This window comes from Hungatella hominis (genome assembly GCF_014288005.1).
In the GTDB taxonomy this organism is placed as follows: domain Bacteria; phylum Bacillota; class Clostridia; order Lachnospirales; family Lachnospiraceae; genus Hungatella; species Hungatella effluvii.
Genome location: NZ_JACOPB010000006.1, coordinates 1 through 230,686, shown reverse-complemented (window position 1 = coordinate 230,686; position 230,686 = coordinate 1). Strand labels below are relative to the sequence as shown.

226 protein-coding genes, 2 pseudogenes, 1 CRISPR repeat array and 2 riboswitches (1 of these 231 cut by a window edge) are annotated in these 230,686 nt (G+C 49.8%); of the genes and pseudogenes, 196 read left to right on the top strand and 32 right to left on the bottom strand.

What is annotated here, in order from left to right; all coding sequences use genetic code 11:
* Nucleotides 1–1,692, bottom strand: partial view of a helix-turn-helix transcriptional regulator gene (locus H8S75_RS15465; protein ID WP_187022398.1) — the 5' portion only. 555 nt of this gene lie to the left of the window's left edge; 1,692 of the gene's 2,247 nt are visible here — the first part of the coding sequence; the start codon lies at nucleotides 1,690–1,692; the stop codon falls past the left edge of the window.
* 13 nt (nucleotides 1,693–1,705) lie between these two features.
* Nucleotides 1,706–3,124 (bottom strand): sulfatase family protein, encoded by a 1,419-nt coding sequence (locus H8S75_RS15460; protein ID WP_243270283.1) that lies wholly within the window; start codon nucleotides 3,122–3,124, stop codon nucleotides 1,706–1,708.
* 253 nt (nucleotides 3,125–3,377) lie between these two features.
* Between H8S75_RS15460 and H8S75_RS15455 the strand changes: the two genes are divergently transcribed.
* From H8S75_RS15455 to H8S75_RS15435, 5 genes are read left to right on the top strand one after another with little or no spacing between them, the layout of a single operon-like run.
* Nucleotides 3,378–4,313, top strand: a complete 936-nt coding sequence (locus tag H8S75_RS15455) for an ABC transporter permease (RefSeq protein ID WP_002601170.1) — start codon at nucleotides 3,378–3,380, stop codon at nucleotides 4,311–4,313.
* 11 nt (nucleotides 4,314–4,324) lie between these two features.
* A complete protein-coding gene (locus tag H8S75_RS15450; protein ID WP_110321584.1) occupies nucleotides 4,325–5,224 on the top strand; it encodes a carbohydrate ABC transporter permease in 900 nt (299 codons plus the stop codon).
* A gap of 40 nt (nucleotides 5,225–5,264) precedes the next feature.
* Nucleotides 5,265–6,890, top strand: a complete 1,626-nt coding sequence (locus H8S75_RS15445; RefSeq protein WP_187022396.1) for an extracellular solute-binding protein — start codon at nucleotides 5,265–5,267, stop codon at nucleotides 6,888–6,890.
* On the top strand, nucleotides 6,891–8,264 hold the full coding sequence (locus H8S75_RS15440; protein WP_187022395.1) for a sulfatase family protein: 1,374 nt from the start codon (nucleotides 6,891–6,893) through the stop codon (nucleotides 8,262–8,264).
* A 29-nt stretch (nucleotides 8,265–8,293) separates the two neighbouring features.
* Nucleotides 8,294–9,472: a glycoside hydrolase family 88 protein gene (locus H8S75_RS15435; protein WP_187022394.1), complete on the top strand. Its 1,179-nt coding sequence runs from the start codon at nucleotides 8,294–8,296 to the stop codon at nucleotides 9,470–9,472.
* 235 nt (nucleotides 9,473–9,707) lie between these two features.
* On the opposite strand, the gene H8S75_RS15430 is transcribed toward H8S75_RS15435, so the two are convergent.
* Nucleotides 9,708–10,028 carry a hypothetical protein gene (locus tag H8S75_RS15430; RefSeq protein WP_243270282.1) on the bottom strand — a complete coding sequence of 107 codons (321 nt, stop codon included), beginning with the start codon at nucleotides 10,026–10,028 and terminating at the stop codon, nucleotides 9,708–9,710.
* Between the two features lie 332 nt (nucleotides 10,029–10,360).
* Entirely contained in the window at nucleotides 10,361–11,146 is a 786-nt protein-coding gene (locus H8S75_RS15425; protein WP_187022393.1) for an NYN domain-containing protein, read from the bottom strand.
* Between the two features lie 237 nt (nucleotides 11,147–11,383).
* Here H8S75_RS15425 and H8S75_RS15420 point away from each other — a divergent pair, with 237 nt between their 5' ends.
* The gene (locus H8S75_RS15420) at nucleotides 11,384–12,286 is read left to right on the top strand and encodes a patatin-like phospholipase family protein (protein WP_187022392.1); all 903 of its coding nucleotides are present in this window, start codon (nucleotides 11,384–11,386) and stop codon (nucleotides 12,284–12,286) included.
* On the opposite strand, the gene H8S75_RS15415 is transcribed toward H8S75_RS15420, so the two are convergent.
* Nucleotides 12,281–12,862, bottom strand: coding sequence for a LysE family transporter (locus tag H8S75_RS15415; RefSeq protein WP_187022391.1), 582 nt, complete (start codon nucleotides 12,860–12,862; stop codon nucleotides 12,281–12,283). The genes H8S75_RS15420 and H8S75_RS15415 overlap by 6 nt on opposite strands.
* Before the next feature lie 150 nt (nucleotides 12,863–13,012).
* Here H8S75_RS15415 and H8S75_RS15410 point away from each other — a divergent pair, with 150 nt between their 5' ends.
* A complete protein-coding gene (locus H8S75_RS15410) occupies nucleotides 13,013–13,564 on the top strand; it encodes a helix-turn-helix domain-containing protein (RefSeq protein WP_187022390.1) in 552 nt (183 codons plus the stop codon).
* Between the two features lie 122 nt (nucleotides 13,565–13,686).
* Here the strand turns inward: H8S75_RS15410 and H8S75_RS15405 are convergent, their stop codons facing one another.
* Entirely contained in the window at nucleotides 13,687–14,916 is a 1,230-nt protein-coding gene (locus H8S75_RS15405) for an argininosuccinate synthase (RefSeq protein WP_187022389.1), read from the bottom strand.
* A gap of 360 nt (nucleotides 14,917–15,276) precedes the next feature.
* Between H8S75_RS15405 and argC the strand changes: the two genes are divergently transcribed.
* The 6 genes from argC (at nucleotide 15,277) to H8S75_RS15375 (ending at nucleotide 20,618) form a co-directional block, all read left to right on the top strand.
* Entirely contained in the window at nucleotides 15,277–16,317 is a 1,041-nt protein-coding gene (gene argC, locus H8S75_RS15400) for an N-acetyl-gamma-glutamyl-phosphate reductase (RefSeq protein ID WP_187022388.1), read from the top strand.
* 33 nt (nucleotides 16,318–16,350) lie between these two features.
* A complete protein-coding gene (locus H8S75_RS15395) occupies nucleotides 16,351–16,797 on the top strand; it encodes a GNAT family N-acetyltransferase (protein WP_187022387.1) in 447 nt (148 codons plus the stop codon).
* 31 nt (nucleotides 16,798–16,828) lie between these two features.
* Entirely contained in the window at nucleotides 16,829–18,052 is a 1,224-nt protein-coding gene (gene argJ, locus H8S75_RS15390; protein ID WP_187022386.1) for a bifunctional glutamate N-acetyltransferase/amino-acid acetyltransferase ArgJ, read from the top strand.
* A gap of 97 nt (nucleotides 18,053–18,149) precedes the next feature.
* On the top strand, nucleotides 18,150–18,533 hold the full coding sequence (locus H8S75_RS15385; protein WP_055657519.1) for a DUF6483 family protein: 384 nt from the start codon (nucleotides 18,150–18,152) through the stop codon (nucleotides 18,531–18,533).
* Nucleotides 18,524–19,420: an acetylglutamate kinase gene (gene argB / locus H8S75_RS15380; RefSeq protein WP_187022385.1), complete on the top strand. Its 897-nt coding sequence runs from the start codon at nucleotides 18,524–18,526 to the stop codon at nucleotides 19,418–19,420. The genes H8S75_RS15385 and argB overlap by 10 nt, the downstream gene beginning before the upstream one ends.
* Entirely contained in the window at nucleotides 19,410–20,618 is a 1,209-nt protein-coding gene (locus tag H8S75_RS15375) for an aspartate aminotransferase family protein (RefSeq protein WP_187022384.1), read from the top strand. The genes argB and H8S75_RS15375 overlap by 11 nt, the downstream gene beginning before the upstream one ends.
* A gap of 14 nt (nucleotides 20,619–20,632) precedes the next feature.
* Here the strand turns inward: H8S75_RS15375 and H8S75_RS15370 are convergent, their stop codons facing one another.
* Nucleotides 20,633–22,267, bottom strand: a complete 1,635-nt coding sequence (locus H8S75_RS15370; protein WP_187022383.1) for a SulP family inorganic anion transporter — start codon at nucleotides 22,265–22,267, stop codon at nucleotides 20,633–20,635.
* Nucleotides 22,268–22,471: 204 nt separating this feature from the next.
* Between H8S75_RS15370 and H8S75_RS15365 the strand changes: the two genes are divergently transcribed.
* Nucleotides 22,472–23,392, top strand: a complete 921-nt coding sequence (locus H8S75_RS15365; RefSeq protein WP_187022382.1) for a helix-turn-helix domain-containing protein — start codon at nucleotides 22,472–22,474, stop codon at nucleotides 23,390–23,392.
* 118 nt (nucleotides 23,393–23,510) lie between these two features.
* On the opposite strand, the gene H8S75_RS15360 is transcribed toward H8S75_RS15365, so the two are convergent.
* Complete coding sequence (locus H8S75_RS15360) at nucleotides 23,511–24,863, bottom strand: MATE family efflux transporter (RefSeq protein ID WP_187022381.1); 1,353 nt, start codon at nucleotides 24,861–24,863, stop codon at nucleotides 23,511–23,513.
* 124 nt (nucleotides 24,864–24,987) lie between these two features.
* On the opposite strand from H8S75_RS15360, the gene H8S75_RS15355 reads away from it, so the two are divergent.
* From H8S75_RS15355 to H8S75_RS15340, 4 genes are all read left to right on the top strand, one after another.
* The gene (locus H8S75_RS15355) at nucleotides 24,988–25,518 is read left to right on the top strand and encodes a PadR family transcriptional regulator (RefSeq protein ID WP_187022506.1); all 531 of its coding nucleotides are present in this window, start codon (nucleotides 24,988–24,990) and stop codon (nucleotides 25,516–25,518) included.
* Nucleotides 25,519–25,607: 89 nt separating this feature from the next.
* Nucleotides 25,608–26,234, top strand: coding sequence for a cyclodeaminase/cyclohydrolase family protein (locus H8S75_RS15350; protein ID WP_002601150.1), 627 nt, complete (start codon nucleotides 25,608–25,610; stop codon nucleotides 26,232–26,234).
* A gap of 61 nt (nucleotides 26,235–26,295) precedes the next feature.
* Nucleotides 26,296–27,147, top strand: a complete 852-nt coding sequence (locus tag H8S75_RS15345; RefSeq protein ID WP_187022380.1) for a bifunctional 5,10-methylenetetrahydrofolate dehydrogenase/5,10-methenyltetrahydrofolate cyclohydrolase — start codon at nucleotides 26,296–26,298, stop codon at nucleotides 27,145–27,147.
* A gap of 94 nt (nucleotides 27,148–27,241) precedes the next feature.
* Nucleotides 27,242–27,514 (top strand): hypothetical protein, encoded by a 273-nt coding sequence (locus H8S75_RS15340; protein WP_187022379.1) that lies wholly within the window; start codon nucleotides 27,242–27,244, stop codon nucleotides 27,512–27,514.
* 92 nt (nucleotides 27,515–27,606) lie between these two features.
* On the opposite strand, the gene thiT is transcribed toward H8S75_RS15340, so the two are convergent.
* On the bottom strand, nucleotides 27,607–28,278 hold the full coding sequence (gene thiT, locus H8S75_RS15335; protein WP_002601148.1) for an energy-coupled thiamine transporter ThiT: 672 nt from the start codon (nucleotides 28,276–28,278) through the stop codon (nucleotides 27,607–27,609).
* A gap of 49 nt (nucleotides 28,279–28,327) precedes the next feature.
* A riboswitch (TPP riboswitch) is annotated at nucleotides 28,328–28,430 on the bottom strand.
* Nucleotides 28,431–29,002: 572 nt separating this feature from the next.
* Here thiT and H8S75_RS15330 point away from each other — a divergent pair.
* The 12 genes from H8S75_RS15330 (at nucleotide 29,003) to H8S75_RS15275 (ending at nucleotide 41,757) form a co-directional block, all read left to right on the top strand.
* On the top strand, nucleotides 29,003–29,674 hold the full coding sequence (locus H8S75_RS15330) for a response regulator transcription factor (protein WP_187022378.1): 672 nt from the start codon (nucleotides 29,003–29,005) through the stop codon (nucleotides 29,672–29,674).
* Between the two features lies 1 nt (nucleotide 29,675).
* Entirely contained in the window at nucleotides 29,676–30,683 is a 1,008-nt protein-coding gene (locus H8S75_RS15325) for a sensor histidine kinase (RefSeq protein WP_187022377.1), read from the top strand.
* Between the two features lie 115 nt (nucleotides 30,684–30,798).
* Complete coding sequence (locus tag H8S75_RS15320; protein ID WP_187022376.1) at nucleotides 30,799–31,479, top strand: ABC transporter ATP-binding protein; 681 nt, start codon at nucleotides 30,799–30,801, stop codon at nucleotides 31,477–31,479.
* A gap of 11 nt (nucleotides 31,480–31,490) precedes the next feature.
* A complete protein-coding gene (locus H8S75_RS15315) occupies nucleotides 31,491–33,428 on the top strand; it encodes an ABC transporter permease (RefSeq protein WP_187022375.1) in 1,938 nt (645 codons plus the stop codon).
* Nucleotides 33,429–33,665: 237 nt separating this feature from the next.
* Entirely contained in the window at nucleotides 33,666–34,091 is a 426-nt protein-coding gene (locus tag H8S75_RS15310) for a DMT family transporter (RefSeq protein ID WP_002601147.1), read from the top strand.
* A gap of 388 nt (nucleotides 34,092–34,479) precedes the next feature.
* A complete protein-coding gene (locus tag H8S75_RS15305; protein WP_187022374.1) occupies nucleotides 34,480–35,244 on the top strand; it encodes a helix-hairpin-helix domain-containing protein in 765 nt (254 codons plus the stop codon).
* 20 nt (nucleotides 35,245–35,264) lie between these two features.
* Nucleotides 35,265–35,963 (top strand): response regulator transcription factor, encoded by a 699-nt coding sequence (locus H8S75_RS15300; protein WP_187022373.1) that lies wholly within the window; start codon nucleotides 35,265–35,267, stop codon nucleotides 35,961–35,963.
* Between the two features lie 296 nt (nucleotides 35,964–36,259).
* On the top strand, nucleotides 36,260–36,751 hold the full coding sequence (locus tag H8S75_RS15295; RefSeq protein WP_025531757.1) for a GNAT family N-acetyltransferase: 492 nt from the start codon (nucleotides 36,260–36,262) through the stop codon (nucleotides 36,749–36,751).
* Nucleotides 36,752–37,112: 361 nt separating this feature from the next.
* A complete protein-coding gene (locus H8S75_RS15290) occupies nucleotides 37,113–38,969 on the top strand; it encodes a DUF6320 domain-containing protein (RefSeq protein ID WP_187022372.1) in 1,857 nt (618 codons plus the stop codon).
* Between the two features lie 152 nt (nucleotides 38,970–39,121).
* Nucleotides 39,122–40,168, top strand: a complete 1,047-nt coding sequence (locus tag H8S75_RS15285) for an alpha/beta hydrolase (RefSeq protein ID WP_187022371.1) — start codon at nucleotides 39,122–39,124, stop codon at nucleotides 40,166–40,168.
* 11 nt (nucleotides 40,169–40,179) lie between these two features.
* Nucleotides 40,180–40,659, top strand: a complete 480-nt coding sequence (gene rlmH / locus H8S75_RS15280) for a 23S rRNA (pseudouridine(1915)-N(3))-methyltransferase RlmH (protein ID WP_002601141.1) — start codon at nucleotides 40,180–40,182, stop codon at nucleotides 40,657–40,659.
* A 177-nt stretch (nucleotides 40,660–40,836) separates the two neighbouring features.
* Nucleotides 40,837–41,757, top strand: coding sequence for a hypothetical protein (locus tag H8S75_RS15275; protein WP_187022370.1), 921 nt, complete (start codon nucleotides 40,837–40,839; stop codon nucleotides 41,755–41,757).
* A gap of 56 nt (nucleotides 41,758–41,813) precedes the next feature.
* Here the strand turns inward: H8S75_RS15275 and H8S75_RS15270 are convergent, their stop codons facing one another.
* A complete protein-coding gene (locus H8S75_RS15270; RefSeq protein ID WP_187022369.1) occupies nucleotides 41,814–42,932 on the bottom strand; it encodes a M14 family zinc carboxypeptidase in 1,119 nt (372 codons plus the stop codon).
* Between the two features lie 262 nt (nucleotides 42,933–43,194).
* On the opposite strand from H8S75_RS15270, the gene H8S75_RS15265 reads away from it, so the two are divergent.
* The 4 genes from H8S75_RS15265 to H8S75_RS15250 are packed head-to-tail and all read left to right on the top strand — an operon-like array spanning nucleotide 43,195 to nucleotide 48,892.
* A complete protein-coding gene (locus H8S75_RS15265) occupies nucleotides 43,195–45,423 on the top strand; it encodes an ABC transporter substrate-binding protein (protein WP_187022368.1) in 2,229 nt (742 codons plus the stop codon).
* 22 nt (nucleotides 45,424–45,445) lie between these two features.
* Nucleotides 45,446–46,129: a response regulator transcription factor gene (locus H8S75_RS15260; protein ID WP_038256814.1), complete on the top strand. Its 684-nt coding sequence runs from the start codon at nucleotides 45,446–45,448 to the stop codon at nucleotides 46,127–46,129.
* A 16-nt stretch (nucleotides 46,130–46,145) separates the two neighbouring features.
* Nucleotides 46,146–47,480, top strand: a complete 1,335-nt coding sequence (locus H8S75_RS15255; RefSeq protein ID WP_187022367.1) for a sensor histidine kinase — start codon at nucleotides 46,146–46,148, stop codon at nucleotides 47,478–47,480.
* Nucleotides 47,462–48,892, top strand: a complete 1,431-nt coding sequence (locus H8S75_RS15250) for a hypothetical protein (RefSeq protein ID WP_187022366.1) — start codon at nucleotides 47,462–47,464, stop codon at nucleotides 48,890–48,892. The genes H8S75_RS15255 and H8S75_RS15250 overlap by 19 nt, the downstream gene beginning before the upstream one ends.
* 52 nt (nucleotides 48,893–48,944) lie before the next feature.
* On the opposite strand, the gene H8S75_RS15245 is transcribed toward H8S75_RS15250, so the two are convergent.
* Nucleotides 48,945–51,068: an EAL domain-containing protein gene (locus tag H8S75_RS15245; protein ID WP_187022365.1), complete on the bottom strand. Its 2,124-nt coding sequence runs from the start codon at nucleotides 51,066–51,068 to the stop codon at nucleotides 48,945–48,947.
* Nucleotides 51,069–51,284: 216 nt separating this feature from the next.
* On the opposite strand from H8S75_RS15245, the gene H8S75_RS15240 reads away from it, so the two are divergent.
* Nucleotides 51,285–52,739, top strand: coding sequence for a DUF362 domain-containing protein (locus tag H8S75_RS15240; protein WP_187022364.1), 1,455 nt, complete (start codon nucleotides 51,285–51,287; stop codon nucleotides 52,737–52,739).
* Between the two features lie 21 nt (nucleotides 52,740–52,760).
* Here H8S75_RS15240 and H8S75_RS15235 read toward each other — a convergent pair whose 3' ends face one another.
* A complete protein-coding gene (locus tag H8S75_RS15235; RefSeq protein ID WP_055659707.1) occupies nucleotides 52,761–52,985 on the bottom strand; it encodes a hypothetical protein in 225 nt (74 codons plus the stop codon).
* 207 nt (nucleotides 52,986–53,192) lie between these two features.
* Here H8S75_RS15235 and H8S75_RS15230 point away from each other — a divergent pair, with 207 nt between their 5' ends.
* From H8S75_RS15230 to H8S75_RS15210, 5 genes are all read left to right on the top strand, one after another.
* Nucleotides 53,193–54,215 (top strand): aromatic acid exporter family protein, encoded by a 1,023-nt coding sequence (locus tag H8S75_RS15230; protein ID WP_187022363.1) that lies wholly within the window; start codon nucleotides 53,193–53,195, stop codon nucleotides 54,213–54,215.
* Between the two features lie 183 nt (nucleotides 54,216–54,398).
* Nucleotides 54,399–55,043: a class I SAM-dependent methyltransferase gene (locus H8S75_RS15225; RefSeq protein ID WP_187022362.1), complete on the top strand. Its 645-nt coding sequence runs from the start codon at nucleotides 54,399–54,401 to the stop codon at nucleotides 55,041–55,043.
* 130 nt (nucleotides 55,044–55,173) lie between these two features.
* A complete protein-coding gene (locus H8S75_RS15220; protein ID WP_002601129.1) occupies nucleotides 55,174–55,455 on the top strand; it encodes a CD3324 family protein in 282 nt (93 codons plus the stop codon).
* 161 nt (nucleotides 55,456–55,616) lie between these two features.
* Entirely contained in the window at nucleotides 55,617–56,336 is a 720-nt protein-coding gene (locus tag H8S75_RS15215) for a DUF1062 domain-containing protein (RefSeq protein WP_187022361.1), read from the top strand.
* 110 nt (nucleotides 56,337–56,446) lie between these two features.
* Nucleotides 56,447–57,226 carry a Uma2 family endonuclease gene (locus tag H8S75_RS15210; protein WP_187022360.1) on the top strand — a complete coding sequence of 260 codons (780 nt, stop codon included), beginning with the start codon at nucleotides 56,447–56,449 and terminating at the stop codon, nucleotides 57,224–57,226.
* A gap of 127 nt (nucleotides 57,227–57,353) precedes the next feature.
* Here the strand turns inward: H8S75_RS15210 and H8S75_RS15205 are convergent, their stop codons facing one another.
* Together H8S75_RS15205 and H8S75_RS15200 are read right to left on the bottom strand one after the other, a co-directional pair.
* Nucleotides 57,354–58,961: a response regulator gene (locus H8S75_RS15205; RefSeq protein ID WP_187022359.1), complete on the bottom strand. Its 1,608-nt coding sequence runs from the start codon at nucleotides 58,959–58,961 to the stop codon at nucleotides 57,354–57,356.
* On the bottom strand, nucleotides 58,958–60,832 hold the full coding sequence (locus H8S75_RS15200) for a sensor histidine kinase (RefSeq protein WP_187022358.1): 1,875 nt from the start codon (nucleotides 60,830–60,832) through the stop codon (nucleotides 58,958–58,960). Before H8S75_RS15200 ends, H8S75_RS15205 begins: the two co-directional genes overlap by 4 nt.
* A 223-nt stretch (nucleotides 60,833–61,055) precedes the next feature.
* On the opposite strand from H8S75_RS15200, the gene H8S75_RS15195 reads away from it, so the two are divergent.
* The 6 genes from H8S75_RS15195 (at nucleotide 61,056) to H8S75_RS15170 (ending at nucleotide 70,879) form a co-directional block, all read left to right on the top strand.
* Entirely contained in the window at nucleotides 61,056–61,988 is a 933-nt protein-coding gene (locus H8S75_RS15195; protein WP_243270281.1) for an ABC transporter permease subunit, read from the top strand.
* 13 nt (nucleotides 61,989–62,001) lie between these two features.
* On the top strand, nucleotides 62,002–62,895 hold the full coding sequence (locus tag H8S75_RS15190) for a carbohydrate ABC transporter permease (RefSeq protein WP_187022356.1): 894 nt from the start codon (nucleotides 62,002–62,004) through the stop codon (nucleotides 62,893–62,895).
* Between the two features lie 180 nt (nucleotides 62,896–63,075).
* Complete coding sequence (locus H8S75_RS15185) at nucleotides 63,076–64,800, top strand: extracellular solute-binding protein (protein WP_187022355.1); 1,725 nt, start codon at nucleotides 63,076–63,078, stop codon at nucleotides 64,798–64,800.
* 8 nt (nucleotides 64,801–64,808) lie between these two features.
* Nucleotides 64,809–66,617, top strand: a complete 1,809-nt coding sequence (locus H8S75_RS15180) for a glucosidase family protein (protein ID WP_187022354.1) — start codon at nucleotides 64,809–64,811, stop codon at nucleotides 66,615–66,617.
* The gene (locus H8S75_RS15175; RefSeq protein ID WP_187022353.1) at nucleotides 66,611–69,001 is read left to right on the top strand and encodes a glycoside hydrolase family 31 protein; all 2,391 of its coding nucleotides are present in this window, start codon (nucleotides 66,611–66,613) and stop codon (nucleotides 68,999–69,001) included. Before H8S75_RS15180 ends, H8S75_RS15175 begins: the two co-directional genes overlap by 7 nt.
* 117 nt (nucleotides 69,002–69,118) lie before the next feature.
* The gene (locus H8S75_RS15170; protein ID WP_187022352.1) at nucleotides 69,119–70,879 is read left to right on the top strand and encodes a glycoside hydrolase family 36 protein; all 1,761 of its coding nucleotides are present in this window, start codon (nucleotides 69,119–69,121) and stop codon (nucleotides 70,877–70,879) included.
* Nucleotides 70,880–71,081: 202 nt separating this feature from the next.
* Here H8S75_RS15170 and H8S75_RS15165 read toward each other — a convergent pair whose 3' ends face one another.
* Entirely contained in the window at nucleotides 71,082–71,960 is an 879-nt protein-coding gene (locus H8S75_RS15165; RefSeq protein ID WP_187022351.1) for an AraC family transcriptional regulator, read from the bottom strand.
* Nucleotides 71,961–72,036: 76 nt separating this feature from the next.
* On the bottom strand, nucleotides 72,037–73,161 hold the full coding sequence (locus H8S75_RS15160) for a C45 family autoproteolytic acyltransferase/hydrolase (protein ID WP_187022350.1): 1,125 nt from the start codon (nucleotides 73,159–73,161) through the stop codon (nucleotides 72,037–72,039).
* A 195-nt stretch (nucleotides 73,162–73,356) separates the two neighbouring features.
* Between H8S75_RS15160 and H8S75_RS15155 the strand changes: the two genes are divergently transcribed.
* On the top strand, nucleotides 73,357–74,016 hold the full coding sequence (locus tag H8S75_RS15155) for a pentapeptide repeat-containing protein (RefSeq protein ID WP_187022349.1): 660 nt from the start codon (nucleotides 73,357–73,359) through the stop codon (nucleotides 74,014–74,016).
* 71 nt (nucleotides 74,017–74,087) lie between these two features.
* Entirely contained in the window at nucleotides 74,088–75,014 is a 927-nt protein-coding gene (locus tag H8S75_RS15150) for a helix-turn-helix domain-containing protein (protein WP_243270280.1), read from the top strand.
* Between the two features lie 198 nt (nucleotides 75,015–75,212).
* On the opposite strand, the gene H8S75_RS15145 is transcribed toward H8S75_RS15150, so the two are convergent.
* Nucleotides 75,213–75,908 (bottom strand): GntR family transcriptional regulator, encoded by a 696-nt coding sequence (locus H8S75_RS15145; protein ID WP_002601112.1) that lies wholly within the window; start codon nucleotides 75,906–75,908, stop codon nucleotides 75,213–75,215.
* Between the two features lie 377 nt (nucleotides 75,909–76,285).
* On the opposite strand from H8S75_RS15145, the gene H8S75_RS15140 reads away from it, so the two are divergent.
* From H8S75_RS15140 to H8S75_RS15110, 7 genes are read left to right on the top strand one after another with little or no spacing between them, the layout of a single operon-like run.
* Nucleotides 76,286–76,636, top strand: coding sequence for a cupin domain-containing protein (locus H8S75_RS15140; protein WP_187022347.1), 351 nt, complete (start codon nucleotides 76,286–76,288; stop codon nucleotides 76,634–76,636).
* A 53-nt stretch (nucleotides 76,637–76,689) separates the two neighbouring features.
* Entirely contained in the window at nucleotides 76,690–78,348 is a 1,659-nt protein-coding gene (locus H8S75_RS15135) for an ABC transporter substrate-binding protein (protein WP_187022346.1), read from the top strand.
* A gap of 12 nt (nucleotides 78,349–78,360) precedes the next feature.
* Nucleotides 78,361–79,329: an ABC transporter permease gene (locus H8S75_RS15130; protein WP_110321529.1), complete on the top strand. Its 969-nt coding sequence runs from the start codon at nucleotides 78,361–78,363 to the stop codon at nucleotides 79,327–79,329.
* A gap of 3 nt (nucleotides 79,330–79,332) precedes the next feature.
* Nucleotides 79,333–80,187, top strand: coding sequence for an ABC transporter permease (locus H8S75_RS15125; RefSeq protein WP_207729147.1), 855 nt, complete (start codon nucleotides 79,333–79,335; stop codon nucleotides 80,185–80,187).
* The gene (locus H8S75_RS15120; protein WP_187022345.1) at nucleotides 80,187–81,188 is read left to right on the top strand and encodes an ABC transporter ATP-binding protein; all 1,002 of its coding nucleotides are present in this window, start codon (nucleotides 80,187–80,189) and stop codon (nucleotides 81,186–81,188) included. The genes H8S75_RS15125 and H8S75_RS15120 overlap by 1 nt, the downstream gene beginning before the upstream one ends.
* A complete protein-coding gene (locus H8S75_RS15115) occupies nucleotides 81,185–82,183 on the top strand; it encodes an ABC transporter ATP-binding protein (protein WP_349768931.1) in 999 nt (332 codons plus the stop codon). Before H8S75_RS15120 ends, H8S75_RS15115 begins: the two co-directional genes overlap by 4 nt.
* 42 nt (nucleotides 82,184–82,225) lie before the next feature.
* Entirely contained in the window at nucleotides 82,226–83,179 is a 954-nt protein-coding gene (locus H8S75_RS15110; protein WP_187022344.1) for an isocitrate lyase/PEP mutase family protein, read from the top strand.
* A 30-nt stretch (nucleotides 83,180–83,209) separates the two neighbouring features.
* Here H8S75_RS15110 and H8S75_RS15105 read toward each other — a convergent pair whose 3' ends face one another.
* Nucleotides 83,210–83,605: a type II toxin-antitoxin system HicB family antitoxin gene (locus tag H8S75_RS15105; protein WP_187022343.1), complete on the bottom strand. Its 396-nt coding sequence runs from the start codon at nucleotides 83,603–83,605 to the stop codon at nucleotides 83,210–83,212.
* Complete coding sequence (locus tag H8S75_RS15100) at nucleotides 83,602–83,820, bottom strand: type II toxin-antitoxin system HicA family toxin (RefSeq protein WP_187022342.1); 219 nt, start codon at nucleotides 83,818–83,820, stop codon at nucleotides 83,602–83,604. The genes H8S75_RS15105 and H8S75_RS15100 overlap by 4 nt, the downstream gene beginning before the upstream one ends.
* 305 nt (nucleotides 83,821–84,125) lie before the next feature.
* A riboswitch (TPP riboswitch) is annotated at nucleotides 84,126–84,235 on the top strand.
* 76 nt (nucleotides 84,236–84,311) lie between these two features.
* Here H8S75_RS15100 and thiM point away from each other — a divergent pair.
* The 23 genes from thiM to H8S75_RS14985 all read left to right on the top strand — a co-directional run bounded on the left by thiM (nucleotide 84,312) and on the right by H8S75_RS14985 (nucleotide 106,744).
* Nucleotides 84,312–85,136 (top strand): hydroxyethylthiazole kinase, encoded by an 825-nt coding sequence (gene thiM / locus H8S75_RS15095; protein ID WP_187022341.1) that lies wholly within the window; start codon nucleotides 84,312–84,314, stop codon nucleotides 85,134–85,136.
* Nucleotides 85,120–85,782, top strand: a complete 663-nt coding sequence (thiE, locus tag H8S75_RS15090; RefSeq protein WP_187022340.1) for a thiamine phosphate synthase — start codon at nucleotides 85,120–85,122, stop codon at nucleotides 85,780–85,782. Before thiM ends, thiE begins: the two co-directional genes overlap by 17 nt.
* 36 nt (nucleotides 85,783–85,818) lie before the next feature.
* The gene (locus H8S75_RS15085) at nucleotides 85,819–86,484 is read left to right on the top strand and encodes an HAD family hydrolase (RefSeq protein WP_187022339.1); all 666 of its coding nucleotides are present in this window, start codon (nucleotides 85,819–85,821) and stop codon (nucleotides 86,482–86,484) included.
* A gap of 168 nt (nucleotides 86,485–86,652) precedes the next feature.
* Nucleotides 86,653–87,456, top strand: coding sequence for a bifunctional hydroxymethylpyrimidine kinase/phosphomethylpyrimidine kinase (gene thiD, locus H8S75_RS15080; protein ID WP_187022338.1), 804 nt, complete (start codon nucleotides 86,653–86,655; stop codon nucleotides 87,454–87,456).
* A complete protein-coding gene (cytX, locus tag H8S75_RS15075) occupies nucleotides 87,446–88,750 on the top strand; it encodes a putative hydroxymethylpyrimidine transporter CytX (RefSeq protein WP_187022337.1) in 1,305 nt (434 codons plus the stop codon). The genes thiD and cytX overlap by 11 nt, the downstream gene beginning before the upstream one ends.
* A 225-nt stretch (nucleotides 88,751–88,975) precedes the next feature.
* Nucleotides 88,976–89,770, top strand: coding sequence for a class I SAM-dependent methyltransferase (locus H8S75_RS15070; RefSeq protein WP_187022336.1), 795 nt, complete (start codon nucleotides 88,976–88,978; stop codon nucleotides 89,768–89,770).
* A 185-nt stretch (nucleotides 89,771–89,955) separates the two neighbouring features.
* The gene (locus H8S75_RS15065; protein ID WP_187022335.1) at nucleotides 89,956–90,489 is read left to right on the top strand and encodes an RNA polymerase sigma factor; all 534 of its coding nucleotides are present in this window, start codon (nucleotides 89,956–89,958) and stop codon (nucleotides 90,487–90,489) included.
* 35 nt (nucleotides 90,490–90,524) lie between these two features.
* Nucleotides 90,525–91,265 (top strand): hypothetical protein, encoded by a 741-nt coding sequence (locus H8S75_RS15060; RefSeq protein ID WP_243270279.1) that lies wholly within the window; start codon nucleotides 90,525–90,527, stop codon nucleotides 91,263–91,265.
* On the top strand, nucleotides 91,250–92,119 hold the full coding sequence (locus tag H8S75_RS15055) for an ABC transporter ATP-binding protein (RefSeq protein ID WP_187022333.1): 870 nt from the start codon (nucleotides 91,250–91,252) through the stop codon (nucleotides 92,117–92,119). The genes H8S75_RS15060 and H8S75_RS15055 overlap by 16 nt, the downstream gene beginning before the upstream one ends.
* Entirely contained in the window at nucleotides 92,119–93,198 is a 1,080-nt protein-coding gene (locus H8S75_RS15050) for an ABC-2 transporter permease (protein WP_187022332.1), read from the top strand. The genes H8S75_RS15055 and H8S75_RS15050 overlap by 1 nt, the downstream gene beginning before the upstream one ends.
* Nucleotides 93,199–93,515: 317 nt before the next feature.
* Nucleotides 93,516–94,511, top strand: a complete 996-nt coding sequence (locus H8S75_RS15045) for an ROK family protein (protein ID WP_187022331.1) — start codon at nucleotides 93,516–93,518, stop codon at nucleotides 94,509–94,511.
* A 64-nt stretch (nucleotides 94,512–94,575) separates the two neighbouring features.
* Nucleotides 94,576–95,187 (top strand): sugar O-acetyltransferase, encoded by a 612-nt coding sequence (locus H8S75_RS15040; RefSeq protein ID WP_002601086.1) that lies wholly within the window; start codon nucleotides 94,576–94,578, stop codon nucleotides 95,185–95,187.
* Nucleotides 95,188–95,310: 123 nt separating this feature from the next.
* The gene (locus tag H8S75_RS15035; RefSeq protein WP_002601085.1) at nucleotides 95,311–95,862 is read left to right on the top strand and encodes a hypothetical protein; all 552 of its coding nucleotides are present in this window, start codon (nucleotides 95,311–95,313) and stop codon (nucleotides 95,860–95,862) included.
* Nucleotides 95,863–96,052: 190 nt separating this feature from the next.
* Nucleotides 96,053–97,273 (top strand): phosphoenolpyruvate hydrolase family protein, encoded by a 1,221-nt coding sequence (locus H8S75_RS15030; RefSeq protein WP_187022330.1) that lies wholly within the window; start codon nucleotides 96,053–96,055, stop codon nucleotides 97,271–97,273.
* Nucleotides 97,270–97,599, top strand: a complete 330-nt coding sequence (locus tag H8S75_RS15025) for a YqfO family protein (protein WP_187022329.1) — start codon at nucleotides 97,270–97,272, stop codon at nucleotides 97,597–97,599. The genes H8S75_RS15030 and H8S75_RS15025 overlap by 4 nt, the downstream gene beginning before the upstream one ends.
* Before the next feature lie 218 nt (nucleotides 97,600–97,817).
* The gene (locus H8S75_RS15020) at nucleotides 97,818–98,651 is read left to right on the top strand and encodes a creatininase family protein (RefSeq protein WP_187022328.1); all 834 of its coding nucleotides are present in this window, start codon (nucleotides 97,818–97,820) and stop codon (nucleotides 98,649–98,651) included.
* A 16-nt stretch (nucleotides 98,652–98,667) separates the two neighbouring features.
* Entirely contained in the window at nucleotides 98,668–99,123 is a 456-nt protein-coding gene (locus H8S75_RS15015; protein ID WP_187022327.1) for a GNAT family N-acetyltransferase, read from the top strand.
* Between the two features lie 385 nt (nucleotides 99,124–99,508).
* On the top strand, nucleotides 99,509–100,732 hold the full coding sequence (locus tag H8S75_RS15010) for a Tm-1-like ATP-binding domain-containing protein (RefSeq protein ID WP_187022326.1): 1,224 nt from the start codon (nucleotides 99,509–99,511) through the stop codon (nucleotides 100,730–100,732).
* A gap of 19 nt (nucleotides 100,733–100,751) precedes the next feature.
* On the top strand, nucleotides 100,752–101,582 hold the full coding sequence (locus tag H8S75_RS15005; protein ID WP_110321500.1) for a phosphoenolpyruvate hydrolase family protein: 831 nt from the start codon (nucleotides 100,752–100,754) through the stop codon (nucleotides 101,580–101,582).
* Between the two features lie 68 nt (nucleotides 101,583–101,650).
* Complete coding sequence (locus tag H8S75_RS15000) at nucleotides 101,651–103,063, top strand: SLC13 family permease (protein WP_187022325.1); 1,413 nt, start codon at nucleotides 101,651–101,653, stop codon at nucleotides 103,061–103,063.
* 10 nt (nucleotides 103,064–103,073) lie between these two features.
* Nucleotides 103,074–104,015, top strand: a complete 942-nt coding sequence (locus H8S75_RS14995; protein WP_187022324.1) for an NAD(P)/FAD-dependent oxidoreductase — start codon at nucleotides 103,074–103,076, stop codon at nucleotides 104,013–104,015.
* Nucleotides 104,016–104,036: 21 nt separating this feature from the next.
* A complete protein-coding gene (locus H8S75_RS14990; RefSeq protein WP_187022323.1) occupies nucleotides 104,037–105,911 on the top strand; it encodes an aryl-sulfate sulfotransferase in 1,875 nt (624 codons plus the stop codon).
* A 323-nt stretch (nucleotides 105,912–106,234) separates the two neighbouring features.
* Nucleotides 106,235–106,744: a flavin reductase gene (locus H8S75_RS14985; protein WP_187022322.1), complete on the top strand. Its 510-nt coding sequence runs from the start codon at nucleotides 106,235–106,237 to the stop codon at nucleotides 106,742–106,744.
* A 217-nt stretch (nucleotides 106,745–106,961) separates the two neighbouring features.
* A CRISPR array of direct repeats spans nucleotides 106,962–107,327; the repeat unit is 33 nt; unit sequence GTCACCTTCTGCGAGGAAGGTGTGGATTGAAAT.
* A 121-nt stretch (nucleotides 107,328–107,448) separates the two neighbouring features.
* Here H8S75_RS14985 and H8S75_RS14980 read toward each other — a convergent pair.
* A complete protein-coding gene (locus H8S75_RS14980) occupies nucleotides 107,449–108,960 on the bottom strand; it encodes a DUF4454 domain-containing protein (protein WP_187022321.1) in 1,512 nt (503 codons plus the stop codon).
* A 176-nt stretch (nucleotides 108,961–109,136) separates the two neighbouring features.
* Here H8S75_RS14980 and spoIIIAA point away from each other — a divergent pair, with 176 nt between their 5' ends.
* The 14 genes from spoIIIAA to H8S75_RS14915 all read left to right on the top strand — a co-directional run bounded on the left by spoIIIAA (nucleotide 109,137) and on the right by H8S75_RS14915 (nucleotide 119,493).
* Nucleotides 109,137–110,141: a stage III sporulation protein AA gene (gene spoIIIAA / locus H8S75_RS14975; RefSeq protein WP_187022320.1), complete on the top strand. Its 1,005-nt coding sequence runs from the start codon at nucleotides 109,137–109,139 to the stop codon at nucleotides 110,139–110,141.
* Nucleotides 110,134–110,664, top strand: a complete 531-nt coding sequence (locus tag H8S75_RS14970; RefSeq protein WP_002601072.1) for a stage III sporulation protein AB — start codon at nucleotides 110,134–110,136, stop codon at nucleotides 110,662–110,664. Before spoIIIAA ends, H8S75_RS14970 begins: the two co-directional genes overlap by 8 nt.
* 38 nt (nucleotides 110,665–110,702) lie before the next feature.
* Nucleotides 110,703–110,897, top strand: a complete 195-nt coding sequence (spoIIIAC, locus tag H8S75_RS14965) for a stage III sporulation protein AC (RefSeq protein ID WP_002601071.1) — start codon at nucleotides 110,703–110,705, stop codon at nucleotides 110,895–110,897.
* A 13-nt stretch (nucleotides 110,898–110,910) separates the two neighbouring features.
* Nucleotides 110,911–111,297, top strand: coding sequence for a stage III sporulation AC/AD family protein (locus tag H8S75_RS14960; protein WP_002601070.1), 387 nt, complete (start codon nucleotides 110,911–110,913; stop codon nucleotides 111,295–111,297).
* On the top strand, nucleotides 111,294–112,538 hold the full coding sequence (locus H8S75_RS14955) for a stage III sporulation protein AE (protein WP_187022319.1): 1,245 nt from the start codon (nucleotides 111,294–111,296) through the stop codon (nucleotides 112,536–112,538). Before H8S75_RS14960 ends, H8S75_RS14955 begins: the two co-directional genes overlap by 4 nt.
* A gap of 5 nt (nucleotides 112,539–112,543) precedes the next feature.
* A complete protein-coding gene (locus tag H8S75_RS14950; RefSeq protein WP_187022318.1) occupies nucleotides 112,544–113,233 on the top strand; it encodes a stage III sporulation protein AF in 690 nt (229 codons plus the stop codon).
* Nucleotides 113,187–113,810: a SpoIIIAG-related protein gene (locus tag H8S75_RS14945; RefSeq protein ID WP_187022317.1), complete on the top strand. Its 624-nt coding sequence runs from the start codon at nucleotides 113,187–113,189 to the stop codon at nucleotides 113,808–113,810. Before H8S75_RS14950 ends, H8S75_RS14945 begins: the two co-directional genes overlap by 47 nt.
* A 16-nt stretch (nucleotides 113,811–113,826) precedes the next feature.
* On the top strand, nucleotides 113,827–114,690 hold the full coding sequence (locus H8S75_RS14940; protein WP_002601066.1) for a SpoIIIAH-like family protein: 864 nt from the start codon (nucleotides 113,827–113,829) through the stop codon (nucleotides 114,688–114,690).
* A gap of 206 nt (nucleotides 114,691–114,896) precedes the next feature.
* A complete protein-coding gene (locus tag H8S75_RS33600) occupies nucleotides 114,897–114,965 on the top strand; it encodes a DUF6783 domain-containing protein (RefSeq protein WP_432764188.1) in 69 nt (22 codons plus the stop codon).
* Between the two features lie 150 nt (nucleotides 114,966–115,115).
* Nucleotides 115,116–116,156, top strand: coding sequence for an ABC transporter permease (locus H8S75_RS14935; RefSeq protein WP_187022316.1), 1,041 nt, complete (start codon nucleotides 115,116–115,118; stop codon nucleotides 116,154–116,156).
* Nucleotides 116,153–117,139 (top strand): iron chelate uptake ABC transporter family permease subunit, encoded by a 987-nt coding sequence (locus H8S75_RS14930; RefSeq protein ID WP_187022315.1) that lies wholly within the window; start codon nucleotides 116,153–116,155, stop codon nucleotides 117,137–117,139. Before H8S75_RS14935 ends, H8S75_RS14930 begins: the two co-directional genes overlap by 4 nt.
* Before the next feature lie 33 nt (nucleotides 117,140–117,172).
* Complete coding sequence (locus tag H8S75_RS14925; protein ID WP_002601063.1) at nucleotides 117,173–117,925, top strand: iron ABC transporter ATP-binding protein; 753 nt, start codon at nucleotides 117,173–117,175, stop codon at nucleotides 117,923–117,925.
* Nucleotides 117,926–117,948: 23 nt separating this feature from the next.
* Nucleotides 117,949–119,019: a siderophore ABC transporter substrate-binding protein gene (locus H8S75_RS14920; protein ID WP_187022314.1), complete on the top strand. Its 1,071-nt coding sequence runs from the start codon at nucleotides 117,949–117,951 to the stop codon at nucleotides 119,017–119,019.
* A gap of 87 nt (nucleotides 119,020–119,106) precedes the next feature.
* The gene (locus tag H8S75_RS14915; RefSeq protein ID WP_002601061.1) at nucleotides 119,107–119,493 is read left to right on the top strand and encodes an Asp23/Gls24 family envelope stress response protein; all 387 of its coding nucleotides are present in this window, start codon (nucleotides 119,107–119,109) and stop codon (nucleotides 119,491–119,493) included.
* Between the two features lie 71 nt (nucleotides 119,494–119,564).
* Here H8S75_RS14915 and H8S75_RS14910 read toward each other — a convergent pair whose 3' ends face one another.
* Nucleotides 119,565–120,434, bottom strand: a complete 870-nt coding sequence (locus tag H8S75_RS14910; protein ID WP_187022313.1) for a LysR family transcriptional regulator — start codon at nucleotides 120,432–120,434, stop codon at nucleotides 119,565–119,567.
* 104 nt (nucleotides 120,435–120,538) lie between these two features.
* Between H8S75_RS14910 and H8S75_RS14905 the strand changes: the two genes are divergently transcribed.
* From H8S75_RS14905 to H8S75_RS14890, 4 genes are all read left to right on the top strand, one after another.
* Nucleotides 120,539–121,114 carry a UbiX family flavin prenyltransferase gene (locus H8S75_RS14905; RefSeq protein ID WP_187022312.1) on the top strand — a complete coding sequence of 192 codons (576 nt, stop codon included), beginning with the start codon at nucleotides 120,539–120,541 and terminating at the stop codon, nucleotides 121,112–121,114.
* Entirely contained in the window at nucleotides 121,107–121,502 is a 396-nt protein-coding gene (lpdD, locus tag H8S75_RS14900) for a prenylated flavin chaperone LpdD (RefSeq protein WP_349768929.1), read from the top strand. The genes H8S75_RS14905 and lpdD overlap by 8 nt, the downstream gene beginning before the upstream one ends.
* The gene (locus tag H8S75_RS14895) at nucleotides 121,495–122,964 is read left to right on the top strand and encodes a UbiD family decarboxylase (protein WP_187022311.1); all 1,470 of its coding nucleotides are present in this window, start codon (nucleotides 121,495–121,497) and stop codon (nucleotides 122,962–122,964) included. The genes lpdD and H8S75_RS14895 overlap by 8 nt, the downstream gene beginning before the upstream one ends.
* A 199-nt stretch (nucleotides 122,965–123,163) precedes the next feature.
* On the top strand, nucleotides 123,164–124,003 hold the full coding sequence (locus tag H8S75_RS14890) for a hypothetical protein (protein WP_187022310.1): 840 nt from the start codon (nucleotides 123,164–123,166) through the stop codon (nucleotides 124,001–124,003).
* 72 nt (nucleotides 124,004–124,075) lie between these two features.
* Here H8S75_RS14890 and H8S75_RS33360 read toward each other — a convergent pair whose 3' ends face one another.
* Together H8S75_RS33360 and H8S75_RS14885 are read right to left on the bottom strand one after the other, a co-directional pair.
* Entirely contained in the window at nucleotides 124,076–124,285 is a 210-nt protein-coding gene (locus H8S75_RS33360; RefSeq protein WP_349768936.1) for a GNAT family N-acetyltransferase, read from the bottom strand.
* A gap of 34 nt (nucleotides 124,286–124,319) precedes the next feature.
* Nucleotides 124,320–124,889: a hypothetical protein gene (locus H8S75_RS14885; RefSeq protein ID WP_187022309.1), complete on the bottom strand. Its 570-nt coding sequence runs from the start codon at nucleotides 124,887–124,889 to the stop codon at nucleotides 124,320–124,322.
* A gap of 203 nt (nucleotides 124,890–125,092) precedes the next feature.
* Between H8S75_RS14885 and H8S75_RS14880 the strand changes: the two genes are divergently transcribed.
* The 9 genes and pseudogenes from H8S75_RS14880 (at nucleotide 125,093) to H8S75_RS14845 (ending at nucleotide 136,419) form a co-directional block, all read left to right on the top strand.
* Complete coding sequence (locus tag H8S75_RS14880; RefSeq protein ID WP_187022308.1) at nucleotides 125,093–125,983, top strand: FAD binding domain-containing protein; 891 nt, start codon at nucleotides 125,093–125,095, stop codon at nucleotides 125,981–125,983.
* A complete protein-coding gene (locus H8S75_RS14875) occupies nucleotides 125,980–126,477 on the top strand; it encodes a (2Fe-2S)-binding protein (RefSeq protein ID WP_187022307.1) in 498 nt (165 codons plus the stop codon). The genes H8S75_RS14880 and H8S75_RS14875 overlap by 4 nt, the downstream gene beginning before the upstream one ends.
* The gene (locus H8S75_RS14870) at nucleotides 126,461–128,731 is read left to right on the top strand and encodes a xanthine dehydrogenase family protein molybdopterin-binding subunit (RefSeq protein WP_187022306.1); all 2,271 of its coding nucleotides are present in this window, start codon (nucleotides 126,461–126,463) and stop codon (nucleotides 128,729–128,731) included. The genes H8S75_RS14875 and H8S75_RS14870 overlap by 17 nt, the downstream gene beginning before the upstream one ends.
* A 6-nt stretch (nucleotides 128,732–128,737) precedes the next feature.
* Nucleotides 128,738–130,678, top strand: coding sequence for an FAD-dependent oxidoreductase (locus H8S75_RS14865; RefSeq protein WP_187022305.1), 1,941 nt, complete (start codon nucleotides 128,738–128,740; stop codon nucleotides 130,676–130,678).
* A 237-nt stretch (nucleotides 130,679–130,915) separates the two neighbouring features.
* Entirely contained in the window at nucleotides 130,916–132,064 is a 1,149-nt protein-coding gene (locus H8S75_RS14860) for a PucR family transcriptional regulator (protein WP_187022304.1), read from the top strand.
* A gap of 120 nt (nucleotides 132,065–132,184) precedes the next feature.
* A pseudogene (locus H8S75_RS33735) lies at nucleotides 132,185–132,612 on the top strand (hypothetical protein).
* Nucleotides 132,613–132,655: 43 nt separating this feature from the next.
* Complete coding sequence (locus tag H8S75_RS14855; RefSeq protein ID WP_187022303.1) at nucleotides 132,656–132,844, top strand: hypothetical protein; 189 nt, start codon at nucleotides 132,656–132,658, stop codon at nucleotides 132,842–132,844.
* 49 nt (nucleotides 132,845–132,893) lie between these two features.
* Nucleotides 132,894–134,639, top strand: coding sequence for an ABC transporter ATP-binding protein (locus tag H8S75_RS14850; RefSeq protein WP_187022302.1), 1,746 nt, complete (start codon nucleotides 132,894–132,896; stop codon nucleotides 134,637–134,639).
* Entirely contained in the window at nucleotides 134,629–136,419 is a 1,791-nt protein-coding gene (locus H8S75_RS14845) for an ABC transporter ATP-binding protein (protein WP_187022301.1), read from the top strand. The genes H8S75_RS14850 and H8S75_RS14845 overlap by 11 nt, the downstream gene beginning before the upstream one ends.
* Before the next feature lie 45 nt (nucleotides 136,420–136,464).
* On the opposite strand, the gene H8S75_RS14840 is transcribed toward H8S75_RS14845, so the two are convergent.
* From H8S75_RS14840 to H8S75_RS14830, 3 genes are read right to left on the bottom strand one after another with little or no spacing between them, the layout of a single operon-like run.
* Nucleotides 136,465–138,291 (bottom strand): right-handed parallel beta-helix repeat-containing protein, encoded by a 1,827-nt coding sequence (locus H8S75_RS14840; protein ID WP_187022300.1) that lies wholly within the window; start codon nucleotides 138,289–138,291, stop codon nucleotides 136,465–136,467.
* 32 nt (nucleotides 138,292–138,323) lie between these two features.
* A complete protein-coding gene (locus H8S75_RS14835) occupies nucleotides 138,324–139,691 on the bottom strand; it encodes a carbohydrate ABC transporter permease (protein WP_187022299.1) in 1,368 nt (455 codons plus the stop codon).
* Nucleotides 139,692–139,706: 15 nt separating this feature from the next.
* Nucleotides 139,707–140,606, bottom strand: coding sequence for a carbohydrate ABC transporter permease (locus H8S75_RS14830; RefSeq protein ID WP_117621366.1), 900 nt, complete (start codon nucleotides 140,604–140,606; stop codon nucleotides 139,707–139,709).
* 268 nt (nucleotides 140,607–140,874) lie between these two features.
* On the opposite strand from H8S75_RS14830, the gene H8S75_RS14825 reads away from it, so the two are divergent.
* From H8S75_RS14825 to H8S75_RS14815, 3 genes are all read left to right on the top strand, one after another.
* Nucleotides 140,875–142,266: an extracellular solute-binding protein gene (locus H8S75_RS14825; protein ID WP_187022298.1), complete on the top strand. Its 1,392-nt coding sequence runs from the start codon at nucleotides 140,875–140,877 to the stop codon at nucleotides 142,264–142,266.
* Nucleotides 142,267–142,418: 152 nt separating this feature from the next.
* Nucleotides 142,419–144,380 carry a cache domain-containing sensor histidine kinase gene (locus H8S75_RS14820; RefSeq protein ID WP_187022297.1) on the top strand — a complete coding sequence of 654 codons (1,962 nt, stop codon included), beginning with the start codon at nucleotides 142,419–142,421 and terminating at the stop codon, nucleotides 144,378–144,380.
* Nucleotides 144,352–145,878, top strand: a complete 1,527-nt coding sequence (locus H8S75_RS14815) for a response regulator (protein WP_187022296.1) — start codon at nucleotides 144,352–144,354, stop codon at nucleotides 145,876–145,878. Before H8S75_RS14820 ends, H8S75_RS14815 begins: the two co-directional genes overlap by 29 nt.
* 101 nt (nucleotides 145,879–145,979) lie before the next feature.
* Here H8S75_RS14815 and H8S75_RS14810 read toward each other — a convergent pair whose 3' ends face one another.
* Both H8S75_RS14810 and H8S75_RS14805 read right to left on the bottom strand, forming a co-directional pair.
* A complete protein-coding gene (locus H8S75_RS14810; protein ID WP_187022502.1) occupies nucleotides 145,980–147,365 on the bottom strand; it encodes a sensor histidine kinase in 1,386 nt (461 codons plus the stop codon).
* Nucleotides 147,358–148,047 carry a response regulator transcription factor gene (locus H8S75_RS14805; RefSeq protein ID WP_187022295.1) on the bottom strand — a complete coding sequence of 230 codons (690 nt, stop codon included), beginning with the start codon at nucleotides 148,045–148,047 and terminating at the stop codon, nucleotides 147,358–147,360. Before H8S75_RS14805 ends, H8S75_RS14810 begins: the two co-directional genes overlap by 8 nt.
* 165 nt (nucleotides 148,048–148,212) lie before the next feature.
* Here H8S75_RS14805 and H8S75_RS14800 point away from each other — a divergent pair, with 165 nt between their 5' ends.
* The 7 genes from H8S75_RS14800 (at nucleotide 148,213) to H8S75_RS14770 (ending at nucleotide 158,297) form a co-directional block, all read left to right on the top strand.
* Nucleotides 148,213–150,471: a hypothetical protein gene (locus tag H8S75_RS14800; protein WP_187022294.1), complete on the top strand. Its 2,259-nt coding sequence runs from the start codon at nucleotides 148,213–148,215 to the stop codon at nucleotides 150,469–150,471.
* A gap of 46 nt (nucleotides 150,472–150,517) precedes the next feature.
* Entirely contained in the window at nucleotides 150,518–152,779 is a 2,262-nt protein-coding gene (locus H8S75_RS14795) for an extracellular solute-binding protein (protein WP_243270278.1), read from the top strand.
* The gene (locus H8S75_RS14790) at nucleotides 152,769–153,629 is read left to right on the top strand and encodes a carbohydrate ABC transporter permease (protein WP_187022293.1); all 861 of its coding nucleotides are present in this window, start codon (nucleotides 152,769–152,771) and stop codon (nucleotides 153,627–153,629) included. The genes H8S75_RS14795 and H8S75_RS14790 overlap by 11 nt, the downstream gene beginning before the upstream one ends.
* Nucleotides 153,626–154,501, top strand: a complete 876-nt coding sequence (locus H8S75_RS14785) for a carbohydrate ABC transporter permease (RefSeq protein ID WP_081034263.1) — start codon at nucleotides 153,626–153,628, stop codon at nucleotides 154,499–154,501. Before H8S75_RS14790 ends, H8S75_RS14785 begins: the two co-directional genes overlap by 4 nt.
* A gap of 4 nt (nucleotides 154,502–154,505) precedes the next feature.
* Entirely contained in the window at nucleotides 154,506–156,203 is a 1,698-nt protein-coding gene (locus tag H8S75_RS14780) for an HlyD family efflux transporter periplasmic adaptor subunit (protein WP_187022292.1), read from the top strand.
* A 7-nt stretch (nucleotides 156,204–156,210) separates the two neighbouring features.
* A complete protein-coding gene (locus H8S75_RS14775) occupies nucleotides 156,211–157,338 on the top strand; it encodes an ABC transporter permease (protein WP_187022291.1) in 1,128 nt (375 codons plus the stop codon).
* Between the two features lie 113 nt (nucleotides 157,339–157,451).
* Nucleotides 157,452–158,297 carry a MerR family transcriptional regulator gene (locus tag H8S75_RS14770; RefSeq protein WP_187022290.1) on the top strand — a complete coding sequence of 282 codons (846 nt, stop codon included), beginning with the start codon at nucleotides 157,452–157,454 and terminating at the stop codon, nucleotides 158,295–158,297.
* 112 nt (nucleotides 158,298–158,409) lie between these two features.
* Here the strand turns inward: H8S75_RS14770 and H8S75_RS14765 are convergent, their stop codons facing one another.
* The gene (locus H8S75_RS14765) at nucleotides 158,410–159,738 is read right to left on the bottom strand and encodes an MATE family efflux transporter (protein WP_187022289.1); all 1,329 of its coding nucleotides are present in this window, start codon (nucleotides 159,736–159,738) and stop codon (nucleotides 158,410–158,412) included.
* A 140-nt stretch (nucleotides 159,739–159,878) separates the two neighbouring features.
* On the opposite strand from H8S75_RS14765, the gene H8S75_RS14760 reads away from it, so the two are divergent.
* From H8S75_RS14760 to recN, 19 genes are all read left to right on the top strand, one after another.
* The gene (locus H8S75_RS14760) at nucleotides 159,879–160,697 is read left to right on the top strand and encodes a MerR family transcriptional regulator (RefSeq protein WP_002601027.1); all 819 of its coding nucleotides are present in this window, start codon (nucleotides 159,879–159,881) and stop codon (nucleotides 160,695–160,697) included.
* 59 nt (nucleotides 160,698–160,756) lie between these two features.
* The gene (locus H8S75_RS14755; RefSeq protein ID WP_187022288.1) at nucleotides 160,757–161,494 is read left to right on the top strand and encodes a response regulator transcription factor; all 738 of its coding nucleotides are present in this window, start codon (nucleotides 160,757–160,759) and stop codon (nucleotides 161,492–161,494) included.
* Nucleotides 161,491–163,269: a cache domain-containing sensor histidine kinase gene (locus H8S75_RS33355; protein ID WP_187022287.1), complete on the top strand. Its 1,779-nt coding sequence runs from the start codon at nucleotides 161,491–161,493 to the stop codon at nucleotides 163,267–163,269. Before H8S75_RS14755 ends, H8S75_RS33355 begins: the two co-directional genes overlap by 4 nt.
* A 180-nt stretch (nucleotides 163,270–163,449) precedes the next feature.
* The gene (locus tag H8S75_RS14745) at nucleotides 163,450–164,829 is read left to right on the top strand and encodes an ABC transporter substrate-binding protein (protein ID WP_187022286.1); all 1,380 of its coding nucleotides are present in this window, start codon (nucleotides 163,450–163,452) and stop codon (nucleotides 164,827–164,829) included.
* Nucleotides 164,830–164,850: 21 nt separating this feature from the next.
* Nucleotides 164,851–165,768: a carbohydrate ABC transporter permease gene (locus tag H8S75_RS14740; RefSeq protein ID WP_187022285.1), complete on the top strand. Its 918-nt coding sequence runs from the start codon at nucleotides 164,851–164,853 to the stop codon at nucleotides 165,766–165,768.
* Between the two features lie 16 nt (nucleotides 165,769–165,784).
* Nucleotides 165,785–166,636, top strand: coding sequence for a carbohydrate ABC transporter permease (locus H8S75_RS14735; RefSeq protein WP_187022284.1), 852 nt, complete (start codon nucleotides 165,785–165,787; stop codon nucleotides 166,634–166,636).
* A gap of 32 nt (nucleotides 166,637–166,668) precedes the next feature.
* The gene (locus H8S75_RS14730; protein WP_187022283.1) at nucleotides 166,669–168,099 is read left to right on the top strand and encodes a family 43 glycosylhydrolase; all 1,431 of its coding nucleotides are present in this window, start codon (nucleotides 166,669–166,671) and stop codon (nucleotides 168,097–168,099) included.
* 323 nt (nucleotides 168,100–168,422) lie between these two features.
* The gene (locus H8S75_RS14725; protein ID WP_187022282.1) at nucleotides 168,423–169,985 is read left to right on the top strand and encodes an ATP-binding cassette domain-containing protein; all 1,563 of its coding nucleotides are present in this window, start codon (nucleotides 168,423–168,425) and stop codon (nucleotides 169,983–169,985) included.
* 113 nt (nucleotides 169,986–170,098) lie between these two features.
* Nucleotides 170,099–170,884, top strand: coding sequence for an aspartate dehydrogenase domain-containing protein (locus H8S75_RS14720; RefSeq protein ID WP_187022281.1), 786 nt, complete (start codon nucleotides 170,099–170,101; stop codon nucleotides 170,882–170,884).
* A 21-nt stretch (nucleotides 170,885–170,905) separates the two neighbouring features.
* Nucleotides 170,906–171,838 (top strand): NAD(P)-dependent oxidoreductase, encoded by a 933-nt coding sequence (locus tag H8S75_RS14715; RefSeq protein ID WP_187022280.1) that lies wholly within the window; start codon nucleotides 170,906–170,908, stop codon nucleotides 171,836–171,838.
* Nucleotides 171,839–172,334: 496 nt separating this feature from the next.
* The gene (nusB, locus tag H8S75_RS14710; protein WP_187022279.1) at nucleotides 172,335–172,778 is read left to right on the top strand and encodes a transcription antitermination factor NusB; all 444 of its coding nucleotides are present in this window, start codon (nucleotides 172,335–172,337) and stop codon (nucleotides 172,776–172,778) included.
* A gap of 6 nt (nucleotides 172,779–172,784) precedes the next feature.
* Complete coding sequence (gene xseA / locus H8S75_RS14705; RefSeq protein WP_187022278.1) at nucleotides 172,785–174,065, top strand: exodeoxyribonuclease VII large subunit; 1,281 nt, start codon at nucleotides 172,785–172,787, stop codon at nucleotides 174,063–174,065.
* 34 nt (nucleotides 174,066–174,099) lie between these two features.
* Nucleotides 174,100–174,312 (top strand): exodeoxyribonuclease VII small subunit, encoded by a 213-nt coding sequence (gene xseB, locus H8S75_RS14700; protein ID WP_002601005.1) that lies wholly within the window; start codon nucleotides 174,100–174,102, stop codon nucleotides 174,310–174,312.
* Nucleotides 174,302–175,189, top strand: a complete 888-nt coding sequence (locus H8S75_RS14695) for a polyprenyl synthetase family protein (RefSeq protein ID WP_029465539.1) — start codon at nucleotides 174,302–174,304, stop codon at nucleotides 175,187–175,189. The genes xseB and H8S75_RS14695 overlap by 11 nt, the downstream gene beginning before the upstream one ends.
* Before the next feature lie 17 nt (nucleotides 175,190–175,206).
* Complete coding sequence (dxs, locus tag H8S75_RS14690) at nucleotides 175,207–177,123, top strand: 1-deoxy-D-xylulose-5-phosphate synthase (protein ID WP_187022277.1); 1,917 nt, start codon at nucleotides 175,207–175,209, stop codon at nucleotides 177,121–177,123.
* A complete protein-coding gene (locus H8S75_RS14685; RefSeq protein WP_187022276.1) occupies nucleotides 177,120–177,935 on the top strand; it encodes a TlyA family RNA methyltransferase in 816 nt (271 codons plus the stop codon). The genes dxs and H8S75_RS14685 overlap by 4 nt, the downstream gene beginning before the upstream one ends.
* Nucleotides 177,936–177,944: 9 nt before the next feature.
* The gene (locus H8S75_RS14680; RefSeq protein WP_110321435.1) at nucleotides 177,945–178,799 is read left to right on the top strand and encodes an NAD(+)/NADH kinase; all 855 of its coding nucleotides are present in this window, start codon (nucleotides 177,945–177,947) and stop codon (nucleotides 178,797–178,799) included.
* An 11-nt stretch (nucleotides 178,800–178,810) separates the two neighbouring features.
* On the top strand, nucleotides 178,811–179,260 hold the full coding sequence (gene argR, locus H8S75_RS14675; RefSeq protein WP_055656502.1) for an arginine repressor: 450 nt from the start codon (nucleotides 178,811–178,813) through the stop codon (nucleotides 179,258–179,260).
* 12 nt (nucleotides 179,261–179,272) lie between these two features.
* On the top strand, nucleotides 179,273–180,931 hold the full coding sequence (gene recN / locus H8S75_RS14670; RefSeq protein ID WP_187022275.1) for a DNA repair protein RecN: 1,659 nt from the start codon (nucleotides 179,273–179,275) through the stop codon (nucleotides 180,929–180,931).
* Between the two features lie 70 nt (nucleotides 180,932–181,001).
* Here the strand turns inward: recN and H8S75_RS14665 are convergent, their stop codons facing one another.
* A complete protein-coding gene (locus tag H8S75_RS14665) occupies nucleotides 181,002–181,793 on the bottom strand; it encodes an IclR family transcriptional regulator (RefSeq protein ID WP_187022274.1) in 792 nt (263 codons plus the stop codon).
* Between the two features lie 400 nt (nucleotides 181,794–182,193).
* Here H8S75_RS14665 and H8S75_RS14660 point away from each other — a divergent pair, with 400 nt between their 5' ends.
* The 13 genes from H8S75_RS14660 (at nucleotide 182,194) to H8S75_RS33100 (ending at nucleotide 197,245) form a co-directional block, all read left to right on the top strand.
* Entirely contained in the window at nucleotides 182,194–183,630 is a 1,437-nt protein-coding gene (locus H8S75_RS14660; protein WP_187022273.1) for an ABC transporter substrate-binding protein, read from the top strand.
* Between the two features lie 93 nt (nucleotides 183,631–183,723).
* Nucleotides 183,724–185,073, top strand: coding sequence for an FAD-dependent oxidoreductase (locus tag H8S75_RS14655; protein ID WP_207729145.1), 1,350 nt, complete (start codon nucleotides 183,724–183,726; stop codon nucleotides 185,071–185,073).
* A 15-nt stretch (nucleotides 185,074–185,088) separates the two neighbouring features.
* The gene (locus H8S75_RS14650) at nucleotides 185,089–186,021 is read left to right on the top strand and encodes a carbohydrate ABC transporter permease (protein WP_187022272.1); all 933 of its coding nucleotides are present in this window, start codon (nucleotides 185,089–185,091) and stop codon (nucleotides 186,019–186,021) included.
* Nucleotides 186,022–186,043: 22 nt separating this feature from the next.
* Nucleotides 186,044–186,898, top strand: coding sequence for a carbohydrate ABC transporter permease (locus H8S75_RS14645; RefSeq protein WP_187022271.1), 855 nt, complete (start codon nucleotides 186,044–186,046; stop codon nucleotides 186,896–186,898).
* A gap of 15 nt (nucleotides 186,899–186,913) precedes the next feature.
* Nucleotides 186,914–187,621 carry an RraA family protein gene (locus H8S75_RS14640; RefSeq protein WP_187022270.1) on the top strand — a complete coding sequence of 236 codons (708 nt, stop codon included), beginning with the start codon at nucleotides 186,914–186,916 and terminating at the stop codon, nucleotides 187,619–187,621.
* Nucleotide 187,622: 1 nt separating this feature from the next.
* The gene (locus H8S75_RS14635; RefSeq protein WP_187022269.1) at nucleotides 187,623–189,674 is read left to right on the top strand and encodes a hypothetical protein; all 2,052 of its coding nucleotides are present in this window, start codon (nucleotides 187,623–187,625) and stop codon (nucleotides 189,672–189,674) included.
* A gap of 18 nt (nucleotides 189,675–189,692) precedes the next feature.
* Complete coding sequence (locus H8S75_RS14630; protein ID WP_187022268.1) at nucleotides 189,693–191,705, top strand: alpha-amylase family protein; 2,013 nt, start codon at nucleotides 189,693–189,695, stop codon at nucleotides 191,703–191,705.
* Nucleotides 191,702–192,604, top strand: a complete 903-nt coding sequence (locus tag H8S75_RS14625; RefSeq protein ID WP_187022267.1) for a sugar phosphate isomerase/epimerase family protein — start codon at nucleotides 191,702–191,704, stop codon at nucleotides 192,602–192,604. The genes H8S75_RS14630 and H8S75_RS14625 overlap by 4 nt, the downstream gene beginning before the upstream one ends.
* 3 nt (nucleotides 192,605–192,607) lie before the next feature.
* Nucleotides 192,608–193,585 carry a D-2-hydroxyacid dehydrogenase gene (locus H8S75_RS14620; RefSeq protein WP_187022266.1) on the top strand — a complete coding sequence of 326 codons (978 nt, stop codon included), beginning with the start codon at nucleotides 192,608–192,610 and terminating at the stop codon, nucleotides 193,583–193,585.
* Nucleotides 193,586–193,616: 31 nt separating this feature from the next.
* Nucleotides 193,617–194,573, top strand: a complete 957-nt coding sequence (locus tag H8S75_RS14615) for a 2-hydroxyacid dehydrogenase (protein ID WP_187022265.1) — start codon at nucleotides 193,617–193,619, stop codon at nucleotides 194,571–194,573.
* A gap of 29 nt (nucleotides 194,574–194,602) precedes the next feature.
* Nucleotides 194,603–195,556 (top strand): AEC family transporter, encoded by a 954-nt coding sequence (locus tag H8S75_RS14610; RefSeq protein WP_187022264.1) that lies wholly within the window; start codon nucleotides 194,603–194,605, stop codon nucleotides 195,554–195,556.
* A 131-nt stretch (nucleotides 195,557–195,687) separates the two neighbouring features.
* Nucleotides 195,688–196,953 carry an endo-1,4-beta-xylanase gene (locus H8S75_RS14605; protein WP_187022263.1) on the top strand — a complete coding sequence of 422 codons (1,266 nt, stop codon included), beginning with the start codon at nucleotides 195,688–195,690 and terminating at the stop codon, nucleotides 196,951–196,953.
* 31 nt (nucleotides 196,954–196,984) lie between these two features.
* Nucleotides 196,985–197,245 carry an MATE family efflux transporter gene (locus H8S75_RS33100; protein WP_187022262.1) on the top strand — a complete coding sequence of 87 codons (261 nt, stop codon included), beginning with the start codon at nucleotides 196,985–196,987 and terminating at the stop codon, nucleotides 197,243–197,245.
* A 425-nt stretch (nucleotides 197,246–197,670) separates the two neighbouring features.
* Here the strand turns inward: H8S75_RS33100 and H8S75_RS14595 are convergent, their stop codons facing one another.
* The gene (locus tag H8S75_RS14595; protein ID WP_187022261.1) at nucleotides 197,671–198,087 is read right to left on the bottom strand and encodes a helix-turn-helix domain-containing protein; all 417 of its coding nucleotides are present in this window, start codon (nucleotides 198,085–198,087) and stop codon (nucleotides 197,671–197,673) included.
* A gap of 401 nt (nucleotides 198,088–198,488) precedes the next feature.
* Here H8S75_RS14595 and H8S75_RS14590 point away from each other — a divergent pair, with 401 nt between their 5' ends.
* The 38 genes from H8S75_RS14590 (at nucleotide 198,489) to H8S75_RS14405 (ending at nucleotide 222,199) form a co-directional block, all read left to right on the top strand.
* Entirely contained in the window at nucleotides 198,489–198,737 is a 249-nt protein-coding gene (locus tag H8S75_RS14590; RefSeq protein WP_187022260.1) for a hypothetical protein, read from the top strand.
* 449 nt (nucleotides 198,738–199,186) lie between these two features.
* Nucleotides 199,187–199,366 carry a DUF6906 family protein gene (locus H8S75_RS14585; RefSeq protein WP_187022259.1) on the top strand — a complete coding sequence of 60 codons (180 nt, stop codon included), beginning with the start codon at nucleotides 199,187–199,189 and terminating at the stop codon, nucleotides 199,364–199,366.
* Nucleotides 199,366–199,581: a helix-turn-helix domain-containing protein gene (locus H8S75_RS14580; protein WP_187022258.1), complete on the top strand. Its 216-nt coding sequence runs from the start codon at nucleotides 199,366–199,368 to the stop codon at nucleotides 199,579–199,581. The genes H8S75_RS14585 and H8S75_RS14580 overlap by 1 nt, the downstream gene beginning before the upstream one ends.
* 10 nt (nucleotides 199,582–199,591) lie before the next feature.
* Nucleotides 199,592–201,637, top strand: coding sequence for a Mu transposase C-terminal domain-containing protein (locus tag H8S75_RS14575; RefSeq protein WP_187022257.1), 2,046 nt, complete (start codon nucleotides 199,592–199,594; stop codon nucleotides 201,635–201,637).
* Between the two features lie 46 nt (nucleotides 201,638–201,683).
* Complete coding sequence (locus H8S75_RS14570) at nucleotides 201,684–202,727, top strand: AAA family ATPase (protein WP_187022256.1); 1,044 nt, start codon at nucleotides 201,684–201,686, stop codon at nucleotides 202,725–202,727.
* 10 nt (nucleotides 202,728–202,737) lie between these two features.
* Complete coding sequence (locus H8S75_RS14565) at nucleotides 202,738–203,025, top strand: hypothetical protein (protein ID WP_243270277.1); 288 nt, start codon at nucleotides 202,738–202,740, stop codon at nucleotides 203,023–203,025.
* On the top strand, nucleotides 203,009–203,470 hold the full coding sequence (locus H8S75_RS14560) for a phage protein GemA/Gp16 family protein (protein WP_187022255.1): 462 nt from the start codon (nucleotides 203,009–203,011) through the stop codon (nucleotides 203,468–203,470). The genes H8S75_RS14565 and H8S75_RS14560 overlap by 17 nt, the downstream gene beginning before the upstream one ends.
* Complete coding sequence (locus tag H8S75_RS14555) at nucleotides 203,463–203,687, top strand: hypothetical protein (protein WP_187022254.1); 225 nt, start codon at nucleotides 203,463–203,465, stop codon at nucleotides 203,685–203,687. Before H8S75_RS14560 ends, H8S75_RS14555 begins: the two co-directional genes overlap by 8 nt.
* Nucleotides 203,688–203,726: 39 nt before the next feature.
* Nucleotides 203,727–204,779, top strand: a complete 1,053-nt coding sequence (locus H8S75_RS14550; RefSeq protein ID WP_187022253.1) for a tyrosine-type recombinase/integrase — start codon at nucleotides 203,727–203,729, stop codon at nucleotides 204,777–204,779.
* 25 nt (nucleotides 204,780–204,804) lie between these two features.
* The gene (locus H8S75_RS14545; protein WP_187022252.1) at nucleotides 204,805–205,056 is read left to right on the top strand and encodes a Lar family restriction alleviation protein; all 252 of its coding nucleotides are present in this window, start codon (nucleotides 204,805–204,807) and stop codon (nucleotides 205,054–205,056) included.
* Nucleotides 205,057–205,171: 115 nt separating this feature from the next.
* The gene (locus tag H8S75_RS14540) at nucleotides 205,172–205,558 is read left to right on the top strand and encodes a beta-sandwich lipoprotein (protein ID WP_187022251.1); all 387 of its coding nucleotides are present in this window, start codon (nucleotides 205,172–205,174) and stop codon (nucleotides 205,556–205,558) included.
* A 60-nt stretch (nucleotides 205,559–205,618) separates the two neighbouring features.
* Nucleotides 205,619–205,867 carry a hypothetical protein gene (locus H8S75_RS14535; RefSeq protein WP_207729144.1) on the top strand — a complete coding sequence of 83 codons (249 nt, stop codon included), beginning with the start codon at nucleotides 205,619–205,621 and terminating at the stop codon, nucleotides 205,865–205,867.
* Complete coding sequence (locus H8S75_RS14530; protein ID WP_187022250.1) at nucleotides 205,864–206,409, top strand: HNH endonuclease signature motif containing protein; 546 nt, start codon at nucleotides 205,864–205,866, stop codon at nucleotides 206,407–206,409. The genes H8S75_RS14535 and H8S75_RS14530 overlap by 4 nt, the downstream gene beginning before the upstream one ends.
* A gap of 51 nt (nucleotides 206,410–206,460) precedes the next feature.
* Nucleotides 206,461–206,799, top strand: a complete 339-nt coding sequence (locus H8S75_RS14525) for a VVA0879 family protein (protein ID WP_187022249.1) — start codon at nucleotides 206,461–206,463, stop codon at nucleotides 206,797–206,799.
* Between the two features lie 14 nt (nucleotides 206,800–206,813).
* Nucleotides 206,814–207,401, top strand: coding sequence for a hypothetical protein (locus H8S75_RS14520; RefSeq protein WP_187022248.1), 588 nt, complete (start codon nucleotides 206,814–206,816; stop codon nucleotides 207,399–207,401).
* A gap of 9 nt (nucleotides 207,402–207,410) precedes the next feature.
* Nucleotides 207,411–207,656 (top strand): hypothetical protein, encoded by a 246-nt coding sequence (locus H8S75_RS14515; protein ID WP_187022247.1) that lies wholly within the window; start codon nucleotides 207,411–207,413, stop codon nucleotides 207,654–207,656.
* 11 nt (nucleotides 207,657–207,667) lie between these two features.
* Nucleotides 207,668–207,931 carry an AbrB/MazE/SpoVT family DNA-binding domain-containing protein gene (locus H8S75_RS14510; protein WP_187022246.1) on the top strand — a complete coding sequence of 88 codons (264 nt, stop codon included), beginning with the start codon at nucleotides 207,668–207,670 and terminating at the stop codon, nucleotides 207,929–207,931.
* Nucleotides 207,928–208,629 carry a hypothetical protein gene (locus tag H8S75_RS14505; protein WP_187022245.1) on the top strand — a complete coding sequence of 234 codons (702 nt, stop codon included), beginning with the start codon at nucleotides 207,928–207,930 and terminating at the stop codon, nucleotides 208,627–208,629. The genes H8S75_RS14510 and H8S75_RS14505 overlap by 4 nt, the downstream gene beginning before the upstream one ends.
* 3 nt (nucleotides 208,630–208,632) lie before the next feature.
* A complete protein-coding gene (locus H8S75_RS14500) occupies nucleotides 208,633–209,475 on the top strand; it encodes an NlpC/P60 family protein (protein WP_187022244.1) in 843 nt (280 codons plus the stop codon).
* 15 nt (nucleotides 209,476–209,490) lie between these two features.
* Nucleotides 209,491–209,835, top strand: a complete 345-nt coding sequence (locus tag H8S75_RS14495) for a Mor transcription activator family protein (protein ID WP_187022243.1) — start codon at nucleotides 209,491–209,493, stop codon at nucleotides 209,833–209,835.
* A 108-nt stretch (nucleotides 209,836–209,943) separates the two neighbouring features.
* The gene (locus H8S75_RS14490) at nucleotides 209,944–210,291 is read left to right on the top strand and encodes a hypothetical protein (RefSeq protein WP_187022242.1); all 348 of its coding nucleotides are present in this window, start codon (nucleotides 209,944–209,946) and stop codon (nucleotides 210,289–210,291) included.
* Nucleotides 210,288–210,623 carry a hypothetical protein gene (locus H8S75_RS14485; RefSeq protein WP_187022241.1) on the top strand — a complete coding sequence of 112 codons (336 nt, stop codon included), beginning with the start codon at nucleotides 210,288–210,290 and terminating at the stop codon, nucleotides 210,621–210,623. The genes H8S75_RS14490 and H8S75_RS14485 overlap by 4 nt, the downstream gene beginning before the upstream one ends.
* Nucleotides 210,624–210,633: 10 nt before the next feature.
* Nucleotides 210,634–210,948 carry a hypothetical protein gene (locus H8S75_RS14480; RefSeq protein ID WP_187022240.1) on the top strand — a complete coding sequence of 105 codons (315 nt, stop codon included), beginning with the start codon at nucleotides 210,634–210,636 and terminating at the stop codon, nucleotides 210,946–210,948.
* Nucleotides 210,948–211,511: a phage protein Gp27 family protein gene (locus H8S75_RS14475; protein ID WP_187022239.1), complete on the top strand. Its 564-nt coding sequence runs from the start codon at nucleotides 210,948–210,950 to the stop codon at nucleotides 211,509–211,511. Before H8S75_RS14480 ends, H8S75_RS14475 begins: the two co-directional genes overlap by 1 nt.
* The gene (gene terL, locus H8S75_RS14470) at nucleotides 211,504–213,270 is read left to right on the top strand and encodes a phage terminase large subunit (protein WP_187022238.1); all 1,767 of its coding nucleotides are present in this window, start codon (nucleotides 211,504–211,506) and stop codon (nucleotides 213,268–213,270) included. Before H8S75_RS14475 ends, terL begins: the two co-directional genes overlap by 8 nt.
* Nucleotides 213,270–214,823, top strand: coding sequence for a DUF935 domain-containing protein (locus H8S75_RS14465; RefSeq protein WP_187022237.1), 1,554 nt, complete (start codon nucleotides 213,270–213,272; stop codon nucleotides 214,821–214,823). The genes terL and H8S75_RS14465 overlap by 1 nt, the downstream gene beginning before the upstream one ends.
* Nucleotides 214,823–215,563 carry a phage head morphogenesis protein gene (locus H8S75_RS14460; RefSeq protein ID WP_187022236.1) on the top strand — a complete coding sequence of 247 codons (741 nt, stop codon included), beginning with the start codon at nucleotides 214,823–214,825 and terminating at the stop codon, nucleotides 215,561–215,563. The genes H8S75_RS14465 and H8S75_RS14460 overlap by 1 nt, the downstream gene beginning before the upstream one ends.
* Nucleotides 215,564–215,665: 102 nt before the next feature.
* Nucleotides 215,666–216,712 (top strand): phage protease, encoded by a 1,047-nt coding sequence (locus H8S75_RS14455; protein ID WP_187022235.1) that lies wholly within the window; start codon nucleotides 215,666–215,668, stop codon nucleotides 216,710–216,712.
* A complete protein-coding gene (locus H8S75_RS14450; RefSeq protein WP_187022234.1) occupies nucleotides 216,705–217,121 on the top strand; it encodes a hypothetical protein in 417 nt (138 codons plus the stop codon). The genes H8S75_RS14455 and H8S75_RS14450 overlap by 8 nt, the downstream gene beginning before the upstream one ends.
* A gap of 27 nt (nucleotides 217,122–217,148) precedes the next feature.
* Nucleotides 217,149–218,036, top strand: coding sequence for a Mu-like prophage major head subunit gpT family protein (locus H8S75_RS14445; RefSeq protein ID WP_187022233.1), 888 nt, complete (start codon nucleotides 217,149–217,151; stop codon nucleotides 218,034–218,036).
* A gap of 11 nt (nucleotides 218,037–218,047) precedes the next feature.
* On the top strand, nucleotides 218,048–218,503 hold the full coding sequence (locus H8S75_RS14440) for a gp436 family protein (RefSeq protein ID WP_187022232.1): 456 nt from the start codon (nucleotides 218,048–218,050) through the stop codon (nucleotides 218,501–218,503).
* Between the two features lies 1 nt (nucleotide 218,504).
* Complete coding sequence (locus tag H8S75_RS14435; protein WP_187022231.1) at nucleotides 218,505–218,996, top strand: phage virion morphogenesis protein; 492 nt, start codon at nucleotides 218,505–218,507, stop codon at nucleotides 218,994–218,996.
* Entirely contained in the window at nucleotides 218,993–219,490 is a 498-nt protein-coding gene (locus H8S75_RS14430) for a hypothetical protein (protein WP_243270276.1), read from the top strand. The genes H8S75_RS14435 and H8S75_RS14430 overlap by 4 nt, the downstream gene beginning before the upstream one ends.
* A complete protein-coding gene (locus tag H8S75_RS14425; RefSeq protein ID WP_187022515.1) occupies nucleotides 219,490–219,786 on the top strand; it encodes a hypothetical protein in 297 nt (98 codons plus the stop codon). The genes H8S75_RS14430 and H8S75_RS14425 overlap by 1 nt, the downstream gene beginning before the upstream one ends.
* Nucleotides 219,783–221,192 (top strand): DUF2586 domain-containing protein, encoded by a 1,410-nt coding sequence (locus H8S75_RS14420; RefSeq protein ID WP_187022230.1) that lies wholly within the window; start codon nucleotides 219,783–219,785, stop codon nucleotides 221,190–221,192. Before H8S75_RS14425 ends, H8S75_RS14420 begins: the two co-directional genes overlap by 4 nt.
* 13 nt (nucleotides 221,193–221,205) lie before the next feature.
* Nucleotides 221,206–221,634 carry a hypothetical protein gene (locus tag H8S75_RS14415; RefSeq protein ID WP_187022229.1) on the top strand — a complete coding sequence of 143 codons (429 nt, stop codon included), beginning with the start codon at nucleotides 221,206–221,208 and terminating at the stop codon, nucleotides 221,632–221,634.
* Between the two features lie 14 nt (nucleotides 221,635–221,648).
* On the top strand, nucleotides 221,649–221,981 hold the full coding sequence (locus tag H8S75_RS14410) for a DUF6848 family protein (RefSeq protein ID WP_187022228.1): 333 nt from the start codon (nucleotides 221,649–221,651) through the stop codon (nucleotides 221,979–221,981).
* 59 nt (nucleotides 221,982–222,040) lie between these two features.
* Nucleotides 222,041–222,199: a hypothetical protein gene (locus tag H8S75_RS14405; RefSeq protein ID WP_187022227.1), complete on the top strand. Its 159-nt coding sequence runs from the start codon at nucleotides 222,041–222,043 to the stop codon at nucleotides 222,197–222,199.
* A 9-nt stretch (nucleotides 222,200–222,208) separates the two neighbouring features.
* Here H8S75_RS14405 and H8S75_RS14400 read toward each other — a convergent pair whose 3' ends face one another.
* Nucleotides 222,209–222,445 carry a hypothetical protein gene (locus H8S75_RS14400; protein ID WP_187022226.1) on the bottom strand — a complete coding sequence of 79 codons (237 nt, stop codon included), beginning with the start codon at nucleotides 222,443–222,445 and terminating at the stop codon, nucleotides 222,209–222,211.
* Between the two features lie 69 nt (nucleotides 222,446–222,514).
* Between H8S75_RS14400 and H8S75_RS14395 the strand changes: the two genes are divergently transcribed.
* The 11 genes and pseudogenes from H8S75_RS14395 to H8S75_RS14345 form a co-directional block, all read left to right on the top strand.
* Nucleotides 222,515–224,992 (top strand): phage tail tape measure protein, encoded by a 2,478-nt coding sequence (locus tag H8S75_RS14395; RefSeq protein ID WP_187022225.1) that lies wholly within the window; start codon nucleotides 222,515–222,517, stop codon nucleotides 224,990–224,992.
* Nucleotides 224,993–225,004: 12 nt separating this feature from the next.
* Nucleotides 225,005–225,577: a hypothetical protein gene (locus H8S75_RS14390; protein ID WP_187022224.1), complete on the top strand. Its 573-nt coding sequence runs from the start codon at nucleotides 225,005–225,007 to the stop codon at nucleotides 225,575–225,577.
* 9 nt (nucleotides 225,578–225,586) lie between these two features.
* Nucleotides 225,587–226,348 carry a hypothetical protein gene (locus H8S75_RS14385; protein ID WP_187022223.1) on the top strand — a complete coding sequence of 254 codons (762 nt, stop codon included), beginning with the start codon at nucleotides 225,587–225,589 and terminating at the stop codon, nucleotides 226,346–226,348.
* 3 nt (nucleotides 226,349–226,351) lie between these two features.
* The gene (locus H8S75_RS14380; protein ID WP_187022222.1) at nucleotides 226,352–226,657 is read left to right on the top strand and encodes a hypothetical protein; all 306 of its coding nucleotides are present in this window, start codon (nucleotides 226,352–226,354) and stop codon (nucleotides 226,655–226,657) included.
* Nucleotides 226,644–227,051 carry a GPW/gp25 family protein gene (locus tag H8S75_RS14375; protein WP_187022221.1) on the top strand — a complete coding sequence of 136 codons (408 nt, stop codon included), beginning with the start codon at nucleotides 226,644–226,646 and terminating at the stop codon, nucleotides 227,049–227,051. The genes H8S75_RS14380 and H8S75_RS14375 overlap by 14 nt, the downstream gene beginning before the upstream one ends.
* On the top strand, nucleotides 227,044–228,174 hold the full coding sequence (locus tag H8S75_RS14370; RefSeq protein ID WP_187022220.1) for a baseplate J/gp47 family protein: 1,131 nt from the start codon (nucleotides 227,044–227,046) through the stop codon (nucleotides 228,172–228,174). Before H8S75_RS14375 ends, H8S75_RS14370 begins: the two co-directional genes overlap by 8 nt.
* A gap of 13 nt (nucleotides 228,175–228,187) precedes the next feature.
* Nucleotides 228,188–229,087: a hypothetical protein gene (locus H8S75_RS32715; RefSeq protein WP_243270275.1), complete on the top strand. Its 900-nt coding sequence runs from the start codon at nucleotides 228,188–228,190 to the stop codon at nucleotides 229,085–229,087.
* Between the two features lie 11 nt (nucleotides 229,088–229,098).
* Nucleotides 229,099–229,479, top strand: a complete 381-nt coding sequence (locus H8S75_RS14360) for a phage tail protein (RefSeq protein ID WP_187022219.1) — start codon at nucleotides 229,099–229,101, stop codon at nucleotides 229,477–229,479.
* A 9-nt stretch (nucleotides 229,480–229,488) separates the two neighbouring features.
* Nucleotides 229,489–229,749, top strand: coding sequence for a hypothetical protein (locus H8S75_RS14355; protein ID WP_187022218.1), 261 nt, complete (start codon nucleotides 229,489–229,491; stop codon nucleotides 229,747–229,749).
* 7 nt (nucleotides 229,750–229,756) lie between these two features.
* Entirely contained in the window at nucleotides 229,757–230,356 is a 600-nt protein-coding gene (locus tag H8S75_RS14350; protein WP_187022514.1) for a hypothetical protein, read from the top strand.
* 18 nt (nucleotides 230,357–230,374) lie between these two features.
* Nucleotides 230,375–230,686 (top strand): annotated as a pseudogene (locus H8S75_RS14345) (hypothetical protein); the annotation flags it as partial.

The window sequence follows — 230,686 nt, the reverse complement described above, 5'->3', positions numbered from 1 at the left end:
CGTTTTCTCTACCAGGTTCGTACGGATCAGCTGATCGAAGATTTGGAGCGCCTCCTCTTTGCCTTCCACGATACAGTGGACCATCCGGTTCTCCATGGAGAGCGGGTAGGAATACGTGACCGCGTCCACGGAACGGATCTGTTCGAAGGTCAGGATATTGGTATGGCCGTATACGTGCTTGTATTCCAGGATGCGCAGCGTCTCCTGATAGGCCAGCCAGATCCGGTTTAAGCCGTTTCTGGGATTGCTTAAGGCAATCCACTGGTTGATCGTCTCATCCTCGGGCTTCTGTGTCAGATAGCGGAGGAGCTCGTAGAGCTGCAGGAGAATCTCGTCTGTGTTACCGCTTTTCACGATCATGGCGCACCGTGTGGAATCCAGGTCCACGAATATCATGTCAGGTACGTTCATGGTAAACTCATGGACATACTGCTTTAAAATAACGATACAGCTGGGGGAGGAACCCTCATTTACAGGCTGGAACTCCACTACTACCACGCTGTAATCCTCTTCCGGCTCTTCTCCGCATTCTGCCAGGCCTCCCGGCTGGGGTGCGAAGAGCAGACGGCGGTATTGCTGCTGGGAGGCGAGGCGTTCATTTTCGTCCATGGCCTCCATCAGTGTCTTGCTTAAGGATTTTATTTTTTCCGAATTCTGCCGTAAAATCTTAAATTCATCGATGGGTTTACCAGCCTCAGGGGAATCCATGGAATCTTCCACGACTTCCCGGATTGGCTTATAGAGCGCCTCCACCAGCAGCGCGATTAAAAAGGTGAAAATGCAGGCTGCCGTGACCAGAATCAAAAGAAAGAATACAATCTGGCCGGAACCCAGCATGTAGCTGTCATAGACATAGGCAATTTCCCATCCAATGGCAGGCAGGCTTGTAGGAAATACGTACTCCTTTCCAAGCTTGAAGAATTCCTGCTGTCCGATTCCGGAATCGGCTGCCTCCATACCCATACTCATCATATTTGAAAAAACTTCATCCATATCGGCTTCCCGATGGCTGACCGCCAGCAGCCGGTCGTCACTGTAAAGCAGAAACTGGCCTGGCCTGGCAGAGCCTGTAAGCGTCTCGATCGGAATCGTGACAAAACACAGAAGGCTGGAAGAATGCCGGTAATCCTTTACGATATAGTAAACGGATTTTAGGCGGTCATTCTCATAATGAGGCAGGCAAAAGGGTCGGTTGGAAGCGGAAAAATGCTGATCCATGGACTCCATTTCTTCTTTTGACAGCCCCTTTACGTGTCTTAAAAATTTATCCCTGTCCACGGTCCCCGACTGGTCCAGGACCATACCGTACGATTCTCCGTCAAATTCCAGCGGACCTACCGTCGTCACAGCCAGCTCATAATTGAGCATGGAAGAGTCCGTGGTGATGATTCGCAGCTGCTTTAAGGCGGTTATGGAATTGAAATAGAAATCGTTGGCGGAGGATGAATTTACCCATTTCGTAATGCTCTTATCACGGCTGACGTCATTGACTGCCCGCGAGATCAGATTCATGGCGATGTTGGAATTGGCCTCCAGCGCGGCCGTGGAATTTGATAAGTTGTGGATATAGCTGCTTTTCTGCTGCAGGTGAAGGTAGCTGCCTGACAGCACTGCAAGCAGGACTATCACTATGGTACCGGTAGAAATCAGGATTTTATACAAACGGTTTTTATAGATACCAGATGAAAACATAACGTCAGACCATCTACTTTCGTTTAATCTCCAGGGCGTATTTCTCCACGGCGCTGAGACCCTGATGATGCTCAAATCCCAGCGGATGGCGGCGGTAGCTCCCGGTGCCTGCCGTCTTTAGGGTGAAGAAAGGATCATCGCTCTTTTCCAGATGATGTTTAAGCAGGGAACGGTACTTTTCCAGAATCGGGGAGTACTCCGGTTTACCTGCCAGGTTGGTTTTTTCATATCTGTCATTTCTCATGTCATAAAGCTCCTCGCTGTCCGGCTCCAGATAACAGATATACTTATAATCCTCGTCGCAGATCATGCGCCCGGGAACGGTATAATCGCGGAATTCATCGTACCATTCCGCCACTGCGGCGGTCCGGTCGGAATGCGTTTTTACTCCCGTGATCTGAGGCATAAGGGATATCCCTTCCAGTCCGTCAGGACAGGGGAGTTCTGTATAATCCAAAAGCGTGGGAACCAGATCCAGAAGAGAGGTTACGCCGCCGATGCGGGACGCTTGATTCCCACCCGGAAGCGCGAAAAAGAGAGGTACCCGGTTCGTCTCCTCGTAAAAAGTGCCGTACTTTGTCACAAGGTGGTGAGACGCCATCCCTTCACCGTGATCGGCCAGAAAAACGACCATAGTCTGATCCGCGGCACCGCTTTTTAAAAGCGCTTCGAGAATCTGGCCAATCTGTTTGTCCACCATGGACAGGTAGTAATAATAGGCGTAAAGGTAGTGGCGGAAATCATCTTCCTTCCAGCCGCTGGCCTGGCGCTGCCTTCTGTGTGCGCAGCAGAGATACTGGATGAATTCCGGCCGGTTGGCAATATCGTCGAAATCAAAGTTTTCCGGCAGAGGAGGAAGCTCCCGCTCCAGCGGGAAATCGCCGTATCCTTCGCTGTGTTCGCCAATGTAGGCGCAGATGTTGTGCGGATTCTGCAGGTCAGAGACCATGAGAAACGGCCCTTCCGGCCGGGAAGACAGGTACTGGACGGACTTTTCCGTTGTGTCGATATCAAGATACGTCTCATAATCGAATTTGATGGCCGGATTCGTCCGCGGGATATGGATTTCCTCGGATTCGATGACCTTAAAGCCTCTAAGTGCCCCATAATCATGAGTCTTGCCAAAATGCACACAATCATAACCGGCATGGGAAAACAGTTCTCCCAGCGTCGGAATATCGTTGGAGACCGCTGGAAAGCCTTGATCGGGCAGGTTGGAGAGTACGCCGGTCTGGTGCGGATAGCGCGAGGTCCAGAATGAGGCCCGGGCCGGCTGACAGAGCGGACAGGAAGTATAGGCATACTCCATGACGGCGCTCCGGGCCGCCAGACCATCGAGATTCGGCGTGGAAGAATATGTATTGCCGTAGGCACTTAATGCCGTGGCGGAAAGTTGATCGCAGATGATGATTAAAATATTTTTTTGCTGCATTGTGTATACCCCCATTTGTTTACTTATTTAAAAACATGTAATCCGAGTATAAGGGAATGAGCTGTAAAAATCAATCATATGGCGCGAATCGGGTGAATTGGTGATGAGTTGAAAAATGAATATAAAAAAGCAATCCTATTGCAGATGACCTGAAAAACAGTGATTTACTTTTCCGGATGAACGGGTTTAAAGTGGATATCAGAAGCGGGAATGAGCTTTGTAAAATTAATTGAATATGAGAGGGGAGTTACAAATGTTTAAGCAACAGGGCGGCAACAAAAATAAAGAATCCTGCCTGCACTCAGTCAGAAAGAACTGGGATTTATATCTTCTTCTGCTTCCGGGGGTGCTGTGGTTCCTGGCGTTTGCCTACAAGCCTATGGCCGGTCTGGCGATTGCCTTTTACGATTACAACATCTTTAAAGGAATCTCGGGAAGCACCTTTGTGGGACTGGACAATTTCATTACCTTTTTAACAGGAAGAGATTTTCTGAGGGTTTTGAAAAATACACTGATGATTTCTTTCTGGCAGCTGGTCGTCTGTTTCCCGATACCGATTATCCTGGCGGTCGCGGTTACGGAGATGAAGAACAAGTTTGTCAGCAAGATGACGCAGATGACAACACTCCTTCCGCACTTCGTATCGGTCGTCGTTGTCTGTGGTATCGTGGTCAACTTTCTTTCTCCCAGTACCGGTATCGTCAACATGATTCTGGAAAAGCTGGGAATGGAGCCGGTCTACTTTATGGTACAGCCTCAGTATTTCAGAGGAATCTACACGATCATGACCCTGTGGCAGAACGCAGGCTTCAATGCGCTCGTCTTTATTGCGGCCATCATGGGAATCGATCCGCAGTTATATGAAGCGGCCACTGTGGACGGAGCCGGAAAATGGCAGAAGATTAAGAATATTACCGTTCCGGCGATTCTTCCGACGATTGTCACCATGTTGGTGTTAAATATCGGAAAGATGGTAAAAGTAGGATATGAGGCCATCCTCCTTCTGTATCAGCCATCTACATTTGCCAAAGCGGATATTATTGCTACCTATTCCTACCGCCTGGGATTTGAAAATGGGAACTACGGTCTCGCTACGGCGGTCGGTATGTTTGAGGCAATTGTCGCCCTGGTACTTGTCACGTTGGCCAACCGGTTAAGCCGTAAGCTTTCCGATACGGCACTTTGGTAAGGAGGCGCGAGATGAAAAATAAAAAAATCCATCAGGGACAGGTAATTGGAACAGGCGAAAAGGTATTTAATGCAGGCATGGCGATCCTTGGAATTGTAATCAGCCTGGTTGTGCTCTATCCGATCTATTACGTGCTGATCGCATCGCTCAGTCAGCCGTATTACGTGGAGAACGGCGATGTCATGTTTGCCATCAGGCATTTTACATTGGCAAGCTATAAGGAAGCCATCAAGAAGAGCGGCATCTGGCTGGCCTACGGAAACACTATTTTTTACACGGTTGCCGGCGTTGTGGTAAATATGCTCTTTACGACGACCATGGCCTACGCCCTCAGTAAAAAGAAGCTGGTCTTCCGCAAGTTCTTCACCTTATTTACCATATTCACCATGTGGTTTAACGCGGGAATTATCCCCATGTACTTAACCTTCAAGGATTTCAGCCTGTTAAATACCAGAACGGCCATTATCCTTGGGTTTGCGATCAACACATACAACTTGATTATTATGAAGAGTTTCTTCGAACAGCTTCCCGAGGCACTGGAGGAAGCGGCGTTTATCGATGGAGCCAACCATATTATTACATTTTTCAAGATTTATTTACCGCTCTCCAAGCCCGCGCTGGCTACGGTGGGACTGTTTTACGCGATCAACCGCTGGAACAGTTACTTCTGGGCCATGCAGCTGTTAAATGACGACAGGAAGGCGCCCCTTCAGGTATTGTTAAAGAAGATGATCGTAGACCGGGTGGCCAACGCTTCGGAGGCGGCAATCGTAACACAGAATTCATTAAGTTCTCCAACCACGGTAATTTATGCTATGATAATCATAGCCATTGTACCGATGCTGATCGTATTTCCGTTTGTACAGAAATACTTTAAGACCGGCGTCACCGTTGGAGGAGTGAAGGGTTAACTTATCATAGCAGTTACAACAAAAAGGAGGTATTTCAAAAATGAGAAAAAGAAGACTTATGGCGGCGGCAATGGCGGCAGTAATGCTTACCGGCACACTGGCGGGCTGTTCTGCAAAGAGCGAGACAAGCGGCACAGAGGCGGCAAAAGGGGAGTCTGGCGCCAGCCAGGCCCAGACAGAGGAAACGCTGGAAGGCAGCCTCGTGAGCAAGGAACCAAAAGAATTTACCGTATTTTTAAATTTCAATAACATGCCGTTCGACTCGAACTGGCAGGTATGGCAGGAAGCTGCGAAGAGAACGAATATCAGTCTGAAGGGAACCATTTCCCTTTCCAATTCCAACGAAGAAGAGGCGTTTAACCTGATGATGAGCTCCGGCAATCTGGCCGATATCATCGGCTACGTAGACGCTTCCTCCCTGGAGAAGCTGGGACGCGACGGCGGAATGATTCCGTTAAACGATCTGATCAAGGAACATGCGCCGAATATCCAGAAGGTGCTGGACGAGGACGCCAGATTCCGCCAGACGGCATACTCTCTGGACGGCAATATCTACCAGATTCCGAAAAATCAGGAGCTCAAGGCTGCCGAGTTCTGGTGGATCAGACAGGACTGGCTGGATAAATTAAACTTAAAGGCGCCGACCACCGTCGATGAACTCCACGATGTGCTGTATGCGTTCCGCAACGAGGATCCCAACGGAAACGGATTAAAGGACGAGATTCCGCTGTTCGACCGCGCCGGCTGGAAGCAGCCGGATGAGTATCTGTATCTTTGGGATACCAGCCTTGAATTCTATCCGAGAGACGGAAAGATGAAATACGAACCGCTGGAAGAGAACTTCAAGACAGGCGTTTCCAACATGATCAAATGGTACCAGGAAGGACTGATTGATCCTGAAATCTTCACAAGAGGCGCTTCCTCCAGAGATACCCTGCTGGGCGGCGATCTCGGCGGCTGTACCCATGACTGGGTGAGTACGGCAAACTATAACTCCACGCTTCAGGAGACCATTCCAGGCTTCCAGATGGTAGCCATCGCACCGCCTGCGGATCAGAACGGTGTTGTAAAGGAACGTGTATCCAGATATCCGGGTGTGGGCTGGGGAATTTCCTCCCAGTGCAAGGATCCTGTAACCGTGATTAAATTTATGGATTACTTCTTCACAGAAGAAGGAAGCGACTTAATGAACTGGGGAATCGAGGGAGATACCTTTACAAGAGATGCGGATGGCAGCAAACACTTTACCGACACGGTACTTCAGTCCGAACTGACACCAATTGGATATCTTCGTTCCATCGGCGCCCAGTACCGGATCGGCATGTGCCAGGATGGAGACTACGAGTATGCGACCATGAAGGAAGACGGAATCGAGGCGAATAAGCTGTACAATGGCCATGATGAGTGGTTTGACGATTCTCTTCCGCCTTACCTGGATGGAAAAATGGCGTTAAAGTATACCTCTGATGATGAGACCGAGTATAAGAACATTATGGCAAGCATCAAGCCTTATGTCGATGAAAAGTTCCAGTCTTGGATTCTCGGTGTCAATGATTTCGATTCTGAGTATGATACCTTTATCAAAGAATTGAAGGCCAGAGGCATCGACCGCGCGCTGGAAATCAATCAGAAAGCATATGATACTTTCCTGGGAGAAGACCGTTAGATGAAAAAGAAAAACCTGTTATACATCTTCGCCGACCAATGGCGCGCCCAGGCCATTGGGGCGGCGGGAGAGGACCATGTGAGTACGCCTCATATGGACCGTTTTGCCGGGGAGAGCATAGCGTTTGACCACGCAGTCAGCACGTACCCGCTGTGCTCGCCCCACCGCGCGTCTCTGCTGACGGGAAAATATCCGTACTGCTGCGGAATGTGGACCAACTGTAAGATTGGCCTGGATGAGACCGTCATGTTAAAGCCGCAGGAGGTAACCATTTCCGATGTCCTTCATGAAAATGGTTACGAGACTGCCTATGTGGGCAAATACCATCTCGACGCGAGCGAGATGAACTTTCACGAGAATCCGGAATCCGGTGCGGTGAACTGGGATGCCTTCACTCCTCCGGGAGAACGGCGTCATCACTTTGATTATTGGTATTCCTACGGAGCGATGGATAAACATCTGTCGCCCCATTACTGGAAGGATGAACCGAAAAAGGAAGAGGGCGCCAAATGGTCTCCGGAGCATGAGACGGATATTGCGCTGGATTATCTGGACGGCCGGAATAAGGAAAAGCCATTCTGCCTGTTCCTTTCCTGGAATCCGCCCCATCCTCCCTATGATCTGCTTCCGGAAAAATATGCGGACCGTTACCGGGGAAAAGAACTCGTATTCCGTGGAAACGTCCCGGAAGAACTGAGAACCGACGAGGCGTTCCGGAAGAAGTTCGGAGAGTACTACGGAGCCATAGAAGGACTGGATGATAATTTTGGCCGGATCATGGAGTATCTGGACCGGGAAGGCCTGACAGAGGACACGATCGTAGTGCTGTCGGCCGATCACGGGGACTGTATGGGTTCTCATGGCCTGATGGGAAAGAACATCTGGTACGACGAGTCCATCAGGATTCCTCTCTATATCAGGGGGCCACAGGTTGTAAAGGGGCACAGCGACGCCCTGATCGCCAGCCAGGACCACATGCCAACACTTCTGGAACTGCTGGAGGTGGCCGTTCCAGATACGGTTCAGGGAAAAAGCTTTGCGTCCCTGGCCCGTGGGGACTCCATGAAAGAGGAACCGGAACACGCTTTTCTCTGTATGATACCGGGCATGCCTGAACTGGTGGAAGAGTACCGGAAGCTGGGATTAAACAACAAGGCGTTCGGCTGGCGCGGAATCAGAACGAAGGATATCACCTATGTCGTTGACAACGGGACGTCTCCGTCCGAAACGCAGAGACGGATGTTTTACGATAATAAGAAAGATCCCCTGCAGTTAAATCCTGTCGAACTGGATCAGCAGGACGCCATAGCGGAAACTTATGACGCGGTAATAAGATCCTATTTAAGGAAAACGAGAGACCCGTTTCTTCTGTAAAAGAGGAGCGGTGAGAGAGGAGACAGAATATGGCGCAGACAATGAAACGAATCCGTCAGTATCCGGGAACGGATGCGGAGAAAAGAAAGAAGTACATGGACGCAGCCACGGAGATCGTCCGGTCCAACCTGCCGGAATTCACGGAATTTTTTGAGAGTTCCAACAGCGAGGGCGGCTTTTATCTGCCGACAGAAAACGTAGAATGGACAACCGGATTCTGGACCGGCGTGATCTGGCTGGCTTATGAATATACAGGGGAGGCCTGCTTTAAGGAGGCGGCGGAATCTCAGGTCGAAAGCTTCCTGAAACGAATCCGGGAGAAAATCGATGTAAATCACCATGATATGGGATTTCTCTACAGCCTTTCCTGTGTGGCAGCTTATAAGCTGACCGGCAGCAGCCATGCCAAAGAAGCAGCACTTTTAGCTGCGGATCATCTGGCCGGCCGCTACCGGGAGAATGGCCGCTTTATCCAGGCCTGGGGCAATGTCAACGAACCGTCGGAATACCGTCTGATCATTGACTGTCTGCTGAACCTGCCGCTGCTTTACTGGGCCAGCGAGGTTACCGGAAATCCCGATTACGCCAATAAAGCTGAAAACCATATCCGGACGGCGATGAAATGTGTGATGAGACCGGACTGCTCCACCTACCACACGTATTTTATCAATACCGTGACCGGAAAACCGGACCACGGCGTTACCCATCAGGGAAACCGTGACGGCTCCGCCTGGGCCAGGGGCCAGGCTTGGGGAGTATACGGCATTGCCTTGAGCTATCGGTACTTAAAAATACCCGAATACCTGGATCTGTTCTGCCAGGTCACCGATTATTTTATCGCCCATCTGCCGGAAGATCTGGTTCCATACTGGGATTTTGATTTCGATACGGGAAGCACGGAACCACGTGATTCCTCGGCTTCCGCCATCGCCATCTGCGGAATTCTGGAGATGAGCAGCTATCTGGATAAAGCGAAAGCGGAGAAGTATTTAACAGCCGCAGACAAGATGCTCTGTGCCCTGATGGATCACTGTGCCAACACGGATAAGACCCGTTCCAACGGCCTTTTACTCCACGGAACGTACGCGCGCGATTCCGCGTACAATACGTGTATAAACAGGGGAGTGGACGAATGCAGCACCTGGGGCGACTACTTTTATATGGAGGCGCTGACCAGGAGAATGAAAGACTGGAAGCCTTACTGGTAGGGGCAGCTGCGCGGCTGAAGCATCGAAGCGTGAAAATGGCTCCGATATGCCGATGATGTGATGTGCAAATGATATGCTGTATGGATTTTTATAAATTTTGATACTGGAAGAGGGGGAACGGCAGCAGGATGCCATTGTTTCCCCTCTTTTTATTCCCGCGAGCAACGAGCCAAACGGACACGCTGGCGCGTCCATTTGGCGACTGCCGCGAGGTTTTTGACTGGTGATGATCCTGTTAGAGGATATTAAATTGTTTATATAGCTGCTCCCGATAGGCAGTATCCCTGATGGCGCGTTTTAAATCGTCAGTACGTTTTTGATCTAAGAGAAGTTCGGTGAGAGCGGCCATTTTACGTTCGCCCTGTTCGATACCCTGCTCAATGCCCTGTTCAATATTCTCCCTGTCTCTCTGCAGCAATGTCATATATTCCGCCTCCATTTCTTTACTCTGCTTAACATCAATAACTCTCTGGTGTATCTTTTTAACCAGTGAACTTTTAGCCTGCTGGGCGAAGGTGTCGGTGGTGTTTTCTATGTAGGTCAGAAATTCTTTCATCTCTTCGTCTATGTCGTCAACGGTTCCTTTTGTATTAAGAAACAGTTTTGTTGCCTCATCTCCCAGAAGCAGTCCTCCAGATTCAGGTCCTCAATTCGTTTTTCCATTTGTACGTCTCCTTTTATTTTATCATAAACACAGAAGTCATGAAAGACTAAAATATCAGTCTGTTCGCTGCCCCTTTTTGTATTTCGATTCGTAAATCGACTCATACGGCAATTTATTTCCGCGAGCAACAAGCCAAACGGACGCGCTGGCGTGTCCACTTGGCGGCTGCCGCAAGGGTCAAAAAAGCCGCTGCTTGCTGCGGAGTTTTTGACTTGCAAGTTCGCTTAAAGGGAGGAAATGGGAAAAAAGCCGGTGTGGCCTGCGGAATTGGAGGTTTCACGGATTAGATTATTGTCCTTTAAATAGGTGATGATGCGGCTGGCGGCACGGGATGAAATCTGAAGTTTCTCACACAAGAGCCGGTTCAGCCATTTACCGCCCAGCATCATGTCGCTGTTCTTTCTGACGGAATACCAGGCAGAAATCTCGGTCAGAGCGCGGTCTGTCCAGAATTCCGGGTTCTTTCGCTGGGGATCGATTTCAAAGAGGGTAAGCAGATCGCATTTGAAATGGCAGAATCGGGAAATATCCTGATAATGGGAGGTGTGATCATCGATGCAGAATAGGTGGATGTGCTTTCCTTTATAAGTGAGGCGGCTCATAATGGGAATCATATCGCTGTCGGAGGTGAGGAAGACGAAGGTATCGATTTCGGGAGAACGGTAGTAGATTTCAAGGGCATCCACGGAAAGTTCAATGTCGGAGGCGTTCTTCCGGTACTCTTCTTCCAGACCATTGCCATAGACGTTCTTAATCTGTACCCGCATTTCCTGGAGATGTTTTAAGGATACGCCTACCTGATCATAATCAGCATAAGCCCGCAGGGTTCGAATCTTGTTAATAGAATAGATTCGCTCCATCAGCGAAAAGACGCAGTATTCAGGAGCTTCGGGATTGACACCGTATTCCTTCAGACTGTAATAGATGTTGTCAAAGTCGACAAAAATGCCTACATTTTCAGACGTAGAATTGCAATGCTCCATACATGTTTTCAACATAGCTTCGTTCATAGGGATTCTCCTTCAGATATGATATTAGACCGTTTAAGAAAACGGAAGATTCATAGATGTGCCAGAATATGGCTGATAGAATTAGAATACCAGAGGACCGGAATAAATGCAAGGATATTCTTATATTTCTGCAAACTGTTACAACTGTTATGAGGAACCATAACGTGGAATCATGAAACGGTCCATGACAGCATACATTATCATAAAAATCTGGACAATTAACAAAGAGGAAAAGATATGCCGGATTATGGGATTGCGTTTGCCGGAGGGGGAACCAGAGGAGCAGCTCATGTGGGGGTTCTGCTGGCACTGGAAGAGGAAGGACTGCTGCCGGACATCGTAGCCGGAACCAGCGCAGGAGGGATTGTTGCGGGAATCTACGGGGCAGGGGTGGATCTGGGAATGATGAAGGAAGTGGTGCAGTGGATGTCACGGCATGGGAAAAGGTTTCTTGACCCGGACATCATCGGAATGATTAAATTTTTACCACAGCTTTTTTCCAGACAGGAGGTATCGCTTACGGGACTGCTGAAGGGAAACCGGCTGATGCATTTTCTGTGCCAGCTGACGGAGGGGGCCGTTATCCAGGAGTTACCCAGAAAGGTGCTGATCCCGGCCGTGGACTTGAAAAGCGGAGATACCATTGCATTTACGAATCTGATGGAAGGCGGAATTACCGATGCTGCCCGGCGTCAGGAGAATGTGAGATGGGAGAAAAAAGGGCCGCTCTGCGAGATAATGATGGCCAGTGCTTCCGTACCTGCCGTATTTCAGCCCCGGAGAATAAGCGGTTACTGTATGGTAGACGGGGGAGTTACTAATAATCTTCCGGTTGATCTGCTGATCGCAGCCGGTGTGAAGCGGGTGATCGCAGTGGACATTGGTGCAGACTATAAGACTCCCCATGATACGTCCATTCTGGATATTGCCTCCCATTCTTTTTCCATTATGAGCCGGGAGTTAAAGGAATGCAGGTCCAGCGGAGAAATCTTTCTGCTGAAGCCAGAGTTAAAAACGGGGGCTGGGCTTCTGACCTTTGAATATATGGAAAGCTGTATGGAGGAAGGATACCACTATACAAAAAGGTGGATGAAGCTGATTAAAAGAGCCCTGGAGAAGCCGGTAAGGAACCAGTTATAAGAACAGTGCGGCTGCACAGTAAACGAGTAAGAGCGCCATTACCAGATTGACAGCCTTTGTATGTCTGGAGAAAAAATTACAGAAGACAGCCCCGAACAATGCCCATATGAAGGAACCGGAGGCGCCGATAAGCGACAACAGTACGGCGAATCCTGCCAGTGCTCCTATGGAGTGAAAGACAGGAAGAATATAGAGCGACATCGTGGTAATTGCATAAATATATATTTTAGGATTGACAAACTGCAGGATCATGCCCGAGAAGAAACCGGTTTCGTCTTTTCTGTCGGGATCTAAATCGGCAGTACTTCGAAAGACCTTCCATGCAAGATACAGCATATAGGCCCCCCCTGCAATCTGCATGACAAGCTTTACTTTGGGCAGCAGAGAGTAAAGCGCAGCACTGAAAATGGTACAGACAGCCATGACAACCGAGAAGCCTGCAAGGATGCCGAAATTAAAGCGGAGGCTCCTGTAAAAGCCGAGACGTATGGCGTTGCTCATAGACAATAGATTATTAGCCCCAGGCGTATAAGCGGTGATGAAACAGTAAATCAGAAAATCATATAAATGAAACATATTAAACCTCCTTGTTCTTTGAACAATTATTTTCTCTTTACAAACCCTAAAAAGAACTATATAATGATATAAGTTGAAGATTATATCGTACATATACGATATAATGATACAATAAGTGCATTATAATGTCAATGGGGAGGAGGAGTTTTTATGGACCCAATGAACACGATTGTTGCTAAAAATATTAAACGGCTTCGTGAAGAGAATAAGCTGAGTATGGAAGAACTTTCTAAACTTAGCAGCGTGAGCAAGAGTATGCTTGCCCAGATTGAACGGGGGGAGGGTAATCCGACGCTGTCTACATTATGGAAGATTTCAAATGGCATGAAGGTTCCGTTTGACGCCCTTACCGTGCGCCCCGAACGTGCATATGAGATTGTCAGGACGTCAGAAGTACAGCCTCTTTTGGAAGACAGCGGAAAGGTTAAAAACTATTCCATTTTTCCGGATGATGAGAATCGCAGATTTGCAGTGTATTATCTGGAACTGGCTGAAGACAGCTATTGGGAATCAGATCCGCATCTGAAGGGGACAACAGAGTTTATTACTGTATTTGAAGGAAGGATTGCCATTCACGTGGAGGGGCAGACTTTTTCGGTCGAAAAAGGAGAAAGTATACGGTTTCAGGCAGACAATACGCATTCATACAGAAATACGGGGACTGAGAAAGCGGTTTTGCATATGATTCTTTATAATCCTTAAGCAGTTTGATTGCCGTACGGGAAATAAATGGATAAAAATGGAGCAGACATTGATGTCTGCTCCGTTTGACTATATTTATATTCTACAGTTTTGGAGAAATAAAATGGTATTTCCATTCAGTTTTATTTTCCGTTCTTTTTCTCCAGCTCCTGCATCTTCATGGCGCGGACCTTTAACGGGAGGCCGAATAAGGTGATGAAGCCGTCGGCGTCGTGATGATCATATAAGTCGCCGGTGGTGAAGGAAGCGAGGGACTCGCTGTATAAGGAGTATGGGCTTGTGGTGCCGGCTTTGATGATGTTGCCCTTGTAAAGCTTGAATTTAACTTCGCCGGTTACGTACTGCTGTGTGGATTCCATGAAAGCCTGGATCGCCTCACGGAGAGGAGTGAACCATTTTCCTTCATATACGATCTGTGCAAATTTGTTGCCCATGTCTTTCTTTACTTCCATGGTGGCGCGGTCTAACACCAGCTCTTCTAACTGCTGATGAGCTTCCATCAGGATTGTTCCGCCAGGAGTCTCATAGACGCCGCGGGACTTCATACCTACTACACGGTTTTCTACGATATCAACGATGCCGATACCGTGCTTGCCGCCCAGTTCATTTAATTTCCGGATGATATCAGAAACCTTCATCGCTTCGCCGTTTACGCTGACCGGTACCCCTTTTTCAAAGGTCATGGTAACGTATTCGCCTTCATTCGGAGCCTTTTCGGGAGAAACGCCGAGAACCAGTAAATGATCGTAATCCGGTTCGCTCCCCGGGTCTTCCAGTTCCAGGCCTTCATGGCTGATGTGCCATAAGTTCCTGTCACGGCTGTAGCTGTTGTCTGCGGAGAACGGAAGGTTGATGCCATGCTGTTTGCAGTATTCAATCTCGTCTTCACGGGACTGCATGGTCCATACATCGGTCATACGCCATGGAGCGATAATCTTTAAATCAGGAGCCAGAGCCTTGATGCCCAGCTCGAAACGGATCTGGTCGTTTCCTTTTCCTGTAGCGCCGTGGCAGATGGCGGTAGCACCTTCCTTGCGGGCAATTTCAACCAGCCTCTTGGCGATGGCCGGACGAGCCATGGAGGTGCCCAGTAAATATTTATTCTCGTATACGGAATTGGCTTGAACGCATGGAACGATGTAGTTGTCGCAGAAATCATCAACTAAATCTTCTATGTATAATTTGGAAGCGCCGGATAATTTGGCTCTCTCCTCAAGGCCATCCAGCTCGTTGCCCTGACCGCAGTCGATGCAGCAGCAGACAACTTCATAATCAAAATTTTCTTTTAACCACGGAATAATAGCAGTTGTGTCGAGTCCGCCTGAATAGGCTAAAATAACTTTCTCTTTCATATTAAGATTCCTCCTGAATATAGATCGTGAACATTTCCTGAAAGCCTTACGGATCTGTTTCCTGGCTTCCTGAACTTTCATAAATATACACCATTATTATGAAAAATGCAAGTATAAAATAAAAAATATCAAAAAAAACTTGCATAATATGCAATGACAATGTATAATTATGAACTATCATCACAGAAGAAAGTGGATATTCCGGTGAAGCTGTATAAAAAAGAATGAAGAAAACAGAAAAAGGTACTTTTATTTCGAGGGGAAAGTTACTATAATCAAGGCAGGACAAATCAGGGCAGGGTAATATGGAAAGCCGTCAAATGAATGCGGTAATACCAATAAAAAAAGAGGAGAATAATTATGATTAAAGCAGGAATCATGGGGGCAACCGGATACGCAGGCGGTGAGCTTGCAAGGCTGCTTTTGCAGAGAGACGATGTGGAAATTACATGGTACGGATCCAAAAGCTATGTGGACCAGAGATACGCGTCGGTATTTAAAAATATGGTGCAGTTTGTAGATGACGCGTGTATGGATGATAATATGGAAGCGCTGGCAGAACAGGCCGATGTTATTTTCACGGCCACGCCTCAGGGATTCTGTGCTTCTCTCATGAATGAAGCGGTATTATCAAAGGCTAAGGTGATTGATTTAAGCGCCGACTACCGGATCAAGGATGTGGCGGTGTATGAGAAATGGTATAAAATAGAACATAAGACACCGGAATATATTCAGGAAGCGGTATACGGACTTCCAGAGATCAACAGGGAAAAGATCAAGGGCGCCCGCCTGATTGCTAATCCGGGCTGTTATCCCACCTGCTCCTTCCTCTCGGTCTATCCTCTGGTAAAAGAGGGACTGATCGATCCGAATACGGTGATTATCGACGCAAAGTCTGGAACCTCCGGTGCGGGGCGCGGGGCCAAGGTCGATAACCTGTACTGCGAGGTCAATGAGAGCATCAAGGCCTACGGTGTCGGCGTTCACCGCCACACGCCGGAGATCGAAGAACAGCTTTCGCTGGCGGCAGGAAAGCCTGTGACCATCAGCTTTACACCGCATCTCGTTCCCATGAACCGGGGCATCCTCGTGACGGCTTACGGGACTCTGCTTAAGAGCGTTACATATGAAGAGGTAAAGACCATTTACGATAAATATTATGAGAACGAGTATTTCGTGAGAGTGCTTGGCCGCGACGAGGCGCCTCAGACGAAATGGGTGGAAGGAAGCAACTTTGTGGATGTGAACTTCAAGATTGATCCGAGAACGAACCGCGTGGTCATGATGGGAGCCATGGATAATCTGGTGAAGGGCGCCGCAGGACAGGCGATTCAGAACATGAACATCATGTTCGGCCTTCCGGAAAATCAGGGGCTTAAGCTGGTTCCCATGTTTCCGTAACGAATATGGGAGGAAAGAGTAAGGGAAGAGCGTATGACAATCAGGACAATGACGATAGACGACTACGACCAGGTCTGGCATTTATGGTCTGAAATCAGAGGCTTTGGAATCAGGACATTGGATGACTCCAGAGAAGGCGTGGAGAAGTTTTTAAAGAGAAATCCGTCTACCAGCGTGGTGGCGGAAGAGGATGGAATAGTGATCGGAGCGATCCTCTGCGGCCATGACGGGCGGAGAGGCTGTATGTACCATGTCTGTGTAGCTGAAAAATACAGAAAACACGGAATCGGACATCAGATGGCGCTGGCGGCCATGGAGGCGCTGAAGGCGGAAGGAATCAACAAGGTGAGCCTGATTGCATTTAAATCCAATACAATCGGAAATAAATTCTGGAGAAAAGTCGGCTGGACGTTCCGGGAAGACTTGAATTACTATGATTTTACATTGAATGAAGAAAATATTACCAGATTTATTGAGTAACCATAAGACGAAGGAGAGGAGAATTTAAGGGATGAAGAAGATAGACGGCGGCGTAACTGCTGCAAAGGGATTTTCGGCCGCATCGACGGCTGCGGGAATCAAGTATAAAGACCGCATGGATATGGCAATGATATACAGTGAGAAGCCGTGTAAGGCGGCGGGAACCTTTACGACGAACATCGTAAAGGCGGCTCCCGTAAAATGGGATCAGGAGGTCGTAGCCGGTTCCCCGTATGCACAGGCCATCGTGGTAAATGCGGGAATCGCCAATGCGTGTACCGGAGCGGAAGGGTACGGATATTGTCTGGAGACGGCGAAGGCGGCCGCGGAGACTTTACAAATACCGGAAAATGCAGTTCTCGTGGCTTCTACCGGTGTGATCGGCATGCAGCTTCCCATGGATCGGATTACGGCTGGAATCAGAGCCATGGCTCCGAATCTTTCTGATACCCTGGAGGGCGGAACCGCCGCATCGAAGGCGATTATGACCACTGATACGGTGAATAAAGAGGTGGCTGTGGAGTTTTCGGTGGGAGGAAAGACGGTGACCATCGGCGGTATGTGTAAGGGCTCCGGTATGATCCACCCGAATATGTGCACCATGCTGAGCTTTGTGACCACGGATCTGGCCATATCGAAGGAGCTTCTGACGGAGGCGCTCCGCGAGGATATCAAGGACACGTACAACATGATCTCAGTGGACGGAGATACCTCCACCAACGATACCGTGCTTCTGCTGGCCAACGGAATGGCGGAGAATCCGGAGATTACAGAGAAAAATGAAGACTATGAGGCATTTGTAAAGGCATTAAACATCATCAATGAGACGCTCGCCAAAAAGATGGCTGGCGACGGAGAAGGATGTACGGCCCTGTTCGAAGTGAAAATTGTGGGGGCGCAGACGAAGGAACAGGCGGTGACGCTGGCTAAATCGGTTATCACCTCCAGCCTGACAAAGGCCGCTGTCTTCGGCCATGATGCAAACTGGGGCCGGATCCTCTGCGCTATGGGCTACTCCGGAGCCCAGTTCGACCCGGAGCAGGTAGATCTATATTTCGAGAGCGCAGCGGGAAAACTCCAGATCATTGAAAATGGAGTCGCACTTCCCTACAGTGAGGAGGAGGCCACAAAGATCCTCTCCGAACCGGAAGTGACGGCTACGGCCGATATCAAGATGGGACCGTGTTCGGCTACGGCGTGGGGCTGTGACCTGACCTTTGACTATGTGAAAATAAACGCGGATTACCGTTCCTGACCAGCGGTAATCTGCCGGTGACAGCGGTTACGAAAAAAATGTGGGAAAAGGGACGCCAGAGAAAGGCATCGATAAAATATAGAAAAGAGAGCGAACGATGGCTGTAAAAGATGATTACGTAATGCGGATGATAAAGGATATGGCGAGAGTTCTGGCCCGCCTTATTCTCGGAAAAGACGATATCAACTACGTTCTGCCGGAAGATGAGGAATTTACAGTAATTGATAATCTGTACAAGAAGCTGATCACCATGGCGGACGCAGGACAGATCAACGAGGCAGAGAATATCCTGCTCAATGAACTGGAAGACAAGAGCTCGGAGTATTTTGAGATGGCGGCATCATTTTATCTTCATTTGAATGAATACAGCGATGGATTTCTGGATGCACACCAGTATTCAAGAGAAGAGATCAATGAAGGAATGGGAAATCTGGGTAAAGAATTTGGAGTCGATTTGGGAGGAGCAGAAAAATGGATCTAGATCAAAGCATCATGCAGAAGGCGGAAGTCCTGATAGAGGCGCTTCCATATATTCAGCGGTTTAACAGAAAAATTATCGTCGTAAAATACGGCGGCAGCGCCATGGTGGATGAAGAACTGAAGAAGCATGTGATTCAGGACGTTGTCCTGTTAAAGCTGGTAGGTTTTAAACCAATTATCGTCCATGGCGGCGGCAAGGAAATCAGCAAATGGGTCGGAAAAGTGGGGATGGAGCCGCAGTTTATTAACGGTCTGCGTGTGACGGACGAACCGACCATGGAAATCGCTGAGATGGTGCTTAACCGGGTGAACAAGAGCCTGGTGCAGCTGGTGAGTGAGCTGGGCGTGAAGGCGGTGGGCATCAGCGGCAAGGACGGCATGATGCTGCAGTGTAAAAAGAGATACGCGGACGGCGAGGATATCGGTTATGTGGGCGATATCACCGGAGTGGACCCGCAGATTATCTATGACCTTCTGGAAAAGGATTTCCTGCCGATCATCTGTCCGGTGGGATTTGACGAAGAATTTAAGACGTACAATATCAATGCGGACGACGCGGCCTGCGCCATTGCGACGGCCATGAAGGCGGAGAAGCTGGCATTTTTAACGGATGTAGAAGGCGTTTACAGAGATTTTGAGGACAAGGAATCTTTAATTTCGGAAATGACTATTGATGAGGCGCTGAATTTTGTGAGCGGCGGAACACTTGGAGGTGGAATGCTTCCAAAGCTTCAGAACTGTATCGATGCCATGAAGCAGGGCGTTTCCAGAGTACATATTATGGATGGACGGATTCCGCACTGTCTTCTGCTGGAGATCTTTACAAATAAAGGAATTGGAACTGCGATTATCAATTCGGGAGATGAGAGGTATTACCATGCCGAATAAACAGGAATACATTCAAAAAGCGGAACAGGAATTTTATAAGACGTATAACCGGTATCCGGTCATTTTTGACCATGGGGACGGTGTGTTTCTTTACGATACGGAAGGGGAAGAATATCTCGATTTCGGAGCGGGCATCGCGGTTATGGGATTGGGATATAACGATAAACAGTACAATGAGGCAGTGAAGGCCCAGGTAGATAAGCTTCTGCATACCTCTAATTTATTTTACAATGTACCTTCCATCGAAGCGGGAGAAAAGCTCCTGGCGGCTTCCGGCATGGATAAGGTGTTCTTTACCAACAGCGGGACCGAAGCCATTGAGGGCGCTCTGAAAATCGCCAGAAGGTATGCCTACAATAAGGCGGCCGAAGAGAAGCGGGGAGAAGGAGGTGTCCACGAGATCATTGCCATGCGCCATTCCTTCCACGGAAGAAGCATGGGTGCGTTGTCTGTCACAGGTAATGACCATTACCAGGAGCCGTTTAAGCCGCTGATCCCGGGAATCAGATTCGCTGATTTCAATGATCTGGACAGCGTGAAGGCACTGATTCATGAGAATACGTGCGCGGTTATTATGGAGACTGTTCAGGGCGAGGGAGGCATTTATCCCGCGGAAGAGGGATTCTTAAAGGGAGTCCGTGCGCTGTGTGATGAACACGACATGCTGCTGATCCTCGACGAGATCCAGTGCGGGATGGGACGTACCGGTTCCATGTTCGCATGGCAGCAGTACGGTGTGAAGCCAGATGTCATGACGGTGGCCAAGGCGCTGGGAAACGGCGTTCCGGTGGGCGCGTTCCTGGCTTCCGGAAAAGCGGCTTCGGCCATGGTACCGGGAGATCACGGCACCACCTACGGCGGAAATCCGCTGGTAACAGCGGCGGCCAGCGCGGTGTTAAGTATTTTCGAAGAACGCGGGATTGTGGATCACGTGAATTTAGTGGGCGGTTATCTGTGGGAGAAGCTGGAAGAAATGGCCGCACAGTTTGACTGCATTACCGGCCACCGAGGCAGGGGGCTGATGCAGGGGCTGGAGTTCCAAATGCCTGTCGGTCCCATCGTACAGAAGGCGCTTCTCGAAGAAAAACTGGTGTTAATCAGCGCGGGAAGCAATATTATTCGATTTGTACCGCCGCTTATTATAGAGAGAGAGCATGTGGATGAGATGGTCAGGCGGCTGACGGCTGTGTTGGAATAGAAGAAAAGGAAGGCTCAATGTAAGCCTTCCCTATGTAAAATCGCTTTTTCCACGCTCCAGTAAAAGTTCTCTTCACCAATCATATCATAGATATCGGAGCGTTTCAGCATATCCATTGTGCTGCATGGAACGCCGCATAAAAGAATGCGTTTTCCCTTTGCCTGTAAATCTGACAGGACGCGCATAAATGCAATCGCTCCTGAGATATCCATATAGGAAACGCCGCGCATGGACAGCAGCACTGTGTCAAAGTCCTTCGTACAGGCCTCTATTTCTTCGATTGCCTGAGTATTGGCAAAGATGACAGCGCCGGTCAGATAGGCGACGACTGCGTTGGCATATTCCTTTGCAAGAGCCGCATCCGTGCTGCGGATCCGGTCCATATCTACCTTTTCATAATTTATCTCGATGTTTGCCAGCCGGCTGACGAGGAGAACCAATGCGGTGACGACGCCGATCAGGATTGCGGTTGTCAAGTCAAATACGATTGTGGCAGCCATGGTAATGATGTATTTGGCGGCGGCTCCCTTGAAATGATGGGAGAAAATATATTTGATTTCCTGCCAGTCGTTCATGCGGAAAGCGGTGACCATCAGTACGCCGGCGAGGGCGGACAGCGGGATTTTTGCCATCACGGGTCCGAGAATAAACATGAAGGCTAGGAGCCCCAGCGCATGGAAGGTACCGGTAAGCCTTGTGCGGGCGCCGGATTTCAATGCGACGCTGGTACGAGCGATGGCCGCTGTGGCGGGGATTCCACCGAAAAACGGAAGGATGATATTGCCGATCCCCTGAGCTACCAGCTCCTGGTCGCTGTTCAGCCTGACATTTGCCATTTTGCCGGCGCTGGCTCCGCACAGCAGACTTTCGATCATTCCCAGCATGGCGATACTGACGGCTGGTCCGATCAATCCGCTGAGATTTGAAGGCGTAATGGCGGCTAAATCTAACCGGGTGTCCAGAAAAAGTGTTTTCGGGATGGCGCCGACAGTCTGGATGTCAAGCTTCAGGCTTACGGACAGAATAGTCGCAAGAATAATGCTCAAAAAAGATGCGGGAACCACCGCGTTCCATTTTTTAGGAAAGAAAACCATAAACAGGACAACGAAGAGTCCCAGGCCTGCCGCCTGTATATTGACAGGGAAGCCCAGATGTCCATAGCTTAAGAGTTTCATGACGGCGCTGGAGCCCTCGGAGGTAACTCCAAAGAAGTTGTCGACCTGTCCCAGTGCGATGATGACGGCAATACCGGAGGTAAAGCCGGTGATAACAGGTGCAGGAATGAAGCTTGTCAGCCTGCCGATATGAAAGATCCCGCACAGAACCAGCAGAATCCCGGCGATCAGTGTCGCAGTGAAAACGCCCTGCATTCCGTATCGGGCAATTATGGAAATTAAAATGGCGGCCATGGCGCCCGTAGGACCGGATATCTGGTAATAGCCGCCGGAAAGTGCGCCGATGACGAGACCTGCAATAATGGCGGTAACGAGGCCGGCCGCGGCTGTGGATCCGCTGCTCACGCCGAACGCAAGCGCCAGAGGCAGTGCAACCGCTGCAACCGTCAGCCCGGCCATCAGATCTTTCATGCAGTCGGCGCCAGTGTAGTTTTGAAATTCAGATTTTAGTTGTGATACGTAATTCTTAATCATTGTAATCGTGTCCCATTCTCTTTGTTTTTTTGTTTCCAGGCAGAACTTCCTGAAACCGAGATGAGTATATCAGAAGAAGAACAGGAAATCAATGGAATAGGAACAGGGACTGAAAAAAATACAGCAATCGCGGAACAGCGCCGGCCGAATCGATCGGGTATAATAAAGCTACCACGTGGGAAATTAGAAAAGGAAGTGAGAGTGTTGGGACAAAAAGATATCCTTATGGAGTGCGCATTATATATCCGGTCGCATGCGAAGGAGCCGCTGTCGATACAGGGGCTGGCAGAACAGTTCGGGTATTCGGCCTGCCATTTTTCCCGGATGTTCCGGGCGGAGATGGGGGTCACCCTGATGGACTACGTAAAACAGCAGCGCCTGTTCGGAGCGGCCAGGGAAATACGGGAAGGACGAAAAATACTGGATACCGCGCTGGATTACGGTTATGAGACGCACAGCGGCTTCACCAGAGCCTTTCGTGCACAATTTGGGTATTCTCCCGCACTCCTCCGTGCATTTCATGTCGGAGAGGCTTTTGAGAAAGGAGACTGGGAGAATATGGGACTTTATCTGAGAGAAACGCCGGTTCACGCACTGCCAAACGAAATTTATGCACTGCTTTTTGATGTGCTTGACGAAGCCGGAACGGAGTATGAGAAAAAACATCTGGAGGCCGTTTACGAGCTGGCCGAACACGTCTATAAAGGGAAAAAACGCCGTTCGGGGGACGACTATGTGACGCATCCCCTTAACACTGCGCTGATTCTGGCAGATATGGGGGCCGATGAGGACACGGTCTGTGCCGGTCTGCTTCATGATATCTGGGAAATGGCGGATGAGCCGGAAATGTATCTGTCTGACCCGGCTGTCACACCGGCCATGAATGAGATTCTGAGGGAATACAGGGCATTTGAAAAATACGTAAGCTGTGATGAGCGGGTGGTCTTAATCGCGCTGGCCGACCGGCTTCACAATATGAGGACCATCGATTTCGTCGATCCGGCCACATGGAAGGAGCGGGCGAAAATGACTCTGGAAGTATTCGGCCCCATGGCTGCGGAGTGCGGAAAGGTAAAATGCCGGATGGAGTTTGATGATCTGGCAGAAAGATATTTGAAGGAATAGCGTTCTGATGCACATGCAACGCTGTACTGGGAATTTTGAACGGGCAGAATGCCGGCGGCACTGGAATCGAATAATTCTGTGGCTTCCCGGCATTCTGTTCTGTGTAAAGATACAAAAGCTAAGACCTTGCTCCGTTCAGTTCCCTGTGGAGCCGCACCGCCATAAACACGGTGATCATGGCAGAGATAACATCTGCAGCCGGCTGGGCGTAGAGAATGCCGTTTATTCCCCAGAGGGATGGGAGAAGCAGTACGACAGGCACAAAGCAGATTCCCTGTCTGCAGGCACCGAGTATAAAACCTTCTTTCGCTTTTCCCAGAGAGAGGAACAGGGAAGAATAGACGGTATAGAAACCGAAGAGCAGAAAAGAAATACCGTTTGCCGTCAGCGAACGCCGGCCGATCTCGATCATCTGTACATCGCCTTTTGTGAACTGGGAGATGACGCCCGTGGAACAGAGTGCCATTCCCAACCCGAAGACCGCGCAGAAGATGGTTGACCATAATATAGAAGTTCTGATCGCCTCATGGAGGCGGTCATATTTTTTTGCCCCATAGCTGTATCCGGCGATCGGCTGAAAGCCTTTCAGAAAGCCGAATACTATCAGACTGCCCATGGAAATAATTCTAGTTACAGCTCCCATACCGGCAATCACGGAATCGCCGTATGGTCTTGCCTTTAAGTTGATCAGGGCGACAGAGAGGCTGGTCAGCAGCTGGAAAACCAGTGTGGGAATTCCAATTTTAAGGATTTCGGACATAATTTCTGATGAGAAGCAGCATTTTTTTATGCTGAAGCTGAAGACACTCTTTTTTCTGAACACATAGAAGAGATAAACTGCCGTGGAAACGATCTGGGAGATGGCTGTGGCAATTGCGGCGCCGGCGACTCCCAGGTGTAAGATGTAGATGAAAACCGGATCCAGAACCATATTTAACACAGCGCCTGTCAGAAGCGCACACATCGTGGTCTTTGCGGCCCCTTCGCTGGTTACGATATTGTTCATGGTGACATTGAAAATATTAAAGATGGACGAGACGACGTAAATACCCGCGTAGATTTCCGCATAGGGAAGAATGCTTTCCGTGGCGCCCAGGAGCCGCAGGATCGGTCTTAGAAAGAGGATGGTGCAGATAATGATCACTGCGCCGACGGAGATGCTGATGTAAAGCGCCGTGCTGGCAACCCGGTCCGCAGTCTCCATTTCCCCGTGACCAAGCAATCGGGATATATAGGAGGCGGCGCCATTTCCAAATAGCAGGCCCAGTCCCACGACAACCTGTCCCAGAGGAAATGCGACAGAGATCGCCCCCATCTGGCTGGTTCCCAGCCCTCCGACAAAGTAGGCGTCCACCAGATTGTAAAGCGCATTGATCATCATGCCGATCATGGTGGGAAGACCTATTGCTAAAAGCGCTTTCGGTATTGGGGCGCTGCCAAGCAGTTCCATTTTACTGTTACGTTTATTCATGATTCATTCTCCCTTCTGTTGACACAAAATGTAAAATATAGTACTATAAAGTATAGTAAATACGGCCGTGAAGCCATAGTACTATAATTTATAGTATGTGTCAAGCGGAAATAAGGAGGACATGATGGCGACAATAGATTTGATCGTATTGGGAATTCTGAAGAAGGAATCCCTAAGTGCCTATGATATTCAGAAGCTGGTGGAATACCGCAACATCTCGCGGTGGGTAAAAATCAGTACGCCTTCCATCTATAAAAAAGTAATTCAGCTGGAAGAGAAGGGCTATATCCAGAGCAGCATGGTGAAAGAGGGGAAAATGGCGGAAAAGGCGGTCTATACCCTGACCGAAGCCGGAGAGCAGGAATTTGAAAAGCTCATGCTGGAGATCGCGTCCGGCCCGATCCATATATTTCTGGATTTCAATGCGGTAATCGTAAATTTAACCAGCCTGTCTCAGGAAAAACAGCAGGAGTGCTTAAACCGGATCGAGGGCAATGTGAAGATTCTGAAGGCGTATCTGGAAGAGAATATTGACCGAAAGGGAAATGCGCCGGGGATACCGGAGACGGGCATGGCCGTTTTGCAGCAGCAGTATATCCTGGCGGAGGCGATCGAAGCATGGATTAATTCTTTAAAAGAAGGCATAGAAAAATAGTCTTTCACGGGCTTTATGATTATGGTATACTATAAGAACTTAATGAGGTATTTTACAGACTTAGTGCGAATATACGGAGGGAAGGAATTATGATAAAGGAAATGGTGACAGAAGAATTTCTGGCGGAATTATCATCGAAGAAACCGACTCCCGGCGGCGGCGGTGCGGCTGCACTGGGCGGTGCAGCAGGGGTATCTTTGGGGCAGATGGTGATTAATCTGACTCTTGGCAAGAAAAAATATGCGGACGTGGAAGAGGAGATGAAGGAGCTTTTAGAGCAGCTGGAAACTCTGAAAGCAGAGTTTCTTCATCTGGCCGACGAGGATGCGCGGGTGTTCGCACCTCTGGCGGCAGCCTACGGTCTGCCAGGTACTACGGATGAGGAAAAAAAGCGAAAGGCCGAGGTGCTGGAGGGCCATCTCCTGACGGCAAGTCTGGTTCCGCTCCACGTGATGGAAGATGCGCAGAAGGCTCTGGTTATCATGGACATTTTGGCGGAAAAGGGGAGCCGGATGGCGGTCAGCGACGTGGGCGTGGGCGTACAGTTTATCCGAACGGCCTTAACCGGCGCGGTCATGAACGTATGGATCAATACGAAATCCATGAAAGACAGGGAGAAGGCAGAGGAACTGAACCGGCAGGCAGACGAGATGATGCGTTCCGGGACAGCGGCGGCGGATGCGGTCTATCAGAAGGTGGAAAACGCGCTGCGCTGAGACGTGCCGCCAGAAGAGGAAGATACAGACTGACAGAGTGTGAAATGAGAGGATTGAACGGATGATTACATTAAAGGGTGCAGAGGTTTCTGCAAAGATAAAGGAACAGACAGCAGAGATGCTGAAACAGTGCGGCGGCAGGATACCGAAGCTTGCCATCGTCCGTGTGGGTGAGAATCCGGACGACTTGTCGTATGAGCGGGGGGCGGTGAAGAAGATGGCGGCATTTGGCCTTTCCGCTGAAGTCTATGCCTATCCCGCGGACATTGATGATGAGGCGTTTAAGGCGGAGTTTCAGAAGATCAACGGGGATCCGGAGGTCGATGGGATTCTCCTGCTCCGTCCGCTGCCGAAGCAGATCCACGAGAGAGAGATTGAGCGCATGATCGATCCGGAAAAGGATTTAGACGGAATATCACCGGAAAATATCGCAAAGGTGTTTGCCGGGGACAGCTCGGGTTATGCGCCATGTACCGCGGAGGCGGTGGTGGAGACATTAAAAGCCTTTGAAATCCCGATCAGCGGAAAGCGGGCGGTGATCGTGGGCCGCAGCATGGTCGTCGGGAAACCGCTGTCCATGCTTCTGTTGAAAGAAAACGCCACGGTTACCATCTGCCACACGAGGACCGTGAATCTAAAAGAGACCTGCCGGAACGCCGAAATTCTGGTGGCGGCAGCAGGCCGGGCGAAGATGCTTGATAAAGAGAGCGTGGGAAAAGACGCGGTGGTGATTGATGTGGGCATCAATGTGGATGAGAACGGAAAACTCTGCGGAGATGTGGATTTCGAGACGCTGGAGGGAACCGCTTCCATGGCGACGCCGGTTCCGGGAGGCATCGGCGCGGTAACGACGGCCGTGCTTGCGAAGCATCTGGTGATGGCGGCAGCGGGAAAAGTACCGAGAAAAGGGTGAATGGAAAATATAAAAATGACCTTGCAGTGAGCTTGCTGAAATGTATAATTTCTCCATAGCATATCGGGCAGCCAAAAAAGGATAGGGTGATTTTATGGTAGATAATGAATTACTGCTTGCGATATCGGGGTTACTTGATGCAAAGCTTGATGCGAAACTTGAGCCAATACAAAATGACATTCGAAATATTAAACTGGACATAGAGAATGATATCAAACCACAGCTAAGGCTGTTAGCAGAAAACTATGTTCCTGCTGCTATACGTTATGAAAGCGAATCAGCAAAAATATCAGCTCTGGAGGCTGATGTAGAAATCATGAAGAAGGTGATTTCGAAACATAGTGAGAAGCTGCAGCAATTAGCATAGTAAGAAAAGATGAGATAAAAGAAGGTAAGAGGGCTGCGCCGCACGACGCAGCCCTCTTACCTTCTTTTTTTAATAATATAAATAGAACCGGTTTAAGAACTGATCGCCTGCTTTTTCACCTGCGCGATTGCCTTTGCCACTGGCGGCAGGCTGAGAATGACAACGGTTGCGATTGCTTCCGGCACGATGTAGGTGGCATTATATCCCAGCGTGTATAAAAATGGGTTCATACCTTCCGGTGCATAAGCGGCAAAAAATATGTAGCCGGAGAGCACATGGCAGATATAACGGCTGAAGATACCGAAGAGATAGCCAGTGATCAGACCATGCTTTTTCGAACTGAAAAGCCCGGCCAGTCCCAGTCCGGCGAAGGCCATCGGGTAGTCGAGAAGCACCTGAAGCGGAGCAAAGATATACGGTTCAATGAGGAACTGCAGGATTCCGTAGGCCATTCCGGTGATCAGGCCGGTTTTGGCCCCGTAGATGTAACCGATCAGGCAGATAAACATCATGGAAAATAAGGTGATGGAGCCGCCGAAGGGCAGGGATGCCACCTTAATGTAGGAAGTCACGACTGCGAGAGCCATGGCTGCGGAACAGGTAACAAGCTGTTTCGTCTGCATCTTCTGCGTCTTAAGGGATACTTTCCCCAGCTTATAGATGACAAATAACAGTGCGGCCAGTAAAATGATGAGCAGGCCATAGCCGGCGGGCTTCAGCAGATACTCTTCGCTGTCTGCCGCGTAGGTCAAGAAAAATGACATAAAAAAATCCTCCTTTGTTTACACACAGGAGGGGACTACTTTTGATGAAGTATGAATCATACTGCTTCCTTACGCCGGCATTATCCGGTTCAAGTAGTGAGGGTCATGTAAAAAATTCCATTCTCAGCCAATTGGCTCCCCTAGCGTGTCTTTTTCTGTTTTATTTTACGTGTGTGAGTATATCGCAAAATACGTAAAGTGTCAAGCAGAATGAAAGGGGGCGGAATAAACTTGTAAACTTACAGAATTATGAAGAATTGTGGTTTCTCATGAGGCTGAGAGGGATTTCGGGGTTTTTGTTCCGCCAGGGAGCCGGGGCCGGAGCGCTTTCCCCAGTTTCGGCTCATGGTTTCGGCCGGGGCATCTCTAAGGCCGGAAGGATACAAAAACAAGGGTACCGATGACATTCATCGGGAACTCCTGAAGGACTTCCCGATTCAGGTCCTCTAAAAATCTGACTTTGAGGTCAGATTTTTCCCCTTGTTTTTGCACCCTTCCGACCTAAGAGCTGCCGACGTCCTGCAAAAATCGCCGAAACTGGGGAAAGCGCTCCGGCCCCGGCTCCCTGGCGGAACAAAAACCCCGAAATCCCGGCTAAAGTTATTGACGAAAGCAGCTTTTCATAATTCTGTAAGTTTACAAGTTTATCCCAAAGGGGACAAATCCTCCCCTCCATGATACAATAGACAGGAGCATAAAAAATCTGACAGAGGGAGTGGAGGGAATGAGCAGAATTCTAATTGTGGAAGATGATACTGAGATTGTGAAAAATCTGATCATCCTGTTGAGAGAAGAGGGATTTGTATCTTTTTCTGCGTCTGGACGGAAGGCCGCACTGGAGGCGATCGAGAGGGAAAATTTTGATCTGGTATTGTTGGATGTTGCACTGCCGGATGGAAATGGATATTCTCTCTGCAATGTGATAAAACGAAAAGGGGATATTCCCGTGATTTTTCTGACAGCTATGGGTGATGAAGCGAGTATAGTGACTGGGTTTGATTTAGGGGCGGATGACTATGTATCCAAGCCGTTTAAGCCGCTGGAGCTGGTCTCGAGAATTAAGAATGCTCTTAGAAGGTATGGGAAGAGCCCGGCGATATTTCAAATATCTGACTTGAGAGTGGATTCGGTAAAAGCTTCCGTCAGTAAAAGTGGAAAGGACATTCTGCTTTCTGCTTTGGAATATCGGCTGCTGCTGGTCTTTTTAAACCATCCCGGCCAGGTGCTGTCGCGGGGGCGGCTGCTTGAGGAACTATGGGATATTGCCGGGGATTATGTGAATGATAATACACTGACCGTTAATATCAAACGGCTTCGTGATAAGATAGAGACGGACGCATCAAATCCGGCCATTATAAAGACGGTTCGCGGGCTGGGCTACAGGTTGGGGGGCTGATATGGGACTGCTGAGAAATCCGGAGGTAAAAGAAGTTTTTCGTTTCCAGTTCTTTTTTACGCTGGCTGCTGCGGCTGGTGCTGCACTGTTTCACCCAGTCTTTGCAGTTTATGTTCTTTTCGTAAGCATGGTCTGCGCTGTAAGGTACCTGGCATTTACGAAAAAGAGATACGATACTGTTTCGGAGTTAAATTACCAGATGGACCGGATTCTGCATGGTGATTACCATATGGATCTGATTCCGGATAAGGAGGGAGAACTGGCCCTCCTGACAAGTGAAATCTATAAGGTAACCCTGCGGTTGAAGGAGCAGGCGGATGCTCTGGAGCAGGAGACGAGATATTTGAGCGATTCCCTGGCGGATATTTCGCATCAGATCAGGACTCCTCTGACTTCGATACGCATGATTGTACCAAGGCTGCAGCGGGAAGAACTGACTTCGGAGGAGAGACGGAAATACGTCGGGGAAGTCATTGGGCTGCTGTCACGGACGGAGTGGCTGATCGCTTCTCTGTTAAAAATGGCCAGGCTGGAGTCAGGAACGGCTGTTGTTCAGTGTGAACGGATTTTCGCCGCAGAGGTGGTGGAAAAAGCATTAAGTCCGGTGGATATCCTGATAGATTTAAAAGAGATCACGTGTGAAGTGTCCATAAAGGAGAGCACAGGATTTATAGGGGACTTACACTGGTCCGCAGAGGCGGTGGGAAACGTGATTAAGAACTGTGTGGAGCACATGCCTGAAAGGGGAAAGCTGGAAATCTATGGAGACGAAAATCCGGTCTATACAGAACTTTTGATTGCGGATTCAGGACCAGGCATTGCTTCGGAGGATATTCCCCATCTTTTTGAGCGTTTCTACAGGGGAAAAGATTCCGGAACGGATCATGTCGGAATCGGGCTTGCACTTTCACGTATGATTGTTCATCGGCAGAACGGCACGATTCAGGTGGAAAACCGCAGGGAGGGCGGGGCCAAATTTACAATTCGTTTCTATAAGGGGGCTGTCTGAACAGCTCCCTTTTCGATTGCCGGGAGAATCATTCAGTGACAAAAACGTAATGAAACAGTCACGGACACGTCACCGGGTTCATGGTATACTATCGGAAAAAGTAAGGAGGAACGCCATGGAGATTTTAAGAATAGAGAAGCTATGCAAGGTTTATGGGAAAGACGAGAGCCGGGTAGATGCTTTGCAGAACCTGTCCTTGTCTGTGCAGAAAGGGGAATTTGTCGCTATAGTTGGACAATCAGGTTCAGGAAAATCTACGCTGCTCCATTTAATTGGCGGTGTAGACCGGCCCTCATCCGGAGAAATTTACGTTGACGGAAAATCGGTTTATACAAAGAACCAGGAAGAGCTGGCTATATTCAGACGCAGACAGGTAGGGCTGATTTACCAGTTTTACAACTTGATCCCTGTCCTTAATGTAGTGGAAAATATTGTGCTCCCGCTGAAACTGGACGGGCAGAAGGTGAATGAGGAGAGGCTTGAGGAGTTGCTTGAGGTTCTGGGACTGGAGGACAGAAGAAACCATCTGCCCAGGCAGCTTTCCGGCGGCCAGCAGCAGCGGGTGTCCATTGGACGCGCCTTAATTAATGCTCCCGCGCTGGTACTGGCAGACGAGCCCACGGGGAATCTGGACAGCAAAAACAGCCAGGAGATTACGGAACTGCTGAAGTATTCCAACCGGAAGTATGGACAGACGCTGATTCTCATTACCCACGATGAGAATATCGCTTTGCAGGCGGACAGGCTGATCCGCCTGGAAGACGGGAAAATTGCTTCGGATGAGAAAATCCGGTAAGGAGGTATGGTATGTGGAGAATATATTCGGTCCATTATATGAAGCATAATAAGGCAGCCAGTATTTTTATCATGGCGTCCGCACTCCTCGCTTCCATGCTGCTCTCATTTCTCAGTGTATTCTTTTATAACCTGTGGCTGGATCAGAAATACCAGCTTTTTCTGCAGACAGGATCGGCAGATGAGGCGGTTACTCCGCTGATTCTTGCGTATTTATTTATTCTGATTATAGCGAGCACCTCTTTGATTCTAATGCTTCATAATGCTTTTGAAGTGACGATGAATGCCAGGATGCATCAGCTGGGCATCCTGCAGAGTGTAGGCGCGACGCCGGCACAGATTAAATCGGTGCTGGTTAGCGAAGCCGTGGTACTGTCACTGATTCCTTTGGCGGTGGGAATCCTGGCCGGTGTCGGACTCAGCTATGGGGTATGGAGTTTTTTTTATGTAATAGGAGACAGTTTTAGAGAATATGACTTATGGTTTCGGTACCGGCCCGCTCTTTCGGCAGGGGCCATTGTATTTTCTTATCTTACTGTAAGGCTTTCTGCGTGGATCCCCGCCAGGAAGCTGAGCCTGATATCACCGCTGGAGGCAATACAATACGGTACAGAAGCACCAGTGGAGCGAATGCGTCAGTTCCGTATTTTCTCGGTATTATTTGGCTGCTGCGGCGAACTGGCGAGAAAATCCATTTATGCGAGAAGGAAGGCATTTCGCACGACTACGCTGTCTCTTGGTCTTTCTTTTCTGGCCTTTATCAGTTTCTTAAATCTTGAGACGATATCCGGAATATTTACAGAGGATACGTATTTTAATCAGTACCGCGACAAATGGGATTTTCTGTTAAGCATCGACGAGAGTGAGGTGCCTGACAGCGGTCTTACCGATGAAATTACAAAAATAGAAGGAGTAAAAAGCTGTCTGACCTACCGAAGACTTAAGGCGCAGGCGACTCTTCCGGAGGAATTATTCAGCAGCCAACTAAAGGAGACCGGAATCGGGAATCTCAATGACCAGATTAAAAAGAGTGACGACGGCAATTATCTGGTGGATATACCAGTCTATGTACTGGATCATGAAAGTTTTGCAGAATATTACGGCAATACGGCGGACCCGGCTTTGGCACAGCAGCAGGCTGTGGCGGTCAATTTAATCTGGGACAGCGTAAACAGCGACTGGAGGAATAAGACATATATACCATTTCTGAAGGAGGACCACCCAGTCACACTGAAACTGAAGGACAGTTCAGGGAAAAACGGTGGGATTCCGGTAACCATTGCTCTGTTTACAGAGACACTTCCGGACTGGAAAGAGCAGCTGCAGCAGTATGCATTGACGCTGGTGATATCGGAACACGATTATGAAAAGCTGAAAAACCAATTTCCTGCAGGGTCTGTGTATTTCAACATAAAAACCGTATCAGAGCAGAAGAATGACGAAGTGCTTTCTGATATCCGGACACTGCTTACCGGAAAAAAGCATTATACGCTGGACAGTCGTCTGGAGGAAGAACGCACGGAACGTATCAAACGGGATGGCCTGCGGCTTTTTATGGGATTTCTGGCGGTTTTGTTTTCCAGCATTGGTTTGTCTAATGTATTTTCTGTTGCGCTGGGGCAGATATACCAGAGAAAAAAGGAGTTTGCAAGGTATATGTCAGTCGGTCTCTCCTATCGCGGCGTGAAAAAAATACTGCTGACAGAATCGCTTATTATTACATTTAATCCTCTGCTGTTCAGTCTTCTTGCCAATATTCCACTGGTACTGATGGCTGTGAATGCCAGCGGAATCTCTCTGACGGACTACCTTAAGAAAGCTCCGGTTGTTCCTGTCTTAATGTTTACTGCGTTCGTTATGTTTTTTGTCGGGCTGGCCTATACGGTTGGAGCTATGAAAATCTGTAAGGGAAATTTAATGGATCTTTTAAAGGATGATACACTGGTATGACCCATACGAAATGGCTTGCTGGTCTGGTAAGGATGATTTTTCGAGAGTGCAGACGCAAAAACGCAGGCGTAGTGGGGCTACGCTGAGGCTTTTGCGTCTGTGCTGTCGGAAAAGCAGACCAGCGAAACCGTAAGGTATTTTGTGTGGGTTATACCAGTATAAGTATGAATAGAAGTTCCAATTCTGCGCATGATAAAGGAAAGATTAGAAATGCATGACAGATTTGGAGGTTATTCTATGACAGGCTTTATCATAGCATTGATTTCAGGAGCGCTGATGAGCATCCAGGGAGTTTTGAATACAGGGGTCACGAAGCAGACCAGCATCTGGGTGTCAGCCGGGTGGGTGCAGCTGACGGCGTTTATCACCTGTATTGTCATCTGGTATTTTTCAGGGAGAGAAAATATTTCGGGAATCCTGCAGGTGGAACCGAAGTACATGCTTCTGGGCGGAATTATCGGCGCCTTTATCACATATACCGTAGTGCGCAGTATGGGCTCGCTGGGACCTGCAAAGGCGGCTCTTATCATCGTCATTTCCCAGATTATCGTGGCATACGGAATCGAACTGTTCGGTCTGTTCGGAGTGGAAAAGGTCGGATTTGAATGGAAGAAACTGCTTGGCGCTGTTGTGGCGGTGATTGGTATTATCATATTTAACTAGTGCAGCGTTGCGCAAGTTCCAGTGAATTCTGCACTCGCTATTCACGCCAGGACCACGCCCGCGAAGCTAGACGTAGGGTCCACTACGCCGTCGCTTCGCGGACGCGCCCCTGACGCCAATATCAAGTACAGAATTCACCGAAACTTACGCAATGCTGTACTAGATGAAATATGTAAAAAACGTTGGGTATCCGAAAGCAGGGAAGGAGCGGGGAACATGGAGATCCCGTTACAGCCTGTGCATCCGGAGGTCCGACGTTTTTTCGACTGGGGACTGGCTTTGCCGCAGATAAAGTGGAAATAGTGCTTGTATTTACTGGTATCTTTTTGTAGAATAGTAACATAGGCTGAAGATGGTATCCTTTCCCTGAGAAAAAAGGAGGGATATCATGAAATATAGATATCAGGCAGTAAAAATGGCTGTAATACTCATATGCGTGTTGGCTGCAGGCGTATGCTACAGCTGTGATGGAAGGCAGGACGGATGGGAGTCCGGGGAACTGCCGGTTATGAATGCCCCGGGTGATGCGGGGACGAGTCAGGCGGAAGAGGCACCGGAAGGAAATGGGGAGACGGGGGAGTCTGATCCTTATGGGAACGCGAAGGAATCAGATGAGATGGAGATCCCGGTTTCTGAAGAGACGGCGGTTTCTGTCTGTTACGTACATATCTGCGGGGAAGTTGTGCTTCCGGGTGTTTATGAGATGGAAGAGGGGAGCAGGATTTTTCAGGTTGTGGAGCGCGCTGGTGGATTCACGGAGCGTGCGGCGGCGCAGTATCTGAATATGGCTCAGGTTGTCAGCGACGGCATGAAGATCGTGGTTCCGGATGGCGAATCGCTCGATGGGGCGGAACGCTACGGGCTTGATTCCGAAGGCGGAAATCATGGCGCGGGCAGCGCAGGCGCCGGTGTGATCATGCCGGAGGGAAAGACCGCGGGCGGCAGTACGGCAAAAGAAAAAGTGAAAGTGAATTTGAACACGGCCACCAGGGAAGAGCTGATGACCTTAAAGGGGATCGGAGAAGCAAAGGCCGACGATATCATCGCTTACCGGGAGAGCCATGGCGGGTTTCAGAAGATTGAGGATATCAAGAAGATATCCGGTATCAAGGATGCAGCATTTGAAAAGATCAAAGATGACATAACAGTGTGAGTGGAAGATAGAGGTGTGACATGGCACGTATTTTAGTAGTGGATGATGAGAAACTGATTGTGAAGGGAATCCGGTTCAGTCTGGAGCAGGACAACATGGAAGTGGACTGCGCCTATGACGGAGAGGAAGCCATTAATTTAGCAAAGCAAAAGGAATATGATGTGGTGCTCCTCGATGTGATGCTGCCGAAGTTTGACGGTTATGAGGTTTGCCAGGCCATCCGGGAGTTCTCCGAGATGCCGATCATCATGCTGACGGCAAAGGGCAACGATATGGATAAGATTCTGGGGCTGGAGTACGGCGCCGATGACTATATAACGAAACCGTTTAATATTCTGGAGGTAAAGGCCAGAATCAAGGCAATTATGCGGAGAAATACGAAGAAGAGCAGACGGGAAAGCCGGGCCGAGTCCAATGTAGTGACTTCCGGTGATTTAAAGCTGGACCGCGACAGCCGCCGCGTCTTTATTGGTGAAAAAGAGATTAATTTAACAGCCAAGGAGTTCGATCTGCTGGAGCTTCTGGCCTGTAATCCGAACAAGGTCTACAGCCGGGAACAGCTGCTTACGTACGTGTGGGGCAACAAGGCCATGGATTCCGGCGATGTCAGAACCGTGGACGTCCATGTAAGACGTCTCCGCGAGAAGATCGAGCCAAGCCCAAGCGATCCCAAATATGTTCATACGAAATGGGGCGTCGGATACTATTTCCGCGCTTAGCACTGCATTGTATAATTAACAGTGAATATAGCGTCCGCTATCTGCGCCAGGAGCACGCCCACAAAGCTAACCGCAGGGCCCACTGCGCCATCGCTTCGTGGACGCACACCTGACGCAGATATCAGACACTCTATTCACCATTAATTACGCAATGCAGTACTAATTAAGAAGAGATGATGGAAGAAACGATGGAAGAGGAGGATATCTGCAGGTCTGACGCCGCAGATTCCGCCTTTTCTTTCATCCGCCGGAAGTGTGCGGCGGCGAAATGTGAAGGATGAGAAGAGGTCGGAGAAATGGTATATACAATCAGAAACGTGAAAGCAGAGGATCTGGATCAGGTCACAGAGGTGGAAGCTTTATGCTTTCCGGCGGCAGAGGCCGCGACGGGAGAGTCTTTTCGAAAGCGTATCGAAACATTTCCGGAAAGCTTTCTTGTGGCAGAGAATGAGAGCGGGAAAATCATTGGCTTTATTAACGGCTGTGTAACGGATGAGAGAACCATACGGGATGAGATGTTTGAGGACAGCGGACTCCACCGGGCGGACGGGATGTATCAGAGCATTTTCGGGCTGGACGTGATTCCGGAATACCGGAGGCAGGGCGTCGCGGCCGATCTGATGAATCACTTGATTCAAACGGCGAAGGCGCGGGGAAAAAAGGGCATGATCCTGACCTGCAAGGACCGTCTGATCCACTACTATGAAAAATTCGGCTACCGCAGTCTGGGGATATCCGGATCGGTACACGGCGGAGCCGTCTGGTACGATATGCTTCTGGAGTTTTAAAAACAGAGCCATATGTTACAGTTCACAGCCCTGTCGATCTTTGCTTCCCGGTCTGCCCCGGCTGGCTTATGCGTGGTTTCCAGTGACTTTGCAGGGGATTAGCAATTCTTAACGCGCAGGATTTTTCGTTCAGGGGAAATTCCCACCTGTCTGAGCGCAGCGAGTTTGGGAATTTTCCCTGGTTTTTAGAAAAATTCTGCACGTTTAGAAGTGCTTATCCCCGAAACTTGAACTGGAAACCACGCATAAGCCAGCCGGGGCAGACCGGGAAGCAAAGATCGACAGGGCTGTGAACTGAAACGGCCATTTACCTTTGATATTTCAGGAAAGTTTGACAGTTGGAAAGGATAGGGGTTCAACGATGAAGAAGAGTCCACAGGGGGAGAGATGGAGACGTCTTGATAATACGGCGAAGATATTTCCGGTCATTGCCAATGAACATCTGAGTAATGTATACAGGATTTCGGCAACACTAAAGGATGAGGTAGTTCCGGGAACGCTTCAGCGTGCGCTTGAGGAGATACTGCCTCAGTTCGAAGGCTTTGCGGTGAGGCTGAGACGCGGTTTTTTCTGGTACTATTTTGAATCGAATAAACGGATGCCGGTGATAGAACGGGAAACCACGTATCCGTGCAAGTATATTGATCCGCGCACCAGCCCTTACTATCTGTTCCGGGTCAGCTACTATGAGAAACGGATCAATCTGGAGGTGTTTCACGCGGTAACGGATGGGTTGGGAGCAGTCAATTTCCTGAAGGCGCTGGTTTACCGGTATCTGGATCTGACCCGTGACGGCAGGACCGGCCATCCGGCTCCGCAGAAGATATCGTCCGATGTCTCCATGAACGTGGAGGACAGCTATGTGCGCAACTACAAAGAGGTTGCCCGCAGAAAATACAGTACACGGAAGGCATTCCATATAAGTGGAGATCCGCTTCCTCTCGATGAGGAGAGTGTACTGCATGGTTATGTAAATCTTGCGGAACTGAAAAAGGCCGGCAAGTCTTACGGCGTAAGCATCACGAAATTTCTTGCCGCTGCCCTGATCTGGGCGATTTATCTGGAGTATGAGGATGCGGGAATAGGAGACCGGTCCATCGGAATCAGCCTGCCCATCAATTTGCGTGCGTTTTTCGATTCCGAGACCATGGCCAATTTCTTCGCGGTCACGCTGCTGGAGTTTCTGGCAGACGGGAAAAAACATGAGTTTTCCGAGGTGGTGGAGGCGGTAAGCCGCCAGATGGATGAAAATATTACGAAGGAGAAGCTGGAAGAGACGATTTCCTACAATGTTTCCAATGAAAAAAAATGGTATTTGAGAATCGCCCCGCTCTTCATGAAATGGGGGGCGCTGAATGTGATTTTCCGCAGAAACGACAGGGCTTATACCATGACACTCTCCAATATAGGCCCGATCAAAGTGGAAAAAGGGTATGAGGAGGAGATCGAGCATTTTCATCTAATGATCGGTGTCTCGAAGCGTCAGCCCATGAAGTGCGCCGTGTGTGCGTATGGCGAACATGTAGTGGTGACATTTACCTCGGTCTTTCAGGATACGAGGCTTCAGGACCGCTTTTTCGGCTTTCTGAGGGAGCTGGGTGTCTCTGTGGAGACGGAGAGCAACGGTGTGCCGGATTCCCGGGATGATAAGGCGATGTATCCGCGGATTCAGTATGATCCGAAGAAGTGGAAGGAAGTGGTCAACTCTTTTTACATCATTCTGTTCGCGGTGGCGGCCATACTGGGGATCGTCAATTACGCCACGTACTCAGGGTCCATGTGGTCAGTGATCGCCATCGGCTGCATCGTCTATGTGGCGCTGACTCTGAGGTATTCGATTATGCGCCACGCGAATCTGGCTTCTAAAATTGTACTGCAGACCATTGCGGCGGAGGTGCTTCTGGTGATGATCGACCATTCTACGGGATACGCGGGCTGGTCGGTGAACTATGGCATTCCGAGCACACTGCTGTTTGCGGACCTTGCGGTAGTATTTTTGATTATAGTAAACCGGTTGAACTGGCAGAGTTACTTTATGTACCAGATTGCGATCACCATTTTCAGCTTTATTCCCGTTATTTTATGGGCGGCCGGACTGGTGACACGCCCTCTGATGGCGCTCATAACCGTGGTGGTCACCGTCGCGATTCTGTTTGTCACCATCAAGTGGGGGGACAGAAGCGTGAAGACGGAGTTGAAAAGGAGATTTCATCTGTAGGACGGAGCGGACAGAGGAAGGATTCAAGGGGAAGCAGAGTCTGGAATCAAGGTGGAACAGAGTCTGGAATTGAGGAAAAACAGAGAAAACCGGGGCTGTAGTAAATGGCGGAGCCATAGCGGATAGACGGCTGAAAAGAAAGGATAAAACAGATGAGAGATAAACGAGTGAGTGTTCGGGGAAATCTTGTACGCGACATGATGCAGAACGTGATGGAGACATCCTTAAAGCAGCCGATTCAGAGCGGAGAGCTGAGAAAGAATCCGGTGGAGCCGGCATGGATATGTCCTGCCGGTTATGAGTATGAAATCGTGGAGACGGAACAGTTTCCGATGGAGTATTTACGGCCGGAAGGGATCTTTACGGGGCGTGTGATTCTGCAGCTGCACGGCGGCGGCTATATCGGTCCCATGAAGAATATATACCGTAAATTTGCGGTACGGTACTCCAAACTGAGCTTCGGCGGCGATGTGCTCACGATCGATTACAGGGTGGCTCCGGAGTACCCATACCCGGCTGCCTTAGAGGATGCGGTTTACGCCTACAAATGGCTGATCCAGGAAAAGGAGTACGAACCGGATCATATTATCGTAGCGGGAGATTCCGCGGGCGGCGGACTCGCTTTGGCCCTGGTTATGTATCTGAGGGATAACAGGCTTCCTCTGCCGGGAGGAATTATCACCATGTCCCCCTGGGCCGATATGACCAACAGCGGCGCCAGCTACACGGATAATTACGAGACGGATCCGCTCTTTGGTAATTCCACCGACAATATGCTGTTTCATTCTTCTTATATCGGAGATGCCGATCCGAAGAATCCGTATCTGTCACCGTTGTTCGGAGATTTTCAGGGATTTCCGCCGGTGCTCATGCAGGTGGGAAGCTATGAGGTCCTTTTAAGCGATACGCTGGGAGTTGCGGATAAGCTGAAGCAGGCGGGCGTACGCCGCCGTTTATCCGTCTATGAGGGAATGTTCCATGTATTCCAGATGGGGCTGGACTTAATTCCGGAGAGCAGGGAGGCCTGGAACGAGGTGGAGGAATTCTTAAGGATCACCTACGGAATCAGCCGGAAGCCGGACGGTAAAGTGGTAAAAAGGGTGAAAACCCAGCGGAAGAAATCCGCGGCGCAGGTGGCGGGCAGAGTTCTTGAGGCGATGAAGAAGAACCTGCCGGATAGCCGGGCAGTCAAACAGTAAGAGGAAGATACATGAAGATAACGCTGGTCACAGTTGGAAAGATAAAAGAAAAATATTACACCGCCGCGATCGAGGAGTACAGCAAGCGGCTGAGCCGGTACTGTAAACTGGAGATTATCCAGGTGGCGGATGAAAAGACCCCGGACAATGCGGGGGAAGCGCTGGAAACCCAGATCAAGGAGAAAGAGGGGGACCGGATTCTGGCCAGTATCAGGGATGGCGCCTGCGTGATCGCCCTGGCGATCGAGGGAAAGATGCTGGATTCCGTGGAACTGTCAGAGAAAATCGCCTCGCTGGGCGTGTCAGGAACCAGCCAGATCGTGTTCGTCATCGGCGGCTCCCTGGGACTCTCGAAGCGGGTTCTCGACCGGGCCGATTATCTGCTGAGTTTTTCCCGGATGACATTTCCGCACCAGCTGATGCGGGTGATTCTCCTGGAACAGATATACAGAGGTTACCGGATTATGAACGGAGAACCGTATCACAAGTGACGGAGAGAGGGATGATTGCTTATAAGAAGATGTTCCCAATGGGGGATGTCTTCTTTTTTAATTCCATAAATTACAGATATTGAATTCTGCATTTAAATATCAGTGAAGATAGCATATAATGATTGGATGTAAGAATGATTCAGAAACCGCACTTAGTTCAATCTGCAGGGAGGTTCTATGAAGGAGTGTAAATATCTGCCGTTGGTGTTGGTCATTTTTATATTGACCTCTTGCAATTTATCTTATAGGAAAGGAACACTTCGTGATGTGGAAATGACGCAGGCAGAAACTTCTGCCGAGGAAGAGTTCAAGGATAAGTTAAAACGGATGGTTTTGGAGAAAACACAGGATCCTGTCTGCGCGTTTCTTTATATCGATGGTTCACGGGAAGAAGATTCTTATGCATTTGTATTTACAGGTAAAATGATGGAAGAATACGCGAATAAATCGTTTCAAGGAGAGTTATGGTATGTAAATGGACAGGATTGTATTTTATTAACGGATGAAATAGAAACAGACAGCTTTGAACCTGTAATATTAGAGACGAACCATCACCTGCTGTATCAGACCAGTTCCAGCTTACCGGGATCTGCTGAATCGTATATTTGGACCGTGAAGGAACGTAAGCCGCAGTTGGTTCTGGAAACTTTAGGTTCGTGTTTTATGGATAATGGTTTGTTGGCATTCGTTCAAACGTCTGCTGCTATTAAAGAAGGCGGTAGGAGCTGGCGGAGGTATTATCTGTATTGGGATTCTGAAAAACAAAGTTATCAGAGGTATGGCAGCAAAAGAATAACAGAAGAAGAATTCCTTTCATATGAGAATGCCCAGGAGGTCAGAGATCAGGTGGAAATCGCTATAGAAAAAGATATACAGGAATCAGATGCAGCAGATTTGAAGAGCGAAAGCCATTTTGAATATAGCTACATCAAATGTGACTGTGGTATCATATATGTTAATTACATCAGAACCGGCAATAAGGGCACTTTGTACTATTATTCTATACTTACAGAGCGGGAGGGAACCGTTATTTTGGAAGAACGACAGCACTATGATACATATGAAAAGGGGTATATGGAAGAAGCAGGCGGACGGTAGTTTATGAGGAATCCCAGGCCTCTTTGTTGAAATGGCCTGGGATTCTGTATGGCGGATTAAATACGCCGGACAACGTAATCGAGAACCTGCACCCAGACTCCCTTATTCTGTTTCCATACCTGAGGAAACTCTGAAAACGGAACGGGGCACGGTGTTTTTCCAACTTCCAGTGTTACGCCGGGGACTGCGCCGCTTCTCGACTGCATCCAGTCTTTGAAGCCTCCTTTGCCGTCACTGGAGTCCATGCGGTAGCCGGTCATGACCGAGACGGCCTCGGCCAGCGTATTGGAGGCCATCTCCGCCCCATTACTGCTTGTAGTCCAGTAGATGACCTGGCCCTGGGAGTGGTAGCTGACTGTAATAGCCCACGGATACTGGTCAGCCAGTTTCGCCAGTGCCTGGCTCTCAGGTTCGGAGAAAGGAGCCGGACCCTTGTAGCTCGCAGAGGAAGGCTCCGTCAGCTTTGTAGCCAGTTCATCCCATCCATATGGAAAATTGTAATTTAAGTCCACGCCGCCGGCGTTTGCTTTCCACTTCGTTAAGTACGTTTCGAACGAATCCGCGGTTCTTTTCAGATTCACATCCCGTGTATAGCAGTCTCTTATGACCTGTTTCAGCGCATCGGAGCGTATGGCATCGATTCCAAACTGGCTTAAGGATACACCGTCGGGATTCGTCATGGGTACAAAATGAATAGCCACTTTCTTAAGCATATCGGCAATCGATTTATAATTATAGTGTCCCGTATCGTAAAAGGCCAGGGCATATTCCAACTGGCTCATCATCACCAGAGGCGTCATATACTCCCTGGCATGAATCGCTCCCTGCATAAGAATCTGGGACTTTGCCTCGGGATTGCCCAGGATAATATCATAGATATTCCTTCCATCCAGTGAAGTACCGATGATATTTACGGTGATTTTATCTCCGTACCTGTTTTTAAGGGACTGGATATCGGCTTCCATCTGATCGTAAGAGTACTTATCGGCCGGCTTTACAATGGGATTTGATACCTCCTGATCCAGAAAATCATTGAGGCCTACGGCTGCCTTGATACCAGGGCCTACCGCATTGGCTTCTGAATAGGAGGGCGCTCCGTAGCTGACCATTCCCCCATATCCGACACTTCCCATAACCAGTATACCGCTTAATACGGCACAAACTATTCGCTTCATATTCGTTCGTCTCCCCTCTTCCTGTACATCTATGCAGTGTATCCGGTTTATATTTCATATGTTTCTAATCTACTACAAATAATGATTTCATTCAAATAAAGTTTTCTTACGTTTTTATGCCATTTTTCTAACTCTGCCGTACTTTTCCATATTTGAGATGATTTAGAGAAAGGAATGATACAATGACTTTCGTGAGAAATGCATCGATGAGTACCGGCAGGGAGGACATTTCTTCCCTGTGTCCGGCGGAAAGGGGTATTTAATGAGAAAGAACAGAATAAAAAGGGTGCTGCTGCAGATGACCCTTATTTTAGCGGCAGCAGCCAGTCTGTATGGGTGCGGCAGAGATGGGAAGGTCATATCTGATCCGGAAGGAGCCGCGGCAGGAACGCAGAAGAATCAGGCTTTGGGAAGGTATGCTGAGAGCGATGTCCCTTTGCCGGAGGGAGTCACATACGATTCCGGACTCGGTTTTTTAGAAGGACCGGATGGGAGACCGGTCCTGTTTGCCAGGAAAGAAAAGAATGGAACGGCAGAATTTACCGCATACCTGCTGTCTGAGGATCTGACCTGGGAGGAAAAGGAGTGTGGCTGGTTAAATCAGCTTGGTCTTAAATATGAGAACAGCAGCATTGGTATTACCTTTGGAGAAGACCACAACATGTATGCGGTCTATTCGGAAGGGGAAGACCAGGAGGTTATCAGCAGACACCATGTTGTCGCAGCCGGGGATTGGGAATATGGACAGGAACTCGATCTCCCTGTTCTGCTTGAGACCAGCGAGTATGGGTATAAGTATTACCCGCGATCTATTACCGCATTGGAAAATGGGAACCTGATATTCTCATCCGGAAATAACATTTACCTTTATGACGCGGCCGGACAGCAGAGGCTGGCAGAGCTGCCAGGCGACGGCAGCTCTTACTTCGCCAGCGGCAGCCAGTTTTATGTCATTGACGAGGCTTCCAAAAATCTGATATTATATGACGGAGAAGACGGCAAAGAAAGGACCAGATATCCGCTGGACTTAAATCAATACTTTGGAACCCGGGCCCTTGTCAGAGAGAATGGTGATATAAGCCTGTTGTCAGTGGCTGGAATTCAGGTCTTGAAAAGTGGTTCCGGAATCTGGGAGCAGATTGTAGAGGGAAAGAGCAATACCATGGGTTCCCCGAAATATTATGCCACAGGATTCACGGCGGGCAGCCAGGAGGATTACTTTATCTATTACAATTCCATGGATGAAACCAATAAGCTCTCCCATTACGTTTATTACCCGGATATGCCGGTAGAGCCGGAAAAAGAGCTTACCATATTCTCCCTGAGCGACAACAATACCATACGTCAGGCGGTCAGCGAATATCAGATTGAGAATCCCAACGTGAAAATTGATTTTCAGCCTCTCCTGGAGGAAGGGTCAGCGGCAGTTGCAGACGATTATATCCGAACCTTAAATGCCGAACTGCTCGCTGGAGAAGGACCGGATATTCTGATCTTAGATGGATTGTCAGAGGAATCTTATATCGAAAAAGGCGTTTTGGCTGATATTACAGATGAAATTGAGCGTTTGACTGCTTCCGGTGATTTTCTGGCCAACATTGCAAAGGAGTGCCGGGTGGATGGACGGATTTACTCTGTGCCGGTTAGAATCGGGCTTCCTATGACATTTGGCAGGAAAGAGGCGCTTAAGGAAGCGGGGCAGTTATCTTCGCTGGCTGATTTTGTTCATGCTCATGAGACCGGGCAGGTATTCGGGACGGTTGACAGGGATGCGTTTCTTTCTTTTTACGCAGATGCATTTTTAAATGATATCGTAAAGGAAGGTGATGTGGTCGAGGAAACGGAATTAACGGAATTTCTCACCAATATGAAGCGGATTATAGATGGAAGCGAAGTCTCAGACGGAACGAGGGAAAAACGGCCGTCCAGCATATGGGGGCTCCTGGAAAAGGGTACATATCTGTATTCAAGTGAAATCAATGGCTTTTATGAATTCGGGCAGGGAGCTTCCATTATCGAGCAGGCCCAGGGAGAACTGGAAGCGGACGTTATCCTGATCAATGAGACGTATGTGCCGTATGGCACCATAGGAATCACGAAAGCCAGTAAGAATCAGGATCTGGCAATTGGATTTCTGCAGACAGTTCTGTCGGAAGACGTACAGCGCTCCGACTTTTACGATGGATTTGCGGTAAATCAGAATGCGCTGGAGTTTTTATGTACGGTGGAGAGAACGTCAGCGGATGCATACGGAGGAACTATCCCCGGTGCAGATGGAAGAACATACGATATGAAAATTGGCTGGCCCTCCGAGCCGCTTCGCCGCAGGATGACAGAGTTCTGCAAAACCGTGAAGCATTCCGCAGGCAGGAACTGGAAAGTGAAACAGATCCTGTTGGAATATTCAAAAGACTACTTTGGCGGAACCGCATCCCTGGAGGACGCAGTAAAGAAACTGATGACGAAGTTAACCTTATACCTTCAGGAATAAAACGCAGAAAGGAGAACGCGCTGTGAGGATACTGCTGGTGGAAGATGATATGGAATTATGCCGGCTGATGGGGTTCTGGCTGGAGGAGAAGGGATATCTGGCGGACATCTGCCAGGACAGCCAGGAAGCATTTTATTATCTGGGTATGCAGGCATACAATGTGGTAATTTTGGACCGGATGCTGCCTGGAATGGATGGAATACAGATTTTGCAGCGTATGAGACAGAAGGGGATTGCGACACCGGTTATTATGGTGACGGCTCTCGGCACCATAGAAGACAGAATCGGCGGTCTGGATGCGGGGGCAGATGATTATCTGGTTAAGCCGTTCGCACCGGAAGAGCTGTTTGCCAGAATCCGGGCACTGGAACGGCGGCCGGTACGGATGGAGTTTGAACGGCAGGTGGTATGTGGGGATGTGACCATGAATCTGTCCAGCCGGGTATTATGGAAAGAGGATAAAAAGGTGGAGCTCTCGAAAAAGGAGATGGATCTGCTGGAGTTTTTAATCAGGAACAAGGGACAGATCCTTACGAGAGAATTGCTGCTGAATCGGGTATGGGGACTTGACAGCGCGGTGGAAGAGGGAAATCTGGATAATTATATTTATTTTCTCAGAAGAAGGCTGAAACAGGTGGGCAGCAGTGTGACTATTAAAACAGTCAGGTCTGTGGGCTATTCTCTTGAAGAGCAGCCGGAACAGTAGGAAGAGGGGAGCGGCCATGGTAAAGCAGTTAAGGAGAAAACTGGTCGGCGCTTATGTGCTGGCTACCGGTCTTTTACTGAGTCTTATTGTGACCGGTCTGCTTCTCTTGTCTTTAAATCAGTACGAGGCGAATAATATCAGCCGGTATCAGACTGTATTTGGCAATGTGGTGGATACGATCAGGGACAGTAATAAAATCTCCCATATGTGGCTGGCTCAAAGTGAAATCAGCGAGAATATGATGATCTCTGTGTCCAGTAATTCTGTTCCGCTGTCATTTAAAGGTGCCTGGAAGCCTCTGACCGATAGAGACAGGCTGTTTGAAAAGCTGAACCATTTTGCAGAGCAGGACGGATTTTTCGAAGAAATACCGGGAAGTAAGCCGGGAGAAGTGAGGAGTCCGGTTTATTCCATATATGGGGACCAGAGGGAACACTATTACGGCAGTATCTATCTGAAAAAAGAGTATGGAACGGAACAGAAGATACTAATCCTGAAAGAACTGACAGATGAAAAGGAGGTTTACGGGAATTCTGTACTGCTGTATTTTTCAATAAATCTGATGGGGCTGGTGATTCTGTTTTTTATCTGCCGTACCTTTGTGAACCACAGTCTGAAGCCATTGGAGACTGGCCTGAAAAGGCAGAGTGAATTTATCGCGGCGGCCTCCCACGAACTGCGGGCGCCGCTTACCGTAATACGTGCGGGGATACATGCGGTTTCAATGGATGAGGGGAAGGCGAAGCAGTTTCTGCCCGGAATCGAGAAGGAAGGGGAACGGATGACGGTCCTGATCGATGATTTGCTGCAGCTTGCTTCGGCGGACGCGGGGACCTGGACCATGCGCGCGGAACCTCTGATGACGGATACATTTCTGATATCAAACTACGATGCCCTGGCAGAGCTGTGCAGGAAAAAGAATCAGCCGTTTGAATTAAGGCTGCAGGAGGAAGAACTGCCGAAGGTCTGCGGGGACCGCCAGCGTTTGATGCAGCTTATGACGATTCTTACGGATAACGCCTCCAGCTACTCACCGGAGGGCAGTACGATCGCCGTTATTGTCCGGTCGGACGCAAAGCACGTGTTCATCGAGGTGGAGGATCATGGCTGCGGCATTTCGGAGGAAGATAAAAAAAGAGTCTTTGACCGGTTCTACCGCGCGGATAAGTCCAGAAATGACAAATCGCATTATGGGCTGGGGCTGAGCATCGCGTTAGAGCTGGTTAAGCTGCATCACGGAAAACTGACGGTGAAGGATACGGATGGGGGCGGAAGTACGTTTGTGCTTCAGCTGCCTGTCTGGGATTCGCAGAGAGATGGGGGGAGAAAATTATGGGACGGGTGCAGATGAAAGACAGGAACAGGCAAATAAAGCAGGAAGAGCAATACACCATACACGGTCCGCGAGGCTGTATATACATAGGTGCGGCAAGTATCGTTTTTGGAATCGCGATGGCCGCTTTCTGCCTGTATTCGAGAATGCGCGGGAATCCGACGGCCTCCATAGAGATTATGTTTCTCTTTCTGATCCTGTTTTCTGTGCCCGGAATCTACCTGATCGCCTATGGCTCCTGGTCTCTTGCCGTCCATCCCGAGACGGTGGTGATCCGGCGGCTGTTTGGAACGGATCGAATCGTATCACTTAAGGATGTGACGAGAGTGAAGTGGAGAATATCCGGCTGTGTCTTTTTCGGCGCAGAGGGGAAATTGTTTACTGTATACGAGATGCCGGCAGAGTGTGAGAGGCTCTTGTGGCGGCTGATCCAGAGAGGCGTGGAGGTGATTCCGTCCATCGGTGTATACCGGATACCTGACAGTACAGAAAGGCGGATCGTGCTGCGAATCTATGAGAAGCGTGTTTCCGTACTGAATGCAGTCGGTATGGTCTTTGGACTTCTGCTGATGCTTACCGTGGAATGGCTGGAGAGCCGGAGCCTCATAACCGCGTTGGGCTGTATTTCTGCCCTGAGCTTTCTGGCGGCGGCCTGCAGATGGCAGGGAAGAGTGATTCTGGAGAATCGCAGGATACAGATCAGGGGAATCGTGAAAAAACGGCAGGAGTATTCCGTGCAGGAAATAGGAGAAGTGCGTCTGGATATGACTTCCCGCTCGGGGACGCTGGTAATTACCATCTTGGGACGGGAGGGTATCCTGATTTGCAGAATTACAGAGAGGGCCAAAACCGCGGGTTACAGAAATCATGGCGTCTCCTTTATAAAGGAATGCAGGAGAAATGGAATCCGTATCACCGGTTATGAGAAGTTAGATGAGAATCTCTGGAGACTGATCTCCTCAGGTATCATAGACCAGGAGGAAATTCCCCTGTTTTGCAGCGAGGAATGCCGCAGACTGGATCTGGAGTGCAGAAAATACAGCCCGAAGCTCTCTGAAAAGGGCGTGGAGATGGCCCATGGAATGGTAATGCTGACCGATGGCTTTGCTGATGTAACCGGCAGTGAGAATGGCGGCAGTTCAATATCCTTCACTCCAGGGGAAGAGGAATTTCTGGCGGAAGCTGCATATGTGATGTGCTTTTTGAAAAATGACCGGATTCTGTATGCAAAGAAGGACGAACTGCTGTTTTATCTGCAGGATGTCGTAAAGAGTGTGACCGTGGAAACTCCGGAAGGAAAGAAGAAAATCTATCTGTTCGAGCCGGTCATGTACGCAGTCGTGAAATACGTGGCTCAGTACTGTCTCAGGCAGATGGAGAAGGGAGAATTTGACGTTTCCGATCAGTATCTGGTGGTTGAATTAAAATAAGGAATGGCCGGCATGATGATTCGCATGCCGGCCATTCCTTTTCTTCTGTGAATTATTGAGGATCAGAAGCGTTTCCCTCTTTGGGCAGCCGGGTGATATAATCCATGAAGTCCTCCAGCGGCAGAGGGCGGCTGTAATAGTAACCCTGGTAGATGGAGCAGCCAAGCTCCGATAAGACATCGCGCAGTTCCGCGGTTTCCACATATTCGGCGACGGTACGGCAGTTTAAATTCCGGGCCATTTTGATGATTCCGGAGACAATTTCACGGGAGCGCTTATTGGTCATAAGCTGGGATACCAGATTGCCGTCTAATTTCACCTCATCGAAGGAGCCTTCCTGCAGCTGAATAAGGGAATTATGGCCCATTCCGAAGTCGTCCAGACTGAATTCCACGCCCTGGCTCCGCAAGTGCTCCATCTCGTTTTTCAAGTTATCCGATATTTCCATTGCCGCCCGTTCCGTGATCTCGAAAACGGGGCGGATGTGATCGGCGGGATACTGCCGGATCAGAGTGAGAACTGTGTCAAAAAATCCATTGCTCTTGATCTGCTTGGAGGAAATATTGACGGACAGACAGACGTCTTTCTTTAAAAGTTCCTCCATGGTCTGGGCATCCAGACAGGCGCGTTTAATCAGATAGTAGCCGAGTTCATCTAAAAATCCATTTTCATAGGCCAGCCCCACCAGTACGGGCGGAGCGATAAAGCCGGTGACCGGATGCTTCCAGCGCAGAAGAGCCTCCATACCATGAAGAGTCCCGTCGCGGGATATCTGCGCCTGATAGTATAACTGAACCTGCCCCCGTTTGATGGCGTTCTGTAAATCCATGGCGAGATTTTTGGCGTAATAATAACAGGGGTAATCGTGGCTTAAGAAGCTGGGCGGATTCCCGTGCTTCTCGCCAGCGGCCATGTCTGCCTCCATCTGGTGAATAGCCTGTGTAAATTTACCGGTTTCCAGCTTTTCACTGCGTTTGATAAACGGGATATAGATCAGCGTTCCAATCACAAGATTGAACAACTGCATCAAACTGCCTGCGATGGACCCGGTGGCTTTAAATCCGCTGAGCAAAACAGGAACGGTCCATTCCACGGATTGGGTCACAGCGGGTACCAGGCCAAGAAGGATGGCCAGTGCGCTGGTGATTGTCAGGACGACCGGGGTGATGATGAATGGAGCCGCCATCGTCAGGTTAAAGATGATCGGGAAACCGAAAACAGCGATTTCACTGATATTAAACAGTACGGAGGGAAGCGCCACATGGGCGATCTTCCTGTTATGGCTCTGCTTCGAGGCGATGCAGAGGGCAAGGACGAAGCTTAAGGCGGTTCCGCAGCCGCCCAGGAATACGAAGGTGTCGAGAAACGTCTTGGAATAGATTTCCGTAGGGAGATTTCCAGCCGTCATCAGGGCCTGATTGATCTCTACGTTCTGCTCAAACAGCTGTCTGGAGACGGCCTCCAGCGTATTGGTGCCGTGGATTCCCATGAGCCAGAGGACGTGTGTGATAATCACATATAGAAGGATTCCAAACAAATTGCCGCTGATTCCGTCAAAGAGTTTCAGAAACAGGTAGGAACCGAAATTCGTGATATTGCTGTCACTCCACGTGATGCGGACGGAATATCCCGTAATTGTGAAAAGCAGGGTGATGGCAATGACAGGAATCAGACTCTGGATCGAAATGTTAAACAGATAGTCGGCTCCTGTGGTGTGCAGTCTCTCGAACCGGCGTCCAAGCTTCAAGAGCCGCTGGAACAGGATACAGGACAGCAGGGTAATGCACATGGCAGTAAAGACCCATTCCGCGCTGAAGATATAGTCCGTCTGATCCTCAATTCCTCCGCAGAAGGCCAGATAGGAGCAGACAGAGACCACGGGATAGAGCAGCAACTGGTCTGTCTCAGCCAGCTGTCCGTAGGAGATACTGATGGTGATGGTAAGAACCAGGGCCAGGGAACCCAGACTGATCATGTAAATGGTGTTTAAAAGCTCTGCAGCAGCTCCGTCAAGCCAGGAGGCGAGAAAAATCTGATAGCTGTCAATGGGAAAATTATTGAGAAGCAGAGAAAAAGATCCCATGATCAGAAATGGGATAGCGAGTGTCAATCCATGGCGTATGGACCGTGCAAAGATCGAATTTTGAAACCGGGATATTATTTTACGAAAACTCATGGTAACTCCTCAGGCCGGAGGCTGCAATGGAATAAAGTTGCTGTAGCTGCTGTTTCCTACATTATACACGAATCAGTTTCAGAAGTCATTCCATAAATGCATCAGTTTGAAAAAACAGATTGGATGATGCAACTTTGATGCATGCCCCCTGTAGAATCAATATTGACACAATTCGACAAAAAAGGATGTACAGCATAGAAGAAAAGGGGGACGGAAATGAAGAAATTATGGATCTATATGGCGGTGCCCATGACGCTTTTAAATGGATGCCAGATCCGCCCGGCACAGGCTGCGCCCACGGTGAATACCGTGGCGGAAAGGGAGACCGGCCAGGAGCAAACGATACCAGTGGAGCAGAAAGTGCCGCAAAATCAGCAGGGAATGGCCGCGGAAACCATAAAAGAAGCCGCATTTCACGGCTCAACCGTTATGATTGCCAAATCGCAGAAAACAAGGGCCGCCGATATCACGGAGGAGGAAATCGAAGCGATGGTCAGGATGGCGGCCTCCGATTTGAAAACTGTCGTGAAAAATGGGCAGACTGTGGTACTGAAGCCCAATCTGGTCCAGATGATTGTGGATTCCACGGGGGAGCTGCTGGATCAGGAGGTCAACGGGATAACGGTGGACTGGCGTGTCACAAAGGCCGTGTTAAAAATGGTAAGGGAGTTAAATCCGGATGGAAAGGTCTATATCATGGAGGGATCTGCGACGGGGCCGACCCGAGAGGTGATGAAATATTTCCATTACACTCCGGATTATATGGAGGGAGTGGATGGGTTCCTCTGTCTGGAGGAAGACTGCGGGGCGTGGCAGGATTTTGACGCGCCGGAGGTGGTAAAGGTGGTGCTGCCGGACGGTCTGCTCCATAAAACGTATTATTTCAGCCGGATTCTCTATGAGGCCGACGTGGTAATCAGCATTCCCACCTTAAAGACCTCTTCCGGTGTGGTGGTCACGGGCGGAATCAAAAATGTGAGCATCGGCACGCCGCCGGGGAATCTATACGGAGTGGCGCCCGATAACCCCAGCAAGACGGCCATGGTATCCCACAAGATCACGGACGGGGAGCTGGACCGGTGGATTTACGACTATTACATGGCCAAACCGGTGAATTACGTGATCGTGGATGGCCTTCAGGGCTTTCAGAGCGGACCGGTTCCCATGTCGCACGAGCGGAAAGAGACCGATAAAATGAATATGGGCGTCATCATGGGAGGAACGGATGCCGTGGCGGTCGATACCATCTGTTCCCTGGTAACCGGATGGGACCCTGAGAGCATCGGTTATTTAAATCTGCTGCGGAAAAATACGGAAGCGGGGGAACTGGAGTCGATCCGGGTAAAGGGAGCGTACGTCGATGAACTGAGAAAGAAATTTACAATCAGGAAACCGGAGCTGGGCGGTATACAGCTGGAAGCAGGAACTGGGCCGTCACTGGAGGCGGAGGCAGGAAGGAATGGGGAGCAGTTGGAGATACAGTATAAGACTGGAGAAAATGCCTGCAAGACAGAGATTTTCGTGGATGGGATATTTCAGTATTCCGGCGGGACGGCCGCTGATGGGGAAATTCAGCTGAATATCCCCGGACTGTCTGCCGGAACACATGAGGTGCAGATCGTCGTCTACGACCGTTTCCTGAATAAGACGGCGAAGACCATAGAAGTATAAGACCGTGAGGACCATTATGCATCAGATCAGCTCATGAATCCGGCAGATCAGATCCAGGTCCTCTTTTTTCAGTTTCAAATTGGAATTCAGTACGGTTCCATCCGGAGCCGTCACCCGGATATCGATGACCGTTCCTTCAGCCAGAGCGCGTCCGCGGACCGCTTTCATGAAGGAGGGAAATTTAGGATGGCGTACCTTAAATGAGGTCCATTCTTCTTTTAACTGCATGAGTGCTGCAAAGTTCATGGATAGGTGTTTCCTTTCTGACTGTATTGTACTGCCCGTAAAATCGTATCACAGAAAAAAACTACGGTCAATACGTAAAACAGACTGAATTTCAGACAGAACTTGTATTTTAATGGTTGATAGGTAATAATGAAAAGAAAAGGAATTGAAAAGAACTGGAATGAAAAAGAGCTGGATTTATAAGAAGCGTCAGGAGGAAGTGAAATCGTGAAGAAGCCGGATTATGTAAAAGTCATCAAAATCGCCGTGGGCGCGGGCCTGGCTATCGTCCTGGCGGAGCGTATGGGGTTGCGTTACAGCGCATCCGCCGGGGTGATCACACTTTTAAGCATTCAGGATACAAAGAAGGAGACGATCCGGGTGGTGGCACGCCGGCTGCTGTCATTTGTCATGGCACTGGCCATCTCCGCGGCCGGTTTTTCTGCCTTTGGGTACGGCCCCCTGGCGGTCTGCGTCTTTCTGCTGTTCTTTTCTGCTGCCTGTATGGCGTTTGGAATGCAGGAGGGGATCTCTGTGAATACGGTGCTGATGACTCATTTCCTGGCAGAGCGTTCCATGACGGGAGCCAACATCGCTAATGAACTGGGGCTTCTGGCCGTAGGCGCGGGAATCGGTGTGATTCTCAATCTCTATATTCCCGGAAAGGTACATTTAATCCGAATGAGCCAGCGCCGGATCGAGAGCCATATGAAGGAGATTCTGCGAAAGATGGCGGGACAGCTGACCACTGGAAAGGGCGGAGATGCCGGGCAGGCAGACGGTGAACCGCCGCTTCGTTCCCTTCTGGAAGAGCTTGACGCAGAACTGAAACAGGGGGAGAAGAGTGCGTATGAGGACATGGAGAATAAGCTTCTCACTGAGACGAGATACTACCTCCGTTATATGAACATGAGGCGGACACAGGCATTTGTTCTGGGACGGATCGAGGGGGAGTTAAAGCATCTGGGGGAACTGCCTTCCCAGGCGCAGCCGATTGCAGAGCTGATGGAGCGGATCAGCGGGGGCTTTCATGAGTATAACAACGCCGTAGGCCTGCTTGAGGCCCTGGACGCAGTAAAGGAGGATATGCGGGAGCAGCCCCTTCCGGAGCTTCGGGAAGAATTTGAAAATCGTGCGGTGCTGTTTCAGATTCTTCTGGAGCTGGAACAGTTCCTGGAAATAAAGAAGAAATTTGTGGAAGAACTGTCGGCAGAGGAAATAGGAAAATTTTGGAGAGAGACCACGTGTTGACAGGCGGAGCAAACTTCTGTATACTCGACACAGCGTCTGTGTGCGAAAACCGGCTTAAAGTTGTTTCTGCCGGAAACTTGAGGTTTTTTTCCTGAAGTCTTCAGAGTATACTGGAAAAGAAGCTGGGGCGTGCCGGAACATTCACCGCACTGGTTTTAGAATTGCGGCCGGGAGGCGGACAACATGGAAAAAATGACGGATTTCTTTACAGCCAGGGTTGATATCTATGATGATCATATGATTCATGAGGTTGAAGGGTGCCGGGAAGGCTATTTAAAGATGGCGGAACTCGTGCCGGAAAAGACGAAGACACTTCTGGATCTGGGCTGCGGAACCGGACTGGAGCTGGAGGCAATATGGACCAGGAACCCGGAGATTGCCGTCACAGGAATCGATCTGACGCCCGCGATGCTGGAACGGCTGAAGAAAAAGTATTCTGACCGGGACGTTACTCTGATTGAGGCGGATTACATGGCCTGCGAGCTGGGAACGGAGCGGTATGATGCCGCGGTTTCCTTTCAGACACTGCATCATTTTACCCATGAGGAGAAGCTGGGGCTGTATGAGAAATTATGGCGTGCCTTAAAGGCCGGCGGCTGCTATATCGAGTGTGACTACATGGCGGAAACGCAGGAGCAGGAGGACTATTTCTTTGCGGAGAAAAAGCGTCTGGAGGAAGAACTGAAGCTTGTTAAGGGGGAATATTACCATTTTGACATGCCGTGTACCATGGATAATCAGAAGCATTTGTTAAGACAGGCTGGTTTTACTGAGGTGGAAGTGGTATGGAGACAGGAGAATACAACGATCCTGTATGCAAATAGATAGAGAGGGGGGCGTTTCTTTATGATGAAAGAGGTTAAGACTGCATAGCAACAGGCCTATGCAGTGAAAGATAATATGAGTAATTGTATAGCCTTTGCTATTCCTGACAGTAAAATATGTTTAGGAGGCAGCGATGCGCTATCGGAAAGCAACGGAGGTTCTGCCGGAAGAACTGGTGGAAGCAATCCAGAAATATATGGATGGGGGATACGTCTACATCCCCAGAAAAGAAGAGAACAAGAAAAAGTGGGGAGAAGAAACCTCCTTTCGGGGAGAGCTTAAGACCCGCAACGAAGAGATTTATCGTAGATATCTGGATGGATTCGGTGTGAAGACGCTGGCGGAGGAATACTTCCTTTCGGAAAAGAGCATTCAGAGAATCATTTTATCAGAAAAAAATAAAGAAAAACAATAGTATGGAAAAACGATGTGCCGGGAAAGAACCCCGGCACATCGTTTTTTTGTGTATTCCTTCCGATCTCCCGCTGTGTGATGTACCGCATCTTTCAGACAGAACCGACAACGAGGTATGCCTTCGTCCGGAGCCGTGTTAGAGTGGTTTCCGGAGGGACTGTTATGAAGAACAATATTCAAAAAATAAGAAGAGAACGCTGGAAGCTTGTGCCGGAGGCCGTACCCACAGTGAGACGGAATTGCTCGAAATGTAAAGAAAAACGTGAATTTATAAATAGCATGAAATTTCGTGTAAATGCTAATGGAAAAAATGTGGATGTATGGCTGATCTACCGCTGCGAGAAATGCAGTACCACCTGGAATATGAGCATTTTTGAGCGGAGCCCGGTGAGTGCGATACCGGAAGAGGAGTACGCCGGCTTCCAGGCAAACGACCGCCTGCTGGCAGAGTCCTACGGAAGACGAATGGATTTATTTGTAAAAAACAGAGCGGAAGCAGTGACGCCGGAAGGCGGATACCAGATAGAGGCAGAGGCGGAATCTGAAACGGGCGCTGAGGCAGGAGCAGAGGAAAACGTCCTCCCGGCTGAGAGCGGCTTCCGGCGTATTGAACTGGAGGTTCCGTTTCCCATGGTATTGAGACTGGACAGCCTGCTGGCCGACCGGCTGGGAGTATCGAGAAGCATGGTGAAGCGCTGGTGCGGCCAGGGAGTCGTGGTGAAGCTGGACAGAGAGGAGAATGTGTGGAAATCGGAGGAGAAGCTCTGCCGGGAAAAGGTTAGGAACGGTCTGGTGATCGGAATCCGGCCTGTCCTGTCGGTTTCTGAGGCAGGAACGATGCCGCAGACTCCCGGTTCGACGCCTGTGAAATTAAAAGCCTGAAAGAGGATCTGAACTGTCATATGAATATTACCATATTGTATCGGAATGCTTGACCGTACAAGGTAAAAATGGTATAATGAAGTAAATAAAACTGCGGAAGGAGATCGGCTATGATGAATCTGGAGAAGATGAAAAAACGAAAGAAAGAGTTGGGAATGACGAACCAGGAACTGTCTGAACGGTCCGGCGTGCCGCTGGGAACCGTTAATAAGATATTCAGCGGAGCCACGAAATCGCCGCAGTACGATACGATACTCGCACTGGAGACGGTTCTGGGGATGACATTTTACCGCGACGAAGACGGACCGTATATCAGCAGCATGCGGGAAGAAGCTTTTCATTATACGGTTCACGGATCGTATACCCTCAAGGATTACTATGCGCTCCCGGATCATCTCAGGGCCGAGTTAATTGACGGCCAGTTTTACTATATGTCATCTCCCGGCCTCATTCACCAGAAGCTTGTCGGAGAACTGTACTTTCAGATCAAAGAATATATCAGGAGAAAGGGGGGACCCTGTGATGTATTTCTTGCTCCATTTGATGTGTTTCTGGATTCGGATGACAGAACGGTGGTACAGCCTGACCTGATGATCATCTGCGATCAGACGCGCGTGGAAGCGAAAGGCGTAACCGGTGCCCCTGATTTTGTCCTGGAGATCATATCCGAGAGCACAGGGAAGAAAGACTATTCGACGAAACTGAATAAATATTGGTCGGCAGGAGTCCATGAATACTGGATCGTTGATCCGTTAAAGGGACGAGTCCTGACGTACTGTTTTAACGGCGATAATCCGGATATAGGGATATATGGTCTGCATGATACAGTTCCAGTGGGAATTTATGGAGATTTGTCCATCAATTTTGGCGAGTTTTCCTTCCTGGTGTGATTTTTGTTAGAAGACAGGCGGTTTCCCGCAGACGTGAGATCAGATACGTGTATTTGCGAAGAACTGCCGGGTAAAAGGAATCAGACACACCTCATTGACAGGAGGCGTTCTGATTCCTTTTTTCTTTTTAGGAAGAATGCTCCTTCTTTCGGAACTCAGAAGGGGTGACGCCCGTGTAATCTTTAAAAAGCTTGCAGAAATATTTGACGTTAGGGATCCCGACAGCCTCTGATATTTCGTACAGCTTCTGATTGGTGTTCAAGAGCAGCTGTTTCGATTTTTCAATCCGCACATTCTGAAGGTAGTTGATCAGATTCAGGCCGGTCTTCTTTTTGAACAGGGAGCTGAAGTAGCTGCTGTTCATGGAGATGAGGTCGGAGATCATACTCAAATCCAGATCCAGGTAATAGTTTTGCTCCATGTAGGCGATGGCCTGGTCTACCGGTGAGGAAGCCATGTGGGAGGCAGGGGCGGATCCGTCCTTTTTCTGCTTCCAGTAATCCATGAGCCGGGCATAGAGCGCATCCGTCAGGGCATCAGGAGAATCGCACGCCGTCATGGCTTCGGAAACGGAAAATTCAATTCGGTAGGCGCTTTCCGGTTCGAGACCATCTTTGGCGGCCTGAAGTGCAAAGGTTTCTTCCAGCCTGTCGAGACAGTCACAGACGTACCCGGGGGAAGAATTCTCTACGCTGAGGATGTGATGAATGAAGCTGTAGAAGTTCTGGCGCAGATCGAATTGGCTGTTCCCAATGAAGTAGTGGTACAGCGTTTCGATCATGGTTAAGGGAATCACGGGAGTTCGTGCCTCCGTGTTCCGCTGCCGTTTCGGGTAAAATGCCACGGCCTCCGGATGGAAGAGCCGGTGATGCAGCAGCATGCATGCTTCCTGATACATGGAGGGAAGCGATTCCCTGGAACTTTCCACGCGGCTGATGGAGAGGCAGATCCGAAGCCCGTGTTTCTGGCAGTATACCCGGATATCTTCCTCTATATTCTGCCATATCTTGTGGCTGTAAGCAGAATCGAGGCGTGAAAAGTTGAAAAGCAGGCATTTATAGACGGACAGGATATCCGCCTGGTAAACGGCGGCATAGGGCTCAAACAGGGAGACGATCCACAGAAAATGGTTTTTATAGTCGATCGAAGACCCGTCTGAAGAAACAACAGGCGTGATCTTAATGCAGACAACCGCCATGTACTCCTCTGGAAATGCAATGGAGTAGTGGGAGAGGAAATGTCCGATCTCCCCGGCCGGATAACGGCCGGACAGGATATTGCCCAGCAGCAGCTCCTGGAAACGGTCAAGCTTTTTTTCGTAGGTGTGGATCCGTTCCGTCAGCTCCAGGCGAAGTGACTGCTGTTCCTTCAGCTGTCCAATCACCCGGGTGAGCACTTCTTTTATCTCATTCTTGGTGCTGGGCTTTAACAGATAGTCTTTGACTCCGTATTGAAGGGCCGTGCGGGCATACTCAAAATCGCTGTAGCCGCTCAGGATGATAAACTGGCCTTCCGGCAGCAGTTTCTGGCTCTCCCGGATAAATGTCAGGCCATCCATAAGCGGCATTTTGATATCGGTCATGATGATGTCGGGAGCATGCTCCCGGCAGAGACGCAGCCCCTCTTCTCCGTCACCGGCCTCGTAGATGTGTTCAAAGTCCATCTCCAGCTTTCGCAGGGTGACGATCAGTCCTTTTCTTATGATATCTTCATCTTCAACAATCAAAAGTTTCATAACTTACTCCGTTCGTTAAGGAAATTTTCTTCCTGCTCCTTTGTCGGTATGGAGACGGGCAGGGAGATCGTGTTGCAGGCGCCGCCTAAGTCAGAGGAGGAAAATGTAAAGGAATAGTGCCTTCCGTAAAGTAGGAAGAGCCGCAGGTTTACGTTGAGAATGCCGATGCTTTTACCGGATCGGGAGGATTCCATCTCCTGCGGTTCAAGGGATATGGGTTCGACCTCCAGTGTTTCCGTGGACTTCTTCATGGCAGCTGTAAGCGTCTGCTGCTGTTTGGCGCTGATTCCTGTCCCGTTGTCCTCAATCTTAATGATAATGCTGGAATCTCCCCTGTAAATGGTCACCTTTATGATCAGTTCACTCAGCTTATTCTCAAATCCGTGGACAAAGGAATTTTCAATAATGGGCTGAAGAATAAAATTGGGAATCTCAAAGCGGAGCAGATTGTCCGGCACCGACAGGAGCAGGGTGACCCGGTTGTTTAGCAGTAAATTCTGGATATTGATATAGTCCCGGATGATCTGCAGCTCATGCTCCAACGTGCAGTGGTAGCTGGCCGGGGAGATGTTGTAGCGCATCAGATTCCCCAGGGCGGCGATGCTGTCGGAGAAATCATCCAGGTCGTGGATGATGGCGATCATTTTAAAGGTATCCAGGATATTAAAGAGAAAATGAGGATTGATCTGGGCCTGGAGAGCGGAAAGCTCCGTCTCCTTCTGCAGCATCCTGGCTTTGTAGACCCGGTTGATCAGCTCATTAATTTTGAATGACATATAGTTGATATCGGTGGCCAGCTGATCGATCTCATCCTCCCCGTTTACCGGGATGGCGACATGGAAATCGCCTTCCTGAATCTTATGTACGGCATCGATAATCGTGTTGATCTTTCGGATCAGCAGTGTGGACAGGAGGTAGGAGAGCAGCACGATGCCAATGGCAGCTGCTAAAATCACCAGGGCGAACGACTGCTGAGCCTTTAGAACCGGGCCGACGATCTCGGCGCCCGGAACCGCGCACAGGATCCAGCTGTCCAGCGCAACGATCTGTTTGATGGAAATCAGATACTCTGTCTGCGCCAGGGAGATGAGGAACGGGCCTCCATCGCTGTCAGAGAGATAGTCGCCTTCCATAAGTCTCTCTTCCAGGGAATGGCGGAAATCTGCGGTAACCTTTGCCGGCAGGTCGGAGATAATCTTTCCGTCGCTGTTTACCGCCGCCACAAAACCGGATTCCATGGCCGGTATGGTTTTCATGCCCTCGAAAAATACGGATGGTTTTATGCAGACCTCCAGGAAATTATTGGAGGTCAGAAGAGGATAAAACAGGGAATAGACCATCTGCTCTTCCCCTCCGTAGCCGTAGCTGTAGCTGCGGTTTATGTGGCATGGCTCCAGGTAAAAGCCCTTGTCAAAAATGGAATGCTCCATCTCCTGCATCCACGGCTCTGAGCGGTAGTCATCGTACTGATGAAGGTACTGGGTTTCCGGAATCGAGGGGTTATTTGTGAAAAAATGGTAGTAGGATATCTCCGGGCTGGAGGCTTCCAGCCATGAGAGCAGGGGCGAAATATCGTTGTTCAGAATCTCGATTAATTCGAGATCGCCGTAAAATTTGGGGACGAAGAACTTATTGATGACCGTGTTGGTGGAGACTAAATAGGAGACATTTTTTATTTTCTCTATTTTGGAATGGATGGTATTCAGTTCCTGATCCAGTCTCTGATCGATGGCGCTCACTGCGTTTTCCCGGACCGGCTTTACGATGGACTGATATAGCAGGACAAGGCAGAGCATGAGCGGGAATGAGACAAGGACAAGATAACAGAGAATCAGCTTCGATTTATAATGCATTTTTTTGATAATTCCCATTTGCAGGACCTCCGAAGTATGGATGTTACGTGAAAACAACTATATTTATTGTACTATTTCCAAAAAACGTGTACTTCTTTTACAAAATCCGTGTGATATACTATGAGCACCTGGTAAGGTATGCTGTATGGCAAACGGGAATGTTCCCAATATTCAATTATAAAGCGTTTTTTTAGTTTTGCAACGGGAAAAACGTCAGATGGAGGAGGCTTGGTATGTGTATATGAAAAAGTTACCCAAAAAAAAGAGGTCAGGAAAGAGGCAGTTTCAACTGCAGCTAATGGTGATTCCAGCCATGGTGTTCTTTTTTATTTTTTCCTATATCCCGGTTATGGGACTGGCAAATGCTTTTCTGGATTACTCGCTGACCGACGGATTCTTCGGCCACGCATTTGCAGGAATGAAGTATTTTAAGGAGCTGTTCTCCAGCGAGAGCTTCTATCTAGCCATGAAAAATACACTGGGAATGAGTTCCTTGAAGTTCTTCTTTACGTTTACGTCGCCGCTTCTGCTTGCGCTCATTATCAATGAGGTACCGTTCAAGTGGCTGAAGAAGGCAACCCAGACGGGAAGCTACTTACCGCATTTCCTGTCCTACGTTATTGTAGCGACGCTCTGGATTGTGTTTCTGGACAGCAAGGGACTGATCAATGATATTCTGATGAGACTGCATATCACGGATATGCCCATCGAATTCCTGGCGGATTCCAAGTATTTTTGGTGGATCGGCGTGTGGATCGACTGCTGGCAGGAGAGCGGCTGGAATGCGATTATTTATCTGGCGGCTATCGCGGGCATCAACCAGGATATCTACGAAGCGGCGGCCGTGGACGGCGCCGGGCGTCTAAAACGGATCACACAGATCACGCTTCCGTCTATCGCATGGACGGCCGGAGTCCTTTTCGTTATGAACTGCGGAAACTTACTGAGCGGCGGCCCGGTGGCTTCCAACTTCAACCAGTCATATTTGCTGGGAAATGCCTTTAACTATTCGAAATCCTATGTAATCCAGAAATTCATTGTCGATGAAGGCTTAAACCAGCTGAGGTTTTCCTTTGCGGCGGCGGGGAATCTGATTCTGTCCGTACTTTCGGTGACGCTTCTTCTGACCGCCAACAAAATATCAAAAAAAGTATTTGGAAAGAGTGTCTTTTAACGGGGGTGACGATATGCTTCGAATGAAATTAGGAAGACCTGGAGAGGACAGAATCATTAATATCGTTACTTCTGTATTGTGTATTCTGGTTCTGATCGTGACCGTATATCCGGTTTATTACTGCCTGATCTATTCGTTTAATGACGGCAAGGATGCGGCGAAACAGGCGATTTACTTCTGGCCGAGAAAGTTTTCCCTGGAGAATTACAAGATCGTTTTCCAGAACAAAGCGATCTATCCGGCCTTCATGATGACGATGCTCAGGAGTATTGTGGGAACGGTACTGGCCGTTTTGTGTATGGCCATGGCGGGGTATGCGCTGTCCAAGGATAACTTAAAGGGGCGGAAGGTTTATATGATTATGGGCGTCATAACGCTGTATTTTTCAGCCGGAGTGGTGCAGTCCTATCTCCTTTACCGGGAGATGCGGCTTTTGGATTCCTTCTGGGTCTATATCCTGCCTAACATTTTTCAGTTTTATTATATCATTCTGTTTATATCATTTTTCAGAGAACTGCCGGCGGCGCTGGAGGAATCGGCGCAGATGGATGGAGCGGGGTACTTTACGATCCTGTTTAAGATCATCATACCGCTGTCAACGCCGGTGATCGCCACGGTATCGCTGTTTGTAGGGGTCTGGCACTGGAATGACTGGTTCCACCCGGCGTTCTTTATCCAGAACGAGAGTCTGATGACACTGCCGGCCGTCCTGATGCGGGCCATGTCTCTGGCCGAGGCGCAGCAGACGCTGCAGAAGATGATCGCCGTGCCGTCGCAGAGCAGTACCACCATGGAGTCGGTCCGGTATGCGATGTTAATCGTGTCGATTCTGCCGGTAACGATTATTTACCCCTTCGTCCAGAAATTCTTCTTAAAAGGGATGATGCTGGGTGCGGTGAAAGAGTGAGCCTACCCATTCAGCAGTGCGGCACTTTTTAATACAAACTGTCATAGGGCGGAACGCCCGGGCTTCTTGTTTTCGTGCATTTCGAAAACAAGAAAATGCACGAAAACAAGAAGATGCACGGCTGAAAAAATTACGAATAAAAAAGTAAATAAATAACCATACATAAAGGAGAGAGGGAATATGAGAAAGTTGAAACGTGTATTATCATGCATGGTGTGCTCTGCTATGGTAGCAGGTATGCTGGGAGGCTGCGGGGGCGGTCAGAGTACGGTTAAGGAGACCACAGCGGGGACTGCGGCAGTGGATACGACGGAAGCAGAAACGCAGACAGAGGCGCCGGAGGCGGCTGCATCGAATTTCCAGTCTGAAATGGATTGGGAGAAAATCGGATGGCAGGCGGATCCGGAAGATCTGGAATGGAAGGAAGATACATCGCCCATAGAATTAGGGTATTACGCCAACTTCTCCTGGTTTTCACTGGACTGGAACGATGCCACGGCAGAGCGTGTGACCGCGAAGACAGGCGTTGATTTAAACTTTATGAAACCGGTAGTTGACGACGGTCAGAAGCTGAATATGATGATCGCCGGCAATCAGCTGCCTGATATTCTGACTCTGGACAAAAATGACGCGGCCTTAAAGAAGATGGCCGAGGCGGGGATGCTGTGGTCACTCGACGATCTGATTGACCAGTATGCGCCGAAGATGCGTGAAATCCTTCCGAAGGAAATCTTAAGCAACTATCAGATGGCGGATGGAAAGACGTATCAGTTTACCACATGGATTCAGGGAGAAGCATGGCAGAAGGCCGCGAGAGAGTACGATCAGATCGTGGGAACGAACCAGCCAATCATGACAGTCAGAAAAGATTACTACGATGAGATTGGCCGTCCGGAGATCAGGAATATGACCGAATTCATCGCAGCTGTTAAGCAGATGAAGGAAAACCATCCGGATAAAATCGGTTTTTATCCCGCTGATGGAAGCATGTCCGCCGATGAGTTTGGAAAGAGCGCGAAGCTTTCCCACTATGGCATCCAGATGGGATTGAGCACCGATTTTTCAGAGAAGGACGGGGGAATCCAGTGGGTGGTCCGCGACGACAAGTTCAAAGAGCCAATGAAGTATTTAAATGAGATGTATCTGGAAGGAATTCTGACAAAAGATCCGTTCATTGACACCAAGGATGTAGGAAAGGCCAAGATTGAGCAGGGCGATGTGATTTCCTACTGCTGGACGATCTCCGACGGCGAGAAGGTGCCTGGAGACAACCCGGATACTACCTACGAGATTCTGCCTCCGTTTGAGACATACGGACAGATCAGAACGGGAGCCGGCTGGCTGGCGACCGTGATTCCGAAGACCTGCAAGGACCCTGAGAGAGCGATTCGTTTCCTGGAATATCTGGCATCTGTAGAGGGACACAGCGACGTATCATGGGGCATCGAAGGCGATACGTATCAGGACGCGGTAGCAGGCGCCCAGTGGCATATGGTAGATGGAAAACCGGTTCTGCTGGAAGAATATGTGAAGGATAAGAACGCGGACTGGGGCGGCGTTGCCTCCAGAAACGGACTGGGCGAGTATTGGATTGCCTGCAACGAGCTGTTGTGGAACCTGCCGTGGTGGAACGACCAGGATGAGAGAATGAACAAATTCAATGAACAGTTTGGAAAGTATGTGGAATTCCGTCCGGAACTGGACATTCAGGACCCGTCACCGGAATCTGAAGAGGGAATTATCAGACAGAAAGCGTTCAGCCTCCTGCAGCAGTATTCCGTAAAAATGATCTTTACCGAGGACTTTGAGTCTGTGTACCAGGAATTCATTCAGAAGATTGATGAGCTGGGGATGAATAAGGTGGAAGCTTATTGGACGGAAGAGTATAAGAATAAGATAAAATAAGAGGGATTATGACTGAGAAAAAGATTACCTGCTGCGGAATCAGACCACTCATTTACTGCATCAGCAGGGAAGAGGGAGATCCGTATCTGATCCATAATTACGACGGCGCGGTGGAGTTCCCGCCCGTTACCCGGTGCTTTATCCTGCCCTTCCAGGGGCAGGGGGAGTACCGCTCCTATGAGGTGAAATCGAAAGAGCCATTCCAGATTTACATAAGTGCAGATGAAATGGAGGTGACCGTTTCAGCAGATAAAGAGGAGACTGTATCCCAGTTGGCATGGAAAGAATTTGACGGCCCGCCGCACAGTGATGTGATGGGTAATTCCATAGAACTGGACTTCGAAAATGGGGATATCTTCCGGGATACGTATTACCATTTTTACTGGGAAACGCTTCTGCCCTCTGTGGTGGAGCGGACGAGGGCGAAATCGTATTCCAACAGTGATGGTTACGTGGTGAGTACGCTTCAGAAGGGCGCCTATGCGGGAACGTACCCGGATGTAGACCATGAATTCCAGATCAAAGGACGTCTGGCCGTGGCGGATGAACTGGATCTGGCTGTGGTAAGGCGCATGATGGAACTGCAGCTTAAGCTGATGGCAGAAGACCCGGAGCAGGCGTTCCGTGATCCGTGTGCCATTCAGCCGAGCGGAGCCAGAGAGTACCATGTCAGGCGGAACAGCCTGGATAACTCGGAGAATGCGGAGATGTTTCTCGTGACCGGAAATATCGAAATCATTGAATCTGCATGCTTTTATTACGCAGCCCTTAAAGACGATGACTGGCTCCGGGGCCATATCGAGGGGCTGGAAAACTCCCTGTCTCTTGTGGAGAGCTGTATCGACCGACAGGGCCGGCTGTGGTCCGACGTTTATTACGAGGATCAGGTGATCAAGGATGGCCGGGAATGTATGGCCCAGGCGCTTGCGGCCAGAGCATTTGAAATCATGGCCGGGCTGGAAGCAGTCTTAAAACGGGATAAACAGGAGGCGCATTACCGGGCCGTATCGGGTCTGCTGAAAGGTGTCCTGGTGCAGGCGCTTCCCACCGGCTTCTGGGATGCGTCGAAGATGCGGTTTATCGACTGGGTGGACAGAAATTCGGTGTCCCATGACCATATCCACCTTCTGGCAAATGAGCTTCCGGCGCTGTTTCATTATACGAATCCGGATCAGGAGCAGGGCGTGGACCGTCTGATGGAGGCGTGTTTTGAGGAGTTCCAGCGTTTCCCCAGCTTCGTTTCCGCCAGAATTTCAGATTATACGGAGTCGGAGATCGGTTCGGGAGGCCCGTATGACCTCTGTGCGGCCGGCAGATACTGGTGCTGGGATTTTGCCTACTGGAGAGAAAAGGGAAGAACTGATATTCTGGAACAACAGCTTTTGGCGGTCTGCCGTCAGGCCAGGATGGACGAATACCGGATGGGGGAACGGTATGACATGAATTACGTTTACTATCACAGTGAGAAAAACTGGCACGGAGCGGCCCATTATTACGAGTATCCCTGCGTATTTATCTGGAATCTGATCGCCGGGTACGCGGGTGTGCGGTTTGCGCTTCAGGCTGATTTAGAGATAGAGCCGATGCTCGCCGGAGACGGAAGAGTAAGGCTGGAAAATCCGCAGTACGGCATTGAATATGAGGTGGCGGGAAATACCATTTTCGTGAAAAATCTGCTTGATCGAGAGCGGTCACTGCTGGTAAAATGGAAAAATGAGGAACGGCTGGTGAAGCTGAGAGAAAACGAGACATGGTCCTATACGTGCGGCGTACAGAGACCTGTACGGCTTTTCTGGAATGAGGAGATTACATGGTAAGAGATATAAAAAGATATGGAAATCCGGCCTGCAGGGGACGTGCCATTGTACAGGGACCGAACTGCCGTTTCACCGTATTGACGTCCTCACTGATTCGTATGGAGTACAACGAAAACGGCAGCTTTGAGGACCGGGCCACGCAGATCGTGATGAACCGGGAATTTACGGTTCCGAAATATGAAGCCGCATGGAACGGCGGTTTTCTGACGATTACTACGGAGTTTTTGCAGCTGCGTTACCGGGGCGGGGCGTTTGCTGAAGACGGATTGAGTATACGAACGATCGTTGATCCGAAGACGGGAGAAAGCCGTATATGGCGCTGGGGAGACGAGAGTAAGGATCTGGGAGGAACTGCGCGCACGCTGGATGAGGTAGATGGTGCGATTCCTCTGGAGCACGGGATGATTTCCAGAGACGGTTGGTCTGTGATTGATGACAGCGGTTCCATGGTCATTGGAGAGGACGGCTGGGTTACGCTGCGCGGAGGAGTTGAACTGGATTTCTACTTCTTTGGATATGGCCGCCGCTATCAGGAATGTATCCGCGATTTTTACAGGCTGTGCGGGAATACGCCTCTGCTTCCGCGGTGGGCGCTTGGAAACTGGTGGAGCCGGTACCATAGATATACGGAAGAGGAGTATAAGAGGCTGATGGTGCGCTTTCAAAGAGAGCAGATCCCATTTTCCGTGGCAGTCATCGATATGGACTGGCATCTGGTCGATATTCCGCCGAAATATGGGACCGGGTGGACCGGATATACCTGGAACCGGGAGCTGTTCCCTGATCCGCCGGAGTTTCTGGCGTGGCTCCATGAACAGGGGATGAAGGTTACCTTGAATGTCCATCCGGCGGATGGGGTGCGCGCCCATGAGGAGGCGTATCCGCGAATGGCGGAGGCGTTGGGAATCGATCCGGCAGGCGGGACAGCGGTAGAGTTCGACGTGACGGACCGGGCGTTTCTGGAGGCGTACTTCGATGTGCTGCACCACCCGATGGAAGAGGACGGCGTCGATTTCTGGTGGGTGGACTGGCAGCAGGGGAAGAAAACCAGGATTCCCGGCTTGGATCCGCTCTGGATGCTGAACCATTACCACTATTTGGACAGCACACGGGCGGGAGGCGCGGGCCTTACATTTTCCCGGTATGCGGGAATTGGCAGCCATCGGTATCCCGTCGGATTTTCCGGGGACACCATCATAAGCTGGGAGAGTCTTCAGTTTCAGCCGTATTTTACGGCTTCGGCAAGCAACGTGGGATATGGATGGTGGAGCCATGACATCGGAGGACACATGATGGGGGCCAGGGATGATGAACTGGCGGCGCGCTGGGGGCAGCTCGGCGTATTTTCACCGATCAACCGGCTTCACAGCACCTCCAATCCGTTCAGCGGTAAGGAACCCTGGAATTTCAATAAGCGGGCCGAGATGATTATGGGAGACTTCTTGCGGCTCCGTCATGAACTGATCCCCTATCTCTATACCGCGAACCGCCGGGCCAGCTTCGAGGGTTGTCCTCTGGTTCGGCCGCTGTACTGGGAGGAGCCGGAACAGAAGGAGGCCTATGAGTTCCCGAATGAATATTATTTCGGCTCGGAACTGCTGGCCGCGCCTATTACGGAGCGGATGGAACCGGAGGCGGATCTGGCGGGCGTGAAAGCCTGGATTCCGGATGGAATCTGGTTTGATTATCAGAGTTCGCGGATATATCAGGGCGGAAAACAGATGATGCTTTACCGCACCTTAGAACAGATGCCGGTGCTTGCAAAGGCGGGAGCAATCATTCCCAGAAGCCTTGACAGGATGGGAGGCACGGGGAATCCGAACTGCATGGCGGCCGATATTTTCCCTGGCGCGGACGGCTGTTTCAGCGTATGGGAAGACGACGGGAGAACAGAGGCAGATGGGGAAAATGATGACAGGTGGGCTGTAACGCGGCTTTCCCTGGAGTGGAGCCCGCTTACCCGTTTCGTAATTGGCGGTGTTGAAGGAAATCGAAGTGCGGTTCCGGAAATGCGGTCATGGAAGCTGAATTTCCGGAATGTGGAATATGTGGTTCCGGAAGTGACCGTCGAAGGAGAGCGTGTGGACGCGGTTGTCTCCTACGATGAGGTGAGAAAAAATCTGACACTGGAGCTTTCGGGAATCCCCTCCGTAAAAACCGTGGAGGTGCGATTTGGAACCGGTATGGAGATGGCCTCTATGGACCGGGCAGATCAGGCATTCGAGATTTTAAACAGGGCGCAGATTTCTTATGATAAGAAGGAAGCGATATTAGAGGCGGTAAAGAAACAGAGAGGCGATGCGCTTCTGACTATACAGAGCATAGAGGAAAATACGGTACTGGTGGGGGCGCTGGCGGAAATACTGTTCAGCGATAGAAATTAAAATGCGTTTCCCCGCGCATAGACATCAGGCATTATGCCCGGCGGCCCCTTGACAGGGACGCCGGGCTGTAAGCGTTTGATACAGACACACAGCAGGCAGACTGAAAGGAGAAAAGAGATGGAAAGTATTTTTAAGGTTGGTGAATTTGAGGTGATTTCGGAGGCGGCTGTATCCTGTACCGCTTTGGTGACAGAAAAAGGGGCGGGGAGGACCGTTACGGAGTTTCAGCTTCAGTCAGACCGTATTTTGTGTATGGGAACTGAAGTTGAAATCCGTTATTCCTTTCCCATTATCGATATCTGCGGACGGTGGCATCCGAACTGCCGTGCTGACCGGTCGTTGAAGGCGGATTGGGAGGCGCCGGTGGCGTCCATGACAGCTGTCTCGGCTCCTGTCGTCTGTTTCTTCAATTCCGAAAGCAGGAACAGACATACGATCGCAGCTTCGGAGCTGTGCCAGGAAGTGGATATGAATGCCGGAGTGCATGAGGAAGACGGCAGGATGGCCGTTAAGATCCGGTTCGTTCTGAGCCCGCAGAAGCTGAGCGCGGGATATTCCTTCCGGCTGTGGGAGTCACAGGAAGATGTTCCGTATTGGGATACGTTAGATCAGGTGAGGCAGTGGTGGGAGGAGGCAATGCCGCCTGTCATGGAGGTGCCGGACGCGGCCAGAGAGCCGGTGTACTCTTTCTGGTACTCCTGGCACCAGGATATCAATGCCTCAATTGTTGAGGAGGAGGCGGAGCGCGCTGCGAAAATGGGCTTTGATACGATTATCGTGGACGACGGCTGGCAGACCGGGGATAATAACCGTGGATACGCGTTCTGCGGGGACTGGGCACCCGAGCCTGGAAAATTTCCGGATTTTCCGGAGCATATACGGCGGGTTCACGCCATGGGTATCAAGTATATGCTTTGGTTTTCCGTACCATTTGTGGGAAAGAACACAGGCTGCTGGAACCGTTTCTCTGATAAACTGCTCTGCTACGATGAGCGGCAGCAAGCCGGAGTTCTGGATCTGCGTTATCCGGAGGTACGGGAGTATTTGCTGGCAGTCTATTTAAAAGCTGTCCGGGAATGGGATTTAGATGGGCTGAAGCTGGATTTTATCGATGAGTTTTATATAAGAGAGGGTACTCCTGCGTGGAAGGAGGGAATGGATTTCAGGGATATCCAGGAGGCGCTGGACGTGTTTATGACCAGCGTGCGGGAGACTCTGCGGAAGGAAAAGGAGAATCTGCTGATTGAATTCCGGCAGCGCTATATCGGACCCAACATGCGCAGGTACGGTAATATGTTCCGCGTCGCAGACTGCCCCTGTTCTCCGGTAACTAACCGGGTCGGCTGTGCGGATCTGCGGCTCCTGTGCGGACACAGCGCCGTCCATTCGGATATGCTGATGTGGAACCGCGGGGAGAGCCCGGAGGCCGCGGCCATACAGGTCTTGAGCTGTCTCTTCGGCGTTCCGCAGATCTCGGTCCGCCTGGCGGATCTGGAAGAGGGGATTGCGGAGATGCTCCGGTTCTGGCTGGATTTCATGAGACAGCACAGAGCACTGCTGCAGACGACTGTGATCCATGCAAAGGAGCCGGAAAACCTCTATCCGGAGGTGAGCGTGGAAAATGAAACGGAGGAGATCCTGGTTCATTATTCGGCGGGAAGAGTGATCCGTCCGGCTGCGCAGAAGGAAATCACTTACTTTGTAAACGCCCAGCACGCTCAGGAGCAAATACTTATTCTGGATCCGGAAAGGGCGGTGTCGGTTACCGTGAAGAACTGCCGCGGAGAAGTGGCGGAGACCATGGAGTGGAACGGGGGAGAGAGCCTCGTAAGGCTGTCCATGCCCGCGAGCGGTCTGTGTGAGCTGCGCTGGAGATGAGCACGGCGAGGTACTGGTACTGCGTTGCATAATGCAGTACCAGTACAGCATTGTGCAATTAACAGTGAATATAGCACCCGCTATCTACGCCAGGTGCACGGCCGCGAAGCTAACCGTAGGGTCCACTACGCCGTCGCTTCGCGGACGCACACCTGACGCAGATATCAGGCACTCTATTCACCATTAATTACGCAATGCTGTACTAGAGAATTGGGATATAGAGATCAATCTGGGATTCCGGGTTGTCATATCCTGAAAATCGCTGATCGTATACTTCAAAATCTTCCCGCGCATCCAGTTTCTCATTCGTTCCGAGAAACCAGGTGCCCCAGATATAAGAATAGCTGTCCTGAAGGAGGGAGAGGCTGCCGGTGTGTGTGAACACCGCGTAGCGCCCTCCTTTTATGATCTTTGGAACAAATGGCGCAGGGAGACCGTCAAAGCTGCTCACCTCGACCGCTGCAACCTCTGAGAAGAGAACATCCCCATTCATGCTGTAGAGCGTATTGCCCTGGCCGCAGGCCTCGCAGATGCCGAAGCCTCTCCCGCCGGGGATCTGGTGGGGAATCTGATGAGACATTTCCATAAAGGCGGCCCAGAGGCCGGGCAGCACGTTATCGTTCAGCGTGGTGCTGCCGCGCAGACCGGCGGCCATGATATCAGGCAGTTCCACTATGATGGGATGGACCGTCAGGTTCTTCGTGATATGGGTGAGGCGTTTCCCCTCCAGCTGTGGCTTGGATCCGATGAACAGATCGAGCCGGTTCTTCCGGTAGGAGACCGGGCTGGTGAGGTAAAGCGACTTGAAGGCGCGGCTGAAGCTTTCCGCAGATTCGAATCCGCAGTCTAAAGCGATATCGAGGATCCGCCTGTCCGTATAGAGCAGCTCCTTGGCGGCTTTGGCGATCCGCCGCTTCCGGATGTAGCTGCCCACACTTTCACCCAGCAGGGCATTGAACTGCCGTGTAAAGTGGTAGTAGGAGTATCCGGCCGCGGCAGCCGCGTCTTCGACTTTGATGTCTTCGCCCAGATGATTTTCGATGTAGAGGATGGCGCATTCCAGCGCTTTTAAATAGTCCATGGTCAGGCTCCTTTCTGCCAGGTCAGGCGGCATGAGTGGGCAGCGTATTTTTGTACAATCTGGCTGAATCTTAAGGTTATGCAAATGGATTCGGGGCGAAACGGAACATATCCGGAGCCGCGGGTTCACCGGAGATGGAGATCACTTCTTCCGAAGTGGGGAGCGGATCGCTCAGCCGGTACGTATGCCAGCCGTTTTCTGCCCGTCCGCCCCAGCATAATTCTATTATACCATCCATCGGATCAAGGATCATGCTTTTTGTTGTGCCAAAGAAATCCTGATAGAAACGGCAGCACAGCCCGTTCGGATAGGGGGCCAGAAGCATGGATTTTAACTGGCTGACCGTGAGCGTTTCCGTGCTGTCTGCAATGCTCTTAATATAGTCATACCGCTTCAGGGAATGGATCATGGCCTCCGGTTCTAAGGATGCCAGTTCATGGATTACGGCATGGTTGGTGGCGTGGGTGTAGGGAAGCGGGGAGGTTTTATCCAGAGGACGGACCGCCATTCTGCCATCCAGTGTTTCTACCAGGGCGCCATTTCCGGAACGGTCCAGCAGGATCAGATTGAGATTGTAGGCGATGGGCATGCCCTTTAAAAAGAGGAGCGCCTCCCTGGTATCACGGCAGTTTTCCAGAAGCGAGCGGATAACCGCCCAGTACTGCAGGCCCTCCAGTGCAGGCCGGCGCATACATTTGTCGGCGCCGACCGGAAATCCGCAGGAGCTCATGGTGACGGCCAGCCCCTGGTCATTGAAGCCATCCTCCCGTCCAAAGCATAAGACACTGGTGCCCATATGCGTATATTTCCCTTCCACACTGGTTTTAATCAGCTGGAAATCCTCCAGTTCGTCGTTGAATTCATAGTTGCGCGCAATAAGCGGGTGTCCGTTCGAGGATTTGGAGGGCAGGAGGGCTAAGTGACTGCAGTTAGGCTTTAAATAGGTCATGGCATAGTAGACGACAGATTCCAGAGGGACATTCAGTTCGCCGGCAAAACCGGAAAGCTCCTCATTCAGTCCCGGGCACCACCGGGCAAACAGTGTTTCCGCCTGCCGGGCTTCGGCTTCACCGAAGTTTTCATATCCGGATGTATAGTAATTCTTCATTGAAGGAATGGAAGCTGCCATGCGTCCCAGCGCCTGTCCAATCTCATAACTGCTTCCTTTCAGTTCCAGCGTTCGTGTTGTGATTGATTTCATAAGTGAATACCTCCTGTGTTGGTTGATTGATGAGATAATCTTAACGTAAATAAGAAATTTAATCTTGATATTTCCTGCGGGAATTACTGGAGTGTGAGTATGCGCAAGCAGTCAGGTCTTTTACGAATGCTGTGTTTATGATATACTATGAGCATCGTGCAATTCAGAACGTGTCAGAAAGGAAGGAATAAGCGTATGGCGGGAATGAAACTGGCGGAGCCGTGGCTGCCTGAAGTATATGAACTTGTGTCGGAGGAGACAGAGCTTCTTCATCAGAGCAGGGAAGGGGACGAGCGGATCCAGAATGCATATTTAAAGAATATGACTGCACAGGAGGAAGATTTTTCCGGCCTGTGTTTCTCCAGAGTAAAGTTTGAAAATTGCAGTTTCGAGGGGTGTAATTTTGAAAAGGCGGAATTCAGCGATGTGTTGTTTATCTCCTGTAACTTTTCCAACTGTCTGTTCCGCGACAGCTTTCTCAGACGGGTATCATTTCAGCGGTCGAAGGGGACTGGGGCCAGGATGACAGAGAGCAGCTTAAAGGATGTGACGATCACGGACTGCAGTATGCAGTATTTGAATTTAGACGACTCGAAGCTGGAGTCTTTCCGGGTGGAAGATACCGATTTAGAAAATGGTAATTTCGCGCAGTGCAAGTGCAAAGGCGTTACGTTCAGCCAGGTCAGGCTTCAGAATGCCAGCTTTTTTAAGACCCCGCTTAAGGGAATGGACTTTACCACCTGCGACATCAAGGGGCTGGTGCTTTCCGATGAGTGTTCTGAGGTGCGGGGGGCGGTCATGGATTTATACCAGGCGGCAGAACTGGCGAAGCGGCTGGGGATAGTCATAAAGTGACATAATATGTACGTGAAATGAAAAGAAAGCGGCCGGTAAATTTGATAATATATGGAGTGACGGAGGTAATTATGAACAGCAGCAAAACATTCAATGACGTAATCCTATATTTGGAAAAAATAATTCCTGATGGCTGTGAAATCGATTATCATGAAATATCCAGAATAGCCATGAGTCCGGCTGCGTTGTTTCAGCGTATTTTCAATTTTATCTCGGGGATCAGCATTTCTGATTATGTAAGAAAACGAAGACTGACACTTGCCGGCTACGAACTTAAAAATACGGATATTTCTGTTCTTGACGCGGCGGTTAAATATGGTTTTCAGTCTCATTCTTCTTTTTCCCGTGCCTTTAAGGAGCACCATGGGATTACGCCTTCACAGGCCAGAATGAAAAATGCCCGGCTAAATGATTATCTTCCGATTAATTTCTCAGATATGAGATTTGTAGGAGGAAAGCGTATTATGGCTGAAATGAAACGCATCATGTATAAGGAAACACCCGAACGACTCATGGTGGGGCTGCCCCGGGAGACCAGCTTTTCTGACGCCGGCTTTGTATGGCAGGAATTCTTTCAGGGAGATACCATTGAAAAACTGGACAGGCTGGCGGACGTAAAATACTGTGATGACATCGACGAAAATGACGGAATCGGTTTCATGTACGACTTTAGCGACAGAATGAATTTTAAGATAGTGATAGGTGACTTTGTCCGGATGCAGACGGAAATACCGGAGGGACTGTTCGTAAAACACATACCCAAAGGCCGGGCGGCCTATGTTCAGATTGAGGGCAGTAATGTGGCGGAAATCCTTGATTCCGCTTACCTGCTGATTACAGAAGCGATTGAGAAAACAGGGGGAACCATTGACTTCGACAACTTTTACTGGTGTGAGATTTATACCCATGAGCGTTATTCGGAACCGCTTGCGAGGGGAGAAAAAGTGGTGATTGATTATATGATGCCGGTGAAGGCAGATACGGAGGCGGCAGGGTAATGTCAGGGAGAGAAATAAACTGGAAAAGAAATAGGGGATTGGGAAATAAATATCATATTTGATATAATTCGTCATAGAAAGGAAGAACGGGCGGCAATATGCAGTCCGTTCTTCCTTTTTTGTCTGTTTCTTTGTATATCGAGTTTATATCTCTTTTTCAAATCCTATCAGTCTCAGCTTTTTAACTGCTTCAATCTTTTAACTGCTCCAGTCTTTTAGCTGCTTCTTATAAGTCTCGGGCGGTGTCGTATTATAAGCCTGAAGCGAATAGAAGTAATCGAGAGCGGCCCGCCGGCAGGACTCCACATGTGTTTTCATCAGAGACTGCGCCTTATCGACGTCCTTTTCCAGCAGCGCATCGAGAATTCCCATGTGCTCTTCCCTCGCATCATGAATCTGCACTCGGTTCTGCTTGCTGGCAATAATAACCCTTGTATTGTCATCAAAGACTCTGTGCATCATATCGATAATGTAACGATTTCCGCAGTATTCAATAATAAATAAATGCATGGCAGTGTCCAGACGAAAGCTGTTGGGGATATCCTCGAAATCTTCCAGAAATTTTCCGCGAAACTGGATCAGTTCGCTTTCCGGCAGATAGGGAGCGGCCATGCGAAGCGCCACGGGCTCTATCTCGATTCTGGTCTGAAAAATCTGAAGCACATCGCTCAGTAAAATATCTGATACGTAAATTCCCTTTTTGGGCATGATCTTCACAAAACCATCCGATTCCAGCCTGCTGATGGCTTCACGGACAGGAGTGCGGCTGAATCCAAGATCCTCGGCAAGGCGAGCCTCGTTGAGCAGAGTCCCTGGCTCGTAGGTACAATCCAGTAACCGCTCTTTTATCGTTTCATAAGCTTTATTTTTTAAATCCCGATTGTTTGCTGCCATGGTTTTACACTCCTATTCTTTTGATACAAAGTATACAATAAGTATATTATACAACGGTTCGGAGAAAACAACAAGCATTATTTAAGAGGATTGCTTTTAAAGATTACCATTATTTTACAGAAGCTTTATAGTGGTTTATCTTCTATAATGGACGTATGATACTGTTGTAAATGATAATACGGCAAGGAATAAAAATAATAATATGTAAAAAGTGCACAAAAATATTGCTTGTATATCTACTATTTGAGCATTGAAAACAAAATAATCTTGTTGTATACTACAGATACATATCAAGTATGCATTAATGCGTGGGTTATAAATCCATGGAAATGTAACCCGTTAAGATCAGAGAAGAGAAAGGGGGAAGCAGCTGAGAGATGGTTAAGAGAGCGGAGGAGTTAGTTACAGAACAAAAGCCCAGCCCATTTAATGGCCCAGGGACAATTTCCTGCAAAGAGTTGTTGAAGGTGCCGGAGGAAATGTATGATAAGGGGCGTTTCTTCGGTCATACCACGGTAATGCCGGGATCAGGTATTGGTTATCACATCCACGAGAAGGAATCTGAGACCTATTACATTCTAAAGGGAACGGGCCGGTTTAATGACAATGGAACAGTTAAGATTGTGAAGCCGGGTGATGTAACATTTACCGGATCAGGAGAAGGACACGGTCTGGAAGCGGTGGGGGAAGAACCGCTGGAAGTGATTGCACTGATTCTGTTCCAGTAAAAAATGTGAACAAAATATTCCAATAAAGGAAAAGGGGAAGGAAGTACACACATATGAAAAAATTTACAGCAGTATTACTGGCAGCAGCAATGGCATTTTCTTTGACCGCATGCGGGGGAAACAGCGGCAGTACGACAACCGCGGGTCCCGAAGGTCAGACAACAAAGGAAGAACAGGCAAAGCCGGAGACGGATACGACCGTACAGACTGAGGCACAGACAGAGGCGGCCGGACAGCCGAAAGAAGGCGGCACACTAAAAATGGGGATGAGTGTAGAGTGTATGACGGCCGCCGCATGGCGTATCAGAAGCAATCAGGAGACTGTGACCTGGGGATTGGTTTATGAACCGCTGATTAAACTGGATGATGCAGGAAATCCGGTTGGTTATTTAGCCAAATCTCTGGAAGGAGATAAGGAGAATCTTACTTATACTGTAACACTTCGTGATGATGTGTATTTTTCAGATGGCTCACACCTGGATGCAGATGTTCTGTTATGGAACTTCGAGAATTTCAAGGAAAAATCCCAGACTTCCAGCACTCATTTTGGAAGCGTCGATTCATTTGAAAAAACAGGTGATTATACGGTAGTCATTCATTTGAATGAGTGGAACAGCCAGATACCGTATTCTTTAAACAGTGTACCAGGGCTTATGTATTCAAAGAAAGCGTTTGACGAGAACGGTGAAGAATGGTGTATGCAGAATCCGGTAGGAACCGGTCCTTATGTACTTGACAAGTGGGTAAATGACGATTCCAAGACCTTTAAGAAAAACGAGAACTATTGGAATAAAGATGCGACTGTATATTTAGATAGTGTAGAAACGAAGGTTATTGCCGATGAGATGAGTGCTCAGGCGGCGCTGTTAAATGGGGATATCAACGCATATTTCGGTGGAAGCACCTCTTTCCAGAACACCATGATGAAGGCCGGATTTGAAAGAGCGGCAAATAAGATGAATTACCGTATTTATTTCCTGATCTTTGCCAGTGATGTGGAAGGTTCTCCGTTAGCGGACGTAAAAGTGAGACAGGCAATCAGCTATGCTATTGATTCTCAGAGTATTGCTGAAAACGTTGATTTTGGCATTACCTTTGTGTCAAAGGAATATGCGGTAGAGGGAACTCCTTTCTATAATGACGCAGTCAAAGGATATGGATATGATGCAGTGAAGGCAAAGGAACTTCTTAAGGAAGCAGGTTATGAAAATGGGTTTACAACAACGGTTTACGCGGGAGTGGATCAGGCGCTGACCAGCTATCTTGTAGCAATCCAGGGATATTTAAAGGAAGTCGGAATTACGCTTAATATTGAAGAGCAGGAAACGGCAATCTGGACCTCCAAGGGAATTTACGATATTGACGAGGGTATGATTCTCGCAGGCCATGGATTTGGCGCGAACTTAGTTAATCAGCAGGTTTCCAACTTCTCCAAACGAGCAAGGGAAGGCGTTGGGATGCTGAAGGAATGCAAGCTGCATCCGGATGATTTAGACAATGCGATCATGAGTGCTTTGCAGGCATCTGATACGGCGGAGATGTTAAAATATGAGTTCCAGGCTCAGGAAATGATTATCGACGACTACTGTCTGGGCTATCCGGTGGTTATGAGTGAGGCGTATGTGACCATGATGAACAAGGATCTGGTAGATGCCCACTGCTTCGCCAATAATGATAACTTCCCGGATTTTACGGGTATTTACTTTAAATAAAGGAGACAGACAATGAACTCTTACATTACGTTTATTGTCAAGAAGGTTTTGTTGTCGATTGTTACCGTATTTGCCATTTCCATATTTGCTTTTCTAATCATGCAGATGACGCCCGGCGATCCGGTTCGTGCCATGCTGGGCGCGGAGGCTGATGAAGCGATTGTAGAGGCAACACGAACGGAACTCAATTTAGACAAGCCTCTTGTCGTACAGTATACACTCTGGCTGAGAAATGCACTTCGCGGTGATTTTGGGACTTCGCTTGTGCTGAATCAGGATATTGGAGAGATTCTGGCAACCCGCATCCCGGTCACATTGTCACTGACGATTCCAGCACTGATTATTTCACTGGTTCTGGGAATTCTGATCGGTGTGTTGTGTGCGGTGCACCGTGGCTCTGCCCTGGACCAGATCATGACGGTTTTAATGACCACGATGAATGGAATTCCGGTGTTCTGGATTGGTATCATGATGATGTACTTTTTCGGAGTAAAACTGGGATGGCTTCCGTTAATGGGATATACAAGCCCCTTTGAGGATTTTGGACAATATGTGGCAAAGGCGGTCATGCCTGTCACCATCATGGCTTTTGGGCCGCTGTCTTCCATTGCGAGGCAGGTCCGGACAAATATGCTGGAGGTAATAAACCAGGATTACATCCGGACGGCCCGGGCCAACGGGCTGTCTGAAAGTTCAGTCAAATATAAACATGCCCTGAAGAATTCACTGATTCCGGTTATTACGTTGATTGCGCTTCAGGTTCGGTCACTGGTAGGAGGTTCTCTTCTGGGAGAGCAGGTATTTTCCATTGCGGGCATGGGACGTCTGATCATGGTATCAGTTATGAATAAGGATTACCTCGTCGTACAGGCAACAGTTTTTGTGATTTCACTTTTTGTAGTGGTCTGTAATCTGATATTGGATATTTCTTATGGCCTGGTAGATCCGAGAATCCGGTTAACCGGTGGAAAGGGGAGATAACGCTTGAAGAATACGAAAATAAAATCATTCTTAAGAACCTTTTTCAGCCGGGGAATCATCATCAAGATTTCCGTAGTGATTGCATTTGTATTCATTGCCGGCGCAGTGTTTGCTCCTGTGATTGGCCGCTACGATCCGAATGCTATCGAGTTGAACAATGCGCTTAAAGCATCAGGGAACGGCCATATTTTTGGTACTGACGCCTACGGGCGAGATGTTTTTACAAGACTTCTGTATGGCGCCAGAATTTCCCTGCTGGCCAGCGTGTTTTCCTGTCTTGCTGCGGCCATCATCGGAATGTTGCTCGGGCTGTTGGCAGGTTATTATGAAAAGGCGGCAGCGCTTATTATTATGAGGTATGTGGATATTCAGCTTTCTATTCCACCACTTCTGTTTACTATTGTCATCGGCCTGGTCGCCGGCCACGGATTGGGGGGGCTGATATTTGCTATCAGTTTTGGTCTGATTCCGGGATTTACAAGGCTTATGTATGGAATCGTGCTTTCTATTAAGGAAAGTGATTACATCGTAGCGCTTCGGCTGGCCGATATAAAGAGCTACAAGATTATATTAAAGCATTTGCTGCCAAACAGTTTTCCTTCCATGATTGTCATGTTTGCCACAAATTTAGGCTCTGCCATCATGCTGGAATCTACGCTGAGCTTTCTGGGAATCGGTATTCAGATGCCGACGGCTTCCTGGGGAAACATGGTGTCGGATGGATATTCTTACCTCTTCACCAACCCTACGCTGGCACTGCTTCCCGGTGTCTGTATCACGCTGATCGTGGTGGCCTTTAACATTATTGGTGACGGCTTAAGAGATGCGCTGGATCCTAGATTAAGGGGGAAACTGTGATGGAAGAGAACAGATTATTGGATGTAAAAGATTTAAAAGTATCTTTTTTTACTCCTTCCGGTGAGGTCAAAGCGGTCGGGGGTGTATCGTACCATGTGGACAGAGAAGAGGTCATTGCTATCGTAGGAGAGTCCGGATGCGGAAAATCCGTCACGCAGATGTCCGTAATGCAGATGATTCCTGATCCACCGGGGAAAATCCTGGGAGGAGAGGTTTGGTTTGAAGGCAAGAATCTGCTGGAGTACAAACCAAAATCAAAAGATATGAGATCGGTCCGGGGGGCACAGATATCCATGATCTTTCAGGAACCAATGACCGCGCTGAATCCTGTTTTTACAGTCGGAAACCAGCTTTCAGAGGTAATCCGCACTCATATGAAGGTCAGTAAAAAAGAAGCATGGAAGATCGGGATACAGTCTTTGGAAGCCGTAGGAATCCCGGACCCTGAAGAACGAATGAAAAACTATCCGTTTGAAATGAGCGGAGGAATGCGCCAGCGTGTGCTGATTGCGATTGCAGTGGCATGCAGGTCCAAGCTGATTATTGCGGATGAACCGACGACTGCTCTGGATGTGACGACGCAGGCTCAGGTAATGGAACTGCTGCTTAATGTTGTAAAACAGTATAAGACGTCTCTGATTGTTGTTACCCATAATCTGGGACTGGTATCCCGCTATGCGAAGCGAATTTACGTTATGTATGCGGGACGGGTTGTGGAATGCGGAACAACGGAGGACTTGCTCACCAGGCCGAGACATCCGTATACCATGGGGCTTCTTAAGGCAGTTCCAAGGCTGGACGATGACAAGGAGCAGGATCTGATACCGATTCACGGTGCGCCGCCCAACCTTGCAAAGCTGCCGGAAGGCTGTTATTTTATGCCGCGATGCCCCTATGCATGTGATAAATGCAAAAATTCAAACTATCCGGAATTTAAGGAAGTGGGGGAGCGTGGACATTTTGCAGCATGCCATCTGGATATAAAGGAGGGCGGGGAGTGAGTAGAGAGATGAAAAAAGAGCCGATCCTTAAAGTAGAACATTTGAAGATGTATTTCCCGCTTACGAAAGGTTTTATGAAAAAAACTGGCGGCGTGGTAAAAGCCGTTGATGATATCTCCTTTTCTGTGGAAAAGGGAAAAACCCTGGGAATTGTGGGAGAGTCGGGGTGTGGTAAGACGACTACCGGCAAATGTATTTTACAGATTAACAAGCCCACAGAGGGGAAAATCCTCTATGAGGGACAGGATTTAATCACTATGGACCGGAGTCATCTAAAGGATTGCAGAAGAGATATTCAAATGATATTTCAGGATCCGTTTGGCTCGCTGGATCCACGGCAGAAGGCATTTTCCATTATCCGGGAGGTGCTGGTGGAAGAGGGCGGCTATCACGGAGCCGATGAAGTCAAAAATAAGGTGAATGAACTTCTGGTAAAGGTTGGTCTGTCAGAGGAGATGGGGGAGCGGTATCCCCACGAGATGAGCGGCGGGCAGAGACAGCGTCTGGGTATTGCGAGGGCGTTGGCCTGTGATCCTAAAATTATTATCTGCGATGAGCCGGTATCAGCTTTGGACGTCTCCATTCAGGCGCAGATTATCAACCTGTTTAAAGAATTGCAACGGGAAATGGGATTGACGTATATTTTTGTTGCCCACGATCTGGCTGTGGTCCGCCATATCGCTGACGTGATAGCGGTTATGTATCTGGGGCGGATTATGGAAATGATGGAAGCTGTTGAACTCTATAAAAATCCAATGCATCCATATTCGCAGGCGCTTTTGTCCGCGATTCCAATCGTGGATTACTATGAGGAACAGAAGAGGGAACGTATTCTGCTGAAGGGGGAGGTACCGAGTCCGATTCACGCACCTTCCGGCTGCCCGTTCCATCCGAGATGCCCTTATGCCTCTGAAAAGTGCAGGACAGCACCTCCTGATCTCAAGGATGTGGGGAACGGTCACTATGTGGCATGTTATCATGTGGATAAAAACTGATTTAGGAAACTATAAATTAACAGAAGAAAAAGGAGAAGGATTATGTCAGCAAAAAAATCAATCAGACAGCTGTTGGAAGCAAAGGAATTTATCTGGGCACCGTGTATTTATGACTGCGTTTCTGCCCGTGTGGTGGAGAAGTGCGGCTACAATGCGTGCCTGATCAGCAGCTGTGAGCTGGAATTTGCCATGAATGGTATTCCTGCCGGGCTGTACAATTGGGAAGAGTATATCTGGGCTACGGAGCGTATTGCCGGTTCCACGACACTTCCAGTCATCGTGGATGGAGAAAACGGCGGTGGAACACCACTGGCGGTCTATCGCAACTGCAAGCGCCTGGCGGAGGCCGGTGCCATGGCAATCTCGATTGAGGATACACTTTCCGGTGGGGTAGCGGTTGACTATTTTTATGGACATGGCCGTGGATATATGGATAGAGAGCTTTGGGCCGCTAATGTTCACGCCGCGGTAGATGCGGTTAAGGGAACCGACTGCATGATTATTGCCCGTACGGACTGCAAGGGCGGCGGTGCCGCACAGACTGGAGCGATCGCTGACAATCCATTCTGCCTGGGACTGGAAGAAGCAATTCTGCGTGCGAAGATGGGGGTGGAAGCAGGCGCAGAAATTACCATGATCCAGAATATCTGCCATGCTGGCTGTGAAGAAGAGTGCAGGAGAATTGCCAGAGAAGTTCCGGGCTACCATTTCTATCCGGATGTGCACGCTACAGACGGAGTTCCGGACGCGACTCTGGAACAGATGGAGGAATGGGGATTCCAGCTTGTATCCAATCATGCTGCCATGAAGGGTGCAACAAAGGGTATGATGGAATACTTCAGTGAGAACTTTAAAAATAAAAATACAGTTTATACAGAAAATGATGAGTTCTACGATATGGGCCATATCTTTACGCCGTTCAAGATGGAGGACTGGATCGAGAGAGATAAGAAATACATTGCTTATGAAGCGGAGTTGAGAGAGAAAAACAAATAGAGTGGAGCAGTTAGGGCTTCAGGCAGAGTTTCACTTTGCCTGAAGCCTTTTTAATAACGCCTCCTGAAGAATCTGTGAGAAATTAAGACCGGCGTTCGATGCTGCTTCATTCAGCCATTCGGGGATCGTCAGCGTCTTCTTAACGGCTTTGCTGCGGTACTTTTTTCGATATACCATGGTGTCGCACAGAATGTAATTAACAAATTGGCCTTCTTTAAGTATAATATCTTCCAAATTGCCTGGCGGAGGGATGACGCGGTTGTTCGCTTCATATTCATATAGAACCAGGGCCAGGGCATCCTGTGCCATCTCGATGCCGTCCTTTAAGTCGTCGCCGCAGGTATAGCATCCTTCCAGATCCGGAAAATGGATAGACCATCCGGTTGATTCTGGTGTAAAGATGGCAGGATAAACGTATTTATTCATGTAAATGCTCCTTTTTCATGATGAAATTCTGACATGGATACTCCTGTATCTGTCAGAATAGAGTTCAAAGTACCTGTTGGGATCTCTGATTTGTGCCGGGGGACCGGGAACTGCCGGTCGGTGACGGGGCTGTACCAGATATCATGCTTCTTTCCATTTCGGTATAGGTAACATCCATGTTTCTTTAGTAATTTTAATAGATCTTTCGTTTTCATTATTTCTTCTTTAATATAACACGTATTAATACGTGTGTCAAGCGGCGGTTAGCGTAACATTAAATTTATATTTTATGCATTTTATGAATATTAAAAAAGTAAGCATAAAGGGAGAAGAATGATAGGAATTCCGGTATTTAAAGGATTTAGAAAATTGGAATTATTAGAAGATCGGAATAAAATCTCATTTACTATTTAGTATCCAGTGTACCAGAACATAATATGAAAATCAATCAGTAATATTCGAATGATGTGTCAAATATTTTATACTTGATTTAATCTTCAATCGTAGTATAATGTACCTGTAATCAAAAACGGGGTGCTCGCTGAAAGCGGGCTGAGAGTAGGCTGTTTTGCCTTGACCCATTAACCTGATTTGGATAATGCCAACGTAGGGAACATAAAAAAGCATGTATTTTATGCTGCAATGATACCTGTGGGTGTTATTGCAGCTTTTTTTAGTCCTTACCAAAGAAGAAAAGGAGAATATCATGTTAAAAGAATGTCTGGAAAATGTCAGAATGAAATCACCGCTGGTTCATAACATCACTAATTACGTCACGGTAAACGACGTAGCCAACATCCTGCTGGCCTGCGGAGCGAGTCCGATTATGGCGGATGACAGGAACGATGTGGAGGACATCACCGCAATCTGCGGCGGTTTAAACATTAATATCGGCACGCTGAATCAAAATACGGTTCCGTCCATGCTGCTGGCCGGAAAAAAAGCCAATGAGCTGGGGCATCAGGTCCTGCTGGATCCGGTTGGAGCGGGAGCGGGTACATTTCGGACCGAGACGGCTTTAAATCTGATGAGGGAAGTGCGCTTCGATGTGATCCGCGGAAATATTTCCGAGATCAAGACACTGGCCAGAGGCTTTGGACGCACGAAAGGCGTCGATGCGGATGCGGCAGACGCTGTAACGGAGGACAATCTTTCCGGGGCTGTCACATTTGTGAGGGAAATGGCGGCTGGCCTTGGCTGCATCATCGCGGTTACCGGTGCGATCGATCTGGTATCTGACGGAAACAGCACTTACGTGATCCGCAACGGCCGGCCGGAAATGGGTCAGATTACCGGAACCGGATGTCAGCTTTCCGGGCTTATGACCGCATATCTGACTGCAAACCCGGACAATCGTCTGGAAGCGGCAGCAGCATCTGTCTGCGCCATGGGACTTGCGGGTGAGATCGGATGGAGCCATCTGGAAAGCTATGAGGGAAATGCCACATACCGGAACCGGATTATTGACGCAATTTACCGGCTGGATGGCGATACACTGGAGAAAGGAGCCAGGTATGAAATTAGACAGTGACAGCCTGCTTAACAGCAGCAGCCTTCTGCTGTATGCAGTAACAGACAGAAGCTGGCTGGGAGAGGAGACTCTGTACAGTCAGGTGGAAAAGGCGCTGGAGGGCGGCGCCACAATGATTCAGTTAAGAGAAAAGGATCTGTCGGAAGAGGCATTTCTGGCTGAAGCCAGGTCCATCAAGGAGCTGTGCGGGCGTTATGGAGTGCCGTTTTTAATCAACGACAGCGTAGAGATCGCAGCAGCCGTGGACGCAGATGGTGTTCATGTAGGGCAGAGTGATATGGAGGCCGGAGATGTCCGCCGGAGACTTGGTGAAGGAAAGATCATCGGCGTATCGGCGCAGACCGTGGAACAGGCGCTTCTGGCGGAGAAGCACGGAGCCGATTACCTGGGGGTAGGAGCCGTATTCCATACGGGTACGAAAAAAGATGCCAGCGATGTGAGCGGTCAGACGTTAAGGGACATCTGCGCGGCGGTACATATCCCGGTCGTGGCGATCGGCGGAATTACAGCGGATAATATGAAGCATTTGGCAGGAAGCGGTATCTGCGGCGTAGCTGTCGTGAGCGCCATCTTCGCTGAGGACGATATCGAGGAGGCCGCCAGGAGGTTGAAATGCGTGGCCGCGGCTGTAACAGAAAAGGAATAAAAACCAGCATCACAAAGTCAGAGAAAGGAACGACCGATGAAGGGAGCCATTTTTGATATCGACGGAACACTTCTGGATTCCATGTCCATGTGGGATCATGCCGGAGAGTGGTATTTAGCCCGCCTCGGCATCAAGGCCGAACCGGGACTTGGAAGACGTCTGCTTCCCATGAGCATGGAGCAGGCGGCCGGATATATGAGGGAGCAGTACTGCCTGACACAGACCGAAGCGGAAATTGTAAGCGGCGTGGAAGAAACCGTAAGCCGGTATTACAGGGAGGAAGTTCTTCCGAAAGCAGGGGTTCCGGAGTTTCTTACCCAGCTTGGAAAACACGGTTTTGTGATGGCTGCGGCGACCTCCAGCAGCCGGAAGGAAGTGGAGGCGGCGCTTTCCCGATGCGGTCTTAAGGCGTTCTTCCGGCAGATATTTACCTGCGCGGAGGTCGGGGCTGGAAAGGACCGGCCGGATATCTATTACGAGGCTCTCTCCTGTCTTGAAACAGAAAAAACGCGGACATGGGTGTTTGAGGACGCCCTCCATGCGGCAGTAACCGCGAAACATGCAGGATTTGCGGTTGCAGGAGTATATGATGAGGCCAGCGGAATGGATCAGGAAGCGTTAAAGAAGATTTCCGATTACTATTTAAAGGATTTCAAAGATTTCCCCGCCTTTTACCGGATTGCTTCCGGGGCAGGTGAATGAAAATGAAATAGATTGAGGCGGTGAACTGCTGTAAATCCACCATGGCAGCACCGCCCCGCAGACCAGCGGCAGATTGGGGGCACCACCTTCTGTCGCTTAACAAAATGTAAAGATTCAGCTGTGCGGCTGAATCATTACACAAAATTAATGCGAAGAGGAGAAAGAAAAATGAGAACAGCATTAACAATCGCCGGGACAGATCCCAGCGGAGGCGCCGGAATTCAGGCAGATTTGAAGACAATGACCGCCCACAGGGTTTACGGTATGAGCGCTATCACGGCCGTCGTAGCCCAGAATACTACCGGCGTAACAGGTATCATGGAGGTAACTCCGGAATTTTTGGCAGAGCAGCTTGACGATGTATTTACGGATATTTTCCCGGATGCGGTGAAGATCGGTATGGTTTCGTCCAGCGCTCTGATCAAAGTGATTGCAGAAAAACTGAAGCAGTACCACGCGAAGCATATCGTCCTCGACCCTGTCATGGTAGCGACGGCGGGATCGAAGCTGATCAGCGACGAGGCCATATCCACGCTGAAGGAAGTGCTGATTCCGCTGGCGGATGTGATCACACCCAATATTCCGGAGATGGAAGTGTTGTCCGGTATGACGATTCAGTCAGATAAGGATATGGAACGGGCTGCAAAGTCGGTAGGGGATATCTGCCACTGTGCCGTTCTCTGCAAAGGCGGCCATCAGCTTAACGATGCCAATGATCTCCTGTATGCGGATGGGGAGATTCTCTGGTTCTACGGAAAACGGATTGCCACTTCCAATACCCACGGCACCGGCTGCACGCTGTCCAGCGCCATCGCTTCTAACCTGGCAAAGGGCCGCGGACTTGCGGAATCTGTGCGCAGGGCAAAGGCGTATTTATCCGGTGCACTCGGAGATATGCTGGATTTGGGAAAGGGAAGCGGCCCCATGAACCATGCATTTGCCATCGTGGGAGAGTATGGCGATGGAAAATAAAGGGACAAGCACTTTAAGCAACGGTCTGATCTGGTTTGGAGCCGGTGTCTCCATAGCGGAGATTCTGACCGGAACGTATCTGGCGCCTCTGGGATTTGAAAAAGGGCTGGCAGCCATTTTGCTGGGACATTTAATCGGCTGCACCATGCTGTTTTTCGCCGGCCTTATCGGAGGCATGAAACGGCTCAGCGCCATGGAGACGGTGAAGCTCAGCTTCGGCGGTAAGGGCTGCCTCCTGTTTGCCGTGTTAAATGTTCTGCAGCTGGTGGGTTGGACCGCGATCATGATCTATGACGGTGCGCTGGCGGCTAACAGCATTTACGGCACCGGCGCCTGGATCTGGTGTCTCGTGATCGGGGGCCTGATTATTGTCTGGATCTTGATCGGACTTAAAAATCTGGGAAAACTCAATACAGTGGCCATGGGGCTTCTGTTTATTTTGACGCTGATTCTTGGAAAGGTGATATTTTCCGGCCACGGCGGAAGCGTCCTCGTATCGGAAGAGGGGATGAGCTTCGGTGCGGCGGTGGAACTGTCTGTGGCTATGCCGCTTTCCTGGCTTCCGTTAATCAGCGATTATACGAGAGAGGCGAAAAAGCCGTTTCAGGCAACGCTTGCGAGCACACTGGTCTACGGTGTGGTCAGCTGCTTCATGTATATCATCGGAATGGGAGCGGCGCTCTTTACCGGTACATACGATATAGCAGTGATCATGGTCAAAGCGGGGCTGGGTGCTGCCGGGCTGTTCATAATTGTTCTCTCCACGGTTACCACTACGTTTCTGGACGCTTTTTCCGCCGGTGTCTCCAGTACGGTAATATCCGGGGCGGTTAAGGAGAAATGGGCGGCCATCGCGGTTACGGTGATCGGTACGATCGCAGCCATCGTGTACCCTATGGACAATATTACCAATTTCCTGTATCTCATTGGTTCCGTGTTCGCACCGATGATTGCGATCCAGATCGCCGATACGTTTATTTTCGCGGGCAACGAGCCAGGCGGACATGCTGGCATGTCCATCTGGCGACTGCTGCGGAAGTCAAATACGCCGTCGCTCGCGGCGGAGTGTTTGACTCTGAAAAATGATTTTCGAACTGTACGGTTCCACGTCCCCAACCTGGTGATCTGGGCATGCGGGTTTGTCCTCTACCGGATTCTGATGCATGTGGACACTCCGGTGGGTAATACACTGCCGGATATGGCGGCTACGATTGGCATCTGTCTCGTATATCATGCGGTCAGCAGTGCGGCCGGCAGTAAAAAGGTGAATAAGGCAGAGCCGGAGAGCGTGTAATAAGTTTCGTAAATATATAGAAATTCCCCCCAAAATATGATAAAATGAAAATTGTCTGCAAACAGCCGCGGCGCTTGATGACCGCGGCTGTTTTTTAGCAGTAACCAGGTTAGAATACCATGCTGGTATTGTAATAATAAATGTGAAAGGAGGTAACGGTATGGAACTGAAAAATATAATTAAGCGGAGGGCTTTGTTAGGGTAGCTCTCCCAAAGGAGCAGAAGATGGATTATATAGGAAATAATAAAGCAGCCTGGGAAGAGGCATTTGACCATAAACAGGATGGTTGGGGGGAAGAGAACTATAAGCGTTTACTGAACGAGAATCTCCCGTTTTTTTGTAAGGACATGGCGGCGGAGCTGCGGTCCATGGATTTTAAAGGAAAGAGCGCGGCACAGTTCTGCTGTAATAACGGGCGGGAGCTGCTGTCTCTCATGCAGCTTGGCGCGGAGAGCGGAACCGGATTTGATATTGCGGAAAATATCATCGCACAGGCGTCTGAAACCGCTGAAAAGGCAGGAATTTCGAACTGTCGGTTTGTCCCGTGTAATATTCTGGATATTGATAAGAAGTATCACAACAGCTTTGATTTTATTCTGTTTACAATCGGAGCGATTACATGGTTTGAGGATTTGAAGCCGCTGTTTCAGAAGGTATCGGACTGCTTAAAGCCAGGCGGTATCTTATTGATTCATGATTTTCACCCAGTCATGAACATACTGCCCATGCCGGGCGAGCCTGAATTTGATGGGGAGCATTTAAACAGAGTTGTCTATTCTTATTTCAGAAATGAACCATGGATCGAAAACGAGGGGATGGGATATATGTCTGAACCGTATGAGTCAAAGACATTCACCAGTTTCTCCCATACCATGTCGGCCATAATCAACGCGGTCAGCGATTCACAGATGAGGATCGTAAGGCTGAAGGAGTTTGATTATGATATCGGCTTAACTGAAGTGTATGACGGAAAGGGATTTCCGTTGTCTTATATACTCACTGCTGAAAAATGCAGATGATTGTTCTGAGGGAGGGCGAAAGCAGAAGATGCTTTCGCCCTTTGTGTTTTTCAGAGAAATTTTCCTTCTGTTAAATTTTCCATTTTATTTAAATCCTTTCTTAAGTTTTCCGCGTTATATTATATGTAACACAAAGGAAGCCAGACAAAACCGGGCAGAAATCAGAAAAAGGGCGGTGATGGGGAGTGAATGAGAAAGAGATAATCAGGAGGATTAAACAGGGCGAAAAGGCGCTGTTTGAGACCGTGGTAAAAGAATACTATCAGGAAATCTACCATTTCTGTTTCTATAAGACGGGAGATGCGGAGAGCGCTTATGACTGCACCCAGGAGACGTTCCTCCATGTGATCCGGTTTCTGGATGGGTATACGGAGCGGAATCATTTCCGGGCCTGGATTTTTGGAATTGCGCGGAACGTGTGCAGCGATTTCTTCCGCAGCAGGAAATTCGTAACCATGGAAGAGGAGGCGCTGGAAGGCGTACAGGAGGAAGAGGAGGGATACCGCCGGGCGGAAATGCGGGACAGCGTACAGGCGGCATTAAACAGGCTTCCGGAGATGCAGAAGGATGTGATTATTCTGAGATTCTATTATGATATGAAGCTGAAGGAAATCGCCGCGGTCGTGGGGGCGGGAATCCCCACCGTGAAATCCAGATTGAAACAGGGAATGGAAAAGATGAGGCAGTTCTTAGAAAAGGACGGTGATTTACAGATATGAAATGGGTGTTTGGAGTCTCCGAAGAGGAGAAAGCGATGAGAAATGTACTGAGGCAGCATGAGGCGCCGGATATGACAGCCCTTCAGGAGCAGAAATTACGGATTCTATTAAGTGAGGAGCTGGATAAAAAGCGCCTGACACCGGCTCCGGGCATGTGGCGGCATATGTGGCGGCTGGCCCGGTTTATATCGCCGTCGGTCTGGATTTTACAGGCAGTATTTCTGCTTTTGGCCATATGGGTTTCTGGCAGGCAGACGGAGGAATGGTATCTCTGGAATTTGTCGGCCATGATTCCGTTTCTGGGCGTGATCTGTGTGCCGGAGCTTACAAAGAGCTTCAGCCTTGGAATGTGGGAACTGGAACAGAGCTGCTGCTTCAATTTAAGAAAGCTGATGGCTGCCAAGATGGCGGTCCTGGGAACCGTGGATGGCGTGTTCCTGATTTTTCTGATGGCGGCTGTGGGAAGCCGGGGAACCGGATTTACGGAGGCCGTCCTCGCCGTGCTTCTGCCGTTCCAGGTATCGAACGCGGTATATCTGGGGCTGTTTCAAGTGCTGAAACGCCACTGCAGCGGGTATGCACTCACCGCGGCGGGAATTTTTATGGCGGGAGGAATCCTGATGCTCAGGCAGTATCTTCCGGAGCTGCCCGTTACGGTTTCGGCTGGAATGGCGGCAGGTATCGGAATAGCGGGCTTCGTACTCCTGCTTGTGAGCGGATACGGGGTAGTAAAACAGATGGATAGAGAGGAGACAGTCATATGGAACTTCGGATAGACAGACTGACGAAACAGTATGGAGCGAAAATTGCGGTGGACCGCATGGATTTCACCCTGAAAGCGGGGGTATATGGACTTTTGGGCGCCAATGGGGCGGGGAAGACTACGCTGATGCGTATGATCTGTGATATTTTGAGACCGACCTCGGGGGAGGTGCTCTACGACGGGCGGCCTATCTCGGAACAGGGGGATGCCTACCGGATGGTTCTCGGCTATCTGCCCCAGCAGTTTGGCTATTATCCGGAATTTACAGCGAATAAATTCATGATGTATATGGCGGCGCTGAAGGGGCTGGGGAAGAGCACCGCAGCGGCAAAGACACTGGAACTTCTGGAGCTGGTAGGGCTGTCCGAGGTGAAAAACAAGAAGATTAAGACATTTTCCGGCGGGATGAAACAGAGGCTGGGAATCGCACAGGCCATGCTCAATGATCCGGAGATCCTCGTTCTCGATGAGCCGACCGCAGGGCTGGATCCGAAGGAGCGGGTGCGGTTCCGAAATCTGATCAGTTCTTTTTCCAAGGATAAGATTGTGCTTTTGTCCACCCATATCGTCTCCGATATTGAATACATTGCCAATGAGATTCTCGTCATGAAAGCGGGAAAACTGGTTCATCAGGGAAAACCGGAAGAAGTGACGAAGGAGATCACGGGATTCGTCTGGGAATGCAGAGTACCGGCCAGTGAAGCGGATCGCTGGAATGAAAAGTATACTATTGGAAATTTGAGAAATGAAGGCGATTACTCCATACTGCGGGTGATTTCCGAGCGTAAGCCTGCCGGAAATGCCGTTCCGGTGAAACCAGTTCTGGAGGATTTGTACTTGTACTATTTTGAGGAGGAGAATAGTTAATGAAACAATTAATAAAATTCGAATTTTCTAAACTATTAAAAAAGAAGCTTGTTTTCATCGCGCTGGGGGCGTTTGCCCTTATTTACGCTACCATGCTCTGGTCGTGGATCTTTGGAAATGAATGGGCTGTCACGCAGGAGGGGGAGCAGATTTACGGAACTGAGGCGGAGCGGTACAACACGGAGATTGCAAACCGTTTTGCCGGTCCCCTGACCGATGAGAAGGTGCAGGAGATTCTGGCCGCGTTTCCGAGAACGGATGGGATGACGACAGGAGACGTGTCCAACAATACGTATTATCCGGTTGCGAATCTGTTTGCGGAGCGGGATGGAACGTGGAACGGCAAAACGGTGCAGGAGGTATTTCCGGAATTCGATGAGCCTCCGGTGATCGGTATGTCCAGCCGGTGGGAATCCTTCTTATACAGCATGATGTATATCGTTCTGATGTCCGGAATTCTGGTGGTCATTATCGTTTCCCCTGTCTTTTCCGACGAGTATACCAGCGGGATGGACGCTTTGATTCTTACCTCACGGTATGGGAAGAAACGGTGCGTCCTGGCAAAGGTGATATCTGCGTTCTGCTTCAGCATCACGATGGAAGCGGTAATTCTGCTGGTGGGATTTTTGCTGTTTGCCGCCGGGCGCGGACTGGAGGGATGGAATACAGATATCCAGCTGAGTGAGCTGATGGTATTTTCGAGGATTGCGCAGCCGCTCAAATGCTATGAGGCGGCGTTCCTGACGGCGTTTCTGGCGATGATGTCCACCATCACAGTGACCGGTCTTACCCTGCTGTTTTCAGTCCTTTGTCCGACCTCCTTTGTATCCATTATCCTGGCGGCCGTCACTTATCTGGCTCCCATGTTTTTAAATCCGGGAAGCCAGACGGCAAGGCGCATACTGATGCTGTTTCCTGTGAACAGCATCAGCGTTTCGGGAGTCATGAGCGTGGGCGGCTTTACGGCGGGGAGTCTGACCATTCCGCTTCTCGCTGCAGTCGGGGGCGTCGCGGTCGTGATGGCAGCTGCCGGCACTGGCGGGTGCAGATGCATTTTTTCGAAACATCAGGTCTGTTGAACGCCATGGCCTGCGCACTGGACTCTATAAACCGCGTTTCCAGCCGATGGAATCGTGTTTTTCGCACATTCCCAGCCGCTGGTGATGGAGGGAACGATTATATTTAAGATTATTAAACGGCTGCATGAATGACGGCGGACCTCCGGATCCTAAATAACGGCGATCCTTTTATCCGGAGTATCCTACAAAAAGGAATCTGGCTTAAAGAAAATTCGATTGACAGATTCCTTTTTCTGTGATAACTTATGAAAGAGACTTTATAAAGGTATTTTAGTAATGAGGGCTGATAAAACTTCTGCATAGGAAAGGAGGCGCGCATGGGAGCGGATGCAAAGCTGATGAAGGAATTGAATAAGCGGCAGCTTCGCCGGATCCTCCGGCAGTGTAAGGAGGCGACCAAGCCTGAGCTGGCGGATCGTACCGGATTGAGTGTGGTCACGATCAACAGCCTTCTGGAGGACTTGTTGAAGACAGGGGAGGTTGTGCAGTCGGGGCTGGCCCCTTCCGGGGGAGGACGCCCCAGCACGCGGTACCAGTACCGGCCCGATTACCGGTATGCGGTGCTGCTGTACGGCCATCAGAGTGAAGGAAGAAATCTGATGCATTTGGCTGTCGTCAATCTGATGGGCGAGTGTGTATGGCGGAAAGAAGAGTATTTCGACGAGATCCTGGTGGAGAGCTTTGAGGCGGTTCTCGACGATGTGATCGGCCGATTTCCGGAAATCAGTCTGCTGGCATTTGGACTCCCGGGGGAGGTGGTGGATGATGTGGTGACCATTCATGATTACCAGGCGCTCGTCGGGCCGGAATTTATGGCCCATTATAAGGAACGCTACCATCTTCCGGTAGTCTTCGAGAACGATATCAATGCCATGACATACGGCGCCTGCCGGGAAGGGGACGTGGAAAAGGCCACGGTGGCGGGAATTTATCTCCCGAGAATTTATCCGCCGGGCGCAGGACTCGTAATTCAGGGGAAAATCTATTATGGAACGTCCCACTGCGCTGGCGAGCTCGCCGGTCTTCCCGTGCCGGTTTCATGGGATTCACTGGATTATGGGCGAGAGAACGACGTCCTGGAGAACCTAAAGCTTCTGACCGCGGTGTATGGGTTTACAGTAGCTCCGGAAACGCTCATATTTTATGGTGATTTCTTTACAGGGGAGCTGCAGGAGCAGCTGAGGGCATACAGCGGGAGGCTTCTGGAAGGGAAATTCCATATGGATCTTATCTTCGCAGAAAATCTGGAACGGGATTACGAAGAAGGAATGAAGCGGCTGGCCCTGGAAGCGCTGTGGGAAGAAATGGAATAAAGATGAAGAAGTGATGAAACAGTGATGAAACAGAGACAGAATCGAACATGAGGAGGAAGTAAAGATGAATCAGAGAGAAAGAATGTTAAGCGAACTGCCATATAAGGCGTGGGAGGATGGACTCGAGGAGGAGCGGAAGGAGAGCAGAAAACGGGTTCACCGTTATAACAATCTGCCTCCGGAGGCGGAAAAAGAGAAAGATGCGCTGATCCGTGAGATCTTCGGAAAAACGGGTGAGAATATCTTTGTGGAGGCGCCGTTCCGCTGTGATTATGGAACCCACATTGAAGCCGGAAATAATTTCTATGCGAATTTCAACTGTGTTATCCTGGATGTGGCAAAGGTGGTAATCGGCGAGAATGTCATGTTTGCCCCCAATGTGGCGGTCTATACGGCTGGCCATCCGGTTCATCCCGATTCGAGAAACAGTGGATATGAGTACGGAATCGGCGTGACAATCGGGGATAATGTCTGGGTCGGCGGAAATTCCGTCATCAATCCGGGCGTCCATATCGGCAATAACGTTGTAATCGGTTCCGGCAGCGTTGTGACAAAGGATATTCCTGATAATGCGATAGCCGTGGGCAATCCCTGCCGTGTGATCCGCTATATTACGGAAGAAGACCGGAAATACTATTTCAAAGACCGGGAGTTTGACGTAGACGATTATAAATAGGAAGGACCGCCAGCGTGTGAAACTTTTGTGATCTTTCCCTGAGAATTATTTACAGTTTCCTACTATCGTGGTATGATATGGCTGATTTCTGGAAAATGATGTGATACGAAAGGAGAATGCCATATGACGATGATGGAACGATTGATTGGTTACTTAACAGGCCATTTTGATAATTCGCAGCAGCTGGAACGGTTCGAAAGAGAAGGGATCACCGGTTATCCCAGGGCGGAGCACAGGAATACCGTGTGCAATGACCGGATAACGGGGCTGCCGGCAGATTTTTCCGGAGTATTCGTTCTGGAGGAGAGCTATTATACGACGGACGGCAAGACGAATGCAATGCCGCATCTGTTCCTGTTTACGGAGGAAGAGGGAGGCATCAAGCTGACTTCCTACGATATGCCGGAGGGATACACGAAGGAGAACTTTACCAGCGAGAACTTAAAAGAGACTGCATGGGAAAGTCTGAAGATTTCAGAGAAGTTCACGCCGATCATTTATCACGAGGAGAACGGAGCCTTTGTGGGAAAAGGTGTCAGCATGTTTTCGCCGGTGCTGAAATTTAAGCTGGAGGAGAGATTCGACAGTGAGGTGCTGGAGGTCTCAGAGACCTTCGAGGTGAACGGAAAACGGACGTTTGGATATGATCTGCCGTTGGAATATAGAAGAGTGTAGTCTTTGTTGAATATTTTCAGATAGTTAGTGATCCGGGGGCGGAAGCCCCCGGTTTTTTTGTACTGACAGAGGTTAAACTGTTACGACAGAGGAAGCAATCTTTTCCCAACACGTTTACATTTCCCCTACAACGCGGTAAAATACAAGGAACATGATATACAAGGAACATGACATACTCCCAGGAGGCAAAATGATTCCCAGAAATGAAATTCTAAAGCGCCTTCGCGCGCAGATCAACGTAAATGGACACATTATAGGTACGGTGGCAGGCTCGGGCATGACTGCCAGATATTCGGCCATGGGAGGGGCGGATTTACTTCTGGCGCTGAGCGCCGGGAAGTTCAGGATTATGGGAAGAAGCTCCTTCTCCAGCTATCTGTGTTATGGCGACAGCAACACGATCGTGATGGATATGGGCTGCAACGAACTGCTGCCGATCATAAGGGATACGCCGGTGCTTTTTGGCCTGTTTGCCAGTGATCCGATGATCAATCTCTATGATTATCTGCAAAAGATCCGTGAAAATGGTTTTTCCGGCGTTGTAAATTACCCGACGCTGTCACTGATTGACGGGAAGTTCGGGGAAGCACTGAGCGAAGAGGGGAATACCTATGAGAAGGAAGTGGAGGCCATTAAGCTGGCTCACTTTCTTGATTTATTCACCATTGCCTTTGTCGTGGACGCGGAGCAGGCCAGGAAGATGACGCTGGCCGGAGCCGATGTGATCTGCGCTCATCTGGGGCTGACCAAGGGCGGATTTCTGGGGGCGAAAAAGTACATCTCCATCAATGATGCGAGAAAGATATCGGACGAGATATTCAATGCCAGTGACGAGATACGAAGCGATGTCATAAAGATGATCTATGCCGGACCGGCCAATACGCCGATCGACATGCTGTATCTGTACCAGAATACAAAATGTCAGGGCTACATAGGCGGTTCAACCTTCGACCGGATTCCTACGGAACGGGCGATTTTAAATACGACGAAGGCGTTCAAAAGCTACGGAAGCTTTGATGAAAAAGACCCCATGTCTAAGCTTCTGAACGGAAACTGGAATCCGGGCGATTACGTGGAATTTGTGAAAAAATATATCGAAGAGCACTATATGAAGGAAATTCAGCTGAGGGATTTGGCGGTGGTAGCCCACGTGTCCGGTTCTTATTTAAGTGTCAAATTTAAGAAGGAAGTCGGATGCAGCTTCACAGAGTATCTGGTGCGGTTCCGTATGAACAAGGCGAAGGAATTGTTCGAACAGAAAAATTCCTCCTGCAAGGAGGTTGCCGCCATGGTAGGATATGAAGATTACGCCCAGTTTTCCAGAATGTTTAAGAAGTTTACGGGCATTCCGCCGGTGGAATATGCAAGGAAAGGGAGAGAAACACAAATACGTTCAGGAGGAAGCTTATGACTGTCGACGTGAAAAATGTGAAAATGGAACTGTTCGTGCCGGAAGCGTATGTTGAACCAATACGGGAGGCGCTGACGCTGATCGGTGCATGCCGGGTCGGTAACTACGATCACGTGGTCTCTTACCATAGTATAAAGGGGACATGGAGACCATTGGAAAACAGCAATCCCTTTAACGGGGCAATTGGAGAAATTTGCTGCGGCACTGAAGTCAAAATGGAGATGCGCTGTCCGGTTGAACTGGCAGAGAATGCGGTCAATACGGTTAAAAAGATTCACCCATATGAGGAACCGGTCATAAATGTCATTCCGCTATTGGAGTTTTAACGGGGAGTTAAGCCGGAAGTATTTTCATAAAAAGGAGGAGTTGTGGGAGTCAGTAAAAAAGGAAAACGGAAAATTATGATAGACGGGAACGTGTACTGGTGGTTTGCAGAGGAGGGGGCCGGGGGCGAACCGGTATGCAGTATTTACGCCCAAATACATCGAGGAGTTAATCCGAATAGGAATTTCAGATAATTTCAACGCTTTAGGAGGGGAATGATATGTTTCAATCGATTTTTCAGAAGACAATGGCTGAGGAGAACTGGCAGGAAGTCCAGAAACAGGGGGCTGAGAATATACCGGCACTTTTTCCTCTGGGCGTTATTGAAGAGCATGGACCGCATCTTCCGTTAGGCTCTGATATTTACTGGAGTTATGCGATGTGCAGGAATGTGAAGGAAAAACTAAAGCATGTGGGGAAAGAGAGTGTGATACTTCCGCCGTACTATTGGGGAGTGAATCACTGTACCGGGAGCTTTCCGGGGACATTTTCGCTGAAGCCGGAGACTATGAGGCAGGTGCTGTTTGAAATATTTGAAAATATAAAGGATTTTTCCTTCCGCCAGGTATACTGCTTTAATTATCATGGAGATTCCTTCCATGTAAACAGTATTATTGAAACAATTAAAGAAGTGAACGAAAAGCTGGATCTTTCGGTCAAACTGGTCGTGGATGCAATGGATTTACCACTGTATGGATGGCGGGGAGATGAGAATTTTCTGTTGGTTGTGGATCCGGACTATCCAGTGGAGTGGTTTGAAGAGGAAGAACCTTCAGAACACGGATTGCTGGATATTCATGCAGGTGCGTTTGAGACTGCGGTTCTTCATTATTTTTGTCCGGAACTGGTTGATTTGAAGACTGCGGAACAGTTGGTCTCATCATCGCTGAATGAGGAAGGCATGGAAAAATGGCTCCAGGGCGGCAGTGTAATCAGGGAGGCGGCTCCTCTGGGCTATGCGGGTAATCCGGCGGGGCATCGCGCTGTCGCCAAACACGTGGCGGAAATGCTGGATATGCAGGTGGAAAATATCGTTAGCCAAATGAGGCTATGATGGAAGGCAGGATAAAATGGAACTGAATTATAGAAAAGCCGTGCTGGACGATGCGGAACTTCTGATTGAAATGTATAATGCGGCCTTCCATGCGGATTACATTCGCTACGGGGAATGCCCGGCGTATGGGAAGACGAAGGAAGCGATGGAATTATCCATTGCCGGATTTCCCAAATACATTATTTTGAGTAAGGAAGTCCCTGTTGGTGTGATTTCTCTCGTGAACAGAGGGGATGGACAGTACCATCTGGGGTGTTTATGTATTATCCCGGAATATCAGGGGAAGGGAATCGGTTCCCGGGCATTTCGGCATATGCTGTCTGTTTTTCCTGACTGGAAGCGGATTACGCTGGAAACGCCTGCGGATAAAGAGGAGAACATCGCATTCTATACGAAAAAATGTGGATTTCATACTGGGAATAAGGAGATGGATGGAAATGTGGAGGTTATTACTTTCTATATGGAGCGCTAAGGAAGATTGCGCGTTTAGGAAATCAATGCATATATGAAATAGAAGATCACTTTATATAATTGAAAAAAGATCAAATCATGAACAGAGAGGCAGCGGTACAGCAAAAGTACCGCTGCCTCTCATTTTTGTACCCAAAAGTAAAAAAGCGGGAAAACGCATCTCCAGGCGCTGCAAATCGCTTTAAATTCTAAATCTAATATAAACACAAGGATAGTTAATAAAAACAACAACATTTAGAAATATAAACACAAGAGAAGATAAATTAACAACATTTATTCAGAAATGAGGGAAGTGTACAATATATTTGTAGCAGGGAAGCAAAAACGGGGATAGAAATACAGCGAAAATCACGGCCGGGTTTCGCTGAAAAGAAGGAGAGGTTTACATGAAAACAATAGCAATCGCAGGAACCTTTGATACGAAAGGAAAGGAATATCTCTATGTAAAGGGACTGGTTGAGGAGCTGGGGCTGCACGCATTAACCATACATACCGGCGTGTTTGAACCAGAGTTTACGCCGGACGTGTCCAACGCGGAGGTGGCAGCCGCGGCCGGATACGATATCCGCGCCATTGTGGAACGAAAGGACCGGGCCATGGCGACAGAGGCGCTGTCGAAAGGAATGGAGACACTGGTTTTGCAGCTGTACGGGGAAGGCAGGTTTGACGGGATTCTGTCATTTGGAGGTTCAGGGGGAACTTCCATGGTGACTCCGGCCATGCGGGCGCTGCCCATCGGAGTTCCCAAGCTTATGGTGTCAACCATGGCTTCCGGCAACGTGGAGCAGTATGTGGGCACCAGCGACATTGTGATGATGCCGTCCATTGTAGATGTAGCCGGGCTGAACTCCATCTCAAAGGTGATTTTCAGAAATGCGGTCCTTGCCGTCTGCGGAATGGTGAGGCTGAAAGAGGAGCTGAAGCCGGAGACAGGGGATCACAAGCCTCTGGTTGCTGCGACCATGTTCGGTGTTACGACGCCGTGTGTTGGATTTGCAAAGGAGTGTCTGGAGACGCATGGGTATGAAGTCCTGGTATTTCATGCGACCGGTACCGGGGGGCGGACGATGGAAGCGCTGACGGACGCCGGATTTTTTAAGGGCGTGTTGGACCTGACCACGACGGAGTGGTGTGACGAGGTGGTGGGCGGAGTCCTGGCAGCAGGCCAGACGCGCTGTGAGGCGGCGGCCCGCGGCGGGGTTCCCCAGGTAGTTTCCGTAGGGGCCATGGATATGGTGAATTTCGGGCCGTTCGATACGGTTCCGCAGAAATTTGCGGGAAGAAATCTCTATAAACATAACCCGACCGTTACCCTGATGAGGACCACGGCCGCTGAAAATAGAGAGGTTGGAGAAAAGCTGACTGAGAAGCTGAATCTGGCTTCCGGAAAGACTGCGCTGCTGCTTCCGTTAAAAGGCGTATCGGCCATCGACGCGGAGGGCCAGCCATTCTACGGACCAAAGGAAGATCAGGTGCTGTTTCAGACACTGCGTGACGGGGTGAACCGGGACGCTGTTGAGATCATGGAACTGGATTACAACATCAACGATAAGGAATTTGCCGTATGTGCGGCTGAAAAATTAATGGAACTTATGGAACGAGAAGCATAAGAACAAGGAGGATTTAAAAATGAACAGAATGACAAGAAGTGAGATCATGGAAAAATTCCACAAAGAGGTGGAAGAGGGAAGAATCCTGGTAGGCGTTGGCGCAGGAACCGGAATTACGGCGAAATGCAGTGAAAAGGGCGGAGCTGACATGCTGATTATCTACAATTCCGGTCGTTTCCGTATGGCTGGCCGCGGTTCCCTGTCAGGGCTGCTGGCGTATGGAGATGCCAATAAGATCGTACAGGAAATGGGCTCCGAGGTGCTTCCGGTCGTGAAAAACACTCCGGTTCTCGCCGGTGTCTGCGGTACGGATCCTTTCCGTGTGATGGACCTGTTTTTGAAACAGCTGAAGGACCAGGGCTTCAACGGTGTGCAGAATTTCCCGACCGTAGGATTAATTGACGGCAAATTCAGAGCTAACCTGGAGGAGACAGGAATGGGATACGGACTGGAGGTTGACATGGTCCGTGAAGCACACAAGCTGGATATGCTCACCTGTCCATACGTCTTCGATCCGGAGCAGGCAAAAGCCATGGCGGAAGCCGGAGCGGATATACTGGTTGCCCATATGGGACTGACCACCAAGGGAAGCATCGGCGCGGAGACAGCGCTCACGCTGGATGACTGCTGCGTAAAGATCAGGGAGATTATCAAGGCGGGAAGAGAAGTGCGCCAGGATATCATGGTTATCTGCCATGGCGGCCCGATTGCAGATCCTGAGGATGCAGCCTACGTAATCAAACATGTGCCTGAAATCGACGGATTTTTCGGCGCTTCCTCCATCGAGCGCCTCGCATCAGAACGTGGAATGACCGCACAGACAGAAGCATTTAAGGCCATTGAAAAATAAAAACCAATATGCCCTGGGGCTGCACTGCCGCAGGGCATAAGCTGAATAGAAATGGAGAAGGGGAAAATATGGACAAACAGGGGATTACAGCAGATAAAAAGACTGTGTTTGATTTGAAGTTTTTTATAAAATGGGGGATCGCAATCGGAGTTCCCTGCATCCTTTACTTTGCAATTCCGCAGACGGAGGCCGTCTCACTGGAAATGAGAAAATTCTTCGTGTGCACCGCGTGGGCGATTCTGACCTGGGCGATGAATCTGCTTCCGGTTTACATTTCCGGCCTGCTCTTAACGGTAGGAGCGATTCTTTGGGGAGTGGCCCCCGCCAATGTCGTCCTGTCACCGTGGACCGGATCGGTCGTATGGCTGTCTCTGGGCGGTCTGACGCTTTCCGTGATCTTTGAGAAAAGCGGGCTGATGCAGCGGATCGCGTACTTTTTTATTGTAAAATCCGGCGGTTCCTATAAGGGGATCGTAACGGGAATCACACTGTCCGGTATCGTGGTGGGGCTTCTGGTCCCCAATATGACCGGCCGTGTCGCCCTCTACTGCGCCCTGTGTTTTGGAATCTACAACGCGTTAAAGATACCGAAAAACAGCAATACCGGAGCCGGAATCATGTTTGCCGGTTTCGTGGCGGCAATCGCACCATCCTGGCTGTATTTATCCGCAAGCGAGAACCTTCAGCTGGTCAATTCCTATTTAAAGGAAACCGGAAACAGCGTCAGCTGGATGCAGTATTTTATCAGTAACTTTCCCGTCATGCTTTTATGGCTGATCGTCCTTCTGATCATGGTGCGGATTCTGTTCAAACAGGATGCCTCCATTGACGGAAAAGAGTATTTTAAAGAAAAACAGGAATCTCTCGGAAAAATGTCGAAAAAGGAAATTAAGTTTCTGGTTATCCTGATTTTACTCGTTATTGCAATGGTATTTTCGGGAATTGACGCAGGCTGGCTCTTTATTCTGGCTGTGATCGCCTGTTTCCTTCCGGGCGTGGACGTTGCGGATATCGAGGATATGAAGCAGGTGAATTTCCCGATGGTATTCTTCGTGGCGGCAACCATGGCGATTGGAAGCATGTCAAATGCCGTTGGCGTAGCCGGTCTGGTGAGCGAGCTGATGATGCCGATTCTCCAGAATGTCGGAAATTTTGGATTGATCCTGTTTGCATGGCTGACCGGTGTGATCACCGATATGATGATGACTCCTCTGGCCGGTATGGCGGCATTTTCACCGCTTTTTATCGACATTGCGGCGAAGCTGGGACTCAGCGTGGTGGGAACCACCTTCAGTTTCGTATGGGGTGTGGAGCAGCTGTTCTTCCCCTATGAGTGGGCGCTGTTCCTGATTCTGTTCAGCTATGACGTCTTTGATATGAAAAAAGCCATGAAATTCTGTACCGTCCGCACAATACTCAGCATCATTTTCCTGGCGGTTCTGATTTATCCGTACTGGATGATGACTGGATTTTTAAGATAGGAGAGGAAACATGAAAATATATGACGTAATCATTGTGGGGAGCGGACCTGCCGGGATGACGGCCGCGATATATGCGAAGAGAGCGAATCTTGACGTTCTCCTTTTAGATAAACTGGCGCCGGGCGGGCAGATCATCAATACATATGAAATACAGAACTATCCGGGCTTCAGTTCGGTCAATGGAGCCGATCTGGCGATGCAGGTATTTGAGCATACCCAGGCTCTGGGAATCGAATTCGATTACGGCACTGTGGAAAAAATCGAGACAGAGGAACGGGAAGACGACGGCTGCGGTACCATAAAAATAGTGACGTGTGCGGAAGGAAAAACATACCGTTCTTTGGCAGTCATTTTGGCTACGGGAACAAAGCCGCGTATGCTCCACGTGCCTAATGAGCTGGATTTTGCAGGAAAATCCATTAGCTGGTGCGCCATCTGTGATGGCGCAAAATACCGGGATAAATCGGTCATCGTGATTGGCGGAGGCAATTCCGCGGTGGAGGAATCCATCTACCTGGCGGAAATGGCAAAAAAGGTGACGGTGGTAACCATGCTTGATCTCACCGCAGACCCGATGGCCTGCGATAAACTGAAGTCCATGCCCAATGTGGAAGTCCATGAGTGGTTTGATATCAAAGAATTTCTGCCTGGGGCTGTATTTACCGGCCTGCGTGCGGTTTCCAGCAAAACAGGGGAGGAAATCGTAGTATACGGAGACGGCGCGTTCGAATATATCGGACTTCAGCCGGTAACGGAACCATTTGCAGGTCTCGGCATTCTGGAATCACACGGTTATATTGAAGCGAACGAGCGGATGGAGACGGCGGTGCCGGGAATCTTCGGTGCCGGTGATAGTAACAGCAAGCTCCTCCGGCAGATCGTGACCGCCTGCTCGGATGGCGCAGTGGCCGCTCAGTCAGCGGCGGCGTATAAGAAGAAATGTATGGGATAATGGGGAAGGAAGGGATAACAGATGATTCGATATGAGAAGAAAAACAGCCTGATTACACAGCAGGCGGAAGCGGAACAGAAGTTTCTGGAGACATTCGAGGCGGGAGCATACACGGCATCCAGCCCGCTGGTAGTGAGAAATCCGTATCTGATCTCTCCGCTGACGGCGATGATTCTTTTTAAGACCGCTGTAAAGCAGGAGGTCACGCTGACGGTGAAGGGGAAGGAGCCGGAAGGCGATATCAGCCATACATTTCCGGCCGATACGGTCCATATTCTTCCGGTTTATGGTCTGTATGCGGACTGCGAAAATACGGTGGAGCTCATTTTGTCGGGAGGAGAACGGGAGACGGTTATGATTAAAACCGAGCCGCTTCCCCCAGAGGTACCGGTTCCCACATGCTGCAAGGGCAGCGGGGCGCATATGGGAGACAATGTGATTTTTCTGACACAGACGTCCAAGGCCGATGCGCTGGCATGTGATTACCGCGGGGACGTAAGGTGGTATCTGACGGTAAACGTCTGCTTTGATATGAAGCGTCTTGCGAACGGCCATCTGCTTGTCGGTACGGACCGGCTGATAAAGCTGCCGTATTACGTGAGCGGTGTGTACGAGATGGGGGTACACGGAAAAATATACCGGGAATACAGGCTTCCGGGCGGTTATCACCATGATACCTTTGAGATGGAAGACGGCAATATCCTGATGCTGTCTCAGATTCCGGACCGGGATACCGTAGAAGATGTGCTGGTCCTTGTCGACCGCCAGACGGGAGCGATCGTGAGAACCTGGGATTACAGGGAGATTCTGCCTTACGACTGCCAGACGACCTGGTCCGGATCGGCTTCTGCACACGACTGGTTCCATAATAATGCGGTATGGTACGATAAGAAGACGGATTCCATCACGCTTTCCGGCCGGCATCAGGATGCGGTGATTAATATAGACTTCAAAACAGGAGCTCTTAACTGGATTCTGGGAGATCCGGAGGGCTGGCCGGAAGAGTACGTGGAGAAGTATTTCTTCCGGCCGATCAGTGAACCGTATGAATGGTCTTACGAGCAGCACGGCGTGGTGGTGTGCCCGGACGGAGATATTATGATGTTCGATAACGGTCACTATCGTTCCAAGTTAAAGGCTCATTACAGCAAGGCGAAGGACAGCTATTCCAGAGGCGTGCGCTACCATATCGACAGAGAGGCACGGACAATCGAACAGGTATGGCAGTATGGAAAGGAGAGAGGCGCAGACTTCTTTTCGCCATATATCTGTAATGTGGAATATTACGATGAAGGCCGTTATATGGTGCATTCCGGGGGAATTGCCTATAAGGACGGGGAACCGTTAGAGGGGCTGGGGAGCATGGATGGAACCGGTGAGGGCTGTACGCTGAATGCAATTACCTGCGAACTGGTAAATGATGAGGTAGTCTATGAGCTGCATGTACCTTCCAATGTATTCCGCGCCGAGAAGCTGCCCATGTATTATGCCGGTGAGACGGCGGAACTGGGAGCAGGGAAAACACTTGGTTCCATGAGCAGAACTGGAGAATTTGAGACAGAGATTCCGGCCGCCTGTACGGGGGAACTGATTCCGGAGCATTACGAGGCTTCCGTTACGGAGGAGGAGGACCGAATCATGTTTAATGCTACCTTTGAGAAAGGGGAACTGGCCATGCTCCTGCTGGAAGAGGAAGACGGCGGAGTGCACCGCTATTATATCAACACGTCGGCTGCGAAGAACTTCGAGGCAATGTGTGTGGGAACGTTTCTGAAGAATGATCCCAGAAATGTAGATGTGTATGTCAATAAATGCGGGTTGGGCAAAAACGTGAAGGTTCGCGTGCTGCTGGAAGACAAAATCTATGAGACCGGTGTCGAAATCCATATGGAATAGCAGACCAGCAGAGCGGGAAAGAGAAGGAGAACCGGGATAGCATGCGGGCAGGGCCGCTGTGTTCGGAGCATGGAAATGCGAGGGATACAGCGGCTTTTTGCTGTGAAGTCCGGAGAGTTGGAGGTTGATTCCCGTGAACGGCGGGCCAAGTGCCATGCTTGCATGAACATTTGGCGACTGCTGCGAGGGTCAATTCCCCACAGGGAGTATTTGACTTTAGTGAAGAAAATGATAAAATATATATATTCAGCAGTTCTGGAGAGAAGAGATGAATCATAGCAATTGTAGAATGAAAACAGCATTGAGAAAAGGAGAAAAATGTTATGGGATTTAAAGAGATAGCAGTGGAAGAACTGAATTTTAATCCATTTACAAAGATTGGCACTGAGTGGATGCTGATCACGGCGGGCGATGAGAAGAATTTTAATACAATGACGGCCAGCTGGGGCGGAATGGGAATTATGTGGAACAAGAATGTGATTACTGCTTATATCCGGCCTCAGCGCTATACGAAAGAATTTGTCGATGCCAATGAGTTGTTCACCGTATCTTTTTATGATAAGGAGTACAGAAAGGCATTGAACATCTGCGGAACAAAATCCGGACGTGACTGCGACAAGGTAAAGGAGGCAGGTCTGACTCCCTATTTTATCGACGGTACCACAGCATTCGAGGAAGCAAATATGATTTTTGTCTTGCGGAAACTGTACTCCGATCCCATGCCGGCTGAAAATTTACTGGATCGGGAAATTGATCAGAAATGTTATCCGAATAAAGACTATCATACTATGTATGTATCGGAGATTGTGAAAGTGCTTGTGGCAGAATGTTAAGCTGTATAATTGTGAAGGGATTTTTAGTAGATGGGGAGATAAGGAAGTGAAATGCTGGTGCGAATCTCAAGTAAACATGAAAATACTGGGGGATTCGCACTGGGAAAATGAGGGAGTATGAAGCAGAAGGAAGATAGCTATTGATTTTTTTGAAAAATATTGTACAATATAGTTAAAAATGTGGGTGGGTAGTGGGGGAATGTTGTGGAGAATTGCTGTCACCTTCTGCGAGGAAGGTGTGGATTGAAATATCTGGGACAGGACTTACTGGGGGTCAATTTAAGGTCACCTTCTGCGAGGAAGGTGTGGATTGAAATACCCCCTCAACGAGCACGGGATAAATTTCACCCGTCACCTTCTGCGAGGAAGGTGTGGATTGAAATATGTGAATATAGAAGGTTCCCACACCACTCTCATGTCACCTTCTGCGAGGAAGGTGTGGATTGAAATGGACAAATACAGCGGGGAAAGTTATGTTTTCCCGTCACCTTCTGCGAGGAAGGTGTGGATTGAAATATCCATGCCAGTGCTGCATGGCCATAGTCAGCCCGTCACCTTCTGCGAGGAAGGTGTGGATTGAAATTTCGAGGAATATATGGATTGGAATAACCATATCCCCCCTTCCAACCTTTCTTCACAACAAAAAGAACCTTCAGAAAGCAAATGCTTCTAAAGGTTCTTTTTTTCTGATAACAACATCCACTCTAATCCCCAAGATAATAAACCGCCGTAAAATACCCCTTACTATTATAATAAAGCGCATTCCCAAGTACGCTGCTGTCAGCCAGCGCCTCCGTCTCCCCGCCGCTCTCCGATGCACCAGCACAAATCTCCATCTGAGTTTTCGATGCTTCTGCCAGGCTGGTATAAGCGCCTGTCACGGCTCCTTTCAGAATGTAAATGTCCCCCTCATATACCGTCTTCATCACAGTGTCTGCGCTGGTCTGCCACAAAGTATAGGTTCCATTTTCCAGATCTGCGATGACTCCTGTTTCACTGCCTTGTGAGGAAGGCAGTGTTCCCTTGTCATACATCAGATAGCCGTATGAATTCGAGTCTCCTGCATTGGGATCCAGGGAAAGTAGTTGGCTTTCGCCGGTCAGCGCGTTTAAAACTACTTCGGCTTCCCCGCCGTTTTGCACTGCAGAAAACTGTTCCTGCGTCATGGAGGCGGGAACAGAGATCGTGCCGGGAACGCTGTAGTATACGCCCATATCTTTCGCCTTCGTCAGATCTGCGGACAGCCCGGTTTCCCGGCCGGTTTGCAGGTACGAGAGGTAAGGCGCAAGCGGAAGGCGGTCCCATTCGCCTGCATAATCGATTCCGTCTATGATATTTCTTTTGTCAAAAGGTTCCTCTTCCAGTCCCCGAATCAGCGTAATATTCTTTTTCTCGATATCAGAAAGCAGGGAATCCGAAAATTTGTCCGGATCCAGTAGGCTCCGATACCAGACTTTATTGGAAAAATACTGGCTTAAGACCTCGGAATCAAATTTCCGTCCATGCGCCGCGTAAATTTCATTTCTGAGCAGCCACAGGTCTTCGGTCGGATATAAGTATAAATCCGCTTTGCTTAAATAACGGGTGAATACCTCCGGCCTGCTGAAAGAACGCTGGAAGGAATAGTAATCCCCCTCCAGATGAGCGTTGCCGTCTACTGTAATATGTGGAACCGCGTCATTTAAATAGAAGGTTATGCTGCACGTTCCTTTTTCCTGGGCTGCGTCGTGGAATTCCGGTATGATGCTGTAATCCATTTTTCCGCTCTCCGTATCAACGGCCGCTTGAGCAATCCCATTCCAGAAGCTTTCATATTGGTTATCCTGAGACAGGAAATCGCAGGTCAGACGGCCGGAATCCTTCCAGTCCTGTGTGAGCGAAAAAGATATGGCGGACCGCACGTCGCCTGCTTTAAAATACCTGCTGGATATCAGCTCAGTGTCGGCATCCAGGTTTTTCAATGCTTTAATATCAAATTTTAGAGCGCCTGCCCCAGAGGAAGAACCATCTGGTGAAATCGGACTCTGGTCCTCTGCACCGGAGGATTTCTCCGGCGGGGATGCGTTTTCTGCCAGATCGCCTTCCTGCGTTTCTTCCTGATTGGAGTAGGGCACCTGCGTGAAATCTGCCGTATGGTTCAAAGCCCGGTCCGTATGGCAGGCAGAGGATAAGATACTAATTACAATGACACATCCCAGCAACAGCTTTCTCTTCATTCGCGTTCTTCCTTTCCATCGTGAAGCACCGTGCCTGTACGGCCCGGCGGCTTACGTTCCATTCGTTATCCTGATATTCTGTACCGCTATCATACCATATACCTCTGAAAATGAAAATAATTCCCCGTCATAATTTGTCCCCCTTCACATATATTGAGGTAAGAGGAGGGATGAAGGTGGAGAAAAAAGACGAGCTCATAAAAATCTTTTCGAAGAATATAAGAGAGATTCTAAACCGGGTCGCCGTTGACTATGATGAAGTGCAGGAGATCCGCCTGCGGGTGGCGGCGCCGCTTTTGATGGTCTATAAGAATGAAGAGTACTACATAAGCCGTTTGGGACAGCTGAGCCGGGACTGCCGGGATGCCTATCTGGTGAGCCGGGGCGAGTTAAAGGAAACCATGGAATACATGAGCAATTATTCCCTGTATGCATTTGAGGAAGAGATGAAGCAGGGATTTCTTACCATCCAGGGGGGCCACCGCATCGGCGTTGCGGGTAAAACCATTTTGGACGAGTCGGGGATCAAGACAATGAAGTTTATTTCCTTTATCAATGTAAGACTGTCGCATCAGGTGAAGGGGTGTGCTTCCCCGGTTCTTCCGTATCTCTATGACAAGGAAGAAATTCTGCACACCCTGATCATTTCGCCGCCGCGGTGCGGGAAGACGACGCTGCTCCGTGATCTGATCCGGCAGATTTCCAATGGGACAAAGGATCACGCAGGCATGACGGTGGGAGTGGTGGACGAACGGTCGGAAATCGGCGCCTGCTACCAGGGAATGCCCCAGAATGAGCTGGGAATCCGCACCGATATCCTTGACTGCTGTCCGAAGGCCAGAGGCATGATGATGCTGATCCGCACCATGTCGCCGCGGGTGATAGCCGTGGATGAAATCGGAAGCAGGGAAGACTTAGAGGCCATGGAGTACGTTATGAACTGCGGATGCAAGCTGATCGCCACGGTGCACGGCAGCTCCATCGACGATCTGAAGCAGAAGCCGGTGCTGCGAAGACTGGTGGATGAGCGGATTTTTGAGCGGTATATCGTGCTGAATAATAAAGGAAAGATCGGCAATATCGATCAGATCTACGATTCCCGCGGGACGCAGCTTTATAAGGCGGAGGTCCACCGCATGGGGAAAAGATGGAACAGCGAGGAGTGCATGGCGTATGGATAACACGGGAATCAGAATTCTGGGAGCCGTTCTCGTCGTGATTTCCTGCTCTGGCATGGGATTTTTTATGGCGGGACAGTGGGGAGAACGGCTGAAAACCATGGAACACTTAAGAAAAATGATCTTCCTGCTGAAAGGAGAGATCGTATACGCCCGCTCCGCGCTCCCTGAAAGCTTCGATCGGACGGGGAAGAAGGGCGGAGGAGAGATCGGCGACCTGTTTATCCGGGTTGCCGAGCGGATGGAGGGACAGCGGGGGGAGCCATTTTACGATATCTGGCAGGAGGAGATCGATAAGCTCCCCAAAGCCTTCTGTCTTTCGAAAGAGGACAGGCAGAGTTTGAAAGGACTGGGCGAGCATCTTGGATATCTGGACCTGGAGATGCAGGAGAGGACGATTCTCCTCTATCTGGAGCAGCTGGATCTATCCATCGGTTATCTCAGGGAACATAAGCAGGAACGGAGCCGTCTCTATACCAGCCTTGGTATTATGGGCGGCATCTTCATAACGATTATGATGTATTAGCACGCCGGACGGCGATGTTTGACTATAAGGAGGATAGCATGGGGGTCAATCTGATATTTAAAATAGCGGCGGTTGGAATCCTGGTTTCCGTCATCTGCCAGGTACTTAAGCACAGCGGGCGGGAAGAACAGGCATTTTTGACGAGTCTCGCTGGTTTAATCCTGGTGCTGTTCTGGCTGGTGCCTTACATTTATCAGCTGTTTGAAACCATTAAAAATCTGTTTGCATTGTAGGGGTAATGAGAATATGACGGTAGTGACCATAGCCGTAGTCGGTATCACGGCAGTCCTTCTGGCCGTTGCGCTGAAGGGCATGAAAGGGGAGTACGGAACCTATCTGGTGATGGCAGCCGGATTTTTCATCTTTTTTTACGGAGTCGGAAAGCTGACCACAATTCTGGATACCATAAAACAGGTTCAGTCTTATATCAGGATCAACAGCGTCTATCTGTCCACCCTGATTAAAATGATCGGGATCACCTACGTGGCGGAATTTGCCGCCGGAATCTGCAAGGATGCGGGATACGGCGCCGTGGGCACGCAGATCGAAATCTTCGGCAAACTGTCGGTGCTTGCCGTCAGCATGCCGATTCTCTTAGCGCTTATCGAGACCCTGCAGGTATTTCTGTCATGAAGGGGCATCTGTACAAAACAGCCGTATTACTGGTGCTGGCGGTGGTCCTGTCGGGAACGGGAGGCTTGTTTTTGGCAGGAGGGCTGTCCACGGTCATGATCAGCTGTGCGGCGGAGCACAGTGGCGGGTCTCCTGCCGATTCCGGGGAGACGGTGGACGAAGCGGAGACGAAAGAGGTCTCCATGGATTTGGAACAGTATGATTTAACGGAGATTCAGGATTATATTAATTCTCAGGGGACGAGCGGCTGGAACCTGTCCTTTAAACAAATGATGAAGGATATCATGGCAGGCAGGCTGGGAGATGTGATGGGGCAGATTGGTACTGGCATCCGCGATGCTCTGTTTTCGGAAATCAGAAATAACGGCCATATGATGGGCCAGATCATTATTCTGGGAATTATCGGTGCTGTGTTTGCCAACTTCTCCAATGTATTTACGGGAAGCCAGATATCGGAAACGGGATTCTTTGTCACCTATCTGTTATTGTTTACCTATCTGGCAGCCAGCTTTTTTACGAGCATTACCATTGCAGGAAATGTGGTCAATCAGATTCTGGGATTTATGAAGGCGCTGATGCCGGCATATTTTCTGGCGGCGGCATTTGCGGGAGGGAGCGTTTCAGCGATCGCATCCTATGAATTTACGCTGTTTGCCATCACGGTGGCTCAGACGATTACCGCCTCCGTCCTTCTGCCCATGGTGAAGGTGTATGCGCTTCTCGTCATGGCCGGCCATATTGCAAAGGAGGACATCCTGTCGAAGCTGACGGAGCTCTTAAGCGACGTGATTACCTGGAGTCTTAAGACTATGGTCGGGATCGTGCTGGGATTTCACCTGATCCAGGGGCTGGTGCTCCCCTATGTGGATTCCATGAAAACGGGGGCAGTCCAGAAGCTGATCGGAATCATACCGGGAGTGGGGCAGGGAGCCAGCGCCGTGACGCAGATGGTCATCGGTTCGGGGGTCCTGGTAAAGAACACCATGGGGGCCGCCGGAGTGGTGATCCTGGTGATTATCACCCTGATTCCCATGATGAAGCTGGTGATTCTCATGCTCCTGTATCAGTGTGTGGCGGCCGTCCTCCAGCCGGTATGCGATAAAAGGATTGTATCCTGTATATCGGATATGGCCAAGGGACACAGAATCCTGCTGTCCATCGCGGCTTCGGCTATCGTGCTGTTTGTGGTGACCATCGCGGTGGTGTGCGCCTCCACTAATGTAACGTATTACGCAGGGTGATTGACATGGAAGGTTTATATGAGTGGATCAGAAATATCACATATTATCTGATCTTTATGACAGTGGTAACCAATCTTCTTCCCGATAAGAAGTATGAAAAATATTTCCGGCTGTTTGCGGGCATGGTGCTCATTCTGCTGGTGTTAAAACCATTTACAGGCGGACTGCGGCTGGATGACAAACTGGCCTATTACTTCGAGTCCATCAGCTTTCAGAAGGAGGCGTCGGAACTCTCGGCCCAGCTCACCGACATGGAAGGTGTGAGGCTTGCGAGCATGGTGAGCCAGTACGAGGAGGCGGTGGAAAATGACCTGCGCACCATGGCGGAATCGTCGGGATTCGTCTGCAGGAAGGCCGAGGCCGGGATCGACGGGGATGAGAAGAAGGAGACCTTCGGCCACGTGGTATCTGTCAGTCTCCGGCTGGCACCTGACAGCTCCGGGCAGGCGGATCAGGGCGGAAGCAGTTCCGGTATCCAGCCGGTGGAACCTGTGGAACCCATCGAACCGGTGGAACGGATCCGCGTGGAACTGAACGGCGGGAGCGAGGAGGTGTCTGAGACGATCGGTGCATCGGCGGGGCAGCCTGATAAGCGGCAGGAAGAAAATTCTGCTTTGGCTGGTCTGAGACGCCGCATTTCTGAATATTATGATTTGGAGGAACAGGACATTGAAATTCAACTGGAAAATAAGTAAGGATAAATGGCTGATTCTGCTGGCGGTGGGACTTCTGCTCCTGGTCCTCACGATTCCTTCCGGTCCGGAGACGGAAAAGAAGATGTTAAAAGACGCCGCTTCGGGGACAGAAGCCTCCTTACAGGAAGGGCTGGTGACAGATGCGGGGGAACCGGTCGCCGTGGCCGCAAATGCGGACCGCACCTATGAACAGCAGCTGGAGCAGCGGGTGAAGCAGATTCTAAAGACCGTGGATGGAGTCGGGACTGTTGACGTGATGATCGTGCTCAAGTCTTCCGAGGAGAAGGTGCTGCGTGTGGACAAAAATACCTCCAGCTCCAGCACTGAGGAACAGGACAGCGGAGGCGGAACGAGGAAGAGCAGCAGCGCGGAACAGCAGGAAAGTACAATTTTGACCGGAACCGGGGAAAATACGGCGCCGATCGTGGAGAAAGAAATCCGTCCCGAAATCGAAGGAATCATCATCAGCGCCCAGGGCGGAGGAAGTCCAACTGTAAAAGCTGAAATTTCAGGCGCTATGGAAGCATTATTTGACTTGCCGCCACATAAAATAAAAGTATTAAAGAGGGTGGAATAAAGAAGGAGTGTTAGGAATGAGAAGCTTAAAAGATATCAGAGAATCCAAAGTCCCGAGAACCCCAAAGAAAATGAATATGAAGAAACTGTTCAGAAGAAATCAGATTATCATCACAACGCTGGCGGTCATGATCGCAGCTGCCGGATACCTAAACTACGCCGGGAAGCAGGAAATGGCGTCGGGAACTGATGTGTACGAGGCCGGTGTGACGGATATTTCCGATGAGGACATTCTGGCTGAAAACCAGGCGCTGACAGGCGACCCGGGAAATTACCAGGAGATTGCAAGCCTTGACAATGACCCTAACGACGAGAGTCTGGCGGCTCAGGAGACAGATGGCTCCGGCAGCGCAGTGGCCAGCAATCAGGAAGGCGTGGCAGGAGACGCGGCAGCGGACACCACCAATGTAGCCGACAATTCGGCGGCGGAAGGCGGACAGCTGGCAGCCAATGAGACGACAGGCGATTTGGAAACCGGTCTGGAAAATCCGGGTGAAGCGGTCTTAACCAGCGGTATGAATGTATCCGACTACATAGCGAACGTGCAGCTGAGCAGAGAGCAGGTCCGTGCCAAGAACAAAGAGACTCTGATGAACTTAATCAACAATGAGAACATCGAAGAAGCCGCCAAACAGGAAGCGATTCAGGAAATGATAGACATGACCGCAGTATCCGAGAAAGAGAATGCCGCAGAGACTCTTCTGATGGCAAAAGGCTTCTCCGATCCGGTTGTCAGCATTACCAGCGGCAAGGTTGACGTCGTCATCAACGCTTCCAGCATTACCGATCCGCAGCGCGCCCAGATTGAGGACATCGTAAAGCGCAAAACGGAAGTGGGAGCAGAGAATATCGTGATCACACTGATGAAGCTGGAAGAATAGAGGAAATGAAGCACCCAGGCGCGAATAAATCTGAAAGAATGAACAAGGATGCGAAAAAGCCGCATATGGCTTTTTCGCGTCCTTGTTTCTTTTTCCATCCATTCCCAGACTCCGGATTTCGCTGTTTTTTCTGTCCCCTATTGAGAAAAGTTTGTGCATTTTATGGAGTTGCCTATGACTAACTCCCTGTGTTATGATATTGGAGTATGCTTGAAAATTACTTTTCGTCATCTGCCACGAAGTGGGGCGTGCAGATGGCGGAAATGAATTTTTAAACACACTCCAGGGCAGCGCGCGGTGTGAGATACATGTAAGTCCAGTATGCATGTGATGTGATATCTTGCGAGTTGTATTTTTTTGCCTTTTGGTTAGCTGAAACTAACTTAAATATTGTACATCATTTGATTTGAGAGGAGAAACCCAAAATGAAACCAAAGACTCTAACCCTACTTCTGGCAGCATCACTGGTCATTCTGTCGGTGGTATCACTGTTTCTGGGGGTCATGGATATAAGCCCCGGAGGCGTGCTGCGCGGGGATTTTGAACAGGTGGAGATCCTGTTGATATCCCGGCTGCCCCGTCTTTTGGCGATACTCTGTACCGGAGTCGGTATGAGTATTTCCGGCTTGATCATGCAGCAGCTCTGTATGAATAAATTCGTCTCCCCGACCACAGGCGCGACGATTTCCTCGGCACAGTTCGGTATTCTGCTGGCGCTTTTGTTTATGCCGTCATCCTCGCTGTGGGGACGGGCCGTCTTCGCTTTTATCGCGGCGATCGCGGGGACGTGGATCTTCGTCTGCTTCATTCAGAGAATCCAGTTTAAGGACGTGGTCATGGTTCCGTTAGTGGGAATCATGTTCGGCAATGTGATCGGAGGTATGACCAGTTATCTGGCCTATAAATACGACATGACACAGGCCCTTTCCTCCTGGCTGGTGGGACATTTTTCCCTGGTAATCAGAGGACGCTATGAACTGGTGTATTTAACGCTTCCACTGGTGCTTCTGGCCTTTTTATTTGCCAATCATTTCAATATTGTTGGAATGGGGAAGAATTTCTCGAAAAATCTGGGTGTCAACTACAATGTCGTGCTATTTCTGGGTCTGAGCATCGCCGCCATGATTACAGCCAGTATTGTGGTAGTCGTCGGAAGCGTTTCCTATATCGGACTGATCGTGCCCAACCTGGTGGCGATGTTTAAAGGCGACCGGATACGGGGGACTCTGCTGGATACCGCCCTGTTTGGAGCACTGTTCGTTCTGGTCTGCGACATGATCGGCCGGACTGTGATCACCCCCTATGAGCTGCCGATTGAATTGATTATCGGTGTCATAGGAAGTGTGATTTTCGTAGGTATGCTGATCTACCGGTTAAATCACGGCCGGAAAAGCATCACCCTTTCCTTTGGGAAAAGGAGAGCCGCGGCGGTACCATCGCCGCAGACGGGAGGAACGGAGGCATGAAGCAGGAAAAAATGAGCGGAAGGACCGGAAATATCAACGGAAAGAAGCTGGTGATCCTATCGCTGCTGGCAGCGGCCGCCGCCGTGCTCTATCTCTTTCTGAATGTGAATATGAAATATTTCAGCTATGCCATGAGCCTGCGGATTCCAAAGCTGGCTGTCATGCTGATCACGGCGTTCTGCATCGGCGGGGCTTCCGTCATCTTCCAGTCGGTGATCAACAATACCATCGTGACGCCGTGTCTGCTGGGGATGAACTCCCTCTATACACTGATCCATACGGCGGTTGTGTTCTTTTTCGGCTCCACCAGCCTTCTGGCCCGCAATGCGAACCTTTCCTTCGCGGTGGATCTGGTACTTATGGCGATCATCGCCACCATCATTTACAGCTACTTATTTAAGAAGACAAGCCATAATGTGCTGTACGTCCTGCTGGCCGGAACGGTGTTGTCCACCTTTTTCACCAGTATGCAGACGACACTTACGCGCATCATGGATCCCAACGAGTACGACAGCCTTCTGGCGTCGCTGGTCGCCAGCTTTACGAATGTAAACACGGAAATCATATTCTTTTCCCTGATCCTGATTGCAGCTCTGCTCTTTGTCCTGCGCCGGGAACTGGCGCTGCTGGACGTCATTACACTGGGAAAGGCGCAGGCGATTAATCTGGGGGTGGACTATGACCGCACCGTGCGCAGACTGCTTCTGGGGGTGACACTGTTTATCGCCATAGCGACCGCCATGGTAGGCCCGATATCCTTCCTGGGCCTGATTATTGCCAATTTATCGAGACAGCTGTTTAAGACGTTCCGCCACAGCTATTTGATCGCCGGCTCGGCATTAATCGGTATGGTGATACTGGCAGGCGGCCAATTGCTTGTGGAGCAGGTATTTGCCTACAGCGTCCCGGTCAGCGTATTTATTACTGTCGGAGGCGGAATCTATTTTCTCTATCTGCTGCTGCGAAGGAGCCGTTCCACATAGGATGTGAAAAAATAATACAAGGAGGCCATAACGATGTTTGTCAAAGAACTTTTAAAAAAATACAATGGAAAAACCGTGGTGGACGGCGTCTCCTTCGAACTGCCGAAGGGAAAGGTGATCTCGCTGATCGGCCCCAACGGAGCCGGAAAATCAACGGTTATGGGAATGATCTCCAGGCTGATCGCACAGGATGACGGTTCGGTGGATTTCGAGGGAAAGGACATGTCCAAATGGAAGAGCCGGGATCTGGCCAGGCGGCTGGCCATTCTGACTCAGAGCAACCACGTCCAGATGAAACTGACAGTCCGGGAGCTGGTGGCCTTCGGCCGCTTTCCCTACAGCGGCAATCGGATTACGGCGGAGGATGAGGAAATCATCGAAAAGGCCATCGCCTACATGGAACTGGAGGAATTTGAGGACAGGTTCATCGACGAACTGTCCGGCGGCCAGCGCCAGCGCGCCTACATAGCCATGGTCATTGCGCAGGATACGGAATACGTCCTGTTAGATGAGCCGACCAATAACCTGGATATTTACCATGCCACCAACATGATGAAAATCGTCCGGAGGCTGTGTGATGAACTGGGAAAAACCGTGATTCTCGTGCTGCATGAAATCAATTACGCCGCATTTTATTCCGATTACATCTGCGCATTCGTGGATGGAAAAATATCAAAATTCGGTACGGTGGAGGAAGTGATGACAAAAGAAAACCTCTCCGAAATCTACCGCGTGGACTTCGAGATACTGGAAATAGAAGGAAAACCACTGTCGATCTATTACTAACCCCAAAAAAGGAGATACTATCTATGAAAAAAATGACATTACTGACACTTGCAATGGCAGCAGCCCTTTCCCTGACAGCCTGCGGGCAGAGCGCCGGACAGGCCGGAACAACAGGCGGACAGGCCGGCGAGACGACTTCTTCCGAAGCCGTGTCCACAGATACAGAGTCCCAGTCCGGCTCCTGGGAAGGCGAAAATGAAGATGCACAGGCCTCGGAGACACCGGAATCCGTCACCGTGACGACGCTGAATGGAAACGGCGAAAAGGTGGAGCTGGAGGTGCCCTATAATCCGGAGCGCGTGGCTATTCTGGATATGGCGGTGCTTGACATGATGGATAACTGGGATCTGGGCGGCCAGATCGTGGGAATGCCGAAATCCTCCAAAATCGATTATCTGATGGAGTATAACAATAACGAGGATATTGTAAACCTCGGCACCTTGAAGGAAGTGGACATGGAGGCGCTCATGGCCAGTGAGCCGGATGTGATCTTCATCGGAGGACGTTTAAGCGCGCAGTATGACGAACTGTCGAAGATTGCTCCTGTCGTATACACCGCGGTGGATTATGAGGAAGGCGTGATTCAGAGTGTGAAAAATAATGCTGCCATGATCGCTTCCATTTTCGGTGAGGAAGAGCGGGCGGCGGAAGAACTGGCCGGATTCGATGCACGTGTGGAGACGCTCCGCCAGGCGGCCGAGGGAAAGACAGCAGTCATCGGAATGGTGACCAGCAGCAATTTCAACACATTGGGTGACGGAAGCCGCTGCTCCCTGATCGGCAATGAAGTCGGCTTCACCAATCTGGCAAACGACGTGGATTCCACGCATGGTAATGAATCCTCCTTCGAGCTTCTCGTTTCCTTAAACCCGGATTACATCTTTGTCCTGGACCGCGATTCCGCAATCAACACGGAAGGTGCCAAGCTCGCGGCGGAAGTGATGGATAATGAACTGGTGAAGAAGACGGAAGCATACAAAAACGGTCGCATTGTCTACCTGACACCAACCGTATGGTACCTGGCGGAAGGCGGCATTACGGCTGCTGATGTGATGTTAAGTGACTTAGAAGCGGGTATTCTGGGCCAGGAATAGAAAAATGTTTTGCAAACTGTGGCTGTCTTTGTTATAATAGTCTATAATCCAAGTAATACATCGAATTGAAAACAGGAGGGAATCATTGTGGCAGAGACAGAGAACAGAAATACTCATAAAGTATATGAAAAAGATAAAATCGGCGAAGTACAGATTGCGGATGAAGTAGTAGCCATCATCGCAGGCCTTGCGGCGACGGAAGTAGACGGCGTGGATTCCATGGCCGGCAACATTACCAATGAACTGGTTGGAAAGCTGGGCATGAAGAATTTATCCAAGGGCGTTAAAGTCGAAGTAACGGAAGAGCACGTATCCGTTGACTTATCCTTAAACATCAAGTACGGCTTCAGCATTCCGGAAGTATGTGAAAAGGTGCAGGACAAGGTAAAGAGCGCGATTGAGAACATGACAGGACTTACCGTGCTGGATGTGAATATCAAGATTGCCGGCGTGTCGATGGAAGAAAACCGGTAAGAACGTGAAAAAGAGAGAGGAAGCTGCGCAGAGTGAGAATTCTGCACAGCTTCCTTTTTCGTTAAAATGGTTCAGGCGGAAAAGTATTTCCAGAGTGTCCTGCCGCAGAGCGACAGTTTCTTCGGGGACTGGCAGGCCAGGACGACATCGGCGGCGACTGGCTCCTGCAGCGGGATCACTGCGACATTTTCATGGCGAAATACATCGAGATTACTGTAAGGAAGCAGGCTCACCGCCTCTCCGGCGGCGACTGCGCTGACAATGGATTCTATCTTGGCTGTCCGGGTGACAGCGGGCTGGAATCCTTTTTTTTGACAGGCCGTGAGGCACAGGCGGTAGATGCTGCTGCTGGGATGCATCAGAATAAACGATTCTCCGGACAGCTCTTCTAAGGGAACGGCTGGTCTGCCTGCCAGCGGATGGCCTGCGGGAGTCAGAAGCACCAGCCGGTCGTGAGCCAGCAGATGGCATGTGCTCTGCACGCCGGTAAGCAGTTCCGGGCGGCCGATGATCAGATCGTAGCTGCCCTGGCGGAAGCCCTGCCGCAGCGGTTCATCCTCCACCTCGTCGATCATGAGGGTGATCTCCGGGTGAGACTCGGCAAACTGCCTCAGAACGGGATTCAAACGGTACTGATGCAGGATGGGAAGGACTCCCAAATGTATGACGGATCTCCGGCTGTCCTGATATGGAGCAAGATGCTGCTTCATTCCCTGAACGCCTTTTAACAGCTTTACCGCATCGGGATAGAGGACGCGCCCGGCATCCGTTAAGGAGGCGTGGCGGCGGCTTCTGTCAAACAGCTGGACATCCAGCTCCAGTTCCAGATTCCGTATCTGTTTGGACAGGGTGGACTGGGCGATATGAAGGCTTTCCGCCGCGTCAAAGAATGTGGCGCTTTCCACGATCGCCACAAAGTACTGCAGTTGTTCCAATGTCATATTCTGCCTCCGTTCAATCATTCCGTTATGGAAACAATGATACCATAAAATGAATTGATTGTACAGGCGATATCCGGTACAGTGAAGGGAAAGGAGGAACTCTCATGGATCTGATTATCGGAGTGACAGGAGCCAGCGGAACCATATACGCGGTAAAGCTGCTGGAGGCATTAAAAAAAACAGAGTCAGTGACGACCCATGTGATATTCAGCGATTACGCCTGGGTAAATCTGGAGATTGAAACAGGATATACGAAAGGAGACGTCCTATCTTTGGCGGACCACAGCTATGATAACCGCGACTTGGCGGCCTGCATCTCCAGCGGCTCCTATCCGGCGGATGGCGTGATTATCCTGCCGTGCAGCATGAAGACGCTGTCGGGAATCGCTAATGGATACGCGGACAACTTAATCACCCGCGTCTGTGACGTCGCCTTAAAGGAACGGCGGAGGCTGGTGATCTGTCCCCGGGAGACGCCGCTTAATACCATTCATTTAAAACACATGTATGAGCTTTCGCAGATGGGAGCTGTCATAGCGCCGCCTATGCCGGCATTTTATAACCATCCGGAGACCGTGGAGGACATTGTAAATCACCAGATTATGAAGATTCTGGACCAGTTCAGGATTCCCTGTGAAGGCGCGAAACGATGGGGAGAGAAGGTGCAGGACCGTGTTTGAGGAACTGATGGATTTTACCATGACAGGCCACGGCGTCTCCGTGCAGTTTAAGGTGCTCCGGATGGGAACCGACTGTCTGGTGCTGGCAGCGGGCGGTGATACGGGACATATCGGAGCCGTTGCCTTCGGGGACAGAGGCGGATGCCTGTCAAATGCCAGAGAGGGCCACAGGGAAGGCGTGGTGACGGAGCTGATTTACCGGGAACTGAAATCCGTGGTTTCCGGGGGACTGGCCGTGCTGGCCGGCATCCATGTGGACGGAATAACGAAGGAACAGATCACCGGCATCGTAGCGCTGTGCGAAGAAGGCGCTCACCGGATCGCCGCCGGTTTGAGAGAGAATCAGCAAGAGCAGAAGGAAGAAAAAGGAGGAAATCAGAATGGTTGAAGATTTACGGAGTGCGGTGGAGGAACTGAAAAAGTATGAGAATCAGATTGCATGTACAGATACAGAGGTAGATTCTTACGCGGAAGTCGCGGGGATTTACCGCTATGTCGGGGCGGGTGGTACGGTAAAGCGTCCCACAAAGGAGGGACCGGCGCTCCTCTTCCGTAATATCAAAGGCTTCCCGGACAAACAGGTGCTGATCGGCCTTCTGGCTTCCAGAAAACGGGTGGGCTGCCTGCTGGACTGTCCTCCGGATAAGCTGGGCTTTCTCTTAAAGGAGGCGGCCGCGAATCCCATTATGCCAGAGTTTACGGCAGGCGGAGACGTGCCGTGCCAGGAGGAAATCCATTATGCATCGGAGGAAGGCTTCGATATTCGGAAGCTTCTCCCGGCCCCTCAGAATACGGAGGAGGATGCCGGACCTTATATCACCATGGGAATGTGCTACGCCTCCGATCCGGTTACGGGAGAAGGGGATGTGACCATTCACCGTCTTTGCCTGCAGTCGGCGGACGAGATGACCATGTTTTTCACCCCCGGGGTGCGCCACCTGGACGCATTTCGGGAAAAGGCGGAACGGGAAGGCGTGAATCTGCCGATCAGCATCAGCATCGGCGTGGATCCGGCCATTGAGATCGCTTCCTGCTTCGAACCGCCCACAACACCTTTGGGGTTCAATGAGCTGTCCATCGCAGGCGCGCTCCGCAAAAAGCCGGTCCGCATGGCAAAATGCCGGACCATTGACGAGTACGCTATTGCCAACGCGGAGTTTGTCATCGAGGGCGAGCTGGTGGCCGGAAAACGGATGCGGGAAGATATCAACACCAATACGGGAAAGGCCATGCCGGAGTTCCCGGGATATACCGGCCACGTGTCGGGAGAGCTTCCGGTAATAAAGATCAAAGCGGTTACCCATCGGAAAAATCCGATCATCCAGACGTGCATCGGACCCAGCGAGGAACACGTGAGCATGGCGGGAATCCCGACGGAGGCCAGTATCCTGACCATGGAAGAGAAGGCGCTTGCCGGTCGCGTGAAAAATGTTTACGCCCACCGCTCCGGCGGCGGTAAGTACATGGCGGTCATACAGTTCGCAAAACAGGTTCCCAGCGACGAGGGAAGGCAGCGTCAGGCGGCGCTCATCGCGCTCACCGCATTTCCTGAGCTGAAGCATGTGATCGTGGTGGATGAGGATGTGGATATCTTTGATTCGGACGATGTTCTGTGGGCGCTCAACACCCGTTATCAGGGAGACGTGGATACCATCACGATTCCGGGAGTCCGCTGCCATCCGCTGGACCCCACCGAGGGGCCGGAATACAATCCAATGCTTAAGGACCGGGGAATAAGCTGTAAAACCATCTTCGACTGCACTGTACCATACGGCCTGAAGGAAAGGTTCCAGAGATCGAAATTTAAAGAAGTGAATATGGAGGACTACGAGATCCGGCCGCTGGTATAAGGGATCCGGAAATGAGCTGATCAGTAACTTAAACGGCCTCCCTGCAGTAACAACAGTGGACATTTTCCCGTTTTGAGTATAACATAGTGTTAGAGTGTTTCTGAAAAAGCTGCTTACAGACACGCTCCAGTACTCCAGACGATCAGAAGAGCACAAGGCATTTCTGAGAGTGCTTCAGAATTATAAAGGAGGATGACCTATGAAAGTGAGGAAAATTTACGCATCAGTACTGATCCTGTCCCTTGTATTCCTGGCGGGCTGCTCGAAAACTCCCGTTCCGGAGGAAGAGACGCTGCATCTGATCCAGGAAAATGCCGCCTCCCTTCCCGGAGATGAGCGCGCGGACCTGTGGCAGGATGAACACAATACCTTCGACAGCTACAGACTGCCAGATGGAACCAGCCTTCTGACCATTTATAAGACCGTTGGACCGGCCAACTGCTATGTGGCCGGAACGGTTAGCTACAATGATTTAAATGAATCTGCGCGGAGGGGAATAGACGATTACTACGAGAAACAGGGACTGCTCTACGACACTGAGGCAGAGCTTCAGAAGGCCTACAGGGATTACCAGACCTGCCGGGAGAACGGGACTGAGTATCAGGAACGCCATGTACGTCAGGAGATCATGCCCTCCGCGTCCAATGATACAGCCGTAAGCTTTATCACAACGGTCACGCTCCCGGTAAACGGCCAGGAGGCTAAAGAGCTTCGGCTCGGGGCCGTGTTCAATCGGGAGACAGGGGCCGTATTCAGCAACTGGGATTTATTCAGCCTGTCGGAGGAGGCGGTCCGGCAATGGCTATTAGATGCCTCTGGCACGGGCAGTCCGGCACTGCGTAAAGAGATGGAGGCAGCTCTGCGGCCAGAGTATATCCTTCTTTTCCCTGAACACCTGGAGATTTCCTATCCACAGGGAACGCTCCCCAGCCAGAAATACAGCTACAGCATCGGTCTGGACTATGATGCAGAGCTTCTGTCAGTGCTCCAGCCATGGGCAGTGCCGGCTGGAAGGGAGACGGGGGACTCACCGCAATAAAAATCAGTATTGGAATAAAAAACCAGTATGGGAAATCAGCCGTTATATATTATAATCGCTGATTTCCCATATCTATGCATATCCGTGTCCCTGGAACTCAGGAAGGATGAACAGCTGCTTGAGTTTACATAATGTTTCAAAATGGCAGATGCGGATGGCACCGATATGCTTACCGTCTAAACAGATAAAATAGTAATCGGAAAAAGGATCCTTCAGCCGCTGAAGTGTGCGGTCATTCGTCTCCGCGCCGGGACTGGTAGCGTAATCCTGGTATTTCTCCAGAAGCGGACGGAAGGAAGCAGTCTGCAGTTCCTCCTTACATCATCATTCCAAAATCATATATTTTATAATTTTTATCCAGGGCTTTTTTACCCACCAGGAAATTCCTGCCGCATTCTCCAGAGTTCCACTGCGGTGCACGCGACTCTGCCTTATCATTCCATTTCTGATAGAATTCCACATGAATGACTGCATAATCCTTCAGGTTCTCCTGGCGCGCCCGAATTTCGGCGTCTGGATAGGAAAATGCCTCGTTGTCCCCGGTGTACTGTTCACGTTCCAGGGTTGTGATGGAGCGTATAATATAGGTTTCTATGGATTCGCCCTTTAAGAACGCTCCCTTCTCATTCTCCAGCGTGATCCTGTCAAGTTCCGTATTGGGAAGAAGTTTCTTCATTTCTTTAAAATCTCCCGTTATCTGGTTAAGGAAGTAACGGGCTACGGTGATCTCGGCGGCGGTTTTGGGCCGGTCTTCGTATCGGATGCTGCGGGTTCCGATGGTCGTATCTGCGGGAACCGGATAGCGGCGCGGCACCAACAGACAGAATGACGCCAGTAATGCCGCGGCTCCCAGGACAGATGCGGTCCATACTGCTTTCTTATTCATAGACTCTCCTCCTTATAATGGATGATTCTACCATCGAAGCGGAAAAAAGACTTTAAGGATTTATGAAAATTCTGTTACGATTCCCATAGGAACTACAAAAATGCCCGACTGCTTTTTGGAGATGGCAGCCATTGGAAGCTGTTATAATATAACTGTGCGAATGGAACGGAAAACAGTAATACGAAGGGAGGATTGATTTCCTTATGGTACAGAATTACGTTATGGCAAAGGAGGCCAAAGAGGCGCTGAATCTGCTGGCCGGATATGAGGGGCGCGGAAGGATCATAGCGGGCGGAACCGATCTGGTACTGGATTTACAGAGTGGAAAGTATCAGGCGGACTGCCTCGTGGATATCACGGGAATTCCAGGGCTGGCTGAGACGAAGCTGTGCGGTCAGGTTCTGGAAGTCGGCGCGGCAGTTACCCATAATCAGGCGGCAGAGAGTCCATTGATCAGACGGTACGCGCACGCGCTGGCAAAGGCGTCTCATTCGGTTGGCTCCAATCAGATTCGAAACTGCAGCACCATCGGCGGCAATATCGTGAACGGCCAGCCGGCGGCGGACAGTGCGGTGGCTCTGGCGGCTCTGGGGGCATCGGTAGAGGTGATGTATGGGGACGGAGCCGAGCTGCTGACCATGGACCGTCTTTATGCCGGATTTGGAAAGAGCACGGTTGACAGCACGAAGAGTCTCGTCACGAAGATTCTCGTTCCGGCAGCGGGGCCCGGCGAGGGAAGCGGCTACGCCAGACTGGAACAGAGGAAGGCTCTGGCCCTCCCCATGGTTTGTGTGGCGGCATTTCTCGGAATAAGGAACGGCGTGGTGGAACGGTGCCGCATAGCCATGGCCCCGGTCGGCGTGGGGCCGGTGCGGGCGACGGAGGCGGAATGCTTTTTAATGGGAAAAGCGGCGGCAAAGGAAGTATTTTCAGAGGCAGGAAGGTTTGCGCTAAATAACGCGAATCCCAGGGACAGCCTGATCCGCGGTTCGAAGCGCTACAGGGAGGAAGTACTCCCGGTGATGGTGGAACGGGCTTTATCGGAGGCATGTATTGATGCCGAAGGCAGGGACAAGGAGGTGGAGCAGAGATGAAGCTGTCCTTTATATTAAATGATGTTCCGGTTACCGTGGAAATTGAACCGGCTGACTTACTGGCGGATGTTCTGCGGGACCGGCTGGGACTTACCGGAACGAAGAAAGGATGCGGGCAGGGCGAATGCGGGGCATGTACCGTGATATTGGATGGAAAAGCAGTCAATTCCTGTATGGTTCCGGCTGCCCGTGTGGAAGGCAGCCGCGTTGTTACTATAGAAGGTTTGAAGACAGCGGGAAAACCCCATCCTATCCAGCAGGCCTTTATTGACGCGGGAGCCATTCAGTGCGGTTTCTGCACGCCTGGGATGATCTTGTCGGCCAAGGCGCTGCTCGATGAGAAGCAGCATCCGACGAAAGAAGAGATCAGGACAGCTCTGGCCGGTAATATTTGCCGCTGTACCGGATATGTGAAGATAGAACAGGCCGTGGAGCTTGCGGCCTGCGCGTTGGCCCTTACAGAAGGAGGTGAAGCGGATGAAGGCGGAAGGTGAAGTAGGAAAACCGTTGCCAAGAATTGACGCCCTGGAAAAAGCGACTGGAGTTGCTGCATTTACTACAGATTTAAAGCTTCCCGGAATGCTGCACGCTAAGGTGCTTCGAAGCCCGTATCCACATGCCAGAATCGTGTCCATCGATACGGCGGAAGCGGAAAAACTGCCTGGAGTACGTGCCGTAGCTACATATAAAAATACAACGGAGTGTCGTTTTAACAGCTCCTGCAGCGAAGCAAACCCGCCTGCAGTCCCGGTGGAAGATGAGCAAATCTTTAATCGGGAGCTGCGCTATGTGGGAGACGAGGTGGCGGCCGTCGCCGCGGACACGGAGGAGACGGCAAAGCAGGCCCTGGAACTGATCCGGGTGGAATACGAGGAGCTGCCTGCGGTCTTTGATCCGCTGCAGGCCATGAACCCGGAGGCGCCTCCCATTCATCCCTGCTTTATTGGAAACAATATTGCTGGTATGGCCAAGCTCCCCATGGGAGATTTGGACAAAGGTTTTGAAGAGAGCGATGTGATACTGGAAGAACAGTTTAAACTCCCTGTTGTAAAGCACTGTCAGCTGGAGACTCAGGCCGCGGTAGCAGACTACTCTGCATCGGGACATCTAACGGTGTGGTCCACGACCCAGAGTCCCCATCCGCTGAAGAATCTTCTGGCAAAGATGTTTGGAATTCCGGCCAGCCGGGTGCGTGTGCTGAATCCTCCCTATATCGGAGGTGCGTTCGGTTCTCATGTGGGAATGAGCGGCAAGGCGGAACCCGTTGCCGCTGCGTTGTCGATGCTTGCGGGTAAGCCGGTGCGTTTTGTCTATGACAGAAAAGAGGATTTTATCGCTTCGACCACCAGGCATTCCGGATATATAACGGTAAAGCTGGGGGCGAAGAGAGACGGAAGCTTCCAGGCACTGTATCTGAAAGCCGTTTTAAACACAGGAGCCTATGCCAGTGCAGGTCCAGACGTGACGGCGGTTCTGGGCGTGACCAATATAAGCATTTACCAGATTCCCAATGTCTGTTACGACGGTCTCTGCGTCTATACCAATACAACCACGGCAGGGGCCATGAGAGGCTTCGGCAATCCACAGGGAAACTTTGCGGTAGAGTCCACGGTCGATATAATGGCTGAGCGGCTGGGTATGGATCCGCTGGAACTCCGGCTTAAAAATGTCATGACCCCTTACGCTCCCTGGCTTCCGCCGTATCCCTGCGCCACATGCGGTTTGGCAGAGTGTATGGAAAAAGGGGCGGAAAAGATCGGATGGATTGATCGAGACAGTTGCAATAAGAACAAGAACAATAAAAAAGTGCGGGGCATCGGAATGGCAGCGGGAACTCATCTGAGCAATTCCTGGCCTTTTGCAGTGGAGTTTGACAATGCATACCTGGCGGTGATGGAGGATGGTTCCGCCAATTTAGCGGTTGGCGTTCCCGATATGGGACAGGGAATTGCCACCACGCTGTCGCAGGTAGCAGCCTCATCACTGGGGGTTCCTATGGATCAGGTGAGTATCGTTTTTGGCGATACGGCCAGCACTCCCTACGACATCGGCAGTCATGCCAGCAGGACGCTCTATTCGGCAGGAACTGCTGTGGAGGCCGCGGGGAGGGATGCAAAGCAGAAGATTTTGGAATTTGCTGCGGAGCAGCTGAAGGCGGAGCCGGAAACTCTGACATTGGAAAATGGGATGATTTCTGTAAGGGGGGAACCCTGCATGACAATCGGGGAGGCGGCCCATCTGATTCACCGGGCCAACCGGCAGATTATTGGAATAGGCCAGACCGTGCCGTTTAACGCACCTCCATGGCATGCCCATTTTGCCGAGGTAGAGGTGGATTTAGAGACTGGACAGATCGAAGTTCTTCATCTGTCGGCGGCTCACGATGTGGGCCGGGCCATTAATCCGGATATCGTGGAAGGTCAGATTCACGGTTCTGTGCTGCAGGGAATCGGCTATGCCTTAAGCGAGCAGATTGTTTACGACAAAAAGGGAAGGCAGGCTCAGGACAGCTTTCATAAGTATTATCTTCCAACTATGCTGGAGACACCGGATATCGATGTGATTCTTGTGGAGACCAACGAACCAAGCGGGCCGTTTGGGGCGAAGGGTGTCGGGGAATGCGGCCTGGTGCCCACTGCCGCAGCCATCGCCAATGCGGTTTACCATGCGACGGGAATACGGTTCCATGAGATTCCCATAACAGAAGAAAAGATGTTAGATGCAATAAAAAAGAATGAAAAGGAGTAAATTGCTATGAAAAAAATGTTTCCAAAGCTGTTTGAACCGGGGCAGATCGGAACCCTGAGAGTGAAGAACCGTCTGGTTAAAGCGCCTCAGACGACGGGACTCAGCAACAAGGATGGCACGGTAACTCAGAGACTGGTCGATCATTACACCCATCTGGCCGACGGCGGCGCCGGCCTGGTAATCGTGGAGTATGCATATATTGATGACATAGCCAGCAAGTCATGCCATTGTCAGGTTGGAATCAGCAGCCATGAGCATATTGCCGGTCTGGGATGGCTGGCGGACAGTATTAAGAACCACGGTGCAAAAGCGGGAATCCAGATCGAACACTGCGGACGCCAGAGGTTCCTGGGACCGCCTATGAAATCCGCTTCTCCGGTTCCGTGGCCCATGCTTTATGACCAGTTCCATGCGATTCCGGAAGAATTGACCATCGATGAAATCCAGATTCTTATCGAGGCGTTTGGAGACGCGGCGAAACGAGCTGTGGACGCCGGTTTTGATCTGGTGGAAATTCATGCAGCTCACGGTTATTTAATTACCAATTTCCTTTCTCCTTTTACGAATAAAAGAGGCGACTGGTACGGCGGATCGAGAGAAAACCGTTTCCGTTTCCTGGGGCAGGTGGTGGAGAACTGCCGGAAGAAGGTGGGACCTGATTTTCCTTTGACCGTCCGCTTATCGGGTACGGATTATGAGCCGGATGGAATGACCATCGAAGATACCATTTACTATGCGAAAGAGCTGGAGAGACTGGGAATCGACGCTTTCCATATTTCTGGAGGGGATCATCATACCATGATCCATCAGGTAAGCCCGATGGCAATGCCTGTCTGCTACAATGTATGGGCGGCCGAGGCAGTAAAAAAAGAAGTGCATGTTCCTGTCATGGCCTCCGGTTCCATTACGCTTCCCCAGTACGCGGAGGATATTCTGGAGCAGGGGAAGGCAGATTTCATCACACTGGGACGGCCGCTGTGGGCGGACAATGACTGGGTAAAGAAGGCGATGGAAGACCATCCCGAGGATATACGGCCATGTATCCGCTGTAATGAAGGCTGCCTGCAGAGAAGTTCCTTCCTGGGCCGTACCGTCATGTGTGCGGTAAATCCGGTTCTGGGCTTCGAAGAAGATTTGGCGATTAAACTGGCGGAAACAAAGAAAAAAGTCGTTATTGCAGGAGGCGGCCCCGCAGGAATGGAGGCGGCCCGCGTCTTAAAACTGAAAGGTCATGACGTCACCATCTATGAGAAGAGGAAACTGGGAGGCTATCTCCATGAGGCTTCTGCACCTGAATTTAAGGAAGACATCCGGCATCTGATTGACTATCAGATTCACCAGATCGAGAAACTGGAGATTCCGGTTATCTGTGAGGAACTGACGCCTGAGATGGCGAAGGCAGGGGGATACGATGTGGTGATCTCGGCGGTTGGCGCAGAACCGGTGATTCCGGCGGTTCCCGGAATCGATGGGGGAAATGTGATCAATGCACTTACTATTCTGGACAGTCATCCGGAAATCGGCAAAAAGGTTGTGGTCGTAGGCGGCGGAATGATCGGTACGGAGACGGCTGTGGATCTTGCTGAAAAGGGCCATGAAGTGACGATTGTGGAGATGAAGGATGCGATCATGGCCGACTGCGCCGTGACCGATATTATCGCCTATTTTGAAAAGATCGGAAGAAACCGGATCGCGGTCATTCCGGGGATGCGGGTGACGGAGATCACAGAACAGGGCGTGTGCGGAGTGAATGACAGGACTGGGCGCAGAACGGAGCTTCCGGCGGACAGCATTGTGATTGCAGTAGGCTTAAAACCGCGCCACGCATTCTACGATACGCTTGCGGGAGAGCCCGATCTGGAGGTCTATGAAATAGGAGACTGTACGAAGGCTGGCAAGATTCTGGACGCGTTCCATACTGCATATAAAACGGCAGTGCGCATCTGAGAAAATAAAAATTGATTGCAGGAGGTGGTAACCTGTAAGGGTGGTCTGTGGGTTCTGTTCCGGAGAGCGTTTTCCGAAACAGGACCCATTTCCACGAAGAAAGAACGGAGGAGAAAGAACCTTTTGTTTTGGAAGCGCGGAGGTTGACTCTTTGTCCCCGGAGCGCTATGCTTAGGATAATACGATTGCGCAATGGAGCGTGATGGGATATCTGTGACAGCGGAAGGGGGACTGCTTATGGAAAGGGAGTCGATTACCTGTTTTCAGTACAGACTGCGTAACCTGGCGTGTGATGGGGACATATTGGAGCTTCTGAAGGCGCTGAATGAGCGCTGCGGCGGCCAGTGGGTCTACAGCGTTCGTCAGGATTATGAGGTCTATCCGGACACGCCTGAGCTGAGCGAAGCGTTTTTCTATCCGGAGTGGTGGAAGCGCGGGCCGGTGAAGGCGGCCTTTCCGGGGATTCAGGAATTCAGTTGGGAGGAAGGAGGGAGTTTTCATTTTATACACAGCTCCATGACTCTGGGCGGAGAGGTGCGCCATTTGCTTCAGATACGGGGAGAAGAGGCGTTTACGGAGGAGGACCATGTACTGCTTGACTACGCCTGCCTTCTTTTATGGTATACGCAGGATCTGCCAGCGGCATCTGAGGGCATCAGCGCTATTATGAGGCAGTCCTATGAAGGCAAACGGCCGGTGACAATCCCAGACGGGATATTTCCGGAAGACGGATACGGAATCGTGGTGCTGGAACAGGGAGACAAGGGTATTTTAAAGCAGCAGGGGTATCTGGGATACCGGCTTCACCGCAGCTTTCGAAAGAGCCTGCGCTACTGTTTCCTGGACGAGATCCATCTGCTGCTGTTTGTCTCCACGGACAATGTCATGAAGGTGACGGAGCAGCTGGAAGGGATAATCGGGATTGGCGATGACGATATGATAATGGGGATCAGCGGCAGGTACCGTGCATCTGAGATGGACCAGGCCCTCGGGGAAGCGCGTCATGCCGCAGAAGTAGGAAACCTGACCGATACGGACAGGCGCGTGTTCTTTCACAGTGAGCTGGGGATTTTTCGGATATTGGAGTATCCGAAGCCGGGAAGTCCGGTAAACCGGATCCTGGAACAGATGACGGACAAGCTGATGGAATACCCGAAAGAGAAGCGGGATGCGCTGTCGGATACCATGTGCTGCTTTGTGCAGAACCATTTTAATTACCAGAAGACGGCGGACGCCATGTACGCCCACGTCAACACCATCCGTTACCGGATCAGCCTGATGGAGAATTTGTGGGGCTGTGACCTGCAGAGAGAGGAGGACCGCCTGCTGTTCGAGGTAGTCAGCCGCCTGCTTCCTCTCTGGATGAAGGAAACCGGATATGAGTGACCGGGGCACCGGGAATACCGCTGCAAAAGCATTGTTCTGTTTTTGCAGCGGTATTTTTGATGTCTGAAAGTGATTATTTTAACCATGTAAACGGCGCTTATACGATGAAGAACACCAACTATACCGTGCGGGGCTGGAGGTGCCAGAATATCACACCTTCCGTGTAGAGGCGGAAAGATTCAGTCAGGCCACGACGGACTGACCTTCTATTATACGGAAGTCCGACCGACAAGAATTTTGTGCTGTCCGTCGATGTAACGGCAGAGCACATGGGACCAGAAAACGGCAAAGCGCCGAACCTTCAGGAGGGCGCGGGACTGATGGTGCATGATATCAACGGACCTGCCAGAAAAGATCCCCTGGACGCGGGACTCAGTATCGGATTTCAACGCCTGAAAAGAAGCAGTGGTCGATGGGGACAAATACGACACCGTCCTACAGGTGGAGATCACCTTAAAGAGAACCTAAGGGAAAGCGTTCCGCGTGCTGCGCTGCCATTGCGGAATCCTGAAAGAAACGATTACGCCGATTCCAGATCCAATCTGTAGCTTATGGATTACAGGGCACCTGGAAGCAGGATGCCCGCCGCTGGTGGTTCCAGAAGAAGAGCGGCGGCCGGGTGGTGTGATATCGCCGGACAGTGGTATTACTTCAATGAAGAAAGGCTATCTGGTGACCGGATGGAGCAATGCTCACAGGCTGATTATTCACCGTTTTTTTTTCTGTAAAAGCCGTTTTTTTGTCTCTTCTCCTCTGCCTTTCCCCAATAAAGGTATTTAACACCATAAAACCGCGCATAATGTGACCAGATAGAAAATGGAGGTCTGGCATGAAAAAAATGTACAAGGAATTGTTTTTGTTTAAATGGGCGCTTTTGCTGCTGATCCTGACCGTGATTGGTTCCGTGGCCGCGAATCTAGCGCTGCCCATGTATCTTTCCGAGGTGATCAACACTGCAATCCCGGCGGGAGATAAAGTCCGGATCGTGTCCATCGGGGGAACCATGCTGCTGTTTGTACTGCTTGGGGTCCTGTGCAGCGTGGGAACCGGCTTTTTTGCGTCCCTGGCATCGGTTGGATTTGGAAGAAATGTGAGGAGCCGGATATTCCGAAAGGTGCAGTATTATTCCCAGACGGAATTTGACGGATTCTCCACCTCATCCCTGATTACCAGAACGAATAATGATGTCGTCCAGGTTCAGACCTTTATGAACATGCTTCTGAAGGTCTGTCTGATGGCGCCTATTATGTGTATCGGCGGAGTGGTGCTGGCCCTGGCCAAGAGCGTAACCATGTCGATGATCCTGATCGTGTCCCTTCCGGTCATGATCGCATTTGTCCTGATCATTGCCCGGCTGGCCTCCCCGCTGTCCCGGAAAATGCAGGAAAAGCTGGATGAGATCAATCTGGTCACCAGGGAGAAGCTGACGGGAATCCGTGTGGCCAGAGCCTTTGGAACAGAGCAGTTTGAGGAAGAGCGGTTTCGCCGGGTTAATGACGAGTTCATGGTCAATACCGTCCGCATGAACAGCGTCATGGGGATCATGATTCCCGGGCTGAGCCTGATTCTGTATGCAACCATGGTTGCCTTAATTGCCTTTGGCGGCTACCAGATCATAAATGTTCATACGGCGATCCCTATTGGCGATATCATTGCCGTCATCCAGTACGTGATGCAGATTATGATGTCGGTGATGATGCTGTCCATGATATTTGTCATGTATCCCAGGGCGGCCGTATCCGCAGGAAGAATCAATGAAGTGCTGGACACGGTCCCTGTCGTGGCAGACTGTGACGGAGCGGTGACAGAGACGGGGATAAAGGGATACGTTTCCTTCCGGGATGTGACATTTACCTTTCCCAACGCGGAGGCGCCGGCGCTTGAGCACATATCCTTTGATTCTTCTCCGGGGGAAGTTACGGCCGTCATCGGCTCCACGGGAAGCGGCAAATCCACCCTTGTCAACTTAATTCCCAGGTTTTACGACGTACAGGAGGGAGAGATTCTGGTAGATGGGGTAAATGTGAAGGAGATGAGCCTGGAAACTCTCCGGGGAAAGATCGGACTGGTGCCCCAAAAGGCGTTTCTCTTCCGGGGCACCATTGCTGAAAATGTGGGATATGGTCAGGAAGAGCCGAACCAGGCAAATGTGGAGCACGCCGTGATGACTGCGCAGTCCTATGATTTTGTGACTGCCAAGGAGGGCGGCTTTGACGCGCCCATATCCCAGGGCGGAGCCAATGTATCGGGAGGCCAGCGTCAGCGTCTCGCCATCGCAAGGGCGATTGCCAGAAAACCGGAAATCTATATTTTTGACGACAGCTTTTCCGCGCTGGATTATAAGACAGACGCGGCGCTGAGAAAGGCCCTGCTGTCAGAAGCGAAGGAGGCCACCGTGATTCTGGTGGCGCAGAGAGTCAGCACCATTAAAAATGCGGACAGAATCCTGGTGCTGGAAGATGGCCGCTGTGTTGGCCAGGGCAGGCACGAGGAACTGATGAAGAGCTGTGAGGTATACCGGGAGATCGTGTATTCCCAGCTTACCCAGGAGGAGGCAGAGAAAGATGAAGTCTAGTACCCACAATCAAAAAGCGGATTCCGGCACCGTTTTCCGGCGTCTGCTCCGGTTTATGGGCCCCTATCGCAAAGGCCTGACGGTCTCCGTAATCTGCATCATCCTCTCATCCCTCTTCAACAGCTTCGGGCCGTTCGTGCTGGGGCGGGCGACGGATGCGCTGGCTGGGCTTGTGACAGGCGGGGAGCCGGTTTACAGCGAGATACGCAGATTCATCACCATTCTGATTCTGTTGGCCTCTATTTATATTTTGTATGCATTTTTCAAGTATATCAGCACGGTTATCCTTGTCCGGGTCTCCCAGAAAACAATCCGTGACTTGAGGAATGATATCGACCGGAAGTTTCAGAAGCTTCCCCTGAACTACTTTGATACGAACTCCTACGGGGATGTGCTCAGCCGCATCACCAACGATGTGGACACCATCTCCAACAGCCTCCAGCAGAGTCTGGAGCAGATCGTGACGGCGGTGACCTCCGTCATCTTCATTCTGGCCATGATGCTCTATATCAGCCCCATGCTGACGCTGATCGGTATCGTGACCGTCCCCCTCGCGCTCGTGTTTTCCATGAAGATAGCAGGGGCCTCGCAGAAGTACTTTAAGACCCAGCAGGAGACGCTGGGGGAGATGAATGGATATGTGGAGGAAATGTATACGGGCCATACCATTGTCAGCGCCTACGGTACGGAGGAAGAGACCATCGACGAGTTTTCAGAAACCAACAGAACCCTGTATGACAGCGGATGGAAGTCCCAGTTTATGTCCAGCACCATGATGCCGGTTACCCAGGGGATGGCGAATCTGGGGTACGTGTTCGTCGTGATCGTGGGCGGCTCCTTCGTCATCGACAACCGGATGACCATCGGTATGATTCAGTCCTTTATCCAGTATTTAAGACAGTTTTCACAGCCTATCAACCAGACGGTGCAGATCGCCAACATCCTTCAGTCCACTGCGGCGGCAGCGGCTAGGGTATTCGAGTTCATCGATGAGAAGGAGGAGAGTCCGGATCCGGAACATCCTGTGGTCCCGGAGCCTGTGGATGGTTCAGTGGAATTCAACCATGTAAAATTTGGGTATCTGCCGTACCACACCCTGATGCACGATGTGAGCCTGGAAGTGAAGCCAGGAAGCAAGGTGGCTATCGTCGGTCCCACCGGTGCAGGAAAAACCACCCTGATCAATCTGCTGCTGCGCTTCTATGATGTGAACGACGGTGAAATCCGCGTAAGCGGCATAAATATCAGGGAGATGACGCGGAAAGACCTCCGGGCCGTATTCGGCCTGGTTCTTCAGGATACGTGGCTGTTTACCGGCAGCATCATGGAAAATATCCGTTACGGAAGACTGGGGGCAGGAGATGAAGAGGTGATGGAAGCGGCCAGGGCGGCCAGAGCAGACTCCTTTATTCACACCTTGCCGGGCGGGTATCATTTCAGGCTGCAGGAGGGGGCGACGAATCTGGCCCAGGGGGAGCGGCAGCTTCTGACCATTGCCAGGGCCATCCTCTCGGACAGCCCGATCATGATTCTCGATGAGGCGACCAGCTCCGTCGATACGCGTACAGAGGTCCTGATTCAGGAGGCCATGGCGGTTCTCATGAGGGGCCGCACCAGCTTCGTGATTGCCCACAGACTCTCCACCATCAAGGACGCGGACATGATACTGTATATGGAGGGCGGAGATATCAGGGAGGTGGGAAACCACAGGGAGCTGATGGTCCGGGATGGGCTTTATGCAAAGCTGTATAACAGCCAGTTTGCCAAGGAAAACGGCTGAGGAATACGGCTAAGGAAAACCGGATAAGGAAGCATGACTGCTTCCTTATATCCGTGTGGAAAAGATATGGTTATTCTCCTCGATCCAGTCCGACGCCTTTTCAAACTGGATCACGCCTTCATAGTGTTCTCCATAAATCGGTTTTTCCATTGTGCTGGAGCCGTAGCACGGTGCTTCTAAATCCAGCTTCAGCGCATTGATGACTGTATTGCCGCGGACGATGACATTCCGGCAGGAGGACAGGAACATGGCCTGTCTCGGACAGTCGATAAAGGAATTCTGTTCGATCAGGATATTCTGGAAGACTGGTTCCTCCGTCCGGCCTCCCGGGAGATAGACTCCCATATAAAGCACGGCCATCTGCCAGGCGTTTAAGTCACAGCGGCGGATGACATTGCCGCGGATAATCAGGTTTCTGACGCCATGGCCCTCGCTCCACCGGGATTCACATCCGGTTTCGATCTGGATGGCCGCGCCCTGAATATTTTCAAAGACGTTGTTGATTAGCATGCCGTTCGATCCCTGAAGCAGGACGCCCCGCGCCCGGTTGTTGGTGAAGCGGCAGCCGCGTATGATATAGTTCTGCGTGGAGAAGCGTTTGTTCCATAGGACGGTATCCGTGGAAAGCCCCTCGGGAAGGGCGTCCGCAAAGGTAAGGCGGCAGGTTTTCGTCTCGGGCGAGTACTGCACGGCGGTGAGCAGGGAGGAGAAGCCGGTGGGGGACAGATCCGGATTCCGAAGCTCTACCGGGTAGCCGGTCTCAAACAGGACCGATTCCTTCGTGACCCTCCTGGCCAGCAGGGTATGGGAATCGAGAAGCTGGATTCCCATGGAGGAATTATCGTGAATGTTGATGCAGTCGTCTCCGGCATAGCCGAAATCGCAGTCTTCAATGATGAAGCTTCCCTGTGAGTTGCAGACATGGAGGCAGTCCGTAGCCGTCGATACACTACGGGAGGTACCCGGACGGACCGTGACGCGGCAGCCCTTTAAATGGAGCCCGTGGATATCGCCGTTGCCTACGAAGCCGCTTCCCGGCGAGGAGTAGATCACGACGTTGTCCAGCGTGCAGTCCCGGGTATCCTGGATGGGGATGGTCAGGATGTCATACTCATAATGGCGGAAGTTAAAGCAGTTTCCAACGTGGAAATGCCTCCTCGTAAAGTCCGGGTCTGAGGTATAAAAACGCAGCCTGTTGGCGGCAGTCTTTTCCTGCCTGGGAAGGAAGACATTGGACAGCTCACGAACCAGCTCCTGCATCTGCGCATCGGTCTTTTCATCGCCGCTTTTCTTCACATGTTCATTCTGATAGGGCCGGAATTCCATGCCGCCCGGACAGCCAGGCGTATAGCGGCATGGATCGAAGGGGCCGACGATGGAAAATGTCATATCCTCTGCAATCTCCTCGTAAGCCGGAAAGACACATTCGATATAACTGCCGTCCTCCGCCGCTTCAGAGACGACGCCCACGCTGGAGAGCGGGGCCTTCTCCCAGTTCCAGTCCAGAATCAGATCGCGAACCAGAATGCGGCTGGAGCGGCAAATGGATAAGTAGGAACTCAGTGATTCGAAGATCAGTTCGCTGCCCTGGCCATCCAGCGTGAAGTTTTCCATGTCGTCAAGGATGAGATGCGCGTTCTGACTGCACTCTTTAAAGCGGTAAACGCCTTTTGGAATAATCAGTTTTTCTGCCTTTTCCCTCCGGCAGTACATAAGCGCCTGGTTAAAGGCCTCCGTGTTGCAGAAATTGCTGTCCGCCCTCGCGCCAAAGTCGGTGACCGTGACGCTGCGGCCTTCGGACGGCAGTTCAATCCGAAGAGCTGCCAGTTCCTGTTCCAATTGTTTAAATACAGAGATATCTGTCTGATTCATATGCCTTGTTCCTTTCAAATCGTCATTATTGTTTATCCTTTTACACCAGATGCCATAATACTTTGTTTTAACTGTTTGGAGAAGAGAATCGACAGCAGGATGACAGGGGTGATCGTGACCACCGCCAGCCCCATCAGGGCATTCTGCTTCGTCCCGGAATTGTTGGATATATTATACAGGGCCACGTTCAGCGTCCACAGCTTCTGATCCTCCGTGACCAGCCAGGCCCAGAAGAAGTCATTCCAGTTGCCGATAAAGGTCTGCAGGGCAATCAGGGAGATAATGGGCTTGGACAGCGGCATGCAGATGGCCTTATAGAGGTAAAATGGGCTGGCGCCGTCTAAGGAAGCCGCCTCGAAGTAGCTGCCTGGAATCTGGTCAAAGAAGCCCTTGTATAGATAGACGTAAAAACCAAAGGGATACAAAAATGGCAGCAGAAGCGCGGCATAATTGTTGTAGGCCCCCATTTTCTGATACATAATTAACTGCGGAAGCATGATGCTGGCAAAGGGAATCATCATGCCGCCCATGAAGAACAGGAGTACCAGGTTTCCGGCCTTCCTGGAAAGCATGCGGCTGATGACGAAGGCTGATACCGAACATAGAATGACCTGGGACACCATTGCGAAGCCGATGACAAGGATGCTGTTCATGACAAAGGTCAGAAAACCGAACCTGGCGATGACCTCATTCTTCGGGTAGATGTATGCGGGCATTTGTAAGTAATATTTAAAACTTTCCAGATTAAGCAGATGCTTCGTTTTATTTCCCACGGTTGTGAGACTGCCGCTTAAGGGGTACTTCTCAGCCAGGACTTCCGTGACTTTTGTCTGAAATGTGTGGGCCATACCGGAGCCGGCTGGCGCTGTTCGGGATAAGCCGTTTACGTCAAATTCATAGCCGAAGGAATCGCAGGCCCTGGTATAGCGGTCTCCATGGATCAGCACTTCCTTTTTCACCGCGGAATGGGCGTAGATACCATAGTCTTTTTCCAGCTGCAGCTTCATCTGATGCGCCCTGGAGTAAAACAGCGTCTTGCCGTCTCTGACCCCGTATACGGAGATCTCCATGATGGAATCATCGGAAAGCTTGTAATTGATGCCGAACATTGCCAGAACATTGTCCTGCATCATGGTGTCCTTCATCTGTTCTTCGTCTGCAAACTCCATGCCGGAGTAGTCGATGACGAGGGCGAGGCTGTTGGCCTTCTCCGGAAGCAGCTTCGGGGGAACTTCATAGATCTTTGCATTGTCCTTCATGGCGCTGGATACCGCGAAAATCAGCGGATAAAGCATCAAAGCGGCAAAGAGGAGGGATACCGCGACGGCGCAGATTTTCAGCCTGCGTTCGGCGGCCCCGTATTTGATTTTCGTCTTTTTCGTCGTTGTGTTCTTTTTCATTCTGTCTGGCTCCTCCTATTCCTTCTCTGATTTTTCAAAATGCATCTGCATGATGGTCAGGGCCGCGATGACGAGCAGAAGAATCACCGATGCGGCCGAACCGCGCCCGTAGTTCAAGTCCTGGTTAAACGCATTATAGATGAAGATGCCCTGTGTGGTGGAAGCGCCGCTGGGCCCTCCGGAAGCATACATGTAAGGTGCGTCCAGCAGCTGCATGGTAGTGATAACGCTCATAATCAACTGAATAAAGATCATAAAAGAGATGTTCGGCAGTATGATATGGATGATTCGGCCAAATCCGGTACAGCCATCGAGAGATGCCGATTCCATAATATCGGTGGAAATCCCCTGAATGGCCGAGAGATACAGGAGCACCGTCAGCCCGCCCCCTAAGATTCCGGGGAAAATGATACAGAACTTTACGAGATTGGGATCGCTTAACCATGTCTGGGGCTGGCCGCCGAAGAATTTGAGAATCTGGTTGGCGACGCCGTAATCGGGATGCCAGATCCATCTCCAGATAATGACATTTACCGATGTGGGAATCAGCGCCGGAAGTATGTACAGGGTGGTCAGGCTTTTCTGAAGCTTTGTCAGCTCATTGAGGAAAAGCGCCTGGATCAGGGGGATAAAAAAGCACATGGCCAGCTGCAGCAGCAGAAAGATAAACGTATTTTTCCACGCTTCCCAATAATAAGGCATCTTAAACATGCTGACGTAGTTGGACAAGCCCACAAAAGTACCCGGTGATTGGATAGGATCGTATTGAAACAGGGAAATATAAAAGGCGCTGAGGATCGGGTAATATTTTAACCAGACCGTAAAAATCATGGGCAGAGCCAGGATACACCAGGGTGTTATCTTTTTTCTGAAAGAGTAGCTGCCGAAACTTGCTGAAAATAGATGTCTCTTCATACAAAAACCTCCGATTTCTTTCTATATAAATACTGGTTTAATTATAAAAGCAATCGTTTTTATTTATAATGGATTCAATAAACATTGAGGTCACTATTCTTAAAGTATTTTGCTTCCGGGCGGAAAACAGGTTAAGAATAATGACATATTTCTGTGTATCCGTTAATTTTCTATTCTTTTCATGAAACCGTTCATCTGTTATGATTAATTCATCTAAAAAATAATCACTTCAGCGATGAGGTGTGACAGGCAAGAAGGAGGATCATTCATGAAAAAAACATTGGCAATAGCGTTAAGCATGTCCATGGCAGCAGGCTTGATGACTGGCTGCGGGAGCAAGCCAGCAGAGACCAACGCTACGACGGCGGCCCCACAGGCGTCCGAGACGGGGAAAACCGAAGCTCCGGAGACGACCAAAGCGCAGAATACTGCTGAGAAAGAACCCGTGGAGCTTACAATCTGGCTTACCAGCCGCAACAAGGACGACTGGTACGTACAGATGGAAGATCAGTTTTTGGAGGAGCATCCATGGATCACATTAAATAAAGTAGTAAAAGAGGGGGACCCCGGCAACGAATTCTATCAGGCCGTAGCCGCAGGCAACGCACCGGATCTGGTAGATTCCTCCTTCACCATGATGAATACATACATTGCGGCGGGAATCCTGGAGCCTTTGAACAAGTATACGGACAACTGGGATGAATGGGGCAATTTCACAAGCGAGTACATCGATATGTTTAAAAAGGACGGCAGCTACTACGGTCTGCCGTATCAGGTAGCGCCCATGCTGTTCGGATATAACAAAGCGCTGTTTAAAGAGGCGGGAATCGCAGAGCCGCCGGCAACCTGGGATGAGGCAGTCGAGGATGCGAAGAAGATCAACAATCCGGATAAGCAGATTACCGGATATGCGACGCTGGCCGCTGAATGGACCGAGTGGTTCTTCCAGTATTATGTATGGCAGGCCGGCGGAGATCTGACGAAAGAGAATGCAGATGGAACGGCAGAGCTTACCTTTACCGATCCGGCCGTCATCGAGGCTGCAAAATACTATCAGAAGCTGCGCAGCGAGGGCGTGCTTCAAAGTGACTTAACCCTGAAGTTCGGCGATCTTGTAACAAACTTTGGACTCGGAAAGATCGGCATGATGCCGTTTGCCGGTGACTGGGTAGCGGAAGCCGCTGAAAAGGGAATCGATCCCGACGACATCGGATTAAGCCTTCCTCCGGCAGGACCATCCGGAGAACGCACCACCGCGATCGCAGGTACCTGCTATGCCATCAATGCCAAGACCGATCAGGCGAAGAAGGACGCCGCCTGGGAATATATCAGTTTCTATACGAGCAGGGCGTATCTGTCTTCCTTCTTTGAGAACCTGGCTACCAAGGGCGCGTTAAATCCGGTTATCATTCCCAGAGATGACATCAGCGTAACGGATTTCTACGAGTTCCCGGAAGAGTACAATCAGGTTCTGGAAGCCGCCAAATCCGTAGGCCGTCTTGAATTCTACGGGAAATCTGATTTCGGTTCCTACGTTGACCGTGCGGTACAGAAAATTTTAGTAGATCCGAATGCCGATCCGGAAAAAGAATTCAGCGCAGCGCAGGATCTCTGTGCCAGCGAGGCATTACAGGCTTTCAATGAGGCAAATAAGAGATAACAGACAGAACAGATCGACAGTACAGATCCATAGAACAGCCAAAAAGTGCGAGGACAACAGCCTGCACTTTTTGGCCTTTTGGCATTCTTATGATATAATAATTACTTACGATGTAAAACTGTAACAGGAAAGGGACGGGGAGATGTATGGCCATGATGCAGAAACTGAAAGAAATGAAACAAAGATGGGATCACAGCATTAAGGCCGTGCTGCGCCGGGTCAGTATTTTCCGCCGCCTGAATCTCTCCTTTATGCTGTTGATTATGACGGCTGCCATATTCCTGACCTTCTTCAGCTTTTACAAATATTCCGCCGAGATCAGAGCCAACATCGACCGGTACAGCTCCTTATTAGTCCAGAACGTGGAATTAAAGATTCAGGATACCATGCAGGAATACGAAGAGTCCGCCCTGACATTTTATGATGACAGCAAGGTGATCCGTGCGCTCAAAGAGAATGCGCAGCTGTATCCCTTCAAAACGGAGGCGGATAAAAATAAGTACGAGGAAAACCGCTACTTTGTGGAGAGCAGGCTGTACAATATGCGCTACAACCAGAAGTATATCGTCAATGTCCAGTTTGTGACGCCCCGGGAACAGTACTACATGGTGGAACCGGACGGATACCGGAGAGGCGGCTGCATCCGCAACCTTGAAGAGTTTTATAAGACGGATATCTACCTCATTCCCCAGGAGAAGAAGGGGTATCCCGTCTGGTTTGATATGGCGGAGCAGACGAACATCTTCTATCCGAATGAGCAGAGCATCTACGGCTATCCCAATATCATCACGCTGGGAATCGGCGTCTACGCGCCGGGAAACCGGGAGTTTTTAGGCGTATTGTTAATGAATGTCAGCCTGAACGCATTTTCCGGTGCCATGGAAGGCTATGAGGCCTATAAGGACGGAAATACCTTTTTAATCGGGGAGGACGGCGTTTTGATGTGGTTCAATCCCAGCCTCAACGCCCCCGCATTTCCCAAGGACGATCTGCTGTTCCAGGAGATGAAGCAGGATGGACAGGGCATCCGGGAAAAGAAGATCGACGGAAAAAAGGTGATACTGGCCTATGAGCAGATTCCCAATACCGGCGTGTTTGTAGCCTATATCGCGGAGCTGGCGGTCCTTTATAAGGAGACGTATCGAATCAGAAACCTGTGCATTCTGGTACTTCTCCTGATCGTTGTCGCCTGCTTTATCATCTCCTATTACGTGACCTGCAGTATTTCGGAGCCGGTCAGCCAGTTAGTCCGGGTCATGAAAAAGACCGGGGACGGCAAATGGAACGCCCGGTATGAGAACTCCGGTCACGATGAGATCACCATACTGGGAGACCGGTTCAATGAGATGGCGGACAAGACGGACCAGCTGATCGACCAGGTGTACCTGTCCGAAATCAAGCGGCAGAAGATTTCCATAAGCTGGGCCAATGCCCGCCTGGACGCGCTGCTCATGCAGATCAACCCCCATTTCCTGTACAACACCCTGGATATTATCCGGTGGGAGGCCATGTACGAGGCGGAGGGGGAAAGCGCCGTGACCCGGATGATTGAGAAATTCAGCAGGCTGTGCCGCATGGGGATGCGCACAGGCGGCAATACGATCACACTGAAAGAGGGAATCGAGCACGCCAGAACGTATCTGGACGTCATTAATTTCCGGCACAGAGAGAAAATCCAGCTGGAGATTGATATGCAGGCGGATGAGGAAGCCATCTATATTCCCCAGTTTATGCTGCAGCCCATCATGGAAAATGCCGTCGTGCACGCCTTCGACGACGGCAGCTGCGGATACCGGATCGTGATCCGGGCGTGTATCACAGGCGCAGAGCTGCAGATAACCGTAAGGGACAACGGGAAAGGCATGTCCAGGGAGGAAGTGGACCAGCTGACTGTCAACATGGAAAGAACGGATCTGGCTGATGAGAACATAGGTCTCGTCAATGTCTATCAGCGGATCCGGCTGTTTTACGGGGATGCGTGCGGCATAGGCATCACCAGCCGTTTAGGGGAGGGGACCGAGATCAGGATCACCCTGCCTGTGCGGAAGTATTCGGAGAATATGGAAAAGAGCAAAGGAGAGGAAGATGGCATACAAAGTTTTAATTGTAGATGATGAGGAAATTGTATGCAGAGGGCTGGCAAAATTCGTCAAATGGCAGGAGTACGGTTTCTCGGTGGAGGGGATTGCCTACAGCGTGGATGAAGCCCTGGCATTGATGGAGAGAACCGCCATGGATGTGGTATTTATGGATATCCGGATGCCGGGGAAGACGGGGCTGGATATGCTCCAGATCATCCAGAAGTCGTATCCGGGCGTCAAATCCGTCATTCTCAGCGGTTTCAGCGAATTCTCCTATGCGAGGGAGGCCATACGTTATGGTGCGGTGGACTATTTAAACAAACCGGTAAACCTAAAAGAGGTGGAAGAACTGCTGGAGCGCCTGGGGAAAGACTTTATGGAGGAAAGGCGTGCCCAGGAGGTGCGGAACAACCGGATTGAGGGCCTGCTCCTTTCCGCCGTAAAGGGCTATTCCAGGCTGGAGCAGGAGAAATACCAGCTGCCCATCCTGGAATGGTGGCACGGACTGTCCATGGAACTCTTAAGCCGTGAACTGTCGGAGGAGGAGATTCTCGGGAAAAAGAAGCTTCTTCGGGCGAAGATCATAGCCATTGTGCCGGATGCGTACCTGCTGGACTGCAATGTCTATGAGCTGTTTGCGATCATTCCCTGCAAAAATGAGGCGGAGGCCGACCACTTTGTGGATATCCTGGAACAGACCTGTCAGGTGGGGCTGGAGTGGTCCTGTGGAATCAGCAAGTTCAAGCACGGCATCGGCGCGCTGAGAGAAGCCTATGAGGAGTCTGGAAAGGCCCTGCGCTACCATCGGGCCAGCGAGAAGCGGGGGATGATCTGGTATAAAAATATAGAAACCCTGTTTTCCCAGGACCTGCCGGAGACTCAGGAGATCCTCCGGGAACTGGTTGGCGTCCTGGCCAATCCCGAAGAGCGCGGCTGCGCGGTTTCCCAGCTGGAATCCGCACTGGAGAGTATCTGCGCACAGAAAATGACCGTGATGCAGTTCCAGACCGTATGTATCCGGTGTCTGATCGAGCTGAATGGACTGCTGCAGGGCATGAAGGGGGACGGCATAGATCTGCACGGCCAGCTGAATAAGATGCTGGAGAAGATTCTGCTCTGCGACAATTACCGGATGACCATTGACTGTATGACCGGCTATGCCGCCATGCTGGTGCAGAAGCTGAATGATACCGATGAGGTGCAGCTGGGCGGCGGAGTGATCAAGGAGGTCCAGCTGTTTATCCGGCGCCATTACAATGAGACAATCACGCTTAATATGCTGGCCGACCAGTTCTATCTGCATCCCAATTATCTGAGCCGCCTGTTTAAGGAAAAAACCGGTAAGAATTTCGTGGAGTATATGACAGAGGTGCGTATGGAGAAGGTGAAGGAGATGCTGACCGACCCGGAAAAGAAGGTGTCCGATATCAGCATGATGGCCGGATATGAGAATCCAAGGTATTTCAGCAAGGTATTTAAGCAGTTTACCGGGATGACTCCCAGTGAATACCGGGAGGCGCTGAACAGGTAATAGGATAAGAATTGTGATTCCTTTGTAAGCTAAGACAACAGGCCCGTTAAAAATCAGGCCTGTTGCCTTTTTTATTTCCCTAGTCAATGAGCCGGGTGCATTTACAGTCTCTGCCCTTCATTTTCCGCCATGACAGGCAGCTTCACCCGGAAGGCTGCGCCGCCGCCTTCCGTTTCGTCCACCGAGATCCGGCCGCCGTGGAGCGTGGTCAGTTCTTTGGCGATGGAGAGGCCGAGGCCGAAATGGCGTTTGTCCGTCCTGGAGGTGTCGCCCCGGTAAAAGCGGTCGAAGATATGCGCCCTGACGTCGGCGGGAATCCCGCATCCCTGGTCTGCTACGGAGATCGTCATTTCTTTCCCTTTCACCGCGGCGCTTATGGTGATCTTTTTATTGGCCGGTGTATAGGACACGGCGTTGTCCAAAAGGATGGTGAGCAGCTGTTTTAAGCAGGAGGCGTCGCCGGTTACATGGGGAAGCGTCTCTTCCGGCAGGTCCAGGAAAAGCCTGACCTGGCTGTTTTGACAGACCGGTTCAAAGAGCTCGTAGGTTTCGATGAGAAGCGTATCCATATCCACTGTCTCCTGTTTGATGGACCAGCTGCCGGCGTCTGTGGAGGCGAGAAGCAGCATATCCCCCACAAGCGCCGCCATGCGCCTGCATTCACTCCGTATGTTTTTCAGATACTGGGCCTGCTTTTCCGAACATTCCGCTGATTGCAGGGGAGAGGGACTGTCCGAACCGTCCGCCGACTGTAAGGGAGAGTGACTTGCCGCTACTGCGTCGATGGCGGTGACACTGGATTCGATGACTGCCAAAGGGGAGCGAAGCTCGTGGGAGGCCGAAGCGATGAATTCGTTCTGGCGTTTCCTGCTCATTTCCACCGGTTCCAGGGATTTTCCGACGAAATACCAGCTGACGAAAAAGAGGGCTGCAATCCCCAGAATATCGAACAGCAGGAAGCGCGGCCCCTGACTTCTGATCAGAGAGATACCCGGCGTCCGGTACCCCAGAAGCGTCAGGCTCTGATATCCTTTGGCGGTGGGAAAGACAAGGATTGTGCCGTAATAGGAGTCTCCCTGATCCCCCTTTACCGTGAAGACCGAGCTCTGAATGACCGAGGAGGAGACAGGGCGCACCGCCGGATTGACTTTCTCCTTCAGGGCCTCTTCCCGCGCCCGGTCGATGAGCGTCTGCCGGTCCGTGGCCGGAACCCAGGACCCGGAATAGAGAAATGGTTCCCGGTTCTCCTCAATATGTATGATCAGCTTTTCTGAAGCCTCGGTCTGGGCCAGCCAGCTTCCGGAAATGGTGGAGCCGTACTGCATGCGGGACGCGACGGCTACGATCTGATTCTGGAAGGTCTGTAGCGCGTCCTTTTCCGATACACGGAGGTTGTAGAAGAGGAGTCCTGCGACTACCAGGGTCAGAATGGTTCCCGTGGTTACGGTGTACAACAGGGTCAGTTTTTTGCGAAGCGCTTTAATCATGGATTTCCTCCAGCCGGTAGCCGACGCCATGGACCGTCTGGATTTTTGCATTTCCATGAAGCGCCTTTAAACGCCGGCGTAAAAAATAGATGTAGTTGTCCAGATTGCCTGCCTCCACCTCGGAATCCGGTCCCCACACGTAGGAGAGGATGGCATTTCGCGGAAGCGTACGGCCGGCATTTCTCATCAGATACTCCAGAAGCGACGACTCCCGGCCGGAAAGTGTAACCGTCTCGGCGGCGGCGCCTTCTCTGGTGAGTTCATGCTTGACCGCGTCCAGGCTGAGGCTGCCGAAGGTCAGAGTCGTGGTGTCCGCGGTTCGTCCGGGTCTGCGGGTGACTGCCCGGATCCGTGCCAGGAGTTCCTCCACTGCAAAAGGCTTGACCAGGTAGTCGTCCGCGCCTGCGTCCAGCCCGTCGATTCTGTCGCCCACACCGTCGAGCGCGGTGGTGATGATGACAGGAGTCATGACGGATTTCTGCCGGATGGCCTGTAAGAGGCTTAAACCGTCCAGGCTTGGAAGCATCCGGTCCAGAATCAGCACGTCGTAGGGATACTCCGTCGCGTAGTAGAGGGCGTCGTCGCCCCGGTAACACTGATCGACCTGATATCCCGCCTGCTCTAACTGCATGGCTACCGTGCTGCACAGTATTTTATCATCTTCTACCAGTAAGATTCTCATGTCTGTGATCCCTGCTTTCTTTCTTATTTATATCAGTTGTTTCCTCTATTATAGCAGAGAAATCTCTAAAAAATCTAAAAACCAGCCGTTTCCAGTTTTTTTAGAGATTTCTCTGGTATGATTATTCTAAAGGCAAATCCGGAAAGGCAGAAAGGACAAAAAGGGATGGACAGAAAAAAAGGAATGACCGCACGGAAAGCCGCCGCATGGCTCTTGATACTGGCCGCGGTAACTGTGATGGCGGCAGGATGCGGCCCGAAGCCGGGTGGTGCGGAGGCGGGCGGCGCGGATGCGCCGACGGCCGATAATGGGGGAACCGGTGATAACTCCGACGTCCCCAGAGGACGGTATGTGGAGCAGGAACTGGCATTTCCGTTCGATCCATCGTCGGAGATGATGGAAGCCATGATGCTTTCTCCGGAAGGAGATCTCCTGGTTCTCACATACAACCTGGAGATGGAAAACAGGATTTACCGGATGGAAGATACGGGTGAATGGAACATGGATGAAGCCCTCACCGCCAGTATTCCCGAGGGCAGCATGCTTTTAAAGATGAACGGTACGAAGGATGCGGCGTATTACTACCTTACACAGGGGGAAGAGAGATACATCGGAAAGATGGCATGGGGCAGTCAGAAGATGGAGCGGCTTGCAGATCCCGCGTTTGAAAAGGATGGGATCTATAATATCTCCGATTTTCTGGCGTCTGACAGCGGGGCGGTGCTCTTTTCCCTGATGGATGGAAAGACCGTGGTCTGGAAGCCGGAAGACGGGGTGTCCCTCCAGTTGTATCAGAAAAACAGAAACAGCACGCTGAATACCAGCAGCACACTGGTGGGAGATACGTACATAACGGCGGGTGACCTGGGATTTCTGGCTTATGACATGGAGACAGGAAAGGAACTGGAGACGATTCCTTACCAGACGGGGGACTCCGACGCGGAGGGCAGCCTCGCAGCCGGAGAAGGGGACGATATCTACCTGTGCAACGCGGCGGGAATTCACCACATGGCGCTCGGCGGGACGATGTGGGAGACCATTGTGGACGGGAGCCTGAATTCCTTAAGCCTTCCGGGGATTAGAATTAGTAAGATGTGTGTCGGTAAGAACAACGACTTTTTCGTATGGTACGAGAAAGACGAAAATCCCGTTCTTGCACACTATGTATACGATCCGGACACCATTTCCGTTCCGACATCGACGCTGACCGTATACGGTCTTGATCTGTCGGAGAAGTATCTGATCCGCCAGGGAGCCATACGGTTCCAGATGGAAAATCCCGATATTCGTGTCGAGGTGATCGACGGAAGAAAGCAGATGGAGGGGATGATGGATGCGGATATCATCCGAAGCTTAAACGAGGAGCTGCTGACCGGAGCGGGAGCGGATGTTCTCGTGCTGGACGGCCTTCCGGGAAAGTCCTATATAGAAAAAGGGATTCTGGAGGATATGAGCGTACTTCTTGCGCCGTTTACAGAGAGTGGGGAAATATACCGGAATCTGACCGGCCATTTCCGGAGAAGCGACGGATCTGTCTACGAGGTGCCAGTGAGGGTCTTATTCCCGGTTGTATATGGGGAGGCCGGGGCCACAGCGAGTTTATCCAGCCTGCAGGCGTATCTGGAGTATCAGGAATCGCCGGGAGCCGGCTCCATAAGTGGAAAGACCGTATATGAAAATATTCTCCGGCGCCTTGCTTTTCTGTATGACCAGGAGCTTTGGGATGACGATGGAAAATTAAAGGAAGAGGAGCTTACAGACCTTCTGGAAGCGGCCATGCGGACCGGAGAGCATTCCGGCGCCCGCGTTCTGTATCCGGAGGACGAGGATAACGGAGCCGGAAAACGGTATAATCTGGTCGCTGAGAACGGGTTTACCACTCCGGACCATCTGGGGATTATGGCGGGAGACAATCAAGCCTCTCTGGAGCTTCCGCGGGAAATGGCGGAGATGAGCCTTTCGTTTGCAGTTATGAGGGAAAAAGGGTATCCGCTTCAATCTGTCAATCATACCTTCTATCCGGAAGAGCGGGTCGCCATTAACCGGAACAGCAGGCAGAAAGAGACGGCGGAACGCTTTGTAACCTTCCTGCTGTCGGAACAGATACAGGGAGAGGACGTGGAGGATGGCTTCCCCGTCACCCGTGCTGGTGTGGAACGATGGAAGCAGCGGCAAATAGTGATGAGCTATGGGACGGGGAACTGGGATGGCCTTATGATCTACGGGGATTATCCAACGGAATCAGAACGGAAGCTTTTGCTGGATATGATCCCGGACCTGGATAATCCGGTCGTACCGGATCCCACGGTTCTGTCCATTATGGCAGAAGAATCGGAGGGCTATTTCAGTGGGACACAGGATCTCCCGGCCGCTGTAAAGGCCATAATAAGCAAGGTGACGCTCTATCGGGCGGAGACAGAATAAAGATGTGGTTTGATTTATGCAGGAGATAATTGAGAGAGAGGACTAAATGAAGATGAAAAACAGACACTTGATTCAGAGAGCCGCGGCTCTGGCCCTGGCCGCGGTCATGGCGGTGATGACCGCCGGATGCGGCGCAAAGGAACAGAAGGAGGGCGCCACAGAGGGGGCAAAGGACAGTACAAAACAAGCAGGGACTGCGGACCCGGGAACCGCGGACGTCGCAAAGGGGCGTTATGTGGAGCAGGCGGTTGCATATCCGTTTGAAGCTGGAACGGAACGTGTTGTGGATATCATCCAGGACCAGAACGGGGAGCTGGTGATGTTCACCTTAATCGGCCAGGAAGTGGATGGGAAAAAGAAGGCCTACCGCTACGACGGTTCCTCCTGGAGCGAAGATACGGCTTCTCCGGTGCAGGAGCTTCAGGACAGCGACTATTTAACGTATTCCGCTTACGGCGCGGATGGGACGCTTTATCTGATCTACGCGGATCAGAGTTATAAGGCGCATCTGGTGAAGTTTGCAGAAGGGCAGCCCATGCAGGAGATTTCCGCCGGGATTGAGGATGCCATGGTTCTGCTGAACGGACTGTACGTAAGCGAAGACGGCACTCTGTTCATTCCCTCCGGTGACCAGGTCATCGTCGTCGGTACGGATGGCGTGGTGGAAAAGAAGCTCCCTCAGAGGAATTCCCACAGCAATTTCTGTGACAGCCACACGCTGACAGCTAATAGTTTTATGACTACAGGAGACAGGGGATTTCTCCGGTACGATTTAAAATCGCTGGCGGAGAAGGAAGTGATTCCGTTCCAGACCGACGAGTCAGACGTATACGGAAGTCTGGCCCGTGGAGAAGGAGATGATTTCTACCTTGCTAATACTAAAGGAATTCATCACATGGCGGATCAGGGAACGATGTGGGAGACCATCGTGGACGGTTCCCTGAATTCCATGAGCATGCCCAGCGCTTACGTAAAACGTCTTCTCGTCGGAAATGACAATGATTTTTACTTATGGTACTCGGAAAGTGAGGAACAGAAACTGGCCCGCTATACGTATGATCCGGAAATGCCGACCATACCGTCGAAAACCCTTACGGTATACGGCTTAAACCTTTCGGAAAACCAGACCGTGAAACAGGCGGCCGCCCTCTTCCAGATGGAGCATCCCGATGTCAGAGTCGAACTGATCGACGGAGCCGGCGAGTCGGGGAGTACCTTAAAATCCGATACGATCCGTTCCTTAAACGCGGAACTGTTAAACGGCAACGGCGCTGACGTGCTGGTGCTGGATGGGCTTCCGATCGAATCCTATATTGAAAAAGGGGTTCTGGAGGATTTAAGTGATATTATCACTCCCATGGTAAAAGCGGGAGAGCTATACCCCAACATAGCGGAGAGCTTCACCGGTTCCGACGGAAGTGTCTATCAGTACCCGGTCCGTGTCACCATTCCGATTATGTACGGAGACGGAACGGCGGTGAGCCAGATGGCTGCGATCGGTTCTCTCCGGGCGTGGCAGGAGGCGAATCCGGATAAGGCTCTCTTCCCAAAGACCATCTATGAAAATATTCTGAGGCAGATGATCTATCTCTACTATCCGGAGCTGGCAGGAAAAGACGCCGGACAGCTGGATACGGAGAAAGTCAGAATCCTTCTGGAGACCGCGAAGCTGGCGGGAGACGCCAGCGGAAGCAAGGTAGTCTTCGATGAATCGGAAGACGGCGGCCGCGGACGGGTATACAATGCCGCCGATACGAGAGGATTTACTGGTTTAAGCGATTATGGACTGCTGACGAAAAATGCAGAGATCTCTCTGGTGGAACTGGCGGGTATGATGGATGTCATGACACCTGTTGCAATCGTTGATAAGTATGGTTACCAGATGGAACAGTTTAATGATATCTATTATCCGAAGGGACTCCTGGGAGTCACCAGCTTTGGTAAGGAAAAGGAGACTGCGAGAGAGTTTGTCGCGTTTGCCCTGTCACCGAAGGTTCAGAATGGGGATTTAAATGACGGATTTACTGTGAGTAAGACCGCTTCCGGTGCCTGGATAGAACGGACTTCCATGGTGAGCATCGGTTTCAGCTTTGACGGCGGCGATATGATGAGCGCAGAGTACCCGGATGATAAGAAGAAGGAAGAGATTATGGGAATGCTGGATAAGCTCCATACGCCCATTTCTGTTGACGATATACTGCTGGAGATGATAGTCAGTGAAACTAAGGGATATTTTGAAGGGAAACAGACTGCGGCCGAGGCGGCGGGGCAGTTTGAAAACAAGACGAAGCTGTATTATGCGGAATAAAACACAGTCGGGCCGTCTGGCACGGAAGGCGTATCTGTTCCTTCTGCCGAGTCTGGCGGGGACAGCCGTGTTTGTCCTGCTCCCGTATGTGGATGTTGTCCGCAGGTCATTTTTCGAGGCGGCAGGAGGGCGTTTCGTCGCCATGCAGAACTATGTGACGGTAGTCGGCAACAGCGCGTTTCGATTGGCATCTTTTAACACACTCCGCTTTCTGGTGATCTGCGTACCGCTTCTGGTGCTGGTGTCACTGTTTTGCTCCATGCTGATCGCGGGATTAAAGGAGGAGGGGACCGTCTTTAAGACGAGTCTCCTCGTTCCGCTTGCCATTCCTGTGGCTTCGATCGTCCTGCTGTGGAAGCTGTTTTTCTATCCACAGGGGATGGTCAACCAGATCACCGCGCTCTTCGGCATGGCGGGGATAGACTGGATCAATGGAGACACGGCCTTTGGCGTGCTGGTCTTTACCTACGTGTGGAAGAATCTGGGATACGATGTGGTTCTGTGGGTGGCGGGTCTGGCGGCCATATCGGATGAACTTTACGAGGCAGCCAGAGTGGACGGAGCGGGTATCGTGGCACGGTTTTTATACGTGACGCTGCCGGGCCTTTCCAAGACGGCATTTCTGGTGGTATCCCTTTCCGTGTTCAATTCCTTTAAGGTATTCCGGGAAGCGTACTTAATCGCAGGGGAGTATCCCCACGAGAGCATCTATATGCTGCAGCACCTGTTTAACCACTGGTTTGTGACCCTGGATATCCAGAAGATGAGTGCGGCCTCCGTCCTTCTTTTGCTGGTGGTGGCACTGCCGGTTATCACGAAAGGGCTGGCTTCGAGGAGAGGTGAAACATGAAATGGTTGAGAGAACGGATGCCGGAGAAAAAGATTCTCCCGCACGTCAGAAGGCTTATCCTGTCGGTAATCTGCCTGTTTATCTGGCTTCCCCTGCTCATGATGGCGGGAAATTCCTTCCTGTCCAGGGGGGAAATGCTGTCCCGGTTCGGTCCTGTGTTAAACGGCGGAACCGGAGCGGTGAAAGTTACCCTGTTTCCGGACTTTCCGACCTTAAGTCCCTTTGTGGAGCTGCTTCTGGATTCCCCGGGATTTTTCGTGATGTTCTGGAACTCCTGCCTCCAGACCGGGGCTGTGCTGTTCGGCCAGATGCTGGTGGCCGTTCCGGCGGCGTGGGCGTTTGCCATGTATTCATTTCCGGGTAAAAAGGTGTTGTTTATGGGATATATCATACTGATGATACTCCCGTTTCAGGTTCTGATGACCCCGGATTACTTTGTGCTGAACCAGATGCATATTTTAGATACCCATCTGGCGGTCATCCTTCCGGGGATATTTTCCACATTTCCGGTATTTATCATGACACAGTTCTTTTCCTCGATCCCACCGTCTCTGCTGGAAGCGGCGCGTCTGGATGGGGCAGGAGAAGGGGCGGTGTTCTTTCGGATCGGTATACCGATGGGGTTCCCGGGAATCATGTCGGCAGGAATCCTGGGCTTTTTAGAGAGCTGGAATGCCATCGAGGCGCCGATGGCATTTTTGAAGAACCGGACGCTCTGGCCGCTGTCCCTCTATCTTCCGGATATTACGGCGGATAAGGTCAGTGTGGCGTGGGTGGCATCCGTGGCGGCTATGGCGCCCCCGCTCTTTCTGTTTCTGGCCGGACAGAGTTTTTTGGAGCAGGGAATTATGGTATCGGGGATAAAGGAGTAGACAGATGGAGAGGAAAAAAATACGAAAATGGTGCAGAGATGGTTTCCTTATGTTTCTTGGAGCCATGGCGGTCTTTACCGTTCTTTCCAGAAGTCTGGATTCCCTGACGGTGCCGCAGGTCGGCACCTCTTACGGTAAGATGGGAAATGTAAATTATGAAATCAAAGGGGACGGGAAATTTCTCGCCTCCGGAATCACATACTTAAATCCCGAGGAAGGGTTAAAGGTCCAGTCCGTCGGAAAAACGGCCGGGCAGAAGGTGGAGGCGGGAGAGGTGCTTTTCGCCTATCAGCTGGAGGGAATTCAGAAGAAAAAGGAGGAACTGGCTCTTTCCATCGAAAAGATGAAGCTGGAGCTGAACCAGTCCGAGGTCCGCTCGAAACAGATACCGGGCATATCGGAGGAGACGCTGGCCATTCAGTCGCTGGAGGCGGCAAAACGGGCCCTGGATTTCGGATATCAGGACTTGGAGGAATTGAGGCGGGAGAGCGACGAAAAGCTTGCAAAGCTCAAACGGGACTACAATCAGAACATGACCCAGTCCGAGGAAGAGATGGAGGAGGAGACGAGACGGCAGTACCGGACCGCCGAGCGGGCCTACGATGCGGCTGTGGCGAAGAAGGAGAGCGCGGTCAAGAAAGCGGAGCGCGAGGTGACCGACTGCGAGGAGAAGCTTGACCGCCTGGAAGAAGAAGGGGCTTCAGACGAGGAGATCCTGAAAGCCAGAAAAGCTCTGGACCGGGCAAATGAGGATCTGGAAGAGGTGCGGGAAGAGCAGTCGCTTAACGTGGAGGAGGCGAAAGCGGCCTTAAACAGCGCGGAGGAAGATTACGGCGATGTCAGTGCCGGTAGGAGAACCGCGGCGGAAGCGCTAAAGAGCAGCTATGAGTCCTCGGTGGAAGCGGTGGAGGCGCAGATCAAGGCCGGAGAGAAGAGCGTGAGGAATTTGGAAGAAGCGCTCAGCCAGGCTGAACTCGCGGTATCCAACGCGCGGGCCAGGGATGCGGTGACGGCCGCCGAAAATCAAAAGGAGCAGACCGCCTCCGGCCTGGACCGCCAGGTGAAGCAGCTGGATATTACAAAGGCGGAGGAGCAGTTAAAAGCCCTGGAAGCCCTGGAGGCAGCATCCGGTGAAGTGACGGCTCCGGTATCCGGTGTGGTGACAGAGCTGGCCGTCGTCCCGGGAAAGACCGTGACGGGTGATGAGCTTGTGGCCATAGGTGACGGAAGGCTGAAATTCGAGGGAACGGTAGAAAAAAAGCTGGGCGAACTGATTACGGCGGGAACGAAGATAAACCTGCAGTACGGAGAGTCCAGGCGAACGTATGAGGCGGTGGTGGACAGCGTGGACTTCTTATCGGAGGAAGAACAGGCGCATTTTACCGCATCGGTCCAGGAGGACACGGGGGTTCTGGGGGCAACGGCCGCATTTTCGCTTAATCTGACATCCCGGCAGTACACTCAGGTCATTCCCATCGCAGGGCTCAGGCAGGAATCGGATGGTTACTACATCCTGGTGGTGAAACCGCAGAAGACGATACTCGGCGAAGAACTGACCGCGGAAAAGATTCCCGTGGAATTACTGGAAAAGAGCAGCACCCAGGCGGCCGTACAGGGTGCATTCAGCAATACGGACCAGCTGATCGTATCCAGCAGCAGGATCATCGAGGCAGGCGACCGTGTCAGAATATCCGGAGAGTGAGAGAAAGATGAACAGGTTTAAGACATGGATCAGAACGGGCAGAGCAGCCAGAGTAAAAACCGTGTTTCTGGCAGTGCTTCTGTCGGCGGTTCTGTGGGGAATTTCCCTGTGGCAGGGAGAGAAGATAGAGCCATACGCCGGTGATATCCAGATCCGTTACCACGGACAGGGGGTGTCCCGGCAGGCTTTGGAGCAAATAAAAGAAGCCGGGTTAAAGCCTGAAGATGAGAGCTTCCCGGAGACCGCGGCATGGAATGTGGAGTACTATGTGGAGGCCAGGAATCCGGTGCTGAACTTTAAGCAGGATGTCACCTGCATCATGATTCGGGGAGAGATGGATCAGATCGTGAAGGACCGGCTGGTGGCAGGCACGTATGGCTTTGGAGATGATGAGGAGGGCTGTGTCGTCAGCAGTAAAACGGCATGGGAACTGTTCGGCTCCACCGATGTGACCGGCAGCTGGATCTCCGTAAAGGGGAAACGCTTTGTCATTCGGGGAGTGACGGCCGCCTCCTATCCCATGGTAATGCTTCCGGCAAAACGGCTGGAGACGGAGTTTTTTCCCAACGTCTCCTTTTCTTACTCCGGTCAGGAGGGGCTTGAGGGGCAGGCGGAAGAGATGATCATGCGCTTCGGACTGCCGGGACATGAAATCAGAATTAATGGGAGTATTTACTATGCCATGGTAAGGTTTTGCTGCACGCTGCCCGGATGGGCCCTGCTTATCTGGTTCTGGATTTTGATGCGGCGTTCGCGGCGTTTGAAAAAATTTGATATGCAGCAGGCTGGGCGGAGAGGTAAAACGGAAAAACATGCAAAATACCGAAACTGGCTGTGGAAAGTTTTATTCTTTGCGGTGATGGCCGGAGGTGCGGCAGCTCTGCTCTGGTATGGCTTCCGTTTTCCGGGAGAGTTTATTCCATCCCGGTGGTCGGATTTTTCCTTCTATGCGGAAAAATTCACACAGGTAAAAGAGAATCTCTTTGACATAGCCATGCTGCCAAAGACCCGGTGGGATGTGGAGATGATACGCGCGTTTGCTGCCTCCGTGTTCTGTTCGGCAAGCGCGGCTGCGCTGATCATCATAACGGGAAGTCTTCTGCTTTCCATGCCTGACCATACCGGGCAGGAGTAGAAGGCTCCTTTTTTCGTCAAATATAAGTATTTCAAACAATTTATGCATAAGCTATTGACTGTAAACCCTGTTTATACCTTATAGTAAACAGCAAAAAAGGGAGAAAAGACGACATGACAATTAAGGAAGTGGAAGAAAAAACAGGGATTGTACGTTCCAGTGTCCGTTTCTACGAAAAAGAAAAACTGATCCATCCTGTCAGAAATAACAGGAATGGATACCGTGAGTATACGGAAGAGGATGTACAGAACATCAAAAAAATAGCATACTTACGGACCTTGGGAATTTCACTGGAAAATATTCACCGCATAATCGATCACGAGGTATCCCTGCAGGTGGTCCTTGAAAGACAAGCGGATGCGCTGGAGAGCCAAATCGCAGATCTGGAGAAATACCATTATATATGTAAAAAGATGCTGACCGAAAAGGAAATGACGTATGAAGATTTAGAGGTGGAAGCATACGTGACAGAGCTGGAAGATTACTGGAAAAATAACAGTAAGGTCTTTCGGATGGATTCGGTCGGTTTCCTGTATCTGTGGGGGGGATTGCTGGCATGGGGCGGAATCACAGCGGTGTGCTTCCTGCTTGCGCTGCTTGCATATCCGAATTTGCCGTCCCAGGTGCCGATACAGTGGAATAACGGCGAAATAAGCCGTCAGATTGGAAAAGCATTTATTTTTGTATATCCTGCCGCCTGTATCATCATAAGATTTTTTTTGCGTCAGTTTATTTGGAGATGGCTGACACTCCGTCTGTTCTGCTTCAGTGATACCATCTGCGATTACGTGACCAACTGCCTGTGTTTTGTTATATTATCAGTAGAAGCATTTACAATCTTTTACGTGAATGGAATGATGCAAAATGTGACCACGATTCTGACTGCGGACGCAGTGGTGCTTGTGGGAGTCCTTCTGATCGGGTGGTATAAACTGACCGTAGGACAAGCGCGGGATTGAAAGAACGGAGGGATAGGAAGAGACTGATCGTAATGTAAACAGGCCAGCATTTTCAGTTGTTTTTCAACTTCGAAAATGCTGGCCTGTTTTGTATGAGCGCAGTATGCATAAATCAAATATAACTGTATGTTTTTGAATGCCTCTTCAGGAAGAAAAGGCAGAGAAGGAACCCTCCCGCTTCTGCTGCCGGAACGGCAAGCCAGACTCCGTCAAGCCCCATAATAAGAGGAAGGAGCAGTAAGCATAGGACGATCAGGCAGAGCGTGCGCACGAAGGAAATCACAGCCGATACCCTGCCGTTAGATAAAGCGGTGAACAGGGCCGACGAAAAGATGTTGACTCCGGAAAATAAGTAGCCGAAAGAGAACACCATGAAGCCGTGGCGGGCCAGATCGTATACGGCTGTGCCGGGGTGTGCGAAAATTGTTACGATAATTCCGCCAGCCAGCTGCGCTGTGGCAAATACGAGGAACGAAGTGATGCCTGTAAAGATCAGGGAGGTCTTAAATACCTGCTTCAGCTGCTTCGTATTGCGGCTGCCGTAATTGTAGCTGATGACAGGTGAGACGCCCTGTGAAAATCCCATGTACAATGCATTTAACAGGAACTGGGAGTACTGGATAATGGTAATGGCCGCGACGCCGTCTTCTCCTGCGTAGTGCATCATCAGGAGGTTGAACAGGAAGGTGATAATGCCGGAGGATAAATTGGTTACCATTTCCGAGGAACCATTAATCAGTGTTTCCTTTAATTCTGCCGCAGAAAGACGGGGCTTTACGAGCCACAGTGCCTTGCGGGAAACAGCAAAGTAGATCAGACCAAATACCGCAGGGATCATGTAGCCGGTAACGGTTGCAATAGCCGCGCCAGCCACGCCCAGCTTTAGCGGGACGATGAGAATATAATCCAGAACCGCGTTGCTTAAGCCGGCCAGAATCGTGAGAAAAAGTCCCAGTCCGGGCCGTCCCTCCGTGATAAAATACATCTGAAACAGAATTTGAAGCATCAGCGCCGGAGCGAAGGCCATCTGCCATCTCATATAAGTAATACAGTCGCTCACGAGTAAGTCGCTGGCTCCCAGGAGCCGTACGATCGGTGCAGCAAAGAGAGTGCCGAGAACCGCCGTTACGGCTCCGACGATGATATTCAAATATATAATAGAAGTAAAGGCAGCCCGTGCTTCCTCTGCTTTTCCTTCGCCCATCTTCTTTGCAACGATGGCGCAGCTGCCGGTTGAGAACATGACCGCGATGCCGAGCACGATGTTAATGGCGGGATAGACGATATTGATGGATGAAAGCGCATTGGTCCCGACGAAACGCGATACAAAGACTCCGTCAATAATCGTATAAAGGGAGGTAAAAATCATCATGATGGTCGTCGGCAGTGCAAACATCATGAGGGAACCAAATGTAAATTTTTTTGCCAGTGAATAATTCATACTATTTCTCCTGATTTTCTTGTAAATTTCAGCCGCATGGATTATCATAGGGTATAGGGTAGGCCGATAGTCAAGCAGAAAAACTTTGGATATAGAAAGGAATGTTGCAGGCCTGTGAACTGTAACAGAGGAATCAAAATATGGAAAAACAGTCGGAGTTATATTTTACAACAGGTGAGTTTGCGAAGATTTTAGGGGTTAAGAAGCATACGCTGTTTCACTATGATGAGATTGGTCTGTTTTCGCCGGCGGTGAAGGATGAGGAGAATAATTACCGGTATTATTTTGTGTGGCAGATGGATACGTTTGAGGTGATTCGGGCATTGCAGAAGCTGGGTATGCCTCTCAGTGAGATCAGGGAGTATATGGAGACCCGGTCGCCGGAGCATTTTCTGGCGCTGGTGGATCAGAAGGATGCGGAGATCGACCAGGAGATTGAACGTCTGAAAAATATGAAGCGTTTTATGGAGTGGGAGAGAACGACGATTAAGGAGGCGCTGGAGGCCGAGGTGGATAAGCCGAAGCTGGCGGAGAGAGGCCAGGAATACTTATTTTCTTCCGAGGTGAATATCACGGGGGAACGGAAGCTGGCAGAGGAGATTGCACACCATGTCAGGGTCTGTGAGCAGTACCATATCAGCATGAACGCCGTGGGCGCAGTCTGTCTGGGCAGAGACTTAGAGGCGGGGAAATACGACCGCTACCGGAGTGTCTATACGCGGCTGGATAAGCGCATTTCGGCACTGAAACCGTATGTGAAGCCGGCGGGAACCTACGTGGAACTTTATTACCGGGGGTATGACGGAGACATGGGGAAGGCGTATCCGGTTATTCGGGATTTCGCTGAACAACAGGGGATCCGTCTGGATGAGATGTGGTATGAGGACCTTCTCCTCGATGAACTGACGGTCAGGGATACCGCGGATTACGTTGTGAAGGTGGCGGTGCGTGTGAAATAACGCTTCCAGCTGGTGAAGCGGGAAGCCGTAAGGCTGATTTTAACGGGGGGTAAAGGGATATGTACCGATTGATTATTATCGATGACGAGGAAAAAATCGTAGAAGGGATGGGGAGGCTTTTTCCGTGGAAGACCATAGGATTTTCCGTGGAGGGCCTCTTCACCAGCGCGGTGGAAGCGCTGGAATTTATGGAGAACAATCAGGTGGACGTGGTGCTCAGCGATATTGAGATGCCGGATATGGATGGCATCGAGCTCAGCCGCAGATTGTTAGAGAAGGAAGATGTGAAGGTGGTTTTATTCAGCAGTCACCAGGATTACGACTATTTCCGGGCGGCGATTCAGAACCGTGTGGAGGACTTTTTGCTGAAGCCAGTGGATTACGCCATGCTTCTGGAATGTCTGGGACGGGTGAAGGAGCAGCTGGATGCCAGAAGCCAGAAGAAGGTGGAGCTTCCAAAAGGGTATTACGACAAGATCGTGTCCGGCGTCAGGGAGTATCTGAGGAAGCATTATCAGGATGCCTCCCTGGAGGGGGCGGCCGAGACGGTGAATTTAAGCCCTGCTTACTTATCTAAGATTTTCAAAGAGAAAAATGGGACCAGCTTTTCGGATACGCTTCTTTCCATTCGGATGGAGAAGGCGAAGGAGATGCTGGAGGACATTCGGTATAAGAGCTATGACATTGCCTACTATATCGGGTACGACAATCCGAAGAACTTCTCCAGGGCGTTTAAGTCATACTATGGAATGACTCCGATGGAATACCGGAAATCAAAGACGGAGGAAGGGCAGTGAAGAAAAAGTTCTTTTTCAAGCGTGTGGCGATTTATCTGGGCATGATGCTCCTGCCGATGACGCTCCTGTTTACGGCGTTCTGCGTCCTGAATTTGCGGACGATAGACCGGGACTTAAAGAGACAGGGGAGACAGACCGTGGATGCGGTGGATGTGAACTTTGATCTGGTCCTGAGCAATGTCCTCTACCAGAACGATCTGCTGACCAGCACGACCCGGATGAATCTGTCGCTAAAGAGAATTCTGTCCCAGAGCGAAATGGCTTACGGCGACGCGGTCAACATCGACAGCCTTCTGGCCATTCTGCGGAGTATCAAGGATTCCCATGAGTATGTGGAGTCCATCTATCTCTACACCGACGGCGCGGCCCGATATTTTTCCTCGGACAAGGGGATTCATACCATAGATGAGAGTACGGATTCCTCCTGGCTCGATGTCTACCGGGAGATTGCAAAGGACAGCAGCAGTTACATTGCGCCGCGGGAGATATCCCTGGGAGCGGATCAGGTGGTTCCTGTTTTGAGTATTTACAAACGCCTTCTTTTACAAAAGGGATGCATTGTGGTAAACATTGATGTGGCGAAGCTGGAGGAGATTCTGGCAAAGCAGATTTCCGGCCATGAGGAGACGGTCTATCTGGTAAACAGGGACGGCGATGTCCTGGCAGAACAGTCGGCAGGAAGCGGTAAGAACGGGGACCGGGAGTATTTTGCACGGCTGAAGGAACAGTATGGGGAAGGATGGCAGGAGCATTTAAAGGGGATGGCTGGCACCTGGGTCAGGACTCAGAACGGCACCTGCCTTCTGAGTGTGGGAAGCTACGATGCGATGGAAGTGTATTACGTGTCGGCGATCTCCTCAAAGGCCAGAACCGAGAGTATTTTCGCTATGCTGCAGTCATTTCTGGCGTTTCTGGTCCTGGATCTCTGTGTGGTGGTGTTCCTGGCGTATTTGACGACGAAGCGGTCCTTTGACCAGATTTCCTATATGATTTCTGTGTTTAATGAGGCGGAAAAGGGGCTGCCGGTGGCGAAGCCGGAAAACAGCAACCGGGACGAATACGATGTGATCATGAATAATATCATCTATCTGTTCCTGAACACAAACCATTTAAACGCCCAGCTAAAGGAAAATGAATACAAGAGAGAACACGCGGAAATGATGGCGCTCCAGCTTCAGATCAATCCCCATTTCCTGTTCAATACGCTTCAGACCGTGGACATGGAGGTGCGGAAGCAGGAGGCCAGTCCCGAGGAGATCAGCACGGTAATCCGCTGCGTCTCGGATATCTTAAAATATGCGCTGAGCGACCCCGGGGAGCCGGTCACGGTGGAGGAGGAGATCCAGTACTTAAAAAAATACGCGGCCATTCAGAAATTCCGGTTCGGCGACCAGTTTATCATCTACTATGAGGTGGATGATGAGGTGATGGACGCCGCGGTATTCCGGCTGTTCTTACAGCCGCTGGTGGAGAACAGCCTGCTCCATGGGATACGCGGATCGAAGCAGAAGGGCTACGTCAAGGTATCCATTCAGAAACGGGGAGAACGCCTGCGCTGCTGTGTGATGGACACCGGAGCGGGGATGACCAGAGAAGAGAAGGCCGGTCTGGAGAGCCGCTTTTCGAGTGATGGCGCGGGTGGAATCGGACTGGCTAATCTGTACCGGAGACTCGTGCTCCGGTATGGAGAGGATAGCGCCCTGCGTGTCTGGTCGAAAAAGGGGATGGGAACCGCGGTCAGCTTCTATATTCCCTGTGAAAAGATGAAAGTGTAAGAGATGGTATCATTCCTTTCGGTTATCAAAAGGAATGATACCATTTTTTGCAGATATCGCAATTTAAGAAGAATTTTAGAAAGACGGGCGCCTTTTATTTCTCCTGGTTTCATTATAAAATAGGAGTATCAAAAGGAGAGACGGTCCGGACGTCCAAACAAGAAAATGGAGGAAGGTTTCATGAAAAAATATTTAGCAATACCAGCGGCGCTCTGTCTGGCAGCAAGTTTATTAACAGCCTGTGGGGGCGGAAAAGGTGAGACGACCGCTGCGGATACGAAGGCAGAACAGGGCCAGACCGCGGCGGCGGAAAAAGAAACCGCCAAAACAGCGGATGGCGGATCGGAACAGATTACACTGCGGTTTTCCTGGTGGGGCGGTGAGGAACGCCTTGCGGCCACGCTCGATGTGATTAAGCAGTTTGAAGAGGTGAATCCCAATATTAAGATCGAACCGGAATACGGAAGCTCCGACGGCTATGCGGACAAACTGGCAACACAGCTCGCAAGCGGAACGGCTCCCGACATCATCCAGATTGATCCGGGCCTCATGCCGGCGCTGGTTTCTAATGAGACCAATTACTTTCTGGATTTAAATACTTCCAGCTTCGATTTTTCCAATTTTGACGAAAACTACTATAAGCTGAGAATCAACGGCTTCTATGATGGAAAGCAGCTCGGAATCCCGACCGGAATATCCGGCGGCGCGGTTCTGGTAAATCAGGGACTGGCGGATCAGATCGGTATCGATTTCCACACACAGTATACCTGGGACGACATCTTTGACTGGGCGAAAAAGGTGAGAGAGTACGACGATTCCATGTACTTAATCTGCTCCAACAAGGATTATGTGGCCAATATCCTGGCCAACAACTATGCAAAACAGTTAAGCGGCAAGACGTTTATCAACGAAGAAACGAAGGAGATTAACTTAACATCCGAGCAGTGGCAGGAGGTCTACACCTTTGTGAAACGCCTGTACGATGAGGAAGTGATCGCTCCGGCTTCCTATTCGGCCGCATACTCCGGAGACAATATGCAGTCCGATCCAAACTGGATTGCCGGAAAATACGTCTGCAGCTTTACCTACATGTCCACCATGGAAACTCTGGCAGCTGCCAATGCGGATGCAGAATACACAGCCGGTCTCTTCCCTCTCTATCAGGGCTCCGATGTGGATGCATGGAATGCAAACTGCCCGCAGATCATAGCGATCAACGCCAAATCCAAAAATCCGGAAGCGGCAGTGGAATTTTTAGATTATTTCTTTAACAATGAGAAGGCCATGGAGACACTGGGATGCACCAGAAGTGTTCCTCCAACTGCAAAGGCCAGAGAAATCTGTACGGCGGACGGTTCTTTGAGCAAGCTGTTGGCGGAGGCAGCGGATGTAGCCGGCAGCTACAGCGGAATGGTTGACGACAAGTATTTTTCGGCTGCGGAGGCAAAGCAGATATTGACCGATGAGGTGGAGGCGGTTGGATTCGGAGTGGCAACTCCGGAAAGCGCTTCCGAGGAGACCATCAGCCTGCTGAATAATTACATTTCCGGCATTCAGTAAACGGCGGCGGGGGAAACTATTATGGCAGCAAACCAGACAGCAATAAAAACCAAACGATATAAGAAGCGGGACTATCAGGCATTTCTCTACCTGATGCCCTGGATTTTGGGAATGCTTATCCTTCAGATTTATCCGTTTTTATGTTCTTTCTATTATTCATTTACCAATTATCAGGTCAGCTCCAGTCCAATCTGGAGCGGCCTGGATAATTACAGCTATCTATTTACCAGGGACACCGAGTTCTGGAATTCGGTGAAGGTAACTGTGGTCTATACCCTGTATACCGTACCCGGCAAGCTGGTGATGGCCCTGGCGGTCGCTGTATTTTTAAATCGCAATATCAAGGGGATTAACCTGATCCGGACGCTCTACTACATACCGTCGCTGTTTGGCGGAAGCGTGGCAGTCTCTGTCCTGTGGAAGGCGCTTTTCATCGACAACGGCGTGATCAACGCCCTGCTTACAGGCTTAAGTCTGCCGGCCATCCAGTTCTGGGGCGATCCGAGATATGCACTAAAGACCATCTGCGCCCTGGAAATCTGGCAGTTCGGTTCCTCCATGGTGATGTTTCTCGCTGCCTTAAAGCAGGTTCCCACGTCGCTTTACGAGGCCGCCTCCATCGATGGAGCGGGAAAGCTTCAGAGTTTCTTCCGGATCACGCTTCCCCAGATCACTCCGATCATATTTTTTAACCTGATTATGCAGACGATTCAGGCGCTGCAGAACTTCACCTCCGCCTTTGTCATCACCAAGGGCGGCCCGGTGAAATCCACGTATGTGCTGGGTATGAAGCTGTACAAGGAGGGCTTTTCCTATTTTAAAATGGGGTATGCCTCCGCCATTTCCTGGGCGATCTTTGTCATGATCGTGGCAGTTACCATGTTGTTGTTCCGATCCTCGTCTGTCTGGGTTCACTATGACGACGAGGGAAGTTTCTGATGGAAGAGGGATGAATATGAATAGAAAAACGACGAAAAAGACTGTGAATACCATATTGTCCTATCTTGTAATTGCGGTGATCGGACTGGTGCTGCTGTATCCGATTCTCTGGATGTTTTTTGCGGCATTCAAGACCAACGATGAAATATTTGGCTCCACGAAACTGCTGGCCACCCATTACAGCTTTCAGAATTTTATAGACGGTTGGAGAGGAAGCGGCACCATGACATACGCCGTCTATTTCTGGAATACATTCCGGCTGGTGATTCCGGTCACTCTGCTGACGCTGGTGTCCAGCACCCTTGTGGCCTACGGCTTTGCCAGATTCAATTTTCCATTCAAGAAGGCGCTGTTTTCCCTTCTGATTGCGACGCTGATGCTTCCCAATGCGGTCATTATTATTCCGCGTTACACGCTGTTTGCCAAATTTGGCTGTATTGATACGTATATCCCCTTTTACGCACTGGCGGCTCTGGCCTGCTATCCGTTTTTTATCTTCATGCTGGTGCAGTTTTTACGCGGAATCCCGCGGGATCTGGATGAGTCGGCCTACATAGACGGATGCGGCACATTCCGCACGCTGATGCAGATTATCCTGCCCCTCATGAAGCCGTCCCTGTTCTCTGCGGCATTATTCCAGTTCATGTGGACGTACAACGACTACTTCAATTCCCTGATTTTTATCAATTCAGGGAAGAAATATACAGTATCCCTGGCGCTCCGCTTATCCCTGGATTCCGAATCCGTGATCAACTGGGGCAAAATCATGGCCACCTCCTTCGTAGTCGTACTGCCCCTGATCCTCCTGTTCTTCATGGCACAGAAATACTTTGTCGAAGGCATTGCCACCAGCGGATTAAAGGGTTAAAACCGTCTAAATAAAAGGAGAGTAAACATACTATGAAGAAACCAGGATTTAACCCATATCTTCCATCATGGGAATACGTACCGGATGGCGAGCCGCACGTCTTTGGCGACCGCGTTTACGTCTACGGCTCCCATGACCATTTTAACGGATACGTCTACTGTCCCGGCGATTACGTCTGCTGGTCGGCCCCTGTCTGCGACCTGACGGACTGGACCTGTGAGGGAGTGATCTACAAACGGACTGACGACCCGGAAAACGGCGACGGTGAAATGTGTCTCTACGCCCCGGACGTCACACAAGGCCCGGACGGAAGGTACTATCTTTATTACGTACTGGACCGTCTCCCCATAGTCTCGGCGGCAGTCTGTGACACGCCTGCCGGAACCTATCGGTTTAACGGATACGTTCACTACCCGGACGGCACACTTCTGGGAAAACGCCCCGGTGACCAGCCTCAGTTTGATCCGGGAGTCCTGACAGAAGGAGAGACCACCTGGCTTTACACCGGATTCTGCAGGAAAAATGATCCGTCACGCATCGGTTCCATGGTATGTGCCTTGGAGCCTGACATGGTCACAGTCAAAGAGGGGCCGGACTTCCTGATCCCCGACGCCTTCCACAGCCAGGGGACCGGCTTTGAAGGCCATGAGTTCTTCGAGGCTTCCTCCATCAGAAAGCGGAACGGTCTTTATTACCTGATCTATTCCTCGATCCTGGGTCACGAACTCTGCTATGCTGTCAGCCGATTCCCCAACCGCGATTTCACATACGGCGGTGTAATCGTGAGCAACAACGATTCCTATATCAGTACCTATAAGCCTGCAGAACGTCCCATGTACTACGGCGGCAATAATCACGGAAGCATCGTAGAAATTCAGGACCAGTGGTACGTCTTTTACCACCGTCACACCAACGGAACCAATTTCTCCAGACAGGGCTGTATAGAACCGATCACATTCCGCGGCGACGGCTCCATACCGCAGGCTGAGATGACCTCCTGCGGCCCCAACCAGGGCCCTCTCCCGGGAAACGGTACGTACCCGGCATACATCGCCTGCAACCTATACTGCCGGGCTGAGTCCGCCTTCACCGCCCTCCCCGGTGACTGGATGGACTGCCGCTTCCCCAAAATCACCCAGGACGGATGCGGCGGTTCCGAAGCACAGGGCTACATAGCCAACCTGCGGGACGGCGCCGCCGCAGGCTTTAAATATTTTTCCTGCGACGCCGTAAAACAAATTTCCGTAACCACCCGCGGCATGGGAAACGGAGCCATTGAACTCTTAACATTCTGGGACGGAAATCCCCTCGGAGAAATCCCGGTAACCAGCTCCAACGAATGGAAAACCCACAAAGCCGATCTCCGAATCCCGGATGGAGTCCATGCGTTATACTTTCGGTACAGAGGAACAAAAAATATCAGTTTCCACTCGTTTACCCTCTCCGCAGACCCAGGAGTGTAACTTTCCATCACTCCCCCTTGACAAATTCTCCACCCTATCGTATACTGCGGATAGCACCAATTAAAAAATAAAAACAGGAAAGAAGGCTCTGTCGGAAGATGATGACAAAATAATGACGAAGAAAAGGCTGAGAAACACTGAGGTAACAGGCATGCTCCCCCGCGTAAGTGCGGAGACGGTGCCATGTATTCTATGCCATTTCGTCCGGTCATCAGGGAAAATTCCGTACAGACATGAGTTTGTGCAGGCTTTGTTCTGCGCGCGTTTCCTCATACGTATAGAATCTTTAATCCCTTCCGGACGATTGGCCGGGAGGGATTTTTATGTTACAGATAAAACAATTGACAATAACGCATAAAAAGGATTTCAGAGTCATATTAAAGGATTTCAGCTTTGTGCTGAACCCCGGGGATAAGGTAGTTTTGATCGGGGAAGAGGGAAATGGAAAGAGCACCCTGTTAAAATGGATTTACGATCCCGAACTGATCGAAGGCTATGCGGAGGCACAGGGCGAACGGATATGTACGGGAGAGCATCCGGGCTATCTGCCCCAGGAACTGCCAGCGGAGGAGAAAGAAAAGACAGTCTATGAATATTTTTGCGGGGAGGATGGCTTTGGGATGCAGACGCCCAGAGAGCTGACCCATCTGGCCGGACAGCTGAAGCTGCCCACGGATTTCTTCTACCGGGACCAGAAGATGAGCACGCTTTCCGGCGGTGAAAAGGTAAAAGCGCAGATGGCGCGGCTTCTCATGGCACAGCCCACCGTCCTGCTTCTGGATGAGCCGTCCAATGACATTGACATCGAGACGCTGGAATGGCTGGAAAAGCTGATTCTCGAAGCGGTACAGCCCGTGTTATTTATCTCCCACGATGAGACGCTGATTGAGCGGACCGCCAATGTGGTAATCCATATCGAACAGCTGAAGCGTAAAACGGAAAGCCGCTACAGCATAGCAAAAACCAGCTACCGCCAGTATGCGGCAAACCGTGCGGCGCAGCTGGCCAGTCAGGAACAGCAGGCGTTAAGTGAGCGCAGGGAAGAGAAGAAACGGCAGGAGAAATTCCGCAGAATCGAGCAGGCGGTGGATCACGATTTGAACAGCATAAGCCGTCAGAACCCACACGGCGGATACCTGCTGAAAAAGAAGATGAAAGCGGTGAAATCTCTGGAAAAGAGGTATGAACGGGAGGCTCTAGACAAAACGGAGATACCGGAGACTGAGGATGCGATCTTCTTTAAGCTGGGTGAAAAGGTAAAAATGCCCGCCGGAAAAACCGTTCTGGAATATACCCTGGACCGGCTCCTTACGCCATCCTCGGGAGAAGAGGAACCTCGTCTTCTGGCGGAACATGTATTTCTGCGGATAAAAGGCGGAGAGCGGGTCTGTATTACCGGAAAAAACGGCGCTGGCAAGACGACGCTGCTGAAACAGATGATGGAGGAGCTTTTAAGCCGGACCGATATCCGGGCCTGCTATATGCCGCAGAATTATGAGGACCTTCTGGAGCTGGACCGTACGCCTGTGGAATTTCTGTCCGTGACCGGTGACAAGGAAGAGACGACACGCATCCGGACGTATCTGGGCTCGATGAAATACACCGTCGATGAAATGAATCATCCGATGTCGGAGCTGTCCGGCGGCCAGAAGGCAAAGGTACTTCTTCTGAAAATGAGCCTGTCAGGGGCCGATGTCCTGATCCTGGATGAACCGACGCGCAATTTCTCCCCGCTGTCGGGGCCGGTAATTCGAAAGATACTGCGCCAGTATCAGGGAGCCATATTAAGCATTTCTCATGACAGGAAATATATCGAAGAGGTCTGTACTGCCGTTTATCAGCTGACGCCGGAGGGACTTGTGAAGACGGACGGAGAGGGCGTGTAAGCTTCCTTTATTTGGATCATCTCAGGAAAAGAGAGGTTCCTTGAACTGGAATTTCATGGTATACTGGGCTGGTAAAGACTGCCGCCCGAGCAGGCGGCCGAAGGGAGTTTATCATGAGCAGATTAAAACTTGGAATCCTGGGTAGTGGGTATCTGGGCGGAATTATTGCAGACGCGTGGAAAAACGGTTATTTGGACGAGTACGAGCTGGTGGGAATCGCGGGCCGCAGTGAGGAGAAGACGAAGTCTCTGGCGGAAAAAACAGGATGCAGGCCGTGCGCGGATGTGGACGAGCTTCTGGCGCTGAAACCGGATTACATAGCCGAGGCGGCCTCTGTTGCCGCGGTAAAAGGGATGGCCGTCAAGGCTCTTTGTGCAGGAACCAGCATCATTGTGCTGTCGATCGGTGCATTTGCGGACGCGGATTTCTATGAGGAAGTAAAGCGTACAGCCCTGGAGCATGGGACAAAGGTACATATTGCGTCCGGCGCGGTGGGCGGTTTTGATGTGCTTCGGACAGTTTCTCTGATGGGGGATGCGGTTTCCGGTATTGAGACGAGGAAGGGGCCGAAATCGCTGAAGAATACGCCTCTGTTTGAAGACCATTTGATGACAGACACAGAGGGCACAGAGGTATTCGCGGGCAATGCGAAGGAAGCGATCGCTCTTCTGCCGACCAAGGTCAATGTGGCAGTGGCGGCTTCTTTGGCTACAACAGGTCCGGAACACACGAAGGTAAATATTCACAGCCTCCCCGGATTTGTGGGTGATGACCATAAGATTACGGCGGAGATTAAAGGGGTAAAAGCGGTCGTGGATATCTACTCCGACACCAGTGCGATCGCGGGCTGGAGTGTCGTGGCCGTTCTTCGCAATCTGGTATCACCGATCGTATTTTAACGAAATAAGGAGGATGAGGATATGTTTAAGAAATTAGTGGCCATCGAGCCGGTAAGCCTGGTGGGAGAGGCGGAAAAAGAACTGCATCAGTATGCGGAGAATGTCATTATGTACGATGACGTGCCGGCGGATGATGATGAAATTATCAGGAGAATCGGAGATGCGGATGGCGTCTTGCTCAGCTATACATCAAAAATCAACAGCTATGTATTTGAACATTGTCCCGCTGTCCGTTATGTGGGCATGTGCTGCAGCCTATATTCCAAAGAGAGCGCCAACGTGGACATCGCCTGGGCGGAGGAGCACGGCGTTACCGTGAAAGGAATCCGGGACTATGGCGACAGAGGAGTCGTGGAATACGTGATCTGCGAGCTGGTGCGCTTTCTTCATGGCTATGACCGCCCTATGTGGAGGGAGATGCCGGTGGAGATCACGGGACTCAAGGTCGGCATGGTGGGAATGGGCGTGTCCGGTGGAATGATCGCCGAGGCCATGAAATTTATGGGCGCCGAGGTTTCCTATTACAGCAGGAGCAGAAAGCCGGCTTACGACGCAGAGGGCATGGTATACCGTCCGCTTACCGAGCTGCTGGAGCAGTCCGAGGTGGTATTTGCCTGCTTAAATAAGAACGTGATTCTCATGCACGAGGAGGAATTCAAAGCGCTGGGCGATGGAAAGATCCTGTTCAACACATCCATCGGGCCTGCCTTTGAAGCGGAAGATTTAAAGAACTGGCTGGATAGTGGAGATAACTACTTTGCCTGTGATACGGCCGGAGCCATCGGCGATCCGACGGGAGCGCTTTTAAACCATCCGAGAGTATTCTGCGTCAACTATTCCGCAGGCAGGACGAAACAGGCATTCGGCCTTCTGAGTGAAAAGGTGCTGGATAATATCAAAGAGTATATGGTGGACGGAACAAGACCTGTAAGCTGTGGCAGTGACGGGCAGTGAACGGTAGCTGATTGGCAGGATTGTGATATAAAAGGGCGGAAATGAAATAGTTATTTATGGGAATTTAAACTATAATGATAATTACAGAAACAAAGCGGAGATGGATAGACTTCCATTTCGTCAGGACGAAGGACTGTTTTTGCAAATACTTCATTATTAAAAGGGGCGGATACTTTGGTATTTGCCTCTAAACCCCGTTTTGGTATTTTGAGTTAAAGTAAAGGCAGGCATTCCGCCTGTCTTTTTTATGCGCTTTTTATGTATAATTTTTCTGATAAAAACTGAGAATGGAAGTAATTGCCGGAAAACTGATTAGAGCGTCGATTCCCCCGGGGATAAAATCCCCGAAAAGTATTGTAGAAAAATGCGCATTAAGGTATAATGAACCCAATACGCTAAGGAATGAATTCCCGCTTTGGGCGGGGATTGTGAACTTTGAACGCGGTAAGATAGTAAGAAATAACGAACGAATTATTATACAGGAGGACCATAACCCATGACCAGGAGTAAACTGCGTGAGCACTGCTTTAAGATGCTTTTCTGTGCCGATTTTTATCCGGCAGAAGAAAAAGAGGAGCAGATAGAACGGTATTTTGACGAGCCGAAGGAAGATGAGACGACTCCGGAAGGGGTAGATGAGATTATTCATGATGTAGAGATGAGTCCGGAAGATGAAAGCTATTTAAAAGCCAAGACGGAAGCCGTTATGCGGAAGATTCCGGAGCTGGATGAGAAGATCGATGCTGTGGCCGAAGGATGGAAGACGAAGAGAATGGGCAAGGCGGAGCTGACGATTCTGCGCCTTGCGTTATATGAGATTTTATACGACGAAGAGGTACCGGAAAAGGTAGCGATCAATGAGGCGGTAGAACTGGCGAAACGGTTCGGCGGGAATGAATCCCCGGCGTTTATCAACGGAGTTCTGGCGAAAATGGTGTAATGGCCTATGGCGAGTGTATATTCCGTTTCACAGGTCAATGCTTATATTAAGAATATGTTTGCCCAGGATTTTGCATTGAACCGCATATCCATTAAGGGCGAGGTGTCCAACTGTAAGTATCATACGTCCGGCCATATTTATTTTACCCTGAAGGACAGGGGCGCGGCGATTGCGTGTGTGATGTTTGCCGGTCAGCGGAAAGGGCTTACGTTTAAGCTGGAGGAAGGCCAGAAGGTGATTGCAAAGGGCAGCGTCGAGGTCTATGAGCGGGATGGCCGTTACCAGCTTTACGCTCAGGAGATTACAAAGGAGGGCGTCGGAGATTTATTCGAACGGTTCCAGAAGCTGAGGGACGAGCTTGAGGAGATGGGGATGTTTTCTCCGGAGTACAAGCAGCCCATCCCGCGCTACGCCAGGACGGTCGGGATCATAACAGCCCCGACAGGCGCGGCGATCCGGGACATTATGAACATTTCCGCACGAAGGAATCCGTATGTTCAGCTCTATCTCTATCCGGCCCTTGTTCAGGGCGAGAACGCAAAATTCAGCATTGTAAAGGGAATCGAGACGCTGGACCGCCTGGGACTGGATGTGATCATCGTGGGAAGAGGCGGCGGCTCCATCGAGGATTTGTGGGCGTTTAATGAGGAAATCGTGGCGCGCGCCATCTTTGCCTGTAAGACGCCTGTGATCTCGGCGGTGGGACATGAGACCGATGTGACGATCGCAGATTATGTGGCGGATATGAGAGCGCCGACACCGTCCGCGGCGGCGGAACTGGCGGTGTTCGATTACAGCCAGTTCGAAGGCCAGGTGGAATTATACCGGGACGCCCTGGGGAAATCCGTGGCCAGAAAATTAGAACGTTACCGCTATCAGACGGAGCAGTTCAGGCTCCGTTTTCAACTTTTTGATCCACGCCGTCAGGTGAGGGAAAACAGGCAGCGGGCGGCCGATCTGGAAGAGAAGCTGAAAAACAGGATGGCTTCCCAGATTGTGACAGACAGGAACCGTGCCGTGGAAGCGGAAAGCCGTTTAAGGCAGCTCATCGAAAAGCAGGCGGTAAGGGACAGGCATCGCCTGGAGCTTATGAGCAGCAGGCTGGATGGACTGTCTCCTCTCAAGAAGATCGGCGGCGGCTACGGCTTTTTGACCAATGATAAGAACCGACGGATCGAGTCGGTGGAACAGGTGAAAAAAGGAGATCTTATTCAGATGAGAATCCGCGATGGACGGATCGATGCTGTGGTTTCCGGCACTGCGGCTGCGGAGCTTGGGACCAGATGACAGAAGACAGCGGACAGTAAGGAGGCAGATGCGAATGGCTGCAAAGAAAGAGAAAAGTGTTGAGGAGACCTTTCAGGAGCTGGAGGAGATTATTCGTAAGCTGGAAAGCGGCGAAAGCTCTCTGGAGGAATCTTTTAAATATTATGAGGCAGGAATGAAGCTTGTGAAATCCTGCAATGAAAAGATAGACAAAGTAGAGAAACAGATTATTGTCCTGGAGGAAGATGGTGAAAGTCATGAACTTTAATGAGATGCTGGAGACCAGAACGAGGGAAGTGGAAGCGGTGGTGGAGCGTTATCTGCCGGCTGCGGACGGATATCAGAAGACCGTTCTCGATGCCATGAATTACAGTGTGCGCGCCGGCGGCAAGAGACTGCGCCCCATGCTGATGGAGGAGACATACCGGTTGTTTGGCGGCAGCCAGGAGGTGGTCGAACCATTTATGGCGGCCATTGAGATGATCCATACCTCATCCCTGATTCATGACGACCTTCCCTGTATGGATAACGACGAACTCAGGAGAGGGCTTCCGACCACATGGGTGAAGTACGGATACGACATGGCGGTTCTTGCCGGCGACAGCCTGCTCATTTACGCGGTGGAGACCGCGGCAAAGGCATTTGCCATGACGGAGGATCCGGCGGTCGTGGGCCGCTGCATCGGAATTTTGGCGCAGAAAACAGGAATCTATGGAATGATAGGTGGGCAGACTGTGGATGTGGAGCTGACCAATAAACCCATTCCCCATGAAAAGCTGGACTTCATCTACCATTTGAAGACAGGGGCTCTCTTAGAGGCATCCATGATGATCGGCGCGCTGCTTGGCGGCGCTGACGAGGAGGAGACCCGGCTGGTGGAACAGATGGCCGCGGCCATCGGCGTTGCATTTCAGATTCAGGATGATATCCTGGATGTGACCAGCAGTATGGAAGTGCTGGGAAAGCCGGTACTCAGCGATGAAAAGAACAATAAAACCACTTATGTGACCCTGGAGGGGCTCGAGAAGGCAAAAAAGGACGTGGCCCGGATTTCCGACGACGCTGTCCGAATCCTTCATGAGCTGCCAGGGGAAAACGAATTCCTGGAGGCATTGATCCACATGCTGGTGAGCCGGGAAAAGTAAAAGGATCTGGTTAAATTATGATACTGGAATTAATCAATGGCCCGGAGGATATCAAGAAACTGACGGGGAAAGAACTGGATATACTGAGACAGGAGATACGGGACTTTCTGATCGGTAAGATCAGCAGGACCGGAGGGCACTTAGCTTCCAATCTGGGAGTCGTGGAGCTGACCATGGCTATTTATCTCGTGTTTGATCTGCCGAAGGATAAGATCATCTGGGATGTGGGACACCAGTCGTACACCCATAAGATCTTAAGCGGCAGAAAGGGTGAGTTTGACGATTTGCGGCAGTACGGCGGGATGAGCGGCTTCCCGAAACGGAAGGAGAGCCCCTGCGACGCCTTTGATACAGGTCACAGTTCTACTTCTATTTCGGCAGGACTCGGTCTTGCACAGGCCAGGGATGTTTCCGGACAGGACCATTTCGTCGTGTCTGTGATCGGCGACGGTGCATTAACCGGCGGTATGGCCTACGAGGCGCTGAATAACGCTGCCCGCATGAAGAAGAATTTCATCATTATATTAAATGACAACAACATGTCCATTTCCGAGAATGTCGGGGGAATGTCCCGGTATTTAAACGGAATCCGGACTGGAGACGGATACCTGGATCTGAAGAAATATGTGACAAATGTCCTTTCCAGAATCCCGGTAATCGGAGATGAACTGATTGACAAGATCAGCCGTACGAAAAACGGCATCAAGCAGCTCCTGATTCCGGGAATGCTGTTTGAAAACATGGGAATCACGTATCTGGGACCGGTGGACGGCCATGATGTCAAGGCTCTGGCCAGAGCGCTCAAAGAGGCGAAGAAGCTGGACCACGCGGTTCTCGTCCATGTTATCACAAAAAAGGGAAAAGGCTATGAGCCTGCGGAAAAGAATCCGTCCAGATTCCATGGTGTGGAACCATTTGACGTGCTCACAGGGGAATCAAAAAAAGAGAAAAAGAATCCCAGCTATACGGACGTATTTTCCAAGACGATTTGTCATCTGGCGGAAAAGGATCCAAAGATCACAGCGGTGACGGCAGCGATGCCGGACGGAACCGGACTCAAGCGCTTCAGCCGTCTTTATCCGGACAGGTTCTTCGATGTAGGAATCGCGGAGGAGCACGCGGTGACTTCCGCGGCTGGGATGGCCGCCGGCGGTTTGAAGCCGGTGGTGGCGGTCTACTCATCCTTTTTACAGAGAGGCTTCGATCAGATTCTGCATGATGTCTGTATCCAGAATCTGCCGGTGGTATTTGCCGTGGACCGCGCCGGACTGGTCGGCAGCGACGGCGAGACCCATCAGGGAATCTTTGATTTATCCTTCTTATCGGCAATCCCGAACATGAGCATCTTCGCCCCAAAGAATTTATGGGAGCTGAAGGCGGGACTGGAATTTGCCGTGTCCTTCGGTGGGCCGTTTGCCATTCGCTATCCGAGGGGAGAGGCCTACAGAGGCTTGAAGGAATTTAACGCGCCTGTCGAATACGGCAGGGGCGAGATGCTGTACGAGGAAAAGGACATTGCTCTTCTGGCCGTGGGCAGCATGGTGAGTACGGGAGAGCATGTCCGGGAGAAGCTAAAGTCAGAGGGCTGGAGCTGTACGCTGGCCAACGGCCGATTTGTCAAGCCGTTTGATGAGGAGCTGGCGGACCGCCTTGCGAAAAACCACTGGCTGATCGTCACCATGGAGGAGAATGTCCTTCAGGGTGGCTACGGCCTCATGGTCACCCGGTATATCCACGAGCACTATCCGCACGTGAAGGTGATGAATATTGCCATTCCTGACGGCTATGTGGAGCACGGCAATGTTTCGCTTCTGAGAAAAGGTCTGGGCATCGACAGTGACTCCGTGATCTGGAGGATGAAGAAGGAATATCTCGATACCGAGCGTCAGAATATGGAATGGAAGACTATCAATACAGAGGAAAAGAAGGCATGAAAGAACGATTAGATGTGCTTTTAGTGAAACGAAATTTAGCGGAATCCAGGGAGAAGGCGAAGGCTGTGATCATGTCCGGCATCGTCTATGTGGAAGGCCAGAAGGAAGATAAGGCCGGAACCACCTTCGATGAGTCCGCGAATATTGAAGTGCGGGGCCATACTTTAAAATATGTGAGCCGCGGAGGCCTGAAGCTGGAGAAGGCCATGAGCCATTTCGGCGTCATGCTGGAGGGAAAGACCTGTATGGACGTAGGCTCTTCCACCGGTGGATTTACCGACTGCATGCTTCAGAACGGGGCTGTAAGGGTCTATGCCGTGGATGTCGGACACGGCCAGCTGGCCTGGAAGCTTCGGAACGACGAGCGGGTAGTCTGCATGGAAAAGACGAATATCCGCTACGTGACGTCGGACGAGATCCCGGAAAAGATCGATTTCTCATCCATCGACGTGTCCTTTATCTCCCTGACGAAGGTGCTGGAGCCTGTGAAGAAGCTTTTGAAGGAAGACGGCGAGATCGTCTGCCTCATTAAGCCGCAGTTTGAGGCAGGCCGTGAGAAGGTTGGGAAAAAAGGGGTGGTACGTGAGAAGAGCGTACATCTGGAAGTGATTGAGATGGTGATCGCCTATGCGGTTTCCATTGGCTTTGAGGTGCTTCATTTAGAATACTCTCCGATCAAGGGGCCGGAGGGCAATATTGAATATCTCCTTTATTTGAAGAACCATCCGGAAGGAGAGCATTTTCCCGACGTGCCGGTGGCACCGAAGGAAATTGTGGAAGCCGCGCATCAGGAACTGAGCGAGGGAAAATAAGGAGAGGTTATGAAAGAGTTCTTTATCATCATGAATCCCGAGAAACAGGGAGCGAAGGAGACGGCGCAGGTGATCCGCGATTATCTGACCAGTCATGGCGCTTCCTGTCTGATCGGGAAGGGGGACGGCAGACGGGGCGGGGATTACCATTATACGGACGCTTCCATGGTGCCGCCGGAGACGGAATGCATCATCACGCTCGGCGGGGACGGAACCCTGATTCAGGCGGCCAGGGACTTAGCGGGCAGAAATATTCCCATGCTGGGAATCAACCGCGGCACCCTGGGTTACTTAACGCAGATTTCCAGGACTGAGGAGATCGATACGGCTCTGGATGCCCTTCTGGCAGACGAGTATCATCTGGAAGAACGAATGATGCTAAACGGGCGGGCCTACAGCAGTACAGGCCGTCTGTATGAGGATATCGCGCTGAACGAGATCGTTATCACGAGAAACGAACGGTTGAAGATGCTTCATTTTCGGGTTTATGTCAACCATGAATTCTTAAATGAGTACCGAGCGGATGGGCTGATCGCAGCCACCCCCACGGGATCTACCGCGTACAATCTGTCTGCCGGGGGACCGATCATAGTTCCGGATTCCACTCTGATGGTCTTAACGCCCATCTGTTCCCACGCATTAAATGCCAGGAGCATCGTCATGTCCGCTGACGCGCGGATACGGATTGAAATACTTGGCGACCCGGGAACGAGCCAGGCTGCCGTCTACGACGGGGACACGGCCGCGGAGCTGCATTCCGGGGATTACATCGAGATACACCGGTCGGAGACGAAGACCGTTCTTATAAAATTAAAGGATGTATCATTTCTTGACAACCTGCGCAATAAAATGGCTGGCATATAGGAGGGCACATTATGAAACTGGAAAGACACAGCAAAATTGTGGAACTCATCGGGAAATATGAGATTGAGACCCAGGAGGAACTGGCGGAATACTTAAACCAGGCCGGATTTGCCGTGACTCAGGCGACGGTATCGAGAGATATCAGGGAGCTGAAGCTGACAAAGGTTCAGTCGGAGTCCGGAAAGCAGCGGTACGTGGTGCTTCAGAACCAGACCTCCTTTTCTGACAAGTACATCAGAATTCTGCGTGACGGGTACATGTCCATGGACATGGCGCAGAACATTCTCGTCATCAAGACTGTTTCGGGCATGGCCATGGCCGTGGCGGCTGCCCTGGACGCTCTTCATTTTAGTGAAATTGTAGGCTGTATTGCCGGGGATGATACGATCATGTGCGCAGTGCGCAGCGCGGACGATACCATTCTGGTGATGGACAAACTGAAAAAACTCATCGCAGGATAAAGGAGGCGTGCCATGCTTTCAGAATTACATGTGAAGAACCTGGCCCTGATCGAAAAGGCGGATATCGAATTCGGGGAGGGGCTTAACATTTTAACGGGTGAGACGGGGGCTGGAAAGTCGATTATCATCGGCTCGGTCACCATGGCGCTGGGCGGTAAGGTGCCGAAGGACATTATCCGCAGGGGTACGGAGTACGCCTATGTGGAACTCTTATTTACCGTAACGGAGCCGGACAAAGTGCGCGTGTTGAAGGAGATGGACGTCTGCCCGGATGAGGGCGGAACTGTGATCATTTCCCGGAAAATCATGCCCGCGCGCAGCCTCTGCAAGATCAACGATGAAACGGTGACTGTCGGAAAGCTTAAGACGATTACCGGTCTTCTAATCGATATTCATGGTCAGCATGAACATCAGTCTCTGCTGTACAAGCACAAGCATCTGGAAATTCTGGATAAATACCACGAGCGAAAATCACATGAACTAAAACAGAATATTGCCGGCCTGTACCGGTCCTATACCGGGCTTAAGGATCGGGTGGCTTCGTTTCACATGGATGAGGAATCCCGCCTGCGGGAGATGGATTTTCTTCGGTTCGAGATTGATGAGATCGAGGGGGCGAACGTAAAAGACGGGGAGGAAGAGGAGCTGACAGCCCGCTACCGCCTGTTTACCAACGCCAGAAGGATTGCAGAGAGTCTGTCGGCCGCCTATGAGGCAGTGAACACCGATACGCTGGATTACGCCTTAAAAGAGGTGGAGCATGTGGCCTCCTTCGATGAGAAGCTGGGGGCGATCCGGGATCAGCTGTTTGACGCCGACGCGATTTTAAGCGATATCAGCCACGAGATTTCATCGTATATGGAGGACATGTCCTTCGATGAGGAGGAGTACCGGGAGCTGGAGGAGCGGCTGGATGTGATCCACAATCTGGAGGCCAAGTACGGGAAGACGGCGGAGCAGATTCAGGAGAATTTAGAGAATAAGAGGAAGCGTCTGGAAGAACTGGAGGATTACGATGCCTTAAAGCAGAGGACGGAGCAGGAGCTGGAAGAGACGGAGAGCAGGCTGGAGATGCTCTGCGGGCAGCTGTCCGAGATGAGAAAGGCTGCGGCGAAGGAACTGACGGCGAAGATCAAAGCCGGGCTCGCGGACTTGAATTTCATCGATGTGGAGTTTTCCATGGAATTCACCCGTTTAAGCCACTTCACCGCCGGCGGATTTGACGAAGCGGAGTTCATGATCTCCACGAACCCGGGAGAGTGTGTAAAGCCTCTGGGCATGGTGGCCTCCGGCGGCGAGCTGTCGAGAATCATGCTGGCTATCAAGACCGTGCTTGCGGACACAGACGATATTCCCACTCTGATCTTCGATGAGATTGACACGGGAATCAGCGGCAGAACGGCGCAGATGGTGTCGGAGAAGCTCTCCTATATCGCAAAGAACCATCAGGTTATCTGCATCACCCACTTACCGCAGATCGCGGCCATGGCCGATGCGCATTACGAGATCGCGAAGACAGCCTCGGATGGGCGGACCACCACCACGATCCGGCCGCTGGCGGAGGAGGAGATGGTGGAAGAACTGGCAAGGCTGCTGGGAGGTGCGAAGATTACCGAAGCAGTGAGAGAGAACGCCAGGGAGATGAAGAGGCTGGCGGGGGAGAGGAAGTAGAGAAGATAATTGTATTTTTCACATATAAAGAATCACCGGATTTTTTAAGTCTGGTGATTCTTTTTTTATCTTAACCGTGATATCCGAGCTGATAGGAAATATCCTGGACAGTCTCCAGGATCGTCCGGAAACAGGAATTGATGAAATCATCCGTCATGCGGCCAAGTGGTCCTGTGACACTTAGGGCGGCGATAATCTTTCCGCTGTAGTCCCGCAATGGGAAGGCAATGCAGCGGGCGCCGAGTTCACACTCTTCATTGTCATAGCCGTAACCCCTTTTCCGGATTAGCTGTAGTTCATTAAGGAGCATCTCCTTAGTAACCAGGGTATTGCTGGTGTATCGGGTAAGACCTTTCAGCCGTATCATCTCATCGATCTTGGATTCCGGGAATTCTGAGAGGATTACCTTGCCGACGCCGGTGCAGTGCATGGGGGCCTGACTGCCGATACGCTGGGTGGTCCGCAGCATCTGGCCGGGACCGTCTGCGACGTGAACATAGACTACGGTATAGTCCTGTTCCACCGCCAGACAGACACATTCACCAAGATTAGTAGACAGCTGTTTCATCGGACCGGATGCGATTTCCACAATGCCGGTCCGGTTGCTGATATGGCTGGCAAGACCGCATAACTTATAAGTCATCTGGTATTTTAATGTTTCACGGTCCTTGTAGACGTAGCCGTTGCGTTCCAATGAATTTAAAAAACGCAGAGTTGTGCTGGTGTTGTAATTTAACTGGTTTGAGATATCAATAAGTCTCATGGGCTCTTTGCTGCAGGAAAGCAGTTCTATAATGGCTAATACCTTGTCAGTCGATTGATTGTCCTTTGCAAAGCGGTTTGAATGTTCTGTTTCTTCCATGATCCGCCTCCGTTTCTGTTCTTGAAGATTAGTATACCATAAACACGAAAATCGTGGAAGACCTCGTTCCTTGTTTCTGTGTCCATTTGTATCGGATTCGTAAAAGATCCTGCCTGGTGCTCATAGTATACCATACTTTATGAAATAATAAGTATATCATATCGACTGATCCATAGAGTTGTCAATAAGTATTAGAACAAAATTTCAATTAATGAAATTAAATTTTGAATAATAACACAAAAATATAAAAATATCTTGACTTATTTTGGAAAATAATATATAATTTTGATTAACAAAAGACTGGTTCAATTATTAAAAATAAACAACCGGAAGGAGGGTACAGAAACTACGTTGCACTGGGGAAGCAATAAAAATTGACAGGTACATGAAGGAGGAGAACATGAAAAAGAAGATTTTAGCTCTTTTAGCAGGAACAGTAATGGTTACGGGGATACTTGCCGGATGTGGGAATTCCGGAAAAACAGAGGTGCAGAATAACAGCACTGAGACAGGGAAAGCAGAGAGTACTACAGTTGCTCAGACTGAAGAAAAGAAAGAATCAGTGGAGATGGATACCATTACCGTATGGTCTGATAATGCTCATGAGCAGGAAGTGAGAGAAAAACAGATTGCGGATTTTAACAACGGGGAAGGAAAAGAACTGGGGATTCAGATCGATTACAAGGTTTATGGAGACAAGTACTCCGACACGATCAAGATTGCTGCCCAGGCAGGAGAGGCTCCTGACTTATTCCGCTCAGATTCAAAATGGATGCAGGATTTTGTAGACAACGGTTTTCTGGTTCCGATCGAGGAGCTTCCGGGAAGTGAAACGCTTCTGGACCAGTATAAGGATCTGGTGGCAAACCAGTCCCATGTATTTAACGGCAAGACATATACTCTGCCCTATAACCTGACTACATATGGATTTGTAATTAACAAGGATTTATTTGCAAAGGCCGGTCTCACGGAAGCAGATTACCCGACAACCTGGGATGAAGTGAGGGAGGTAGCTGCAAAAATTACAGAGGCTTCGGAAGGCAAAGCGTATGGCCTGGGACTCTCCAGCACGCTCTGGACGATCAGTTCCTTCTATACCATGCCGTCAGGACAGAATGTAGGCCACTATGGGTATGACTGGAATGCAAAGAGGTTCGATTATTCTGCGTATAATCCAATGATTAAGGCGATTGATCAGATGGTAGCGGATGGAAGCGTATTCCCTGGATTTGAGACATTGGACGGCGATGGTGTCAGAGCACAGTTTGCAGCAGGTAATATTGGTATGATCGGTGCGGCCAGTTTTGACTGTGCAGTTTACACGACTCAGTTCCCGGCTGTATGTGACTGGGAGGTCATCGATGTACCAAAGTTCAGCGAAGATCAGGTAACGTACAAACGTTTTGGAAATCCTACAAACCTTTTATGCGTAGGAACAAAAGCCAAAGAGCATCCGGAAAAGGTGCTGAAGGTGCTGGAGTTCTTCTATTCCGATAAGAACGCAGCCGAGATGTATGAGAATGGCTTATATATTCCGGTAAGATCACAGGCGACCCAGATGGCGACAAAGAAACCAGACTTAAAGGGCTGGGAGGCCTTTGCTGATTTTGATGAGATTTTTGCGATGCCGCCGGTTCCGGATACCTTAATTACAGTGGAGGGTACCACCTACAGAGAGGCCATTGCCAATATCTGGGCCAACGCGGAACTCGATGATGTGGATTCAATCATGGCGGATATCGATCAGCGTTATAATGATGCTCTGCAAAAGGCAGATCAGTCGGTTGTGGCACTTTACGCACTGAAGGAAGGGGTAACACCGGAGAGAAGTAAATAGTAAATAATGATTGTGAGAACAGGAGCCGTATTCTTAAAACCGCAGAAAATTTAAGAATGCGGCTCTTGTAAATACAGGAGATGGGGGATTAAAATGCAGGTAATCAGAAAAGAACAGACTCTGGAGGTCTGGAAACATGTGGATATCGTAGTGGCTGGAGGCGGTCCCGCAGGGGTAGGGGCAGCCGTGTCAGCTGCCCGACAGGGAAAAACGGTGCTTCTGCTCGAAAAACGGGCATACCTTGGAGGGAATATTACAGCGTGTTACGTGGAGAACTGTAACTACTTTCTGAAGGGGACGGGTTTCGAATCGGAAGGTATTTACGCGGAAATCGAAAACAAGTGTTATGAAAAATATGGTAACGATAATCTGAGGGAACGTAATAAGACGTGCTTCAGCAGTGAGTACCTGAAGGTGTTTTTAGATGAATTCGTGCAGGAAGCAGGGGTGGAAATCCTGTTTCATTCCTTTGTGAATGAAGTGATTATGGATAACAAACGGATTTCTGCAGTTCTGATACAGACAAAGAAAGGTCCGATGGCAGTAACCGCCGATGTCTATATTGATACCACCGGTGACGGTGATGTGGCTTTTGCGGCGGGGATTCCATACGAGCAGGGACGAAAGGAAGACGGGCTCTGCCAGCCAGGGACAGTTTCTTTAAGGCTTTCGGGAGCTGACACAAATGCGCTGCTGCAGGACGGAGACAGGCTCTCTGAAATTGGCAGGATTTTTAAGGAGGATTACCGGGCTGGCAGGACGGGGCTTCCCTGTAAGCGTCAGGATCTGCCGTTTGGAAGACTGACCGGAGGCGGAGTGATCTCTTATGTCAATTATTCCTGCAGTTATGGCCTGGACCCTACGGACCCCAGAGATTTGACAAAGGGAGAACTGGAATGCAGACAGTATGTTATGGATATCTACCGCTATTTAAAAGAGCATTTTGAGGAATTGAGAGGAATCGAGGTTGCCTCCATATCGCCGGAAATTGGTTTCCGAGACAGCAGAAGAATTTTGGGAAAGTATTATCTTACAATTGAGGATATGGAGAGCCAGCGCCATTTTGACGATGTGATAGCAGTATTTCCACGATTTTATGACATGCTTGCACCGGATGCCTATATGGACGGTGACGGCAAGGTGGAGGGAAAAGGCTATAAAGGCCATATCTACGAACCTGTCGTGGAACAGAGAACATTTGAGATTCCATATGGCAGCCTTCTGCCTGTATCTGTTGCCAATCTGTTGACAGCGGGGCGATGTATCAGCGCAGATCATGTGGCTGAGAGCGGCGTGCGCGCGATTTCACTCTGTATGATGACGGGAGAGGCAGCAGGAATGGCAGCAGCACTTGCAGTCAGAGACCAGGTGACTCCGGCGGAGATCTCTGTGAAGGAACTGCAGAACATATTAAAACAGCAGAACAGACTGCTGCCGGTTTAAGACAGGGGTGATAAAATGGGAAAAGAGAGAAAAGGGAAGGTGTCCGGAAAGAGACGCAGGCTGAAGGGAGATTCTATTCAGGCAATTGCCATGCTGGCGCCGATGATGCTGGGATTTGTAATATTTACGTATGTGCCGATTGTATACATACTGCGCTATTCCTTCTATCAGTCAAATGGTTTTCGGGAAACCTGGATCGGTCTCGATAATTTTGTCAGGGTATTTACAAGAGATCCCGCGTTTTGGCAGTCCATCGTGAATGTCTTTATTCTGTCCTTCGGTAAACTGGCTGTTGAGATCCCGCTGGCTCTTCTGCTGGCAGTACTGTTAAACAAAGGGCTGAAGGCTACAGGGCTGTTCCGTGTTGCCCTATTCCTTCCGGCTATTATCAGTACGGCTATAACCGGCCTCATCTTTTCACTGATGTTTGCCTCCTTTAATGGTATCATTAACGGCATGCTTCAGAGTGTTGGATGGATTCAAAAGCCGATCAGCTGGTTTAGCAATAAAGGTACTGCCATGCTGGTGCTGGGAATGGCCTCCGTCTGGAATAATTTCGGAATCAACATGATTTTCTTCCTGATGGCACTCCAGAGTGTCCCGGTAGAATTGTATGAATGTGCAGACATAGACGGAATCACTCCGTTTAAAAAGTTTTTCTACATCACACTTCCCATGATAGGACCGACCTTTCAGGCTGTGCTCTTAATGGCAATTGTGGGAAGCTTAAAGATGAGTGAGCTGATCCTCGCATCTACTAATGGCCAGCCGGCAGGCAAGACCGAGGTGGTTATGACGTATGTGTTCAAATATTTCTTTGGATATGACGGCAGAACCGTGGAGGTGGGGTACGCTTCGGCGATGGCGCTTGTCACTGGTGTGATTCTGGCTGGTATTTCCGCTGTATACATGAAGTGCAGCAATAAAATCGGCCACAGCATTGATTAGGGGACTGGAAAGGGGTGTATTTATGAGCGAAGGCAAACGAAAAAAATTAATCTCATCCGCATTGATTTATCTGGTCCTGACGGTAATTCTGATCATTGCTATTTTTCCTGTTCTCTATACGATTTTGGGATCCTTTAAAGGGAATATGGAACTTCTGACCGAAGGCAACCGTTTGTTTCCAAGAAAATTTGTTCTTGATAACTATATCCAGGCGTGGAATCTGGCGGATTTCGAGAAATATACTGTGAATTCGGTGTTTATGTCGGGAACCATCGTTATCGGTACGATTGTAACCAGCACAATTGCAGGATATGTATTTGAACGGGGAGATTTCCCTGGAAAGAATCTTTTATTTGGACTTGTTATTTCATCCATGTTTGTGTCACTGGGAAGTTTAACCCTTTATCCAACTTTTGTGATTGCCAAGTTTTTCGGCATTAACAAGTCTTTATGGGGGGTTATCATAATCCGGGTGTTTGGGTTAAATGTAACGAATCTCTTCATTACCAGATCGTATATCCGGTCTATCTCGAGAGAAATCGATGAGTCGGCAAAGGTGGACGGCTGTTCCTTCTTTGGCATATACCGCAGAATTATCTTCCCCCTGCTGAAACCGCTGATCGCTACCATAGCGATTCTGGAGTTCCGTCATTCTTGGAATGATTATCTGATGCCCATGGTGTTTACTCTGTCGAATCCGGACCGCATGCCGCTGATTGTGGGAATCATGAACTTAAAGGGCTCGGGGGAAGCTGCGTCGTCCTGGAATTTGATGCTGGCGGGATCATCGATTGCATTGATTCCCATGATTATTGTGTATCTGATATTTAACCGTTATTTTATCGAGGGACTGACAGCCGGTTCTGTGAAAGGATAAGGAGAGGAAAAAGATATGACGAAAAAAGAATTGATTACAGAAATAAGAAAATACAGATGTTCCGATTTATCTGATGCGATGGATGCGCTGGGGCTGGTCGATAAGGGAACAATGGCAGAAACCATGCGGCCGATTCGTCCAGGTATTGAATTCAAGGGGTATGCTCATACAGTGAAGCTTCTTCCGAGACAGAGTGCAGTGACCCGCTGCACGAGCGTGGATGAATGGAGGCAAGTTCTGGCGGAGGGATGTGACAATATCTATAATTTCGTGGATACCGTGACAGAAGAGAATGCCGCCGACATGGTCATCTGCATCGATATGGCCGGCGTGCGAGGGGGTGTATGGGGATCAGAGATTGCTATGACCATGATGGAAAAAGGCATTGAGGGTGCAGTGATCGACGGAGGCTGCCGGGACTCATATGAGGCAAATCTGGAAAATGCACCGGTGTTCTGCACAAAGAGAACCTTTACTCATGCTTATGGCAGAGTGGAACGCGGCGCTATCGGCGTACCTGTGGAATGTGCCGGCGTTACCGTGAAACCGGGAGACATTATCTGTGCGGATGACGATGGTGTGTTGGTAATTCCTATCGAATATGCTGAGGAAGTGATACAGTATGCACATGTCCAGCTGGAAGATGATATCGCAGTCAGAAGCCAGCATTATGAAAATTTGGGATACGAGCCGGATGCTACACTGGAGCGGTTAAAGGAGTAAGATGTTTCAAATATACGGCAGTATGGCGGAGGAACAGCCTGTACAGTTCGCCGCCGGAAAAGTAAGAGAATGGCTGAAGGATTCAAGCGGCTGCGGAGATCTGTCTGTTTTTCTGGAGGAAGACAGAGGCTGCCCCGAGGAGGGGTATCATCTGAGACGGGAAAAAGGTTGTTTTCGAATAGTGGCTTCAGACCGGGCCGGCATGATGTACGGTCTGTTGGATCTGGGGCGGGAGCTGGTTCACGGAACTGGCTGTGTGGAGAGTATCAAAGACAGGAATGTGGTACCATACATACGAAAAAGGGGGATCAAGTTCAACATCCCCCTGGATGCCAGAACACCCAGCTATTCTGATGCATCGGATTCTGCCTTTGAAACGGTCACTGATGTGTGGGACTTAGAATTCTGGCAGGATTATTTAGACGCTATGGCAGAGTACCATTACAACGTTCTTTCACTCTGGTCTCTGTCCCCTTTTCCTTCCATGGTGAGAATACCGGAATACCCGCTTACTGCACTGGAAGATGTGATGCGGTCCGTGATTATCCCTCAGCCTGAGATGAGCGGCTGGAAGATGTATACGGAGGATATGAAGAAAGGCCTGTATCCGGTAAAGAAGATGTCCATGGATGAAAAGATGGAATTCTGGAGACAGGTTATGTCCTGTGCTGCAGACCGATGTATTGAAGTGTATCTGTTTACCTGGAATTTGTTTGTCTATGGTACGGAAGAGAGTCCGTATCCGCTGACTCCTGATCAGCATAACCCTGTGACAAAAGACTATGTGTATTATGCCGTGCGCGCCATGCTGGAAACGTATCCCCTGTTGGCTGGAATCGGCGTGACAGCAGGAGAGTATATGGCCGGAGACGGCACAGATATTGCATTTATCCGGGATACCTACGGAAGGGCGGTGGAAGACTGCCTGAAGTCCCATCCAGGCAGGAAACTACGGTTTATTCATCGGATGCAGTATGCAGCATTCCATGAGATAGAAGAGAAGTTTCGTGATTTTCCGGGGACGTTTGAGATTAGTTTTAAGTACTCGCAGGCACATATGCATTCCTCTGTAAAACCACATTTTTTTTCGGATTTTATAAAGGAGCATGATACGCAGACCGGATTCTGGTTTACACTTCGTGACGATGATTATTACATGTTCCGCTGGGGAGATTCAGACTTTGCAAGAGACTACTTAAGAAATATGCCGGTTTCGAGGATGACAGGATTTTATCTCGGCGCAGACGGATTTACCTGGGGGCGCGATTATATGGATCGGATGGATCAGACTCATCCCCTCTATATCAGAAAGATGTGGTACAAAATGTGGCTGTGGGGCCAGCTTTCTTATGATATCAGCCGTGAGGAGGAGTTCTTTACGGGGGAACTGGAGTGTATGTATGGCATGGATGGAAAGCGGTTGAGTAACGTATGGAAAAAAGCATCACGGATTATCAGTACATTTCAACAGGTTCACTGGCACGACTACGATTTTCAGTGGTATCCGGAGATGTGCTGCAGCCTTGAGCATCCACCGGTAAGAAAACTGGAATTTGCGGATATCAATGAATTTATGGCATGTGACAGCATGCCGGAAGGTGGCTGCATCTCTGTTAAGGAATTTGCAAAGTGTCAGGTGGAAGGGCAGGCAGTCAATGCGGTTACGCCTCTTCAAATCGCACAGACCATTAAACAATATTCAGAATTTGTCTTAAAAGAAGTTGCATTATTGGAAAAAGGTTGTAAGATGGGATGCGGGCTTCATCGTCTTCTTATGGATATGAGGGCACTGGCGTATCTGGGAACCTATTATTCTGACAAATTGAAGGCTGCTGTTCATTTATGTATCTGGCGCATCAATCCGGAACGGTATCAGGACAAAACAAAGGCAGTCACTCTTTTAAAGGACTGTGCCGGACACTGGAAAATGTATTCGTCATTTGTAAAGCAGTATTATAGACCGCAGCGGTTTACCAGGCTTTGCAGCTATGTGGATCCGGAATACTTTGACCGGTGGGCTGAGCTGGATATTCAGCTGGCTGAAAATCAGTGAGGGACGGGAGGGAAGATTATGCCGTGGTGGAAGGAAGAACCGTGGAGGATGATTCAGACGAATCTTCGGGAAATCGACATGCAGGATCTGTCCGCAGAACGGTTTGTGGCGGATTTAAAAGATTTTCACGCGACGGTTGTTCTGCTTAATGCAGCGGGAATCAGCGCTGGATACGATACCAAACTGCCGTATCACAGCAAAAATCCGTACTTAACAGGGGACAGTCTGGAAAGGATAGTGGATCTCTGCCATGAAAATGGAATACGGGTGATTGCCAGAGCTGACTTTTCAAAGGTAAAAAAGAATGTGTATGAGATGCATCCGGAATGGGCATTTCGAACGGAACATGGCGATGTTATGGAACAGAATGGTTTTATCCAGACGTGTCTCTGCGGAGATTACCAGCAGAAATTCGCTTTTGAAATCCTGGAAGAACTTTTTGGACGGATCCCATTTGACGGACTGTACTGCAATATGGGCGGCTTTCAGACAAGAGACTATGAATTCCGGGATTATGGATTCTGTCACTGCCGAAGCTGCCGGGAAGCGTTTAGGAGTTTTTCGGGAAAAGAACTACCGGTACAAAGAGATTCTTCGGATCCTGTCTGGAGTGAGTATGAAAATTTTCAGAAATACATGCTTACTGATTACCGGAAAAGGATGACCTCTTTTCTGAAGGATATCAGTGGAGAGATTTGTTTTGACGACGTGGATTATGCCAGGATTGAAGCGGCTACAGAGGTAAGCACACGCCTGCCCCACTGGATATACCATGCTTCCAGCAACTGCCGGGCAATCATTGGTGACGGCACATCCGGAATTATCTGTTCCAATACTTCTGTCAGCTATCCTGGTTATGGTCTGCGCCACGCGTCGGTGAGTCCTGCTCTGCATGCCATGCGTCTGTGGCAGAATATGGCTAACTTAGGAGCTCTGGACTATTATTTAATTGGAAGACTTGATACAGCGACGGATAGAAGTGCATTTAAAACAGTAAAACGTATTTTTTCATTTCGCGAGAAACATGACGCGGTATACCGGAATCTTCATTCAACAGCCAGTGTTCTGCTGCGGAGAAAGGACCGGTGGGTGGCTACGGAGGAAGAAAAGGGCTGGATTCGGGTTTTGACGGAAGCTCATATTCCATTTGGGGAGATTTTGCCTGATGCATTGAGACAGGCGGATTTGAACAGATACCGGGCGCTTATTCTCGCTGATGAAGGGAAGCTGGAGCAGCAGGAAGGGGATCTGATCGATAAATATGTCCTGCAGGGTGGAATTGTAATCGCATCGGGACTGAACCGGATCAGAGAGTATCCCGCCGGGAGCGGGGAACCAGAATTTTTAAAAAGCTCCGGAATTCTGAAATTAGAGAGAGAAGACCGGCAGGCCATGTCTGCGCAGCTGTTTCTGGAAAAAGAAGAAAAACAGGCTTTTCCTTCTCATCAGGACATCGATGCGGTTCCAGTGGGAGATACCTACTTTTTCCTGGAGCATAATAAAGCGGCGAAGACTTTTCTGAAATTCATACCCCGTCAGCCTTTTGGTCCGCCGGAATGCTGCTGCACCCAGGAGGTATGGGACTATCCCGGACTGATTGATTATAGGTATGGTTCCGGGAGACATTTAACGCTTCCCTGGCTTCCTGGAAGCTTTTACAGTAAAACAGGGCATTCTAATACGGTTGGATTTATGAGAGATATTCTTACAAAACACTGCGGCCTGCTCAGTGTGGCTGCAGATTTAACACCGATGGCAGAGGTCACCGTATCAGCGGATGACAGCGGTCATATTCTGATCCAGCTCGTTAATAACAGTGGGGCCTTTGGGCTTACATTTTTCGCCCCACTGCCTGTGGAGCATGTAAGTCTGCAGGTTCCAACTGAAAAAATGCCTGTAAGTGTTATAAGTCTTATGGGAGGCCATGTGACATGGCGGCAGGAAAATGGGATTCTGTTTCTGCTGCTGGACCGTCTGGCAGAGTATGATGCCTTGAGAATAGAGTTTGAAGATGGAGGAAGCGCCGTATGAAAGACAGTATACATAAGTATTTCAGGATAGGAACCATATTATGGATGAGTTATCCGCCTGTTCAGTATGGTTTTACAGAACCGTTAAAGAAGATTTTGGGCGATGACTATTTTGATGCTATAGAAGTGAAGTCGGTCGGGGATGAGGCTCAGAGAACAGAGGCAAAGGCACTTCTTGCCCAGTCCCACATGGCCGTCTGCTTCGGTGCGCAGCCAGGACTCTTAAGCCATGGATTAAATCCCAACTCGCTTGTAGAAGAAGAGCGGAAGGAAGCGGAAGCTTTTCTCTGCGCTTCCATCGATGAGGCAGAATACCTTGGAGCGAAGGGGATTGCATTTCTGTCCGGTGCATGGAAAGAGGAGACCAGGGAACAGGCCTTTGAACAGCTAAAAAAAACCACATTGGCGGTATGCAGGTACGGTGCGTCAAAAAATATGGCTGTAAATCTGGAAGTATTTGATTACGATATGGATAAAAAAGCACTTATTGGGCCAGCACCTTATGCAGCAAGATTTGCCTCAGAGATCAGATGCTTTTGCAGTAACTTTGGCCTTTTGGTGGATCTGTCCCATTTTCCGACCACATATGAGACAAGCCGGTTTGTGATTCAGACTCTTAGGCCGTATATCACTCATCTTCATATTGGAAATGCGGTGGTGAAGGAAGGCTGTGACGGATATGGCGACAAGCATCCGAGATTTGGATATCCAGGCAGTGCCAACGACACTCCTGAACTGCTTGATTTCTTTCAGGTATTGAGAGAAGAGGGCTTTTTTAGAAAGGCCGATCCAATGGTATTATCCTTAGAGGTGACGCCGCGGCCTGGAGAAGACGGGGATTTGATACTGGCTAATACAAAGCGGGTGATTAACCGTGCATGGGCGTTGCTGGAGGATTAGAAAATGAAGATTGTGATATTGGATGGATATACGGAGAATCCGGGAGATTTAAGCTGGAGCGGATTTAAAGAGCTGGGAGAGGTGACGGTCTATGACAGAACAGAGAAATCTCAGATCGTGGAGAGAATAGGCACTGCGGAGACGGTGCTGACCAATAAAACTCCCATAACTGCGGAGACGATGGCGGCGTGCAGGAATCTGCATTATATCGGGGTTTTGGCTACCGGATATAATGTTGTGGACCTGGAGGCAGCAGGCAGACACGGCGTTACCGTGACAAATGTGCCTGCCTACAGTACGGATTCCGTGGCACAGCATACGATGGCGTTAATTCTGGAGCTGTGTAACCATGTAGGTGTGCACCAGGAGAGCGTCAGAAATGGTGACTGGGTGGGGAGCCGGGATTTCTGTTACTGGAAGCGGCCGGTCATCGAACTGGCGGGAAAGACCCTTGGAATTGTGGGATACGGAAGTATTGGGAAGAGGACGAAAGCTCTGGCAGAGGCGTTCGGCATGAAGGTTCTGGTAACCTCGGGCCATCTGGATTCCGGTGTGCTGCCGGGAGGGACTGCAAGAGTGGTAGATATTGAGACCCTGTTGTGCAGCTCGGATTTCGTATCCCTGCATTGCCCTCTGACAGATAAGAACCGGCATATGATGAATAAGGATTCGTTTAGAAAGATGAAGAAGAGCGCATATGTAATCAATACCTCCCGTGGCCCGTTGATCTGTGAGGAAGACTTAAAAGAAGCCGTTTTAAACGGAACCATAGCAGGTGCTGCGGTCGATGTGGCGGAGGAAGAGCCCATGAGGGCAGACAGCCCGCTTCTGGATGTGGAAGGAATTCTTGTCACTCCACATATCGCCTGGGCGTCGAGAGAAGCCAGAGAGCGTTTGATGAGAATTGCAGCAGAAAATTTGAAACAGTATGTGGCGGGGACACCCGTCCATGTAGTCAGTGAAATACCCCGCGTTCATTAGTGGGGGTCAATATAATTTGGAGGTAAAAGAAATGAATATTAGTTTATTGGAACCAATCGGTGTACCGGAAGAGATGATCAACAGACTGGCAGAGGGCTTAAGAAAGGAAGGACACGTATTTACGTATTACGACACGAAGACCACCGACGTGGAGGAACTGAAGAGACGTTCCGCCGGACAGGAAATAGTAATGATTGCCAACAATCCCTATCCTGATGAAGTGGTACAGTCCGGTGACAGCTTAAAAGCGATTGCTGTGGCGTTTACAGGAATCGATCATGTTGGACTTGCGGCATGCAGGGAAAAGAATATTCAGGTGCTCAACTGTGCCGGCTACTCCAACCAGTCAGTGGCAGAGTTGGCCGTAGGCATGGCCGTAACCGTGATGAGAAAGATACTGGAAGGTGATTTCGCGGTGAGAAACGGAAGAACCTCAGCAGGTCTTGTTGGTACGGAGATTTGCGGCAGAACTGTGGGTATCGTTGGCTGCGGCCAGATTGGTTTTAAGACAGCCAGACTGTTTAAAGCGTTCGGTGCCGAGGTGCTGGCATACTCCCGTCACGAAAAAGAAAAATGGAAGGAAGCCGGAATCCGCTTTGCCGATATCGATACTTTATTAAAGGAGAGTGACATTGTATCCCTCCATCTTCCATTAAATGAAGCAACAAAAGGCTTTTTTGACGGAGAAAAGATTGAGAAAATGAAGGAAGACGCAATTTTAATTAACTGCGCAAGGGGGCCGATCGTAGATAATGCGGCTCTGGCAAAGGCGCTGAATGAAGGCAGGATCGCAGGAGCCGCCATTGATGTGTTTGATATGGAGCCTCCGATTCCCGCGGATTATCCGCTGTTTAGCGCTAAAAACGTTCTCATGACGCCTCATGTAGCTTTTGCTACAAAAGAAGCAATGGTTCGGAGAGCAAAAATAGAATTTGATAATGTTTACGCGTATCTTCAGGGAAAACCGGAGAATGTATGTAAATTCTGATCCGGCTATTTGGGAAAGGGTAAGAGTACATGACTGGAATCGTCTTTCAGAAAATAACCGTTATGTTTCTCATTTTAGCTGCCGGAATCCTGTGCTGCCGCTGGAAGCTGATTGATGAAGAGGGCAACCGGAAACTGTCCAATCTGCTTCTGCTTCTGGTCAATCCTGTTGTCATATTCGTGTCTTACCAGATGGAATATGACAGCAGGCTGATCCGGAATCTGATTCTGGCATTTCTTCTTGGGCTGCTCTGTTTTGCCCTACAAATTGCAGTCTGCAGTCTGCTAATCCCTGCGGGCGGCAAGTCAGGTCTTTTGACCCGAAAAAAAGAAAATAAAAATTATCAGATCGAAAGGCTGTGTGCTGTCTATTCCAACTGCGGGTTTATCGGAATCCCCCTGATTAACAGTCTGTTTGGAAGAGAAGGGGTCTTCTATCTGACCGGCTATCTCACGATCTTTTATCTGTTTCTGTGGACTCACGGCGTGATACTCATGACGGGAAAAGCGGACAGACGTACAACCATAAAGAATCTCTGTTCTCCTGCTATCATCGGAGTGCTGCTGGGGTTGTTCTGTTTTGCGTTTCAGATACTTCTTCCGGATACGGTGGTCGAAGCGTTAAGCAGCATCGGGAGTATGAATACTCCCCTGGCCATGCTGGTTGCGGGGGCTGCGCTGGGACAGACCAGTCTGCGCTCCTGCGTAGGAAATGTGAGAATCTATTACATTTCCATGATCAGACTGATGATCATTCCATTCTGTCTTATTCTGCTGTTTCAGTTTCTGCCGTTTTCCCCGGTTTTACTTTTGACAACGTTAATTGCTGCCTCCTGTCCCGTAGGCGCCTGTTGTACCATGTTTGCACTCACATATGGAAAAAACGGAGCATATGCATCCCAGATATTTACGTTTACCACTTTGCTTTGCATCATAACGATTCCATTTGTAGTGGCAGCTGCGGGGATTGTGGGGATAGGATAGTTGGGAAACGAGGACAGGAATTGGAGTTGCGCTGAAAGGGTACGGGAAGCGGTAAAGGAATGGGGAAACGATATGGAATGAGAAAACAATATGGAGAGGATAAAAAAATATAAGCAGTGGGAGGATTCAAAATGGAGAAGGCTGATTGTTTGAAACATCGGAAAAGCAGTGTTGTGATAACGGTTCAGAGGCCGGATGGAAGTCCGGTCAGTAAAAGGGAGGTGGAGATCCGGCAGACGGGTCACTCTTTTCTATTTGGCTGCGGCGCATTTGAGACGCTGAACATCACAGACAGTAATTCTGGACCGGAAAAGCGGGCATTTTATGAAGAGCGTATGGAAAAATGGCTGAAGCTTTTTAACTATGCGACCTTGCCGTTTTATTGGGGGCAGTTTGAAGCATCAGAAGGCAATACGAATACGGAAGCTGTAAGGAGGGCAGCCCTCTGGCTGAAAGAGAGAGGTGTTATACTAAAGGGACATCCGCTATGCTGGCATACCCAGACAGCACCGTGGCTTTTAAAGCTTACCAATCAGGAAATTTTGGAGAAGCAGCTGGCAAGGATCCGGAGGGAGGCCACGGAATTCAAGGGACTGATTGACATGTGGGATGTGATCAATGAGGTCGTGATCATGCCGGTATTTGATAAATATGACAATGGAATTACCCGCATCTGCAAGGAACTGGGCCGCGTACAGCTGGTCTCGGATGTTTTTGGAGAGGCGAGGCGCAGTAATCCGGGCGCTGTGCTTCTTTTAAACGATTTTAATACCAGCCCCAAATACGAAGAATTAATAGAGGCGTGCCTGGAAGCGGGCGTTTCTATTGATGCGATCGGGATTCAGTCGCATCAGCATCAGGGATACTGGGGAAAAGAAAAGCTTCTTGAGGTGCTGGCGCGATTTTCACGTTTTGGACTTCCTATTCATTTTACAGAAAACACGTTTATTTCCGGTCATCTGATGCCGCCTGACATCACAGATTTAAATGATTACCAGATCAAAGAGTGGCCTACTACGGCAGAGGGAGAAGCAAGACAGGCTGAAAATGTAGAAGAATTTTACCGGATTCTGTTTGCAGATCCCCATGTGGAAGCCATTACCACGTGGGCGTTTCAGGATGGCGCGTGGCTGGGAGCTCCGGCTGGTCTGGTGAGAACGGATAATTCAGAAAAACCGGCCTATGAGGTTTTGAGACAATTAATAAGAGAGGAATGGAACACCAGCGAAGTAAAGAGCACTGATGAATTAGGGCGTGTGGAAGTATACGGATTCAACGGGCGCTACGAAGCAATGATTGACGGAGTGTTTAAAAATTTTGAAATAAGGAAGCAGGAAGAAGGCGGAAAGCAGGAAGATGTGAGACGGCAGGAAGAAATTGTAATTACGCTGAACTGAGTGAATAATTTTTCGGAAGGAAGTGATAAATGTGGCGTCTGAGTATGTGCACGATATGACTTCCGGCAATATCCCGGGACAGCTTCTGGCCTTTTCGGCACCCATGCTTGTTGGAAATATTGTACAGCAATTTTATAACATGGCAGATTCTGTTATTGTCGGTAATTACGTTGGCGCCCGGGCATTAGGCGCTGTAGGAGCCTGTAATTCTTTAAATTTCCTCTTCTTTTCCCTGTGCTCCGGTATGGCCCTTGGAATTGGCGTGATCATTGTAGGTTACCAAGATATTTGACAAATACGAGATGACAACGGAGTACGTGGGAAGTGATGGGAAATGACGGTATATCAAGGGTTTCGATGGTTTTTTGAGTGATTTATCTATTGACAAATAAGATGGGAATAATTTGAGAAAAGGACCTTTTCCGTGTGAAGTGTGGATTAGGTCCTTTTTTGTGAGCGTTAAAAATTAACGTTAAAAAATGCAATAGCTTTTTCACGAAGTCCCGTAGAATCAAGAAAATGACGCGTTAATAACACCTAATAAATAACCATTATATAGGTGAAAAACGTGGATCAGCAATTCGACAAATTGAAAAGAGGATTGATATGTGTCGAATTGACGTAAATACAAGGTTTTTCGCATGATTTCAGGTTTAGGTTGTTATAAAATCAATTCGACAAAAAAAGTGTTACAAGTAACACAAAAAGGTTAAAAAATTAAGCCATCTTTTCAATGGTCGCGCATTCTTCTGAAGTCATTGATTTGGAAGATTTTACCATCCCTTTTGCGTCCCCTTTTACGGTCTTACGCTTCTCCATCTTGATTTGAAGAATTGCAAGCATCTCTTCCTGATCCTCTATGGATAATGTTCGAAATCCGTTAAGTAGAAAATCTTCATTTTGAGAGAATGAATAATTCTCTATATTTAAAGAATCCCCTTTTAAAATCCAATCGGTTGTACAATGTAGTATTTTAGATAATCCAATTAATGCTGACGCAGAAGGATAAACACGTCCATTCTCAATTCCACTAAGATTTCCAGAGGAAATACCAAGCTCCTTTTGTATTTCCATTTGTGTTATATTTAATTCTTTTCTACGCGCTCTAAGACGCTCACCTATCATATTATCCATGTTACCTCCGTATTTTATGTAAAATAATATCTTTAAAATTGGAGAAAGTAATTGACATTCTTTAATATTAGAGATATTATTATTACAGGGTTACAAATAACCCACTAGGCAAAAACAGAATACCACGTCACCTCGGTTTTCACAACCGGGAACATTCGTTTGTTATTTCTCTACATTCATTCGTATATGCATTTCAAACCAGGTGTTCATAGCTGGTAAGGCAATCGCCTATGAGGGAAAGAACCAGCGCTTTCCCCCGGCAGTACCACACGACAGATACCCAACTCTCCAAAGTAAACGTATCTGTGCACATCACATCTTTGCTGGCTAGTAAATTATAGCACATAATGGCTTACATAGGTATATCATTTTTATTTTCTAAGCATATAGGAAGGGGATTTATGGGAATAGAAACATATGAACATGATACAAGATACATTGATTATCTTGTGCCGTTTATGCAGATGCAGGTTTTAGTAGGCGCTGGAGGAACAGTTGTTTTTGATAATAAAACATACAGACACGAAAAACTGCTGCCATATATTGACAGCAGGATTTGGATAAAAGGTTATTTGGATAGAATAACTTTATTCACAAAGGATGGGCTATTGATTACAGAATTCTATAAGGATGTTCCTGGGAGTAAGTAAATTTGAAAAAAACGGTTTTATATAGTTCTTTGGCAAGGCAGGAACACATACCATTACATCTTTGGGAATCTGGCTAAATTGCAGTTCGAATATTTCAAGTTCCATTATGACATGGTGCTGTTCTTCTGGGGATAGTTCCATAAAGACGGAATGCATTTCCTCAATGGTGAAGCAATTAAGGAATTTGGGTGCAATTTGCAAAAAGTCTGTTGTGCATACATTAATTGGTTTAAATAAAAACTTCTTTGCTGCTTTGCGAGGGATGATGTACCCCATTATGTTCATTAATTGACATAAAAAAACGTCTAATCGTATATTGCAGCAATCACAATCAAAGATTTTTGAATACATAAGCAGTGCCTCCTTTTAGTTGGTAAGAACATTATATCATGAAAAAGGAGGGTGGGATATTACAAAAACAATTTATTTGGGAAAGGTGAAGGAATCTTATGAAAAATGGCAAAAGGCCGACTCTTAGCCAGAAGAAGGAGATACAACTCCATGGACTTGTGCCGGATAATTGGTTAGTGGTAAAGGATACCAGGGAGTTCATAGAAGTAGTGAGCCGAACGGAGCTTAAGCGGACTGGCACCGGAAAGAAAAAAACAAGAAGACTGTATAGGGAGTGATGGCTGTGAAAAAGGGCATTAATAAGCAGAAACCGACAGCCTTTGGAAAAAAGGTAAAGATTGAGCTGATCAGACAGGAAATGACTCAGACGGAACTTGCATCTGCGCTGGGTATTAACAAGCAGTATCTTTATAAAATTATTTATGGACTCCGGCCAGGAATTAAGTATTTAGATGAGATCCGAAAGATACTGAAACTGGATGACGCATCATAGGAGATGGTTTATGAAGGATTACATAACACTTAGTGAAGCCGCCGAGTTGGAGGGAATACAATATAAAACATTGTCCAAGAAAATGGGTAGAAATCCCGAAACGTTTGACATTAAGACGGAAAAACCTGAAGCCGGTGGTAAGGAGCGTGTGCTGATCGCAGTAGATTCCCTTTCAAAGACGGCTCAAAGGAAGTACAAGAAATTACAGAAAATCGAAGAGCCGACAGGGAGTGAGATAATTGTGGAGAATCTAAAACCAGAGGAACCCTGGTACCTGGATATAGATGTGAACTGGTACGCAGAGAATTATAAAACAGCCTACTATAAGGCCGTGGAGCTATCACGGATCCTTCAGGAGATTGTCAATTATTCAGAGACGGACAAGACAGAGTATATGATTCGGAAGGCCGGTGAACTGGGAATGAGTCAGCGCACTCTGTATCGAAACATTGACAAGTATCTGGAGGCCGCGGGCTGGGCATTGAAGATGCTAAAAGAGACCGGAGCTAGCTACGATTACTATAAAGTCCTGTGTCTGTGCCGGAAACCCAAAGATTCCAATACGTTCCCGACCTTTACACCTGAAGTAAAAGCAGCAATCCCCAAGATCTGGATTAACAAGGGCTTTGCAAAGAACCAGTGCAGCCGCCAGCAGTTATATGATAAGCTGCTGGAAATCAGCGCCCTGAATGGCTGGCCGATTCCTTCCTATCAGAGTGTGTGCCGCTATGTTACCTACTTAATGGAGCATGAGCATCTGGAAAGTGCACGCTGCCTGGTGGAGGAAGGAACCCGAACCTGGAAAAATAAGCATATGGCAAAAGCCAGACGGGACACAAAATCCCTCGAGGTGATGGAGATATTATTTGGCGATGCCCATACTTTTGACTGCTGGGTATCCTATAAGCTTCCAAATGGAAAGATAACGGCAATCAGGCCGACACTGGTTGCCTGGATTGATGGCAGAAGCCGGATGCCGTTAGGGGACATTATTTGTGAGCATTGTAATGCACAGGTTCTGAAAAATTCCCTGGTGAAGGTGTTCTATGGTAATCCGGGAGGAATGCCAAAGATCCTGTACATTGATAACGGTAAAGATTTTACAGCAGAGGAGATGACTGGTGTTGAGCGGAAAGAACGCTATCCGGGGTTTGATGAGGTAATCAATGGATTCTATCATACCGTAGGAATAGAAGACTTTCACAGAAGCAGGCCATATGAGCCGTGGGACAAGTCAGAGATCGAGCGCTGGTTTAAAACCGTATGTGACGGATTTACCCGTTGGTTTGGATCCTATACCGGAACCCTGACCGGGAGCAAAACGGATGCAAAGATTGATAAGAACATCAAAAAGCTGCTGGAACAGGGGAAACTGGTCACCTTTGAGGAATTCTACGAGAGATGGAACCATTACCTGAACAACGTATATGCCATGAAAGAGCACAGAGGGCTTAAGGCACAGGGGGAGACTTACTGCAGGCCATTGGATCTGTTTAAAAATGGAGAGAGGTACGAAAAAGCGCTTCCACCCAAGGATTTTGTCATCCAGCAGATGATGAAGTCAGACCGGGCCCGTGTCCGTAATATAGGTATCCAGAAATTTGGTCAGGTATATAACCATCCGGAGTTGGATGATTACAGAGATAAAATGGTGAACATTAAGTATGATCCGGAGGACATCAAGAGACTCTGGGTATACGCTGCTGAGGATAATCATCAAATCTGTGTGGCTGAGAGCCAGGAACTTCTGAAGTTTGCGCACAGGGTGCCACAGGAAGAGGTGGAGAAGCATATAAGGAACCAGAAGCGGCAGTATAAAAAGGTACGGCAGATTGTGGAGGAGGCAAACAAACCGCTTGATGAAAGCATCGCAGGAGCCGCTGAAGCTAATTCGATCATCGGAAACATGATAATAGAAGGAAAGGGGAATCCCCAGAAGGTTATTGCACTTCCAAAGGAAGAAAGCTACCGCGAATACAGGAAGGCTGCACGCCAGTCTGAATATATTACCCGACAGGGCCAGGAAGCGCTGGAGAAGATCCGTAACATGGGTTAACGTTTGACATGACTACACTATTTATAGAAAGGAAAGGGTTATTAATATGAAGAGTCTGGCAGAGAGAGTATGCTTACGTCTGCGTATAATCGGCATGAACAAGGCAGAACTGGCCTGGCAGTTTGAAAAAGAGGGGATGAAATGTTCCAGATCAATGATGAGCCAGTATCTGAACGGTAAATATCCCAGTGATCCCGCGAAGTTAGAACAGCGCCTGGAACGCTGGCTGGAGGAAACTGAGGAAATAGAGGCTGACCGCCGTAAGGAGAATCCAAAACAGGTAGAGAAATTTATTCAGCAGATTGAGAAACAGTTTGCAGAACTGGCATCCGGTGAAGAGCCGGATTCGGAGAATGGGCTGGAGGAAGCGGCTCCACGTCTGGGACAAAAGCCGGAGGTATTTGAGTCTGATGATTACATTAATGTAGTGGGTATCTGTAATCTGTGCCAGCAGCAACGTGGCAATGCAGTTGTTGTAGGCCGTTCCGGCTATGGAAAGACCTACAGCTTAAAACAGTATGCCCGGCTTCCACGGGTGATCTACATCGAATGCAATGAATCCATGAGCTGCCGGGATCTGGTGCGTCGGATCGAGAAACAGCTGGGGCTGCCTAAACGTTATGGAACCAACGACGAGCGCCTGGAGGAGATCATTGATTTCTTTAACATTAATCAGGGCTATCTGATGATCGTAGACGAGGCGGACAAACTCATTAACAAGTACACCATCAAAAAGATCGAGCTGCTGCGTACCATTATTGACTCTGCATCGGTGGGAATGGTTCTGGCTGGTGAATTGTCATTGGAGGCCCATCTGGCGACCTATGACGAACGGTTCGCGAACCGGATGGATTTTGCCTACCGGCTCCATGGTTTGACCAAGGAAGAGATCAAGCGGTATCTGGACGGCTGGACGATAGAGGAGGCTGCTATAGAGGTGCTTATTGATCGGGCTAAAAATAGTAAGAATGGCTGTTTCCGCCTGTTTGACAGGACCATGAATAACATCATCCGTATTATGCAGGAGAAAAATAAGTCAGTGATCACGGAGAAGGTAATTGGCGAAGCATCCGCTATGATGATGCTGTAAGGAGGCTGTGATGAAAAAGAAGATATTGACCATTACATACACATGCCCGGAGGAGAAGGTAAACCTGGGAGAGACCGACATCATGGGATATATCCTCCAGAAGCTGGGTGAACTGGGAGCCTACGACATTAACATGAAAGCCAGTTCATCGGATCTGGTGGAGCCGGTGCAGCCGAAGGTTAAAAATATGGAAATTCAGATTCCGGAGTTTATGCAATACGGCCTGCGGAGAGTTTCAGCCCCATATACCTGTGTGAAGTTGATAGGAGGGGAAAGTGCCTATGGGAAAACGGTATAGATATTCAATCAAAACCCTGTGGGGCCTGGCGAAGAGCAAAGAACTGCTCCTGACAGGTGATGAACTGCATCTGCTGGTCAACCGGGAGACGGGGAAAGACAGCATCCGGGAACTGAATGGATCCGAGCTGGCCCATGTCTGCCGGATCCTCCAGAAGCAGAAGGATGATATCAAACGCCAGGAGGGAACGCTTCCGGAGCAGAAGGGAAACCCTCAGACTTCCAGACAGCGCCGTAAGATTGCACAGCTGAAGGCACAGCTTAGCTGGGAAGAGCGGAATGTGCGGGCCCTGTCCCACAGGATGTACCGGGTAGACACCGTGGAATGGCTCACATATTCCCAGTGTCAGGGTCTGATCGAGGCCATGAAGGCCATGCTGGAACGAAAAGTACAGAGTGAAAACGTGGAGACCAGCCAGAAAAGAGAGGGTGAGACGGATGACTGACGGTGCCAGGGTAGTCATTGAAGAGAGGGACGGAGAAATACAGTTTACAGCTGAACAGACATCAGTAAAAGACCTGATGTCAATCCTTGGGTATTATACGGGATTTGTAGTAACGAAAGCAGTAAAATGCGGTGCAGATGCTGATGATATCAGGCAGGCCGTTGTTGAGATTGTTTTGGATTCTGTTGCAGGTATGAAGGACGTAGGGAGGATCTAGGAACCCATCAGGCAGAAACTCAAAAGGAGGTAAAACAACATGACAGAGAAAGACCGTGTAATGGATAAGATTATGATTGCGATGCAGCCACACCTGGCAGCCATGCAGTATGAAGTACTGGATAAGGTATTGAAAAAGGAATTCTACTCGATCGATGTGACCGCAATGGAAACACTGCCGAGTACTGAGCTTGATACCAATGAGTATATCATCCAGCTGTTTAAGGCGAAGAAAGCACCGAAGCTGTCGGTAAAGACGGCGGAGTTTTATCTGACCAGTATCAGTAATTTTGTTGTATATGTGAACAAGAACCTCTTAAGAGTGACTGACAAGGATGTTGACTTCTACCTGAATTATTATGAATCGAGGGGAAATGCAGCGGTAACTGTGAATAACGAACGCCGGAACATATCGGCATTTTTCACATGGATGCGGAAATACGGGCTGATCACAACCAACCCCGTGGAGAATGTGGAGATCCGGAAGGAAGTGCAGAAACCGGTTGACCATCTGAATATCCAGGAGGTGGAGCAGCTGAGGGAAGAAGGCTGTTCCACTTCCCGCAACCGGGCGATATTTGAGTATTTGAGAAGTACTGGCTGCCGGGTGGGTGAAGTGCCATTGGTTAAGATTAAGGATATTGACTGGAGCACAGGCATGATTGTCATTTATGCACCAAAGCAGAAAAAATACCGCACGGTAATTTTGGATGAGGTATCCCAGTTCTATATCAAGAAGTATCTGGCCTCGAGGAAAGATTTAAAGAATGACCTTTACCGCTGTATGGGTATGGACGGAAGGATCAATATTGATAAGCCGTTGTTTCCGATCAGATGTAATCCGGATAAACCTATTGATGAAGAAGGAATCAGGGGACTGGTGTCTGGGATCCGCAGGAGGGCTCATATGGACCGCAGAGTGTACCCGCATCTCATGAGAAAAACATTAGGAATGCAGCTGAGAAAGAATAACTGCCCGGAATCATTGATTATGGATATTTTAGGAGATACCAGCGGATCGGTGGTCAGGAAGCACTATTCAGCAAATACGGATGATCAACTGAGACAGGCCCATCAGCTGTATGGCTCATAAAGTGATATTTGGAGGTAAATGTGAGATGAGAAAATCGGAAGAAATGTCAAACAGCTTAACATTCCCGGATTTAAAACCGTGTCCTTTCTGCGGCGAAAAAGCCTATCTCATTGTAAAAGATGGCGTAAGAGTAAAGTGTGGTTCCTGTGGAGCATCAACTGAGGTTAGAGTTGATAACTGGTATGGAAAAAAGCCGTGTGGAAACGCAACTCTATCAGTAATAGAATCGTGGAACAGAAGAGAAAATTATCGGGAGGAATCGGATGGCATTAATTGAATATACAACAAAAGTCGAGATCATGAAAGCTCTGCTGGAAATTTTGAAGGAGCTGAAGGCGATCAGAAAGATTTTAGAGAACAAGTAAATTGGGATTTTTAAAATGAGGTGCAATATGAAAAAAAAATTATTTATATTAGTTGCAATCGTAATAACTATGTTGACAGGGTGTGATGAGGCGTCGAGAGTATCATCAAATCTCTCCAAGGAGGCCAATAACTTTAATGTAGTCCGACAACTGACCGTGATTAACTGCATAGAGGGAGATGTGCTCTTCCAGATGACCGGGAAAATGTCGATTACGGCAGATATGGCGGACAATCAGCTTGAAATTATCGTGGAAGATGGAGAGGGAAATTACGAAAAGCACTTTGTTGGCCTGAGTGATAATGTGACTTATGTGGTTGAGGATCTGGGATCTCATGACGTGGAGAAGTACAAGTATACGCTTAATTTCAACCCGAAGATGTGGATTCCGATTGAGTTCAAGACTATAGACTAAATTAATGCCTAAAGTAACATGGAAGACCAATGGAGCTGGGAATGTGAGAGGAGAGAGATTATGGCAATTAAGAATACACTGACAGATTTGAATAATCACTTATTTGCCGAGATGGAACGGCTGGGTGAGGAGGGACTGAAAGGTGACGAGCTGGACAAGGAAATAGAGAGAGCAAAAGCCATCACTTGTGTTGCATCACAGATTATAGCAAATGGATCTTTGGCGTTAAGGGCAGAGCAGTTTAAGAGTGACGTGATTTCAGCAACGGAAGCACAGGTTCCGGCTTTTTTGGAGGCGAGAAGTGATTGAGAAGAGAATACAAGGAGGATGAGATAGCCTTCCTGAAGGAGATTTCGCCTGGGAAGACATATGCAGCAATAGCAGATGCGTTTAATGTCTGGTTCAGAGATAGGGATTACGTAATGCCCCATCAGGTAAAGAGTGCTATGAAGTATCGGAAGATTCCATACAGTGGTCATTTAGAAACAGCAGCCCGCCATGTGCCGGTTGGTTCGGTGGATGCAGCACCGTATGGAACAAAGAAAAACGGAGAACGGTACAGATATGAAATGGTAAAGGTGGCAGAGCCGAATGTCTGGAAACGGAAAAGCCTGTTAGAGTGGGAGAAACATTATGGTCCGCTTCCTGAAGGGAAGATAATTATATTTCTGGATGGCAACACGCTAAACTCAGATATTGAAAATCTTTATGCAGTCAGTCTGGGAGTACATTTTCGGCTCAACAAGTATAGAGTTATGAAACCGAATCGCGAATATATGTTGGCCGCTATTAAGATAGCGGAAATGGAGGATTCTATAAAGCAACTTAAGGAGAAAAGGAAAAATAGATAAAAATGAGTAGAGTATTATACTGACTAATTTAAGTTTATCGGAAGGAGAAGCATGGAGAAATCAGGATTTCAGAAAGACACACTTGCAGACTGGTTAACGGAGGGAAAGGAAACCTTCGGGGAGGACTTCTCCCAGTGGCGTTTCATCTGCCCGGCCTGCGGACACATTCAAACGGTACAGGATTTTACGGATATCGGCGTTTCTGCCAATAACGCCTATCAGGAATGTATCGGACGGTGTACCGGAAAAGGAAGCCCAAAGGAAGGGGATACTTCCGGATGCAACTGGGCTGCGTATGGCTTATTCGGAACACTGGGAAAGGGACGGATTGTTGTAACAGAGGACGGGACGGAAGTTGAAGTCTTCCAGTTTGCTGCCCAGACAGACTAAAAGGAGATGGGGCAATGGAATCGGGAAAAGAATTATATACGGTATCCAGACACGCGAAAGAGCGCTATGCAGAGCGCTGTACAGGTAAGGAAGCCGGAATCGATGTACAGGCATACCTTGCAGAGCACGAGGCACGGATCCAGGAGGAAATGAATCAGATGATCCAGCACGGAAACCTGATCTATACGGGAAAGCCGCGCGGAACAAAAGACGAGTCCGTTTTGGAAGTCTACATACAGGGACTGTGGATCATACTGGCAAATGCGAAGACAAGGAACATTATTACCATCTACAAGGTCAACCTTGGCTGTGGCCCGGATCTGGACCGGATGTATGTGGAACGTATGCTGGAAAAGCTGGATACGGCACGGAACCAGTATGATACCGCCAAAAGAGAGCTGGAAGCACAAAACAGGGACTACAGGGATACAATCCGGACCGGGAATGAACAGATTAAGGAGTACCGGACACGGATCCGCAAGCTGGAGGAGATGTGCGAGGGCTACAATACCGTGATCAGCAGCAACATGGTCACCATCGCCCAGGCTTCGGATGCCATGGCCAAGATTACCAACACGCTGATCGGCAAGAAAACATTTTAGGAGAAGCGGATGGAAGGGAAAATCTTAATCACCAAACAGGAAGACCAGGTTGCCATCAGCTGCACCGGTGTGGACATGCAGGACATGGCCCTGATGCTGGGCGTGTTTGCCGGGACCGTGGTAACAGAAGCCGTCAAGCGTGGGATGTCCGTTGACGATGTCAAGGATGCCATGCTGGATATCTTCCTGGCCTCAACGGCCAGGCTGGATGAGGAAACAGCAGAGACAATTATCAAAGAGAAAACAATATTTTAGGAGGAGACCAGATGGAGTTTAAACGCTTATCAAGCAAAGGCGGGCTTAATATCCCCATAAAGCTCAGAAGGTTCATGGGGATTGAGCCCAGGGACCCGATGGAGCTGGAAGTAAACGAGAATAACGAACTGGTGGTACGGGCATATCAGACCCGCTGTATATTCTGTGGGAAACAGGACGTGATTCTCAAGAAAAATGGCAAGGGTATCTGCAGCGCCTGCGCCGATCAGGTAGTTGATGAATATGTGCAGATTAAACGGAAGGAGCTGGAATGATGGAACTGAATAAGCTGAAAGATAAGGATCTGATCGATATGACGGTGGCGGCCACGAAGGTGGCGGAGGATGCGAAATCAGCCCTTGAGAAATACAAGGCAGAGATCCAGAGCCGTGGTCTGGTGGTGCTGAAGGACCAGAACAACCGGTATTGTAAGATTTATGGGACGGATGGCAGCTACGTGGCGGTGTCCGAACCCCAGGAGGTTGACATCCTGAACATGGAACGCTTAAAGACTGCAATCGGAGAAGGCGTTTATAAGGGGACGGTGACGGAAACGACAAAGACCACCTATTCCCTGGATAAAAAGCTGGAAAAGGCTTTAAAGGCCATTGCCACCAATGATTACACCTTTGAGTACACCCTGGAGCAATACCTGAATGAAATGAGTGTACCGGTTACTGCCGGACAGAAAGAGGTGCTGATCCGAAGACTGAAGGGAGATTACAAGGCAGACAAAAAGACGATGCTTTCCGTCCTGGGATACTTAACAAAAGACACCACGGAGGAGGCAGCGGAAGCGGCGGCACCAAATCTGGACATGGATCTGTACTACATATCCAGAATCAAGAATACAGAACTGATCCAGGCCTATCTGCCGGATGAGGGCATTGACTGGAGCATGGATGAAATCAAGCGGGCCCTGATTGTGACGTCGAAGCTGAAACTGGAGATTGCATATAAGAAGGAGGACTGACAGATGACAGCAAATGAGAAGAGACAGGCAGTGGTCGATCAGTACGCCGTGCTGATTGGCCGCAACTACTACAGCCAGGCACTGCGGGATTTCTGCTATAAGAAATATAAGGACGGTAATTATTACAGCGACTGCAGCAGCTCCATCTGCTATGCCTATGCGGAAGCGGGCCAGAGCTTTGGGATCCTCAATACAGCGGGAATCTACCAGTCAGGCAAACTGATTACCATCGATGCAGAAATCAGCGCCGGTATTCCGGAACCATCCAAACTGCGTCCGGGAGACATGCTGGAATTTGCAGGAACTGACCAGAGCCGTCCGATGAAGATCGGTCATGTGGAGATGTACTGCGGCAACGGGATTATCTGCGGCCACGGAAGCGGCAGGCCGAGTTATAAGGATCTCACGGCATACTGCAGGAGCCGGTACAGCCAGTGGGCCCCGGGAGGCTGGCGGAAAGGCCTGGTATGTGTCCGCCGGTATATCCGGGACGATGCAGCAGCTCCAGAGCCGGAGAAGCCAAAGAAATCCGGCTGGTTCCAGGAAGAGGGAGGCTGGAAGTACTATCTGGGAAACAGCGGCGAGCCGGTCCGCAATGCCTGGTATCAGGATCAGGATGGAAAGTGGTACTGGTTCGACGGATCCGGCCTGATGGTTTCAAACAAATGGTACTTTTATGAAGGCTCATGGTATTACCTGGGAGCCGATGGCGCCATGGTGAAAGGGCTTCAGACGATCAACGGAGAATGGTATTATCTGGATGAGGAAGGCAGGATGGCGACGGATCCTGTGACACTGACTCCCGACCAGAACGGGGCGCTTAAGTATCCCGGCCTGGCGGGCTAAAGGAGGCGGGGCAGCGTGAAAAAGGAACTGATGGAGGAGCTGGCTGCGGAAACGACGATGGAAGACATTGCGGATTCGTGTAAGCCGTTAGTCGAGATGATCGGCCTTGGAAATGTCATTAAGCTGTCCCAGTACTTTATGGGGGACAAGATATATCTGCCAAAGGCCGAACGGATCCTGTCCCCGGCACGCAACCGCCGGATACGGAGGGAGTACAACGGGGAGAATACGAAGGAGCTTGCCCAGGATTATGACCTTACCACCAACCAGATCCTGCAGATTGTGAGGGATCTGGATCCGCAGCAGACCAGTATTTTTGATTTTATCGGCGGCGATGCAAAAGACCCGGAAAATAATTAGTTTTCCCAAAATGCTTGGGCTAACAACATTTTATCAGATGCTTTATCATTAGGACATGACATAAGTCATGTCCTGATTTTTTGCCCAAAACCAAAGGAGGAAGAAGAAATGGAAAGTTTGTTACAGACATTAACCAGCCAGTATGCACAGCTGCTGGCATATGCACTGGCAGCCCTTGCGCTGGCGGCTTTTACCGTGAGTGTTATTACAGAGGTAACCAAAAACGTAGGCTTTTTAGGCCGGATCCCGACCGCTTTGCAGGTCATTATCCTGTCCATTGCGCTCTGCCAGCTTGCCTATCTGGGGTATTTGTCCTATACCCGTCACAGCCTTGTCTGGTACGGGCCGGTAATCGCCCTTGTATTTGCCTTTTATGTGGCGTTTCTAGCGATGTACGGCTGGGAAAAGCTTGCAGAACTGTGGAAACGGTATAAAAAGCCGGGAGGAAGCACATGAGTGATCCCATCACGATCGGGATGGTGGCATCTGTAGCTGTGGCAGTTGTCTCCTTCCTGGTGAAAATGATGATCGATGATTTTAAAAAGTCAGTCAGCAGCGTCGGAAAGAAACTTGATGATACCATTGCCAGATTTGATGAGCGGATCACCAGGGTGGAGGAGAAACAGGAGAAGGATATCAAGGATGTCCAGAAAGAACTGAGTACCATCAAGGGTGATTTTGCAACCACCTTCGTCCTGCGGGAGGATTTCTTCCGGAGCATGAACGGGGTGGAGGATAAAATGAGGACCATAGACAGCAAGCTGGATAAGCTGCTGCTGAAACAGTGAGGTGAAAAGGATGGATAATATGGAACTGGCCGAGATCCAGCATAACAAGGCAGTCCGTGGGTATATCATACGCTCCCTGGTGAAGGGCTACAACAATACGGCGCTGACCAGGCAGCTGTCTAATTCAATGATTGCTGCCGGTCTGATCATATCGCCGGATATCACCAAATACCTGGATTACTTAAAAGACGCCGGATACATCGAGTTTACAAACTTAAAAGTAACTGCCTATAACGCTTATGCAAAAGATGCGGTGATCCGGCTGACCAGGGAAGGCGTGGATCTGGCGGAGGGAACCGTGGAAGATCCGGGAGTTGATGTTTAATGGCGAAGGAACGCAAAAAAACAAGGATATCCTCTAAAGTTGACGAGCTGCCGCCGGAGATCAAACAGCAGGTGGACATCATGCTGACCGACACCTCCAACAGCTACTGGAATATCAGCGACTGGCTGAAGGCAAAGGGCTATGAAATCAGCAAGAGCAGCGTGGGACGCTATGCGTTAAGGAGCAATTCAGCCACCCAGCGCCTGCTGGAGGCACAGTCCAGAACGGAAGCCCTGGTCAATGTGGTGAAAAAGAATCCGGATGCGGATTATACGGAAGCCGGGATGATGCTCATGATGGACGGCCTGATCAACCGCCTGGCAACGGCGGAGGAGGAGTTTGACTATCTTCCGCTTGATAAGGTGGGCCGCTTAATTGCCAGCTTAAGCCGTACCAAGGTCTATAAGGACCGGGTAAAACAGGACATGAAGGATAAGGCGGATCTGGCGTTTAAGGAGATGGAAGGCGAGATCATGAAGACAATCAAATCGGATCCGGAGCTGGCGGCGAAGTTAAAGGAGATCCTGACACGTGCAAAGGAAATGATGCTGAGCGATGATTGATGTTGATGAATATCTGGCACTGCTGGATGAAGAAGACAGTGATAAAGAAGGACGGGACCATGAGACCTACCAGAAGGAACTGTTTGAAGAGTATGTCATGCGAAACGGAGACCGGGTGGAGGATCGCCGGGAGCTGAAAAAGCTGTATGAAGCAGGCCGCCCCCTGACTGGTCCGAATGGCCTCAGAAAGCGGCTGGCCGCCATTGACCTGGGATATTTTGGCCGGGCATATTTAAAACATTATTTTAGCCGGAAGTCCCCCAAATTCCATGAGGAATTGGACGGGATATGGATTCATGGCGTACTGAAAGACCGAAACCCCTATCAGGATGCAGCAGAGATTTCACGCATGGATGGTAGCAAAAGCGTAGTAGCGGCTCCCCGTGGACATGCCAAATCTACAAACTTTACGTTCAAGGACTCCCTTCATGCAGCCCTATACAGATATAAACATTATGTTATTATCCTGTCCGATTCATCGGATCAGGCAGAAGGTTTCCTGACTGACATCAAAACGGAGATGGAGGATAACGCGGATATCCGGGAAGATTTTGGAAGACAGCAGGGGAAGATTTGGAAGTCCAACGTGATTTTAACTGCAGGTGATGTGAAGATTGAAGCAATTGGCTCTGGAAAGAAAATCAGAGGCCGCAGGCACAGAGCCTGGAGGCCAGACCTGATCGTACTGGATGATGTGGAGAACGATGAGAATGTCAATACGGCGGATCAGCGGCGGAAACTGGAATCATGGTTTAACAAAGCTGTATCAAATGCAGGTGATACCTATACAGACATCATGTATATTGGCACCATACTCCATTATGATTCCCTGTTGAGCAATGTTCTTAAGAAGCCGGAATACAAAACAAAGGTTTATCAGGCAGTTCTTTCCTTTGCAGAGAGGGAAGACCTATGGGACAAGTGGATAGAGATCTATACAAACCTGTTTGATGAGGAACACAAGGAGCACGCTCGGGCATTTTATAAAGCGAATGAGGATGAGATGCTGAAAGGGACGCTGGTTCTGTGGCCGGAGAAACAGGATTACTATAAGCTGATGGTAGCGCGCGTATCATATGGAGAGGCTGCTTTCAATAGCGAACTACAGAATAATCCAATTGATCCGGATAGTGCGGCTTTTAATCCGGAATGGTTTGATTATTATGAGGATGAGCTTATGGACTTTAAGGACAGCCGTTATATCTTCGTCGGGGCCAATGACCCATCCCTGGGAAAGAATAAGAAGTCAGACACCTCATCCATCATCAATCTGGCCCTGGACCAGTATACGGGATATATGTATGTGGAAGCTGCCAGCGTGGAGAGGCGCAAGCCGGATGTCATCATCAACGACGTGTTTGAGATGTCCAGGCGGCTGAAGCGTGATTATCACAAGGGCTTCTACCGGTTTGGCGTGGAGACGGTACAGTTCCAGTACTTTTTTAAAGAGGTCATGGCTGCGCTGTCCGTAGAACTGGGGGAATATATCCCGATCGAAGAGATTCAGTCCATTGCCAACAAAATGCTCCGGATCCAGTCCCTGCAGCCTTACATCAAGAACGGCTACATCAAATTCAGCCGGAAGCATAAGACGCTGCTTAAGCAGCTGGAGGAATTCCCCATGGGTAAGAACGACGATGCGCCGGACGGTCTGCAGATGGCCGTAGCCCTGGCGGTGATCGTAAAGACAATGACCAGAAAGACCGAATATAAGTCCGTGTTGAGACGGGCCCTGAGATTTGGAGAAGGTGCATACTGATGGCAAAGAAGAATAAGAAAAAATATACACCTGAAATGGCAGGGAGTGGAAAGCCGGTCATGGCAGCCGTCGCGATCCGGGACGTGAATGATAAATACAGCAGTTACCCATCCGATGGACTGACTCCGGTAAAACTGGCCCAGATTTTTAAGGAGGCAGATGCAGGAGACCTATTCCGCCAGATGGAGCTGTTCGAGGAGATGGAAGGGAAGGATACCCACCTCTTTTCCCAGTTGCAGACCAGGAAGCTGGCGGTAACCGGACTTGACTGGGAGGTGCAGCCGTTCTCCCAGGAGGAGACGGACAAACAGATTGCAGCCTTTGTAGAGGAGCAGCTGAAGGAACTGGACGGCTTTTCTGATAACATGATGGATATTCTGGACGCCATCGGAAAGGGAATCAGCTTCCAGGAGATAGAATGGGCCTACCGTGATGGTCATGTGGTGATTGATCATATCGAATATGTCCATCAGAAGAAGTTCTATTATGACAGCATGACGGATGAGCTAAAGATCCGTACCGATGATTTCCCGGGAGGAATTCTTCTTCCTGAGAATAAGTTTATTATCCACAAGTATAAAGCGCGTTCCGGTCATCCTTCCAAATACGGGGTACTCCGGGTAGTTGCCTGGATGTACCTGTTTAAGAATTACGATATAAAAGACTGGGTGAGTTTTTGTGAGGTCTATGGAATGCCGCTAAGGCTGGGGACCTATGACGCAACCGCCAGCGATAAAGACAAGGCAGCTCTTTACGATGCCATCATCAAAATGGGGACGGATGCAGCCGGTGTTGTACCATCAGGAACCGATATTAAGTTTATTGAATCCAACAAGCAGTCCAGTGTGGACATCTATGAGAAACTGGCCCGGTTCTGTGACGAGCAGATGAGCAAGGCCATTGTGGGGCAGACCCTGACCTCTGATTCGGGAGGCTCCTATGCGCAGTCTAAAACACACAATGACGTGCGCCAGGACCTGACACAGGCAGACTGCAAGGCTGTCATGGAAACCATACGCCGGGACTTAATCCGGCCGCTGGTAGAATTCAATTTTGGCACAGGGACCCATATCCCATACTTCAGCCTCAACTCAGCGGATCCGGATGACTTAAAGGAAACCGCAGAAATTGTGAGCACACTGTCCAGTACCGGACTTGAGATCCCGAAACCATGGCTGTATAAAAAGTTCAATATACCGGCTCCGGAAGAAGGGGAAGAGACGATCGGCAGGGCTCCGGCAGCACCGGGGCAGTCGGGAATGGGGATGTTCCAGCAGCTGAAGCTGAAGGCCGATGCCAGGAGCCCGGACACACAGCGGATTCTGGACCAGATGGAGACGGCAGCCCTGAACCATTCAAAGGAATTTTTCCGGCAGATGCTGGATCCAGTGCTGGAACTGGTAGACAACTGCGACAGTCTGGAGACGCTTCAGGAGAGCCTGCAGAGTGAAAAGACGCTGAGACGGCTGTATGAATCCATGGATGTCAAGGACTTTAACCGGCTGATGGAAAAGGTGATGTATGTCTCAAATATGTTAGGGCGGATGCAGTGATGGATGAACAGATTGTAAAGGAGATCCTGGAGGGAGGAAAAAAAGAGGTCTTCCAGGAAGCCCTGGACTTCCTGGAGCAGAAAGGCGTTCTCAAGTACAGGGATTTTAAGAAACTGAAAGAGTGGTACAGTCCGCTGGCTTTTTCCGTTGCGGGTTATACACAGCTTGAGGTGCTGAATCAGTTTTTAGAAGAACTTAAGAATGCAGTAAAGGAAGGAACCACAAAAGAGCAGTTCCGGGAGAACATGAACCAGTTCCTGGAGGAACAGGGATATGACGGCCTTACACCGTATCATGCAGACCTGATCTTCCGGCAGAACATGCAGACGGCCTACAGTGTGGGACATTACCAGCAGATGACGGATCCTGATGTCATGGCACGCCGGAAGTACTGGCAGTACCAGACCGCAGGAGACGGCCATGTAAGAGAGTCCCACCAGGTCATGGATGGGAGGGTTTTTCCGGCTGATTCCCCTGTCTGGGATGTCTGGTATCCGCCGAACGGGTTCGGGTGCCGCTGTACGGTTGTATCCAGGACGGAGGAACAGGTCAAACGGATGGGCCTTAAAGTGGAGGAGCTGGTTCCCAGCGTCATGAACATGGATACCGGTGAGATCGAAGCAGCCACGCCGGATCCAAAATTCAGAACCAATCCGGCAAAGGCGGTGTGGACCCCGGACATGACCGGATTTCCGGCATCACTAAAGAAGATATACAGGGAGAAGCACAGGGCCCAATAAGCCGTTTTATGGCTTAAGACGAAAGGTTCTGCCCATAGGAAATATTAACGCGTCAAAACGCGTCAAAACCGCGTTAAAAAGGAAATTAAGAAGGTGGAGCATGTGAAAAAGAACCAATTTGCCGTCCGGGTGCTGTCCGGAATTGATATCGGCGATGTTCCGGAAGAAATCCGGCTTCTGCCGCTGGGGCATGTGAAAAGCCGTAAGGGTGATTTCGAGGTGGATGAGCCGGGGATCTCCAGCATCATAAAACAGTTTAAATCCAGGAAGCTGGATCTGGTGATTGATTATGAGCATCAGACCCTGGATGATGTGCAGGCCCCGGCATCCGGCTGGATCAAGGACTTATACCAGGGAGCCGACGCACTGATGGCGAAAGTGGAGTGGACAGAACGGGGCAGGGAGTACATTGCCAATAAAGAATACCGGTATTTATCCCCCGTGGTCCTGGTAACAAAGCAGGATCACCGCGCCGTGCTGCTCCACAGCGCAGCATTAACAAATACGCCTGCCATAGACGGCATGTTTGCAATTGTAAACTCCGATGAACTTGAAATCATCGGTGATGAAGAAGAAAAGGAGACCAATGTGATGGAATTGGAAAAACTGATTAAACTTTTGGGTTTAAAGGAAGGCGCGACAGAGGAAGAGGTCCTGTCCAGACTGACGGAGATCCTGGAGAAATCCGCCGGGGAAGAAAAAGGGACAGAGGAAGGCAGCTCGGAGGAGGAGGCGCAGCTGGTAGCCAATAAAACCGTGCTGGATTTACTGGGGCTTCCCGAAACCGCGAAGACGGAGGATGTGACGGCGATGATCATGTCCTTTAAAGCCGGAGACAACGCTTTAAAAGCAAGGGTGGAGCAGCTGGAAAAACAGGACAGGGAGCGTAAGGCTGCTGATCTGGTATCCATGGCGCTGAAGGAAGGAAAAATCAGTGCAGCACAGAAGGACTGGGCCAGTACTTATGCCCTGTCGGATCCGAAAGGATTTGAACTGTTTGTAGAAAAAGCACCGGTGGTTGTCCCCATGGGGAAGCTCTCCTTTGCTTCCGATCCGGTAAAGAAAGTAGATGTTGATATGGTTATCTTAAAGAATCAGGGAGTGACGGAAGAGGATTTAAAGACATATGGAGGGATTGACAATGATTAGGACGGGAAATGAGAAGCTGGATGTCAGAACGCTGGTCCTTCCGGTGGCGGCAGGCGAGAACATTCAGGAGGCCACGATGGTGGCAGTCGGATCCGATGGCTATGCTGTTACGGCCACGAAGACCACCGGACTTACAGTCGCCGGTATGGCAATCGCGCCTGCAGATAACTCTGCCGGAGCAGACGGTGACCTGGAGGTAACCGTAAGGCGCGGTGCATTTGTACTTGAAAATTCAGCAACTGCGGGAAGCATAATTAAGAAAACCGACATACTGAAGACCTGTTACCTTGAGGATGCAGTAACCGTGGGGATCAGTTCCAGCGGTACCAGTGCGGCAGGCACGGTTCTGGCGGTAGACCCTGACGGGATTACGGTTGAATTCAACCAGCCGGTACAGCCCACGGCATAACCAATAAGAATTTGGAGGAAAAAAACTATGATCATTAACCAGGCAAACATACGCACCATGTCCGTTGGATACAGCGTAATCTTTAACAAGGCGCTTGCAACCACGCCGGTGACGTATCAGCAGATTGCGACCACGGTGCCAAGCTCCACCAGGGACCAGTCTTATAACTGGCTGGGCCAGATGCCGCAGATGCGCGAATGGATCGGTGAGAGGGAGATTCAGAATTTAAGCGCTTATGACTATGTCATTAAAAACAAAAAATTTGAGATGACTATTTCGGTTCCGAGGGATGACATCGAAGATGACACCTATGGCGTCTATAATCCGATGTTCCAGAACATGGGGGAATGCGCAGCCCTGCACCCCAATAAGCAGTGCTACGGGGCTTTGATGGGAGGCTTTGAAGGCTTATGCTACGATGGAAAGCCATTTTTCGCAGCGGACCATCCGGTCGGAAAGAAAAAGATATCCAATTTGGGGACAAAGAAGCTTTCCCTGGAAACTTATAAGGCAGGCCGTACCGCCATTATGAGCATGGTGGGGGATAAGGGAAACAGCCTTGCACTGGTTCCTGATCTTCTGGTCGTTTCACCGGCCAATGAAGAGATGGGGCGGCAGATCCTGGAGGCAGAATTTATTTCAGGAAGCTCCAATGTCTACAAAGGGACAGCAAAGCTTCTTGTGGAACCGGAGCTTGCAGCAAAACCGGAAGCATGGTATCTCTTATGCACCGCCAGGGCAATAAAACCGATCATTTACCAGGAACGAAAGAAAATCAAGTTCGTAAGCAAAACTGCGGATAACGATGACAATGTATTCATGAAGGATGAATTCCTTTACGGGGCAGACGGCCGCAACAATGTCGGATATGGATTCTGGCAGATGGCCTATGGATCGACTGGGGAAACAGAATAGGAGCGTGTCATATGGCTTACTGTGCAGCGGATGAAATCATAGAAATGCTGAAGGACGATATGCTGAACCCGATCATTGGGAATGCATATATTGAGGACCTGGAGGAGCGGAAGGCAGCCATCCGGCCGCTGGCAGAGGGGGCCATTGCTGACGCGGATGCGGAAATTGACGGATACTTAATGAAACGGTATCCGGTCCCCATGTCGCCGGTTCCTGCGGTAATCAGTAAATACTCTAAGGATATTGCGGTCTACAACCTGGTTTCCCGGGCGGGGATTGATACCAGCGAACGGGAAAGCAATTACTTAACACGGTATAAAAACGCCGTCATGTTCTTAACAAAAGTGGCAAAAGGTGAAGTGGATATCGTAAAGGAAGGAACCGATCAGGCCAAAGCAGCGGCGACCGGCTTTCAAATAAGCGGAAGCCCGCGTCTGTTCTCAAGAAGGAGCATGAGGGGGTTATAGGATGCAGGTGACAGCAACACTTTCCGGAGACCTTTCCGAACTTCAAAAGAAACTGACCGGCCTGTCCCATATGAACCGGTATGCGCTCATGAAGAATATTTCAGAGGGCCTCAGAAGTTCCACCATGGACCGGTTCCGGAGTACGAAAAGCCCGGAAGGGAAACTGTGGGAACCGTCAGCCCGCGCCCAGGAGGGCAGGGGGATTACACTGACAAAGTCATCGCTGCTTAAGAATTCCATAAAAAGCATTGCAGACGCCACCGGGGCTGCCATCGGTACCAACACAATCTACGCTGCCACGCACCAGTTCGGTGATGAGGGCCGTACAATACGGGCGAAAAAGGCAAAATACTTAAAGTTTCTGTATAAAGGTTCCTGGGTGAATGTCCAAAAGGTAACCGTTAACATTCCGGCCCGTCCATATCTGGGGATTTCCGACGAGGACATGGAGGATATCAGAGCCGAAGCCGAGGCAGCAGTAAGGAAGGCATGATGAGACGGGAAAAGGAGTATTTAAAGGAGTGCCTGCAGAAAGCAGGAATAAAAAATGAGATTCTGACCACATGGAAGGCCCTTCAGTCAAAGACAGACAGTCATGTTGGAGCAATCCTGCGGGAGGGCCAGACACTCACACGAAACGGCTCAAAACGACACTATGAAGACCAAAACGGGGTTCGGTGTGTGAGGATAAAGGCCTATGACATGGATACCAGCTTCAAGGTGGTGATCGGGGAATATACAGAAGAACGGTGCGAGGCGCTGTTTCTACAGTTCTTAAAGGCATTGGGGAAGGGACTCCGCATAGAGGGCAACTATGTGGATATCGAGATCGGGCAGGTGGAATGGGTGGAGAAGGAAGACAGTATCTTAAAGGCCAATATCGCCTGCCAGATCCCTGTTACCTTCCATGGAGGAATCTATCAGGATATGACAAAGAAGGCAGTAGCGATTGGAGAAATCCAGACCGGTAAGGAGGCAACAACATAATGGAAAAGAAAGAAAAGGATACAGCGGCAGCCGATCTCCACACGGAAAAGAAAGAAAAGGACACAGTGGCAGCCGATCTCCACACGGAAGAAAAAGAAATGGATACAGCGGCAGCTGATCTCATTGCAGAGATCGAACACTGGTACAACGTACATGGAACGAGCCCTGCGGTGTATGCGGGAACCATGTGCTTCAAAGGCTGGAAACCGGGAAAACAGGTAACGGGACAGGAATACCTTGCAGCCGTTTCTGAATTTCGTCAGGCAGCCATGTCCGGAACAGGAGGAAGAAAATGAGCTTAAGGGATGTCACATTCAGCATAGAAGACGGAAGTCTGGGAAATTCAAAAGACCAGGGGCAGGGCGTTCATGTAAAGATCGGAGCTTCGCCGGTGGCATCCACTGTGCCGCTGCTTATCACGAACACAATGAAACCGGCACAGATTAAAGAGAAGCTGGGTTTAAGCCCGCTTGCTGACGCGTGTCTGGACAGCATCGAAAACGGAGCCGGAAAGGTTTACTGCATTCCGATTGTGCCGGAAAGCGGAGGAACGGTTGGAGCAGTAAAGCATACGGGAAGCGGAACCGGTAAGGTATCTGCAGCCGGAGATGCCAATAACGCGTATGACATCATCATACAGATTACAGGATCCGGGGCCCTGAATGCGGCGGCATTCCGATATTCCGCAAATGGCGGATACAGCTATGAGGAAGAAGAAACCATTCCGTTAAACGGAGAAAAAGAACTGAGCGGAACTGGGATCAAGGTTACCTTCACTGGTGAGTTTGAGGAACATGATATGTACCGGTTTTCCAGTGCGGCCCCTGCTGTCAGCAATGACGCTGTTCTAAAAGCAGTAGAGGGCCTGAACCATTCTGATCTGGAATTTGAATTTATTCACATCACGGGCCCCTCCACAAAGGCGCTGTGGGCGGCGCTGGCGGTATGCGCAAACCAGTTTTTAAGCCTGTATAAGCGCCCGGTCCTGTTCCTGTGCGAAGCCCGCTATAAAACAGAGGATGAAACACTGGATCAATATGCAGCAGCCCTGAAAGCAGAGTCCAAAGGGATTGACAGCTTCTACATTCAGGTATGCAGCGCATGGTCCCGATACACCCGATGGGATGGGCGGGAGCAGCTGATCAATAATGCAGGGATTGTAGCGGGGTTATATGGCATCGCGGCTGTACAGCAGTCGATCGGCCAGGTAGACACCTTCTCCATTTCCGAGGCAAAAATGACAAAGCTCATGCCGGAAGGGATTGAGGACTATATCAGCGATCTGGACGATGCAAATTACCTGACGTTCCGGAAGTATTACGGAATTACAGGCTGCTATGTCAACAATGCCAGGGTATTGTGCAGGGATGGAAGCGACTACCGGTATGCGGAGCATGTCAGGGTGCTGAATAAAATTATACGCGAAATCTATAAGAAGTCGGTTTCGATGCTGCAGATGGATATCAGCGCCTCCGACGATATGGAAACTGACATCAACAACATTCTTGAGACTCTTAACACGCCGATCGAGGATATGGCCGATGCAAAGGAGATTTCCTCCGGAAGTGTTTCCATCGCCGACGCGGAGCATGTAAACATCCTTCAGGATGAGGAACTGGAGCTGATGCTGACATTCGTTCCGAGGGGCTATATCCGGGAATTTATATTTGATCTGGCTATGGAAAACCCATACAGGAATTAGGAGGAGAATCAGGATGGTAAACGGGAAAGTATACAGCTGGGAAGACGTCACGATTAATGTCCAGGGGCTGGAGGATATCGCGGTTACAGAGATATCGTATGATTTTGAACAGGAAGCAGAGCTGATCTACCGGAGCGGCGGAGCCCCCTGCGGCTATGGAACCGGCAACAAGAAGAATACGGTAAAGCTTGTTATGGGCCGTGAGGATTACAACAGGGTGCTGGCCTGGTGCAAAAAGAGAGGAAAAAAGCTTTCCAGGCTGCCGCTTGAAAAAATCACGGTGTCTTACGCGAATGAGGATCAGGATACGGTAACCGATGTATTAAGCAAGGTGATCTTAAACAAGCACAGCTTTTCGGCCAAACAGGGGGATAAAGAAACTACGGTATCCCTTGACGGCTTTGCCTGCAGAGGCGGAAAACTTAACGGAGTCAGTTTTTAAGGAGGATAAGGAGAATGGAAGCAAAAGAATTAAGAGAACAGCTGAAGGCAAACGGGGAGAAATATTATGAGGTGACGGTAACCCTGGCGGTTGATGATGATACAGAAGAAGATAAGACCTACTTTTTCCATAAACCGAAGACTCCGTCCTATGACCGGTATTTGAAGACCGTGTCCTCTTCCAGCAGTAAGGCGCTCAGTGCATTCTGCCAGGATAATATCTGTACAGAACAGAAAGAGATCTTGAAGGCTGACTTTGAGGAATACCCGGCGATTGCCCTGTCTATCGGCGAGAAGCTTCTGGCAATGCTGGGACTTTCCAAAACAACCGCAGTAAAAAAGTTATAGAGGATACAGAGGAGGCCCTGGAGGAGGACTTTGTTGGAACAAGCAGGCTGCTGATTTATATGTACCTTCCAGCCGGGCTGATCCCTGAAAACCCGGACGAAATGTATGCGGATGAATTTATCCGTCTGGCGGCTGCCGCGCGCCACGCAAGGCATTTGAAACAGGAAGATTTAAAACAGGGGATACTGGAGGCGTTTGGCGTGCTTTCCGGCAATTAAAAACGCCGGTCATAGAAAGACCGGCGGGATACCTGTAAGTTTCGATTTGTAATAACGGAAGGCGTTGCGGTAATCACGGGTTATGGAAAATTTCCGTCTGTCTTTAGGTAAATTAGCGGCGGACCACCACAGGTAAGGACCGCAGAACAGAAAGTAACCTACAATCATGACTGCCATTGTCAATACATACAGCCCGAAGCCGGCAATTAGCAGAACAACAAATGTAATCAATATGATGTGCAGCATATGAATCTCCTCCTTCCTTTGAATCCATTATAGCACACGACACCCCATGACACAAGGGAGGTTGACTTTATGGGAATGGAATCAGTCTACAAATTGTCTGTTGTCTTAAATATGATTGACCAGATGACTGCTCCAATGGGAAAAGCGGCGCAAACGACAACTTCACAGCTGTCGAAACTCCAAAGCGGTTTTGGTATGGCGGCGCTGGCCGGTGGGGGAATGACAGCAGCCGGTGTAGGAATCACAGCGGGAATGCTGAAGGTGGCAGGCTCCACCTTCGATACACAGGACGCGCTGGCGGAACTGAAGTCCCTGGGAGTCACAGACCTTCAGGCGGTGGAGGACGCAGCAAGAAAGTTTTCTGACACATGGGCGGGAACGACAAAGGCCGATTTTATCAGTGCAGCCTACGATATTAAATCTGGTATCTCTTCCTTATCAGACGAAGGGGTGGCACAATTTACAGATATGGCCGGTCTTACGGCAAAAGCAACAAAATCAACGATCGGGGAGATGACCTCCCTGTTTGCAACCGGATACGGGATCTACAAGGATTATTACTCAGATATGTCGGATTTGGAATTTGGTGAGATGTTTGCCGGAGGAATTTCCACAGCTGTTAAAGCCTATAAGACCAGTGGATCTCAAATGGCTCAGAGTATATCCACTCTGGGAGGAACAGCAACCAGTGCCAATGTGCCATTGGAAGAACAGCTGTCGATTCTGGGAATGTTGCAGGCCACCATGTCTGGCAGCGAGGCAGCTACCAAGTATAAGGCATTACTCAATACGGCAACCAGCGCCGGTGAAAAACTGGGGCTTAATTTTTTAGATGCCAATAACCAACTTAGGAGCCTTCCGGAAATTCTTGGAATCCTGCACCGTAAATACGGCGATACCATTGATGCGATGGAGAAAAAGAGTATCAAGGAGGCATTTGGATCGGATGAAGCGGTTGCGGTGATCGACTTGTTGTATGGAAAGACAGACCAGCTTCAGACCGGAATTCTGGATATGTATGATGCTATGGGAAGCGGATCCGCGGCAGCTTATGAGATGGCAAACGCCATTAACTCCACGGAATCACAGCAGTATGAGGTGCTGAAGCAGCGGCTACATAGTGTAACGGAAGAACTGGGAACCGGCCTGCTTCCCACCGTCAGCTCCTGGATTGAATCCGGAACGAAGGCAGTAAAAAAAGTATCCGACTGGATTCAGGAAAATCAGAAGTTGGCATCCGGAATTATGAATGCAATCCTGTTTCTGGGAATCTTTTTAACGGTGACAGGTAGCGTAACTTCGATCATTGGTGTGCTCGGAAGTGGAATCACCAGGACGATCGGAATCATACCAAAACTAAAAAGTGGGTTTGAGACCCTGCAGATTTACGGGATGTATGCAGCAGATGGGATAAAGGCCATGGCATCGGGCCTGATAAATATGGTGCGCCAGGGGATTGCATCAGCCATGGCAGCATTGCCGGGTCTGATCTCAAGCGTATGGGGATTCACAGCGGCTTTGCTGGCGAATCCTGTTACATGGATTGTTGTGGGAATCATCGCCCTTGTGGCGGCTCTGATCCTGTTGTGGAAGAACTGGGATCAGGTATCTGCATTTGTGTCGAATATCTGGAACGGCTGTGTGGAAAAGGTCAGTGCAGGCCTGGACATGCTGAAGAACGTATTCAAAAGTGCAGGCGATGCAGTAAAAAACACGTTTACGAATGCCATGAATACGGTCAGAAATGTTGCCAGCTCGAAGATGGAGGCAGTACGGAACGTGTTCAGCAATGTGACGGCTGCAGCGGTCGGTACTGTAAAGGAAAAGCTGGGCAACATGAAGAACGCTTACGAACAGAACGGCGGCGGAATCCGGGGAATTACAGCCGCAGCCATGGAAGGCGTCAAAGGATATTACACGGCCGGATTTGACTTTATCAATACGTTGACAGGCGGAAAGCTGGATGGCATAAAAAATCTTTGGAATACCGGAATTAACAATGTAAAAAATCTGGTCAATGATGCGGTTAACTGGTTTAAACAATCCGGAGCCAAAGTGATGGATACCTTTACGGAGGGAATCAAATCTGCCATTAACAAACCGGTTGAGGCTGTCAAGGGGGCCCTTGCAAAGGTGAGGAAACTGCTCCCCTTCTCAGACGCGAAGGAAGGCCCGCTGTCACAGCTCACCTTATCCGGAAAGCGGGTATTCGAAACCATCAATACCGGAATGGAGCAGACGGCGGCCCTTCCGGCAGAGACAGCCAGGGCGGCATTCCAGTCTGTCAGTGATGAGAACGGCGAAGGATCTGCGGCAATGGCGAAAGCAATGAGAGAAGGCAGTACAAGCCGCTCTGCCTCTGATCAGGGGAACCAGTCCTTCCACGGCTATTTTAAGAGTGAAGCAAAGGCGGGAGGCGACACCATTATCCAGCGTCTTGAGCTTCAGGTATCATTAGAAAAGATTAAGGAGCTGCCGCTACTCATTAAGCTGGTTGAAGAGATTAAGGAAAAGACAAACGGCAATGTGGTGGTAACAACTGCTTAGAAGGAGGAAGCCATGCTGTATATCAACGATTATTCCATGCAGATATCAGGGATCCCTGTTCCTGGACTGGTGAAGAAAGTCGAGATCACCGGAGGGGCCGTGATCGATTCTGTTACGGATGATAATAATATTACGCTGGGATACCAGCCGAATGGATATGACCCCATGAAGATGAATGTTGATGTCCTTCTGGAACCTTCGGCTGGCGAAACCTTCGAGGATATGGCCGCCACCATACAGTTTTTATTCCGGCCTCCGGGCCAGGCGGCGGCAGTACCGATGGAGGTGACGAACAGTCACGCTGCAGCCCATGGACTCACAAAGGTATTTTTTAAGGGTATCACCACATCAAAAAAAATTGAAAGCAGCTCCGGAACGGCAAGCCTGGAACTTTGGGAATACCTTCCTGTAGTTGTACAGACAAAGGCTGTAAAGGGAAAAAAGGGAGACGAAAAGGACAAAAAAGCAGCCCAGTCGTCGGCAGAAGGAATCAACACAGAGTACCAGGATTATTTGAATACACAGAGGGGCCAGGCACCCAAAATAAAAGATAAGACTAAAGAAAGCCCGGCCCGGGATCAGTAAGGAGGGCATATGGCAGCACGTAAACTGATCACACCACAGTTCCGGGTTCAGATCGGAGACTATATATTCACGAACGGGATCCGGACAGAATGCTGTTCCACCATGAAAGAACGCTGCAGCTGGGCCACCATAGAATATATGCCTGGCTATGCGGGCCTGTTGGATTTCCATTTCCCTAACATGACAGAAGCGAAGATCGAACTGGGATATGACGGTGATTATGATACCCTGCTGACCGGATATGTTGTTGATGGGAAGGCTCTGGGACCTTATAAAATTCTGGATGACACAGTCTTTTTGATGAGAACCTATGTAACCGAAACTTTTTTAAGCTGCAGGCCCCAGGATATTGTAAGCTATGGCCTTAGAAAAGCCGGGATAGAAACCTGTATCCTGACAGATACTGTTTTCCCCAAAAAGCCGGTTGTATCCATATCACGAAAAAATGTAGTGGAGCTGATCCGGGAGGTGGAACGGGTCTGGGGGATCCGGTCATCGTTCTATTTCAAGAATGGCTGCTTCTACTGGGGGACGGGTGAAACACAAAAGCTGATCTATGAGTTGGAAGAAGGAAAGAACCTGTTGTCCTGTATCAAATGTAACCATGAATTTGAACTTAAGACCATCGGTGTTCCCTGGATTCATCAGGGAGAGCGGATCCGTGTGAAGCATAGAAAAGTAACCGGTGAGGCAACCGTGACAGCGGCCCGCGTAAAGGCTGATGAAGAGGGAAGCGTGAGGATGTTCCTCACCTTTGAAACGGAGGGATAAGAGATGGCGGATTTTCTTAATGAATTTGTCAAAACAGTCATGGACGAGATAATCCAAACGGATTACCCTCATATCCGGCATCCGGCGCTGTTATATGCGCAGGTAAAAGAAATAATGTCCCAGGGGGGACAATCCTGTGTGACGCTTCAGGTTCTTACAGAGATGAAAGAACCGGATGACAGGTTCCCGCTGCTTCCCTGCGTGAGAACAGGTTTTGACCTTCAGGCCGGTGAGACCGTTATAATCGGGCTTTTATATGGGGGATGTGTCCCTTATATTTTCGGGAGGTGCCTGGATGATAGTAAGTGAGATTGATCTTATGCTGGACGAAACCGGGCAGCCGGTGTTACTGGCTTCCGGGGCAGAAGCGACGGTGATGGGAATTGACAGCTTTCTACAGGATATCCGGCTTGAAGCCGTGACGGCAGAAGGGGAATGTTTTTTTGATCCGGAATATGGCTGGTCCGTTTTGGATTTTCTGCATAAAGAGCTTGGCGAGATGGAAAAGCTGCAGATCAAAACCCGGATCACGGAAAAACTTAAAAAGCGGACTGAAATTAATCAGCACAGCATCCAGGCGGAAGCGGTTCAGGAAGCGGACGATGTGATCCGGATTCATGTTGAGTTCAAAATTAAAAATGAGGATGTATCCTACCAGTTGAATCTGGAGGCATCCGGTGCGGAGGTGAAGATCCTTGATTGATGATAGCGTACTGGATAAAATCATACCCGTTCCGGATGTGAATGAGAAGATGGCGGAGCTGAAGGAAGAACTGTCTGCGGCTGGCTTCTCCATCACGAAATGGGGACCAGGAGGAGTGTTTTACTGGCTGACCAGGATTTGTGTGCAGATCCATGTTGAACTGTTAAAACTGGCCCGTACCATGTTAAACAATATGTTCCTGCGCCATGCCTCCGGTGCCTGGCTGGAACTGAAAGCAGCGGATTTCTCAAAGTTTTTAAAAGCTGCTATGAAGACCAGAGGATATGTGACCATAACCAGAAGCAGCACTTCAGAAGCGCTGACGATTACGAAAGGACATATGTTTAAGACAGCTCCGGACATCAATGGGGACGAACTGGTCTATTATGCCGTAGAGAATACCGTGATCCAGGAGGGCCAGCAGACAGGCCGTGTGCTGGTGGAGGCAGAAAAGGCCGGAGCAGAATATAACGTGAGTGAAAACCAGATCACGGTGAGCATGATCTACTTATCCGGGGTATCCGGCATTACCAATGAACAGGGCTGGATCTATTCGGAAGGTGCTGATATAGAAAGTGAAGCAAGCCTCAGGAACCGTACCATTGCAAGCTGGTCTGAATTGTCCACGAACACAACGGCAGCCAGGCTAAAGGCAGCGGTGGAAGCAATCCCCGGTGTTATGTGCGCTTATATCGACGACCGGCATCCACGGGGCCAGGGAACCGTTGACGTCATTGTAGTAGGGGCAGCCGGTGAGACATCGGAAGAACTGGTACGGAAGGCTCAGGAGGAGACCGATAAGCTGAAGGATAATTATGAGGATTACTTAGCGAAGCCTGGGACAGTTATTTACCAGGATGTAGATATTACCCTGTATTTAAAGCCGGGAGCAAGCACGGCTGACATGGAAAGTGCAGCGAAGGCGCTGATCTCCGGTGCCATGAAGCTGTCAAGCCGGACAGACTTTAACCTGTTCCTTCAGGATGACATCCGCTATGTCTTAAAGAAAAGTATTCCGGATTACCGTAAGACCATATTCACTTCCCCGGCTTCAGATGTTGAGATGGCTGTAGGAACTGTTATTATGCTGGGCTCAGTCACGGTTAAGGTGCTAAATACATGAGGAGGGCAATCGATTGGAAAAGTTCGGTGAATATATGTATTACCTCCTGTCTACCCCGTACAAACGGATCCGTAAGGGAAAGAACCAGTGGTACCTCTATTTCCAGGTAATCGGCCAGTTGTTTGATGAGAACAAGACTATATTCCGGCTGGTAAGAAAAGAAAGCATGGTACAGACGGCCAGCCCCCATATGCTGCCCGAACACGGGCTTGACCGTAATTTGACAAGGTATGAGGGAGAAACATGGGAGAACTTCAGGAACCGGATTATGATGTATGCCGATACCTGCCGCCTGGGAGGTACGGAGATCGGGACTCTTCAGGCTGTCAAAGCCCTTGGATTTTCTGATGTAAAAATGATTCCATGCTATCAAATGGACGGTAACAGGGAGCGCTGGGCTGAGTTCTGCGTGGTTATTTCCCGCGAGGCGGATGATAATTTTTTTATCGGTTATGACATTATCCGGCATGAAGTCAGAGCAGTTAAGAAGGTAAGCGCTAAAGATAATTATTTATTCCAGTTCACTGTTTCAATCAAAAATGAAATAGAAACAGCATCAGGTATACGGTTTAAAAGCTTCTTTTACCCACGAAACAATCAGGAGCTTCTGTTGCTGGCTGGAGACTGGCACCTGGACGGTTCCCATGATCTGAGCGGCTGGAGGAATGCTCCCGAGACGGTACAGCTGGATGGGACATGGCTTCTGGATGGGACTTACAGGCTGACCGGATATACAGATGTCCTGCCGGATCTATACCCGGCTGCGCTACATATGTCCGCGAACACAGAAACAAGAGTTGAAACAGATAATTCCCTGATTGTGATGAAGGATTTATGGTATCTGGACGGAAGTGAGATACTTGACGGTTCCCGGTCACTTGCAGCGGATATTATAACATATCCGGAATTATAGGAGGAGTTAACATGGCAAAAGGACAGATAACCACGAAAGGAAGGGAAAAGCTTTGTAAAAGTCATGCGGGTATCATTTCTCTTCCCCAAATTAAGTACATGGCATTCGGAACCGGGGGAGCAGATTCCAGTGGGGAGCCCTTTCCGGTATTGGGAACGGAAGAAGGGCTGAGAAAAGAGGTGCTTCGGAAGGAAATTGAAACAATCGAATTTCCAATTAATACAACAGGACGGTATTCCGTGACTCTGGGGAGAGACGAACTGGCAGGCGTTTTCATATCAGAGCAGGGACTGTTTGATGAGGAAGGGGATCTGATCCTGTATAAAACCTTTCTTCCAAAACCGAAAGATGATGACATGGAATTCTGTTTCCTGATGGATGAAAAATTTTAGGAGGTATCTATGGATTACGATGTAAACAATGCTGAGTTTAAGGGAACCATGCGGAAGCTGGAACGCAGTGACAGAGGGAATGCGGATCTTTTTAACGAGGTATATCAGCAACTGTTTGAAAATGACAATGTGCTGAAAAAAGACTTCGATGGGATTGTGTCGATTACCAAAGATGAGATCGACCATATTGATGAAATGGACATTCCCATGCCGGATGCAAATATTGATGATATCACAACGAGTGATATTGATAATATCATGAAAGGATAAGTGAACCATGAAATATTTAACATTAGAGGGCCTGTCCTATTTTTACCAGAAGATAGCCGCCCTGTTGAATCAGAAGGTAACGAAAGAGACAGGTAAGGGATTATCTACGAACGATTATACAACAACTGAGAAAAATAAACTGAGTACATTGCAAAATTATCAGCACCCAACGGGAGCCGGCAATAAACACATACCAACTGGAGGAGCAGCGGGGCAGATACTGGGCTATGGCGGATCCAGCGGAACGGCAAGCTGGGTTGCTAATCAGGGAGCCGCAAATGTGATCGAGTCTGTAAAAGTAAACGGAGCCGCATTACCAGTTACCAGCAAATCTGTTAATATTGATCTGACTGGTTACGCGACAAAATCAGATATAAGCTCTGTCTATAAGGTGAAAGGAACAAAAGCCAATATGGCAGCACTCCCGACAACCGGTAATGTTGCTGGAGACGTATGGAATGTAGACGGGGATGGGAAAGGTGCTAATTATGTGTGGACTGGTACAGCCTGGGATAAACTGTCTGAAACGATTGATCTATCCCCTTATATGTTAGCGGCTGATATCCAGATAATCAGCAACGCAGAAATCGATACTATGATGACGTAGATCAGGAGGTAAGATTGTATGAAAGTTTTAGATTTACCGGGACTGAAAAGATTTAACACAAAAATCAATGCGTTGATTGATAAGCGTATTGAAAAAGCGATGATCTCCCATGTTCTGGATTCAACAAATACAAGCATGGTTTTGGGGGCGGATGTCGGTCCTAAAGTCACACAATTGATCAATAATGTAAATACCAGGGTAGATAGAGTAAATAGTGATTTAGCTGGTAAGGCTGATATCAACACACTGCCAAAGACGGTACATACCTCAATTACTGGTACTGGATCTGATTATTATGATATATCTTGTCCTGGCATTAAATACGGTGCC

Bases quoted from the DNA above. Each gene is read 5' to 3' on its own strand.
- thiM (WP_187022341.1), top strand. From the start codon at position 84,312: ATGTTAAAAGAATGTCTGGAAAATGTCAGAATGAAATCACCGCTGGTT.
- H8S75_RS14725 (WP_187022282.1), top strand. From the start codon at position 168,423: ATGTTACAGATAAAACAATTGACAATAACGCATAAAAAGGATTTCAGA.
- H8S75_RS14595 (WP_187022261.1), bottom strand. From the start codon at position 198,087: ATGGATAATATGATAGGTGAGCGTCTTAGAGCGCGTAGAAAAGAATTA.
- H8S75_RS15255 (WP_187022367.1), top strand. From the start codon at position 46,146: ATGGTAAAGCAGTTAAGGAGAAAACTGGTCGGCGCTTATGTGCTGGCT.
- H8S75_RS14390 (WP_187022224.1), top strand. From the start codon at position 225,005: ATGCTGTATATCAACGATTATTCCATGCAGATATCAGGGATCCCTGTT.
- H8S75_RS15460 (WP_243270283.1), bottom strand. From the start codon at position 3,124: ATGCAGCAAAAAAATATTTTAATCATCATCTGCGATCAACTTTCCGCC.
- H8S75_RS14860 (WP_187022304.1), top strand. From the start codon at position 130,916: ATGGAAAGGGAGTCGATTACCTGTTTTCAGTACAGACTGCGTAACCTG.
- H8S75_RS15235 (WP_055659707.1), bottom strand. From the start codon at position 52,985: ATGAACTTTGCAGCACTCATGCAGTTAAAAGAAGAATGGACCTCATTT.
- H8S75_RS14605 (WP_187022263.1), top strand. From the start codon at position 195,688: ATGGAGAAGGCTGATTGTTTGAAACATCGGAAAAGCAGTGTTGTGATA.
- H8S75_RS14420 (WP_187022230.1), top strand. From the start codon at position 219,783: ATGAGCTTAAGGGATGTCACATTCAGCATAGAAGACGGAAGTCTGGGA.
- H8S75_RS14735 (WP_187022284.1), top strand. From the start codon at position 165,785: ATGAATAGAAAAACGACGAAAAAGACTGTGAATACCATATTGTCCTAT.
- H8S75_RS15225 (WP_187022362.1), top strand. From the start codon at position 54,399: ATGGAAAAAATGACGGATTTCTTTACAGCCAGGGTTGATATCTATGAT.
- H8S75_RS14475 (WP_187022239.1), top strand. From the start codon at position 210,948: ATGGCGAAGGAACGCAAAAAAACAAGGATATCCTCTAAAGTTGACGAG.
- H8S75_RS14500 (WP_187022244.1), top strand. From the start codon at position 208,633: ATGACAGCAAATGAGAAGAGACAGGCAGTGGTCGATCAGTACGCCGTG.
- H8S75_RS14840 (WP_187022300.1), bottom strand. From the start codon at position 138,291: ATGAATCAGACAGATATCTCTGTATTTAAACAATTGGAACAGGAACTG.
- H8S75_RS14510 (WP_187022246.1), top strand. From the start codon at position 207,668: ATGGAGTTTAAACGCTTATCAAGCAAAGGCGGGCTTAATATCCCCATA.
- H8S75_RS15210 (WP_187022360.1), top strand. From the start codon at position 56,447: ATGATGAATCTGGAGAAGATGAAAAAACGAAAGAAAGAGTTGGGAATG.
- terL (WP_187022238.1), top strand. From the start codon at position 211,504: ATGATTGATGTTGATGAATATCTGGCACTGCTGGATGAAGAAGACAGT.
- H8S75_RS14580 (WP_187022258.1), top strand. From the start codon at position 199,366: ATGGCTGTGAAAAAGGGCATTAATAAGCAGAAACCGACAGCCTTTGGA.
- thiE (WP_187022340.1), top strand. From the start codon at position 85,120: ATGAAATTAGACAGTGACAGCCTGCTTAACAGCAGCAGCCTTCTGCTG.
- H8S75_RS14695 (WP_029465539.1), top strand. From the start codon at position 174,302: ATGAACTTTAATGAGATGCTGGAGACCAGAACGAGGGAAGTGGAAGCG.
- H8S75_RS15145 (WP_002601112.1), bottom strand. From the start codon at position 75,908: ATGGCAGCAAACAATCGGGATTTAAAAAATAAAGCTTATGAAACGATA.
- H8S75_RS15350 (WP_002601150.1), top strand. From the start codon at position 25,608: ATGATAAAGGAAATGGTGACAGAAGAATTTCTGGCGGAATTATCATCG.
- H8S75_RS14960 (WP_002601070.1), top strand. From the start codon at position 110,911: ATGACGGTAGTGACCATAGCCGTAGTCGGTATCACGGCAGTCCTTCTG.
- H8S75_RS15420 (WP_187022392.1), top strand. From the start codon at position 11,384: ATGCCGGATTATGGGATTGCGTTTGCCGGAGGGGGAACCAGAGGAGCA.
- H8S75_RS15415 (WP_187022391.1), bottom strand. From the start codon at position 12,862: ATGTTTCATTTATATGATTTTCTGATTTACTGTTTCATCACCGCTTAT.
- H8S75_RS15110 (WP_187022344.1), top strand. From the start codon at position 82,226: ATGTCAGCAAAAAAATCAATCAGACAGCTGTTGGAAGCAAAGGAATTT.
- H8S75_RS15165 (WP_187022351.1), bottom strand. From the start codon at position 71,960: ATGGACTATTTAAAAGCGCTGGAATGCGCCATCCTCTACATCGAAAAT.
- H8S75_RS15425 (WP_187022393.1), bottom strand. From the start codon at position 11,146: ATGAACGAAGCTATGTTGAAAACATGTATGGAGCATTGCAATTCTACG.
- H8S75_RS14905 (WP_187022312.1), top strand. From the start codon at position 120,539: ATGGATCTGATTATCGGAGTGACAGGAGCCAGCGGAACCATATACGCG.
- H8S75_RS14440 (WP_187022232.1), top strand. From the start codon at position 218,048: ATGGCTTACTGTGCAGCGGATGAAATCATAGAAATGCTGAAGGACGAT.
- H8S75_RS15430 (WP_243270282.1), bottom strand. From the start codon at position 10,028: ATGAAAGAATTTCTGACCTACATAGAAAACACCACCGACACCTTCGCC.
- H8S75_RS15015 (WP_187022327.1), top strand. From the start codon at position 98,668: ATGGAACTGAATTATAGAAAAGCCGTGCTGGACGATGCGGAACTTCTG.
- H8S75_RS15010 (WP_187022326.1), top strand. From the start codon at position 99,509: ATGAAAACAATAGCAATCGCAGGAACCTTTGATACGAAAGGAAAGGAA.
- H8S75_RS14505 (WP_187022245.1), top strand. From the start codon at position 207,928: ATGATGGAACTGAATAAGCTGAAAGATAAGGATCTGATCGATATGACG.
- H8S75_RS14460 (WP_187022236.1), top strand. From the start codon at position 214,823: ATGGATGAACAGATTGTAAAGGAGATCCTGGAGGGAGGAAAAAAAGAG.
- H8S75_RS15175 (WP_187022353.1), top strand. From the start codon at position 66,611: ATGGTAAGAGATATAAAAAGATATGGAAATCCGGCCTGCAGGGGACGT.
- H8S75_RS14875 (WP_187022307.1), top strand. From the start codon at position 125,980: ATGAAGCTGTCCTTTATATTAAATGATGTTCCGGTTACCGTGGAAATT.
- xseB (WP_002601005.1), top strand. From the start codon at position 174,100: ATGGCTGCAAAGAAAGAGAAAAGTGTTGAGGAGACCTTTCAGGAGCTG.
- H8S75_RS15045 (WP_187022331.1), top strand. From the start codon at position 93,516: ATGGGAGCGGATGCAAAGCTGATGAAGGAATTGAATAAGCGGCAGCTT.
- H8S75_RS15040 (WP_002601086.1), top strand. From the start codon at position 94,576: ATGAATCAGAGAGAAAGAATGTTAAGCGAACTGCCATATAAGGCGTGG.
- xseA (WP_187022278.1), top strand. From the start codon at position 172,785: ATGGCGAGTGTATATTCCGTTTCACAGGTCAATGCTTATATTAAGAAT.
- recN (WP_187022275.1), top strand. From the start codon at position 179,273: ATGCTTTCAGAATTACATGTGAAGAACCTGGCCCTGATCGAAAAGGCG.
- H8S75_RS14655 (WP_207729145.1), top strand. From the start codon at position 183,724: ATGCAGGTAATCAGAAAAGAACAGACTCTGGAGGTCTGGAAACATGTG.
- argJ (WP_187022386.1), top strand. From the start codon at position 16,829: ATGAAGAAGATAGACGGCGGCGTAACTGCTGCAAAGGGATTTTCGGCC.
- H8S75_RS14810 (WP_187022502.1), bottom strand. From the start codon at position 147,365: ATGATTAAAGCGCTTCGCAAAAAACTGACCCTGTTGTACACCGTAACC.
- nusB (WP_187022279.1), top strand. From the start codon at position 172,335: ATGACCAGGAGTAAACTGCGTGAGCACTGCTTTAAGATGCTTTTCTGT.
- H8S75_RS14430 (WP_243270276.1), top strand. From the start codon at position 218,993: ATGATGAGACGGGAAAAGGAGTATTTAAAGGAGTGCCTGCAGAAAGCA.
- H8S75_RS14385 (WP_187022223.1), top strand. From the start codon at position 225,587: ATGGCAGCACGTAAACTGATCACACCACAGTTCCGGGTTCAGATCGGA.
- H8S75_RS14845 (WP_187022301.1), top strand. From the start codon at position 134,629: ATGAAGTCTAGTACCCACAATCAAAAAGCGGATTCCGGCACCGTTTTC.
- spoIIIAC (WP_002601071.1), top strand. From the start codon at position 110,703: ATGGGGGTCAATCTGATATTTAAAATAGCGGCGGTTGGAATCCTGGTT.
- H8S75_RS15195 (WP_243270281.1), top strand. From the start codon at position 61,056: ATGAAAAAGTTACCCAAAAAAAAGAGGTCAGGAAAGAGGCAGTTTCAA.
- H8S75_RS15240 (WP_187022364.1), top strand. From the start codon at position 51,285: ATGAAGAAATTATGGATCTATATGGCGGTGCCCATGACGCTTTTAAAT.
- H8S75_RS15000 (WP_187022325.1), top strand. From the start codon at position 101,651: ATGGACAAACAGGGGATTACAGCAGATAAAAAGACTGTGTTTGATTTG.
- H8S75_RS14465 (WP_187022237.1), top strand. From the start codon at position 213,270: ATGGCAAAGAAGAATAAGAAAAAATATACACCTGAAATGGCAGGGAGT.
- H8S75_RS15395 (WP_187022387.1), top strand. From the start codon at position 16,351: ATGACAATCAGGACAATGACGATAGACGACTACGACCAGGTCTGGCAT.
- H8S75_RS14590 (WP_187022260.1), top strand. From the start codon at position 198,489: ATGGGAATAGAAACATATGAACATGATACAAGATACATTGATTATCTT.
- H8S75_RS15345 (WP_187022380.1), top strand. From the start codon at position 26,296: ATGATTACATTAAAGGGTGCAGAGGTTTCTGCAAAGATAAAGGAACAG.
- H8S75_RS14515 (WP_187022247.1), top strand. From the start codon at position 207,411: ATGGAAGGGAAAATCTTAATCACCAAACAGGAAGACCAGGTTGCCATC.
- H8S75_RS15410 (WP_187022390.1), top strand. From the start codon at position 13,013: ATGGACCCAATGAACACGATTGTTGCTAAAAATATTAAACGGCTTCGT.
- H8S75_RS14395 (WP_187022225.1), top strand. From the start codon at position 222,515: ATGGGAATGGAATCAGTCTACAAATTGTCTGTTGTCTTAAATATGATT.
- H8S75_RS14425 (WP_187022515.1), top strand. From the start codon at position 219,490: ATGGAAAAGAAAGAAAAGGATACAGCGGCAGCCGATCTCCACACGGAA.
- H8S75_RS14885 (WP_187022309.1), bottom strand. From the start codon at position 124,889: ATGAATAAGAAAGCAGTATGGACCGCATCTGTCCTGGGAGCCGCGGCA.
- H8S75_RS14920 (WP_187022314.1), top strand. From the start codon at position 117,949: ATGAAAAAAATGACATTACTGACACTTGCAATGGCAGCAGCCCTTTCC.
- dxs (WP_187022277.1), top strand. From the start codon at position 175,207: ATGATACTGGAATTAATCAATGGCCCGGAGGATATCAAGAAACTGACG.
- H8S75_RS15450 (WP_110321584.1), top strand. From the start codon at position 4,325: ATGAAAAATAAAAAAATCCATCAGGGACAGGTAATTGGAACAGGCGAA.
- H8S75_RS14720 (WP_187022281.1), top strand. From the start codon at position 170,099: ATGAGCAGATTAAAACTTGGAATCCTGGGTAGTGGGTATCTGGGCGGA.
- H8S75_RS14780 (WP_187022292.1), top strand. From the start codon at position 154,506: ATGGAGAGGAAAAAAATACGAAAATGGTGCAGAGATGGTTTCCTTATG.
- H8S75_RS14740 (WP_187022285.1), top strand. From the start codon at position 164,851: ATGGCAGCAAACCAGACAGCAATAAAAACCAAACGATATAAGAAGCGG.
- H8S75_RS15340 (WP_187022379.1), top strand. From the start codon at position 27,242: ATGGTAGATAATGAATTACTGCTTGCGATATCGGGGTTACTTGATGCA.
- H8S75_RS14825 (WP_187022298.1), top strand. From the start codon at position 140,875: ATGAAAAAAACATTGGCAATAGCGTTAAGCATGTCCATGGCAGCAGGC.
- H8S75_RS14630 (WP_187022268.1), top strand. From the start codon at position 189,693: ATGCCGTGGTGGAAGGAAGAACCGTGGAGGATGATTCAGACGAATCTT.
- H8S75_RS14415 (WP_187022229.1), top strand. From the start codon at position 221,206: ATGGTAAACGGGAAAGTATACAGCTGGGAAGACGTCACGATTAATGTC.
- H8S75_RS14560 (WP_187022255.1), top strand. From the start codon at position 203,009: ATGGGAAAACGGTATAGATATTCAATCAAAACCCTGTGGGGCCTGGCG.
- H8S75_RS14775 (WP_187022291.1), top strand. From the start codon at position 156,211: ATGAACAGGTTTAAGACATGGATCAGAACGGGCAGAGCAGCCAGAGTA.
- H8S75_RS14940 (WP_002601066.1), top strand. From the start codon at position 113,827: ATGAGAAGCTTAAAAGATATCAGAGAATCCAAAGTCCCGAGAACCCCA.
- H8S75_RS14850 (WP_187022302.1), top strand. From the start codon at position 132,894: ATGAAAAAAATGTACAAGGAATTGTTTTTGTTTAAATGGGCGCTTTTG.
- H8S75_RS15245 (WP_187022365.1), bottom strand. From the start codon at position 51,068: ATGAGTTTTCGTAAAATAATATCCCGGTTTCAAAATTCGATCTTTGCA.
- H8S75_RS14645 (WP_187022271.1), top strand. From the start codon at position 186,044: ATGAGCGAAGGCAAACGAAAAAAATTAATCTCATCCGCATTGATTTAT.
- H8S75_RS15275 (WP_187022370.1), top strand. From the start codon at position 40,837: ATGAAGGAGTGTAAATATCTGCCGTTGGTGTTGGTCATTTTTATATTG.
- H8S75_RS15055 (WP_187022333.1), top strand. From the start codon at position 91,250: ATGGAACTTCGGATAGACAGACTGACGAAACAGTATGGAGCGAAAATT.
- H8S75_RS14615 (WP_187022265.1), top strand. From the start codon at position 193,617: ATGAATATTAGTTTATTGGAACCAATCGGTGTACCGGAAGAGATGATC.
- H8S75_RS14715 (WP_187022280.1), top strand. From the start codon at position 170,906: ATGTTTAAGAAATTAGTGGCCATCGAGCCGGTAAGCCTGGTGGGAGAG.
- H8S75_RS14925 (WP_002601063.1), top strand. From the start codon at position 117,173: ATGTTTGTCAAAGAACTTTTAAAAAAATACAATGGAAAAACCGTGGTG.
- H8S75_RS15100 (WP_187022342.1), bottom strand. From the start codon at position 83,820: ATGAAAACGAAAGATCTATTAAAATTACTAAAGAAACATGGATGTTAC.
- H8S75_RS15020 (WP_187022328.1), top strand. From the start codon at position 97,818: ATGTTTCAATCGATTTTTCAGAAGACAATGGCTGAGGAGAACTGGCAG.
- H8S75_RS14570 (WP_187022256.1), top strand. From the start codon at position 201,684: ATGAAGAGTCTGGCAGAGAGAGTATGCTTACGTCTGCGTATAATCGGC.
- H8S75_RS15070 (WP_187022336.1), top strand. From the start codon at position 88,976: ATGGATTATATAGGAAATAATAAAGCAGCCTGGGAAGAGGCATTTGAC.
- H8S75_RS15435 (WP_187022394.1), top strand. From the start codon at position 8,294: ATGGCGCAGACAATGAAACGAATCCGTCAGTATCCGGGAACGGATGCG.
- H8S75_RS14375 (WP_187022221.1), top strand. From the start codon at position 226,644: ATGATAGTAAGTGAGATTGATCTTATGCTGGACGAAACCGGGCAGCCG.
- H8S75_RS14835 (WP_187022299.1), bottom strand. From the start codon at position 139,691: ATGAAAAAGAACACAACGACGAAAAAGACGAAAATCAAATACGGGGCC.
- H8S75_RS14730 (WP_187022283.1), top strand. From the start codon at position 166,669: ATGAAGAAACCAGGATTTAACCCATATCTTCCATCATGGGAATACGTA.
- H8S75_RS15315 (WP_187022375.1), top strand. From the start codon at position 31,491: ATGTGGAGAATATATTCGGTCCATTATATGAAGCATAATAAGGCAGCC.
- H8S75_RS15330 (WP_187022378.1), top strand. From the start codon at position 29,003: ATGAGCAGAATTCTAATTGTGGAAGATGATACTGAGATTGTGAAAAAT.
- H8S75_RS14445 (WP_187022233.1), top strand. From the start codon at position 217,149: ATGATCATTAACCAGGCAAACATACGCACCATGTCCGTTGGATACAGC.
- H8S75_RS14400 (WP_187022226.1), bottom strand. From the start codon at position 222,445: ATGCTGCACATCATATTGATTACATTTGTTGTTCTGCTAATTGCCGGC.
- argB (WP_187022385.1), top strand. From the start codon at position 18,524: ATGGATCTAGATCAAAGCATCATGCAGAAGGCGGAAGTCCTGATAGAG.
- H8S75_RS15220 (WP_002601129.1), top strand. From the start codon at position 55,174: ATGCGCTATCGGAAAGCAACGGAGGTTCTGCCGGAAGAACTGGTGGAA.
- H8S75_RS15140 (WP_187022347.1), top strand. From the start codon at position 76,286: ATGGTTAAGAGAGCGGAGGAGTTAGTTACAGAACAAAAGCCCAGCCCA.
- H8S75_RS15085 (WP_187022339.1), top strand. From the start codon at position 85,819: ATGAAGGGAGCCATTTTTGATATCGACGGAACACTTCTGGATTCCATG.
- H8S75_RS15030 (WP_187022330.1), top strand. From the start codon at position 96,053: ATGATTCCCAGAAATGAAATTCTAAAGCGCCTTCGCGCGCAGATCAAC.
- H8S75_RS14790 (WP_187022293.1), top strand. From the start codon at position 152,769: ATGCGGAATAAAACACAGTCGGGCCGTCTGGCACGGAAGGCGTATCTG.
- H8S75_RS15455 (WP_002601170.1), top strand. From the start codon at position 3,378: ATGTTTAAGCAACAGGGCGGCAACAAAAATAAAGAATCCTGCCTGCAC.
- H8S75_RS15310 (WP_002601147.1), top strand. From the start codon at position 33,666: ATGACAGGCTTTATCATAGCATTGATTTCAGGAGCGCTGATGAGCATC.
- H8S75_RS14995 (WP_187022324.1), top strand. From the start codon at position 103,074: ATGAAAATATATGACGTAATCATTGTGGGGAGCGGACCTGCCGGGATG.
- H8S75_RS14865 (WP_187022305.1), top strand. From the start codon at position 128,738: ATGAAAAAAATGTTTCCAAAGCTGTTTGAACCGGGGCAGATCGGAACC.
- H8S75_RS14555 (WP_187022254.1), top strand. From the start codon at position 203,463: ATGACTGACGGTGCCAGGGTAGTCATTGAAGAGAGGGACGGAGAAATA.
- H8S75_RS15305 (WP_187022374.1), top strand. From the start codon at position 34,480: ATGAAATATAGATATCAGGCAGTAAAAATGGCTGTAATACTCATATGC.
- H8S75_RS14380 (WP_187022222.1), top strand. From the start codon at position 226,352: ATGGCGGATTTTCTTAATGAATTTGTCAAAACAGTCATGGACGAGATA.
- H8S75_RS15295 (WP_025531757.1), top strand. From the start codon at position 36,260: ATGGTATATACAATCAGAAACGTGAAAGCAGAGGATCTGGATCAGGTC.
- H8S75_RS14980 (WP_187022321.1), bottom strand. From the start codon at position 108,960: ATGAAGAGAAAGCTGTTGCTGGGATGTGTCATTGTAATTAGTATCTTA.
- thiD (WP_187022338.1), top strand. From the start codon at position 86,653: ATGAGAACAGCATTAACAATCGCCGGGACAGATCCCAGCGGAGGCGCC.
- H8S75_RS15200 (WP_187022358.1), bottom strand. From the start codon at position 60,832: ATGGGAATTATCAAAAAAATGCATTATAAATCGAAGCTGATTCTCTGT.
- H8S75_RS15325 (WP_187022377.1), top strand. From the start codon at position 29,676: ATGGGACTGCTGAGAAATCCGGAGGTAAAAGAAGTTTTTCGTTTCCAG.
- H8S75_RS15130 (WP_110321529.1), top strand. From the start codon at position 78,361: ATGAACTCTTACATTACGTTTATTGTCAAGAAGGTTTTGTTGTCGATT.
- H8S75_RS15385 (WP_055657519.1), top strand. From the start codon at position 18,150: ATGGCTGTAAAAGATGATTACGTAATGCGGATGATAAAGGATATGGCG.
- H8S75_RS15285 (WP_187022371.1), top strand. From the start codon at position 39,122: ATGAGAGATAAACGAGTGAGTGTTCGGGGAAATCTTGTACGCGACATG.
- H8S75_RS15300 (WP_187022373.1), top strand. From the start codon at position 35,265: ATGGCACGTATTTTAGTAGTGGATGATGAGAAACTGATTGTGAAGGGA.
- H8S75_RS14610 (WP_187022264.1), top strand. From the start codon at position 194,603: ATGACTGGAATCGTCTTTCAGAAAATAACCGTTATGTTTCTCATTTTA.
- H8S75_RS14765 (WP_187022289.1), bottom strand. From the start codon at position 159,738: ATGAATTATTCACTGGCAAAAAAATTTACATTTGGTTCCCTCATGATG.
- H8S75_RS15270 (WP_187022369.1), bottom strand. From the start codon at position 42,932: ATGAAGCGAATAGTTTGTGCCGTATTAAGCGGTATACTGGTTATGGGA.
- H8S75_RS14685 (WP_187022276.1), top strand. From the start codon at position 177,120: ATGAAAGAACGATTAGATGTGCTTTTAGTGAAACGAAATTTAGCGGAA.
- H8S75_RS14535 (WP_207729144.1), top strand. From the start codon at position 205,619: ATGGCAATTAAGAATACACTGACAGATTTGAATAATCACTTATTTGCC.
- H8S75_RS15355 (WP_187022506.1), top strand. From the start codon at position 24,988: ATGGCGACAATAGATTTGATCGTATTGGGAATTCTGAAGAAGGAATCC.
- H8S75_RS14970 (WP_002601072.1), top strand. From the start codon at position 110,134: ATGGATAACACGGGAATCAGAATTCTGGGAGCCGTTCTCGTCGTGATT.
- H8S75_RS15105 (WP_187022343.1), bottom strand. From the start codon at position 83,605: ATGAATAAATACGTTTATCCTGCCATCTTTACACCAGAATCAACCGGA.
- H8S75_RS14525 (WP_187022249.1), top strand. From the start codon at position 206,461: ATGGAGAAATCAGGATTTCAGAAAGACACACTTGCAGACTGGTTAACG.
- H8S75_RS14990 (WP_187022323.1), top strand. From the start codon at position 104,037: ATGATTCGATATGAGAAGAAAAACAGCCTGATTACACAGCAGGCGGAA.
- H8S75_RS15060 (WP_243270279.1), top strand. From the start codon at position 90,525: ATGAGAAATGTACTGAGGCAGCATGAGGCGCCGGATATGACAGCCCTT.
- H8S75_RS14795 (WP_243270278.1), top strand. From the start codon at position 150,518: ATGAAGATGAAAAACAGACACTTGATTCAGAGAGCCGCGGCTCTGGCC.
- H8S75_RS14880 (WP_187022308.1), top strand. From the start codon at position 125,093: ATGGTACAGAATTACGTTATGGCAAAGGAGGCCAAAGAGGCGCTGAAT.
- H8S75_RS14405 (WP_187022227.1), top strand. From the start codon at position 222,041: ATGTACCTTCCAGCCGGGCTGATCCCTGAAAACCCGGACGAAATGTAT.
- H8S75_RS14490 (WP_187022242.1), top strand. From the start codon at position 209,944: ATGGAAAGTTTGTTACAGACATTAACCAGCCAGTATGCACAGCTGCTG.
- argR (WP_055656502.1), top strand. From the start codon at position 178,811: ATGAAACTGGAAAGACACAGCAAAATTGTGGAACTCATCGGGAAATAT.
- H8S75_RS14665 (WP_187022274.1), bottom strand. From the start codon at position 181,793: ATGGAAGAAACAGAACATTCAAACCGCTTTGCAAAGGACAATCAATCG.
- H8S75_RS15190 (WP_187022356.1), top strand. From the start codon at position 62,002: ATGCTTCGAATGAAATTAGGAAGACCTGGAGAGGACAGAATCATTAAT.
- H8S75_RS14355 (WP_187022218.1), top strand. From the start codon at position 229,489: ATGGATTACGATGTAAACAATGCTGAGTTTAAGGGAACCATGCGGAAG.
- H8S75_RS14985 (WP_187022322.1), top strand. From the start codon at position 106,235: ATGGGATTTAAAGAGATAGCAGTGGAAGAACTGAATTTTAATCCATTT.
- H8S75_RS14770 (WP_187022290.1), top strand. From the start codon at position 157,452: ATGACAATTAAGGAAGTGGAAGAAAAAACAGGGATTGTACGTTCCAGT.
- H8S75_RS15290 (WP_187022372.1), top strand. From the start codon at position 37,113: ATGAAGAAGAGTCCACAGGGGGAGAGATGGAGACGTCTTGATAATACG.
- H8S75_RS15150 (WP_243270280.1), top strand. From the start codon at position 74,088: ATGAACAGCAGCAAAACATTCAATGACGTAATCCTATATTTGGAAAAA.
- H8S75_RS15005 (WP_110321500.1), top strand. From the start codon at position 100,752: ATGAACAGAATGACAAGAAGTGAGATCATGGAAAAATTCCACAAAGAG.
- H8S75_RS14550 (WP_187022253.1), top strand. From the start codon at position 203,727: ATGACAGAGAAAGACCGTGTAATGGATAAGATTATGATTGCGATGCAG.
- H8S75_RS14745 (WP_187022286.1), top strand. From the start codon at position 163,450: ATGAAAAAATATTTAGCAATACCAGCGGCGCTCTGTCTGGCAGCAAGT.
- H8S75_RS14565 (WP_243270277.1), top strand. From the start codon at position 202,738: ATGAAAAAGAAGATATTGACCATTACATACACATGCCCGGAGGAGAAG.
- H8S75_RS15375 (WP_187022384.1), top strand. From the start codon at position 19,410: ATGCCGAATAAACAGGAATACATTCAAAAAGCGGAACAGGAATTTTAT.
- rlmH (WP_002601141.1), top strand. From the start codon at position 40,180: ATGAAGATAACGCTGGTCACAGTTGGAAAGATAAAAGAAAAATATTAC.
- H8S75_RS14800 (WP_187022294.1), top strand. From the start codon at position 148,213: ATGGACAGAAAAAAAGGAATGACCGCACGGAAAGCCGCCGCATGGCTC.
- argC (WP_187022388.1), top strand. From the start codon at position 15,277: ATGATTAAAGCAGGAATCATGGGGGCAACCGGATACGCAGGCGGTGAG.
- H8S75_RS15170 (WP_187022352.1), top strand. From the start codon at position 69,119: ATGGAAAGTATTTTTAAGGTTGGTGAATTTGAGGTGATTTCGGAGGCG.
- H8S75_RS15405 (WP_187022389.1), bottom strand. From the start codon at position 14,916: ATGAAAGAGAAAGTTATTTTAGCCTATTCAGGCGGACTCGACACAACT.
- H8S75_RS15185 (WP_187022355.1), top strand. From the start codon at position 63,076: ATGAGAAAGTTGAAACGTGTATTATCATGCATGGTGTGCTCTGCTATG.
- H8S75_RS14450 (WP_187022234.1), top strand. From the start codon at position 216,705: ATGATTAGGACGGGAAATGAGAAGCTGGATGTCAGAACGCTGGTCCTT.
- H8S75_RS15180 (WP_187022354.1), top strand. From the start codon at position 64,809: ATGACTGAGAAAAAGATTACCTGCTGCGGAATCAGACCACTCATTTAC.
- H8S75_RS14815 (WP_187022296.1), top strand. From the start codon at position 144,352: ATGGCATACAAAGTTTTAATTGTAGATGATGAGGAAATTGTATGCAGA.
- H8S75_RS14520 (WP_187022248.1), top strand. From the start codon at position 206,814: ATGGAATCGGGAAAAGAATTATATACGGTATCCAGACACGCGAAAGAG.
- H8S75_RS15215 (WP_187022361.1), top strand. From the start codon at position 55,617: ATGAAGAACAATATTCAAAAAATAAGAAGAGAACGCTGGAAGCTTGTG.
- H8S75_RS15360 (WP_187022381.1), bottom strand. From the start codon at position 24,863: ATGAATAAACGTAACAGTAAAATGGAACTGCTTGGCAGCGCCCCAATA.
- H8S75_RS14830 (WP_117621366.1), bottom strand. From the start codon at position 140,606: ATGAAGAGACATCTATTTTCAGCAAGTTTCGGCAGCTACTCTTTCAGA.
- H8S75_RS14575 (WP_187022257.1), top strand. From the start codon at position 199,592: ATGAAGGATTACATAACACTTAGTGAAGCCGCCGAGTTGGAGGGAATA.
- H8S75_RS14435 (WP_187022231.1), top strand. From the start codon at position 218,505: ATGCAGGTGACAGCAACACTTTCCGGAGACCTTTCCGAACTTCAAAAG.
- H8S75_RS14635 (WP_187022269.1), top strand. From the start codon at position 187,623: ATGTTTCAAATATACGGCAGTATGGCGGAGGAACAGCCTGTACAGTTC.
- H8S75_RS14755 (WP_187022288.1), top strand. From the start codon at position 160,757: ATGTACCGATTGATTATTATCGATGACGAGGAAAAAATCGTAGAAGGG.
- H8S75_RS14820 (WP_187022297.1), top strand. From the start codon at position 142,419: ATGATGCAGAAACTGAAAGAAATGAAACAAAGATGGGATCACAGCATT.
- H8S75_RS14585 (WP_187022259.1), top strand. From the start codon at position 199,187: ATGAAAAATGGCAAAAGGCCGACTCTTAGCCAGAAGAAGGAGATACAA.
- H8S75_RS14640 (WP_187022270.1), top strand. From the start codon at position 186,914: ATGACGAAAAAAGAATTGATTACAGAAATAAGAAAATACAGATGTTCC.
- thiT (WP_002601148.1), bottom strand. From the start codon at position 28,278: ATGTCATTTTTCTTGACCTACGCGGCAGACAGCGAAGAGTATCTGCTG.
- cytX (WP_187022337.1), top strand. From the start codon at position 87,446: ATGGAAAATAAAGGGACAAGCACTTTAAGCAACGGTCTGATCTGGTTT.
- H8S75_RS14485 (WP_187022241.1), top strand. From the start codon at position 210,288: ATGAGTGATCCCATCACGATCGGGATGGTGGCATCTGTAGCTGTGGCA.
- H8S75_RS14870 (WP_187022306.1), top strand. From the start codon at position 126,461: ATGAAGGCGGAAGGTGAAGTAGGAAAACCGTTGCCAAGAATTGACGCC.
- H8S75_RS15320 (WP_187022376.1), top strand. From the start codon at position 30,799: ATGGAGATTTTAAGAATAGAGAAGCTATGCAAGGTTTATGGGAAAGAC.
- H8S75_RS14410 (WP_187022228.1), top strand. From the start codon at position 221,649: ATGGAAGCAAAAGAATTAAGAGAACAGCTGAAGGCAAACGGGGAGAAA.
- H8S75_RS15250 (WP_187022366.1), top strand. From the start codon at position 47,462: ATGGGACGGGTGCAGATGAAAGACAGGAACAGGCAAATAAAGCAGGAA.
- H8S75_RS14620 (WP_187022266.1), top strand. From the start codon at position 192,608: ATGAAGATTGTGATATTGGATGGATATACGGAGAATCCGGGAGATTTA.
- H8S75_RS14935 (WP_187022316.1), top strand. From the start codon at position 115,116: ATGAAACCAAAGACTCTAACCCTACTTCTGGCAGCATCACTGGTCATT.
- H8S75_RS15265 (WP_187022368.1), top strand. From the start codon at position 43,195: ATGAGAAAGAACAGAATAAAAAGGGTGCTGCTGCAGATGACCCTTATT.
- H8S75_RS14680 (WP_110321435.1), top strand. From the start codon at position 177,945: ATGAAAGAGTTCTTTATCATCATGAATCCCGAGAAACAGGGAGCGAAG.
- H8S75_RS14625 (WP_187022267.1), top strand. From the start codon at position 191,702: ATGAAAGACAGTATACATAAGTATTTCAGGATAGGAACCATATTATGG.
- H8S75_RS15370 (WP_187022383.1), bottom strand. From the start codon at position 22,267: ATGATTAAGAATTACGTATCACAACTAAAATCTGAATTTCAAAACTAC.
- H8S75_RS14650 (WP_187022272.1), top strand. From the start codon at position 185,089: ATGGGAAAAGAGAGAAAAGGGAAGGTGTCCGGAAAGAGACGCAGGCTG.
- H8S75_RS14910 (WP_187022313.1), bottom strand. From the start codon at position 120,434: ATGACATTGGAACAACTGCAGTACTTTGTGGCGATCGTGGAAAGCGCC.
- H8S75_RS15135 (WP_187022346.1), top strand. From the start codon at position 76,690: ATGAAAAAATTTACAGCAGTATTACTGGCAGCAGCAATGGCATTTTCT.
- H8S75_RS14480 (WP_187022240.1), top strand. From the start codon at position 210,634: ATGGATAATATGGAACTGGCCGAGATCCAGCATAACAAGGCAGTCCGT.
- H8S75_RS15440 (WP_187022395.1), top strand. From the start codon at position 6,891: ATGAAAAAGAAAAACCTGTTATACATCTTCGCCGACCAATGGCGCGCC.
- H8S75_RS15445 (WP_187022396.1), top strand. From the start codon at position 5,265: ATGAGAAAAAGAAGACTTATGGCGGCGGCAATGGCGGCAGTAATGCTT.
- H8S75_RS15160 (WP_187022350.1), bottom strand. From the start codon at position 73,161: ATGAAATCAATCACAACACGAACGCTGGAACTGAAAGGAAGCAGTTAT.
- H8S75_RS15205 (WP_187022359.1), bottom strand. From the start codon at position 58,961: ATGAAACTTTTGATTGTTGAAGATGAAGATATCATAAGAAAAGGACTG.
- H8S75_RS14760 (WP_002601027.1), top strand. From the start codon at position 159,879: ATGGAAAAACAGTCGGAGTTATATTTTACAACAGGTGAGTTTGCGAAG.
- H8S75_RS14545 (WP_187022252.1), top strand. From the start codon at position 204,805: ATGAGAAAATCGGAAGAAATGTCAAACAGCTTAACATTCCCGGATTTA.
- H8S75_RS15050 (WP_187022332.1), top strand. From the start codon at position 92,119: ATGAAACAATTAATAAAATTCGAATTTTCTAAACTATTAAAAAAGAAG.
- H8S75_RS14805 (WP_187022295.1), bottom strand. From the start codon at position 148,047: ATGAGAATCTTACTGGTAGAAGATGATAAAATACTGTGCAGCACGGTA.
- H8S75_RS14955 (WP_187022319.1), top strand. From the start codon at position 111,294: ATGAAGGGGCATCTGTACAAAACAGCCGTATTACTGGTGCTGGCGGTG.
- H8S75_RS15120 (WP_187022345.1), top strand. From the start codon at position 80,187: ATGGAAGAGAACAGATTATTGGATGTAAAAGATTTAAAAGTATCTTTT.
- H8S75_RS14785 (WP_081034263.1), top strand. From the start codon at position 153,626: ATGAAATGGTTGAGAGAACGGATGCCGGAGAAAAAGATTCTCCCGCAC.
- H8S75_RS14540 (WP_187022251.1), top strand. From the start codon at position 205,172: ATGAAAAAAAAATTATTTATATTAGTTGCAATCGTAATAACTATGTTG.
- H8S75_RS14930 (WP_187022315.1), top strand. From the start codon at position 116,153: ATGAAGCAGGAAAAAATGAGCGGAAGGACCGGAAATATCAACGGAAAG.
- H8S75_RS14660 (WP_187022273.1), top strand. From the start codon at position 182,194: ATGAAAAAGAAGATTTTAGCTCTTTTAGCAGGAACAGTAATGGTTACG.
- H8S75_RS14350 (WP_187022514.1), top strand. From the start codon at position 229,757: ATGAAATATTTAACATTAGAGGGCCTGTCCTATTTTTACCAGAAGATA.
- H8S75_RS15155 (WP_187022349.1), top strand. From the start codon at position 73,357: ATGGCGGGAATGAAACTGGCGGAGCCGTGGCTGCCTGAAGTATATGAA.
- H8S75_RS14360 (WP_187022219.1), top strand. From the start codon at position 229,099: ATGGCAAAAGGACAGATAACCACGAAAGGAAGGGAAAAGCTTTGTAAA.
- H8S75_RS15025 (WP_187022329.1), top strand. From the start codon at position 97,270: ATGACTGTCGACGTGAAAAATGTGAAAATGGAACTGTTCGTGCCGGAA.
- H8S75_RS14890 (WP_187022310.1), top strand. From the start codon at position 123,164: ATGAAAGTGAGGAAAATTTACGCATCAGTACTGATCCTGTCCCTTGTA.
- H8S75_RS14950 (WP_187022318.1), top strand. From the start codon at position 112,544: ATGGAAGGTTTATATGAGTGGATCAGAAATATCACATATTATCTGATC.
- H8S75_RS14895 (WP_187022311.1), top strand. From the start codon at position 121,495: ATGGTTGAAGATTTACGGAGTGCGGTGGAGGAACTGAAAAAGTATGAG.
- H8S75_RS15035 (WP_002601085.1), top strand. From the start codon at position 95,311: ATGACGATGATGGAACGATTGATTGGTTACTTAACAGGCCATTTTGAT.
- H8S75_RS14945 (WP_187022317.1), top strand. From the start codon at position 113,187: ATGATTTGGAGGAACAGGACATTGAAATTCAACTGGAAAATAAGTAAG.